The sequence below is a fragment of the Streptomyces sp. CAU 1734 genome (assembly GCF_039888735.1).
Classification (GTDB): domain Bacteria; phylum Actinomycetota; class Actinomycetes; order Streptomycetales; family Streptomycetaceae; genus Streptomyces.
The window spans coordinates 1-230,686 of sequence record NZ_JBDQQP010000007.1 but is presented as its reverse complement, the minus strand read 5'-3'; the positions used below and the strand labels follow the sequence as shown (position 1 = coordinate 230,686).

At 72.5% G+C, this 230,686-nt stretch carries 196 protein-coding genes, 7 tRNA genes, 1 pseudogene and 1 riboswitch (1 of these 205 cut by a window edge); of the genes and pseudogenes, 139 read left to right on the top strand and 65 right to left on the bottom strand.

Going from position 1 to position 230,686, the window contains the following annotated elements:
• On the top strand, nt 1–625 hold the end of the coding sequence (locus tag AAFN69_RS15700) for a transcriptional regulator (RefSeq protein WP_347729109.1). Its footprint begins 710 nt before the window's first position; 625 of the gene's 1,335 nt are visible here — the last part of the coding sequence; the start codon falls outside the window, past its left edge; the stop codon is at nt 623–625.
• Between the two features lie 276 nt (nt 626–901).
• The gene (locus AAFN69_RS15695) at nt 902–1,432 is read left to right on the top strand and encodes an NUDIX domain-containing protein (RefSeq protein WP_347729108.1); all 531 of its coding nucleotides are present in this window, start codon (nt 902–904) and stop codon (nt 1,430–1,432) included.
• A gap of 185 nt (nt 1,433–1,617) precedes the next feature.
• Here the strand turns inward: AAFN69_RS15695 and AAFN69_RS15690 are convergent, their stop codons facing one another.
• On the bottom strand, nt 1,618–2,478 hold the full coding sequence (locus tag AAFN69_RS15690; RefSeq protein ID WP_347729279.1) for a 3-hydroxybutyryl-CoA dehydrogenase: 861 nt from the start codon (nt 2,476–2,478) through the stop codon (nt 1,618–1,620).
• Nucleotides 2,479–2,628: 150 nt separating this feature from the next.
• Between AAFN69_RS15690 and AAFN69_RS15685 the strand changes: the two genes are divergently transcribed.
• The gene (locus AAFN69_RS15685) at nt 2,629–3,906 is read left to right on the top strand and encodes a family 10 glycosylhydrolase (RefSeq protein WP_347729107.1); all 1,278 of its coding nucleotides are present in this window, start codon (nt 2,629–2,631) and stop codon (nt 3,904–3,906) included.
• A 23-nt stretch (nt 3,907–3,929) separates the two neighbouring features.
• Here AAFN69_RS15685 and AAFN69_RS15680 read toward each other — a convergent pair whose 3' ends face one another.
• Nucleotides 3,930–4,121, bottom strand: a complete 192-nt coding sequence (locus tag AAFN69_RS15680; protein ID WP_347729106.1) for a DUF1918 domain-containing protein — start codon at nt 4,119–4,121, stop codon at nt 3,930–3,932.
• Nucleotides 4,122–4,209: 88 nt separating this feature from the next.
• Nucleotides 4,210–5,142: a DMT family transporter gene (locus AAFN69_RS15675; protein ID WP_347729105.1), complete on the bottom strand. Its 933-nt coding sequence runs from the start codon at nt 5,140–5,142 to the stop codon at nt 4,210–4,212.
• Between AAFN69_RS15675 and AAFN69_RS15670 the strand changes: the two genes are divergently transcribed.
• From AAFN69_RS15670 to AAFN69_RS15660, 3 genes are all read left to right on the top strand, one after another.
• Nucleotides 5,141–6,586, top strand: a complete 1,446-nt coding sequence (locus AAFN69_RS15670) for a PLP-dependent aminotransferase family protein (protein ID WP_347729104.1) — start codon at nt 5,141–5,143, stop codon at nt 6,584–6,586. The genes AAFN69_RS15675 and AAFN69_RS15670 overlap by 2 nt on opposite strands.
• Nucleotides 6,587–6,684: 98 nt before the next feature.
• Nucleotides 6,685–8,097 carry a DUF4241 domain-containing protein gene (locus AAFN69_RS15665; RefSeq protein ID WP_347729103.1) on the top strand — a complete coding sequence of 471 codons (1,413 nt, stop codon included), beginning with the start codon at nt 6,685–6,687 and terminating at the stop codon, nt 8,095–8,097.
• A 182-nt stretch (nt 8,098–8,279) separates the two neighbouring features.
• Nucleotides 8,280–8,861 (top strand): histidine phosphatase family protein, encoded by a 582-nt coding sequence (locus AAFN69_RS15660; protein ID WP_347729102.1) that lies wholly within the window; start codon nt 8,280–8,282, stop codon nt 8,859–8,861.
• Nucleotides 8,862–9,107: 246 nt separating this feature from the next.
• On the opposite strand, the gene AAFN69_RS15655 is transcribed toward AAFN69_RS15660, so the two are convergent.
• On the bottom strand, nt 9,108–9,563 hold the full coding sequence (locus tag AAFN69_RS15655) for a carboxymuconolactone decarboxylase family protein (RefSeq protein ID WP_347729101.1): 456 nt from the start codon (nt 9,561–9,563) through the stop codon (nt 9,108–9,110).
• A gap of 220 nt (nt 9,564–9,783) precedes the next feature.
• Here AAFN69_RS15655 and AAFN69_RS15650 point away from each other — a divergent pair, with 220 nt between their 5' ends.
• Nucleotides 9,784–12,003, top strand: a complete 2,220-nt coding sequence (locus tag AAFN69_RS15650; protein ID WP_347729100.1) for an NADP-dependent isocitrate dehydrogenase — start codon at nt 9,784–9,786, stop codon at nt 12,001–12,003.
• Nucleotides 12,004–12,098: 95 nt separating this feature from the next.
• Here the strand turns inward: AAFN69_RS15650 and AAFN69_RS15645 are convergent, their stop codons facing one another.
• The 3 genes from AAFN69_RS15645 to AAFN69_RS15635 form a co-directional block, all read right to left on the bottom strand.
• Nucleotides 12,099–13,565: an FAD-dependent oxidoreductase gene (locus AAFN69_RS15645; protein WP_347729099.1), complete on the bottom strand. Its 1,467-nt coding sequence runs from the start codon at nt 13,563–13,565 to the stop codon at nt 12,099–12,101.
• A gap of 150 nt (nt 13,566–13,715) precedes the next feature.
• Nucleotides 13,716–14,966, bottom strand: a complete 1,251-nt coding sequence (locus AAFN69_RS15640) for an MAB_1171c family putative transporter (RefSeq protein WP_347729098.1) — start codon at nt 14,964–14,966, stop codon at nt 13,716–13,718.
• Nucleotides 14,967–15,408: 442 nt separating this feature from the next.
• Nucleotides 15,409–16,146, bottom strand: coding sequence for a class I SAM-dependent methyltransferase (locus tag AAFN69_RS15635; protein WP_347729097.1), 738 nt, complete (start codon nt 16,144–16,146; stop codon nt 15,409–15,411).
• A gap of 270 nt (nt 16,147–16,416) precedes the next feature.
• Here AAFN69_RS15635 and AAFN69_RS15630 point away from each other — a divergent pair, with 270 nt between their 5' ends.
• Nucleotides 16,417–17,604 carry a serine hydrolase domain-containing protein gene (locus tag AAFN69_RS15630; protein ID WP_347729278.1) on the top strand — a complete coding sequence of 396 codons (1,188 nt, stop codon included), beginning with the start codon at nt 16,417–16,419 and terminating at the stop codon, nt 17,602–17,604.
• A gap of 21 nt (nt 17,605–17,625) precedes the next feature.
• Here the strand turns inward: AAFN69_RS15630 and AAFN69_RS15625 are convergent, their stop codons facing one another.
• A complete protein-coding gene (locus tag AAFN69_RS15625) occupies nt 17,626–18,423 on the bottom strand; it encodes a LysR family substrate-binding domain-containing protein (protein WP_347729096.1) in 798 nt (265 codons plus the stop codon).
• A 58-nt stretch (nt 18,424–18,481) separates the two neighbouring features.
• Here AAFN69_RS15625 and AAFN69_RS15620 point away from each other — a divergent pair, with 58 nt between their 5' ends.
• Nucleotides 18,482–18,877 (top strand): DUF5997 family protein, encoded by a 396-nt coding sequence (locus tag AAFN69_RS15620; RefSeq protein WP_347729095.1) that lies wholly within the window; start codon nt 18,482–18,484, stop codon nt 18,875–18,877.
• Nucleotides 18,878–19,163: 286 nt separating this feature from the next.
• Here AAFN69_RS15620 and AAFN69_RS15615 read toward each other — a convergent pair whose 3' ends face one another.
• The 5 genes from AAFN69_RS15615 to AAFN69_RS15595 form a co-directional block, all read right to left on the bottom strand.
• Complete coding sequence (locus AAFN69_RS15615) at nt 19,164–20,093, bottom strand: ABC transporter permease (protein WP_347729094.1); 930 nt, start codon at nt 20,091–20,093, stop codon at nt 19,164–19,166.
• Entirely contained in the window at nt 20,090–20,929 is an 840-nt protein-coding gene (locus AAFN69_RS15610) for an ABC transporter ATP-binding protein (RefSeq protein ID WP_347729277.1), read from the bottom strand. Before AAFN69_RS15610 ends, AAFN69_RS15615 begins: the two co-directional genes overlap by 4 nt.
• A 74-nt stretch (nt 20,930–21,003) precedes the next feature.
• Nucleotides 21,004–21,366: a transcriptional regulator gene (locus AAFN69_RS15605; RefSeq protein ID WP_347729093.1), complete on the bottom strand. Its 363-nt coding sequence runs from the start codon at nt 21,364–21,366 to the stop codon at nt 21,004–21,006.
• A complete protein-coding gene (locus AAFN69_RS15600; RefSeq protein WP_347729092.1) occupies nt 21,363–21,854 on the bottom strand; it encodes a hypothetical protein in 492 nt (163 codons plus the stop codon). Before AAFN69_RS15600 ends, AAFN69_RS15605 begins: the two co-directional genes overlap by 4 nt.
• A gap of 139 nt (nt 21,855–21,993) precedes the next feature.
• Nucleotides 21,994–22,785 carry a 2-oxoglutarate/malate transporter gene (locus AAFN69_RS15595; protein ID WP_347729091.1) on the bottom strand — a complete coding sequence of 264 codons (792 nt, stop codon included), beginning with the start codon at nt 22,783–22,785 and terminating at the stop codon, nt 21,994–21,996.
• Between the two features lie 38 nt (nt 22,786–22,823).
• Here AAFN69_RS15595 and AAFN69_RS15590 point away from each other — a divergent pair, with 38 nt between their 5' ends.
• Nucleotides 22,824–23,474: a helix-turn-helix domain-containing protein gene (locus AAFN69_RS15590; protein ID WP_347729090.1), complete on the top strand. Its 651-nt coding sequence runs from the start codon at nt 22,824–22,826 to the stop codon at nt 23,472–23,474.
• Nucleotides 23,475–23,490: 16 nt separating this feature from the next.
• On the opposite strand, the gene AAFN69_RS15585 is transcribed toward AAFN69_RS15590, so the two are convergent.
• Nucleotides 23,491–24,231 (bottom strand): VOC family protein, encoded by a 741-nt coding sequence (locus AAFN69_RS15585; RefSeq protein WP_347729089.1) that lies wholly within the window; start codon nt 24,229–24,231, stop codon nt 23,491–23,493.
• Between the two features lie 147 nt (nt 24,232–24,378).
• A complete protein-coding gene (locus tag AAFN69_RS15580; protein ID WP_347729088.1) occupies nt 24,379–26,226 on the bottom strand; it encodes a hypothetical protein in 1,848 nt (615 codons plus the stop codon).
• A 132-nt stretch (nt 26,227–26,358) separates the two neighbouring features.
• Here AAFN69_RS15580 and AAFN69_RS15575 point away from each other — a divergent pair, with 132 nt between their 5' ends.
• Both AAFN69_RS15575 and AAFN69_RS15570 read left to right on the top strand, forming a co-directional pair.
• Nucleotides 26,359–27,069: a HEAT repeat domain-containing protein gene (locus tag AAFN69_RS15575; protein WP_347729087.1), complete on the top strand. Its 711-nt coding sequence runs from the start codon at nt 26,359–26,361 to the stop codon at nt 27,067–27,069.
• 3 nt (nt 27,070–27,072) lie between these two features.
• Nucleotides 27,073–28,125, top strand: coding sequence for a MerR family transcriptional regulator (locus AAFN69_RS15570; protein ID WP_347729086.1), 1,053 nt, complete (start codon nt 27,073–27,075; stop codon nt 28,123–28,125).
• 81 nt (nt 28,126–28,206) lie between these two features.
• Here the strand turns inward: AAFN69_RS15570 and AAFN69_RS15565 are convergent, their stop codons facing one another.
• Together AAFN69_RS15565 and AAFN69_RS15560 are read right to left on the bottom strand one after the other, a co-directional pair.
• Nucleotides 28,207–28,896: an SMI1/KNR4 family protein gene (locus AAFN69_RS15565; protein WP_347729085.1), complete on the bottom strand. Its 690-nt coding sequence runs from the start codon at nt 28,894–28,896 to the stop codon at nt 28,207–28,209.
• A 225-nt stretch (nt 28,897–29,121) separates the two neighbouring features.
• Complete coding sequence (locus tag AAFN69_RS15560) at nt 29,122–29,727, bottom strand: dihydrofolate reductase family protein (RefSeq protein ID WP_347729084.1); 606 nt, start codon at nt 29,725–29,727, stop codon at nt 29,122–29,124.
• Between the two features lie 184 nt (nt 29,728–29,911).
• On the opposite strand from AAFN69_RS15560, the gene argC reads away from it, so the two are divergent.
• The 5 genes from argC to AAFN69_RS15535 all read left to right on the top strand — a co-directional run bounded on the left by argC (nt 29,912) and on the right by AAFN69_RS15535 (nt 34,932).
• The gene (gene argC / locus AAFN69_RS15555) at nt 29,912–30,940 is read left to right on the top strand and encodes an N-acetyl-gamma-glutamyl-phosphate reductase (RefSeq protein WP_347729083.1); all 1,029 of its coding nucleotides are present in this window, start codon (nt 29,912–29,914) and stop codon (nt 30,938–30,940) included.
• A gap of 147 nt (nt 30,941–31,087) precedes the next feature.
• A complete protein-coding gene (argJ, locus tag AAFN69_RS15550; RefSeq protein WP_347729082.1) occupies nt 31,088–32,242 on the top strand; it encodes a bifunctional glutamate N-acetyltransferase/amino-acid acetyltransferase ArgJ in 1,155 nt (384 codons plus the stop codon).
• Between the two features lie 11 nt (nt 32,243–32,253).
• Nucleotides 32,254–33,171: an acetylglutamate kinase gene (gene argB / locus AAFN69_RS15545; RefSeq protein ID WP_347729081.1), complete on the top strand. Its 918-nt coding sequence runs from the start codon at nt 32,254–32,256 to the stop codon at nt 33,169–33,171.
• Complete coding sequence (locus AAFN69_RS15540) at nt 33,171–34,385, top strand: acetylornithine transaminase (protein WP_347729080.1); 1,215 nt, start codon at nt 33,171–33,173, stop codon at nt 34,383–34,385. The genes argB and AAFN69_RS15540 overlap by 1 nt, the downstream gene beginning before the upstream one ends.
• 7 nt (nt 34,386–34,392) lie before the next feature.
• Entirely contained in the window at nt 34,393–34,932 is a 540-nt protein-coding gene (locus AAFN69_RS15535) for an arginine repressor (protein ID WP_347729079.1), read from the top strand.
• 239 nt (nt 34,933–35,171) lie between these two features.
• On the opposite strand, the gene AAFN69_RS15530 is transcribed toward AAFN69_RS15535, so the two are convergent.
• On the bottom strand, nt 35,172–35,765 hold the full coding sequence (locus tag AAFN69_RS15530) for a pyridoxamine 5'-phosphate oxidase family protein (protein WP_347729078.1): 594 nt from the start codon (nt 35,763–35,765) through the stop codon (nt 35,172–35,174).
• A 98-nt stretch (nt 35,766–35,863) separates the two neighbouring features.
• Between AAFN69_RS15530 and AAFN69_RS15525 the strand changes: the two genes are divergently transcribed.
• The 4 genes from AAFN69_RS15525 (at nt 35,864) to AAFN69_RS15510 (ending at nt 40,964) form a co-directional block, all read left to right on the top strand.
• Nucleotides 35,864–37,060, top strand: coding sequence for an argininosuccinate synthase (locus AAFN69_RS15525; RefSeq protein WP_347729077.1), 1,197 nt, complete (start codon nt 35,864–35,866; stop codon nt 37,058–37,060).
• Nucleotides 37,061–37,194: 134 nt separating this feature from the next.
• Complete coding sequence (gene argH, locus AAFN69_RS15520) at nt 37,195–38,622, top strand: argininosuccinate lyase (protein WP_347729076.1); 1,428 nt, start codon at nt 37,195–37,197, stop codon at nt 38,620–38,622.
• Between the two features lie 234 nt (nt 38,623–38,856).
• On the top strand, nt 38,857–39,411 hold the full coding sequence (locus AAFN69_RS15515; protein WP_347729075.1) for a TetR/AcrR family transcriptional regulator: 555 nt from the start codon (nt 38,857–38,859) through the stop codon (nt 39,409–39,411).
• Nucleotides 39,408–40,964, top strand: coding sequence for an MFS transporter (locus tag AAFN69_RS15510; RefSeq protein WP_347729074.1), 1,557 nt, complete (start codon nt 39,408–39,410; stop codon nt 40,962–40,964). Before AAFN69_RS15515 ends, AAFN69_RS15510 begins: the two co-directional genes overlap by 4 nt.
• 129 nt (nt 40,965–41,093) lie before the next feature.
• Here AAFN69_RS15510 and AAFN69_RS15505 read toward each other — a convergent pair whose 3' ends face one another.
• Complete coding sequence (locus tag AAFN69_RS15505; RefSeq protein WP_347729073.1) at nt 41,094–41,756, bottom strand: lysophospholipid acyltransferase family protein; 663 nt, start codon at nt 41,754–41,756, stop codon at nt 41,094–41,096.
• Nucleotides 41,757–42,086: 330 nt separating this feature from the next.
• Between AAFN69_RS15505 and AAFN69_RS15500 the strand changes: the two genes are divergently transcribed.
• Both AAFN69_RS15500 and AAFN69_RS15495 read left to right on the top strand, forming a co-directional pair.
• Nucleotides 42,087–43,283, top strand: a complete 1,197-nt coding sequence (locus tag AAFN69_RS15500; RefSeq protein WP_347729072.1) for a glycerophosphodiester phosphodiesterase — start codon at nt 42,087–42,089, stop codon at nt 43,281–43,283.
• Between the two features lie 408 nt (nt 43,284–43,691).
• Nucleotides 43,692–44,195 (top strand): GNAT family N-acetyltransferase, encoded by a 504-nt coding sequence (locus AAFN69_RS15495; RefSeq protein ID WP_347729071.1) that lies wholly within the window; start codon nt 43,692–43,694, stop codon nt 44,193–44,195.
• Here the strand turns inward: AAFN69_RS15495 and AAFN69_RS15490 are convergent.
• Nucleotides 44,146–44,676 carry a hypothetical protein gene (locus tag AAFN69_RS15490; protein ID WP_347729070.1) on the bottom strand — a complete coding sequence of 177 codons (531 nt, stop codon included), beginning with the start codon at nt 44,674–44,676 and terminating at the stop codon, nt 44,146–44,148. The two genes, AAFN69_RS15495 and AAFN69_RS15490, sit on opposite strands and share 50 nt — an antisense overlap.
• Before the next feature lie 2 nt (nt 44,677–44,678).
• Nucleotides 44,679–45,038, bottom strand: coding sequence for a hypothetical protein (locus AAFN69_RS15485; protein WP_347729069.1), 360 nt, complete (start codon nt 45,036–45,038; stop codon nt 44,679–44,681).
• Nucleotides 45,039–45,741: 703 nt separating this feature from the next.
• Between AAFN69_RS15485 and AAFN69_RS15480 the strand changes: the two genes are divergently transcribed.
• The 8 genes from AAFN69_RS15480 to AAFN69_RS15445 all read left to right on the top strand — a co-directional run bounded on the left by AAFN69_RS15480 (nt 45,742) and on the right by AAFN69_RS15445 (nt 57,852).
• Nucleotides 45,742–46,824 carry an ATP-binding cassette domain-containing protein gene (locus AAFN69_RS15480; protein WP_347729068.1) on the top strand — a complete coding sequence of 361 codons (1,083 nt, stop codon included), beginning with the start codon at nt 45,742–45,744 and terminating at the stop codon, nt 46,822–46,824.
• The gene (locus tag AAFN69_RS15475) at nt 46,821–47,606 is read left to right on the top strand and encodes a methionine ABC transporter permease (RefSeq protein ID WP_347729067.1); all 786 of its coding nucleotides are present in this window, start codon (nt 46,821–46,823) and stop codon (nt 47,604–47,606) included. Before AAFN69_RS15480 ends, AAFN69_RS15475 begins: the two co-directional genes overlap by 4 nt.
• Before the next feature lie 93 nt (nt 47,607–47,699).
• Complete coding sequence (locus AAFN69_RS15470) at nt 47,700–48,527, top strand: MetQ/NlpA family ABC transporter substrate-binding protein (RefSeq protein ID WP_347729066.1); 828 nt, start codon at nt 47,700–47,702, stop codon at nt 48,525–48,527.
• Nucleotides 48,528–48,710: 183 nt separating this feature from the next.
• Nucleotides 48,711–49,346 carry a GNAT family N-acetyltransferase gene (locus tag AAFN69_RS15465; RefSeq protein WP_347729065.1) on the top strand — a complete coding sequence of 212 codons (636 nt, stop codon included), beginning with the start codon at nt 48,711–48,713 and terminating at the stop codon, nt 49,344–49,346.
• Between the two features lie 92 nt (nt 49,347–49,438).
• A complete protein-coding gene (gene cbiE, locus AAFN69_RS15460) occupies nt 49,439–50,749 on the top strand; it encodes a precorrin-6y C5,15-methyltransferase (decarboxylating) subunit CbiE (RefSeq protein ID WP_347729064.1) in 1,311 nt (436 codons plus the stop codon).
• A 336-nt stretch (nt 50,750–51,085) separates the two neighbouring features.
• Nucleotides 51,086–54,928: a nicotinate-nucleotide--dimethylbenzimidazole phosphoribosyltransferase gene (cobT, locus tag AAFN69_RS15455; protein WP_347729063.1), complete on the top strand. Its 3,843-nt coding sequence runs from the start codon at nt 51,086–51,088 to the stop codon at nt 54,926–54,928.
• 765 nt (nt 54,929–55,693) lie between these two features.
• Nucleotides 55,694–56,929, top strand: a complete 1,236-nt coding sequence (gene cobA, locus AAFN69_RS15450) for a uroporphyrinogen-III C-methyltransferase (RefSeq protein ID WP_347729062.1) — start codon at nt 55,694–55,696, stop codon at nt 56,927–56,929.
• A 104-nt stretch (nt 56,930–57,033) separates the two neighbouring features.
• Entirely contained in the window at nt 57,034–57,852 is an 819-nt protein-coding gene (locus AAFN69_RS15445; protein WP_347729061.1) for an RNA methyltransferase, read from the top strand.
• Nucleotides 57,853–57,873: 21 nt separating this feature from the next.
• Here the strand turns inward: AAFN69_RS15445 and AAFN69_RS15440 are convergent, their stop codons facing one another.
• Nucleotides 57,874–59,139 carry a serine/threonine-protein kinase gene (locus AAFN69_RS15440; protein WP_347729060.1) on the bottom strand — a complete coding sequence of 422 codons (1,266 nt, stop codon included), beginning with the start codon at nt 59,137–59,139 and terminating at the stop codon, nt 57,874–57,876.
• A gap of 681 nt (nt 59,140–59,820) precedes the next feature.
• On the opposite strand from AAFN69_RS15440, the gene AAFN69_RS15435 reads away from it, so the two are divergent.
• The 3 genes from AAFN69_RS15435 to AAFN69_RS15425 all read left to right on the top strand — a co-directional run bounded on the left by AAFN69_RS15435 (nt 59,821) and on the right by AAFN69_RS15425 (nt 61,885).
• Nucleotides 59,821–60,027, top strand: coding sequence for a hypothetical protein (locus AAFN69_RS15435; RefSeq protein ID WP_347729059.1), 207 nt, complete (start codon nt 59,821–59,823; stop codon nt 60,025–60,027).
• A 495-nt stretch (nt 60,028–60,522) separates the two neighbouring features.
• Nucleotides 60,523–61,524, top strand: coding sequence for a phosphotransferase (locus tag AAFN69_RS15430; RefSeq protein WP_347729058.1), 1,002 nt, complete (start codon nt 60,523–60,525; stop codon nt 61,522–61,524).
• 61 nt (nt 61,525–61,585) lie between these two features.
• Entirely contained in the window at nt 61,586–61,885 is a 300-nt protein-coding gene (locus AAFN69_RS15425; RefSeq protein WP_347729057.1) for a zf-TFIIB domain-containing protein, read from the top strand.
• 135 nt (nt 61,886–62,020) lie between these two features.
• On the opposite strand, the gene AAFN69_RS15420 is transcribed toward AAFN69_RS15425, so the two are convergent.
• The 5 genes from AAFN69_RS15420 to AAFN69_RS15400 form a co-directional block, all read right to left on the bottom strand.
• Nucleotides 62,021–62,092, bottom strand: a tRNA-Val gene (locus tag AAFN69_RS15420).
• 52 nt (nt 62,093–62,144) lie between these two features.
• Nucleotides 62,145–62,216, bottom strand: a tRNA-Val gene (locus tag AAFN69_RS15415).
• Between the two features lie 19 nt (nt 62,217–62,235).
• Nucleotides 62,236–62,307 (bottom strand) — tRNA-Val (locus AAFN69_RS15410).
• Between the two features lies 1 nt (nt 62,308).
• Nucleotides 62,309–62,382, bottom strand: a tRNA-Cys gene (locus AAFN69_RS15405).
• Between the two features lie 38 nt (nt 62,383–62,420).
• A tRNA-Gly gene (locus AAFN69_RS15400) sits at nt 62,421–62,493 on the bottom strand.
• 199 nt (nt 62,494–62,692) lie between these two features.
• Here AAFN69_RS15400 and AAFN69_RS15395 point away from each other — a divergent pair.
• The 3 genes from AAFN69_RS15395 (at nt 62,693) to AAFN69_RS15385 (ending at nt 65,574) form a co-directional block, all read left to right on the top strand.
• On the top strand, nt 62,693–63,784 hold the full coding sequence (locus AAFN69_RS15395; protein ID WP_347729056.1) for a chorismate-binding protein: 1,092 nt from the start codon (nt 62,693–62,695) through the stop codon (nt 63,782–63,784).
• The gene (locus AAFN69_RS15390) at nt 63,781–64,620 is read left to right on the top strand and encodes an aminodeoxychorismate lyase (RefSeq protein ID WP_347729055.1); all 840 of its coding nucleotides are present in this window, start codon (nt 63,781–63,783) and stop codon (nt 64,618–64,620) included. Before AAFN69_RS15395 ends, AAFN69_RS15390 begins: the two co-directional genes overlap by 4 nt.
• A gap of 114 nt (nt 64,621–64,734) precedes the next feature.
• Nucleotides 64,735–65,574, top strand: a complete 840-nt coding sequence (locus AAFN69_RS15385; RefSeq protein WP_347729054.1) for a GNAT family N-acetyltransferase — start codon at nt 64,735–64,737, stop codon at nt 65,572–65,574.
• 69 nt (nt 65,575–65,643) lie between these two features.
• On the opposite strand, the gene AAFN69_RS15380 is transcribed toward AAFN69_RS15385, so the two are convergent.
• On the bottom strand, nt 65,644–66,168 hold the full coding sequence (locus tag AAFN69_RS15380) for a DsbA family protein (RefSeq protein ID WP_347729053.1): 525 nt from the start codon (nt 66,166–66,168) through the stop codon (nt 65,644–65,646).
• Between the two features lie 155 nt (nt 66,169–66,323).
• On the opposite strand from AAFN69_RS15380, the gene AAFN69_RS15375 reads away from it, so the two are divergent.
• Entirely contained in the window at nt 66,324–66,824 is a 501-nt protein-coding gene (locus tag AAFN69_RS15375; RefSeq protein ID WP_347729052.1) for a hypothetical protein, read from the top strand.
• Between the two features lie 241 nt (nt 66,825–67,065).
• A complete protein-coding gene (locus AAFN69_RS15370) occupies nt 67,066–67,218 on the top strand; it encodes a hypothetical protein (protein WP_347729051.1) in 153 nt (50 codons plus the stop codon).
• Between the two features lie 26 nt (nt 67,219–67,244).
• Here the strand turns inward: AAFN69_RS15370 and AAFN69_RS15365 are convergent, their stop codons facing one another.
• Together AAFN69_RS15365 and AAFN69_RS15360 are read right to left on the bottom strand one after the other, a co-directional pair.
• Complete coding sequence (locus tag AAFN69_RS15365) at nt 67,245–67,802, bottom strand: CGNR zinc finger domain-containing protein (RefSeq protein ID WP_347729050.1); 558 nt, start codon at nt 67,800–67,802, stop codon at nt 67,245–67,247.
• A gap of 192 nt (nt 67,803–67,994) precedes the next feature.
• Nucleotides 67,995–68,408 (bottom strand): SsgA family sporulation/cell division regulator, encoded by a 414-nt coding sequence (locus AAFN69_RS15360; RefSeq protein ID WP_003959770.1) that lies wholly within the window; start codon nt 68,406–68,408, stop codon nt 67,995–67,997.
• 190 nt (nt 68,409–68,598) lie between these two features.
• Here AAFN69_RS15360 and AAFN69_RS15355 point away from each other — a divergent pair, with 190 nt between their 5' ends.
• Nucleotides 68,599–69,117 carry a TIGR02611 family protein gene (locus AAFN69_RS15355; RefSeq protein ID WP_347729049.1) on the top strand — a complete coding sequence of 173 codons (519 nt, stop codon included), beginning with the start codon at nt 68,599–68,601 and terminating at the stop codon, nt 69,115–69,117.
• A gap of 54 nt (nt 69,118–69,171) precedes the next feature.
• Nucleotides 69,172–69,246 (top strand) — tRNA-Val (locus AAFN69_RS15350).
• A gap of 198 nt (nt 69,247–69,444) precedes the next feature.
• On the opposite strand, the gene AAFN69_RS15345 is transcribed toward AAFN69_RS15350, so the two are convergent.
• Entirely contained in the window at nt 69,445–72,210 is a 2,766-nt protein-coding gene (locus tag AAFN69_RS15345; protein WP_347729048.1) for a hypothetical protein, read from the bottom strand.
• Between the two features lie 108 nt (nt 72,211–72,318).
• On the opposite strand from AAFN69_RS15345, the gene AAFN69_RS15340 reads away from it, so the two are divergent.
• Both AAFN69_RS15340 and AAFN69_RS15335 read left to right on the top strand, forming a co-directional pair.
• The gene (locus AAFN69_RS15340) at nt 72,319–72,810 is read left to right on the top strand and encodes an SRPBCC family protein (RefSeq protein WP_347729047.1); all 492 of its coding nucleotides are present in this window, start codon (nt 72,319–72,321) and stop codon (nt 72,808–72,810) included.
• Nucleotides 72,811–72,849: 39 nt separating this feature from the next.
• Nucleotides 72,850–72,921, top strand: a tRNA-Val gene (locus AAFN69_RS15335).
• A gap of 61 nt (nt 72,922–72,982) precedes the next feature.
• On the opposite strand, the gene AAFN69_RS15330 is transcribed toward AAFN69_RS15335, so the two are convergent.
• The gene (locus AAFN69_RS15330; protein ID WP_347729046.1) at nt 72,983–73,708 is read right to left on the bottom strand and encodes a 3'-5' exonuclease; all 726 of its coding nucleotides are present in this window, start codon (nt 73,706–73,708) and stop codon (nt 72,983–72,985) included.
• 537 nt (nt 73,709–74,245) lie between these two features.
• Here AAFN69_RS15330 and thrS point away from each other — a divergent pair.
• Nucleotides 74,246–76,222, top strand: a complete 1,977-nt coding sequence (thrS, locus tag AAFN69_RS15325; protein WP_347729045.1) for a threonine--tRNA ligase — start codon at nt 74,246–74,248, stop codon at nt 76,220–76,222.
• 42 nt (nt 76,223–76,264) lie between these two features.
• Here the strand turns inward: thrS and AAFN69_RS15320 are convergent, their stop codons facing one another.
• A complete protein-coding gene (locus tag AAFN69_RS15320) occupies nt 76,265–76,921 on the bottom strand; it encodes an ion channel (protein WP_347729044.1) in 657 nt (218 codons plus the stop codon).
• Nucleotides 76,922–76,987: 66 nt separating this feature from the next.
• Here AAFN69_RS15320 and AAFN69_RS15315 point away from each other — a divergent pair, with 66 nt between their 5' ends.
• Nucleotides 76,988–77,548: an HIT domain-containing protein gene (locus AAFN69_RS15315; protein WP_347729043.1), complete on the top strand. Its 561-nt coding sequence runs from the start codon at nt 76,988–76,990 to the stop codon at nt 77,546–77,548.
• Nucleotides 77,549–77,617: 69 nt separating this feature from the next.
• Here AAFN69_RS15315 and AAFN69_RS15310 read toward each other — a convergent pair whose 3' ends face one another.
• Nucleotides 77,618–79,255, bottom strand: coding sequence for a hypothetical protein (locus tag AAFN69_RS15310; protein ID WP_347729042.1), 1,638 nt, complete (start codon nt 79,253–79,255; stop codon nt 77,618–77,620).
• 283 nt (nt 79,256–79,538) lie between these two features.
• Nucleotides 79,539–81,749 (bottom strand): elongation factor G-like protein EF-G2, encoded by a 2,211-nt coding sequence (locus AAFN69_RS15305; protein ID WP_347729041.1) that lies wholly within the window; start codon nt 81,747–81,749, stop codon nt 79,539–79,541.
• A 406-nt stretch (nt 81,750–82,155) separates the two neighbouring features.
• On the opposite strand from AAFN69_RS15305, the gene pgsA reads away from it, so the two are divergent.
• The 15 genes from pgsA (at nt 82,156) to AAFN69_RS15230 (ending at nt 97,999) form a co-directional block, all read left to right on the top strand.
• A complete protein-coding gene (gene pgsA / locus AAFN69_RS15300) occupies nt 82,156–82,815 on the top strand; it encodes a phosphatidylinositol phosphate synthase (protein ID WP_347729040.1) in 660 nt (219 codons plus the stop codon).
• The gene (locus AAFN69_RS15295) at nt 82,812–83,723 is read left to right on the top strand and encodes a phosphatidylinositol mannoside acyltransferase (RefSeq protein ID WP_347729039.1); all 912 of its coding nucleotides are present in this window, start codon (nt 82,812–82,814) and stop codon (nt 83,721–83,723) included. The genes pgsA and AAFN69_RS15295 overlap by 4 nt, the downstream gene beginning before the upstream one ends.
• Nucleotides 83,720–84,880, top strand: coding sequence for a glycosyltransferase family 4 protein (locus AAFN69_RS15290; protein ID WP_347729038.1), 1,161 nt, complete (start codon nt 83,720–83,722; stop codon nt 84,878–84,880). The genes AAFN69_RS15295 and AAFN69_RS15290 overlap by 4 nt, the downstream gene beginning before the upstream one ends.
• 220 nt (nt 84,881–85,100) lie before the next feature.
• Nucleotides 85,101–85,646, top strand: coding sequence for a hypothetical protein (locus AAFN69_RS15285; RefSeq protein ID WP_347729037.1), 546 nt, complete (start codon nt 85,101–85,103; stop codon nt 85,644–85,646).
• Between the two features lie 344 nt (nt 85,647–85,990).
• Nucleotides 85,991–86,908: a pyridoxal 5'-phosphate synthase lyase subunit PdxS gene (gene pdxS, locus AAFN69_RS15280; protein WP_347729036.1), complete on the top strand. Its 918-nt coding sequence runs from the start codon at nt 85,991–85,993 to the stop codon at nt 86,906–86,908.
• Nucleotides 86,908–87,507, top strand: a complete 600-nt coding sequence (gene pdxT / locus AAFN69_RS15275) for a pyridoxal 5'-phosphate synthase glutaminase subunit PdxT (RefSeq protein ID WP_347729035.1) — start codon at nt 86,908–86,910, stop codon at nt 87,505–87,507. The genes pdxS and pdxT overlap by 1 nt, the downstream gene beginning before the upstream one ends.
• A gap of 62 nt (nt 87,508–87,569) precedes the next feature.
• On the top strand, nt 87,570–88,322 hold the full coding sequence (locus tag AAFN69_RS15270; protein WP_347729034.1) for a YebC/PmpR family DNA-binding transcriptional regulator: 753 nt from the start codon (nt 87,570–87,572) through the stop codon (nt 88,320–88,322).
• A gap of 107 nt (nt 88,323–88,429) precedes the next feature.
• A complete protein-coding gene (ruvC, locus tag AAFN69_RS15265) occupies nt 88,430–88,960 on the top strand; it encodes a crossover junction endodeoxyribonuclease RuvC (RefSeq protein WP_347729033.1) in 531 nt (176 codons plus the stop codon).
• Nucleotides 88,957–89,574 (top strand): Holliday junction branch migration protein RuvA, encoded by a 618-nt coding sequence (ruvA, locus tag AAFN69_RS15260; protein WP_347729032.1) that lies wholly within the window; start codon nt 88,957–88,959, stop codon nt 89,572–89,574. The genes ruvC and ruvA overlap by 4 nt, the downstream gene beginning before the upstream one ends.
• Before the next feature lie 294 nt (nt 89,575–89,868).
• Nucleotides 89,869–90,960: a Holliday junction branch migration DNA helicase RuvB gene (gene ruvB, locus AAFN69_RS15255; RefSeq protein ID WP_347729031.1), complete on the top strand. Its 1,092-nt coding sequence runs from the start codon at nt 89,869–89,871 to the stop codon at nt 90,958–90,960.
• A 165-nt stretch (nt 90,961–91,125) separates the two neighbouring features.
• Nucleotides 91,126–91,590, top strand: coding sequence for a preprotein translocase subunit YajC (yajC, locus tag AAFN69_RS15250; protein WP_347729030.1), 465 nt, complete (start codon nt 91,126–91,128; stop codon nt 91,588–91,590).
• A 144-nt stretch (nt 91,591–91,734) separates the two neighbouring features.
• On the top strand, nt 91,735–93,558 hold the full coding sequence (gene secD, locus AAFN69_RS15245; RefSeq protein ID WP_347729029.1) for a protein translocase subunit SecD: 1,824 nt from the start codon (nt 91,735–91,737) through the stop codon (nt 93,556–93,558).
• A 1-nt stretch (nt 93,559) separates the two neighbouring features.
• Nucleotides 93,560–94,699, top strand: a complete 1,140-nt coding sequence (gene secF / locus AAFN69_RS15240; RefSeq protein ID WP_347729028.1) for a protein translocase subunit SecF — start codon at nt 93,560–93,562, stop codon at nt 94,697–94,699.
• Nucleotides 94,696–95,238 carry an adenine phosphoribosyltransferase gene (locus tag AAFN69_RS15235; protein ID WP_347729027.1) on the top strand — a complete coding sequence of 181 codons (543 nt, stop codon included), beginning with the start codon at nt 94,696–94,698 and terminating at the stop codon, nt 95,236–95,238. Before secF ends, AAFN69_RS15235 begins: the two co-directional genes overlap by 4 nt.
• 190 nt (nt 95,239–95,428) lie before the next feature.
• Entirely contained in the window at nt 95,429–97,999 is a 2,571-nt protein-coding gene (locus AAFN69_RS15230) for a RelA/SpoT family protein (RefSeq protein ID WP_347729026.1), read from the top strand.
• A gap of 219 nt (nt 98,000–98,218) precedes the next feature.
• On the opposite strand, the gene AAFN69_RS15225 is transcribed toward AAFN69_RS15230, so the two are convergent.
• The gene (locus AAFN69_RS15225) at nt 98,219–99,448 is read right to left on the bottom strand and encodes a DUF349 domain-containing protein (RefSeq protein WP_347729025.1); all 1,230 of its coding nucleotides are present in this window, start codon (nt 99,446–99,448) and stop codon (nt 98,219–98,221) included.
• 164 nt (nt 99,449–99,612) lie between these two features.
• Nucleotides 99,613–100,398: a peptidylprolyl isomerase gene (locus AAFN69_RS15220; RefSeq protein ID WP_347729024.1), complete on the bottom strand. Its 786-nt coding sequence runs from the start codon at nt 100,396–100,398 to the stop codon at nt 99,613–99,615.
• Between the two features lie 178 nt (nt 100,399–100,576).
• Between AAFN69_RS15220 and AAFN69_RS15215 the strand changes: the two genes are divergently transcribed.
• The 4 genes from AAFN69_RS15215 to AAFN69_RS15200 all read left to right on the top strand — a co-directional run bounded on the left by AAFN69_RS15215 (nt 100,577) and on the right by AAFN69_RS15200 (nt 105,283).
• On the top strand, nt 100,577–101,284 hold the full coding sequence (locus AAFN69_RS15215) for an MBL fold metallo-hydrolase (RefSeq protein ID WP_347729023.1): 708 nt from the start codon (nt 100,577–100,579) through the stop codon (nt 101,282–101,284).
• Between the two features lie 11 nt (nt 101,285–101,295).
• Nucleotides 101,296–102,558 carry a histidine--tRNA ligase gene (gene hisS, locus AAFN69_RS15210; protein ID WP_347729022.1) on the top strand — a complete coding sequence of 421 codons (1,263 nt, stop codon included), beginning with the start codon at nt 101,296–101,298 and terminating at the stop codon, nt 102,556–102,558.
• Nucleotides 102,559–102,811: 253 nt separating this feature from the next.
• Nucleotides 102,812–103,450, top strand: a complete 639-nt coding sequence (locus AAFN69_RS15205) for a vitamin K epoxide reductase family protein (protein ID WP_347729021.1) — start codon at nt 102,812–102,814, stop codon at nt 103,448–103,450.
• Nucleotides 103,451–103,921: 471 nt separating this feature from the next.
• Nucleotides 103,922–105,283 carry a replication-associated recombination protein A gene (locus AAFN69_RS15200; protein WP_347729020.1) on the top strand — a complete coding sequence of 454 codons (1,362 nt, stop codon included), beginning with the start codon at nt 103,922–103,924 and terminating at the stop codon, nt 105,281–105,283.
• Nucleotides 105,284–105,296: 13 nt separating this feature from the next.
• Here AAFN69_RS15200 and AAFN69_RS15195 read toward each other — a convergent pair whose 3' ends face one another.
• Complete coding sequence (locus AAFN69_RS15195; protein WP_347729019.1) at nt 105,297–105,998, bottom strand: DUF2470 domain-containing protein; 702 nt, start codon at nt 105,996–105,998, stop codon at nt 105,297–105,299.
• Between the two features lie 191 nt (nt 105,999–106,189).
• Between AAFN69_RS15195 and rpsD the strand changes: the two genes are divergently transcribed.
• The 16 genes from rpsD (at nt 106,190) to AAFN69_RS15115 (ending at nt 122,635) form a co-directional block, all read left to right on the top strand.
• A complete protein-coding gene (rpsD, locus tag AAFN69_RS15190; RefSeq protein WP_347729018.1) occupies nt 106,190–106,804 on the top strand; it encodes a 30S ribosomal protein S4 in 615 nt (204 codons plus the stop codon).
• A 204-nt stretch (nt 106,805–107,008) separates the two neighbouring features.
• Nucleotides 107,009–107,458, top strand: a complete 450-nt coding sequence (locus tag AAFN69_RS15185) for a DUF948 domain-containing protein (protein ID WP_347729017.1) — start codon at nt 107,009–107,011, stop codon at nt 107,456–107,458.
• Between the two features lie 6 nt (nt 107,459–107,464).
• Nucleotides 107,465–107,803, top strand: a complete 339-nt coding sequence (locus AAFN69_RS15180; protein ID WP_347729016.1) for a DUF6167 family protein — start codon at nt 107,465–107,467, stop codon at nt 107,801–107,803.
• On the top strand, nt 107,803–110,472 hold the full coding sequence (alaS, locus tag AAFN69_RS15175) for an alanine--tRNA ligase (RefSeq protein WP_347729015.1): 2,670 nt from the start codon (nt 107,803–107,805) through the stop codon (nt 110,470–110,472). The genes AAFN69_RS15180 and alaS overlap by 1 nt, the downstream gene beginning before the upstream one ends.
• Nucleotides 110,469–110,933, top strand: a complete 465-nt coding sequence (gene ruvX, locus AAFN69_RS15170) for a Holliday junction resolvase RuvX (protein WP_347729014.1) — start codon at nt 110,469–110,471, stop codon at nt 110,931–110,933. Before alaS ends, ruvX begins: the two co-directional genes overlap by 4 nt.
• 101 nt (nt 110,934–111,034) lie before the next feature.
• Entirely contained in the window at nt 111,035–112,855 is a 1,821-nt protein-coding gene (gene mltG / locus AAFN69_RS15165; RefSeq protein WP_347729013.1) for an endolytic transglycosylase MltG, read from the top strand.
• Nucleotides 112,836–113,675, top strand: a complete 840-nt coding sequence (locus tag AAFN69_RS15160) for a shikimate dehydrogenase (RefSeq protein WP_347729012.1) — start codon at nt 112,836–112,838, stop codon at nt 113,673–113,675. Before mltG ends, AAFN69_RS15160 begins: the two co-directional genes overlap by 20 nt.
• Before the next feature lie 416 nt (nt 113,676–114,091).
• A complete protein-coding gene (aroC, locus tag AAFN69_RS15155; protein ID WP_347729011.1) occupies nt 114,092–115,276 on the top strand; it encodes a chorismate synthase in 1,185 nt (394 codons plus the stop codon).
• Between the two features lie 47 nt (nt 115,277–115,323).
• Nucleotides 115,324–115,806 (top strand): shikimate kinase, encoded by a 483-nt coding sequence (locus AAFN69_RS15150; protein ID WP_347729276.1) that lies wholly within the window; start codon nt 115,324–115,326, stop codon nt 115,804–115,806.
• Nucleotides 115,803–116,903: a 3-dehydroquinate synthase gene (gene aroB / locus AAFN69_RS15145; protein WP_347729010.1), complete on the top strand. Its 1,101-nt coding sequence runs from the start codon at nt 115,803–115,805 to the stop codon at nt 116,901–116,903. The genes AAFN69_RS15150 and aroB overlap by 4 nt, the downstream gene beginning before the upstream one ends.
• Entirely contained in the window at nt 116,900–117,340 is a 441-nt protein-coding gene (locus tag AAFN69_RS15140; protein ID WP_347729009.1) for a type II 3-dehydroquinate dehydratase, read from the top strand. The genes aroB and AAFN69_RS15140 overlap by 4 nt, the downstream gene beginning before the upstream one ends.
• Before the next feature lie 230 nt (nt 117,341–117,570).
• A complete protein-coding gene (locus AAFN69_RS15135) occupies nt 117,571–118,470 on the top strand; it encodes an AAA family ATPase (RefSeq protein ID WP_347729008.1) in 900 nt (299 codons plus the stop codon).
• Nucleotides 118,471–118,914: 444 nt separating this feature from the next.
• The gene (locus AAFN69_RS15130; protein ID WP_347729007.1) at nt 118,915–120,021 is read left to right on the top strand and encodes an aminopeptidase P family protein; all 1,107 of its coding nucleotides are present in this window, start codon (nt 118,915–118,917) and stop codon (nt 120,019–120,021) included.
• Between the two features lie 53 nt (nt 120,022–120,074).
• Nucleotides 120,075–120,641: an elongation factor P gene (gene efp, locus AAFN69_RS15125; protein ID WP_347729006.1), complete on the top strand. Its 567-nt coding sequence runs from the start codon at nt 120,075–120,077 to the stop codon at nt 120,639–120,641.
• A gap of 2 nt (nt 120,642–120,643) precedes the next feature.
• Nucleotides 120,644–121,072 (top strand): transcription antitermination factor NusB, encoded by a 429-nt coding sequence (nusB, locus tag AAFN69_RS15120; protein WP_347729005.1) that lies wholly within the window; start codon nt 120,644–120,646, stop codon nt 121,070–121,072.
• Nucleotides 121,073–121,258: 186 nt separating this feature from the next.
• Nucleotides 121,259–122,635, top strand: coding sequence for an MFS transporter (locus AAFN69_RS15115; protein ID WP_347729004.1), 1,377 nt, complete (start codon nt 121,259–121,261; stop codon nt 122,633–122,635).
• Between the two features lie 343 nt (nt 122,636–122,978).
• Here AAFN69_RS15115 and bldD read toward each other — a convergent pair whose 3' ends face one another.
• Nucleotides 122,979–123,479, bottom strand: coding sequence for a transcriptional regulator BldD (gene bldD, locus AAFN69_RS15110; protein WP_019059743.1), 501 nt, complete (start codon nt 123,477–123,479; stop codon nt 122,979–122,981).
• Between the two features lie 233 nt (nt 123,480–123,712).
• On the opposite strand from bldD, the gene pyrR reads away from it, so the two are divergent.
• From pyrR to AAFN69_RS15040, 14 genes are all read left to right on the top strand, one after another.
• Nucleotides 123,713–124,288, top strand: a complete 576-nt coding sequence (gene pyrR, locus AAFN69_RS15105) for a bifunctional pyr operon transcriptional regulator/uracil phosphoribosyltransferase PyrR (protein WP_347729003.1) — start codon at nt 123,713–123,715, stop codon at nt 124,286–124,288.
• Between the two features lie 149 nt (nt 124,289–124,437).
• Nucleotides 124,438–125,421 (top strand): aspartate carbamoyltransferase catalytic subunit, encoded by a 984-nt coding sequence (locus AAFN69_RS15100; RefSeq protein ID WP_347729002.1) that lies wholly within the window; start codon nt 124,438–124,440, stop codon nt 125,419–125,421.
• Between the two features lie 2 nt (nt 125,422–125,423).
• Nucleotides 125,424–126,710, top strand: coding sequence for a dihydroorotase (locus tag AAFN69_RS15095; RefSeq protein ID WP_347729001.1), 1,287 nt, complete (start codon nt 125,424–125,426; stop codon nt 126,708–126,710).
• Nucleotides 126,707–127,303, top strand: a complete 597-nt coding sequence (locus AAFN69_RS15090; RefSeq protein ID WP_347729000.1) for a hypothetical protein — start codon at nt 126,707–126,709, stop codon at nt 127,301–127,303. Before AAFN69_RS15095 ends, AAFN69_RS15090 begins: the two co-directional genes overlap by 4 nt.
• A complete protein-coding gene (gene carA / locus AAFN69_RS15085; protein ID WP_347728999.1) occupies nt 127,300–128,448 on the top strand; it encodes a glutamine-hydrolyzing carbamoyl-phosphate synthase small subunit in 1,149 nt (382 codons plus the stop codon). Before AAFN69_RS15090 ends, carA begins: the two co-directional genes overlap by 4 nt.
• Nucleotides 128,441–131,749, top strand: coding sequence for a carbamoyl-phosphate synthase large subunit (gene carB, locus AAFN69_RS15080; protein WP_347728998.1), 3,309 nt, complete (start codon nt 128,441–128,443; stop codon nt 131,747–131,749). The genes carA and carB overlap by 8 nt, the downstream gene beginning before the upstream one ends.
• A gap of 67 nt (nt 131,750–131,816) precedes the next feature.
• Entirely contained in the window at nt 131,817–132,953 is a 1,137-nt protein-coding gene (locus tag AAFN69_RS15075; protein WP_347728997.1) for a quinone-dependent dihydroorotate dehydrogenase, read from the top strand.
• Nucleotides 132,950–133,792 (top strand): orotidine-5'-phosphate decarboxylase, encoded by an 843-nt coding sequence (gene pyrF, locus AAFN69_RS15070; protein WP_347728996.1) that lies wholly within the window; start codon nt 132,950–132,952, stop codon nt 133,790–133,792. The genes AAFN69_RS15075 and pyrF overlap by 4 nt, the downstream gene beginning before the upstream one ends.
• 268 nt (nt 133,793–134,060) lie before the next feature.
• The gene (locus tag AAFN69_RS15065) at nt 134,061–134,384 is read left to right on the top strand and encodes an integration host factor (protein WP_347728995.1); all 324 of its coding nucleotides are present in this window, start codon (nt 134,061–134,063) and stop codon (nt 134,382–134,384) included.
• Between the two features lie 61 nt (nt 134,385–134,445).
• Nucleotides 134,446–135,018, top strand: coding sequence for a guanylate kinase (gmk, locus tag AAFN69_RS15060; protein ID WP_347728994.1), 573 nt, complete (start codon nt 134,446–134,448; stop codon nt 135,016–135,018).
• A 176-nt stretch (nt 135,019–135,194) separates the two neighbouring features.
• Entirely contained in the window at nt 135,195–135,467 is a 273-nt protein-coding gene (gene rpoZ, locus AAFN69_RS15055) for a DNA-directed RNA polymerase subunit omega (RefSeq protein WP_005319902.1), read from the top strand.
• Nucleotides 135,468–135,606: 139 nt separating this feature from the next.
• A complete protein-coding gene (coaBC, locus tag AAFN69_RS15050) occupies nt 135,607–136,830 on the top strand; it encodes a bifunctional phosphopantothenoylcysteine decarboxylase/phosphopantothenate--cysteine ligase CoaBC (protein ID WP_347729275.1) in 1,224 nt (407 codons plus the stop codon).
• 295 nt (nt 136,831–137,125) lie between these two features.
• Nucleotides 137,126–138,346 (top strand): methionine adenosyltransferase, encoded by a 1,221-nt coding sequence (gene metK, locus AAFN69_RS15045; protein WP_347728993.1) that lies wholly within the window; start codon nt 137,126–137,128, stop codon nt 138,344–138,346.
• 451 nt (nt 138,347–138,797) lie between these two features.
• The gene (locus AAFN69_RS15040; protein WP_347728992.1) at nt 138,798–140,942 is read left to right on the top strand and encodes a primosomal protein N'; all 2,145 of its coding nucleotides are present in this window, start codon (nt 138,798–138,800) and stop codon (nt 140,940–140,942) included.
• 197 nt (nt 140,943–141,139) lie between these two features.
• On the opposite strand, the gene AAFN69_RS15035 is transcribed toward AAFN69_RS15040, so the two are convergent.
• Nucleotides 141,140–141,682 (bottom strand): hypothetical protein, encoded by a 543-nt coding sequence (locus AAFN69_RS15035; RefSeq protein WP_347728991.1) that lies wholly within the window; start codon nt 141,680–141,682, stop codon nt 141,140–141,142.
• A gap of 253 nt (nt 141,683–141,935) precedes the next feature.
• Between AAFN69_RS15035 and fmt the strand changes: the two genes are divergently transcribed.
• The 6 genes from fmt (at nt 141,936) to AAFN69_RS15005 (ending at nt 149,351) form a co-directional block, all read left to right on the top strand.
• Nucleotides 141,936–142,871 carry a methionyl-tRNA formyltransferase gene (gene fmt, locus AAFN69_RS15030; RefSeq protein ID WP_347728990.1) on the top strand — a complete coding sequence of 312 codons (936 nt, stop codon included), beginning with the start codon at nt 141,936–141,938 and terminating at the stop codon, nt 142,869–142,871.
• Between the two features lie 226 nt (nt 142,872–143,097).
• Nucleotides 143,098–144,543, top strand: coding sequence for a transcription antitermination factor NusB (locus AAFN69_RS15025; protein ID WP_347728989.1), 1,446 nt, complete (start codon nt 143,098–143,100; stop codon nt 144,541–144,543).
• Nucleotides 144,544–144,743: 200 nt separating this feature from the next.
• Complete coding sequence (rpe, locus tag AAFN69_RS15020; protein WP_347728988.1) at nt 144,744–145,430, top strand: ribulose-phosphate 3-epimerase; 687 nt, start codon at nt 144,744–144,746, stop codon at nt 145,428–145,430.
• Nucleotides 145,431–145,553: 123 nt separating this feature from the next.
• Nucleotides 145,554–146,585 (top strand): sugar-binding domain-containing protein, encoded by a 1,032-nt coding sequence (locus AAFN69_RS15015; RefSeq protein ID WP_347728987.1) that lies wholly within the window; start codon nt 145,554–145,556, stop codon nt 146,583–146,585.
• A 270-nt stretch (nt 146,586–146,855) separates the two neighbouring features.
• Complete coding sequence (locus AAFN69_RS15010) at nt 146,856–148,298, top strand: GuaB1 family IMP dehydrogenase-related protein (RefSeq protein WP_347728986.1); 1,443 nt, start codon at nt 146,856–146,858, stop codon at nt 148,296–148,298.
• A 201-nt stretch (nt 148,299–148,499) separates the two neighbouring features.
• The gene (locus tag AAFN69_RS15005) at nt 148,500–149,351 is read left to right on the top strand and encodes an RNA polymerase sigma factor SigF (RefSeq protein WP_347728985.1); all 852 of its coding nucleotides are present in this window, start codon (nt 148,500–148,502) and stop codon (nt 149,349–149,351) included.
• On the opposite strand, the gene AAFN69_RS15000 is transcribed toward AAFN69_RS15005, so the two are convergent.
• Nucleotides 149,311–150,366 carry a GDSL-type esterase/lipase family protein gene (locus AAFN69_RS15000; RefSeq protein WP_347728984.1) on the bottom strand — a complete coding sequence of 352 codons (1,056 nt, stop codon included), beginning with the start codon at nt 150,364–150,366 and terminating at the stop codon, nt 149,311–149,313. The genes AAFN69_RS15005 and AAFN69_RS15000 overlap by 41 nt on opposite strands.
• 252 nt (nt 150,367–150,618) lie before the next feature.
• Between AAFN69_RS15000 and AAFN69_RS14995 the strand changes: the two genes are divergently transcribed.
• The 3 genes from AAFN69_RS14995 (at nt 150,619) to AAFN69_RS14985 (ending at nt 154,222) form a co-directional block, all read left to right on the top strand.
• Nucleotides 150,619–152,865 (top strand): ATP-binding protein, encoded by a 2,247-nt coding sequence (locus AAFN69_RS14995; protein WP_347728983.1) that lies wholly within the window; start codon nt 150,619–150,621, stop codon nt 152,863–152,865.
• A complete protein-coding gene (locus tag AAFN69_RS14990) occupies nt 152,858–153,331 on the top strand; it encodes a roadblock/LC7 domain-containing protein (protein WP_347728982.1) in 474 nt (157 codons plus the stop codon). The genes AAFN69_RS14995 and AAFN69_RS14990 overlap by 8 nt, the downstream gene beginning before the upstream one ends.
• Before the next feature lie 435 nt (nt 153,332–153,766).
• A complete protein-coding gene (locus AAFN69_RS14985; protein ID WP_347728981.1) occupies nt 153,767–154,222 on the top strand; it encodes an Lrp/AsnC family transcriptional regulator in 456 nt (151 codons plus the stop codon).
• Nucleotides 154,223–154,246: 24 nt separating this feature from the next.
• Here AAFN69_RS14985 and AAFN69_RS14980 read toward each other — a convergent pair whose 3' ends face one another.
• Nucleotides 154,247–154,855, bottom strand: a complete 609-nt coding sequence (locus tag AAFN69_RS14980) for a Repetin (protein WP_347728980.1) — start codon at nt 154,853–154,855, stop codon at nt 154,247–154,249.
• A 496-nt stretch (nt 154,856–155,351) separates the two neighbouring features.
• Here AAFN69_RS14980 and AAFN69_RS14975 point away from each other — a divergent pair, with 496 nt between their 5' ends.
• Both AAFN69_RS14975 and AAFN69_RS14970 read left to right on the top strand, forming a co-directional pair.
• Nucleotides 155,352–156,176, top strand: coding sequence for a carbon-nitrogen hydrolase family protein (locus AAFN69_RS14975; protein WP_347728979.1), 825 nt, complete (start codon nt 155,352–155,354; stop codon nt 156,174–156,176).
• Nucleotides 156,177–156,283: 107 nt separating this feature from the next.
• On the top strand, nt 156,284–157,975 hold the full coding sequence (locus tag AAFN69_RS14970) for an NAD(P)/FAD-dependent oxidoreductase (protein ID WP_347728978.1): 1,692 nt from the start codon (nt 156,284–156,286) through the stop codon (nt 157,973–157,975).
• Between the two features lie 30 nt (nt 157,976–158,005).
• Here the strand turns inward: AAFN69_RS14970 and AAFN69_RS14965 are convergent, their stop codons facing one another.
• The 3 genes from AAFN69_RS14965 to AAFN69_RS14955 form a co-directional block, all read right to left on the bottom strand.
• Nucleotides 158,006–158,716, bottom strand: a complete 711-nt coding sequence (locus AAFN69_RS14965; RefSeq protein WP_347728977.1) for a DUF5995 family protein — start codon at nt 158,714–158,716, stop codon at nt 158,006–158,008.
• Between the two features lie 194 nt (nt 158,717–158,910).
• Nucleotides 158,911–160,320, bottom strand: a complete 1,410-nt coding sequence (locus tag AAFN69_RS14960; RefSeq protein WP_347728976.1) for a solute carrier family 23 protein — start codon at nt 160,318–160,320, stop codon at nt 158,911–158,913.
• 226 nt (nt 160,321–160,546) lie between these two features.
• On the bottom strand, nt 160,547–161,821 hold the full coding sequence (locus tag AAFN69_RS14955) for an MFS transporter (protein ID WP_347729274.1): 1,275 nt from the start codon (nt 161,819–161,821) through the stop codon (nt 160,547–160,549).
• 100 nt (nt 161,822–161,921) lie between these two features.
• On the opposite strand from AAFN69_RS14955, the gene AAFN69_RS14950 reads away from it, so the two are divergent.
• The 11 genes from AAFN69_RS14950 (at nt 161,922) to AAFN69_RS14900 (ending at nt 173,478) form a co-directional block, all read left to right on the top strand.
• A complete protein-coding gene (locus AAFN69_RS14950) occupies nt 161,922–163,094 on the top strand; it encodes an ROK family transcriptional regulator (RefSeq protein WP_347728975.1) in 1,173 nt (390 codons plus the stop codon).
• Between the two features lie 1,286 nt (nt 163,095–164,380).
• Nucleotides 164,381–164,511: riboswitch (FMN riboswitch) on the top strand.
• A 156-nt stretch (nt 164,512–164,667) separates the two neighbouring features.
• Nucleotides 164,668–165,765, top strand: coding sequence for a bifunctional diaminohydroxyphosphoribosylaminopyrimidine deaminase/5-amino-6-(5-phosphoribosylamino)uracil reductase RibD (ribD, locus tag AAFN69_RS14945; RefSeq protein WP_347728974.1), 1,098 nt, complete (start codon nt 164,668–164,670; stop codon nt 165,763–165,765).
• A gap of 1 nt (nt 165,766) precedes the next feature.
• The gene (locus AAFN69_RS14940) at nt 165,767–166,384 is read left to right on the top strand and encodes a riboflavin synthase (protein ID WP_347728973.1); all 618 of its coding nucleotides are present in this window, start codon (nt 165,767–165,769) and stop codon (nt 166,382–166,384) included.
• Nucleotides 166,385–166,440: 56 nt separating this feature from the next.
• Nucleotides 166,441–167,016 (top strand): nicotinamide mononucleotide transporter family protein, encoded by a 576-nt coding sequence (locus AAFN69_RS14935; RefSeq protein ID WP_347729273.1) that lies wholly within the window; start codon nt 166,441–166,443, stop codon nt 167,014–167,016.
• A complete protein-coding gene (locus tag AAFN69_RS14930; RefSeq protein WP_347728972.1) occupies nt 167,013–168,368 on the top strand; it encodes a bifunctional 3,4-dihydroxy-2-butanone-4-phosphate synthase/GTP cyclohydrolase II in 1,356 nt (451 codons plus the stop codon). Before AAFN69_RS14935 ends, AAFN69_RS14930 begins: the two co-directional genes overlap by 4 nt.
• Nucleotides 168,369–168,440: 72 nt before the next feature.
• Nucleotides 168,441–168,926 (top strand): 6,7-dimethyl-8-ribityllumazine synthase, encoded by a 486-nt coding sequence (gene ribH, locus AAFN69_RS14925; protein WP_347728971.1) that lies wholly within the window; start codon nt 168,441–168,443, stop codon nt 168,924–168,926.
• A 78-nt stretch (nt 168,927–169,004) separates the two neighbouring features.
• On the top strand, nt 169,005–169,277 hold the full coding sequence (locus AAFN69_RS14920) for a phosphoribosyl-ATP diphosphatase (protein WP_347728970.1): 273 nt from the start codon (nt 169,005–169,007) through the stop codon (nt 169,275–169,277).
• 107 nt (nt 169,278–169,384) lie between these two features.
• A complete protein-coding gene (hisG, locus tag AAFN69_RS14915) occupies nt 169,385–170,233 on the top strand; it encodes an ATP phosphoribosyltransferase (RefSeq protein ID WP_347728969.1) in 849 nt (282 codons plus the stop codon).
• A gap of 107 nt (nt 170,234–170,340) precedes the next feature.
• A complete protein-coding gene (locus AAFN69_RS14910) occupies nt 170,341–170,814 on the top strand; it encodes a PH domain-containing protein (RefSeq protein WP_347728968.1) in 474 nt (157 codons plus the stop codon).
• A gap of 229 nt (nt 170,815–171,043) precedes the next feature.
• Entirely contained in the window at nt 171,044–172,402 is a 1,359-nt protein-coding gene (locus AAFN69_RS14905) for a hemolysin family protein (protein ID WP_347728967.1), read from the top strand.
• The gene (locus AAFN69_RS14900; protein WP_347728966.1) at nt 172,399–173,478 is read left to right on the top strand and encodes a hemolysin family protein; all 1,080 of its coding nucleotides are present in this window, start codon (nt 172,399–172,401) and stop codon (nt 173,476–173,478) included. The genes AAFN69_RS14905 and AAFN69_RS14900 overlap by 4 nt, the downstream gene beginning before the upstream one ends.
• A 20-nt stretch (nt 173,479–173,498) precedes the next feature.
• On the opposite strand, the gene AAFN69_RS14895 is transcribed toward AAFN69_RS14900, so the two are convergent.
• Nucleotides 173,499–175,406, bottom strand: coding sequence for an AAA family ATPase (locus tag AAFN69_RS14895; protein ID WP_347728965.1), 1,908 nt, complete (start codon nt 175,404–175,406; stop codon nt 173,499–173,501).
• A gap of 274 nt (nt 175,407–175,680) precedes the next feature.
• Complete coding sequence (locus AAFN69_RS14890) at nt 175,681–176,370, bottom strand: hypothetical protein (RefSeq protein WP_347728964.1); 690 nt, start codon at nt 176,368–176,370, stop codon at nt 175,681–175,683.
• Between the two features lie 192 nt (nt 176,371–176,562).
• Here AAFN69_RS14890 and AAFN69_RS14885 point away from each other — a divergent pair, with 192 nt between their 5' ends.
• From AAFN69_RS14885 to AAFN69_RS14870, 4 genes are all read left to right on the top strand, one after another.
• Nucleotides 176,563–177,918: a peptidase C39 family protein gene (locus AAFN69_RS14885; protein WP_347728963.1), complete on the top strand. Its 1,356-nt coding sequence runs from the start codon at nt 176,563–176,565 to the stop codon at nt 177,916–177,918.
• A gap of 138 nt (nt 177,919–178,056) precedes the next feature.
• Nucleotides 178,057–178,209 (top strand): SCO1431 family membrane protein, encoded by a 153-nt coding sequence (locus tag AAFN69_RS14880; protein WP_347728962.1) that lies wholly within the window; start codon nt 178,057–178,059, stop codon nt 178,207–178,209.
• Between the two features lie 140 nt (nt 178,210–178,349).
• On the top strand, nt 178,350–179,018 hold the full coding sequence (locus tag AAFN69_RS14875; protein WP_347728961.1) for a TetR/AcrR family transcriptional regulator: 669 nt from the start codon (nt 178,350–178,352) through the stop codon (nt 179,016–179,018).
• Nucleotides 179,019–179,274: 256 nt separating this feature from the next.
• On the top strand, nt 179,275–180,447 hold the full coding sequence (locus AAFN69_RS14870; RefSeq protein ID WP_347728960.1) for an acyl-CoA dehydrogenase family protein: 1,173 nt from the start codon (nt 179,275–179,277) through the stop codon (nt 180,445–180,447).
• 464 nt (nt 180,448–180,911) lie between these two features.
• Here the strand turns inward: AAFN69_RS14870 and AAFN69_RS14865 are convergent, their stop codons facing one another.
• Nucleotides 180,912–181,325 carry a hypothetical protein gene (locus AAFN69_RS14865; protein WP_347728959.1) on the bottom strand — a complete coding sequence of 138 codons (414 nt, stop codon included), beginning with the start codon at nt 181,323–181,325 and terminating at the stop codon, nt 180,912–180,914.
• Nucleotides 181,326–181,528: 203 nt separating this feature from the next.
• Between AAFN69_RS14865 and AAFN69_RS14860 the strand changes: the two genes are divergently transcribed.
• The 4 genes from AAFN69_RS14860 (at nt 181,529) to fxsA (ending at nt 185,932) form a co-directional block, all read left to right on the top strand.
• Nucleotides 181,529–181,969: an Lrp/AsnC family transcriptional regulator gene (locus AAFN69_RS14860; RefSeq protein ID WP_347728958.1), complete on the top strand. Its 441-nt coding sequence runs from the start codon at nt 181,529–181,531 to the stop codon at nt 181,967–181,969.
• A gap of 21 nt (nt 181,970–181,990) precedes the next feature.
• Nucleotides 181,991–183,637, top strand: a complete 1,647-nt coding sequence (locus tag AAFN69_RS14855) for an amidohydrolase (protein WP_347728957.1) — start codon at nt 181,991–181,993, stop codon at nt 183,635–183,637.
• A gap of 601 nt (nt 183,638–184,238) precedes the next feature.
• Entirely contained in the window at nt 184,239–185,024 is a 786-nt protein-coding gene (locus tag AAFN69_RS14850; RefSeq protein WP_347728956.1) for a polyprenol monophosphomannose synthase, read from the top strand.
• 317 nt (nt 185,025–185,341) lie between these two features.
• The gene (gene fxsA / locus AAFN69_RS14845; RefSeq protein WP_347728955.1) at nt 185,342–185,932 is read left to right on the top strand and encodes an FxsA family membrane protein; all 591 of its coding nucleotides are present in this window, start codon (nt 185,342–185,344) and stop codon (nt 185,930–185,932) included.
• A gap of 178 nt (nt 185,933–186,110) precedes the next feature.
• On the opposite strand, the gene AAFN69_RS14840 is transcribed toward fxsA, so the two are convergent.
• The 4 genes from AAFN69_RS14840 to AAFN69_RS14825 form a co-directional block, all read right to left on the bottom strand.
• Nucleotides 186,111–186,485 carry an RNA polymerase-binding protein RbpA gene (locus AAFN69_RS14840; protein ID WP_007262928.1) on the bottom strand — a complete coding sequence of 125 codons (375 nt, stop codon included), beginning with the start codon at nt 186,483–186,485 and terminating at the stop codon, nt 186,111–186,113.
• A gap of 267 nt (nt 186,486–186,752) precedes the next feature.
• Nucleotides 186,753–188,108, bottom strand: coding sequence for an MFS transporter (locus AAFN69_RS14835; RefSeq protein ID WP_347728954.1), 1,356 nt, complete (start codon nt 188,106–188,108; stop codon nt 186,753–186,755).
• Between the two features lie 41 nt (nt 188,109–188,149).
• Nucleotides 188,150–188,914 (bottom strand): glycerophosphodiester phosphodiesterase family protein, encoded by a 765-nt coding sequence (locus AAFN69_RS14830; RefSeq protein ID WP_347728953.1) that lies wholly within the window; start codon nt 188,912–188,914, stop codon nt 188,150–188,152.
• Nucleotides 188,911–189,681: a hypothetical protein gene (locus AAFN69_RS14825; protein WP_347728952.1), complete on the bottom strand. Its 771-nt coding sequence runs from the start codon at nt 189,679–189,681 to the stop codon at nt 188,911–188,913. Before AAFN69_RS14825 ends, AAFN69_RS14830 begins: the two co-directional genes overlap by 4 nt.
• A 64-nt stretch (nt 189,682–189,745) precedes the next feature.
• On the opposite strand from AAFN69_RS14825, the gene AAFN69_RS14820 reads away from it, so the two are divergent.
• On the top strand, nt 189,746–191,245 hold the full coding sequence (locus tag AAFN69_RS14820) for a PLP-dependent aminotransferase family protein (RefSeq protein ID WP_347728951.1): 1,500 nt from the start codon (nt 189,746–189,748) through the stop codon (nt 191,243–191,245).
• Nucleotides 191,246–191,273: 28 nt separating this feature from the next.
• Here the strand turns inward: AAFN69_RS14820 and AAFN69_RS14815 are convergent, their stop codons facing one another.
• Both AAFN69_RS14815 and AAFN69_RS14810 read right to left on the bottom strand, forming a co-directional pair.
• Entirely contained in the window at nt 191,274–192,944 is a 1,671-nt protein-coding gene (locus AAFN69_RS14815; protein WP_347728950.1) for a hypothetical protein, read from the bottom strand.
• Between the two features lie 88 nt (nt 192,945–193,032).
• The gene (locus tag AAFN69_RS14810; RefSeq protein ID WP_347728949.1) at nt 193,033–193,227 is read right to left on the bottom strand and encodes a hypothetical protein; all 195 of its coding nucleotides are present in this window, start codon (nt 193,225–193,227) and stop codon (nt 193,033–193,035) included.
• A gap of 777 nt (nt 193,228–194,004) precedes the next feature.
• Here AAFN69_RS14810 and AAFN69_RS14805 point away from each other — a divergent pair.
• The 3 genes from AAFN69_RS14805 to AAFN69_RS14795 all read left to right on the top strand — a co-directional run bounded on the left by AAFN69_RS14805 (nt 194,005) and on the right by AAFN69_RS14795 (nt 200,135).
• The gene (locus AAFN69_RS14805; RefSeq protein ID WP_347728948.1) at nt 194,005–194,397 is read left to right on the top strand and encodes an ankyrin repeat domain-containing protein; all 393 of its coding nucleotides are present in this window, start codon (nt 194,005–194,007) and stop codon (nt 194,395–194,397) included.
• A 295-nt stretch (nt 194,398–194,692) separates the two neighbouring features.
• The gene (locus tag AAFN69_RS14800; RefSeq protein WP_347728947.1) at nt 194,693–196,111 is read left to right on the top strand and encodes a HEAT repeat domain-containing protein; all 1,419 of its coding nucleotides are present in this window, start codon (nt 194,693–194,695) and stop codon (nt 196,109–196,111) included.
• Between the two features lie 400 nt (nt 196,112–196,511).
• The gene (locus tag AAFN69_RS14795) at nt 196,512–200,135 is read left to right on the top strand and encodes a hydantoinase B/oxoprolinase family protein (RefSeq protein WP_347728946.1); all 3,624 of its coding nucleotides are present in this window, start codon (nt 196,512–196,514) and stop codon (nt 200,133–200,135) included.
• 44 nt (nt 200,136–200,179) lie between these two features.
• On the opposite strand, the gene AAFN69_RS14790 is transcribed toward AAFN69_RS14795, so the two are convergent.
• The 5 genes and pseudogenes from AAFN69_RS14790 to AAFN69_RS14770 all read right to left on the bottom strand — a co-directional run bounded on the left by AAFN69_RS14790 (nt 200,180) and on the right by AAFN69_RS14770 (nt 204,021).
• On the bottom strand, nt 200,180–201,046 hold the full coding sequence (locus AAFN69_RS14790) for a biotin-dependent carboxyltransferase family protein (RefSeq protein WP_347728945.1): 867 nt from the start codon (nt 201,044–201,046) through the stop codon (nt 200,180–200,182).
• Nucleotides 201,043–201,666 carry a 5-oxoprolinase subunit PxpB gene (gene pxpB, locus AAFN69_RS14785; RefSeq protein WP_347728944.1) on the bottom strand — a complete coding sequence of 208 codons (624 nt, stop codon included), beginning with the start codon at nt 201,664–201,666 and terminating at the stop codon, nt 201,043–201,045. The genes AAFN69_RS14790 and pxpB overlap by 4 nt, the downstream gene beginning before the upstream one ends.
• Entirely contained in the window at nt 201,663–202,427 is a 765-nt protein-coding gene (locus tag AAFN69_RS14780) for a 5-oxoprolinase subunit PxpA (protein ID WP_347729272.1), read from the bottom strand. Before AAFN69_RS14780 ends, pxpB begins: the two co-directional genes overlap by 4 nt.
• Before the next feature lie 36 nt (nt 202,428–202,463).
• Nucleotides 202,464–202,661, bottom strand: a pseudogene (locus AAFN69_RS14775) (DUF1445 domain-containing protein); the annotation flags it as partial.
• Between the two features lie 73 nt (nt 202,662–202,734).
• Nucleotides 202,735–204,021 carry an MFS transporter gene (locus AAFN69_RS14770; RefSeq protein WP_347728943.1) on the bottom strand — a complete coding sequence of 429 codons (1,287 nt, stop codon included), beginning with the start codon at nt 204,019–204,021 and terminating at the stop codon, nt 202,735–202,737.
• Nucleotides 204,022–204,179: 158 nt separating this feature from the next.
• Between AAFN69_RS14770 and AAFN69_RS14765 the strand changes: the two genes are divergently transcribed.
• From AAFN69_RS14765 to AAFN69_RS14750, 4 genes are all read left to right on the top strand, one after another.
• Nucleotides 204,180–204,911: a GntR family transcriptional regulator gene (locus AAFN69_RS14765; protein ID WP_347728942.1), complete on the top strand. Its 732-nt coding sequence runs from the start codon at nt 204,180–204,182 to the stop codon at nt 204,909–204,911.
• Between the two features lie 304 nt (nt 204,912–205,215).
• Complete coding sequence (locus AAFN69_RS14760; RefSeq protein WP_347728941.1) at nt 205,216–206,742, top strand: hypothetical protein; 1,527 nt, start codon at nt 205,216–205,218, stop codon at nt 206,740–206,742.
• A 49-nt stretch (nt 206,743–206,791) separates the two neighbouring features.
• Complete coding sequence (locus tag AAFN69_RS14755) at nt 206,792–207,703, top strand: hypothetical protein (RefSeq protein WP_347728940.1); 912 nt, start codon at nt 206,792–206,794, stop codon at nt 207,701–207,703.
• 100 nt (nt 207,704–207,803) lie between these two features.
• Nucleotides 207,804–212,663: a hypothetical protein gene (locus tag AAFN69_RS14750; protein WP_347728939.1), complete on the top strand. Its 4,860-nt coding sequence runs from the start codon at nt 207,804–207,806 to the stop codon at nt 212,661–212,663.
• A gap of 253 nt (nt 212,664–212,916) precedes the next feature.
• Here AAFN69_RS14750 and AAFN69_RS14745 read toward each other — a convergent pair whose 3' ends face one another.
• Nucleotides 212,917–213,357, bottom strand: coding sequence for a hypothetical protein (locus AAFN69_RS14745; protein WP_347728938.1), 441 nt, complete (start codon nt 213,355–213,357; stop codon nt 212,917–212,919).
• 789 nt (nt 213,358–214,146) lie between these two features.
• Here AAFN69_RS14745 and AAFN69_RS14740 point away from each other — a divergent pair.
• From AAFN69_RS14740 to AAFN69_RS14725, 4 genes are read left to right on the top strand one after another with little or no spacing between them, the layout of a single operon-like run.
• Nucleotides 214,147–217,155 (top strand): nitrate- and nitrite sensing domain-containing protein, encoded by a 3,009-nt coding sequence (locus tag AAFN69_RS14740; RefSeq protein ID WP_347728937.1) that lies wholly within the window; start codon nt 214,147–214,149, stop codon nt 217,153–217,155.
• Entirely contained in the window at nt 217,152–217,601 is a 450-nt protein-coding gene (locus AAFN69_RS14735) for a roadblock/LC7 domain-containing protein (protein WP_347728936.1), read from the top strand. The genes AAFN69_RS14740 and AAFN69_RS14735 overlap by 4 nt, the downstream gene beginning before the upstream one ends.
• A gap of 10 nt (nt 217,602–217,611) precedes the next feature.
• Nucleotides 217,612–218,019, top strand: coding sequence for a DUF742 domain-containing protein (locus AAFN69_RS14730; protein ID WP_347728935.1), 408 nt, complete (start codon nt 217,612–217,614; stop codon nt 218,017–218,019).
• Nucleotides 218,000–218,605, top strand: a complete 606-nt coding sequence (locus tag AAFN69_RS14725; protein ID WP_347728934.1) for an ATP/GTP-binding protein — start codon at nt 218,000–218,002, stop codon at nt 218,603–218,605. Before AAFN69_RS14730 ends, AAFN69_RS14725 begins: the two co-directional genes overlap by 20 nt.
• Before the next feature lie 213 nt (nt 218,606–218,818).
• Here AAFN69_RS14725 and glpK read toward each other — a convergent pair whose 3' ends face one another.
• A complete protein-coding gene (gene glpK, locus AAFN69_RS14720; protein WP_347728933.1) occupies nt 218,819–220,318 on the bottom strand; it encodes a glycerol kinase GlpK in 1,500 nt (499 codons plus the stop codon).
• A gap of 105 nt (nt 220,319–220,423) precedes the next feature.
• Nucleotides 220,424–221,185, bottom strand: coding sequence for an MIP/aquaporin family protein (locus AAFN69_RS14715; RefSeq protein WP_347728932.1), 762 nt, complete (start codon nt 221,183–221,185; stop codon nt 220,424–220,426).
• Between the two features lie 443 nt (nt 221,186–221,628).
• On the opposite strand from AAFN69_RS14715, the gene AAFN69_RS14710 reads away from it, so the two are divergent.
• Nucleotides 221,629–222,132, top strand: coding sequence for an NUDIX domain-containing protein (locus AAFN69_RS14710; protein WP_347728931.1), 504 nt, complete (start codon nt 221,629–221,631; stop codon nt 222,130–222,132).
• A 23-nt stretch (nt 222,133–222,155) separates the two neighbouring features.
• Here the strand turns inward: AAFN69_RS14710 and AAFN69_RS14705 are convergent, their stop codons facing one another.
• On the bottom strand, nt 222,156–224,519 hold the full coding sequence (locus AAFN69_RS14705) for a glycoside hydrolase family 31 protein (RefSeq protein WP_347728930.1): 2,364 nt from the start codon (nt 224,517–224,519) through the stop codon (nt 222,156–222,158).
• Nucleotides 224,520–224,748: 229 nt separating this feature from the next.
• On the opposite strand from AAFN69_RS14705, the gene AAFN69_RS14700 reads away from it, so the two are divergent.
• Together AAFN69_RS14700 and AAFN69_RS14695 are read left to right on the top strand one after the other, a co-directional pair.
• Entirely contained in the window at nt 224,749–226,731 is a 1,983-nt protein-coding gene (locus tag AAFN69_RS14700) for an acetoacetate--CoA ligase (protein WP_347728929.1), read from the top strand.
• Between the two features lie 79 nt (nt 226,732–226,810).
• On the top strand, nt 226,811–227,926 hold the full coding sequence (locus AAFN69_RS14695) for a hypothetical protein (RefSeq protein ID WP_347728928.1): 1,116 nt from the start codon (nt 226,811–226,813) through the stop codon (nt 227,924–227,926).
• Between the two features lie 120 nt (nt 227,927–228,046).
• On the opposite strand, the gene ptsP is transcribed toward AAFN69_RS14695, so the two are convergent.
• Nucleotides 228,047–229,717, bottom strand: a complete 1,671-nt coding sequence (gene ptsP, locus AAFN69_RS14690; protein WP_347728927.1) for a phosphoenolpyruvate--protein phosphotransferase — start codon at nt 229,715–229,717, stop codon at nt 228,047–228,049.
• A gap of 75 nt (nt 229,718–229,792) precedes the next feature.
• Nucleotides 229,793–230,242 (bottom strand): PTS glucose transporter subunit IIA, encoded by a 450-nt coding sequence (locus AAFN69_RS14685; RefSeq protein WP_347728926.1) that lies wholly within the window; start codon nt 230,240–230,242, stop codon nt 229,793–229,795.
• Nucleotides 230,243–230,686: the final 444 nt, after the last annotated feature.

Here is a 230,686-nt window from a genome sequence, read left to right as displayed (position 1 = left end):
CAAGGCGAGCGGGGACCGCGGGCTGGGCGCCTATGCCATCGCCCTGCTGGTCAATCAGTCGCTCCACATGGCCGAGCACCGGCAGGCGGTCGCCTTCGCCGAGGCGGCCCTGCGGGCGGCCGGCGGCCAGATCACCCCGGCGCTCGCCTCCGACCTCCACGCCATGCAGGCGAAGGCGTACGCCCATCTCGGCGACGGGGCCGCCGCGCTGCGGTGCATTCAGCGCGCGGAGCGGGAGGCGGAGCGCATCGAACCGGGCTATGAGCCCGATGAGACCGGATATGTCCAGCCGGGGCTGGTGAATGTGCAGGCCGCCGAGGCGCTGCTCGGCATGGGCGATCTCGCCGCCGCCTCCGAGCACGCCAAGGAGGCGGTCGCCTCGCCCGCCCATGACCGGGGACGGGTGCACCGGCTCGCCATGCTCTGCCGGATAGAACTGCGGCAGGGGGAGGCGGACCGGGCGGCCCGCACGGCCGCCGAGATGGCCGAGCAGGCCCGGGGGATGGAGTCGCAGCGGCTGCGGGACCGGCTGCGTTCGGTGCGGGAGCATCTGCTCGGCAGCGGTTCGGCCAATGCCGAGGAAGCGGCGGAGCTGATCGACGGGGCGCTGCGGGTACCTCTGTAGCCGGATCCGGGGCGCCGGACGAGGCGCCCGGCAGCACTTCCGGCGGGAGGCGCGGGGCGGGTGTTCCCTGCCCCGTACACCTGTCGCCGTCCCCCGGTGGATGCGGCCGGGGGCTCGCCGCGGCTCGTCTCGCGAGCGATCGGGTCCGCGCGGCACCCGGCCGCCACCCGTCCTGAAGTCGGCCAACCACCTCTCCGGTGCCGGTCCGCCACACTTTCCCGGCGTGCCGCTGCCTGCTGCCATGTTGCCACCTACTGGTCGAAAGGTGGCAGAAAAGTGCAGTGGATGAACCTCAACGAACAAAATGTGTATGAGAATCGCTGGTTTCAGGTCAACCTGGCGGATGTCGTTCTTCCCGACGGCCGTCATCTGGATCACTACCTCATCCGGATGCGTCCGGTCGCCATCGCGACGGCGGTCAACGACGCCAACGAGGTGCTGCTGCTCTGGCGGCACCGGTTCATCACCGACAGCTGGGGCTGGGAGCTGGCGGCGGGGGTCGTCGAGGACGGCGAGGACATCGCGGCGGCGGCGGCCCGGGAGATGGAGGAGGAGACCGGCTGGCGTCCGGGCCCCCTCCAGCACCTGATGACCGTCGAGCCGTCGAACGGCCTCACCGACGCGCGGCACCATCTCTACTGGTCCGAGCAGGCCACCCTGATCGGCCATCCCGAGGACGACTTCGAGTCCTCGCGGCGGGAGTGGGTACCGCTCAAGCTGGTGCCCGACATGATCGCCCGCGGTGAGGTCCCGGCCGCCAATATGGCGGCCGGGCTGCTGCTCCTCCACCATCTGCGGCTCGGCTGAGCCGCCGGGGGGTCCGGAGCGCGCGGACCAGCGATGGACGCGTGACAGGGAGAGCGGGCTCCCGCCAAAACCCCCTGACAACTCCCTGGGCCGATCGGGGGTGCTCCCAAGGTGGTCGGGAGCACCCCCGTTTCGCTGTTCCGCCGGGTTGCCCGTGTTGGGCTTGCGGGGTGCGTTTTTCCTGATCAGGAGTACGAGTAGAACCCCGACCCCGACTTGCGGCCGAGCCGGCCCGCGTCCACCATCCGCTGGAGCAGCGGGGGCGCGGCGTACAGCGGCTCCTTGTATTCGTCGTACATGGAGTCCGCCACCGAGGCGACGGTGTCGAGGCCGATCAGATCCGCCAGCTTGAGCGGCCCCATCGGATGGGCGCAGCCCAGCTCCATACCGCTGTCGATGTCCTCCCGGCCGGCGATGCCCGACTCGAACATCCGGACCGCCGAGAGCAGATACGGGATGAGCAGCGCATTGACCACAAAGCCCGAACGGTCCTGGGCGCGGATCGCATGCTTGCCGAGCACCTGCCGCACCACGGCCTCGGAGCGCTTGATGGTCTCCTCGGAGGTGGTCAGCGCCGGGATCAGCTCGACCAGCTTCTGCACCGGAGCCGGGTTGAAGAAGTGGATCCCGATCACCTGGTCGGGCCGGGAGGTCGCGACCGCCAGCTTCACCAGCGGGATGGAGGAGGTGTTGGAGGCGAGAATGGCGTCCCGGCGGGTCACCACCTGGTCGAGAACCTGGAAGATCTCGGTCTTGACCTGCTCATTCTCCACCACGGCCTCAATGACGAGATCGCGGTCGGCGAACTCCCCGAGATCGGTGGTGAAGCTCAGCCGTGCCAGGGTCGCGTCCCGCTCCGCCTCGGTGATCTTGCCGCGTTCGGCGGCCTTCGAGAGGGAGTTGTGCAGCCGGGTGCGGCCCAGTTCCAGTGCCTCGCCGGTGGTCTCGGCGACCTTCACCTCCAGACCGCTGCAGGCGCACACCTCCGCGATCCCCGCGCCCATCTGGCCACAGCCGACCACTCCGACGCGTGCAATGTCGGCGATTGAGTCCGTCACCTCGTGCCTTTCGCTGTTCCGGTGTGGCGGGGGCTCCGTATGGTTCCGTTGCCCGCCTCGACCCTCCGACGTTACTCCGGACGTATGCGTGCCCGATGGCCAGGTCCGGGCATCCTGTATGCGGACAGGCCGACAGAGATGAGGTTACCCGTGGGGCGAATCGGCAGAAGAGGGTTCATGGGTACGGCGGCGGCGGCGCTGGCCGGCCTGACCATGGCCGGGGACGCCGCGGCCGTACCGGAGAGAGCACCCGGCCCGCTCCGGCACCGGCGTGCGGAGAACCTCGCATTCCGGGGCATGTGGCTGGCCACCGTCACCAACCGCGACTGGCCGTCCCGGGCCGGTCTCACCGCGGAGCAGCAGCGCGCGGAGCTGATCGCCCGGCTCGACACCGCCGCCGGCCGGGGGCTGAACGCCGTGGTCTTCCAGGTCCGGCCGAGCGCGGACGCCTTCTGGCCGTCGCCGTACGAGCCCTGGTCCGCGTATCTCACCGGTACGCAGGGCGGCGATCCCGGCTGGGACCCGCTGGGCACGGCCGTCACCGAGGCGCACCGCCGGGGGCTGGAGCTGCATGCCTGGTTCAACCCGTACCGGGTGGCGGTCCACACCGACCCGGCCCGGCTGGCGGCGAACCATCCGGCCCGGCGCAATCCCGGCTGGGTCCTCCCGTACGGCGGGAAGCTCTACTACGACCCGGGGCTCCCGGAGGTCCGCGCCTTCGTCCAGGAGGCGATGCTGGACGCCGTGCGCCGCTACCCGGTCGACGCCGTCCACTTCGACGACTACTTCTACCCCTATCCCGTCGCGGGGCAGGTCTTCGGCGACGACGCCACCTTCGCCCGGTACGGCGCCGGCTTCGCCGACAAGGCCGCCTGGCGGCGGGAGAACATCAATCTGCTGGTCAGGGAGATGTCCGAGCGGATCCCCCGGACCCGGTCCGGGGTCCGGTTCGGGATCAGCCCCTTCGCGGTGTGGCGGAACGCGGCCACCGATCCGCTCGGCTCCGACACCCGGGCCGGGGTGCAGACCTACGACGATCTGCACGCCGACACCCGCCGCTGGGTCCGGGAGGGCTGGATCGACCATGTCGTCCCGCAGGTCTACTGGAACATCGGTTTCGCCGCCGCCGACTACGCCAAGCTGCTGCCCTGGTGGAACGAGCTGGTACGGGGCACCGGTGTCGAGCTCGTCATCGGCGAGGCGCTGTACAAGGCGGGCGATCCCGCCCAGCCCGCCGCCTGGCAGGATCCGGCCGAACTCTCCCGCCATCTGACCCTCGCGGGCGAGTACGAGCAGGTGCGCGGCCACTGCTTCTTCTCCGCCAAGGAGGTCGGGACGGACCGCAACGGGGCGATGGCCCGGGTGGTCGCCGATCACTACGGGCAGACCGGGGCGGGCCGCCGCCCGGCCGGGTGACGGCAGGGGCGGACGGCGCGGGGTCAGGCGGGTTCGTGCGGCCGGACGACGCAGTCCGGGCCGGGGGACATCAGCGTCTCGTGCCCGTCCTCGAACCGGACCCGGTACGGGGGAGCGCCGTTCTCCCCGAGGACTTCGAGCACCTCGGCGATCCGGTCCTCGTGACCCACGGTCCGGCCGCGCACGAGCAGCTTGTCGCCCACATTCGCTTGCATCGGGACCGGCCTCCTCGAAGACGGTGGTCGTGGTTCCGAGTCTACGGACGAGCGGCGGGCCCGCACCCCGGCCGGCCGCCCCGCGCGGTCAGCCGCGGACCCGCTGGGTGACCGCGATGCAGATCAGCACGCCCGCGGCGGCCAGGGGCGCGGTGGGGGAGAGCCGCTCGCCCAGCAGCACCACCGACCAGACCAGGGTGAGCAGCGGCTGGGCGAGCTGGAGCTGGCTCGCCCGTACGACGCCGATCGCGGCCATGCCCCGGTACCAGACGTACAGCCCGAAGAAGGTGGAGACGGCCGCCACCCACACCAGCCCCGCCACCCCCCGGCCGGTCAGCCGGACCGGCTCCAGGCTCAGGGCCACCGCCGACCCGGCCGCGGCGAGCGGGAGGCAGAGGATCAGCGCCCAGCCGATCACCTGCCATCCCGGCATGTGCCGGGCGAGCCCGCCGCCCTCGGTGTATCCGGCCGCGCACACCAGCAGCGCGCCGAAGAGATAGAGGTCGCCCCGCTGGAACGAGCCGCCGGACTCGGAGACGGTGAAGGCGATCACCACGGCCGCGCCGGCGACCGAGGCGGCCCAGAAGGCGGGGGAGGGGCTTCGGCGGGTCCGCACGGCCGCGAAGATCGCGGTGGTCAGCGGCAGCAGCCCCACCACCACGGCCGCATGCGAGGTGGTGGAGGTGCGCAGGGCGAGGGTGGTCAGCAGGGGGAAACCGATCACCACACCGCCGGCGACGACCACCAGCGAGCCCCAGTGCCGGCGGGCGGGCGGCGGGACGCGGAGCGCCAGCAGAAAGCCGCCGGCGATCACCGCGGCGAGTGCGCTCCGCACGGCCACCAGCGACCAGGGGCCGAAGGATTCCAGCGCCCAGACCGTGGAGGGGAAGGTCAGCGAGAAGGCGATCACCCCGAGCGCCGCGAGCACCGTCCCGGCGGTCCCGGCGGAGGCGTCACGGCCGGCCGGTGAACCGCCGACCGCTATCCGGTCGAGCACGGTAGCGCTATCGTTGTCTCTCATGCATGAGCGTAGCAGTGTCGCCGAGTTGGCGATGAACCTGCGAAATGAGATCGAGCACTACTCTCCTGGTGGAAAGCTGCCGTCGAGTCGTACCTGGGTCGAGCGGTACCGGGTCTCCCCGGTGACCGTCTCCCGGGCCCTGGCCCGGCTCGCCGCCGAGGGCCTGGTGGTCACCCGGCCCGGCGCGGGCGCCTTCCGGGCCGGGCCCCGCCCGGCCGGGGCATCCGCCGCCCCGGGGGACACCTCCTGGCAGGAGGTCGCCCTCAGCGCCGAGGCCGCCGGCGACGCGGTGCCCCGGTCCGTCGACGCCTCCGGGGTGCTCGTCACCCTGGCCGCGCCGCCCCCGGGTGTCATCGAATTCAACGGCGGCTACCTCCACCCCGGTCTCCAGCCCGAACGCGCCCTCGCCGCCGCGCTGGCCCGCGCCGGACGCCGCCCCGGCGCCTGGGGCAGACCCCCCTCCGAAGGACTGCCCGAGCTGCGCGAATGGTTCGCCCGGGGGCTCGGCGGCACCCTCGGCCCGGCCGATGTGCTGGTCACGGCGGGCGGCCAGTCGGCACTGACCACCGCCGTGCGGGCGCTCGCCCCGCCCGGGGCGCCGGTACTGGTCGAGTCACCCACCTACCCCGGCATGCTGGCCATCGCCCGCGCCGCCGGGGTGCGCCCCGTGCCCGTCCCGGCCGACGCCCAGGGGGTGCGCACCGAGCTCCTCGCCGACGCCTTCCGGGCCACCGGCGCCCGGGTCTTCGTCTGCCAGCCGCTCTTCCAGAACCCCACCGGCGCGGTGCTCGCGCCCGCCCGCCGCGCCGAAGTGCTGCGCATCGCCCGCGAGGCCGGGGCCTTCGTCATCGAGGACGACTTCGCCCGCCGGCTGGTCCACGCGGACGCGGGGCCGCTGCCCGGTCCGCTCGCCGCCGACGACCGGGACGGTGTCGTGGTCCATGTCGGCTCCCTCACCAAGATCGCCTCGCCCAGCCTGCGGGTGGGCATGCTGGCGGCGCGCGGACCCGTGCTGGAGCGGCTGCGCGCGATCCATGTCGTCGACAACTTCTTTGTCCCCCGCCCGCTTCAGGAAGCCGCCCTGGAGCTGGTGGGATCGCCCGCCTGGAACCGCCATCTGCGCTCCGTCGCCGCCGAGCTGCACACCCGGCGCGACACGATGGCCGCCGCGCTCCGGCTCCGGCTGCCCGGACTCGCACTGCCCCACATCCCGTCCGGCGGCCACCACCTCTGGCTCCGGCTCCCCGACGGCACGGACGAGTCCGCCCTGCTCTCCGCCGCCCTGCGGGCCGGGGTCGCGGTGGCCCCCGGCCGTCCCTACTTCTGCGCGGAGCCGCCCGCCGCCCATGTCCGGCTGAGCTTCGCCGGGGTGGCGGGTGCCGCCGAGATCGCGGAGGGGGTGGAGCGGCTGCGCGCCGCCTGCGCCGAAGTCCTGGGCGGCTGACGGGTGTTCGGCGGCCCGGCGCTGTCAGTGCCCGCCGCTACCGTGACGAACGAACCATCCGGACGAGAGATGTCCGGACACGTACGGGAGGACGGTCAATGGCGGCTGGGCACAACGGAGTTGTCGAGGTGCGGTACTGCGAGGGCTGGGACCCGGGGGCCCGCGCCGCCATCGCCCCGCTGGCGGAGGCGGAGGCGCGCCGCCGGGACGCGTCGGGTGAGCCGTACGCCGTGCTGCTCTCCTCCGGCGGCGCGCCCAGGGCCCTGTTCCAGGTCGACTGGGGGCGGGCCTTCCTCTCCTACTTCCTCTTCGACGAGCGGGCCCGGCGGACCAGCCGGTACGAGTACCGGCAGCTGGAGCCGGGGCGGCTGCATCTGCGCTGCTACCGGCAGTGGCACCAGACGTCCCCGACCGAGCCGGAATTCCCCGAGCGCGGCCGGCGGTTCACGCTGACGGTCCACCCCGGGGGCGGCGCGCGGCGGGAGCTGGAGGCCGCCGGTTCGCTCCGCATGGGTGCCGAGGTCCCGGCCGAGCACCGCACGGTGGCCAAGGCCGGGTTCGGCGCGTGGACCGCGTACCTCGACCCGCGCGTACTCCGCCCGGACGCGGCGGACGGCCCGGTGACCCCGGTCCCCGCGCCGGACCCGGCCCCGGAGGAGAGGGCCGGGCCCGCCCCGGAGTCCGGCTGGTCCGCTCCGGTGCCGCTGCGCCCCCGGCATCTCGAAGCGCTCTTCACCCCCGGCAGCCGTTTCACCAGCAGCCGCGACAAGACCGCGGTGATCACCGAGCCCGTCCCGGCCGGGCTGCTCCGGCTGCCCACCGGCTCGGTGACGGCGGTGGACCCGGGCACCGCCGACGACCGGGACCAGCCCTTCACCGTCACCGTGGAGCCGGGCGAGTACCCCGTGCTCATCGCGTCGATGCGGTGGGAGGGGGAGGAGTGGGAGGGCGAGACCCCGGCCGCGATGCTGCGGATCCGCGACCGGCCGACCGCCACCTGGGAGCTCGCCCTGCGCCAGGGGCAGGACGCCCGGCTGCTCGACGACGGCGAGTTCTTCGGGTTCGGCGTGGACACCGGCACCGGCTGCTTCGTGGACGCCGCCGGCCGTGACGGGCTCGCCAAGCGCTGCGAGGAGTGGATGACGAATCACGGCTTCCGGGGGACGGACGGCGAGGAGGCCGCGTACACGGAGATACCCGACCCCGGCAGCGGCGCCCATGCCATCGCCTACCTGAGCGGCATGGGGGACGGCAGTTACCCGGTGTGGATCGGCCGCGATGGAGAGGGCGAGGTCACCTGTTTCGTCGCCGACATGCTGGTGCTCCACCACGCCGAGCCGCAGCCGCCCGTGGTGGAGCCGGCCGCGTTCCGCCCGCCGCCCGTCCCCGCCTGGGCGGACGACCGCAGGGAGGCGCCGTTCACCGACCCCCGGGCGACGGCGGAGTTCATCGCGGCGCAGCTCGCCGATGTCGCCGACTTCATGGCGGAACGGCGGGGCGGCGGGGGCTGACCGGCACCGCGAGCCGGCGGACGGTGCGGCCGGGGTGCGACGACCCCGGCCGCGCGGTCCGCCGACCGGGAGCCGAAGCGCGCGGGAACTCCGGGTGACCGCCTGTCCAGGCGGTCCACGAGTCTCCGGAAGAATCGTTTCCTCTCTTGACCGGCAAGGGATCGCCCGCTCAGTATCGCGCCATGGGTGTTCGGATCACGCTGGTGGCCGCCGCTCGCAGCTGCCCGCTGCTCGCCGAGCGCTTCGACGACGACCGGCCGCTCGACCAGGCCGGCTGGCACGAGATACAGCTCACCGCCCCGGCGCTCGTCCCGCTGAACGCCGCCGATCTGCGCTACTGCTCACCCACCCTGCGCAGCCGCACCACCGCGCAGGCGCTCGGCTTCGCCCCGATGGCGCAGCCCGCCCTGCGCGCCTGCGACATGGGCCGCTGGCGCGGCTTCACCCTGGCCGAGGTGACGGCCGCGGAGCCCCGCGCGGTCGATGCCTGGCTCGCCGATCCGTGCGCCGCGCCGCACGGCGGTGAGTCCCTGCTGGCCTTCATCCGGCGGATCGGGGGCTGGCTGGACACCCGTCCCGCCGGGGACGGCGGCTCGGTCGTCGCGGTCGCCGAGCCGTCGGTGGTCCGGGCGGCGCTGGTGTACGCGCTCCGGGCGCCGCCGTCGTCGTACTGGAACATCGACGTCCGCCCGCTCGCGACCATGGCCCTGACCGGTGGCGCGGGGTGCTGGAGCCTGAGCCTCCGGGCGGCCGCGCGGGCATGACGCCTGCTCGCCACCCCGTTGTCCCTCCGGCCGGGGTGAGAACCCCTCGCCCGGGCGGCGGCCCGCCGCCGGGCTCGCGGGTGGCCCGCCGCCGCTCCCGGCCGGCGCCCGGGGAGAGGAGGGCCCGTCCTCGCCCGGCGGAGGCGCGGAGACCGCCGGACGGGCGGACGGGATGCCCGCCGGGGCACTTCGCTCGTGGTCCCGCTCGTGGTCCCGCTCCCGTCCCCGCCGGGGCGCCCCGCCCGGCTACCAGGTCTGGCCCGCCGGCTGCCGGGTGGTGACATTGAGCCGGTTGAAGAGATTCGTCACACCGACCATGAGAATGATCGCCGCGAGCTGCTTCTCGTCGAAGTGGTCGGCGGCCTCGTCCCAGACATGGTCCGGCACCGCGTCCGAGCGGTCGCTCAGCCGGGTGGCGGCCTCCGTGAGCGCGAGCGCCGCCCGCTCGGCGTCGGTGAAGAAGGGGGCGTCGCGCCAGGCGGCCACCGCGTGGAGCCGCTCATCGGTCTCGCCGTTCTTCTTCGCGTGGGCCGCGCCGCCGACCACGCAGAGACCGCAGCCGTTGATCTGGCTGGCCCGCTGGTGGACCAGGTCGAGCACGGTCTCCGGCACCCCGCCCCGCTTCGCCGCGTCGAGCAGCTGGAGCAGCGCCGGGTAGGCGGTGGGGAGGATCTGGGCCGGGTTCTTCATACGTGCCTGCATGGCTGCTCTCCTGTTGATCGGTGCGCTGGCGCCTGCTCTCACCTCCTTGACGGATCCCGCCGGAGGAATGTGACAGCGCCCGCGAAAAAAGATCGGTCACGGCGCGGAGCGGCCCGGACACCCGGAATCCGGCCGTCCCGGGGAGGGCCCTTTCGGGAGAGCACCGCTCACGGGATATCTTGATGTCGAGCAATGTTGCAGACGTGGAGCGGAGCACCCGGTGACTGACTCGACCATCATTTACACGCACACCGACGAGGCCCCAGCCCTGGCCACGCACTCGTTCCTGCCCGTGGTCGAGGCGTATGCCTCGACGGCCGGGATCAAGGTCGAGAGCCGTGACATCTCCCTGGCGGGCCGGATCATCGCGGGCTTCCCGGAGTGGCTGGAGGAGAACCAGCGCATCGAGGACGCCCTCGCCGAGCTGGGCGAGCTGGCCCGGACTCCCGGCGCGAACATCATCAAGCTGCCGAACATCTCGGCGTCCATCCCGCAGCTGAAGGCGGCCATCGCCGAGCTTCAGGAGCAGGGCTACGCGCTGCCGGAGTACCCGGACGACCCGAAGACCGACCAGGACCGGGACGTACGCGCCCGCTACGACAAGGTCAAGGGCAGCGCCGTGAACCCGGTGCTGCGCGAGGGCAACTCCGACCGCCGCGCCCCCGCCTCGGTCAAGAACTACGCCAAGAACCACCCGCACCGCATGGGCGCGTGGACGGCCGAGTCCAAGACCAATGTCGCGCACATGACCGCCGACGACTTCCGTTCCAACGAGAAGTCCGCGGTCCTCGCCGAGGCCGGAGCGCTGCGCATCGAGCTGACCGGTGACGACGGCAGCACCACCGTGCTGCGCGAGTCGGTCCCGGTCCTCGCGGGCGAGGTCGTCGACGCGTCCGTGCTGCGGGTCGCCGCGCTGCGCGAGTTCCTGGCCGCGCAGGTCGCCCGCGCCAAGGCCGAGGGCGTGCTCTTCTCCGTCCACCTCAAGGCCACGATGATGAAGGTCTCCGACCCGATCATCTTCGGTCATGTGGTGCGCACCTTCTTCCCGAAGACGTTCGCCGAGCACGGCGCGACCCTGGCCGCCGCCGGACTGAGCCCCAACGACGGGCTCGGCGGCATCCTCAAGGGTCTGGACTCCCTGCCGGAGGGCGCGGCGATCAAGGCGTCCTTCGACGCGGAGCTCGCCGAGGGCCCCGCGCTCGCGATGGTCGACTCCGACAAGGGCATCACCAACCTGCATGTGCCGAGCGATGTCATCGTCGACGCCTCCATGCCGGCGATGATCCGCACCTCCGGTCACATGTGGGGCCCCGACGGCCGGGAGGCCGACACCCTCGCCGTCATCCCGGACAGCAGCTACGCCGGGATCTACCAGGTCGTCATCGACGACTGCCGGGCGAACGGCGCGTACGACCCGTCCACCATGGGCTCGGTGCCCAACGTCGGTCTGATGGCGCAGAAGGCCGAGGAGTACGGCAGCCACGACAAGACCTTCGAGATCCCCGTCACCGGCACCGTGCGCGTCACCGACGGCTCGGGCGCGGTCCTGCTGGAGCACGCGGTCGGCGCCGGCGACATCTGGCGCATGTGCCAGACCAAGGACGCGCCGATCAAGGACTGGGTGAAGCTGGCCGTCACCCGGGCCCGCGCCACCGGCGTCCCGGCGGTCTTCTGGCTCGACGAGGGCCGCGCGCACGACGCCAACCTGATCGAGAAGGTCCGGGCGTACCTGCCGGAGCACGACACCGAGGGCCTGGTCATCGAGATCAAGTCGCCGGTCGAGGCGATCGCGTACTCGCTGGACCGCATCCGCCGCGGCGAGGACACCATCTCCGTCACCGGCAATGTCCTCCGTGACTACCTGACCGACCTCTTCCCCATCCTGGAGCTGGGCACCAGCGCCAAGATGCTCTCGGTCGTCCCGCTGATGAACGGCGGCGGACTCTTCGAGACCGGCGCCGGCGGCTCCGCGCCCAAGCACGTCCAGCAGCTCGTCAAGGAGAACTACCTCCGCTGGGACAGCCTGGGTGAGTTCCTCGCGCTCGCGGTGAGCTTCGAGCACCTCGCGCAGACCACGGGCAACGCGCGCGCCCAGGTGCTCGCGGACACCCTGGACCGGGCGACGGCGACCTTCCTCAACGAGGACAAGTCGCCCAGCCGCCGCCTCGGTGGCATCGACAACCGCGGCAGCCACTTCTTCCTCTCGCTCTACTGGGCGCAGGAGCTGGCGGGGCAGACCGAGGACGCCGAGCTCGCCGCGGCGTTCGCGGCCCTGGCCAAGACGCTGGCCGAGCAGGAGGGGACCATCATCGACGAGCTGATCGCGGTGCAGGGCTCCCCGGCCGACATCGGCGGCTACTACCAGCCCGACCCGGCGAAGGCCGCGGCCGTGATGCGTCCCTCGGAGACGTTCAACCAGGCCATCGCCACCCTCGGCTGAAGCCCCGGCAGGGACTGATTCCGTATCGGAGTGAGCGTGCCCCGATCCGCCGGCACCGCGGCGGACCGGGGCACGAGCCGTTCCGTCCCCCCCCGCTAACTCAGCTCCGCGGCCGTCGCCGCCCCCGCCGCCCCCGGCGTCCCCGCGCCCGCCGCCGCGAGGAGAGCCCGTTCGCGCCGGGTCAGCGGCGGCCCGTCCAGCGGCGGATGATGCGGCCCGACCGCGGCGGCCAGCAGCACCCGGGGGCCGACCAGGCTGCTCAGCGGCGACTGGAGCGAGGTGACATCGGTGAACTCCCGCGTCATCAGGAAGCTCCCGGTGGAGGTCTTGATCAGCCGGTCCACATACCGGGCCAGCACCCGGTCCCTGACGGTGGGCGCACCCCCCTCGACCCCCGGATAGAAGACGTCCTGCCCCAGCGCCAGATCCCAGGCCACCGAGACCGGCCGGGCCACGGCCGCCTGGACCCGCCGCGCGAAACGCGGTGCGAGGATCCCGCCCGCCGTCGCCTGTTCCCGCAGCGCGAGCGCGCTCTGCGCCGCGACGGACATCCCGTGTCCGTACACCGGGTTGAAGCAGGCCACCGCGTCGCCGATCACCACGAACCGCTCCGGCCACTCCCGCATCCGCTCGAAGAAACGGCGGTGGTTGCGGGTGCTGCGGTTGAGCCGCACATCGGAGAGCGGTTCGAGCCCGCTGATCACATCGCCGATGAAGGGGTGCCGCAGCCCCCGGGCGAACGCCGCGAAGTCCTCCGCGCGGCCGGTCGGTTCGCCGCCCCGCGTCCCGGTCGCCGTCACCAGCCAGCGGTCGCCCTCGATCGGCAGCAGCGTCGCGTTCTGCCCCGGCCGGCCGCTCCGCGCGTCCGCCTGCACCGTCAGCACGGGGAACTCGTCCGCCCCCTCCGGGGCCCGGAAGACCCGGCTCGCGTAGACCATGCCGGGATCGACGGTCCGCTCGGGCGGGGGAGTGACCCCCAGTTCCGCCAGGTACCGGGGCGCCCGGGAGCCGCGCCCGGTCGCGTCGATCACCAGATCGGCCTCCAGGACGCGCACCCGGCCGCCGGCCTCCCGCACCCGCACTCCGGTGACCCGCGACGCGGTGCCCACCAGTCCCTCGGCCCGGGTGCGGGGCAGGACCCGCACCCGGTGGTCGGCCAGGACCAGCTCCCGCACGACGGAGTCCAGCAGATCCCGGCTGCACGCGATCAGGAAGTGCGTCTCCCGCTGCCAGCGCCGGAACCAGCCCTGTGAGGAGAAGCCGACCATCCCGGTCGGGATCGGGATCCGCCGCGCCCCCGCCGCCAGCCAGCTCTCCGTGACCCCGGGGAGCAGCCGCTCCGCCGCGTGGACACCGCCGCTCCACATCATGTGCAGATGGCCCGCCTGGGGGAGTCCCCTCCGGGGAGCGGGACTCTCCGGCAGTTCGTCGTTCTCCACCACGCGTATGTCGTCGGCCAGGCCGCGCAGCGCGGCGGCTGCCAGCATCCCGGCCAGGCCGCCGCCGAGAACGACAGCTCGCCGTCCCTGTGTGCCTCGGTGGATTCTCTTGGGGTCGCTCATGTGACTGCTCTCTGCCAGGCCGCCCTGGGGCGGTCCACTTCGGCGACGGACAGGGAGGGAACTGTCCCGGTTCGGACCTCATTGAAGCAATCACCGGGTGCCGGGAGAGAGGTGACCTGCGGCACCCGGCCGCCAACGGGCGTGGTACGGCTACGGCCTGACGGTGGGTCGCCCCGTGCCCGGCTTCCCCGCGCCCCGCCGCCCGGCGGGAAACCGGCCCAGCGAGAGCCGGCCGGCGGACCGCCTGCCCGCCGGCCGCCGGGGCGGGTCCGACAGCGCGCGGGACATGCGCACCAGATCCCGGTCACAGGAGGCGTGCCCGCTGGTGCCCGGGCGCATCGCGGTGTCCGGACCGGTCGGGTGCTGTCCGGGATCGGCCGCGAGTGCTTCGAGCGCCGCGACGACCATGGCCGCCTCGGCCCGCGCCGAGGCGTCCTCGGGGGAGGCCCCGGCGGCGAGGGCCGCGGCGAGCGCCGCCGCTCTGACCTCCGGATCGAAGTGGGGGTTGAGGGCGAGGAGCCCGTCGTGGATGTCGGATTCCCGCTGGAGCAGCCGGACGCCCACCGAGGAGAGGGGGGACATCCGCAGATTGCTCCGGCCCGCCGTCAGTCCGCTCAGCAGGCGCCACAGCGGGCCCAGCTCCCGATAGCGGGACCAGCTCCGCCAGGGGCCCTCCAGCCGCTGGACGACGAGCGGCAGCCCCAGCCCGGTGGCGATGAAGAGCGAGGCCGCGGAGGCCAGCGGCCGGGCCACGTCCGTACTCAGCTCGTCCCAGTCCCCGCCCGCCCAGCGGGCGCCGACGGCGGCGAACTTGCAGATGTCGTAGACGAGGGTGAGCAGATATCCGGAGACCATCAGCACCAGACCGGTCCGCAGCACTCCGCTGACATCGCGTGACCACCGGTGGCAGAGCGCGGTCATGATGATCGCGGACACGGTGTGCGTCACCAGATAGAGCACGATCATCTCGCGGATGTACGGGGTGTTCGCGTAGTACGTGTCCAGATCCCGCAGCCGCTCCGCGGGCGCCTCCCCGAGGGCGAACAGCACGCACAGGGCGACACCGACGAGGGAATAGATCCCGATGCACCAGCGGGTCGCCCGCCGGATCCGCCGGGGCGGACCGCCCCGCCAGTTGATGATCAGGACGATGCAGGAACCGCTGAAGGCGGTGAGGATCGTATAGACCAGCGGGGCGGAGAAGTTGGGGACACCGGTCAGCTCATTGACCTTGGCTATGGTCGGTATCGCGCCGAAGAAGAAGACACCCCAGCCGGTGACGAGCAGGACGGCCACGGCGCGCAGCAGCGGATCGTGCGGATTGCGCAGCAGGCCGGGCAGCCTGAGCAGAAAGGCGAGCCCGCCGAGCAGGGCGGGTCCGTAGAAGCTGAAGTCGGACACGCTCAGTCACGCGTCCCTCGGTGGCCGTGCCCCGGGCCGGCCCCCGGCGGGCATGCTTCCCGGCGGGCGCGGCCGGCGCTCCGGCCCGGCCCCGGCGGCATCGCCGTCACGGCGCGCCCGCCCCCGCCCTCGTCCCAACCCCCGGTCCACTGCCGTCTGTTCAGCTCTCCGAACACTCTTCTCCCCGTGTGCGCTGCCCCGCCGGGCACGGGGAGACCGCCGTGCCCCGCCGTGCCTCCCGGGCCGGCGCCGGCTTCCCCCCGCGCCGTCGTCCGGTAGGCGGAACAGTAACGCCCCGGCTCCCGCCCGTCACCGCTCCCGGAGGACCGGCCGGGTGCGGTTCGGCCGAGGTGCGCGGTTCGGGTGCGCGGTTCGGCCGAGGTGTACGACCGAGGTGCGCGGCCGAGGTGTACGACCGAGGTGTACGGCGCCGGCGTACGGCTCAGGTGTGCGCGATCACCACCAGTTCGCCGTCGCCCGCGCCCACCGGTTCGCGGTCCCAGCCCCCGTACATCCGCTCCACCGTGAAACCGGCGCTCAGCAGCGACGCGCGGAGCTCGTCCCCGGTACGGAAACGGAGGACCGCCGGGCTCGACAGCACCTCACCGCTCGGATAGCCGATATGGCTGGTGAAGCCGACGGAGCCGTCCCGGACCGAGGTCACCTCGAACCATCTGGTGACCACACAGCCGTCCGGCAGCTCGATCCGGCGGCGCGAGTCGATCGGATTCCACCGCTCCCAGCCGCGCGCCCGCGGGTCGCGGCTGTCGAAGGCGATCCGGCCGCCCGGCACGAGAGCGCGCCGCAGATCGGCGAGGGTCTCCGCCCAGTCGTCGTCCCCGGTGAAGTACTGCGCCACATGACTGGTCATCACCGCCACGTCGAACGACGCGTCCGGCAGCACGGAGGCGGTGCCCGCCACCCAGGTCACCCGCTCCGCACCCGGTTTGGCGCGGGCGGCGGCCAGCGCGGCGCGGTCCGGATCGACCCCGGTCACCGTGTGCCCGGCCGCCGCCATGCCGAGCGCGAGCCGGCCCGTGCCACAGCCCAGATCGAGCACCCGGGCGCCGGGTGTCTCGGAGACGACCGAGAGGAAGAAGTCGTCGTCCCGCGCCCAGCGGCACTCGGCGTCATACGCGACGGCAAGACGGTGATCGCTGAACTCGGAATGCTGCGGCATTGGCGGAGCGTAGCCAGGGGCGATCCCGGCCGACCACTGAATTCCGGCCGAGCGGCCCGATGACGACGGTGACAGCGGGCACACCCGGTTTCCGGCACCGCCGGGCCCCGTCCCCGAGGGCGCCGGCCGGGCGCGCGGGTGCCGCGATGCGGGGCCGCCGGGGCGGGCCTAGCCTGGGGAGGAAGTGTCGTCCTCGAATGGCAGGAGTCTGCCGTGGGGTACTCACCATTGCGTTTGCGCAGGGCGTGCGTGAGTCTGGCCGCCGCCGGAATGCTGATCGTCCCGGGGACCGCGTACGCGAGTCCGCCCGCCCCGGAGATCCCCTTCTCCGCCATGGCGGATCCGTCCCCCTCGGCGGACGGCGCGTTCGCCGACCTGAGCCCGGCCGTCACCGCGCGTCTGGACGCGGCGATCCGGAAGGTCATGCGCGAAGCCTCGGTGCCCGGGGTGACCGTCGGCCTCTGGGCGCCGGGGAAGGGGAGTTACGTACGGTCCTTCGGCGTCGCCGACAAGGCGACCGGCGCGCCCATGGAGCCCGACCTCAACATGCGGATCGGCAGCGAGACCAAGACCTTCACCGTGACCGCCCTGCTCGAACTGGTCGACCAGGACAAGGTGGGGCTGGACGATCCCATCGGGAAGTACATCGACGACGTCCCCAACGGGGACCGGATCACCCTGCGCGAACTGGCGGGGATGCGGAGCGGGCTCTTCAACTACTCGATGGACGAGGGCTTCTTCAAGGCGTTCACCTCCGACCCGGACCGGCCCTTCACCCCGCAGGAGCTGCTGGACTACTCCTTCTCGCACCCGGTGCAGTTCGCGCCCGGCGCGGAGTTCGAGTACAGCAACACCAATCTCATCCTGCTGGGACTCGTCGTGGAGAAGGCCGGCGAAATGCCGCTGAACGAATTCATCGAGCGGAATGTCCTGGAACCGGCCGGACTGACCAACACCGTCTTCCCGACCGGCGCCGAATTCCCCAGCCCGCATGCCCATGGCTACACCAACCAGACCGCCTCCGGCGACATCGAGGACGCCACGGACTGGAACCCCTCCTGGGGCTGGGCCGCCGGGGCGATGATCTCCGACCTCCAGGATCTGCGAAGCTGGGCCCGGACCCTGGCCACCGGCACCCTGCTGACCCCGGAGACCCAGGCCGAGCGTCTCGACATCGCCCCGACCACCATTCCGGGCGCCGGATACGGCCTGGGCATCTTCAATGTGCAGGGCTGGATCGGCCACAACGGCTCACTGCCCGGGTACGAGTCGCTGACGGTCTATCTGCCGGAGGCGCGGGCGACCATGGTCGTCCTCCTCAACACGGACATCGTCCACGACCAGGCGGAGCCCAGCACCCTCTTCGGGGAGGCGATCACCCGCATCGTGAGCCCCGGCCATGTGTACAACCTGCCGGTGACTGCGACCCGTTCGAGCAGTGAGTCGCCGTCGTCCTGACCGTGTCCGAGGGCGCGGGCGTCAGGGGCGGCGGCGGGGCTTGCCGCCCTTGCTCCCGCCCTTGGCACCCTTGCCGCCCCTGGCTCCGCCGGAACCGGCGCGGGGCGGCTTGCCGCCCGAACCGCCCGCCGCTGGCTTGTGCCGCGCGCCGCCGGACTCGGGGCGCTTGCTCTTCTTCTGCCGGGCGGGCGCCTCGGCGGCGGCCGGCGCACGTCCCCGCGAGCTGTTGACCGTACGCCCGCGCACGATCCCGATGAACTGATCCACCAGGTCGGTGGTCTCCTCCTCCGGCCACGACAGCGCGACGCGCGAGGCGGGAGCGTCCGTGACCGTGCGGTAGGTGAGGTCCTTGCGGTGGTGCAGCCGGGCGAGCGACTGCGGAACCACCAGCACCCCGATCCCCGCCGCCACCAGCTCCACGGCGTCCGCCGTGGTGGCGGGACGCTCCGCGGCGGGCAGCCCGGGGCGCACCTCCCAGTCGAGGGTGTCGTCGAGCGGATGGAGCACGATCTCCTCGGCCAGATCCCCGGCGGAGACCTCGTCGACCGCCGCCACCAGGTGATCCTTGGGGACCACCACCACCGTCGTCTCGGTGTAGAGGGGGATCGCGCTGAGGTCCGTCCGGTCGATCGGCAGCCGTACGAAGCCGGCGTCCGCGCCCCGGTCCCGCAGGAGACCGGGTGCCTCGGCGGCGGAGACGGGAACAAGGGTCAGCGGGACGCCGGGCAGCCGCTCGTTCCAGATCCGCACCCACTTCGTGGGCGTCACCCCCGGGACATAAGCGAGCCGGAACGAAGGGGATACTTCCGAGCCTGTCACTCCGCCAGGTTACCGGTCGTGGTCAGCGGGATCGCACACGCTCTATATCCTTGACCTCATGAAGTCGCACCAGACCACCCAGACGATGAAGCCCGCGACCGCGGCGAAGAAGCTGGGTGTGTACCTCGAGGCCACCCCCGCCGAGTTCCAGGAGGGCGTCGTCTCGCGCAGTGAGCTGAGTGCGCTGCAGTCCGACCCGCCCGAGTGGCTGCAGGAACTGCGGCGCAACGGCCCGCACCCCCGGCCGGTGGTCGCGGCCAAGCTGGGCGTCTCCATCGCGGGTCTCGCCCGCGGCGGAGTCACCGAGGCGCTCACCACCGAGCAGATCGACGCGCTGAAGCAGGAGAGCCCCGAGTGGCTCCAGAAGGAGCGCGCCACCCAGGCCGAGGTCCGGAAGGAAACGGTCCGTATCAAGGAGCGGAACGCGGAGCGCCAGGCCCGTCCGGATTCCTGACCCGCCCTCTCCCCACCGGCCGGCGGCCGGGCCCGCCCCGCGGTGACGGCGGTGGGAGCGAGCCGCCGAATGCTCTCCCGGACCGGTTTCCGGCAGCCGCCGGCACCCGGCACCGATGAACGACGCCGCCGGCGATCCCCGCCCGATCCGGGCGGAGGGGATCGCCGGCGGCGTCGTTCCGTGTGAGCCTTCGCACGTGCTCGCGGTGGTGTGCGCGGGCCCGCGCGCTCCCGGCGGGAGGTACGGCCCCGGGCTCCCCGGGCTCCCCGGTATCCGCCGGTTCCCCTCACCCGCCCGGCTGTGCGGGTCCCGCCCCGCTCCGTTCCGCCCTGTGCAGGCGGGCGGCCAGCCGGGAGCCGGACTCGCGGCGGGCGGCGCGGCGCAGCAGGGGTATCGCGAGCAGGAAGCCGAGCACCGCCCAGGCGGTCAGCACCAGGGCGACCGTGGGCAGCTCCCAGGAGCCGGCCGCCTCGGCGGCCCGCGCGCTGTCCGGCAGCAGGGCCGAGCGCAGGCCCTGCGCGGTCCACTTGAGCGGGAAGACCGCGGCCGCCCGCTGGACCGGCAGGGGCAGCGAGGTGGCCGGGAAGACCGTGCCGGAGGCGATCAGCAGCCCGATCGCGGGCAGCATGATCAAGGCCAGCGCCTCGCGCGGGTTGGGCAGTACGGCACCGATGGCCGCGCCCAGCGGGACCACGGCGAGCAGCCCGAGCACGGTGACCCAGAGCAGCGTCAGCCAGCCGCCCGGCCCCTGCGGCAGCGGCCCGTCCACCACCAGCGCCGCGGCTGCCAGCAGCAGGGCCAGGGTGCCGGCCGCGGTGACGGTCACCAGCAGGGACTTGGCGATCAGGAGGGCCGGTATCCCGCCCGGTGTGGCGCGCATCCGCAGCAGTACGCCCTCCTCCCGCTCGGTCACGAGCATCTGCGGGAGGTTGATGAGCCCGATCTGGAACAGCAGCCAGGCGGCGAACCCCGCGATCACCGGATGGGCCGCCGGCGTATCGGTGCCGGGTACGCCGCCGCCGACATGGGCGGCGATCAGCAGCGCGACGGCCACATTGGTCAGATGGCCGGACATCTCCCGGGGATTGCGCAGGAGATGCCGCAGCTCGACACCGCCCCGGAGGGCTCCGGTACGCCAGTGGCGGCGGACATTCCGGGCAGCCGATTTCCCCGTCGCCCGTGTTGTTCGCGCTGTCTCCGTTGTCTGGACGCTCATCCGGCCAGTGCCTCCGTGTCGTCGCTCTCCCGGTGCACCATGTGCAGATAGGTGTCCTCCAGCGTCGGGCGGCGGACCTCCAGGCCGTCGACCGGCCCGTCCGCGTCCCGGTGGAGTTCCCAGACCAGCCGCGAGGGGTCCGCGGAGCGCTCGCGGTGAACCGTCCCGTCGGCGGCCGTCCAGCGGACCTCGGCCCGCGCGGCGGCCCGCCGGGCCAGCTCCGCGGGGGTGCCGCAGGCCCGGATCCGCCCGGCGACCAGCATGCCGATCCGGTCGGCGAGCCGTTCGGCCTCCGCCAGGTCGTGCGTGGTCAGCAGTACGGTGACGCCTTCGTCGCGGGCCAGCCGTTCGACCAGGAGATGGAAGTCGTGCCGGGCCCTCGGGTCGAAACCGGTGGTCGGCTCGTCCAGGAAGAGAAGCTCGGGACGGCCGATGATGCCGAGCGCGACATCCAGCCGCCGCCGCTGCCCGCCGGACAGCCGGTCCACCCGCAGGCCGGCCTGATCGCCGAGGCCGACCAGGGCGAGCAGTTCGGCCGGATCGCGCGGATCGGGGTGGTACGCCGCGAAGTGCGCCACCAGCTCACCGGCCCGCCAGCGGCCGTGGTCGCGCCAGGACTGAAGGACCAGCCCGATACGGCCGCGCCAGGCGTCGTCGCCCCGCTCCGGGTCCGCGCCGAGAACGCGGACCTCCCCGGCGGAGCGCCGGCGGAAGCCCTCCAGGATCTCGACGGTGGTGGTCTTCCCGGCACCGTTGGGGCCGAGCAGCGCGAAGACCTCGCCGCGGTGGATGTCCAGATCGATGCCGTGGAGGACGTCGACCCCGCCGTACGCCATGGCCAGACCGCGGGCACGTATCACCGGGCGATCGCCGGGAGCGGTTCGCCCGTCCGTCCCGGTGGATGCGGTGGTCATCCCGCCTCCGCGGGCTGTTTCCGCTGTGGCGGCGCCCCGGCGGGGGCCGTCTCCGCCGCCGCGGGCACGGCGCCCTCGACGATGGCGCGGAGCGCTGCCACATGCCCGTCGAAGGCGGCGCGGCCGAGGTCCGTCAGCCGCACCCTTGTACGCCGCTTGCGGCCGCCGCCCTCCTTGTGGAGCTCCAGATATCCGGCCTGCTCCAGGGTGTGGAGCTGTTTGGAGAGTGCGGAGTCGCTGAGCGAGAGGCTGTCGCGGACGAAGGCGAAGTCGGCCCATTCGGCGGTGGCGAGCAGGGCGACCAGCGAGAGCCGGGTGGCGGGATGGATCAGTTCGTCGAAGCCGGCGGGGGTGCTCATCGGCCCGCCCGATCGCCCCGGGCGCGCAGGGATCCGGTCGCCCAGCGGTTCACCGGCCCGGCGGACAGCAGGAACACCGCCGCCGTCGCCGTGGCCCGGATCAGGGCGGCGGGCATCGGCTCCAGTGCCCCGGTCAGGGGCCCGGACAGCAGGGCGGTCCCGCCGGTCGCCACCGCCACGGCGGCGAACGCGGCGAGCATCCGCCCGTCGCAGCGGGAGCGGTGCAGCCGTACCCGGCTGCCTCGGCTGTGCGCCACGGCCACCGCGCCGAGCAGGGCGGCGTATCCGGCGACGGCCGCCAGGACGGCCCAGCGGGGGAGGTCCAGGCCGAGGCCGGCCAGGAAGAGCCACATGAGCGCGGCCGTGGCGTACGCCGCCCCGCGCCCGCCCGACGCGCTCCGCTCGACCTCGTCGTACACCCGCTCCTGTGGCACCCGGATGCGCTGCAAATCCCGCCACGCCTGCTCGGCGTTCACCGATGTGCTCACGGCCGTACCCTTCCGACGCCTTTGACTTTCCTACTGGGAAAGTTACCCCTGACTTTCCTGGCAGGCAAGTCAACCGCCCCGGCCCGCCCGCCCCGGGGCCGTGCCGGCGTGGCGCGGCCCCGGAGCCGCGGCCGGGCGGTCAGGCGGTGCCCGGGGCGGTGTGGCGGGTGCCCGGGCGTCCGCCCCTGCCGCCCGGCCGGTCGGCCGTCCGGGGCCGGTCGGCGCACCCCTTCGTCTCCCCGGCGGAAGGGTGGTGCCGTGCCGGGCGGATCAGGGCCACACCGTAGGCCGCGACCCAGACCACCCACATCAGCCAGCCGGTGAGCCCCAGCAGCCCGAGCGGGCCACCGCTCCCGACGATCCACGGGGCGAGAACGGCCGAGCCGAACAGCAGCGCGGCCGACAGCAGGCCCAGCCCGCCGTGCCATGGCCGGATCAGCCCGGCCCGCAGGCCCGCGACGGAGAGCCCGAGCAGGGCGAGCGCCAGAAAGGTGCCGTTCAGGGTGAACAGCGCCTCGTGCAGCGCCCAGAGGCCGGCCGCCGGCCGATCGCCCTGTCCGGCCGCGGCGCCGAGTGCGAGACGGATCGCGACGACCCCGGCGAAGGCCGCGTTCTGGAGCAGCAGCCCGGCGAATCCGACCAGGGACCACGCCTCGGACCGGCCGCGCTCGGACGGCCGCAGCGCCGCGACGGCACCGGCTCCGAACAGCGTGGCCAGCACCCAGGCGAGCGGTGTGAGCGCGGAACCCGCGCCGAGCGCGCCGTCCTCGGTCCGGAAGAACGCGTGAACCTCGCCGGGCCCCGCGCCGGTCGCCGGCAGTCCGGCGGGTACCAGCAGCGCGTTGCTGAGGACGATGGTCAGGGCGAAGCCGAGGGCCGCGACGCCGCAGATCGCGGAGAAGCCGCGCGAAGATTTCGCTATGGATAACATCTATTCAATGTAGGCGGCGTCAAGCGAAAGAGGCAATCATGAGCGATGACCGGGAACGGCGCGGCTACGACTCGTCACGCCGCACGGCGCAGGCGCGGCGCACCCGCGAGGAGATCGCCCGCGCCGCGCGGCAGCTCTTCGTGGACCGGGGCTGGGCGGCGACGACCATCCGGGACGTGGCCGCCCGGGCGGGAGTCTCCGTGCCGACGGTGTACGCGGTGTACGGCAACAAGACGGGGCTGGCGCGGGCGCTGGCGGACGCCGCCGACCTCTCCGCCGACATCCCGAGGATGCTCGAAGAGCTGGACGCCCCGGGCGCGACCCCCGCTCGGCAACTCGCGGCGATGGCCGCCTATGACCGGCGGCTCTTCGAGCGGGCCGGTGATGTCATCACCCTGATGCGCGAGGCGGGCCGCACCGAGGCCGATCTGGCGACCGCCTACCCCGACGGCCGCGAGCGCGGCGACCGGACCCGGATACGGATCTTCTCGTCCTGGCCGCCCGGTGTGCTGCGGCAGGGACTGGACATGGAGTCCGCCGTCGACATCTATGCCGCGATCTGCTCCATCGACGTCTTCACCACCCTGACCGGCGAGCGGGGCTGGGAGCCCGGTCGGGTCGAGCGGTGGTGGAGCGGGACACTCGTCCGCGAACTGCTGAACCGAGCCCGCCTGCCGGACCTTCGGTGAGGCGCCGGGCCCGGTCTCAGGACAGGGCGAGTACGCAGAATTCGTGCCCCTCCGGATCGGTCAGGCAGGTCCACGGCACGTCGCCCTGGCCGATGTCGAGATCGGCGGCGCCGAGCGCCCGCAGCCGGGCCACCTCCGCCGCCCGGTCGTCGCCGGGGTACGGCAGCAGATCGAGATGGACGCGGTCCGGCACGGTCTTCCCGCCGGGCGTGCGGAGGAATTCGAGATACGGGCCGGTGTTCCCGGCGGAGCGCAGCACCGCGTGATCACCGGTCACCTCGTGCCGCGTCCAGTCGATCGCCGCACCCCAGAACCGGGCCATGGCCCGCGGATCCGCGCAGTCGACCACCACCGCGGCGATCGGCCCGGTGTCCCGGTAGACCTCCCGGGGCTCCAGCACACAGAATTCGTTGCCCTCCGGGTCGGCCAGAACCGTCCACGGCACCTCGCCCTGACCCACATCGGCGGGTGTCGCGCCGAGAGCCAGCAGACGCTCGATCAGCTCCGCCTGATGCTCCGCCGAGGTGGTGGCGAGATCGAGATGCACACGGTTCTTCACCGCCGTCCCGGCCTCCGGTACGGGAACCACGTCGATGCCGACGGTCACCGGGTCGGGCCAGACGAGATCGCCGGCGGGGCCGACATAGGTGGTGACGCCCGGACTGTGCGCACTCCAGCCGAGCGCCGCCGCCCAGAAGCGGCCGATCGCCGGTGCGTCGAGAGCCTTGATGTTCACCTGGACAGGTCGCAGCGCCATACGGACGATCCTAAGCAGCCGCCTCCCGGCGGCGTCCGTATTTTTCCGGCCCCGCCGGAGGGGCCGGACCGGTGACCGGGACCGGCCGCCCTCCCCGCCGAGGCGCCCGTCCCGACCCGCCGACCCCTCCTCGTACGCCCTCCGGCCTCAGCCGGTTCCCCCGATACGGGCGACGGCCCCGCTCGCGGCGTCACGCAGCGCCTCGTCCGACCCCACATCGCCGCCGTGCCGCCACGGCGAGGCGAGCAGCGCGGCCAGGGCCGGCAGCGCGGGTGCGGCGGGCCCGCCGATCTCGCCCAGCAGTTCCACCGAGCGGAGTGAGGGGACCCACGGGTCGCGGAGCCCCTCCGGGGAGACGGCGTCCAGCAGGGCGGGGACCGCTTCGGCCGGGTCGCCGGTCAGCCGCCACCACGCCTCGGCCGCGTGTGTCCTGGTCCGCGGACCGAAGGAGCCCGGGGCCGTACGTGACCGGCGCAGGACCTCGCGTACGGCGTCCGCGTGGACCCGGGCCGCCGGGCCGAGTTCGGCGAGCAGGTGGAGCGGCCCGCCCGCCCCCCGCCGCACGGCCGCGCCCAGCACCGTGAGGGCGGGTTCCGGGTCGCCGGTGACGCGCCAGTGCGCCCAGGCCGCCGTCGGGGCCCCCGCCCACGGCACCCCGGGGCCGGGTGTGCCACCCCCGTGGCGGGGCGGGCGGTGGGTCCCGAGGGCGAACGCCCGGAGCGTGCGGGCCGTCCCTCCGGCCGGGGGGCCGATCCGGCCGAGCACGGTGACCACCTCCCACGCCCAGGGCCCGGAGAGTTTCGGCGACAGCCCGGGGAGGGCCGGGGCCGCGGCCGGGCCCCAGGCGGCCAGGGCACGGAGCAGGGGCGGCAGATCCAGGTCGTCGGGGCGGAACTCACGGAGCCGCGCGACGGCGCCGGGCAGTACCTCGTGAGCCCATGCCGCAGGCACGGTGACCGCGGCCGGCCAGGTCCGGAACCACCTCTCCGGGAGCCACCGCAGCGCCCGCCGGTCACCGGCACCGATCAGAGCGGTGACCACCCCCGCGCGGGCATCGCCGGATTCCGTCTCCCGCAGCCACTCCACCAGGCGGTCGGCGTGCGGGGCGACGGCGGATCCGGCACCCCGGAGGGCCCACGCGGCGGTGTCGGCCGTCGCGCCGCCCGTCCACAGGCCGTCGACGACGGTCCGCCAGAGATCCCCGGGCGCGTCCCGGCGCGCCGACAGCCAGGCGTGGGCCGCGCGCACCGCGCAGTCCGGGACGGGCGCGGGCGGCGGCGGAGTCACCGCCGCGACCAGCGCGGCGGCTTCGGCCGGCCGGCCGGCCAGGCGCCGTACCCACGTCCGTGTCTCGTCCCGCCGGTCCGCGCGCCACGGCGGGCGCGGCCAGGTCTGCTCCCGCGCCTCCGCGAGGGCCCGGCCGACGACCGCGCCGAAGCCGGCCGGCCACGGCGGGGACTCCGGCGACGCCGCCCGGTGCCGGGCCACACGCTCCGCCGCGGCGAGCCGGACCAGGGCGGCCGGGTGGCGCAGTTCCCCGTGGCCGGGATCGTCCGAGAGGTCGTACGGCGCCAGGGCGGCGAGCGCGCGCAGCCGGGACGCTCGCGCGCTCGGATCCGCGTCGGCGGCGAGCCCCGACCGCAGGGCGGCCACCGTCCCGGCCGTCACGACGGCGTCATCGCCGGGGCCGAGTGCCCCGAGCAGCCATGCCGCCATGGTGCGCACGCCCGGGCGGGGATCCCCGACGAGGCGCGGCAGTGCCGGCCCGAGGGCGGCGAAGGCGGCGCGGCCGGCGGGCCCGGGCGGGGAGTTCTCGACATGCGCGGCCAGCAGGGCGAGCAGCCGGACGGCCCGGCCCCGGTCCGCCCCGTCGAGCACCTCCCGGGCCCGCGCCGCCGCCAGTTCGGCCGGTGCGCCCCGGGCGGCGTCCGGCATCCCGGCGACAAGTTCTCCGAGTTCCCCGAATTCCGCGCCCACGGTCTCCCCGGCGCCCACGGTCCCCCCTCCGTCCGAAACCCCGCCGGCCCCGATCATCGCACCGCCGGTACCTCCGCACGGGCCGGCGGGACACCCGCGCCCGAGCCGCGCCGCCTCCCCGTCCGCGCGCATCCGGTTGACCTTGACACGGTGACAGGGCCTTTACTGCTCGCCGAGGAGGTGGTCGCCGTGACGATCACGCGACAGGAATCGGATGCGACACGAGCGCTTCGGGCGCTGGAGGACGACCGTTCGTCCGTACGCCTGCGGGCCGCCCTGGCGGTCGGCACCACACCCGCCCCCGGCTCTGTCGACAAGCTTGTCGAGCGGTGCGCGATCGAGCCCGAGTTCTTCGTCCGCGACATGCTGACCTGGGCGCTCACCCGCCACCCGGTCTCCCTGACGCTTCCCTTGCTGCTCCGTGAAGTCCGCTCGGAGCGAGCGCAGGCACGGAGCCAGGCGCTGCACACCCTGTCCAAGATCGGGGACCGGCGGGCCTGGCCGGCCATCACCCGGACGCTCCTGTGCGACGCCGACGACGAGGTGGCGCGGAGCGCCTGGCGGGCCGCGGTCCTGCTGGTGCCCGAAGGCGAGGGGGCCGCGCTGGCCGGGGTGCTGGCGACGCAGCTCGGGCGCGGCGGGCGGGAGACGCAGCTGAGTCTCAGCCGGGCGCTGGTCGACCTGGGAGAGGAGATCGAGCCCGTTCTCCTCGCCGCGACGACGGCCCCGGACCCGGGCGTGCGCGCGCACGCCCTCGCCACCCAGCGGCTGCTGCGCGACCCGGAGGCCGGATTCGAGGCCGCGATCGAGGAGGCGAAGCGCGTCGTGGCCCTCGGCGGGTTCGGCCCGGAGGGACAATAGGACGTGTTGATCGGTGAGGTGGCGCGACGGTCCGGGGTCAGTGCCCGCATGCTCAGGTATTACGAGAAGCTCGGTCTGGTGTCCCCCTCGGACCGTACGGGTTCCGGCTACCGGGAGTACTCCGGGGAGGACGTCCGGCGGATCTTCCATATCGAGAGCCTGCGGTCGCTCGGCCTGTCGCTGCGCGAGATCGGCCGCGCGCTCGGCGATCCCGGCTTCACCCCCTCGGCCCTCGTGGACGACCTCATCCGCGAGACGCGCGAACGCATCGCGGCGGAGACCGAGCTGCTCACCCGGCTGCGCCGGATCGATGCCGCGGACCCCGCCGACTGGGAGGGCGTCCTCCAGGTCGTCTCGCTCCTCCAGGCCCTGGGGTCCAAGAGCCCCGACGCACGCCAGCGCGCGGCCCTCTACTCGGCCGACGAGGTCCCGGTGCCGGTGGACGCCCTGGTCGAGGCGGCACTGAGCGAGCGGGACCCGAATGTCGCCGGGGCGCTCCGATGGGCGCTCGCGCGATCGGGCGACCGCGGCACGGCCCCGTTGTCGGAGGGCCTCGCCTCGCCGGTGGCCGCGGTGCGGGAACGCGCCGTGCGGTCCCTCGCCGAGATGCCCGGCGACGAGGCGACCGCGCGCCTGCGCGATGCCCTCGCCAATCCCGACCGGGCGGTCCGCGGGTACGCGGCTCTGGAGCTCGGGACGCGTGGTGTGGCCGATGCGGTCCCGATCCTCATCGACATGATCGTGGAGGGAAGGAACGACACCGACGCGGCGGACGCGCTGAGCGTGCTGGCGGCCGGCACCGCGGCGGCGGACCGGATCGCGGCGGGGCTCGTCGACCGCCTCGCCCGCGACACCGCCCCGGCGCCCGCACGCGGACGGCTGACCCAGGCGCTCGGGGGCATCCCGGGGACGAGGGCGTCCCACGCCCTGGTGACGCTCTCGCACGACGGGGACCGCGCGGTCGCGCTGACCGCGGCGTACCTTCTCCGGCTGCGCGACGCCTCCCCGGCCGCGCGACGCGCGATGACGGACCCGCCTCGGCCACCGCGCGGGTGACCGGGCCGCGGCCGGCGCGACGCCGCGCTCCCGGCTCGCCCGCACCCTGGACGCGGGCGGCCCGCGCCGCTCATCCCGTGGTCAGGCGCCCCCGGCCGGCCGGCGCGCGGTGAGCTCGGCCTCGCGCAGCCAGTCGGTGTACCAGCGAGCGAAGGTGACCGGCTCGCCGGCCCGGCCGAGGAGGGGGACGAGGTCGCCGTCGTCCGCGCGCCAGTCGGACCAGACGGTGCCGCGATGAGGGCCGCTGACGATCAGCCACTCCCGCTGCGCGCAGCCGAGGTGGGAGATCACGACGGCGCCGGCGGTGCGCTCGGGGGCGAATATCAGGGCTCCCCAGCGTTCGTCCCACGCTTCGATGGCGTCGTCGAACTCCTCGATGTCGTCGAAGTCCTCCTCCTCGGGGCGTACGGCGAGAAGTGCCTCGCGCTCCGCGGAGTCCGGTCCGCGGTCGGGAAAGGGCCGGGCGAGCATGGACGGATCGGCCAGGTCGGCACCGTCTCCCTCCCAGCGCCAGCGGCCCTGCACGCGGCGGACGGGAAAGAGGCCGTACGCGGGGCCCGCGCCGCCGGCGCCGACGCGGGTGAGGAAGGTCCGGTACTCCTCCGGCAACCGCACCCCCGTCTGCGCTTCCAGTTCGGCCAGCTCGCCGTCGGCCAGAGGGTCCTCCAGGACCCACTTGTGCCCGTGCGAGCCGAACACCCCGCCGCGCGCCGGCAGCTCACCCAGGGCGCGGACGCGCTCACGGACACCGTTCCATCCCTGATCGGTCATGCCCGGACAGTAAGGGGCGCCACTGACAGCGGGACCCGCCCCCGGTGACCGGGCGCGGTGGACGGCCTCAACGGCGCGGGGAGCGCTCGGCTCGCGCGGCCCTGCCCGGAGGGGGCGTCCGCGCGCGTCCGGATCGGCGTGCGCGGGCCGGCCCGCGATGGCTCCGGCCGGGCGGACCGGGCGTCCCGGCGCCGGAGGGCGGCCTTCCCGACCGGCGGGACGGCATCACGCGGGGGTGCCGAGCGGCGGATGTTCGAGCACGCGGGGCTTGTACTCGACCAGCTGGATGCGGCCGTCGAAGGTGCGGTGCCCGGTCATCTCCAGGGCGACGTCCGGATAGCCGTCGTAGATGCGTTCCTCGCCCGTGGCACCGGTGATCACCGGGAACATCACGACACGGAAGCGGTCGACGAGCCCGGCCCGCAGCAGGGACCGGCAGAGGCTGAGGCTGCCGATCGTGCTCAGGAGCCCCGAGCCACTCGCTTTCATGGCGCGCACCGACTCGACGGCGCCGTCGCGGACGAGCGTGCAGTTGGCCCACGTCAGCGGCGCCTCGAGTGAGGAGGAGAACACCACCTTGGACGCCTGTGTGAGCTCGTCCACAGACGCCTCCTCCTCGGGTCTGAACCCGTCCTGGCCGTTCGGGACCTCACCCGCGGCGAAGCCCGACATCAGGCGGTAGGTGTTCGCTCCCATCAGGTAGGTGGCCTCGGGCTGCCGGCCGAGCCATGCGAGGTACTCCGGGCCTTCCAGGCCCCAGAAACCGGGCCACCCCTCTCCCGACGCATGGCCGTCGAGGGAGGTGATGAAGTCGACGAGAAGCTCCGACATGGCGGTGCCACTTCCTTTCCTCGGGTGTCACGGACTTGGACCGGCCGCGAGCCGCGAACTCATCGGTCACGCTCGGCCGGGCGAGGCGCACCGCCCGGTCACAGCGCGGCGAGGTGTCCATGGTCAACCCTTTGCATAAAACTGCGTGAGTACGTATAGTCATGCCATCGCTGAGGAGGGTTCGATGGTCGTACGAGTGGCAGTGGCAGGGGCGAGCGGATACGCGGGCGGAGAGGTTCTCCGGCTGCTGCTGGCGCATCCCGGCGTCGAGATCGGCGCGCTCACCGGCAACTCCAACGCCGGACAGCCCCTCGGCGGGCTCCAGCCCCATCTGACACCCCTCGCGGAGCGGGTGCTCCAGCCGACCCTTCCCGAGGTGCTCGCCGGGCACGATGTCGTCTTTCTCGCGCTGCCGCACGGCCAGTCCGCCGCCGTCGCCGAACAGCTCGGCTCCGAGACCCTGGTCATCGACATGGGCGCCGACTTCCGGCTCGCGGACGCCGCCGACTGGGAGCGCTTCTACGGCTCCCCGCACGCCGGGACCTGGCCCTATGGGCTCCCCGAGCTGCCCGGGGCGCGTGCCGTGCTCGCGGGAGCCCGGCGGATCGCGGTGCCGGGGTGCTATCCCACCGCCGTCTCGCTCGCGCTCTTCCCGGCGTACGCGGCCCACCTCGCCGAACCCGAGGCCGTGATCACCGCCGCCTCGGGCACATCCGGCGCGGGCAAGGCCGCCAAACCGCATCTGCTCGGCTCCGAGGTGATGGGCTCCATGAGCCCGTACGGCGTCGGCGGAGGCCACCGGCACACCCCCGAGATGATCCAGAACCTCAGCGCCGTCGCGGGGGAGCCGGTCACCGTCTCCTTCACCCCGACCCTCGCGCCCATGCCGCGCGGCATCCTGGCCACCTGCTCCGCCAGGGCGAGGCCGGGCGTCACCGCGCGGGATGTGCGGGCCGCCTACGAGAAGGCGCTCGCGGACGAGCCCTTCGTCCGGCTGCTCCCCGCGGGACAGTGGCCCGCGACCTCCTCCGTGTACGGGTCCAACGCCGTACGGGTGCAGGCCGTCCTGGACGAGTACGCCGGGCGGATCATCGCCATCAGCGCCATCGACAATCTGACCAAGGGCACCGCCGGCGGCGCCGTGCAGAGCATGAACATCGCACTCGGGCTGCCCGAGGAGACCGGCCTCACCACGGTCGGCGTCGCGCCCTGAGCCGACCGGCCCGTACCGCCGGAACCACCCGAACCGCACAGCCCGCACCGGACCGGCCCCCCCGGCCCGGCACCCGCACCGGCCCGGCCCCCCGACCCCCCGGCCCGGCACCCGCACCCGCCCGGACACCCAGGAGATGGAGAAACAGTGAGCGTCACCGCAGCGCAGGGATTCACGGCGGCCGGCATCGCCGCCGGGATCAAGGAGAACGGCAACCCGGACCTGGCCCTCGTGGTCAACAACGGTCCGCGCCGCGCCGCCGCGGGTGTCTTCACCTCCAACCGCGTCAAGGCCGCCCCCGTGCTCTGGAGCGAGCAGGTCCTCCAGGGCGGCGCCGTCACCGCGGTCGTCCTCAACTCCGGCGGCGCCAACGCCTGCACCGGCCCCCAGGGCTTCCAGGACACCCACGCCACCGCGGAGAAGGCCGCCGAGATCCTGCCGGGGCACAGCGCGGGCGAGATCGCCGTCGCCTCCACCGGCCTCATCGGCCTGCTCCTGCCCATGGACAAGCTCCTCCCCGGTATCGAGACGGCCGCCGCCCAGCTCAGCGAGGACGGCGGCGACCGGGCCGCCATCGCCATCAAGACCACCGACACCGTCCACAAGACCGCCGTCCACCGGGGCGGCGGCTGGGCGGTCGGCGGCATGGCCAAGGGCGCCGGAATGCTCGCCCCCGGCCTCGCCACCATGCTCGTGGTGCTCACCACCGACGCCGATGTCGAGAGCCCCGTCCTCGACAAGGCGCTGCGCGACGCCACCCGCCTCACCTTCGACCGGGTCGACTCCGACGGCTGCATGTCCACCAACGACACCGTGCTGCTGCTCGCCTCCGGAGCCTCCGGAATCACCCCGGAGTACGAGCTCTTCGACGACGCCGTGCGCACGGTCTGCGACGACCTCGCCCGCCAGCTCATCGGGGACGCCGAGGGCGCGTCCAAGGACATCCGGATCGAGGTCGTCGGCGCGGCCACCGAGGACGACGCCGTCGAGGTCGGCCGCTCCATCGCCCGCAACAACCTCCTCAAGTGCGCCATCCACGGCGAGGACCCCAACTGGGGCCGGGTCCTCTCCGCCATCGGCACCACCGGTGCCGCCTTCGAGCCCGACCGGCTCAATGTCGCCATCAACGGAGTCTGGGTCTGCCGCGACGGCAGTGTCGGCGAGGACCGCGACCTCGTCGACATGCGCTTCCGCGAGGTGCGGATCACCGCCGACCTCGCCGCCGGATCCGAGACCGCCGTCATCTGGGCCAATGACCTCACCGCCGAGTACGTCCACGAGAACAGCGCCTACAGCTCATGAACGGGACACCTGTGAATCCTGCGTCAGCGCGTAAGCACACGGCACTGCCCAAGGCCCGGATCCTCATCGAGGCGCTGCCCTGGCTCACCCGGCACAACGGCAAGACCGTCGTCATCAAATTCGGCGGCAACGCCATGGTCGACGACGACCTCAAGGCCGCCTTCGCCCAGGACGTCGTCTTCCTCCGGCACGCCGGCCTCAAGCCGGTCGTGGTCCACGGCGGCGGCCCGCAGATCAGCGCACAGCTCGACAAGCAGGGCCTGACCAGCGAATTCAAGGCCGGGCTCCGGGTCACCACCCCCGAGGCCATGGATGTCGTGCGGATGGTGCTGGCCGGACAGGTCCAGCGCGAGCTGGTCGGGCTGCTCAATCAGCACGGACCGCTCGCCGTCGGCATCACCGGCGAGGACGCGCACACCATCACCGCGACCCGCCACCGGCCGCTCATCGACGGCGAGCGCGTCGACATCGGGCGGGTCGGCGAGATCACCAGAATCGACACCGGCGCCGTCGAGGCGCTGCTGGAGAACAACCGGATCCCGGTCATCTCCTCCATCGCCCGCTCGGAGGACGACGGACATGTCTACAACGTCAATGCTGATACGGCGGCTGCGGCACTCGCTGCGGCGCTGGGCGCGGAAACCATGATGGTCCTCACCGATGTCGAGGGGCTGTACGAGGACTGGCCCCACAGCGACGAGGTCATCTCCCGGCTCACCGCGACCGAGCTGGAGAAGCTCCTGCCCGATCTCTCCAGCGGCATGGTCCCCAAAATGGAGGGCTGCCTCCACGCCGTGCGCAACGGAGTGAACACCGCCCGCGTCATCGACGGCCGCGTACCGCACTCCATCCTGCTGGAGATCTTCACCGACGAGGGCATCGGCACCATGGTCGTGCCCGACGCCCCGTCCGGACCCGAAGGGGAATGATGAGCAACCAGGAGTACGCCCGGCGCTGGCGGGGCGTGATGACCGACAACTACGGCACCCCGGGGCTGGCGCTCGTCCGCGGCGAGGGGGCGAAGGTCTGGGACGCCGACGGCACCGAGTACACCGACTTCGTCGGCGGGATCGCGGTCAACGCGCTCGGCCACGCCCACCCGGCGGTCGTCGACGCCGTCTCCCGGCAGATCGCCTCGCTCGGCCATGTCTCCAACCTCTACGGCGCCGAGCCGCCGCTCGCTCTCGCCGAGCGGCTGATCCAGCTCTTCGGCAGGCCCGGGCGGGTCTTCTTCTGCAATTCCGGCGCCGAGGCCAATGAGGCCGCCTTCAAGATCGGCCGGCTCACCGGCCGCTCGCACACCGTGGCCACCACCGGCGGTTTCCACGGCCGGACCATGGGTGCCCTGGCACTGACCGGCCAGCCGGCCAAGCGGCACCCCTTCCTGCCGCTGCCGGGCGAGGTCACCCACGTACCGTACGGGGACGCCGAAGCCCTGCGCGCCGCCGTGACCAGCGAGACCGCGCTGGTCGTCATCGAGCCCATCCAGGGCGAGAACGGCGTCATGGTGCCGCCCCCGGGGTATCTCACCGCCGCCCGGGAGATCACCCGGGCCACCGGCACCCTGCTCTGCCTGGACGAGGTCCAGACCGGCATCGGACGGACCGGCCACTGGTTCGCGGCCCAGGCCGAGGGGGTGGAGGCCGATGTCGTCACCCTCGCCAAGGGCCTCGGCGGCGGTTTGCCGCTCGGTGCCGCCGTCGCCTTCGGCCCGGCCGCCGATCTCCTCAAGCCCGGCCACCACGGCACGACCTTCGGCGGGAACCCGGTCGCCTGCGCCGCCGGACTCGCCGTTCTGGAGACCATCGAGGCGGAAGGGATCCTCGACCGGGTCAAGACGCTCGGCGAGCGGATCCGGGACGGCGTGGTGGACGCCGGGGGCCGCGGCAGGCACCCCCTGGTCTCCCACATCCGCGGTGCCGGACTCATGCTGGGTATCGTGCTCAGCGAGCCCCTCGCGCCGCAGGTGCAGATCGCGGCTCAGAGCGCCGGCTTCCTGGTGAACGCCCCGGCTCCCGATGTCCTACGGCTGATTCCGCCGCTGATCATCGGCGAGGCGGAGGTGGACTCCTTCCTCCAGGCCCTGCCCGGCGTTCTCGACGCGGCCGCCGCGTCGCACAGGGAAGGACGATCCGGAGAATGAGACGAAGATGACCGAGGCGCAGGACACCGAGCAGGGCGGGCCCGCAGTACCGCAGACGCGGATGGCCCGCCACCGCCGGATCGTGGACATTCTCAACCGCCAGCCGGTGCGCTCCCAGAGCCAGCTGGCCAAGCTCCTCGCGGACAACGGGCTGAACGTCACCCAGGCGACGCTCTCCCGCGATCTCGACGAGCTGGGCGCGGTGAAGATCCGCAACACCGGCGGTGAGCTGATCTACGCGGTCCCGAGCGAGGGCGGCTTCCGCACCCCGCAGGCCCCGCTCGGCGAGTCGGCGAAGGAGGAGCGGATGCGCAGGCTCTCCGGAGAGCTGCTGATCTCCGCCGAGGCGTCCGCCAATCTGGTGGTGCTGCGCACTCCTCCGGGCGCCGCGCAGTTCCTCGCCTCGGCCATCGACCAGGCCGAGCTCCACGACATCCTCGGCACGATCGCGGGCGACGACACGCTGCTGCTGATCAGCCGCGATCCGGTGGGCGGCCAGGCGCTGGCCGACCATCTGCTCCGACTGGCCCAGAACGACCGCGCCTGACCCGCCGGCGGGCCGCAACCCTCAGCCCCGCCGGCGGGCTGGAGCCGCGATACACAGCCTCGCCGGCGATTGAGGCGCGGGGTCCGGGGCGGAGCCCCGGCAAGAGGCCCGCACGGTGCTTCCGCCGGTCCGCGACCGCGGGTCGTTCGCGGGGCGCTGCCCCGAGCCCCGCGCCTCAATCGCCGGCGGGGCTGGGATGGCCGCTCCCCGCCTCGGACCGGCGCGGAACGGCCACCCCCTCACGCCCGCCGCGGCGGCAGCGGCAGCGGAAGGGCCGGGAGTCCGTCCAGGCTCACCCCCACGTGCTCCTTCTTCTCGCAGTACGCCGCGAACTCCTCGTCCGACTTCCGCCCGAAGTGCTCCGCATGCTGGGTGCGTTCCCCCGTGTACTCCATGAACGGCACCGCGAACCCGCACGCGTCGCTGATCCGGCGCGCGTGGATGACGATGACCGCGCGGGCCGACGGCCCGTCCGCGTCCCCGAAGCGGCCGATGAGATCAGCCCAGCGCGGATCGTCCCGGAGGACCACCTCACCGCGGCCGTGCACCCGCAGCACCTTGGGCGGTCCGGTGAAGGCACACCACATCAGGGTGATCCGGCCGTTCCCCTCCTCCCGCAGATGCGCGATCGTCTCCGCGCCGCTGCCGCCGAAGTCCAAATAGGCCAGGGTCAGTTCGTCCAGGACGATCAGCGATCCGCCGCGGCCCTTGGGGGAGAGGTTCACATGGCCGTCGCCCGCGAGCGGGGCGGTCGCGGTGAAGAAGACGGGCTGCTCCTCGATGAAGGCCCGGATCCGGCCCTCGATGCGCTCATGGTTTTCCCATGCCCGCATTCTGCGCCGCGCGGGGCCATCACGGGGTGGCGTTGACGAAACATACGGAGGAGTGCATACTTATTCCATCGTCGGAATGCACCGTTAAGGAGAAACCCGTGACCGAGCGCGTCGTACTCGCCTACTCGGGCGGTCTGGACACCTCCGTCGCCATCGGCTGGATCGCCGAGGAGACGGGCGCCGAGGTCATCGCCGTCGCCGTGGATGTCGGGCAGGGCGGCGAGGACCTGGACGTCATCCGCAAGCGCGCGCTCGCCTGCGGTGCCGTCGAGGCCGAGGTGGCGGACGCCAGGGACGAGTTCGCCGATGAGTACTGCCTCCCCGCGATCAAGGCCAACGCGCTGTACATGGACCGCTATCCGCTGGTCTCCGCGCTCTCCCGGCCGACCATCGTCAAGCACCTGGTCGCCGCCGCCCGCAAGCACAACGCCGGCATCGTGGCCCACGGCTGCACCGGCAAGGGCAATGACCAGGTCCGCTTCGAGGCCGGTATCGCCGCTCTCGGCCCCGACCTGAAGTGCATCGCCCCGGTCCGCGACTACGCGATGACCCGGGACAAGGCGATCGCCTTCTGCGAGGAGAAGCAGCTCCCGATCACCACCACCAAGAAGTCGCCGTACTCCATCGACCAGAACGTCTTCGGGCGGGCCGTCGAGACCGGCTTCCTGGAGGACATCTGGAACGCGCCGATCGAGGACATCTACGAGTACACCTCCAACCCGGCCGAGCCGCGCGAGGCCGACGAGGTCGTCATCTCCTTCAAGGAGGGCGTCCCGGTCGCCATCGACGGCAAGCCCGTCACCGTCCTCCAGGCCATCCAGCAGCTCAATGAGCGCGCGGGTGCCCAGGGCATCGGCCGGATCGACATGGTCGAGGACCGGCTCGTGGGCATCAAGTCCCGTGAGGTGTACGAGGCGCCGGGCGCCATCGCGCTCATCACCGCCCACCAGGAGCTGGAGAATGTCACCGTCGAGCGCGAGCTGGCCCGCTACAAGCGGCAGGTCGAGCAGCGCTGGGGCGAGATGGTCTACGACGGCCTCTGGTTCTCCCCGCTCAAGCGCGCCCTGGACGGCTTCATCAACGAGGCCAACCAGTACGTCACCGGCGACATCCGGATGACCATGCACGGCGGCCGGGCCGTCGTCACCGGCCGGAAGTCCGACGAGTCGCTCTACGACTTCAACCTCGCCACCTACGACTCCGGCGACACCTTCGACCAGTCGAAGGCCCAGGGCTTCATCGAGATCTTCGGCCTCTCGTCGAAGATCGCCGCCCGTCGCGACCTCAAGATCTAGCGCCCCGGGGCCCCGGGTTCCCGCGCCACCGTACGACCATCTCCGCCCCGCCCGCCCGCGACGGGGCGGAGTGACCGCCCCCAGGCATCAGCCGAGGGGGCGGTCGCACATCCACACTCCGAGGAGCTTCCGCAGTGAGCAGCAACAACGGTGATGTCCGGCTCTGGGGCGCGCGTTTCGCCGACGGCCCGGCCGAGGCGCTGGCGAAACTCTCCGCCTCGGTGCACTTCGACTGGCGGCTCGCGCCGTACGACATCGCCGGATCCCGCGCCCACGCCCGGGTGCTGCACACCGCCGGCCTGCTCACCGCCGATGAGCTGACCCGGATGCTCGACGGCCTCGGCCGGCTGGAGAAGGACGTCGCCGACGGCTCCTTCACCGGCACCATCGCCGACGAGGACGTGCACACCGCGCTCGAACGCGGTCTGCTGGAGCGCCTCGGCGCCGACCTCGGCGGCAAGCTGCGGGCCGGCCGCTCCCGCAATGACCAGATCGCCACCCTCTTCCGGATGTACCTCCGTGACCACGCCCGGATCATCGGCGGCCTGATCGCCGAGCTCCAGAGCGCGCTGGTGGGGCTGGCCGAGGCGCACCCCGGTGTCGCCATGCCGGGCCGCACCCATCTCCAGCACGCCCAGCCGGTGCTCTTCGCCCACCATGTACTCGCCCATGTGCAGGCGTTCTCCCGGGACGCCGAGCGGCTGCGGCAGTGGGACGACCGCACGGCGGTCTCGCCCTACGGCTCCGGCGCGCTCGCCGGCTCCTCGCTCGGACTCGACCCGGAGGCGGTCGCCGCCGACCTGGGCTTCGAGCGCGGTTCGGTGGGCAATTCGATCGACGGCACCGCCTCGCGCGACTTCGTCGCCGAGTTCGCCTTCATCACCGCGATGATCGGGGTCAATCTCTCCCGGATCGCGGAGGAGATCATCATCTGGAACACCAAGGAGTTCTCCTTCGTCACGCTCCACGACGCGTTCTCCACCGGGTCGTCGATCATGCCGCAGAAGAAGAACCCGGACATCGCCGAGCTCGCGCGCGGCAAGTCGGGCCGGCTGATCGGCAATCTGACCGGCCTGCTGGCGACCTTGAAGGCGCTGCCGCTGGCGTACAACCGCGACCTCCAGGAGGACAAGGAGCCGGTCTTCGACTCCTGCGACCAGCTGGAGGTGCTGCTGCCCGCCTTCACCGGGATGATGGCCACGCTCACCGTCAACCGGGAGCGGATGGAGGAGCTGGCCCCGGCCGGCTTCTCGCTCGCCACCGACATCGCGGAGTGGCTGGTCAAGCAGGGGGTGCCGTTCCGGGTCGCGCACGAGGTGGCCGGTGAGTGCGTCAAGGTCTGCGAGGCGCGGGGGATCGAGCTGGACCAGCTGACGGACGAGGAGTTCGCCGAGATCTCCGCACATCTGAAGCCCGAGGTGCGCTCGGTGCTCAATGTCGCGGGCGCGCTGGCCTCCCGCAGCGGGCGCGGCGGTACCGCGCCGTCCGCCGTGGCGATCCAGCTCGCCGAGGTCAGGGCCGATCTCGCGGCTCAGTACGCCTGGGCCACGGCCGGGGACTGACCCCGCCACCCTCTGGTCCGACGGGGCCGCCGGGCTGCTCGACCGGCTCGCGATCCCGTCCCGGCCGCGCCGCGGACCCATCCGCGCGCGACCGGGACCACTGTGCCCGTTCGCCCGCTCAAGGAGCCGGCCCCCGCCCATCGGTGGGGGCCGGCTCCTTTGTTTCTCCCCGCCGAATGAGTCGGTGCGGCACCGGGTGAGACAGTGATGTCTCACATGGTCTATGCTTGTCTCATGACAGTCGACCGCGAGCAGGTACTGCGTTCCGCCGCCGCCACGCTCACCCGCAAAGCCACCGCGACCATGGACGAGGTCGCCCGGGCCGCCGGCATCGGACGGGCCACCCTGCACCGCCACTTCGCCGGGCGGGACGCGCTCGTCCTCGCGCTGGAGGAGCTGGGCATCCGCGAGTTCGAGGCGGCACTGGACGCGGCACGGCTCGACGAGGGCACCGCCCCCGAGGCGCTGCGGCGCCTGATCGCCGGGAGTGAGGCCAATGCCGGACTCCTCGGCTTCCTCGTCACCGAGAACCAGCTTTTCGAGGGCGAGCAGGTCAATGAGGGGTGGAACCGGCTCGATGTCAGGGTGGCCGCGCTCTTCCAGCGCGGCCAGGAGGAAGGCGACTTCCGGATCGACCTCACCGCCGCCTGGCTCACCGAGGCCCTCTACGGGCTCTTCGGTTCGGGAGCCTGGGCGGTGCAGTCCGGCCGGGTCGCCCCCAAGGACTTCCAGTTCATGATCGCCGAGCTGCTGCTCGGCGGCTGTATCCGACGGAGTGTGGAGAAGTGACCGCCACCGGACAGAAGACGCCGTACCCCGGCGGCGACACCGAGATCGTGAAGAACCCCGGCCGCTGGGTCGCCCTCGCCGTGCTGGTGCTCGCCGTGCTGCTGGTGGCGGTCGATGCCACCGTGCTCGGCCTGGCGACCCCGTTCCTGAGCGAGGACCTCGGCCCGTCCGGGACCCAGCTGCTCTGGATCGGCGATGTCTACTCCTTCGTCATCGCGGGTCTGCTGATCTCCATGGGCAGCCTCGGCGACCGCATCGGCCGCAAGAAGCTGCTGCTCACCGGAGCCGTGGCCTTCGGCGCCGTCTCCGTGCTCAACGCCTATGCGACCAGCCCCGAGATGATGATCGTGGCGCGGGCGCTGCTCGGTGTCGCCGGTGCGACCCTGATGCCGTCCACCCTCGCCCTGATCCGCAATCTCTTCCACGACCCGAAGGAGCGCAGTCTCGCGGTCGGCATCTGGGGTGCCGCCGCCTCCGCCGGTGCCGCCGTCGGACCGGTGGTCGGCGGTGTGCTGCTGGAGCACTTCTGGTGGGGCTCGGTCTTTCTGATCAACCTCCCGGTGATGGCGGTCCTCGTCCTCGTCGGCATCAAGCTGCTCCCCGAGTCGCGCAACCCCAACCCCGGTCCCTGGGACCTCCCCAGTGTCGGCCTCTCCCTCGTCGGCATCATCGCCGTGGTCTACGCGATCAAGGAACTGGCGGTCCACGGCCCGGGCCCGGAGAATCTGGCCGCCGCGGCGGTCGGTATCGGCGCGCTCCACTGGTTCATACGCCGGCAGCTGACGCTGGAATCCCCGCTGCTCAATGTCCGGCTCTTCCACAACCGGGGCTTCTCCGGCGCGGTACTGGCCGATCTGCTCACCATCCTCGGCCTCTCCGGGCTGGTCTTCTTCCTCTCGCAGTTCCTCCAGCTCGTCCAGGGGCGCTCGCCCCTGGAGGCCGGACTGATAGAGCTGCCCGCCGCCATCGGCGCGGTCGGAGCCGGTCTGATGGCCGGTCATCTCGCCCGCCGGGCCTCGGTCCGCAGCGCGGTCTCCGGCGGTCTGACGGCGGTCGGCCTCGCCCTGGCCGCCTGCACCCTGCTCACCGCGGACACCGGCCCGCTATCCATGGGCCTGGCGCTCTTCCTCGGCGGCTTCGGCGCGGGGCTCGCCTTCACGGTCACCGCCGACGTCATTCTCTCCAGCGTCCCCAAGGAGCAGGCGGGAGCGGCGTCCGCGGTCTCCGAGACGGCGTACGAGCTCGGCGCGGCACTCGGCATCGCGGTGCTCGGGTCGATCGTGACCGGGGTCTACCGGGGCTTCCCCGCCCCCGAGGGGGTACCCGCGGACGCCGTGTCCGCCGCCCGGGACTCCCTGGGCGGGGCCGCCGATGTGGCGGGCGCCCTGCCGCAGGAACAGGGCGCGGCCCTGCTCTCCTCGGCGCAGAACGCCTTCGCCGACGGATTCCATGTGGCGGGCGCGGTCGGCTCGGCGGTCCTGCTGCTCACCGCTGTGGGTGCCTGGTTCCTGCTGAAGGGCCAGCGCCTGGAGGATGGCGTCGAGCACCCGTAGCGGCCCGCCGCACACCCGCCCGCCCCGGGCACGAAAGGCGCCGGGCGGGAACGGCCCCGGGCACGAAAGGCGCCGGGCCCCGGACAGGAATCCTGTCCGGGGCCCGGCGCCGTCGTCCGCTCCGGCGAGTCAGGCCGCCTTGGCCTTGGTGGCGTACATGTCCACGTACTCCTGGCCCGAGAGCCCCATGACCTCGGTCATCACCGAGTCGGTCACCGCGCGCAGCACATAGCGGTCGCGGTCCATGCCCTCGTACCGGGAGAACTCCATCGCCTCGCCGAACCGGATCGTCACCCGGCCGGGGCGCGGCAGGCCGGCGCCGCCGGGCTGGAGCTTGTCCGTGCCGATCACGGCGAAGGGGATGACGGGCGCGCCGGTCATCAGGGTGAGCCGGGCGATTCCGGTACGTCCCCGGTAGAGCCGGCCGTCGGGGGAGCGGGTGCCCTCGGGGTAGATGCCGAACACCCGGCCCTCCTCCAGGATCCGGCGGCCCGTCATCAGCGCGGCCACTCCGCCGTTCGCACCGTCCCGGTCCACCGGGATCATGCCGACGCCGATGAAGAACCAGGCCATCACACGGCCCTTGACGCCCTTTCCGGTGACGTATTCGTCCTTGCCGATGAAGTGCACCGGGCGCGAGGTCACCAGCGGGAGGATCATGGAGTCGATGAAGGTGAGGTGATTCCCCGCCAGGATCACGGGGCCGGTGCCCGGAATGTTCTCGACGCCTTCCACGCGAGGGCGGAACATCAGGCGCAGGAACGGTCCAAGCACGGCCTTGATGAGCGACAAGCGGGACAACGAGTCCTCCGGTGTCATGGACGGACGGCGGGCGGCCGGTGCGGTCCCCCGCGTCGGGCCTTGGCCGGGCCCGAATGAAGTCAGGGCAGGTGAGGACGATACTCGCGGTTCACGTCTCATCGCACATCGGGTTCACGGAGTGGTTACGCACTGGTGACATCTATTTGCGCCACGTTCGTCCGGACGTTTCCCCGCGATACCACAGATTCCCCTAGCGTCGGTCACAGCCACGCCCGTACCCGCCGGTCGCCGGAGACCGGGTCGCGGCAGTGACCGGAAACACGGCCGGGTGACGGTCGGTGACAGGAGAGGAAGGGCCCGATGACGGAGGACACCGGCAGGAGTCCGGGGCGTCGGCGGATACTCGGAGCCGCCGCGCTCGGTACCGCGGCACTGGGTCTGACCGGGGCCGCCGCGGCGCCGGCCGGCGCCGCCGAGCGCGGGGAGCGGGACCGCGGACACCTGCGGGAGCTGCCCCGGCCCGCGATCATCGCCCACCGGGGCGCCAGCGGCTACCGGCCCGAGCACACCCTCGGCGCGTACCGGCTGGCGCTCGACATGGGCGCGGATGTCATCGAACAGGATCTGGTCCCCACCCGGGACGGCCATCTCGTCTGCCGTCACGAGAACGACATCAGCGGCACCACGGATGTCGCCGCCCGTCCGGAGTTCGCCTCTCGCCGGACGGCGAAGACGGTGGACGGCACCAGGATCACCGGCTGGTTCACCGAGGACTTCACCCTCGCGGAGCTGAAGACCCTCCGGGCCAAGGAGCGGATCCCGGGCAACCGCCCCCGCAACACCCTCTACGACGGCCGCTGGACCGTGCCCACCTTCGAGGAGGTGCTGCGCTGGGCGGAGAAGGAGGGCCGCCGCCGGGGCCGTCCGGTCTGGCTGCACGCCGAGACCAAGCACCCGACCTACTTCCGGGGCCTCGGCCTGGGCCTGGAGGAACCGCTCGCCCGGCTGCTGCGCCGCTACGGCCGGGACCGGCACGACTCGCCCGTCTTCCTCCAGTCGTTCGAGCCGGGGAGCATGCGGCGGATGGCCCGGCTGGTCTCCTCGCCCCGGGTGGTGCTGCTCGACGCCGCCGGGACCCGGCCCTGGGACTTCGTGGAGGCGGGCGATCCGCGCACGGTCGACGATCTGATCGCGCCGGACGGCCTGAAGTGGATCGCGTCCTTCGCCCAGGGCATCGGCCCCACCCTCAACCTGGTCATTCCCCGGGGCGCGGACGGCGCGCTGGGCCGGCCGACGACGCTGGTGCGGGACGCCCACCGGGCGGGGCTGATCCTGCACCCGTACACCCTGCGGAACGAGAACAGCTTCCTCCCCGCGGACTTCCGGCGCGACTATCCGGGGGTGCCGGGGGAGGACGCCAATGAGTACGGGGACGTCCTCGGCGCGTACCGGAGGTACTTCGACACCGGTATCGACGGCATCTTCACCGACCACCCGGACACCGGGCTGCTCGCGGCGGCGGACTTCCGGGACCGGCGGCCGGCCGGCGGGGTGTGAACGGCCCGGCGGTCAAGGGCCGGACGGGCGGGTGCCGTTCGGCCCGTGGTTCCGGCGGGCGGGCGCCGTCCGGACCGGGTTCCGGCGGGCCCGCGCCCCTCGGCCGGGCCGGGCCGGATGCCCCGAATGGGTGGCGGGGCGGGTGGGCGCGCGGAGTGTGGTGTGTGCCACTGCGACCCGCGGGGGAATCCCGTTCCTCTTCCCGGCTGCGATCCCGGCGCCAAGTGCCGCCACCAGCCGGTGAATCCCAGGCACGTCGCGCAGATCACAGAGAATTCCACGATCCACCCGTTCCTGTCGCCCGGAGTGGCGGCGCACAATGCTCGCGGCAGAGGTTGCAGCTCCAGGAGTTGGGGGAATGGAGCGGTAGACAACCGGAGAGCACAGGTGAGCGGGAGGCATCCGCACATGGGCATGAGCGTGACCATCTCAGCGGCGAGGGCGCAGGACGCGGAGCACATTCTCAAGCTCCAGTATCTGTGCTACCAGAGTGAGGCCGAACTGTATGGCGACTACGCGATCGAGCCCCTCACCCAGACCCTGGACGATCTGCGCGCCGAGATCGCCGAAGGGCATGCGCTGGTGGCGCGGCTCGGGGACGAAGTGGTCGCGTCCGTACGCGGCAGGGTGGACGAGAACGGCACGGCCCGGCTGGCGAAACTGATCGTGCATCCCCGGATGCAGCGGCACGGCCTCGGCGGACGGCTGCTCGACGCGATCGAGGACCGGATCGCCGCGGAGCGGGCGGCCCGCCGGTTCCAGCTCTTCACCGGTCACCGCAGCGAGGGCAATCTCCGGCTCTACCGGAGCCGGGGCTATCTCCCGGTCGCCCGGGAGCAGACCGGGCCGCGGCTGACGATCGTCACTCTGGAGAAGACGGCCGAGGCGCGGGAGTACATCGCCAGCGCCTGAGCCCGGACGTGCCGTACCACCCGTGCCCGGCGGGCCGGCGGCCGGCCGAGCGGCGCAGCCAGAGCATGCCGGTCACCGGCAGCAGTACCGGAATGAAGAGATAGCCCGCGCCGTACTCGCTCCACACGGTGGAGTCGGGGAAGGCGGACGGGTTCACCAGTGTCCAGGTGCCCACGATCAGCACCCCCGCCAGCTCGGCGGCGCAGCACACCAGAGCCGCCTTGCGGGCGGTCTCCCCGCCGCGCACCAGCGTGTAGGTGATGAAGGCGTAGACCACGGCCGCCACCGCCGAGAGCGTGTGGGCGAGTGGGGCGGTGTCGAAGCGGACGATGATCTCGTAGACCGAGCGGGAGACCGCTCCGACCGACATGACGGAGTACAGCCAGACGAGCAGCAGGCCGGGCCCGGCGGTCAGCCGGCCGCGCGGCCGTTCGCGCCGCCCGGCGGCGGTTCGGTTCTCCTCGGTGACGGGTTCGGTCATCGTCACCCTCCCCAGATGTCGTAGAGGCGGACTTCGAGCACCGCGAGCACCACCGCTCCGGCCGCGACGGTGGCCGACCCCCAGCGGGTCCGCTCGGTCAGCGACAGAAAGGCCGCCGCCGGGACCGAGAGGAACGCCCCGATCAGATAGACGACAAAGGTCGTCGTGCCGTCGTGGGCCCTGTCGCCGCCCGCCAGCCGGACGATGCCCACCACCAGCTGGGCCAGTGCCAGCAGGGTCACCACCGCCATGCCGATGAAATGCCAGTCCTTGGTGGGCTGGTCGCGGAAGGCGGCGAAACCGCACCAGGCGGCGAGCGCGAGCGCGGTCACGGCGACCGCGATCGTCAGGGCGTCAAGCATGGCTCCGAGAGTATTACGGGCGGGGCCGGCCGCGGTGCGCGGCCCCGGGCAGCGGGCGCCGGCGCCGCCGTCCTCCGGGTGTCCACGGCCCTCCGGAGGCTTGTGAACGCCCTCCCGACGCCCGGCGCGAAGTCGAGGCATGGCCGAAATGATCTGGTCTGTCGTGGCGTGAAACTGCGCTTTCATCGTGGCCTTGGCCACAGCGGGGCCGCCCGCCCCCTCCCGGGTCCCCGCCGTACCACTCCTCGTCATCCCGCATCTGTGCAGGTCAGACGGGAATGAGTGATCGCCGGCGGCCTCCCGGGCTCCGGTCCGGGCGACCGTCCAAGCATGTCCGCTATTCGGACAGTGTTGATCGGTCGCCGAGCCGGTCTGCTTTACTTGCCACATGACCACGACGAGCAGCCGCATCCTTGCGACCGAGGCGATCACGACGCCCGGTGCTCGTTGTATGTGTCGAATGTGCGCCTTCTGAGGGCCCCTGCCTGTGCCTCGCGCCCCGAAGTGAGATCAAGCAGCCGCCACCGGATCCGCTGAAGCGGACGGCCGCTGCCTCGCGCACGAACCCCATGCCCCCTCCGGCCCCCAGCGGGTGTCCCGGAGTCGGCCCGTGCCGCGTTCCGACCACAGAACCCCGGAAGACGAACGCCCCTGTGCCCGGCGATGACGCTTTGCCGCGCACTCGACAGTGACGGACATCCCAGTGATCACCACAACGGGCCTCACCAAGGTCTATCGCTCGCGAGGACGCGAGATCACCGCCCTGGACGGGGTCGATCTCCATGTCAGGGAAGGCGAGGTGTACGGCGTCATCGGCCAGAGCGGCGCCGGAAAATCCTCGCTCATCCGCTGTGTCAATCTGCTGGAGCGCCCCACCGCCGGCACGGTGACCGTGGACGGTGTGGAGCTCACCGCCCTCGCCGGACGCGGCCCCCGCGCCGGCCGGGAACTGCGCGCGGCCCGCAGCCGGATCGGCATGGTCTTCCAGCACTTCAATCTGCTCTCCACCCGCACCGTGCAGGACAATGTCGAGCTGCCGCTGGAGATCCTCGGCCACTCCGGCCGGGACCGCTCCCGCAAGGCGCTCGAACTCCTCGACCTGGTCGGTCTCGCCGACAGGGCCAAGGCGTATCCGAGCCAGCTCTCCGGCGGCCAGAAGCAGCGGGTCGGCATCGCCAGGGCGCTCGCGGGCGACCCCAAGGTGCTCCTCTCCGACGAGGCGACCAGCGCACTCGACCCCGAGACCACCCGCTCCATCCTGGAACTGCTGCGCGATCTCAACCGCCGCCTCGGCCTCACCGTCCTGCTCATCACCCATGAGATGGATGTCGTCAAGACGGTCTGCGACTCCGCGGCCCTGATGGAGGGCGGCCGGATCGTCGAGTCCGGCACGGTGAGCGAACTCCTCGCCACCCCGGGCTCCGAACTGGCCGCCGCGCTCTTCCCGGTCAGCGGCGACGCCTCCGCCGACGACCGCACGGTCGTCGACGTCACCTTCCACGGCGACGCCGCCACCCAGCCGGTGATCTCCCAGCTCGCCCGTACGTACAACATCGACATCTCCATCCTGGGCGCGGCGATGGACACCGTCGGCGGCAAGCAGGTCGGCCGGATGCGGATCGAGCTCCCCGGCCGGTTCGAGGAGAACGTCGTCCCGATCGGCTTCCTGCGCGAGCGGGGCCTCCAGGTCGACATCGCCGGCACCGCGGCCGTGCCCGCCGGGGCGTCCGCCGGGCACACCACGAGCGGCCCGGCCGCCGTCATCGTCAAGGAGGGGGCCAAGTGACCTGGTCCGAGATGCAGCCACTGCTGGAGCAGGCGTGTTGGGACACGCTCTACATGGTCGGCTGGTCCGCGGTGATCGCGGTCGTCGGCGGACTCCCGCTGGGCATCGTGCTGGTCCTCACCGACCGCGGCGGCCTGCTCGGCAACGCGCCGGCGAACAAGGTGATCGGCCAGATCGTCAATATCACCCGTTCGATGCCGTTCATCATCCTGATGGTGGCCCTGCTGCCCTTCACCAGGGCGGTCACCGGTACCACCATCGGCCGTGAGGGCGCGATCGTGCCCCTGGCGATCGGGGCGATCCCCTTCTTCGCCCGGCTGGTGGAGACCGCGATCCGCGAGGTGGACGGCGGACTCGTGGAGGCCGTCCAGTCGATGGGCGGCTCCACCTGGACGGTCGTGCGGAAGGTACTCGTACCCGAGGCCCTGCCGTCCCTGATAGCCGGCATCACCACCACCGTCGTGGTCCTCATCGGCTACTCGGCCATGGCCGGAAGCGTCGGCGCGGGCGGCCTCGGCGACATCGCCATCCGCTACGGCTACATGCGCTTCGAGACCGAGCTGATGTGGATCACCGTGGCGATCCTCGCCGCCGTCATCTCCCTCATCCAGTTCACCGGCGACTACGCGGCCCGCGGCATCCACCGCCGCGGACGCGGCGGCGCCCCGGCGCCCCGGCTGCGCCTGCTCTCCGCCGGCCGCTCCGCGGCCCGGGTCGCCACGGCTCCCGGAGCCGAATCGGTGACCGGGACCGCGACGGCGAAGGAGCCCCGCCCCCAGTAGGGCCCTCCCTCCCCCTCCGGTTCCCACCCGGACCTCCCGACCAGCCCCATCCGGGGCGCACCACCCGCACCACCATGGAGAAAGGCACTTTTCGTGCGTAACACTGCCAAGATCACCGCTGCCGTCCTCGTCACCGGAGCCCTCACCCTCGGCCTCACCGCCTGCGGCTCCGACTCCGACTCCAAGAACGACGCGAACAGCCCGCTGCTCGTGGGCGCCACCTCCGTCCCGCACGCCGAGATCCTCGGCTTCATCAAGGACGAGCTGGCCGCGAAGGAAGACCTCGAGCTGGAGGTCAAGGAGTTCACCGACTACGTGACGCTGAACCCGGCCACCCAGAGCGGCGAGGTGGGTGCCAACTTCTTCCAGCACAAGCCGTTCCTCGACGACTTCAACAAGAAGAACAACACCACGATCGTCCCCGTCGCCACGGTCCACCTCGAACCGCTCGGCCTCTACTCCAAGAAGATCAAGGACCTGGCCGGCCTCAAGGACGGCGCGACCGTCGCGGTGCCGAACGACACCACCAACGAGGCCCGCGCCCTGAAGCTGCTGGAGGCGAACGGCGTCATCAAGCTGAAGGCCGGCGCCGGGGACGACGCCACGCCCAAGGACATCGCCGAGAACCCCAAGAAGCTGCAGTTCAAGGAGGTCGAGGCGGCCCTGACGCCGCGCGCCCTCGACGACGTCGACGCGGCCGTCATCAACGGCAACTACGCCGTCGAGGCCAAGCTCAGCCCCAAGAACGACTCGCTCGCCCTGGAGTCGGCCACGGACAACCCGTACGGCAACTTCCTCGCCGTCAAGAAGGGCGAGGAGAAGGACCCGCGCGTGGTCAAGCTCGCCAAGCTGCTCCAGACGCCCGAGGTGAAGAAGTTCATCGAGGACAAGTACGAGGGCTCCATCATCGCGGCCTTCTGACCCGCCGGCCGGACCCGCCCCGGGCCCCGCACCCCTTTCGGGGGCGTGCGGGGCCCGCGGCGCACCACCGGGGCGCAAGTGCGGCACCCTGTGGTGCAGTTCGATTCGCCCATGCTGCATCCTGGGTCTTCGGCAGGCCCCGGTTCCGGGCCCTCGGCAGACCTTTTGGTTACGGAGCGTCGCATGACAACCACCTTCCCGGACGTGTCCATCAGCACGGATCGGTTGGTGCTGCGAGCCTTCGAGGAGGGCGACATCCCCGCGTACGCGGAGATGATGAACGACGAGCAGACCATCGCCTGGACCTCCGCGCCGCACCCGTACACCACCGCCGACGCCGAGTACTGGATCCGCAGGATCGCTCCTGCGGAACGGCTGGGCGGCGGCGGGATCGTGCTCGCCGTGACCGAATTCCTCACCCAGCGGCTGGTGGGCACCGTCCATCTGCGCAACACCAACTGGCACACCCGCGCCACCGAGGCCGCCTGTGTCACCGCCCCCTGGGCGCGCGGCGAGGGGTACGCCACCGAATCGGTGCTGGCCGTCGCCAAATGGCTCTTCCGCGACCAGAAGTTCGAGCGGCTGGAGCTGCGCACCGCGGCCGGCAACACCGCCTCCCAGCAGGTGGCCCAGAAGGCGGGGGCCATCAGCGAGGGGGTGCTGCGCAGCGCCTGGATAGCGCGCGTCCAGACGGAGGACGGCACCTGGACCGACACCCGTACCGATCTGATCCTCTGGAGCCTGCTCCCCGAGGACCTGGAGGGCGGCACGGAGCGGATGGCCCGCTTCGGCTACTCCTCCTTCACCGAACTCGCCTGAATCCCGGCCGGTACCGCCGCCGCCCGCGCCGGGTAATCTCACTGAGCCCGCCACCCGCGCGCCCGCGACGACACCAGGGGAGACTGACGACGATGGCAGACCGTGTCACCGTGATCGGCTGGGACGGTTCGCCCCTGACCGCCGCGGCCCGGTCCGCCCTCTCCGCCGCCACTCTGGTGGCCGGGGCGGCGCACCATCTCGCCCTTCCCGAGGTGCCGGGACCGGCCGAGCGGATCCGCCTCGGCAGCGTCGACCTCGCCGCCCGCCGGATCGCCGGCCACCGCGGCACCGCCGTCGTCCTCGCCGACGGCGACCCCGGATTCTTCGGCGTCGTCCGCGTACTGCGCGCCCCGGAGCACGGCCTGGAGGTCGAGGTCGTCCCCGCCGTCTCCTCCGTCGCCGCCGCCTTCGCCCGGGCCGGCATGCCCTGGGACGACGCCCGCACCGTGGTGGCCCACCCGCGCACCCTGCGCCGCGCCGTCAATGTCTGCCGCGCCCACCCCAAGGTCGCCGTCCTCACCTCACCGGGCGCCGGCCCCGCCGAACTGGCCCTGCTGCTGGAAGGGGTCCACCGCACCTTCGTCATCTGCGAGGAGCTGGGCACCGACCGCGAACAGGTCACCGTCCTGACCTCCGACAAGGCCGCCGACCATGTCTGGCGCGACCCCAATGTGGTCATCGTCATCGGCGGGAGCGGCAGCGCGGGCCGCACGGCACCGGGCGGCGGCTGGCTCGCCGGCCACGACCAGGGGCATCCGGGAACACGGGGATGGGGGCTCCCCGCCGAGCGGTACGCCCCCGGCCCCGACCCGGCCGCCGGCCCCGATCCGCACCACCCCGTCGCACCCGGCCGCCCGGTGCCCGGCCACCCCGTGCCCGGACGGTCCGGCGAGGGCGAGTCCGGACAGCTGCGCGCCGTGCAGCTCGCCAGGATCGGACCCCGCATCGGCGATCTCGTCTGGGACATCGGCTCCGGCGGCGGCGCGTTCGCCGTCGAGGCGGCCCGCTTCGGGGCCGCGGTGATCGCCGTCGACGCCGACCGCGAGGCATGCGCACGCGCCGACGCCGCCGCCCGCCGCACCGGCGTCCAGCTCCAGGTGATCAACGGCCGCGCGCCCCAGGTGCTGGAGCGGCTGCCGGAACCCGATGTCGTGCGCATCGGCGGCGGCGGCGCCGAGGTGGTGACCGCCTGCACCGACCGCCGCCCGGAACGCATCGTGGCCCATGCCTCCACCCGGGACGAGGCCGAGGAGATCGGCGCCGCCCTGGGCGCGGGCGGCTACACCGTCGAATGCGCCCTGCTCCAGTCGGTGCAACTGGATCCCCGAGGCTGGCAGGAGCGCGAGCGCTCCACCGTCTTCCTGCTCTCCGGACAGCAGCCGGAGCGCGCCCCGAGACCCTGATTCGGGGCGGCGCGAGGTAGGCTGGCCGATCGTTGTACCGCACCCGGAGCTCACCGAATTCCTTGGTGATCACCCGGTGAACCCGGAGAACAGTGCCGTTTTGGCTCCGGTTTGTGGTACGCCGTAACCGGGGGACGCGCAACGTGGCGCAGCCCACAGCGGACCGTGGCGGATCTCCCCGCCGCGGGCGCGAACGGCCGCGAGAATGCTTGGAGTCCGTGGGCGATCGTGCCGCGTGGCGCACGTGCTCGTTCTAGGTGACGGGCGTCAGATGTGCCGCTGTCGGGCGTCCGGGCGATGGACGAAGGACTCACAACCGATGTGCGAGGGGTACGCATGACTGACACCGGCCGGATCCCGGGCGAGGGGCTGCCGGGGAACGCAGGCGTGGTGGAACAGGAGCCGGACATGGCGGCCCCGGACGCCTACACCTTCCTGCCCCCGTCGGCGCCCGTCGCCAGTGAGGACGATCTGCTGCTGATGCCGGGCGCACAGGGCGCCTGGAGCGACCCGCAGGCCGTCCAGCCCGTACCGCAGCAGATGCAGGCCGCACCGCACGCGATGGCCCATGCCGGAGTGCCCGGCCAGTACGCCCAGGCACCCGCCGGACCCGAGTACGCCGCCCCCGCCGCACCGGTCCAGGTGCCCGCGCCGGAGCTCGCGGCCCCCACGGATCTGGGCACGCCGGAGCCGGCGGTGCCCGCGCAGGGGGTGCCGGGCGCACCGGGTATACAGGCCCCTCAGCAGCAGCCGGCCGCCGTGCCCGAGGCCCCGGTGGCCGAGGATCTTGTGAACCCCGAGCAGGCTGCCGAGCCGTCCGCCCCCGCCGGGCCGGACCCGGCGGCGGCCGGCGCGCCCGCGGGCGAACAGCCCGTACCGCAGCCCGTCCCGGCGACCGCCGCTCCCGTACCGCCGTCCGCGCGGCGTCCGCTGCACATGGGACCGCCGCTGCCCGAGATGTCCAACGGCGTGGTCCGCTCGCTCGCCGACCGCGGGCCCGCGGGCGCGCCCACCCCGGCGCCCCCGATGAACACCCCGAACACGGTGGCCGGAGCGCCGGTGGCCGGTCCGGAGCAGCTCGACGCGCCGGGCGGCGATGCGCCGGTGCTGCCGGGCCCGCAGCTGGGCGAGATCCCGCCCGCGGCGGGCGCGCCGTGGGGCGCGCAGGCCCCGCAGCCCGTGCAGGAGGCCGTGGTTCCCGTTCCGGTTCCTGTCGAGGCGGAGCCGGCCGTGTCCGAGGCCGTGCCGGTCGCGGAGGCGGCGCCGGTCGTGGCGGAGGCTTCCGCCGTGGTGGAGACCGTCCCTGTGGCGGACCCCGAGGCCGGGGCGGGGTCCGAGCCGGTCGCCGAGGCCGTGCCGGTGTCGGCCGAGGCCGAGGCCGAGGCAGCGCCGGTCGTGGCGGAGGACGCGGCTGTCGCCGGTCCGGCCGTCGTGACAGCCGATTCGGCACAGCCGGAGCCGGAGGCGCAGGCCGTGGAGCCGGAGCCCGCCGAGCCGGTCGAGCAGGTCGAGCCCGCCGAGCCGGTCGAGATCGCCGAGCCGGAGGCCGTTGCCCCGGAGGCGGAGGCCGAGGCCGAGGCGGTTCAGCCGGAGGCCGTGGAGCCGGAGCCGGCCGGTGCCGAGACGCCCGCCGACGAGCAGCCGGAGGCCGCGGCCGAGGCTGTGGAGGTCGCGGAGACGGCCGCCGAGGAGACGGCCGCTCCCGAGGCGCCGGCCGAGACCGTCGCGGCTGTGGAGCCGGAGGCCGAGGTCCCGGTGGCACAGCCGGAGGAAGCACTCGCGGAGGCTCCCGCTCCGGAGGTTGCGGAGGCCGAGCTTCCCGCGCCCGAGGTGTCCGAGCCGGTGGCCGACGCCGAGGTCGAGGCCGTGACAGAGGCCGTGACAGAGGCCGAGGCCGTGCCGGAGACCGAAGCGGTGTCCGAGGCGCCCGAGGCGGCTCCGGAACCGGTCGCGGTCGCGGCCCCCGAGCCCGAGCCGGAGACCGCCCCCGAGCCGGTGCCCGCCGTCGTCGAAGCCCCCGGGGCGGCGGAGCCCGAGGCCCCGGTGGAGGTGCCCCCCGTTCCGCAGCCCGAGGCTGTCGTGGCCGTGGAGCCCGAGCCGGCGGCCGAGCCGCCCGTCGCCGATGCGGAGCCCGTCCCCGTACCGGAGCAGGAGGCCCCGCCGCAGGAAGCCCCGGTGGCCGAGCCCGAGCCGGCCCCCGAGCCCGTCACGGCCGCGGAGCCCGTCACGGCCGCTCCCGCCGGACCGGAAGCCCCGGCCGTCGCCGAGCCGCTTCCCGCCGCGGTGCCGGTGCCGGCAGTGACCGAACCGGCCCCGCAGGAGCAGACCGCCCCCGAGCCCGCGCCGGAGCCCGCCGCCGAGCCCGCCGCCGAGCCGGAAGCCGCCTCCGGGGACGCAGCCCCGGCCGAGGCGGCCGAGCCCGGCACCGAGCCTGCCCCGGCGGCCGGCCCGCCCGCGCCCGGATACGACGAGGCCGAGCGCGACGCCGTCCTGCGGGTGATGCACGAGCGCCGCGACATCCGCAATGGATTCCGCGCCGACCCCATCCCGCACGAGGTGCTGCTCCGGGTGCTGGAGGCCGCGCACACGGCCCCCAGCGTCGGGCACTCCCAGCCGTGGGACTTCGTGGTCATCCGCTCCGCCGAGACCCGCCGCACCATGCACGAACTGGCGCAGCACCAGCGGGACGCCTATCTCAAGTCCCTCCCCAAGGGCCGGGCCAAGCAGTTCAAGGAACTGAAGATAGAGGCCATCCTCGACACCCCGGTCAATATCGTCGTCACCGCCGACCCGACGCGCGGCGGCCGTCACACCCTGGGCCGGCACAGCCAGCCGCAGATGGCGCCCTACTCCTCCGCGCTCGCCGTCGAGAATCTCTGGCTCGCCGCCCGCGCCGAGGGCCTGGGCGTCGGCTGGGTCAGCTTCTTCGACGAGCGCGAGATGGTCCGCGCGCTGGGACTGCCCGAACACCTGGAGGTCGTGGCATACCTCTGCGTGGGGTACGTGGACGAGTTCCCGGAGGAGCCCGAGCTGGCTCAGTCCGGCTGGTCCAAGCGCCGTCCGCTCTCCTGGGTCGTCCACGAGGAGACCTACGGCCGCCGCGCGCTCCCGGGCGAGGAGCCGCACGACCTGCTCCAGGAGACCATCGCCAATATCCGCCCGCTGGACGCCAAGGCGCTCGGCGAGGCGTGGGAGCGGCAGAAGCGCATGACCAAGCCGGCGGGCGCGCTCGGCATGCTGGAGATCATCTCCGCGCAGCTCAGCGGCCTCTCCCGGATGTGCCCGCCGCCGATCCCGGAGCCCGCGGCTGTCGCGATCTTCGCGGGCGACCACGGAGTGCACGCCCAGGGAGTCACCGCCTGGCCGCAGGAGGTGACCACCCAGATGGTGGCCAATTTCCTGGGCGGGGGAGCGGTCTGCAACGCCTTCGCCAACCAGGTCGGCGCCGAGGTCTGTGTCATCGACGTGGGCGTCGCATCCGATCTGCCCGCCACCCCCGGACTCATTCCGCGCAAGGTCCGGGCGGGCACCGCCGACTTCACCACCGGGCCCGCGATGAGCCGGGACGAGGTGCTGGCCGCGATCGAGGTCGGCATCGAGACGGCCCGCGATCTCGTCACCGCCGGGAACAGAGCGCTCCTGACCGGTGAGATGGGGATCGCCAATACGACCGTCTCGGCGGCGCTGATCTCCGTCTACACCGGGGTCGACCCCGCCGAGATCACCGGCCGGGGCACGGGCATCAATGACGAGATGCACGCCCGCAAGATCGATGTCGTGCGGCGCGGGCTGGAGCTCCACGCCCCCGACCCCGACGATCCGATCGGTGTCCTCGCGGCGGTCGGCGGACTGGAGCACGCGGCCCTGGTCGGCCTGATCCTCGGCGGCGCGTCGCTGCGCACCCCCGTCCTGCTGGACGGAGTCTCGGCCGGCGCCGCCGCGCTGGTCGCCCGTGCGATTGCCCCCGAGGCGCTGTCGGCCTGCATCGCGGGCCACCGCAGCGCCGAGCCCGGCCATGTCGCGGCCCTCAACAAGCTGGGCCTGCGTCCGCTGGTCGACCTCGATCTGCGACTGGGCGAGGGCACGGGCGCGCTGCTGGCCCTGCCGGTGGTCCAGAGCGCTGCCCGCGCGATGCACGAGGTGGCGACGTTCGACGCGGCGGGAGTCACGGAGAAGTAGCCCTCCTCGCGACACCGAGCGCCCCGGCCGCGCCCCAGCCACCCCTGGACCCCGCGCCCGGGGCGCTCTCCTGCCCCGGGGCCCCGCCCCGGCGCCTCAATCGCCGGCGGGGCTCCATGCATGCGCGTCGCCCGGCACGGTGGGCTGCCCCGCACCAGGCGGACCGCGATGACCGTGCCCCGGGACCGAAAGGAACAGCGGCCCGGGGCGTGCCGGACCGGCCGGGACCCCATGGGCGATGGCCCCGTGAGTGCCCGGATCCCCGGGGGCAGCCCGAGCCGCGCCCCAGGAGCGACCGGGCGGCGGGGACAACGAGCCGTGTTCCGGGGGTCGGACCCTTGGGACGAACCGACCCGAGGCCCCGGGTGCGGTGGGCCGGCCGGGCCGAACGGGCGGTGGCCCCGGGGCGCTCGGCCCCGCGGCGTGAAGGGGGCCGTGTTCCAGGGGCGACCGGGCAACCGGGACAAATTGAGCCCCGCCGGCGATTGAGGCGCGGGGTGCGGGGCGGAGCCCCGCCAAGGGCCCGGGTCCCGCGAGCCCGGGTATCGTGCCGCGCCCCGCCGGCGCGAGGCGCGGGCCCGCTCCCCCAGGGGGACGCACCGCGCACCCCCACCGCCCCGCCCCGTAAAGTTGGGCCCCGAGACACCGCCCTCACCAGCCGCTTCACCGCCGCAGCGGCCGGCGACCGGCGCCGGTGACCGGCGGGCCCGCACCCCGCGGCCCGCGGCCCGGCCGCCCCCGTACCGTCCGAGGAGTACCACCGTCATGGCAGAACACCCCGCGTACCCCGTCGGGCTTCGCCTCGCCGCCCGCCGTGTCGTCGTGATCGGCGGCGGGCAGGTCGCCCAGCGCAGGCTTCCCGCGCTGATCGCCGCCGGGGCGGACATCGTGCTGGTCTCGCCGTCCGCCACCCCCTCCGTGGAGGCGATGGCGGACACCGGGGAGATCCGCTGGGAGCGCCGCCGGTACGAGGAGGGCGACCTCGCGGGCGCCTGGTACGTCCTCATCGCCACGGCCGACACCGAGGCCAATGAGCGGGCCTCCGCCGAGGCCGAGCGGAACCGGGTCTGGTGTGTCCGTTCCGACGACGCGAGCGCCGCCACCGCCTGGACCCCGGCCACCGGGCGGTCGGACGGGGTGACCGTCGCCGTGCTCACCGGCCGCGACCCCCGCCGCTCGGCGGCGGTCCGGGACGCCATCGTGGAGGGTCTGCGCGACGGCAGCCTCGCCGCGCCTCACCACCGGACACGGACACCGGGCGTCGCCCTGGTCGGCGGCGGCCCGGGTGACCCCGATCTGATCACGGTGCGCGGCCGGCGCCTGCTCGCGGAGGCGGATGTCGTCATCGCGGACCGTCTCGGCCCCCGTGACCTGCTCGCCGAGCTGCCCCCGCATGTCGAGGTGGTGGACGCGGCGAAGATCCCGTACGGCCGTTTCATGGCCCAGGAGGCCATCAACAACGCCCTGATCGAGCACGCCAAGGCGGGCAGGGCGGTGGTCCGGCTCAAAGGAGGGGACCCGTTCGTCTTCGGCCGGGGCATGGAGGAGGCCGAGGCGCTCGCCGAGGCCGGGATCCCGTGCACGGTGGTGCCGGGGATCTCCAGCTCCATCAGTGTTCCCGGCGCGGCCGGTATCCCGGTCACCCACCGGGGGGTCGCCCATGAGTTCACCGTCGTCAGCGGCCATGTCGCGCCCGACGACCCGCGCTCCCTGGTGGACTGGGCCGCCCTGGCGCGGCTGCGCGGCACCCTGGTGGTCCTGATGGGTGTCGACAAGATCGGCGCCATCGCCCGGGCCCTGACCGAGCACGGCCGGGCCCCCGAGACCCCCGTGGCCCTGGTCCAGGAGGGCACCACGGCCGCTCAGCGCCGGGTGGACGCGACCCTGGCGACCGTCGCCGGGGTGGTCGCCGCCGAGGAGATACGCCCGCCCGCCGTGATCGTCATCGGCGAGGTCGTCACCGTGGGCCCCGTCAGCCGTGAGCGACGGTCCGGGCAGTGATCCGGCCGGGCGCACCACCGCCCGGCCCGCCTCTGCGCGACCATCGGCAACAGACCCGTGCCGCGGACGCCGGCACCCCACTCAGGAGAAGGCAGTACCACCCTGTGGCTGATCTCATCACCGTCGATGACCCCGACGACCCGCGGCTGCGCGACTACACCGGCCTGACCGATGTCGAGCTGCGCCGCAGACGCGAGCCCGCCGAAGGACTCTTCATCGCCGAGGGCGAGAAGGTCATCAGACGGGCGAAGGACGCCGGGTACGAGATGCGGTCGATGCTGCTCTCCGCCAAGTGGGTCGATGCCATGCGCGATGTCATCGACGAACTCCCGGCCCCCGTCTACGCGGTCAGCCCCGAGCTCGCCGAACGCGTCACCGGCTATCACGTGCACCGCGGCGCCCTCGCCTCCATGCAGCGCAAGCCCCTGCCGACCGCCGGGGAACTGCTGGGCACGACCCGCCGGGTCGTCGTCATGGAGTCGGTCAACGACCACACCAACATCGGCGCGATCTTCCGCAGCGCCGCCGCGCTCGGCATGGATGCCGTACTGCTCTCGCCGGACTGCGCCGATCCGCTCTACCGCCGCTCGGTCAAGGTGTCGATGGGAGCGGTGTTCTCGGTGCCGTACGCCCGGCTCGACGCCTGGCCCAAGGGCCTGGAGTCGGTGCGGGAGGCGGGGTTCAAGCTGCTCGCGCTCACCCCGGCGGAGAAGGCCGTGTCGATCGACGAGGCCGCCCCGCACCGGCTGGAGCGGGTCGCGCTGATGCTCGGCGCGGAGGGCGACGGCCTCTCCGCCCGGGCGCTGGCTGCGGCGGACGAATGGGTCCGCATCCCGATGGCCCACGGAGTGGACTCGCTCAATGTGGGCGCGGCGGCGGCGGTCGCCTTCTACGCCGTCGCCACGGGCCGCCCGCGGTCCTGAAGCGGACGGCCCGGAGCCGTTCTACAACTGCTGAGCGGCGGCGATCCCCAGCGCCACGATCAGGGTCACCACCACGAAGACGATGATCCGCTGCCGGAGCAGCCGGGGGTTGGCGGGCCGCCGGCCGGTGGAGGTCGTCCGCACTCCGGAGCGCGGCCCCTGCCGGTCGCCCGCCCGGCCCCCGCCGCGCGGCGGCCGGGGCCGCGATCCGCCGCCGCGGGACGACGGACCCGCCTGCCCGGCGGAGTGCGAGGAGCGGGAGGGGTACGGACGGGGCCCGGAGCCCCCGGCGGTCCGGCGCTCAACCGGCTCACCGCGCCCGTCCCGCTCCGCCCGGCCCGGCCGCTCGGTGCGCTCCGGCCGCTCCAGCCGCTCGGTGCGGTCCTGCCGCTCCGGATAGCGCGAGGTCGGCCGGTCGGACTCGATCCGCTCCCGCTGGGCCGGGGGCCTGGCCTCCGACAGGCCCTGTGCCTCCCGGGCCGCGATCTCCTTGAGCCGCATGGAGAGCTGGAGAGTGCTCGGTCGCTCCTCCGGATCCTTGGCCAGACAGGCCCGCAGCAGCGGAGCGAGCGCGTCCGGGACGCCGTGGAGCTGCGGCTCCTCGTGCACCACCCGGTAGAGCATCACCTCCGAACCCCCTTGTCCGAAGGGGGAATCGGCGGTCGCCGCGTACGCCAGCGTCGCGCCCAGCGCGAAGACGTCCGTCGCCGGGGTGACCGCGACACCGCGCACCTGCTCGGGGGCGAGGAATCCGGGGGAGCCCACGGCGGTGCCCACATGGGTGAGCGTGCTCGCGCCGGTCGCCCAGGCGATGCCGAAGTCGATGATGCGGGGGCCCTTGGGGGAGAGCAGGATGTTCGACGGTTTGAGATCGCGGTGGACCACACCCGCCTCGTGCACGGCGACGAGCCCCTCGGAGAGCGCGGCGCCGATCGAGGCGACCTCGGCGGCCCGCAGCACCCCGTCCTCGGCCACCCGGTCGTGGAGCGAGGGGCCGGGGACGTACTGGGTGGCGAACCAGGGCCGGTCGGCCTCCAGATCGGCGGCGACCAGGCGGGCCGTGCAGCCGCCCCGGATCCGCCGGGCGGCCGAGACCTCGCGGGCGAACCGCGAACGGAATTCCTGGTCCTCGGCGAGATCCGGCCGGATCACCTTCAGGGCGACCCGCTGGCCGCGCCGGTCGGAGCCCAGATAGACCACGCCCATACCGCCGGCGCCGAGCCGCCGGTGCAGTCTGAACGAGCCGACGACACGCGGATCCTCGCGCCGGAGCCGCATCATCGCCATGTCCGTCCCCTGCCTGGCGGCGGGATGCCCCGCCCCTGCCTGCCTGTTCGGCGGGTAGCCCCGCCGCTGTCCGAATCGATTGCCTGATCGTCCACTTTCGCCGTGGCACAGCTTACGTACCGCCGCCCCGGTGCGCTCATAGGCCGCGCCCTCCCGTGCTGAGGGATTGTCCGGTCCGGCGGGCGGAACCGAGGAGTGGTCAGAGACTGCTGGATCCGGCCACTTTGGCCGATGCTCGCGGTCAACGCGCCGGAAGGGAAGGGGTATTGCCCCGCACCGGGGTACGGGTGCGGGGCGGGCGCGGTACGCGGCCGGGGGCCCGCGCGCGGGCGAAGTCATGGCAAGCCGGGCGGTCCGTCCGGGGGTCCCCCCGGACCCGCGAGGGGGGTGGGAGTGAGCGATGTCACCCGCCGGCCGCCCAGGTGGTGCGCACCGCCGGTCTCCGGAGCGGGCGCCGTGGCCCGACCCCTCCGGGAAGACCCCAACCCGCGCGCCGTCTTCTCCACCCAGAGGAGTACATCGAAAGGGGGTGGCTCATCCTCCGGGAGGCCCGACAAGCGGTACGCGGGCATGACGTCCCGGCCTCGGAGAATCCCTAATCTTGAAGTCAAGCGGCGGGTGCAGCACTCGTCCCCCGAGGTCAGACACCCGCCGCTGTCAAAAACAACAGGGAGAGGAATCATGGCGGACACGGCATCGCGGACACTGGTCCGCGCGCAGGGACGCAGGGCTTTCACCGCGTTCGGCGGCAGCCGGTCCGGCCGTCGTCACCCACTGGTGGCGACCGCGATGGTTCTTCCCCTGGCAGCACTGCTGGTGGTCGTCTTCGGCGGCTGGGAGGCAGTGATGACACAGGCGTCGTCCGTGGGCGTGATGCTGGAGCGCTGAGCGGCGCTCCGGACCCGGAAGAGCGGTCCGGGTCGGGGACATCCGGCCATAACCCCGTGGGGACGGGGGTGCGGCGGACGGCAGCAATGGCCGGTCAGCTGGGGAGCTGACCGGCCATCGCGCTGCCCGCCCCCACCGCGGCCGGCCCGGGTGCGCGGGAGTGCCCGTACTGCCTCCCAGGTGGGTCCGCACCGCTTGCCGGGCGCGCGTCGGCCTCAGCGGCGTTCGGGCGGCGATGTCCGGGCGACGGCCCGGAGACATGCCCCCGCGCGTTCCTCCAGCACGTCCGACGGGGCGCGCCCGGTCCCGGGTGGGTCCGGACGGCTCGTGCGATGTCCCTGTTCCGCCTCTCCGGCGTGCGGGCGTTGGTGCTCCCGGGACGGGCGTGCCCGCCGGGGCGGTACTTCAGCCCCTCCGGCGACCGAGGAGCGGGCTCCGGGCCCCCGCCTCCCGCGCCGCCTCTGTACCGTCGGGTCCCTACCGCCAGGGGGGCAGATGAGCACAGCCGTTGTCGCCGCACTCGCCGGAGCCGCCCGCGAGGCCGCGCACCACGACTCCGCCGCGATACCCGCGGCGGGAGCCGGAGCCGAGCCGGCCTGCCGGGCCTGCGGCCGGGCGGAGCCCGTACTCGCCGACCGGGACGACGGCATCGTCGTACGGCACGGATCCGCCGTGGCCAAGGCGCACGACCCCGCCACCGACCTCGCGGGGCACCGCGCCCGGCTCGCCGTCGCCGGGCATCCGGCGCTCGCCGGGATCCTGCTGCCCCCGCTGCCGGAGCCGCTCCGGGCGTCCGAGGTGCCCGGCCGGCCCGTTTCCGTCTGGCCGTACGGACTGCCGGTCGATCCGGCGGATCCCGGCGCGGCGCCCTGGGAGGAGGCCGCGGTCCTGCTGGCCCGGCTGCACTCCGCCGACCCCGCGGGGCTGCCCGGCCCCCTGCCGCCGATGCGCGGGCCCGCGAAGGCGGCCGGGGCGATGCGCCGGATGCGGGCCGTGGCGGGGGAGCACCCGGCCGCCGCCCGCGTGGTCGAGCGCGCCTGGGCGGGGCTGCCCGCCTGGGCCCGGGACGAGGCCCCCTGCCCCCGCGCCGGGTTCCTCTGCCACGGCGATCTCCATCTCGGCCAGCTCGTCCGCCATCCCGCCCCGGCCGGACCGTGGCTGCTCATCGATGTGGACGATCTCGGCCTCGGCGACCCCGCCTGGGATCTGGCCAGGCCGGCCGCCTGGTACGCGGCCGGGCTGCTGAGCCCGGATGTCTGGGGGCGATTCCTCGGCGCCTACACCGCCGCCCGCGGCCCGGCCGTCGATCCGGACGGTGATCCATGGGCCCGGCTGGACATCCCCGCCCGCGCGCTCACTGTGCAGACCGCCGCGCTCTCGATCGCCAAAGCCGTGGCGGAACAGCGCGAGACAGACGAAGTTGATCACGCGGTGATGGACGCGTGCGCGCGGATCGCCGCTCTCGCAACCGAGTTGGAATCCGGACACCCGTCGTAGGCTGCTCCTGTGCCGCCGTTCTCGGCGGCGCCGACCGACCGGCGAGGAGCTGAGTACGACCATGCAGTGTCCCAAGTGCCATGCACCGATGCACACCTACAACCGCAACGGTGTTCAGATCGAGCAGTGCAGCGGTTGCCGGGGGATATTCCTCGACTACGGCGAGCTGGAGGCGCTGACCCGCCTCGAATCGCAGTGGACCCAGCCGGCCCCGCCGCCCCCGCCCGCCCCGCAGGCGTACCCGGCCCCGCCCGCCCCCGCGTGGGGCGCGCCGCAGCACGGCGGTCATCATGGCGGCCACCACGGGGGTCACCACGGCCGGCACAACCGCGGCTTCGGCCGGATGCTCTTCTCCTCCTGACACACCGGCGGCCGGATCCGGTCCGGGGCGCCCCGTCCCGGCCGGTCCCGCACCCGGGCGCCGGGCCGGACCGGGCCCCGTACCCGGCGGACGCGAAAACCCCCGGCCGTGGAGACGGCCGGGGGTTTCGGTCGGTGCGCGATACTGGGATTGAACCAGTGACCTCTTCCGTGTCAGGGAAGCGCTCTCCCGCTGAGCTAATCGCGCGGGATTCCCGGTCCTGGGACCAGGTGGTGAAACATCATTCGGTGCACTTGCGTGCGCGATACTGGGATTGAACCAGTGACCTCTTCCGTGTCAGGGAAGCGCTCTCCCGCTGAGCTAATCGCGCGTGATCCTCGCGGACCAAGTGGACGATACTGGGATTGAACCAGTGACCTCTTCCGTGTCAGGGAAGCGCTCTCCCGCTGAGCTAATCGTCCATGGAGGTGGAGACGGGATTTGAACCCGTGTAGACGGCTTTGCAGGCCGTTGCCTCGCCTCTCGGCCACTCCACCCCGGAGTGTGCGGGGGTTCGGGAAGATCCCCCACGTCGAGCGGACGACGAGATTCGAACTCGCGACCCTCACCTTGGCAAGGTGATGCTCTACCAACTGAGCCACGTCCGCTTGTCTTTTCCGGCCCGCTGCGCGTCCCGGCGACGTGTTGAACTCTAGCGGATTCCTGAGCCAGTACAAAAACGCGTTTCCGCAGCGTGCTGACGTGTGCTCGCCCCGCAGTCGCCCGGCCGCGCTCCCCGCGCGTTTCGCGGGCGCTCCCCGGGCCGGCCCCGGGCGTCCCATCCGCGCCGGTCATAGACTCGCAAGCGTGCACAGCCTCCCTCCCCTGGCCCGCTTCGGCCGAATTGTCGCCACCGACCTCCGGGACGTCACCCATGACCCGGCAGCCCTGGACTCCGGCGGCTTCTGGGCCGTCGCCGCGGATTTCGAGGGGCGTCCGACCTGCGCCCGCTTCGGCTCGGTGACCACGGAACCGGTCCCCGCCCCCGTGCCGGGGCGCTGGCGCGGACCCGCCGCGGGCGACTGGACGTCATCCCTGGACCGGGCCGGCTACACCGCGGGCGTACGGCGCATCCGTGAATACATCGCGGCGGGGGAGGTCTACCAGGCCAATCTCTGCCGCGTTCTCTCCGCGCCGCTGCCCGATCCGGACACCGCCGACGTCGACGCCCTCACCGCCCTCCTCGCGCGCGGCAATCCGGCCCCCTATGCCGGAACGATTCGTCTCCCGGATCACGGAGTGGAGATCGCCACCGCCTCGCCGGAGCTGTATCTGCGGCGCGACGGCGCGGCGGTCGAGTCCGGCCCGATCAAGGGCACCGGACGCACCACCGCCGATCTGCTGGAGAAGGACCACGCCGAGAACGTCATGATCGTCGACCTGGTCCGCAACGACCTGGGGCGCGTCTGCGCCACCGGCACCGTCACCGTCCCGGCCCTCTGCGCGGTCGAGGCCCACCCCGGGCTGGTCCACCTCGTCTCCACCGTGCGCGGTGAGCTCGGCCCCAAGGAGGGCTGGCCCCAGCTGTTCGACGCCACCTTCCCGCCCGGCTCGGTGACCGGGGCGCCCAAGTCCAGCGCGCTGCGGATCATCGAGGAGCTGGAGACCGCCCCGCGCGGCCCCTACTGCGGGGGCATCGGCTGGGTGGACGCCGACCGGGGCACCGGGGAGCTGGCCGTCGGCATACGCACCTTCTGGATCGACCGGACCGGCCCGGGGGAGAGCCCGCGGGCCCTGCTCCGCTTCGGCACCGGAGCCGGCATCACCTGGGGTTCCGACCCCGAGCGGGAGTGGGCCGAGACCGAGCTCAAGGCGGCACGTCTGCTCGCGATAGCGTCGGATCCGGAGTACGCCGGAAAAGGGGGGCGTATCAGGGAATCGGAAGGACCAGCGAGATGAAGCTTTGGGTCAACGGCGAACTGCGGGATGCCGACGATGCCCGGATATCGGTGCTCGATCACGGTCTCACCGTCGGGGACGGTGTCTTCGAGACCCTCAGGACCGACCGCGGCACACCGTTCGCGCTCACCCTGCATCTGGAGCGGCTCACCCGCTCCGCGCGCGGCCTCGGGCTCCCGGAGCCCGACCACGACGAGATCCGGCGCGCCTGCGCCGCCGTCCTCGCGGCCAACCCGCTGGAGCGCGGCCGGCTGCGCGTCACCTACACCGGCGGCCTCTCGCCGCTCGGCTCGGACCGGGGCGACGCCGGCCCGACCCTGATCGTGGCGGTCGGCGAGACCCCGCGCAGACCGGACACCACCGCGGTGATCACCGTCCCCTGGACCCGCAATGAGCGCGGCGCGGTGGCGGGGCTGAAGACCACGTCGTACGCCGAGAACGTGGTCGCCCTCGCCAGGGCGGCCGAGCGCGGCGCGTCCGAGGCGCTCTTCGCCAACACGGTGGGCCGGCTCTGCGAGGGCACCGGCTCCAATGTCTTCGTCGTCCTGGACGGGGAACTGCACACCCCGCCGGTCTCCTCCGGCTGCCTGGCCGGCATCACCCGGGCGCTCACCGTCGAGTGGACCGGGGCGCGCGAGACCGAGCTGCCCTTCGACGTACTGGACCGTGCCGACGAGGTCTTCCTGACCTCCAGCCTGCGCGATGTGCAGGCCGTGCACCGGGTCGACGGCCGGGAGCTCGCCGGGGCACCCGGACCGGTGACCACCAAGGCCATGCGGATCTTCGAGGAGCGCGCCGCCGCCGACTCCGACCCGAAGGCCGCGCCGGCCGGCTGACCGCCGCCGGCCCGTCCGCACCGGGACGGCACCGGGCTCAATACCGGGCTCAACACCGAAGTGGTGCCGAAAACGGGGTGACGAGCGGCCCCGCGGCCGGTAGAACACCCTGTGATGACCACTACCCTGCGGCCGACCGGGCCGCTTCAGCAGGAGGCGGGCGGCAGGCGGTCGCGGGCCTACGAGGTCTGCGTGAACAGCCGTGCCGTGGGGAGGGTGGAGGTCGCCACCCTCCCCTCCGTCGGCCCGCGGACCGGCACCATCCACTCGCTCCGGATCGACGAACCGGACCGCCGTCGCGGCCGGGCCACGGTCGCCGCGCTCGCCGCCGAGGAGGTGCTGCGCGGCTGGAACTGCACACAGGTGCAGGTGGCCGTGGCCCCCGAGGAGGTCGCGGCCGGCCGGCTGGTCACCGTACTCGGCTACACCGAGCGCAGCCGCAACATGGCCAAACCCCTCACGGCGGAGTCCGTACCGCCGCCGGAGGGGGCCGGGATCCGGCCGATGAACGAGGCCGAGTTCGCCGTGTGGTGGGACGAGGGCCTGGAGAGCTACGCCCGCAGCTGGGCCGAGCGCGGTCTCCCGCCCGACGAGGCCCGGGCCAAGGCGGAGGCCGACCGCGACGCCGGACTCCCGGCCGGCCTCGCCACCCCGGGTGTCCGGCTCGATGTCCTGGAGTGGCGGGGGAGTCCGGTCGGACTTCTCTACCTGGGCGCCCGGGAGATCCGGCCCGGCGAGCCGGGCGCCTGGGTGTACGACATCGAGGTCGCCCCGGACGCGCGCGGCCGGGGCCACGGCCGCACCCTGCTGCTCCACGCCGAACGCGCCGCGGCGGAGGCCGGGCAGGACCGGATCGGGCTCCATGTCTTCGCGGGCAACACGCCGGCGCTGCGGCTCTACGAGTCACTGGGCTACCGGACGACCGGCGTCAACTTCGCGAAACCGCTGCTGTGACGGATGGTCCCGGCCCGGCGGCCGGTCTCTCGGCCGGCCCGGCCGGGCACGGGTGCCGGACGGCAGCGCTCAGCCGGTACGGGGCGCGTCCGCGAGCAGCCGGTCCGCGATCTCCTCGATCCGGACCCGCAGCCCCTCCTGGCTCCTGCCGCCGTCGAGACGCTCGCCGCCGATGATGTACGTCGGAGTCCCGGTCACCCCGAGGGCCTTGCCCTCGGCCTGGTCGGCGTCCACCGTCAGCAGATGCCGCCCGTCGATCAGCGCGGTGTCGAACTCCTCCGCGTCCAGGCCCAACTGCCGCGCGGTGTCCAGCAGGAACGCCTCGCCCCGCTCGGCCAGCTGCTCCGTCCCGGCCAGTACCGCCTCGTGGAACTCCGGGCCGCGCCCCTGGTCGGCGGCCTCCTCGGCGGCCTGTGCCGCGGCGTAGGCGTACGTGTTCTTCTCCAGCGGGAAGTGCCGCAGCCGGATTTCCAGCCGGTCGCCGTACCGGGCGCGCAGGACATGGAGATCGTCCAGGGCGGTGTGGCAGTCCGGGCACTGAAGATCGCACCAGACGTCGAGAACGACGGGTGCGGTGATGGCGGAATCGGTCATGACCTCAGTCTCTCAGCAGAAACGGGACCCGGCGCATCCGGCCGCGCGCGGTGCCGGGGGCTCCGGCCCGATGCGGCACCTGGGGATGATCCCGCCCCCGAGATCTCCCTGAGGTCCCCCCGCACCGTGGCCCCCGGGCCCCCGGCCGGTGCAGGATGGAAGGGACGTACCGCGCAAGCCCGCACAGCCTGGAGGACCGGATGATTGCCGAGACCATTTGTTCCGCGGTGTCCGCGGCCGGCCTGGGCATCGCCGCGATCACGGCGTACCGGAAGCGATTCCTGGCCGCGACCCGGATCGCCGCGTACTCCCTGATCCCGATCGGACTGGTGCTCACCGGTGCCGTGGAGTGGGCGGTCGACACCGCCTTCAGCCCCACGGCCTGGATCGGCTTCGGGCTGCTCGGCGGGGCCTGGCTGCTCTTCATGACCACCCGCGCCGTGGAGCGGCGCAGGGGTGTCACCGGCCGCAAGGAGCGCAAGGCGGCCAGGGCGGCGGAGCGCGAGGCCGTCGCCCCCGCCGCGTCCGCGCCCTCCCTCGGCCGGGGCACCTCCGCCGGCACCACCGGGCGCGCGGCCGGCACCCGGCCCGCGAAGTCCGGCGGCGGCGACGACTTCAGCGACATCGAGGCGATCCTCAAGAAGCACGGCATCTGATCCGCCGCCCGGCCCGGGGCCGGGGCACCCGGCACCGGACGGTTCACCCGCGATGACCCCCGTCCGGGCGCGAGGGGCGTGCCGGCTGCCCGCCATGTGAGACGGCCGGTTCCGCAGCACCGGCGGAACCACTCCGCCCGCACCGCTCACCAGCGGGAACGCCGTGCGTGGCCGAACTCGCCCCGCCGCAGGGTGTGTTGGTCGATCCCGACGGCGCGCGCTGCGTCATCATCACCCCGAGATGCTCGATACCCCCCAGGGCGATGTCCCTCCCCCCGTGGAAGAGCCGCGAGGCTGCCTCTTCGCCCTCTCCCAGCCGCCTTTGATGATCTTTCTGGCCGTGATCGGGGTGCTGCTCCTCAGGGCCGCCATTCACGACCTCTTCCTCCTGTGAGGCGTGTCCGGCGGCCGTGCCGCCGCTCAGCCCGCCGCTTCCTTGCGGCGCGCCCGGTAAGCGGCGACATGGAGCCGGTTGCCGCAGGTACGGCTGTCGCAGTAGCGCCGCGAGCGGTTGCGGGAGAGGTCGACGAAGGCCCGCCCGCAGTCCGGCGCCTCGCACCGCCGGAGCCGTTCCAGCTCGCCCGCCACGACGATGAACGCCAGCGCCATGCCGCCGTCGGCCGCGATGTGGTCGCCCACCGAGGCGCCCGGCGCGAAGTAGTGGACATGCCAGTCGTAGCCGTCGTGGTCGGTCAGCTGCGGAGTGGTGCCCGCGGAGGCGACCAGCTCATTGATCAGCTCGGCGGCCGTCCGCCGGTCGGCCGCCGCGAAGATCTCGGCGAACCGGTGCCGTACCCCGCGCACGGCCTTGAGGTCCCGTATGCCCAGCGCACTGATATCGCTGATCCGGTTGCGCCGGACGAATTCGTCGAGTGCGGGGATATCCGACAGCCCGTCCCCCCGATCGCCCTCCGGTGCGGTGTTCACCAGATCGACGACCATGTCGAGGGCAAATCTGGTGTCGTGAGGGATCAGCACGATTCGCTCCCTGGCCTGCCGCGGGCCGGTACCCGCGAATAGCGCTGAACTCTAGCGGCTCACGTCACAGCGTATCGGCGCCGTCACCGTGCTGGAATGCGCGGTGACGGCGCCGATACCCGTGCCGTATGAGATTGTCCGCGCGGCGCCGTCTCCCCGAGTTGGACGGCGCCGTGCGGCTCCCGGCCTGGCTCAGCTTTCGGCCAGGATGTGCGAGAGCTCCGTGTCGAGATCGAAGTGACGGTGTTCGGTGCCGGGTGGCACCGCCGCGTCTGTCCGCTTGAGGAAGGACTCCAGGGCGCGCGCCGGGGCCTCCAGCAGGGCTTCGCCCTCCGGGGAACTCAGCGCGATGCACACGACGCCCTGGCCGTGACTGCGGGATGGCCAGACTCGGACGTCGCCCGTGCCGGTGGGCCGGTGCAGCCCCTCGGCGAGAAGGTCGCGGGCGAACACCCATTCGACCGTCTCCTCGGCTCCGGTGTGGAAGGTGGCGTGCACGGCATAGGGATCGGCCGTGTCATACCGCAGGCCCGCGGGTACAGGCAGTGAGGACTCGCTCGATACAACGAGGCGCAGGTGCAGCTCGCAGCTGACCGTGGTGTTCATAAGCGCCAGGGCCTTTCGCTCAGTGTGCGCTCGGGGATTCGCACGTCGGCGAAATCGACATGCCACCTACGGTGGCGTTGTAAACCCCTCTGAGGGATTTGGGTATGTTTAGGTACCCCTAACGGCGGATCGATTGTTCGTTCCCTGGGAGCATTCCGGGTAGTGCGTTCCGTCCGGTAAATTTGCAGCTATGAACACGGGGAGTAACGGCACGGAGGTCATGGTGGCGGCTGAGGAATCACGGTCCGCTGACCGGACCGGAATCGCCGGGAGCGCCGAGGGCGCGGCCGGCGCCGAGGGCGCGGAGGAGGCCGGGGCGAAGGAGAAGGCGCCCGAGAAGCCGCTGGGATCGCGCGCTCCGGCGTACGTCCAGGCGCGCAGGACCCTGCACCTGAGCTGGCAGGTCGGTGTCTTCGTGGTCGGCCTCGCGGTGGTCTCCGCGGGCGTCGCCATGCTGGTGCTGCCCGGCCCCGGCTGGGTGGTGATCTTCGGGGGCATGGCGATCTGGGCGACCGAGTTCGTCTGGGCCCAGCTGGTGCTGCGCTGGACCAAGCGCAAGGTCAGCGAGGCGGCTCAGCGCGCCCTCGACCCCAGGGTGCGGCGGCGGAATCTCATCCTCACCACCATCGGCGTGGTGATCTGCGCGGTCCTCGCCGGGATCTACCTCTGGAAGTTCGGCATCGCCCTGCCGTGGAAGATCGAATCCTGATCGGAAACCGGTCGGGGGGACCCGCTGACATGGGGTAATGTTTGCGGTGCGCCCGGGCGATTAGCTCAGTGGGAGAGCGCTTCGTTCACACCGAAGAGGTCACTGGTTCGAAACCAGTATCGCCCACCACCCGGACAGATGGCCCCGGAGACCGACCAGTCTCCGGGGCCATCGGCGTATCCGCGGACAGGTGATCGGCCACCGCGGGCCGAAGGGGTGATGCACGGCCCCGGACCGGAGGAGCCCTGTTCACGCGACCGGACCATGACACCGGAGTACACGGGCCCGGTTCCCCGGACCCGTGCGCACACCCGGCGGCCGTCGCGCTCAGCGCATCCGGCCCACGGTCTCCCGCAGCCTGCGAGCCTCCCTCAGCCGCTGCTCGTAGGTCGCGCCCACCATCAGCAGCAGCAGACCGGCCAGCGCGGGCGGCAGCCAGCGCGGCAGCGCGTCCACGACCTGGACCACGTGCGGCGTCAGCTCGTGCAGCGCGACCGCGGCCAGCGTCGCCCCGCCCAGCGCCAGCGGTGCCTGGAGCCGCAGCCGCGCCCCCAGCAGGGTGACCGCCAGTGCCGTGAGGCCCAGCAGCAGCGGCCGGAGCCATGGCCCCTCGCCCCACGCGGCCGCGAGGCTGGGCAGCAGTGCCGCGGCCAGGCCGGGGCCGTACGCCTGCCAGGAGGACGTCCGGGGGTCCCTGCGGTGCCGCACCGCCCCCACCACCAGCGCGGGTACCGCGACCGGCAGTGCGTACGCCTCGGGGGCCACCACGTCCCAGGCCGCCAGCCGCACCCAGGCCGCCGCCACCAGGAGCAGCGCGCCGGCCGCGCCGGCGACATGCCGCCGCTCCGGCCGGAGCGCGGTGCCCGAGGCGATCACCCCGCCCAGCGCGAGCACCAGCGCCAGCACCGGCGGCTCGGCCGCCGCGAGCAGGGCCGCGAGCAGCCCCACCGCCGCGCCGGCGCACTCCAGCGGGATCGCGACCGGGTGCGCGGCCGGCCGGGCGGTGATCAGGGCCACCGCGGCGGGCACCGCGATCAGCACCAGCGCGGTCAGGTGCGGCGGTGCCTCCGCCGCGAGGCAGCCGGCGATCAGCAGCGCGGTGCCGAGGAGGACGGCCGCGCAGGCCAGGCTCGCCCGTGCGGCCCGGGAGGCGCGGGAGCGCACCGTCACGGCGGTCAGCACGGCGAACAGGACACCGAGCACGGTGAAGGTGGCCGGGCGGGTCACGAGCGACAGCAGCGCCGTGCTCACGGCCCCGGTGAGACCGCAGACGAGTGCCACGGGCGGCAGCGCCGCCGGGAGCGGGCGAAGGCCGGCCGCGAGCGCGGCGACCGTCAGCAGCACCTGGGCGATCAGCGCGGTGAGGTGTCCGGCGGAGAGCGCCGAGGGCAGCATGAAGAGCGCGGCCCAGCCGAGGAGGAGCGCGCCGCCCCGGGCCACGGCCCGGTCCTCGGGCCGCCGTCCGAATCCGCCCGCGTGCCCGGCCGGAGCGGTCCGGGGTTCCGCGCCCGCGGTGTCCCGGGCTCCCGCCCCGGTGTCCGCCCCGGTGGCCTGTCGCGCGCCGCCCGGCGCGTCGCCGTGATCCGTCGCCGAACCGTCCGCGGTCCCGGCCCCGGACACGGCTTCCGTGCCGGGCGCGGAGCTCCATGGCGCCGAGTCCGGCGCCGCGCCCTCGGCGGCGGCGGATCCGGTGTCCGATGCCCCGGCCCCGGCGGGCCCGGCTTCCGGACCGGGCCCGGCCGTCCCCCGTACCCCCGGCGCGGTGGCCGTACCGGCCGGGTCGCGGCGGGCCAGGAGTGCCAGGACACCCGCCACCAGCAGCAGCACCACCGGTGCCGCGGCGGCGCCCGGCACGGGCAGGGAGCCGGTCTCCGGGCCCGGAACGGCCTGTGCGGGATGCTCCGGCCAGATGTCCCCGAGCAGGGCGACCGGGCCCGCGAGGGTCATCAGGACCATCGGGACGACCGAGAGCAGGGCCAGGACGTGCACCGCGGCCGAGGCCCCGGACAGGCCCGACAGCTCGCGCCGGGACGCCCTCCGGCGTACCGCGGGGAGTGCGGTGAGCGCCAGGAGGCCGGCCGCGCAGAGCAGATACCCGGGTATCGCCCACCCCGCCGGAACCACCGTGCGGAGCAGCCCGCCCGCTCCCGTGATCAGGGCCAGACCCGCCACCGCGCCGCCCGCGAGGGCCGTCGCCGGCGCCCGCCGGGCCGCGGTCAGGGCGAGTACGGCGCCCGCCGCGAGCAGCAGCGCGGGCTCGGCCGCCGCGCCCGGGGTCTCGGCGATCAGCGCGCCGAGCCCGCCGGCCAGCAGCGCCAGACCACCCGCGACCGAGGCGCCCACCAGGGCGAACACCCGCACCACCGGCCGCCGCACGGCCCCCGCGACCAGTACGTCGAAGGCGGCCGTTCCCAGCAGCGCCCACTCGATCGACGGCCCGAAACCGCTGCCGGCCGTCGCCGCCGCCCAGAGCACCAGCGGCAGTTGGGCCGCCGTCACCGCCGCCGGACCGGGGATCCGCAGCTCCCGGACCACCGCCCCGTACCCCGCCCACAGCACCGCCAGAACCGCCGAGGCCCAAGCCGCGTAGGCCGCGCCGTGCGCCCCCGGCAGGGCCACCCGGTGCAGGGCGTAGGCGTCCAGCACCAGCAGCACCAGGCCGAGCGCGCCGAGCGCCTCGGCCGTGGAGGTGAGTCCGCGGCGCAGCAGGAGGACCGGGGCCGCCAGCGCGGCCAGGGTCACCGTGCCGAGCACCGCGGAGCGCCCCGCGATCCCGAGCCTGCCCCAGCCGACCAGGGTGAAGGCGATGGCGGCCACCGCGAGCAGCAGCCCGCCCAGCGCCAGCAGCACATTCTGCGCACTCGGCCCGGCGGCGCGTGAACCGGCGGGACCGGTGGGACCGGCGGAAGGCGAGCCGGCGGAAGCCGCGGAGGCCCGCATGCGCGGAGCCGTCCCCGCCGACGGCTGGAGCACGGTGAGAAGCCAGGCGCGGCGCGCCAGCAACTGGGCGCGCCGGGCGTCCAGTCGGACCAGCTCGCGATCGAGGATGACGAGCTCCTCGGCCGGCGGCGGCGGTGGCGGAAGGTTGTTCATGGTTGGAGTGTGTCCGGCGCCACACCGCAGGGCATGGGTGCGGATACTCATATCCCGTCTGAGTACGGCTCCGCCGTGCGGGCCCGGGGGCGGAGAACGGAGCCGGACATGGACTGGAACCACTACCGCTTCCACACCGTCTGGGAGCTCACCGCCCCGCCGGACGCGGTCTTCGCGGCACTGGAACGCCCCGTCGACTACCCCCTCTGGTGGCCCCAGGTCCGCTCCGTCGTCCAGCTCGACGAGGAGCGCGGCACCGCCCGGATCCGCTCCTTCCTCCCCGTCGGGCTGACGGTCACCGCCCGCGCCGTGCGGCACGACCCGGTCGCCGGGATCCTCGAAGTCCGGCTGGGAGGCGATCTGGAGGGGTGGGTGCGCTGGACCGTCACGGCGGGCTCGGGCGGTGCCCGAGCCGTGTACGACCAGACGGTGGAGGTGCGCAAGCCCCTGATGAGACGGCTGGCGCCGCTCTGCCGCCCGTTGTTCCGGGCCAATCACGCGGCCATGATGCGCGCCGGGCGGCGCGGTCTGGAGGGCCGGCTGCGCCCCGGCCGGTCCGGACCCGCCGGGGCGGGGGAGCGGGGGCCCGGGGAGATTTGAAGACGGGCCGCCCGGACCTGTATGGTTCAGTCCGTTCCCGGGCGATTAGCTCAGTGGGAGAGCGCTTCGTTCACACCGAAGAGGTCACTGGTTCGAAACCAGTATCGCCCACCGGGAAGAGCCGGTCCGTCATCGACGGACCGGCTTTCCGCTGTTCCCGGCCGTCCGCCCGTCAGGCCGCGGTGCGCAGTTCGGGCCGGAGCGGCCAGGACGGATCCACCACCTCGGGCGTACCGCTGCGGGCGAACCACGCCTGGAGGCCGCGTGCCTGAGCCGCGTGCCACACCGCCTGGAGTGTGTGCAGCTCGGCCGGTGTCAGCCGCTCCATCCGCCCGGCGAAGCGCCGGCCCACCGCGCGGGTCACCTCCAGCGCCGCGAGCGCGTCGGCCGCCGCGTCGTGCGCTCCCGTCGGCACCACCTCGTACTGCTCGCACAGATCGGTCAGCGTCCGGCGGCCCTTGCGGTACCGGTCCAGCTGTTTGTCGAGCACTCTCGGATCCAGGACCGCGAGCGGCAGCTGTTCCAGCCAGCCGCCGAGCGAGGAGGCCCGGTGCCGGCGCAGCTCGCGGTCGAGGATCGTCAGATCGAACGGCGCGTTCATCACCACCAGCGGCCGGTTCGCGGCGCACTGCTCCGCCAGCGCCTTCGCCACCTCCGCCATCACCGGCGCCGGCCAGCGGCCGTTGTGCTGGAGGTGCTCATCGGTGAGGCCGTGCACCGCGACGGCCTCCGCCGGCACCGGGATCCCCGGATTCACCAGCCAGCGGGTGACGCGCGGCCGCGCGCCCGCCGAATCCTGGACCACCACCGCGGCCGACACGATGCGGTCCTCCTCGACATCGACCCCGGTCGTCTCCGTGTCGAACGCGGCCAGCGGGCCGTCGTACCAGTGCGTCATCCCCGAACTCCTCGCACATGACCGGCAGATGGCGCCGTCGCCCTGCCCGGAACGGTGATACCCGCGCTGTTCGCGCCGTACGCGGGGTGGTGACGACACAGATGGCGGCAGGGTCCGCCGGCGCGTGCGCACCCGCGCGCGGGGGTGTGCCGGGGCCGGGCGGAGCCCCGGGCGGTACGGCGTCCTCGCGCGCCCGCGCTCGGGCAAGCGCGTCAGGGCGGGCACGGGCCGAAGGTCCGGAAGGCCGCACGCGCGCCCGCGTGCGGGGAAAATGCGACCGCACGGCAACCGCCCCGCCGGGCAGCCCCCTTCGGAACACCTCCCGGCGCGCGCCGCCGAGCCCCCTCCCGCCACCGGGCCCGGCCCCCCGCTCCGGCACCGGCTCCCGGGCACCGGCCTCCGGAGCCCGGGAGAGTTCCCGCTGCCCGCCCCGGGGGCTTCCTCCCGGGTGAACCCTTTCGCGGCCCACCCCCCGCGCTCGGTACGATTCAGTCAGACCCGGTGTCCGCCGGGCCCCCCATCAGTCAGGAGAGACCGGTGTCAGACGTCCGTGTGATCATCCATCGCGATTCCGAGCGGGAAGAGCGCGTGGTGACCACAGGCACGACGGCCGCGGATCTCTTCGCCGGTGAGCGCACCGTCATCGCCGCCCGGGTCGCGGGCGAGCTGAAGGACCTGTCGTACGCACCCGGCGACGGCGAGGAGGTCGAGCCCGTCGAGATCTCCTCCCCGGACGGTCTGGACATCCTGCGCCACTCCGCCGCGCATGTCATGGCGCAGGCCGTGCAGGAGCTCTTCCCCGAGGCCAAGCTCGGTATCGGCCCGCCGGTCAAGGACGGCTTCTACTACGACTTCGATGTCGAGAAGCCGTTCACCCCCGAGGATCTCAAGGCCATCGAGAAGAAGATGCAGGAGATCCAGAAGCGCGGCCAGCGCTTCTCCCGCCGGGTGGTGAGCGACGAGGCCGCCCGCGAGGAGCTGGCCGGCGAGCCGTACAAGCTCGAACTGATCGGGATCAAGGGCTCCGCCTCCAGCGACGACGGCGCGGATGTCGAGGTCGGCGCCGGCGAACTGACGATCTACGACAATCTGGACGCCAAGACCGGTGATCTGTGCTGGAAGGACCTCTGCCGGGGCCCGCACCTGCCCACCACCCGGAACATCCCGGCCTTCAAGCTGATGCGGAACGCCGCCGCCTACTGGCGCGGCAGCGAGAAGAACCCGATGCTCCAGCGGATCTACGGCACCGCCTGGCCGTCCAAGGACGAGCTCAAGGCACACCTCGACTTCCTCGCCGAGGCCGAGAAGCGCGACCACCGCCGGCTCGGCACCGAGCTGGACCTCTTCTCCATCCCCGACGAGATCGGCTCCGGCCTCGCCGTCTTCCACCCGCGCGGCGGTATCACCCGCCGGGTGATGGAGGACTACTCCCGCAAGCGGCACGAGCAGGAGGGGTACGAATTCGTCTACACCCCGCACGCCACCAAGGGGCACCTCTTCGAGAAGAGCGGCCACCTGGACTGGTACGCGGAGGGCATGTACCCCCCCATGCAGCTCGACGGTGGTACGGACTACTACCTCAAGCCCATGAACTGCCCGATGCACAATCTGATCTTCGACGCGCGCGGACGCTCCTACCGTGAGCTGCCGCTGCGCATGTTCGAGTTCGGCACCGTGTACCGCTACGAGAAGTCCGGAGTCGTCCACGGCCTGACCCGGGCCCGCGGCTTCACCCAGGACGACGCGCACATCTACTGCACCCGCGAGCAGATGGCCGAGGAGCTCGACCGCGCGCTGACCTTCGTCCTCAATCTGCTGCGCGACTACGGTCTGACCGACTTCTATCTGGAGCTCTCCACCAAGGACCCGGAGAAGTTCGTCGGCTCGGACGAGGCGTGGGAGGAGGCCACCCGGGTGCTGCGGGAGGTGGCCGAGAAGCAGGGCCTGCCGCTCACCCCCGACCCGGGCGGCGCGGCCTTCTACGGCCCCAAGGTCTCCGTCCAGGCCCGGGACGCCATCGGCCGGACCTGGCAGATGTCGACCGTGCAGCTCGACTTCAACCTCCCCGAGCGCTTCAACCTCGAGTACACCGCGCCGGACGGCTCACGGCAGCGTCCCGTCATGATCCACCGGGCGCTCTTCGGTTCCATCGAGCGGTTCTTCGCCGTGCTCCTGGAGCACTACGCGGGCCACATGCCGCCGTGGCTGGCCCCCGTGCAGGCGGTCGGCATCCCGATCGGCGACGCCCATGTCGAGTACCTCCAGGAGTTCGCCGCCGAGGCGCGGCGCAAGGGCCTGCGGGTCGATGTGGACGCCTCGTCGGACCGGATGCAGAAGAAGATCCGCACCCAGCAGAAGCTCAAGGTCCCCTTCATGATCATCGTCGGTGACGAGGACATGAACGCGGGCACCGTCTCCTTCCGCTACCGGGACGGCTCGCAGGAGAACGGCATCCCGAAGGACGAGGCCATGGCCAAGCTCCTGAAGGTCGTCGAGGACCGCGTACAGGTCTGACCGGCGCCGGACACCCGGCTCATGGGGAGCCCCCGGGGAGGATCACCTCCCCGGGGGCTCCCTGTCCTCGTCCAGCGTGAAGGTCTGGATCAGCCAGGACGAGAACGACCCGGTCACCGCGCCCAGCAGCGCCAGGCCGCCCGTCATCATCCCCACCGCGATCACCCGGCCCAGCGCGGTCACCGGGGTCTCGTCCCCGTAGCCGACCGTGGTCAGGGTCGAGCAGGCCCACCACACCGAGTCCCCGAAGGTGCGGATGGTGGCGCCCGGCGCCCCGCGCTCCTGCGCGTACACCGCCAGCGCGCCCGCGAAGCCCAGCAGCACCGCCGACATCCCGGCATAGGTGATCACCCGGGCGTACAGCGGCAGCCGGGGGCCGGTGTGCCGGTGCTGGACGGACTCGTAGAGCTGGACGATCCGCAGCGGGCGCAGCAGCGGCAGCACCACCACGATCACATCCAGCGGATGCCGGCGCAGATAGCCGGGGCCCTCGCCGCTGAGCCGCCACCGCACCACGAAGTCCAGCAGGAAGAAGGCCCATGCCGCGTAGGTGACGGCCAGCGCGGCGTCCCGCCACTCCGGCGCGAGATCGACGGCCAGCACCCGTACCGCGTAGCAGGCCAGAAAGAGCCCCGAGGCCACGAAGAGCGGGACCTCCATGCGGGTGCGCCACCGCCACAGGGCGTTCTCGTCGCTCATCGCCCCAGGATCGCGCCCCCGCCGCGGGGGTGGCCCCGGCGACACGCCCCGCACGGGTGAAGCCATATGCTGCACATCATGACGAGTGAGCCGGAGCAGCAGATCGGAGTGGGAACGCCCGACGCGTTCCAGCGTTTGTGGACGCCACACCGGATGGCGTACATCCAGGGGGAGAACAAGCCGACCGGGCCCGAAGCCGGCGACGGCTGCCCCTTCTGCTCCATCCCCGCCAAATCGGACGAGGACGGGCTGGTGATCGCCCGCGGCTCGCATGTGTACGCGGTGCTCAACCTCTACCCGTACAACGGCGGCCATCTGATGGTGGTGCCGTTCCGGCATGTCGCCGACTACACCGAGCTGACCGATGACGAGACCGCCGAACTCGCCCTCTTCACCAAGCGGGCGATGAGCGCGCTGCGCGCCGCCTCGGGTGCGCACGGCTTCAACATCGGGATGAACCAGGGGATGGCGGCCGGGGCGGGGATCGCCGCCCATCTGCATCAGCACATCGTGCCGAGGTGGGGCGGGGACACCAACTTCATGCCGGTGGTCGGCCACACCAAGGTGCTGCCGCAGCTCCTCGCCGACACCCGGGCGATGCTGGCCGGGGTCTGGGCCGCCGGGTAGTACGGCCGGACCGGCACATGACGAGGCCCCGGGGACCCTTCAGGTCCCCGGGGCCTCGTCATGGCCTCATCACGCGTCGTACAGATCGGCCTTTCGCGGCGACAGATCCTGGACCGCGCCGCTCACGGCCATCGAACGGCCGGTGAAGCGGTCGGTGTCCACACCATTGTCGGCGAGCACCTTCAGCGCCGCCGCGTGAGCCACCCGCAGCACCGGGGTGGCCGCGCGCATCGCGTCGTCCGCCATGAAACGGTGCCGCCAGGGCTGCTCGGCCCAGGCATGCCGCAGCCCGAACGGCTCCGGCAGCACCAGCTTCCCGCCGAGGAACTCCAGCAGCGGCGGATACCAGGTCAGCGGCGCCCGCACGGCGAGACGCACCACCTCCGGCGCGTCCACCAGCGGCAGCGTCCGGGTCTTGGTCTCCCAGAACCGGATGGTCTTGCTGGTGGTGACGGTCTTGGGGGAGGACTTGGTGCTGAAGAGGCCGTGGACCGGGCCGAGCGCATGCCCGGTGACCTCCACCCGCAGGGTCTCGTGCAGCACGGTCACCGTGATCATCATGGTGATGACCAACTGGCCGTCCCAGAGGGTGAACTGCACGCCCAGATAGTGCCGGTTGCCGCTGCCGAACTGCTGGTGATTGCAGATGCGCTGTATCTCGTGGCCCTTGACCTGGTGCGCCTCCACATCCTGGCCGTCGGGCCGGGAGACGGAGCCGGCGTTCTCACCGACCGGGGAGACGATCCAGTGCTTCACCGAAGGGGTCGGGAAACCACCGGAGTTCAGCGGGCCGCGCTCCAGCAGCTTCAGCCGGTCGTGGATCGCTCTTATGACATCCCAGCTGCGGAACTGATTGATCTCCTTGGCGGGATCCTTGGAGACCAGCTCCTCCGCCATCTGCCAGCTGCCCCACCGGGTGCCCATGCCCAGTATTCCCTTGGGACCGGCGTAGAAGGCCGAATTGGACTGCTGCTCGGCGGTGAGATTCTGCAGGCTCTGGCGGAGCGCCTCGCGCCGCGCGTCATTGGGGTCACCGGGCATCTTGGCACCCACCCCGCCGCCCGAGAGCAGACCGTCCCAGCGCTCCCGCAGATCCTTGGCCGTGGACTCGCAGATCCGGGTGGCCAGCAGCCAGCCGACCACCGGGGCGACGATCATCCCGCGCAGATACCAGCCCAGAACGCCGGTGAAGGGCAGCCGGATCAGCATCAGCAGCGCGAGACCGCCCAGCCCGATCAGCAGCAGCGTGCCCAGGGTCCCGGCCCGCTTGTTCTGCGCCCCCGCTATGGTCCGGCGGAGCTGGAACGCGCCCATCCACAGCAGCATGCCCGGCAGGAAGAGCAGACCGAAGACCGCGGTGATCGCGGTGAGTTTGGTGTCCCGCTCCTTGCGGATCCGCTGGGCGTCGAGGCAGTGCTCCACCACCACCTGCGGCTCCAGACCGAAGGACTGGATCAGCGCGCCGCGCCCGCCGCCGAGGGTCCTCAGCTGCACCGCGCGGGAGAACGCCTCCCCCAGATTCGGCTCGAAGAGCGAGAACTTCCCCGGCTTCACATCGGACTTGTGCCAGTCGTTGTTGGCCTTGAGGATGTCCGCGACCGGGCTGTCCCGGTACGCGGCCGAGGCGAGCATATGAGTCGCCGCGGTCTGCCCGGCGGAACCCATGATCGGGATCTGTGCTCCGGGACTGAAGTCGAAATCGCTCATCACATACCGCCCCCATCACCGCTCTGTGTCCGCTCTGCGGCTGTTTCCCGACCACGGCGCCCCGCACACCTGCTGAGCTGGGCACCTCAGCGTATCCGGGGGATGACCTCTGCGTCAGGTGACCTGGGCACGGGGGCGGCCCGCGGGATGGGGAAAAACCGCCCCCGTGAAGGGGGCCGCGCCGGCCGGCGGACATCGGCCGGGGTCCGGGACACCGCGACTGCCTGCGGAGATCCCCCGTCAACAGCCCCTGCACCACTCGCCCGCCGCGCGCTCCGCCCCGCTAACCTGCCTTCTCGGCCACCTTTTCGGACACCTTCTCGGCCACCTGCGGCGGCATCGGCTCATGCCGGAGATATGAACGGCTGAACTGCCCGGTGCCGTGCGAGAGGGAGCGCAGATCGATCGCGTACCGTCCGATCTCGATCTCCGGCACCTCCGCCCGCACCAGAGTCCGCGATCCGGCCGACTGCTCGGTGCCGACCACCCGTCCGCGCCGCCCCGAGAGATCGCTCATCACCGGGCCCACGTACTCGTCCGGAATCAGCACCCGCACCTCGGCCACCGGCTCCAGCAGTTCGATCCGGCTCCCCGCGGCGGCCTCGCGCAGCGCCAGCGCCCCCGCGGTCTGGAAGGCGGCGTCGGAGGAGTCCACCGAATGCGCCTTGCCGTCCCGCAGCGTGATCCGCACATCGACCAGCGGATGGCCGGCGGCCACACCGCGCGCCGCCTGGGCGCGCACCCCCTTCTCCACGGAGGGGATGAACTGCCGGGGCACCGCGCCGCCCACCACCTTGTCCACGAACTCGATCCCCGAGCCCGGCGCCAGCGGCTCCACCTCGATCTCGCAGACGGCGTACTGGCCGTGCCCCCCGGACTGCTTCACATGCCGGCCGCGCCCGGCCGCCGGCCCGCCGAAGGTCTCCCGCAGCGACACCCGGTGCGGCACCACGTCGACCCGGACGCCGTACCGGCTGCGCAGCCGCTCCAGCGCCACATCGGCATGCGCCTCGCCCAGACACCACAGCACCACCTGGCGGGTGACCCGGTTCTGCTCCAGGCGCATCGTCGGATCCTCGGCGGCCAGCCGGGAGAGCCCCTGGGAGAGCTTGTCCTCGTCCGCCTTGCCGTGCGCCCGGATCGCCAGCGGCAGCAGCGGGTCGGGCATCGCCCAGGCCGCCATCAGCAGCGGATCGTCCTTCGAGGAGAGGGTGTCGCCGGTCTCCGCGCGGGAGAGCTTGGCCACACACGCCAGATCCCCGGCGACGACCCGGTCGAGCGGGCGCTGCCGCTTGCCGAAGGGCACCGAGAGCGCGCCCACCCGCTCGTCCACATCGTGGTCCTCGTGCCCCCGGTCGGCCAGCCCGTGCCCGGAGACGTGCACCGTCTCGTCGGGGCGCAGGGTGCCGGAGAAGACCCGTACCAGCGAGAGCCGCCCGACATAGGGGTCGGACGCGGTCTTCACCACCTCGGCGACCAGCGGACCGTCCGGATCACAGCTGACCCGGGGGCGCGGCGCGCCCTGCGGAGTGGTGACGGCCGGGCACTCCGGTTCCAGCGGGGTGGGGAAGCCGCCGGTGATCAGCTCCAGCAGCTCGACCGTGCCGAGACCCTGGCGGGCACCCCCGGCGGCCGGCGCGGCGGCGAGCACCGGATGGAAGACCCCCCGGGCGACCGCCTTCTCCAGATCCCCGACGAGTGTGGCGAGGTCGATCTCCGCACCGGCGAGATAGCGGTCCATCAGGGTCTCGTCCTCGCTCTCGGCGATGATCCCCTCGATCAGCCGGTTCCGCGCCTCCTCGATCAGCGGCTCCTGCCCGGCGGCGGGCGCGGTCTCCTTCCGCTCCCCGGCCGCGTAGTCGAAGATCTTCCCGGAGAGCAGTCCGAGCAGTCCGGTGACCGGGGTGTGACCGTCCGGTCCGGGGGTGCCGTACTGGGGCAGATACAGGGGGAGCACGGCGTCGGGGTCGTCCCCGCCGAAGTTCTCCGCGCAGATCCGGACCAGCTCCTCGTACCCGACCCGGGCGGTCTCCAGATGGGTGACGACGATCGCCCGCGGCATTCCCACGGCGGCGCACTCCTCCCAGAGCGCGCGGGTGGTGCTCGCGACCGCCTCGGCCTCCTGTGCCGCCGAGACCACGAAGAGGGCCGCGTCCGCGGCGCGCAGACCGGCCCTCAGCTCCCCGACGAAATCGGCGTAGCCGGGCGTGTCCAGCAGATTGATCTTGTACTCGCCCCATTCGACGGGGACGAGGGAGAGCTGTACGGAACGCTGCCGGCGGTGCTCGATCTCGTCGTAGTCCGAGACGGTCGAACCGTCCTCCACCCGCCCGGCCCGGTTCACCGCGCCCGCGGTGAGCGCCAGGGCCTCGGTCAGGGTGGTCTTTCCCGAGCCGCTGTGGCCGACGAGCACCACATTCCGTACGGATGAGGGCCGGCCGGCCGCTGTCGCCCTGCCCGCGGCTCCGGGGTGTGTGTTCGCCTTGACGCCCATGATGCCTGCCTCCCGATCGATCCGATCGAATGCACCGAGTGCACGGTGCGGTGCGCGGAGATGGGCCGCGGGGGCCGGGCCCGCGATGCGGCGGGGGCGGAGCCGGGGGATACCCGTGTCCGCCCGGGCCCGGGGAGAGTCCGGCGGTGTCCGCGGTCGTGGTGACGGGTGCGCGGCCGGTACCCGGGACTCCGGGGCCCGGCCGCCGGTCGTCCTTCGAGCTTTCCACTCCGGTGGGGGCCCGTCCATCCCCCGCGCGGCACCGCGCGGCCCGCCGCGGGCCCGGTTCCGCCCCGCCGGGCCCCCGGTCGCGCCGGGTCCCGGCGGTGCCCGGCGCCAGTGATGGCTACGATGGGCCAGCCGGTGGCCGATGGGGCCACACGGCCCACCGAACCTCGGGAAGGCCATGCTGAACAAGTACGCGCGTGCGTTCTTCACGCGTGTCCTCACACCGATCGCCGCATTTCTGCTCCGCCGCGGGGTCAGCCCCGACGCGGTCACGCTGATCGGTACGGCCGGAGTGATGGCGGGTGCCCTCTACTTTTTCCCCAGGGGAGAGTTCTTCTGGGGCACGATCGTCATCACGCTCTTCGTCTTCTCGGATCTGATCGACGGCAACATGGCCCGCCAGGCGGGCATCTCCAGCCGCTGGGGCGCCTTCCTCGACTCCACCCTCGACCGGGTGGCCGACGGAGCCATCTTCGGCGGATTCGCCCTCTGGTACGCGGGCGGGGGCGACGACAACATTCTCTGTGCCGTCTCCATCTTCTGCCTGGCCAGCGGTCAGGTCGTCTCGTACACCAAGGCCCGCGGCGAGGCGATCGGCCTCCCGGTCGCCGTCAACGGCCTCGTGGAGCGCGCCGAGCGCCTGGTGATCTCCCTCGTCGCCGCGGGCCTCGCCGGTCTGCACGCCTTCGGTGTGCCCGGTGTCGACGTCCTGCTGCCGATCGCGCTCTGGATCGTGGCCCTCGGCAGCGCGGTCACCCTGGGGCAGCGTGTCGTCACGGTGCGCCGGGAGTCGGCCGAGGCCGACGCCGCCGCGCGGAACGAGGCGGACGCGACATGATCCGGGACCGTCTCACCGACGGGCTGTACGGACTGGGCTGGAGCGCGGTGCGCAAGCTGCCCGACCCGGTGGCCTCGTCGCTCGGCCGGACCATCGCCGACACCGCCTGGAAGCGGCGCGGCAAGGGGGTGCTCCGGCTGGAGTCCAACCTCGCCCGGGTCGTGCCCGACGCCGGCCCCGAGCGCCTCGCCGAGCTGTCGAAGGCCGGGATGCGCTCGTACATGCGGTACTGGATGGAGTCCTTCCGGCTGCCGTCCTGGAGCGCGGAACGCGTCGCGGAGAGCGTGTCGATCAAGGACGCGCACCATATGACGGACGCCCTCGACGCCGGCCGCGGTGTGGTCCTCGCCCTGCCGCACCTGGCCAACTGGGACCTCGCGGGGGTCTGGGTCACCCGGACCCTCGGCATACCCTTCACCACCGTCGCCGAACGGCTGAAGCCCGAATCGCTGTACGACCGCTTCGTCGCCTACCGGGAGAGCCTCGGCATGGAGGTGCTGCCCCACGCGGGCGGCTCCGCCTTCGGCACCCTGGCCCGGCGGCTGCGCGAGGGCGGGCTCGTCTGTCTGGTCGCCGACCGGGATCTCTCCTCCTCCGGGGTCGAGGTCGACTACTTCGGCGCCCGGGCCCGGATGCCCGCCGGCCCGGCACTGCTCGCCCAGCAGACCGGGGCGCTGCTGCTGCCCGTGAACCTCTGGTACGGCCCCGAACCGGCCATGCACGGCCTGATCCACCCCCCGGTGGAGGTCCCCGTGACAGGTACCAGGGCCGAGAAGACGTCTGTGATGACACAGGCCCTGGCGGACGCCTACGCCGCGGGCATCGCCGAGCACCCGGAGGACTGGCACATGCTTCAGCGGCTCTGGCTGGACGACCTGGAGATCCGGCCCGAGGAGAGCGCCCGGTGAGGATCGGCATCGTCTGCCCGTACTCCTGGGATGTGCCGGGCGGAGTCCAGTTCCACATCAGGGACCTGGCGGACCATCTCATCCGGCTCGGCCACGAGGTCTCCGTACTGGCGCCGGCGGACGACGACACCCCGCTGCCGCCGTTCGTCGTCTCGGCGGGGCGGGCCGTGCCCGTCCCGTACAACGGCTCCGTCGCCCGGCTCAACTTCGGCTTCCTCTCCGCCGCGCGGGTGCGCCGCTGGCTCCACGACGGCACCTTCGACGTCATCCACATCCATGAGCCCACCTCGCCGTCGCTGGGCCTGCTGGCCTGCTGGGCGGCGCAGGGGCCGATCGTGGCGACCTTCCACACCTCCAACCCCCGCTCCCGGGCCATGATCGCGGCGTATCCGATCCTCCAGCCCGCGCTGGAGAAGATCAGCGCCCGGATCGCGGTCAGCGAGTACGCCCGGCGCACCCTGGTCGAGCATCTGGGCGGGGACGCCGTGGTCATCCCCAACGGCGTCGATGTCGGGTTCTTCGAGAAGGCCGCCCCGAAGAAGGAGTGGCAGGGCGGCACGATCGGCTTCATCGGCCGGATCGACGAACCGCGCAAGGGGCTCCCCGTCCTGATGAGGGCCCTCCCGACGATCCTCGCCGCCCACCCCGGCACCCGGCTGCTGGTCGCGGGCCGGGGGGACGAGGAGGAGGCGGTCGCCTCGCTCCCCGCCGAGATGCGCGGCAGCGTGGAGTTCCTCGGCATGGTCAGTGACGAGGACAAGGCGCGGCTGCTGCGCAGTGTCGATGTGTATGTCGCGCCCAACACGGGCGGCGAGAGTTTCGGCATCATCCTGGTCGAGGCGATGTCGGCGGGCGCGCCGGTGCTGGCGAGCGATCTCGACGCCTTCGCCCAGGTCCTGGACCAGGGCGAGGCCGGCGAGCTCTTCGCCAACGAGGACGCGGCGGCACTGGCCCGCGCGGCCAACTCCCTGCTGGCCGACCCGGACCGGCGGGCGCAGCTGCGGGCGAGGGGCAGCGCTCATGTGCGCCGCTTCGACTGGTCCACGGTCGGCGCGGACATTCTCTCGGTGTACGAGACGGTCACCGACGGCGCCGCCTCGGTCGCCGCGGACGAGCGCCCCGGCCTGCGCGAACGCTTCGGCCTGGCCCGCAGCTGACCTTCCGGGGGCGGGCGATTTCGAGGCCCGTCCCCCCGGGAGCGTTCGGGCCCGTACTCCCGGGGGCAGGGGAGCCCGTACTCCCGGGAGCATCCCGGCGTTTGAGGACGTACCCTCGACCCCGGGGGCATCCGAGCCGGTCCGGCGACTGAGGACGGACCCTCGCCTCCGGGCGAGGACACCCCCACCCGCTTCCGCCCGCCCGGTAACCTTGCCGCCCGTGACCGCAACGCTCATCTGGATTCTGCTCGGCGTCATCGCCATCGGTATGTACCTCAGCTGGACCGCCGGCCGGCTCGACCGCCTCCACACCCGTATCGACGCCGCCCGCGCCGCCCTCGACGCCCAACTGCTGCGCCGCGCCTCGGTCACGCAGGAACTCGCCACCTCCAAGGTGCTCGACCCCGCCGCCTCGATCGTGCTGTACGAGGCCGCCCACGCCGCCCGCCAGGCCGAGGAGGAGCAGCGCGAGGTCGCCGAGAGCGAACTGAGCGCCGCCCTGCGGGTGGTCTTCGGCGAGAGCGCCCAGCTGGAGGCGGTCCGCGAGGTCCCCGGCGGCGAGGAGGCCGCGCTCGAACTGGCCCAGGCCGTGCGCCGGGTCCCCATGGCGAGGCGATTCCACAACGACGCGGTGCGCGCCGCCCGCGCACTGCGCCGGCACCGCAAGGTCCGCTGGTTCCGGCTGGCCGGCCATGCCCCCTTCCCGCTCGCCTTCGAGATGGACGACGAGCCGCCGACGGCCCTCGCGGACCGCCCGGGAACCTGACCCCCAACAGACTGCGAGAGGCCGCGAGACGGCCCGGCCGACACCTCCGTACCCCACACGAAGATCCACTCGCCGCCCCCTCCGCGTCCACCCGGCACGCACCCCTCACACCGCCCTGACCTGCCCTGACACAGATCTGACCAACACCTCACCGGATTCCGCGAACCCGCCGGACCGCCCCCGCGCACCGCCGGAAAACGATCCACCGCCTATTCATTGGCCCTTGCAGTGGACTGCTTCACGGAGGTTCCATCGTTGACGCACCGTGCCGCCGGGAGACGCTCCCGGCAGCACCCCGGCACCGGCCGGAAAAAGTCATCACGTCTTCCCGAGTGAGGTCCTCTGTGTCCACCACCCCCACCACCCCGAACTCCGCCGCCCCGGCGACCGGCACCGCCCGCGTCAAGCGCGGCATGGCCGAGCAGCTCAAGGGCGGCGTCATCATGGACGTGGTCAACGCCGAGCAGGCGAAGATCGCCGAGGACGCGGGCGCCGTGGCCGTGATGGCCCTGGAGCGGGTGCCCGCCGACATCCGCAAGGACGGCGGAGTGGCCCGGATGTCCGACCCCAACATGATCGAGGAGATCATCGAGGCGGTCTCCATCCCCGTCATGGCCAAGTCCCGTATCGGCCACTTCGTCGAGGCCCAGGTGCTCCAGTCCCTCGGCGTCGACTACATCGACGAGTCCGAGGTGCTGACCCCGGCCGACGAGGTCAACCACTCCGACAAGTTCGCCTTCACCACCCCCTTCGTCTGCGGCGCCACCAACCTCGGCGAGGCCCTGCGCCGGATAGCCGAGGGCGCCGCCATGATCCGCTCCAAGGGCGAGGCCGGCACCGGCAATGTCGTGGAGGCGGTCCGCCACCTCCGCCAGATCAAGAACGAGATCGCCCGGCTGCGCGGCTACGACAACAACGAGCTGTACGCCGCCGCGAAGGACCTCCGTGCCCCGTACGAGCTGGTCAAGGAGGTCGCCGAGCTGGGCAAGCTGCCGGTGGTCCTCTTCTCGGCCGGCGGCGTGGCCACCCCCGCCGACGCGGCGCTGATGCGCCAGCTCGGCGCCGAGGGCGTCTTCGTCGGCTCCGGGATCTTCAAGTCCGGCGACCCGGCCAAGCGCGCCGCCGCGATCGTCAAGGCCACCACCTTCTTCGACGACCCCAAGATCATCGCGGACGCCTCCCGCAACCTCGGCGAGGCCATGGTCGGCATCAACTGCGACACCCTGCCCGAGGCCGAGCGCTACGCCAACCGGGGCTGGTGATGACCGCTCCCGGGAACCCGGTGATCGGGGTTCTCGCCCTCCAGGGCGATGTACGGGAGCACCTGACCGCACTGGCCGCGGCGGACGCCGCGGCCAGGCCGGTCCGGCGGCCCGAGGAGCTCGCCGGGGTCGACGGCCTGGTGATCCCCGGCGGCGAGTCCACCACCATGTCCAAACTCGCCCATCTCTTCGGCATGATGGAGCCCCTGCGCGAGCGGGTCCGCTCCGGAATGCCGGTCTACGGCACCTGCGCCGGCCTGATCATGCTCGCCGACAAGATCCTCGACCCGCGCTCGGGCCAGGAGACCATCGGCGGCATCGACATGATCGTGCGCCGCAACGCCTTCGGCCGCCAGAACGAGTCGTTCGAGGCGGCCGTGGAAGTGGCCGGGGTCGAGGGCGGCCCGGTGGAGGGCGTCTTCATCCGCGCGCCCTGGGTGGAATCGGTCGGCGCCCGGACCGAGGTGCTCGCCGAGTACAACGGCCATGTCGTCGCGGTCCGGCAGGGCAGTGCCCTGGCGACGTCCTTCCACCCCGAGCTCACCGGCGATCACCGGATGCACGGTCTCTTCGCGGACATGGTGCGCGACGCACGGTGACCCGCTCCCGGTAGGATCGCTGCCGAACACAGCAGCACTGGGTAACGCGAAGGAGAAGGCAGATGTCCGGCCACTCTAAATGGGCTACGACGAAGCACAAGAAGGCCGTGATCGATGCCAAGCGCGGCAAGCTCTTCGCGAAGCTGATCAAGAACATCGAGGTCGCGGCGCGCACGGGCGGCGCCGACGTCGACGGCAACCCGACCCTCTTCGACGCCATTCAGAAGGCGAAGAAGCAGTCGGTTCCGAACAAGAACATCGACTCGGCGCTCAAGCGCGGGGCCGGCCTGGAGGCCGGCGGTGCCGACTACGAGACGATCATGTACGAGGGTTACGGCCCGAACGGTGTCGCGGTGCTCATCGAGTGCCTCACCGACAACCGCAACCGCGCCGCCTCCGACGTACGCGTCGCCATGACCCGCAACGGCGGCTCGATGGCCGACCCGGGCTCGGTCTCGTACCTCTTCAACCGCAAGGGCGTCGTGATCGTCCCCAAGGGCGGACTGACCGAGGACGACGTCCTCGACGCGGTGCTCGACGCCGGTGCCGAGGAGGTCAACGACCTCGGTGAGTCCTTCGAGGTGCTGAGCGAGGCCACCGACCTCGTCGCGGTGCGCACCGCGCTCCAGGCCCAGGGCATCGACTACGACTCCGCCGAGGCCAACTTCGTCCCGACCATGCAGGTCGAGCTGGACGAAGAGGGCGCGCGCAAGATCTTCAAGCTGATCGACGCGCTGGAGGACAGCGACGACGTGCAGAACGTCTTCGCCAACTTCGATGTGTCCGACGAGGTCATGGCCAAGGTCGACGCCTGACACGGCACCACCCCGCACACCCCTCTTCCGTTCATCGGGCCCGTTCCGCACGAGTTGTCAGTGCGAGCGGATAGCCTGCACAAACAGATGAACGAAGGAGGGGTGGCGTGCGTGTACTGGGGGTCGACCCGGGGCTGACCCGGTGCGGTGTCGGCGTGGTCGAGGGGGTCGCCGGCCGCCCGCTCACCATGATCGGCGTCGGTGTGGTGCGCACCCCCGCCGATGCCGAGCTCGGCGACCGGCTGGTCGCGATCGAGCGGGGCGTCGAGCAGTGGCTCGACGAACACCGCCCCGGATTCGTCGCCGTGGAGCGGGTCTTCAGCCAGCACAATGTCCGTACGGTGATGGGCACCGCCCAGGCCAGCGCGGTCGCCATGCTCTGCGCGGCCCGGCGCGGCATCCCCGTCGCCCTGCACACCCCCAGCGAGGTCAAGGCCGCCGTCACCGGCAGCGGCCGCGCGGACAAAGCGCAGGTGGGCGCCATGGTGACCCGGCTGCTCCGGCTCGACGCCCCGCCGAAGCCCGCCGACGCCGCCGACGCCCTCGCCCTCGCCATCTGCCACATCTGGCGGGCCCCCGCGCAGAACCGCCTCCAGCGGGCCGTGGCCCAGCACACAGCGAAAGGCCGTACCGCATGATCGCCTCCGTGAGCGGACAGGTCGCCGCCCTCGCCCCCACCACCGCGGTCATCGAGGTGGGCGGTGTCGGCATGGCGGTCCAGTGCACCCCGAACACCCTCTCCGGCCTGCGGCTCGGCGAGCCGGCCAAGCTCGCCACCTCCCTGGTGGTCCGGGAGGACTCCCTCACCCTCTACGGCTTCGCCGACGACGACGAGCGGCAGATCTTCGAGCTGCTCCAGACCGCCAGCGGTGTCGGCCCCCGGCTGGCCCAGGCGATGCTGGCGGTGCACACCCCCGACGCTCTGCGGATCGCGGTCGCCTCGGGCGACGAGAAGGCGCTGATGGCCGTGCCCGGCATCGGCAAGAAGGGGGCCCAGAAGCTGCTCCTCGAACTGAAGGACCGGCTCGGCGACCCGGTCGGCGCCCCCGGCACCCACCGCCCCGCGGGCGGTGCCGCCGGCGCGGCCTGGCGCGATCAGCTCCATGCCGCCCTGATCGGTCTCGGTTACGCCGCCCGCGAGGCCGATGACGCGGTCGCGGCGGTCGCCCCCCAGGCGGAGGCGTCCCAGGGCACCCCCCAGGTGGGCGCCCTGCTCAAGGCCGCCCTCCAGAGCCTCAACCGCACCAGGTGACGAGCGGCCGGCCCGGCGGCCGGGAGCCGGCGGCCACGCGCCCCGCACCGGCGCATGCGCGGCCCGTCCGCCGTCCGCCGGCCGCCGGAGCCGCGTCAGTCGACTCGCGTGGCGTTTCCCGGGTGACCGCCCGGGGCAGCCGGAGTCGCGTGAGTCGATTCACGCGGGCCCGTGCGCCGGGCCCGGGGGCCCGAGCCGCGTGAGTGCTTCACGTGCCGAGCCGCCGCCCGGTCAGAGACATCCCCACCCCTCCGCCCTGCGGCCCCGTCCGCCCGACCACATGAGGCACACGCAGTGAACTGGGACGACACCACCTCCGCCCGGGCCGATGACGAGGCCCTCGCCGTCGACGCCCGGCTCGTCGGCCCCGTCGCCGACGGGGAGGACCAGGCCGTCGAGGCCGCGCTGCGGCCGAAGTCGCTGGACGAGTTCGTGGGGCAGGAGCGGGTCAGGGAACAGCTCGATCTGGTCCTGCGGGCCGCCCTCGCCCGGGGCGCGACGGCCGATCATGTACTGCTCTCCGGGGCGCCCGGGCTGGGCAAGACCACCCTGTCCATGATCATCGCGGCGGAGATGAAGGCGCCGATCCGGATCACCTCGGGCCCCGCCATCCAGCACGCCGGTGACCTCGCGGCGATTCTCTCCTCCCTCCAGGAGGGTGAAGTTCTCTTCCTGGACGAGATCCACCGGATGTCCCGGCCCGCCGAGGAGATGCTCTACATGGCGATGGAGGACTTCCGGGTCGACGTCATCGTCGGCAAGGGCCCCGGCGCCACCGCCATTCCGCTGGAGCTCCCGCCCTTCACCCTGGTCGGGGCCACGACCAGGGCCGGACTGCTGCCGCCCCCGCTCCGGGACCGGTTCGGTTTCACCGGCCACATGGAGTTCTACGACCCCGCCGAGCTGGAACGCGTGATCCACCGCTCCGCACAGCTGCTCGACGTGGAGATCGACACCGCCGGGGCCGCCGAGATCGCCGGACGCTCCCGCGGCACCCCCCGGATCGCCAACCGGCTGCTCCGCCGGGTCCGGGACTACGCCCAGGTCAAGGTGGACGGCGTGATCACCCGGGAGGTCGCGTCGGCCGCCCTGGCGGTGTACGAGGTCGACGCCCGCGGGCTCGACCGGCTCGACCGGGCGGTGCTCACGGCCCTGCTCAAGCTCTTCGGCGGCGGCCCGGTGGGGCTCTCCACCCTGGCCGTGGCCGTGGGGGAGGAGCGGGAGACCGTGGAGGAGGTCGCCGAACCCTTCCTCGTGAGGGAAGGACTGCTGGCCAGGACCCCGAGGGGCCGGGTGGCGACCCCCGCGGCCTGGGCACACCTGGGCCTCACCCCCCAGCAGGGGAATCCGGGCGCAAGCGGACAATCGGGCCTCTTCAGGGCTTGACGGCGCGGGGATTCCATGGGGCAGGAACCAGAGTGCGATGCTGGGCGTTGTTCCAATGATGCGGACTCGCTTAGACTCCGCCGATGCCGACCTTCCGGGTCGGCGTGCCCACCCCCGTAGATAGGCCGCCCCATCAGCGCGGTCGTGTGAAGGAAGTTTCTTCCCGTGAGTCTCGTGACCCTTCTCCCCTTCATCGTGCTCATCGGGGCCATGTTCCTGATGACCCGGTCCGCCAAGAAGAAGCAGCAGCAGGCCGCGCAGATGCGTGACTCGATGCAGACCGGCACCGGCGTGCGCACCATCGGGGGCATGTATGCCACCGTCAAGGAGGTTCACGACGACACCGTGCTCCTTGAGGTCGCTCCCGGCGTCCACGCCGTCTATGCCAAGAACGCCATCGGTGCCGTTCTCGACGACGCGGAGTACAACCGGATCGTGCACGGCGACGACCCCGCCGAGGAGACGCCGGTCGTTCCCGACGACGCGTCCTCGCTGACCGGGGACACGGATGCCGCGACCACCGACGAGACCCGGGTCGACCTGGGCAAGAAGCCCGAGGCCGACGCCGACACGGCGAAGGACGCCGATGCCGCGGAGCCCAAGGACGGCAAGGCCGACGGCGAGAAGTAGCCATCTTCGGGGACCGCGATGGCACCGGCCGGTGCCTGCGGTCCCCTCGTCGTGTTGACTTCTGCGGGGGCAGGTCCCCACAACACTTAGTGGCCGCCCCGGCGCACACCCGGCGCGGGGCGGTTGGACAGGGAGAACGAGAAGGTGGCAGCACCTAAAAGGGGCCGAAGGCCCGCGGGGGCTCAGGGGAAGCCGGGGCGCGTCCTGGTTCTGATCCTGATCGCCATGGTCGCGCTGGCCGGCGGCATGTTCTGGTCCGGGCACACCACACCCCGGCTGGGCATCGACCTCGCCGGCGGTACGACGATCACGCTCCAGGCCGAGGCTGAGCCCGGCAAGGAGAGCGCGGTCAATGAGACCAATATGAACACAGCGGTCGGAATCATCGAACGCCGTGTCAATGGTCTCGGTGTCTCGGAGGCCGAGGTTCAGACCCAGGGCCGCGAGAACATCATCGTGAACATCCCCAAGGGCACCAATTCCGAGCAGGCCCGTAAGCAGGTCGGTACCACCGCCCAGCTCTACTTCCGCCCGGTACTGGCCGTCGCCCCGGGGAGCACGACCCCGCAGCAGCCCGCCCCGAGCGGCTCCGAGTCCCCCAAGGCCGAAGAAGCCGAGAAGGCGACGGACGGCAAGAAGGACGAGAAGGCCGGCGACGCGGGCGAGACCCCGAAGGCGGGTGAGCCGAGCGGCGACCCCAGCGCTCAGGGCCGCGCCGTCACCGATGGCCTGAAGGCGCCCGCGGCGCCCGCCGCGACCACCCCGCCCGCCGCCACCGGCGACCCGAAGGAGTCGGGCGAGCCCAAGCCCTCCGACTCCGGCAAGCCCGCCGACGGCACGCCTCCCCCCGCCGACCCTGCCGCCACCGCCCTGGACGCCAAGTTCGCGGCCCTCAACTGCGAGGACCAGAAGGCCCGCGTCGCGGCCGGCAAGGGCGTCAAGCCGGAGGACTCCACGATCGCCTGCGGCAAGAACAGCGCGGGCGCCTGGGAGAAGTACATCCTCGGCCCGTCCGAGGTGGACGGCAAGGACGTCGACGACGCCAAGGGCCAGCTGGACCCCCAGCGCGGCATGTGGATCGTCACGATGGACTTCACCAAGGACGGCTCCAAGAAGTTCCAGAAGATCACCGCGAAGCTGACCCAGCAGCAGTCCCCGCAGAACCAGTTCGCGATCGTCCTGGACGGCGAGGTCGTCTCGGCCCCGCAGGTCAACCAGGTGCTCAGCTCCAACGCGGAGATCTCCGGCGACTTCAACCAGGAGTCCGCTCAGGACCTCGGCAACATCCTGTCGTACGGTGCCCTTCCGCTCACCTTCAATGAGCAGAGCGTCACCACCGTCAGCGCCGCCCTCGGCGGCGACCAGCTCCAGGCGGGCCTCATCGCGGGCGCCATCGGCCTCGCGCTGGTCATCGTCTATCTGGTGGTCTACTACCGCGGTCTCGCCCTGATCGCGATCCTCAGCCTCTTCGTCTCCGCCGCTCTCACCTACAGCCTGATGGCCCTGCTCGGCCCGGCCATCGGCTTCGCGCTGAACCTGCCCGCGGTCTGTGGCGCCATCGTCGCCATCGGTATCACCGCGGACTCGTTCATCGTGTACTTCGAGCGCATAAGGGACGAGATCCGCGAGGGCCGCACCCTGCGTCCGGCCGTCGAGCGCGCCTGGCCGCGGGCCCGGCGCACCATCCTGGTCTCCGACTTCGTGTCGTTCCTCGCCGCGGCGGTGCTCTTCTTCGTCACCGTCGGCAAGGTCCAGGGCTTCGCCTTCACCCTCGGTCTGACCACCCTGCTCGACGTCGTCGTGGTGTTCTTCTTCACCAAGCCGCTCATGACCCTGCTGGCCCGCACCAAGTTCTTCGCCAGCGGTCACCCGTGGTCCGGGCTCGACCCGCAGCGTCTCGGTGCCAAGCCGCCGCTGCGCCGCTCCCGCCGCACCTCCGTCGTCCCCACCGACCCGAAGGAGGCGTGAGATGTCGCGTCTCGGCAGTATTGGCGCCAAGCTCTACAACGGTGAGATCGGCTACGACTTCGTCGCCAAGCGGAAGTTCTGGTACGGCGTCTCGATCCTGATCACCATCACGGCCATCGTCGGCCTGGCGGTCAGCGGCCTGAACATGGGCATCGAGTTCAAGGGCGGCGCGGTCTTCAACACCCCGAAGACCTCCATCTCCGCCCCCCAGGCACAGGAGTACGCGGAGGAGGCGTCCGGCCACCCCGCGATTGTCCAGAAGCTGGGCAATGACACCCTGCGCATCCAGGTCAGCGAGCTGGACACGGCCCAGGCCACCGAGGTCAAGAACAAGCTGGCCAAGGACCTGAACATGCCCGCGGCCCAGCTCGACGCCGAGCTGGTCGGGCCCAGCTGGGGCGCGCAGATCGCCAACAAGGCCTGGACCGGTCTGGGGATCTTCATGGTCCTGGTGGTGGTCTATCTCGCCATCGCCTTCGAGTGGCGGATGGCCGTCGCCGCGCTCATCGCCCTCATCCACGACCTCACCATCACCGTCGGTGTGTACGCACTCGTCGGCTTCGAGGTCACCCCGGGCACCGTGATCGGTCTGCTCACCATCCTCGGTTACTCCCTCTACGACACCGTCGTCGTCTTCGACGGTCTCAAGGAGGGTTCCGCGGGGATCACCAAGCAGACCCGCTTCACCTACAGCGAGATCGCCAACCGCAGCCTCAACGCCACCCTGGTGCGCTCCATCAACACCACCATCGTCGCCCTGCTGCCGGTCGCCGGCCTGCTCTTCATCGGCGGCGGTTTCCTCGGCGCGGGCATGCTCAACGACATCTCGCTGTCGCTCTTCGTCGGCCTCGCCGCCGGCGCGTACTCCTCCATCTTCATCGCCACCCCGCTCGTCGCGGACCTCAAGGAACGCGACCCGCAGATGAAGGCCCTGAAGAAGCGGGTGCTCGCCAAGCGCGCGGCGGCCGCCGCCCGGGGCGAGTCCCCGGAGGACGACGGCCCGGAGCAGCGGTACTCGGCCGAGGACGACGCCGACGACGACGGACCGGTCCCCGGTGCCGTCGCGACGGCCGGTGCCCCCGTCGTCACCGCCCCCCGGGGCGGGCGCGGCCGGGGCCGCTCCTCGGAGCGGCGCCGATGACCACACCGCCCAGCGAGCTCCTGCTCAGCCGGATCCGGGACGTCCCCGACTACCCGCAGCAGGGCGTGATGTTCAAGGACATCACCCCGCTGCTGGCTGACCCGGTCGCCTTCGGCGTCCTCACCGAGGCGCTCGCCGAGGTCGCCGTCCGGCACGGCGCCACGAAGATCGTCGGCCTGGAGGCCCGCGGCTTCATCCTGGGCGCGCCGGTCGCGGTCCGGGCCGGACTGGGCTTCATCCCGGTCCGGAAGGCGGGCAAGCTCCCCGGGGCGACGCTCTCCCAGGCGTACGCCCTGGAGTACGGCACCGCCGAGATCGAGGTGCACGCCGAGGACCTCGGCCCGGACGACCGGGTGATGGTCATCGACGATGTCCTCGCCACCGGCGGCACCGCCGGAGCCGCAGCCGAACTGATCCGCCGGGGCGGTGCCGAGATCGCGGGCGTCGCGGTCCTGATGGAGCTCGGGTTCCTCGGCGGCCGGGCCAGGCTGGAGCCCGCCCTGCTGGGGGCGCCCCTGGAGGCGCTGCTCACCCTCTGAGCGACGGCCGCGGACCCTGAGCGATCCTGTGGACACGCTCCGGAACCGCCGCGGCGGCACTCGTGCACCAGACCCCTGGGGTCCCGGGAATTCCGGGACCCCAGGGGTCTGTTTCAGCCTCTGGGGCAGCAGAACGGTGAGGTCGATACCATGGCTTCTCCGGACCTCCGGACCCGTACGAGGAGCGCACTTGCCAGACGAGGCCCGTCCCGCCACCGCCGCGCAGCCCGACCCGAAGACCGGCAAGGCTGCGGCGGCCCCTGGCGCGCGCGACAAGAATCCGGCCGACCGGCCCCGCCCCGCCGGTGTCCCCGCCGTGACCGCCGCCGCGCCCCCGGCCGCGGCGGGCGGCAAGTCCGCCGCCGCGGGCCGGACGGCCGGCGCGGTGAACCCTGCCGGTTCCCCGCCCGCCGTGAAGCCCGCCGGCGCCTCGCCGGTCCCGGCCGTCAAGTCCCGCTCCGCCTCCGCGGGCTCCTCCAACCGGGTGCGCGCCCGTCTCGCCCGCCTCGGCGTCCAGCGCTCGTCCCCGTACAACCCGGTCCTGGAGCCGCTGCTGCGGATCGTCCGCGGCAACGACCCCAAGATCGAGACCGCCACACTCCGCCAGATCGAGCGCTCCTACCAGGTCGCCGAGCGCTGGCACCGCGGCCAGAAGCGCAAGAGCGGCGACCCGTACATCACCCACCCGCTCGCCGTCACCACCATCCTCGCCGAGCTGGGCATGGACCCGGCGACCCTGATGGCGGGCCTGCTCCACGACACCGTCGAGGACACCGAGTACGGCCTGGACACCCTCCGCCGCGACTTCGGCGACCAGGTCGCGCTGCTGGTCGACGGCGTCACCAAGCTCGACAAGGTCAAGTTCGGCGAGGCCGCGCAGGCCGAGACCGTGCGCAAGATGGTCGTCGCCATGGCCAAGGACCCCCGGGTCCTGGTCATCAAGCTCGCCGACCGGCTCCACAACATGCGCACCATGCGCTACCTCAAGCGGGAGAAGCAGGAGAAGAAGGCCCGCGAGACGCTGGAGATCTACGCCCCGCTGGCCCACCGGCTGGGCATGAACACCATCAAGTGGGAGCTGGAGGATCTCGCCTTCGCGATCCTCTACCCCAAGATGTACGACGAGATCGTGCGGCTGGTCGCCGAGCGCGCCCCCAAGCGCGACGAGTACCTCGCCATAGTGACCGACGAGGTCCAGTCCGATCTGCGCGCCGCCCGGATCAAGGCCACCGTCACCGGACGCCCGAAGCACTACTACAGCGTCTACCAGAAGATGATCGTCCGGGGCCGCGACTTCGCCGAGATCTACGACCTGGTCGGCATCCGGGTCCTGGTCGAGTCCGTGCGCGACTGCTACGCCGCCCTCGGCACCGTCCACGCGCGCTGGAACCCGGTCCCCGGCCGGTTCAAGGACTACATCGCGATGCCGAAGTTCAACATGTACCAGTCGCTGCACACGACGGTCATCGGACCCAACGGCAAGCCGGTCGAGCTCCAGATCCGCACCTTCGACATGCACCGCCGCGCCGAGTACGGCATCGCCGCCCACTGGAAGTACAAGCAGGAGGCGGTGGCCGGCGCCTCCAAGGTGCGCACCGATGTGCCGAAGCGGTCCGGCAAGGACGACCACATCAACGACATGGCGTGGCTGCGCCAGCTGCTGGACTGGCAGAAGGAGACCGAGGACCCCTCGGAGTTCCTGGAGTCGCTCCGCTTCGACCTCTCGCGCAATGAGGTCTTCGTCTTCACGCCCAAGGGCGATGTGATAGCGCTCCCGGCGGGCGCGACCCCGGTCGACTTCGCCTACGCCGTCCACACCGAGGTGGGCCACCGCACGATAGGAGCCCGGGTCAACGGCCGGCTGGTGCCGCTGGAGTCCACCCTGGACAACGGCGACCTGGTGGAGGTCTTCACCTCCAAGGCCGAGAACGCGGGCCCCTCCCGCGACTGGCTCGGCTTCGTCAAATCGCCCCGCGCCCGCAACAAGATCCGGGCCTGGTTCTCCAAGGAGCGCCGCGACGAGGCGATCGAGCAGGGCAAGGACGCCATCGTCCGCGCCATGCGCAAGCAGAATCTGCCGATTCAGCGGATCCTCACCGGCGATTCACTGGTGACCCTCGCCCATGAGATGCGCTACCCCGACATCTCCTCGCTCTACGCGGCGATCGGCGAGGGCCATGTGGCCGCGCAGGGCGTGGTGCAGAAGCTGGTCCAGGCCCTCGGCGGCGAAGAGGCCGCCAATGAGGACATCGCCGAGACCACCCCGCCGTCCCGCAGCCGCAAGAAGCGCCGCTCCAACGCCGACCCCGGTGTGGTCTGCAAGGGCGTGGAGGACGTCTGGGTCAAGCTGGCCCGCTGCTGCACACCGGTGCCGGGCGACCCGATCATCGGCTTCGTCACCCGCGGCAGCGGGGTGTCGGTGCACCGCGCGGACTGCGTCAATGTCGACTCGCTCTCGCAGCAGCCCGAGCGGATCCTGGACGTCGAGTGGGCCCCGACCCAGTCGTCGGTCTTCCTGGTCGCCATACAGGTGGAGGCCCTGGACCGGTCCCGTCTGCTGTCGGACGTCACCCGTGTCCTCTCCGACCAGCATGTGAACATCCTCTCGGCGGCCGTCCAGACCTCCCGCGACCGGGTGGCCACCTCGCGCTTCACCTTCGAGATGGGCGACCCCAAGCACCTGGGCCATGTCCTGAAGGCGGTACGCGGCGTGGAGGGCGTCTACGACGTCTACCGGGTGACCTCGGCCCGCCGCCCGTAGCCGTGCGGCGCGGGGTCCGGGGCGGAGCCCCGGGAAGAGACCCGCACGGTGTCCCGCCGGAGCCCGACCGCAGGTCGCCGGCGGGGCGCTGCCCCGAACCCCACTCCTCAATCGCCGGAGGGGCCGAGTGTGCGGGGGAGCTCGCGGCACGCGAAGGGCCTCCCACACGGCACACCGTGCGGGAGGCCCGTTCGCGCGATCAGGGGAGAGCGGCCCGGCTCAGCCGCCGAACTCCTCCAGGCCCTTCAGCGCCTGGTCCAGCAGCGCCTGGCGGCCCTCCAGCTCCTTGGCGAGCTTGTCCGCCCTGGAGTTGTTGCCCGAGGCCCGCGCGGCGTCGATCTGGCCGCGCAGCTTGTCCACGGCCGCCTGGAGCTGACCCGTCAGACCCGCGGCACGCGCCCGCGCCTCCGGGTTCGTCCGGCGCCACTCGTTCTCCTCGGTCTCCTGGAGAGCGCGCTCCACGGCGTGCATCCGGCCCTCCACCCGGGGACGGGCGTCCCGGGGCACATGGCCGATGGCCTCCCAGCGCTCGTTCAGGGCCCGGAAGGCGGCGCGGGCGGCCTTCAGATCCGTCACCGGCACCAGCTTCTCGGCCTCGGTCGCCAGCTCTTCCTTGAGCGTCAGATTCTCCGCCTGCTCGGCGTCACGCTCGGCGAAGACACCGCTGCGCGCGGCGAAGAAGACGTCCTGCGCACCCCGGAAGCGGTTCCACAGATCGTCCTCGGCCTCGCGCTGGGCCCGGCCCGCGGCCTTCCACTCCGCCATCAGCTCGCGGTAACGGGCTGCCGTGGTGCCCCAGTCCGTCGACTTGGCGAGCGACTCGGCCTCGGCGACCAGCTTCTCCTTGGCCTTGCGGGCGTCCTCGCGCTGCGCGTCCAGCGACGCGAAGTGCGCCTTGCGCCGCTTGGAGAACGCCGACCGGGCGTGGGAGAAGCGGTGCCACAGCTCGTCGTCGGACTTGCGGTCCAGCCGGGGGAGACCCTTCCAGGTGTCCACCAGCGCCCGCAGCCGCTCACCGGCCGAACGCCACTGCTCGCTCTGCGCCAGCTCCTCCGCCTCGGCGACCAGCTCCTCCTTGGCCCTGCGGGCCTCGTCGTGCTGCTTCGCCCGCTGGGCCTTGCGCTCCTCGCGGCGCTTGTCGACCGTCGCGACCAGCGCGTCCAGCCGCTTCCCCAGCGCTTCGAGATCGCCCACGGCGTGATGCTCGTCCACCTGCACCCGCAGATGGTCGATCGCGGTCTGGGCGTCCTTCGCCGAAAGGTCGGTGGTCTTCACCCGCCGTTCGAGGAGGCCGATTTCGACCACCAAGCCCTCGTACTTGCGCTCGAAATAGGCCAGTGCCTCCTCGGGAGTGCCGGCCTGCCACGATCCGACGACCTTCTCGCCGTCGGCTGTACGCACGTACACGGTGCCCGTCTCATCGACACGGCCCCACGGGTCGCTGCTCACAGCGCCTCCTCCACCTGATGCCCGCAAGGGCTCCCGCCCCGGGCATCGTCCACAGTTTCCTGGGGGCGGGCTTCGCCCGCCCTGCACAACGCCAATCTAGGCGACCGGTCGCCCGCCTGTCCGCACTCAGCGCGGCCGAAATTCCCCGGCCCCGCCGCTCGCGGTCATCCCTTGGCGACAGCCGCCTTCTCGACGGTCACCGCACTCTTCGGCGCCCCGTCACCGGCTCCGCCCGCGACGCCCGCCTTCGCCACCTTCTCCACGGCCTTGAGGCCCGCCGCGTTCATCGTGCCGAAGGGTGTGTACGTGGGCGGGAGCTTTGTCTCCTTGTAGACGAGGAAGAACTGGCTGCCGCCCGAATTCGGCTGCCCGGTATTGGCCATGGCCACGGTCCCCGGCGGATAGGTCACGGTGCCGTCGGTGCCGGCCTTGCCCAGCGCCTTCAGATTCTCGTCCGGGATGTTGTAGCCGGGACCGCCGGTGCCGTCGCCCTTCGGGTCGCCGCACTGGAGCACGAAGATGCCCTGGGTGGTGAGCCGGTGGCACTTCGTCTTGTCGAAGTAGCCCTTGTCGGCGAGCGCCTTGAAGGAATTGACGGTGCGCGGGGTCTTCGCCGCGTCCATCGCGATGCCGATCTCACCCTGGCTGGTGGTGAGCGTCATCGTGTACTTCGCCGCCTTGTCGACCGACAGGGCGGGCTCGGGGCTCTTGGCCTCCGACGGCGTGGGATCGGGGGACGCGCCGGCCTCCGCGGGCTTCTTCGCCGAGCTGTCCTTGTCGTCGAAGTCCATCGAGGCGAAGGCGGCGGCGCCGGCGATCACCACGACAGCGACCACCGCGGCGATGACGGCATTCCGCTGCTTTTTCCGGCGGGACTGCCGCCGGCGCGCCTGCTGGCGCTCGAACTTCTCCCTGGCGAGCTGCCGCCGCCGCTGATCGCTGCTGACCACCGGGTCTCTCCCTCATTCCTCGGTAACCGTCTGTCGTCCGCGCCCGTACCGTACGCGTGTGCCCGTACCGTATACGGGTTGGCTGTGGGGGGAGCAGCGCCGGTAGGCTCTGAACTGCTGCAATTCGCCACAGTGGCGGCCACGCCGCGCACTCTCCGCAACCACTTCGAGGACGATCGTGCTTATTGCCGGGTTCCCCGCCGGGGCCTGGGGGACCAATTGTTATCTGGTCGCCCCTGCCGCGGGTGAGGAGTGCGTGATCATCGACCCTGGTCACCAGGCCGCCGAGGGTGTCGCCGAAGCCGTGCGCAAACACCGGCTCAAGCCCGTCGCCGTCGTCCTCACCCATGGCCACATCGATCATGTGGCCTCGGTCGTCCCGGTCTGCGGCGCGCACGACGTACCCGCCTGGATCCATCCCGCCGACCGCTACATGATGAGCGACCCGGAGAAGGCGCTCGGCCGCTCGCTCGGCACCCGGCTGATGGGCGAGCTGACCGTGGGCGAGCCCTCCGATGTGCACGAGCTGACCGACGGCGCCCGGCTGCGCCTCGCCGGTCTGGAACTGACCGTGTCGCACGCGCCCGGCCATACCAAGGGGTCGGTGACGTTCGGAATGCCCGAGACCGCGGAGGTCCCCCCGGTCTTCTTCTCGGGCGATCTGCTCTTCGCCGGCTCCATCGGACGCACCGATCTGCCCGGTGGCGACCACGCCGAGATGCTTCAGTCGCTGGCCCGTGTGTGCCTTCCGCTGGACGACTCGACCGTGGTGCTCTCCGGACACGGCCCCCAGACCACCATCGGCCGGGAACGCGCCACCAACCCCTACCTCAGGGACGTGGCCGCCGGTCCCGGGAGCGCGGACGCTCCCCGACGAGGAATGTGACGAAGGACTTCGTGAGCACCTTTCAGGCCCCCCGGGGCACCTATGACCTGCTGCCCCCCGACTCCGCGAAGTACCTGGCGGTCCGCGAGGCCATCGCCGAGCCGCTGCGGAATTCCGGATACGGCTATGTGGAGACCCCCGGCTTCGAGAATGTCGAGCTCTTCGCCCGCGGCGTCGGTGAGTCCACCGACATCGTGAGCAAGGAGATGTACGCCTTCGAGACCAAGGGCGGCGACCGCCTCGCGCTGCGCCCCGAGGGCACCGCGTCGGTGCTGCGCGCGGCCCTGGAGGCCAACCTCCACAAGTCCGGTGTGCTGCCCGTCAAGCTCTGGTACTCGGGCTCGTACTACCGCTACGAGAAGCCGCAGAAGGGCCGCTACCGCCACTTCTCCCAGGTCGGCGCCGAGGCGATCGGCGCCGAGGACCCGGCGCTGGACGCCGAGCTGATCATCCTGGCCGACCAGGCGTACCGCTCGCTGGGCCTGCGGAACTTCCGCATCCTGCTCAACTCGCTCGGTGACGCCGAGTGCCGCCCCGTCTACCGCGAGGCCCTCCAGGGCTTTCTGCGCGGACTCGACCTGGACGAGGAGACCCGCCGCCGGGTCGAGATCAACCCGCTCCGGGTCCTCGACGACAAGCGGACCGAGGTCCGCCGGCAGCTCACCGGCGCCCCGCTGCTCCGCGACTACCTGTGCGACGGCTGCCGGGCGTACCACAAGGAGGTCCGCGAGCTGCTGATCGCCGAGGGGGTCGTCTTCGAGGACGACGAGAAGCTGGTGCGCGGCCTCGACTACTACACCCGCACCACCTTCGAGTTCGTCCACGACGGCCTGGGCTCCCAGTCCGCGGTCGGCGGCGGCGGCCGGTACGACGGCCTCTCCGAGATGCTCGGCGGCCCGGCCCTGCCGTCGGTCGGCTGGGCGCTCGGCGTCGACCGCACGGTCCTGGCCCTGGAGGCGGAGGGCGTGGAGCTCACCCTCCCGCCCGCCACCAGCGTCTACGCCGTCCCGCTCGGCGAGGAGGCCCGCCGGGTCCTCTTCGGCGTCGTCACCCGGCTCCGCCGGGCGGGCGTCGCCACGGACTTCTCCTACGGCGGCCGGGGCCTCAAGGGCGCGATGAAGGTCGCCAACCGGAGCGGTGCGCGGTACGCGATCGTCGCCGGTGAGCGGGACCTCGCCGAGGGCCTGGTCCAGCTCAAGGACATGGAGTCCGGCGAGCAGACCCCCGTACCGCTGGCCGATGTGGTCGCCGAGCTGGAGTCCCGGCTCACCTGACCCGCCCGGCCCGGGGTGTCCCACACCCCGGGCCGGAACAGCCGTCAATCCGCCCCGCCGGTGTCCCACCACCGGGCGACATCACTTCCGGCCCCCGGGCATCACATTCCGGCCGCCGCCCCGCACCACCACCGTCTCCGGGTCCCGCGAGGCGCCCGCCCCTGTGCTCCGCGAACGCCGGCGACCGGGGCCCGTGCGGCAGAATGACCGTGCCCGGCAGGTCACCGAGTGATGGAACGGCGGATAGGCGGAAATGACGACAGCAGCGGTAGACGACGTGTCCTCCGGCGAGCGGGCGAACGGCGACGGAGCCGCCGGTATCGGCGCCGGCCGCGGTCTCGCCTGGCTGCTGGTGATCACCGGCGCGGCCGGGCTGCTGGCCGCGTGGGTCATCACGATCGACAAGTTCAAACTGCTGGAGGACCCCTCCTTCACCCCCGGATGCAGCCTGAACCCGGTGGTCTCCTGCGGCAACATCATGAAGAGCGACCAGGCGTCCGTCTTCGGTTTCCCCAACCCCATGCTGGGTCTGGTCACCTACGGCATGGTCATCGCCATCGGCGCCGGCGTCCTGGCCGGCGCCCGCTACAAGCCCTGGTTCTGGCTCGGCCTCAACGCCGGCTCCGCCTTCGGCGCCGGATTCTGCATGTGGCTGATGTACCAGTCGCTGTACAACATCGCCTCGCTCTGCCTCTGGTGCTCGCTGGCGTGGGTCGCCACGATCGTGATGTTCTGCTACGTCACCGTCCACAACATCCGCCACCGGATCATCAAGGTCCCGGAGGGCGTCCGGAGCGCGCTGCTGGAGTTCCACTGGGCGCCGCCGGTGCTGTGGATCGGGATCATCGGCATGCTGATCCTGACCCGCTGGTGGGACTTCTGGACGAGCTGAGGCCGTTGGGGTGGGGGTGCGGGTGCGGGTGCCTTCCCGGGGCTCCTCCCCGGCCCCGGCGCCTCAACCGCCGGCGGGGCTCGATTCGTCACCCGTCCGAAGATGTCCCGCCCCGTCCCCGCGCACCGGAGCGCGCATGTCAGCCCCGCCGGCGATCGAGGCGGCGCGGTACCCCGGGGCCGGGTGAGCGAACCCGTCCTCGCCGGGGGTACCTTCCGGGCGACGCTCCGGGGGAGTTCGAGGCGCGGCAACACCGGGTCGGAGTGACCAGAACTCAGCCCCGCCGGCGTTCGAGGCGGGGGGGCGGGGGGGGGGCCCGGGTTACGGCATGGGCGGGGTGGGGAAACCGCCCCCCGCAGGGGCACCCCACCCGCACCCGGGGCACGGGCAGGCCCGCCCCGGGCCCACCCCCGGAAAGCCGGGCGCGCGGCCGCGGGCCCCGTTGTCAGTGCGCTGGCATAGGCTTCACGCGTGGAGCCCGACCTCTTTACCGCCGCCGCCGAAGACCGCCAGGAGAAGGACCCGTCCAGCACCCCCCTGGCCGTCCGGATGCGCCCCCGTACCCTCGACGAGGTCGTCGGCCAGCAGCATCTGCTCAAACCGGGCTCCCCCCTCCGCCGTCTCGTCGGCGAGAGCGGCAAGGGGAGCGGAAGCAGCGCGGCCGGACCCTCCTCCGTGGTCCTCTGGGGTCCGCCGGGCACCGGTAAGACCACCCTCGCCCATGTGGTCTCCCGGGCGACCGACAAACGCTTCGTGGAGCTGTCCGCGATCACCGCCGGCGTGAAGGAGGTCCGCGCCGTCATCGACGGCGCCCGCCGGGCCGTCGGCGGCTTCGGCAAGGAGACCGTCCTCTTCCTCGACGAGATCCACCGTTTCTCCAAGGCCCAGCAGGACTCCCTGCTCCCCGCCGTGGAGAACCGCTGGGTGACCCTGATCGCGGCCACCACGGAGAATCCGTACTTCTCGGTGATCTCCCCGCTGCTCTCGCGCTCCCTGCTGCTCACCCTCGAACCGCTGACCGACGCCGATCTCACCGCACTGCTGCACCGCGCGCTCGCCGAGGAGCGCGGTCTGGGCGGCGCGGTCACCCTGCCGGAGGACGCCGAGGCGCATCTGCTGCGGATCGCCGGCGGCGACGCCCGCCGCGCGCTCACCGCCCTGGAGGCGGCGGCCGGCGCGGCGCTGGACAAGGGGGAGCCGGAGATCTCGCTGCTGACGGTGGAGGAGACCGTCGACCGCGCGGCGGTGAAGTACGACCGCGACGGCGATCAGCACTATGACGTGGCGAGTGCCCTGATCAAGTCCATCCGGGGCTCGGACGTGGACGCGGCCCTGCACTATCTGGCCCGGATGATCGAGGCGGGCGAGGACCCGAGGTTCATCGCCCGGCGGCTGATGATCTCCGCGAGCGAGGACATCGGGCTCGCCGATCCCGGGGCGCTGCCGATAGCCGTCGCCGCCGCTCAGGCGGTGGCGATGATCGGGTTCCCGGAGGCGGCGCTCACCCTCAGCCATGTCACCATCGCGCTGGCGCTCGCCCCGAAGTCGAACACCGCGACCACGGCGATCGGGGCCGCGCTCGCCGATGTGCGGGCCGGACTGGCGGGCCCGGTCCCCGCGCATCTGCGCGACGGCCACTACAAGGGCGCGGCGAAGCTCGGTCACGCCCGGGGCTATGTCTATCCGCATGATGTGCCCGGTGCCATCGCCGCCCAGCAGTACGCCCCGGACAAGGTGCACGGCAAGCGGTATTACGAACCCACCCGCTATGGCGCGGAGGCGCGGTACGCGGATGTGGTGGAGAAGGTCCGGGAGCGGCTGCGCGGGGAGTGACCCGGCGTCCCGCTCAGTGCGCGGCGGCCTCGAAGAGGATGTGCATGGCCCGGCGGAGTTCCGTGATGTCCCGCACCGGCTCGGGAAAGTCGAAGCGCGCGTCGAAGGAGCGCTCGCCCACGAACCGCACCCGCAGCCCGAACCGGTCCAGCGCCAGCGGTACCGCCCGCGGCTGCCGGCCGTCGGCGCCGACCGTGTCCTGTGCCCGGTCGCCCAGCAGCCGGCACAGTTCCTGGAGCTGCTCCCCGTGCGCGGAGTGCAGGTGCTGGAGCAGTTCCGTCTCGTGCGCCGTCACCGGGTCGACCGCGGCCCGCGCGAACTCCTCGGGCTCCACGTCGGAGGCGCCCCAGAGGTCGTCCACGGCGATCTCGCCCACTTCGAGGCGGAGCATCATGAAGCCGGGCTCGGCGAGGCCGGGAGCGCAGGTGAGCCAGCCGGAGACCCAGGCACGGCCGCGGATGCGGTGGGGGACGGAGACCGGCGCCACATCGGTGATCTCCAGTACGGCGGAGAGCTCGTCGTCCTGCGCGTGCGTGGCGGCCCGTACGGCCGGGGAGTCGGCCCTGAAGAGCAGGAACACCTCACCGTCCGGTCCCACCACCCTGGCCTGCGGAGTCAGCTGATCCGGACGGGTCCCCTCGATGCCGGGGACGAGGAGCACCGCGGAGCATGTACTCTGTACGAGAGTTCGTGTGCGTTCGGCTGCTGACGGCATCCGATCGATTTCAAGCCCGCTGGGATGCGGCTGACCATGAGCTGATCGGACCTCCGTCGCTTCGGCGCTCTTCTGAGCAGCGTCGACGTTCTTTGTGCTGTCCGTGACGCGTTTGGTATTTCCTGGGCGAGACATGCGATCTCCTTGAGTAAGGTGAGCCTAACCTAACCTACAACGGAGGTCTGGAGAACGTGCCTAACCAGTCGCGTCCCAAGGTCAAGAAGTCTCGTGCGCTCGGTATCGCGCTGACCCCGAAGGCTGTCAAGTACTTCGAGGCCCGCCCCTACCCGCCGGGCGAGCACGGCCGTGGCCGCAAGCAGAACTCGGACTACAAGGTCCGTCTGCTGGAGAAGCAGCGGCTGCGTGCGCAGTACGACATCAGCGAGCGCCAGATGGCCCGCGCCTACGACCGCGCCCGCAAGGCCGAGGGCAAGACGGGCGAGGCCCTGGTCATCGAGCTGGAGCGCCGCCTCGACGCCCTGGTTCTGCGTTCGGGCATCGCCCGCACCATCTACCAGGCCCGCCAGATGGTCGTCCACGGCCACATCGAGGTCAACGGCGGCAAGGTCGACAAGCCGTCCTTCCGGATCCGTCCCGACGACGTCGTGATGGTCCGCGAGCGCTCGCGTGACAAGAGCCTCTTCCAGGTCGCCCGCGAGGGTGGCTTCGCCGCCGACGGTGAGACCCCGCGCTACCTCCAGGTGAACCTGAAGGCCCTGGCCTTCCGCCTGGACCGCGACCCGCAGCGCAAGGAAGTCCCCGTTATCTGCGACGAGCAGCTCGTCGTCGAGTACTACGCCCGCTGATCCGGGCGCGGTACGACACCGCGTTTGGGCCCGCCGTCCCCCGTCCTCGTGGCGGGGGGCCGGCGGGCTCTCGCGTTCCCGGGGACGCCGGGACGGATGCCCCCGCCGGGCGCCCGGCAATCCGGTACGGCGCGCGATGCCGGGCGCGATAGGCTCGGCAGACGAATTTCCGAGGTATCAGCGACAAGCAGAGAGCGGTGCGGTGTGACCGGTGGAGAGGTTGCCGGGATCCTGGTGGCCGTCTTCTGGGCGATCCTGGTCTCCTTCCTCGCCGTGGTGCTGGCGAGGCTGGCCCAGACGCTCAGGGCGACCACCCGGCTGGTGACGGAGGTGACCGAGCAGGCCGTACCGCTGCTCTCGGACGCCTCCGCGACGGTGCGTTCCGCACAGACCCAGCTCGACCGCGTCGACGCCATCGCGACCGACGTCCAGGAAGTCACCTCCAACGCCTCCGCGCTCTCCACCACCGTCGCCTCCACCTTCGGCGGCCCCCTGGTCAAGGTCGCCGCCTTCGGCTACGGCGTGCGCCGGGCCATGAGCCGCCGCCCCGACGAGGCCGCGGCCCCCCGGACGAAGCCCCGCACCAAGGTGATCCCCGGGCGCAGGGTGCCGGCCGCCCGGGACAAGAGCGCCCGATGGGGCGGGAAGGGCTGACACACCATGTTCCGCCGTACCTTCTGGTTCACCGCGGGCGCCGCCGCCGGGGTCTGGGCCACCGCCAAGGTCAACCGCAAGCTGAAGCAGCTGACCCCCGAGAGCCTCGCCGCGCAGGCCGCCAACAAGGCGATCGACACCGGCCACCGGCTCAAGGACTTCGCACTCGACGTCCGCGCCGGAATGCTCCAGCGCGAGGAGGAGTTGGGAGAAGTGCTCGGTACGAACACTCCGCCCGACCCCGAACTGCCCGCACAGCGTCACCGCCCCGCCCTCGCGCGCCCGGGCATGCGGGCCCCCGACACACACTCGTACAAGTCGTACAACCGGAATGAGGACCACTGATGGAGTCGGCTGAAATCCGCCGCCGCTGGCTGAGCTTCTTCGAGGAGCGCGGGCACACCGTCGTCCCTTCGGCGTCGCTCATCGCGGACGACCCGACTCTGCTGCTCGTCCCCGCCGGCATGGTCCCCTTCAAGCCCTACTTCCTGGGTGAGACCAAGCCGCCGGCCCCGCGCATCACCAGCGTGCAGAAGTGTGTCCGCACCCCGGACATCGAAGAGGTCGGCAAGACCACCCGCCACGGCACCTTCTTCCAGATGTGCGGCAACTTCTCCTTCGGCGACTACTTCAAGGAAGGGGCCATCAAGCTGGCCTGGGAGCTGCTCACCGGCTCCGTCGCCGACGGCGGTTACGGCCTCGACCCCGAGCGCCTGTGGATCACCGTCTACCAGGAGGACGACGAGGCCGAGCGCATCTGGCGCGATGTCATCGGCGTGCCCGCCGAGCGCATCCAGCGCCTCGGCATGGGCCCCAACTTCTGGTCCATGGGCGTCCCCGGCCCCTGCGGCCCCTGCTCCGAGATCAACTACGACCGGGGCCCCGAGTTCGGCGAGGAGGGCGGCCCGGCCGTCAACGACGAGCGCTATGTGGAGATCTGGAACCTGGTCTTCATGCAGTACGAGCGCGGCGCCGGCGAGGGCAAGGAGGACTTCCCGATCCTCGGGGACCTGCCCTCCAAGAACATCGACACCGGTCTCGGCCTCGAACGTCTCGCCATGATCCTCCAGGGCGTGCGGAACATGTACGAGACCGACACCCTGCGCGTCGTCATGGACAAGGCCACCGAGCTCACCGGTGTCCGGTACGGCGCCGCGCACGGCACCGATGTCTCGCTCCGGGTGGTCGCCGACCACATCCGCACCTCGGTCATGCTGATCGGCGACGGAGTCACCCCCGGCAATGAGGGGCGCGGCTATGTGCTGCGCCGCATCATGCGCCGCGCCATCCGCAACATGCGGCTGATGGGTGCCGGCGGCCCGGTCGTCGCCGAGCTCGCCGATGTCGTCATCACGACGATGGGCGAGCAGTACCCCGAGCTGGTCACCGACCGCAAGCGCATCGAGGCCGTGGCCCTCGCCGAGGAGGCCCGCTTCCTCAAGACGCTCAACGCCGGCACCAATGTGCTCGACACCGCCATCACCGAGACCCGCTCCGGCGGCGGCAGGGTGCTCGCCGGCGAGAAGGCGTTCCTGCTCCACGACACCTGGGGCTTCCCGATCGATCTCACCCTGGAGATCGCCGCCGAGCAGGGCCTCTCGGTGGACGAGGACGGCTTCCGCCGCCTGATGAAGGAGCAGCGGGAGAAGGCCAAGGCCGACGCCCGGGCCAAGAAGACCGGCCACGCCGATCTCTCCGCCTACCGCGAGGTCGCCGACACCGCCGGAGCCACCGAGTTCACCGGCTATCTCTCCACCGAGGGCGAGTCGACCGTCGTCGGCCTGCTGGTCGACGGCGTGCCGTCGCCCGCCGCCTCCGAGGGCGACGAGATCGAGATCGTGCTCGACCGCACCCCGTTCTACGCCGAGGGCGGCGGCCAGCTCGCCGACCAGGGCCGGATCCGGCTCCACTCCGGCGCCGTGATCGAGGTCCGCGATGTCCAGCAGCCGGTTCCCGGTGTCTCCGTGCACAAGGGATCGGTGCAGGTCGGCGAGGTCACCGTCGGTGCCTCCGCCTATGCCGCCATCGACGTCAAGCGCCGCCGGGCCATCGCCCGCGCCCACAGCGCCACCCATCTGACCCACCAGGCGCTGCGCGACGCGCTGGGCCCCACGGCCGCCCAGGCCGGCTCGGAGAACTCCCCGGGCCGCTTCCGCTTCGACTTCGGCTCGCCCGCCGCCGTACCCGGCTCGGTCCTGACCGATGTCGAGCAGCGGATCAATGAGGTGCTCTCCGGCGAGCTGGAGGTCCAGGCCGAGGTCATGAGCCTGGAGGACGCCAAGAAGCAGGGTGCCATCGCCGAGTTCGGCGAGAAGTACGGCGAGCGGGTGCGCGTGGTCACCATCGGTGACTTCTCCAAGGAGCTCTGCGGCGGTACGCATGTCGGCAACACCGCCCAGCTCGGCCTGGTGAAGCTGCTCGGCGAGTCCTCGATCGGCTCCGGTGTGCGCCGGATCGAGGCCCTCGTCGGCGCCGACGCGTACAACTTCCTCGCCAGGGAGCACACGGTGGTCGCCCAGCTCCAGGAGCTGGTCAAGGGCCGTCCCGAGGAGCTGCCGGAGAAGATCTCCGGCATGCTCGCCAAGCTGAAGGACGCCGAGAAGGAGATCGAGCGGTTCCGCGCGGAGAAGGTCCTCCAGGCCGCCGCCGGGCTCGCCGCCGGTGCCCAGGACGTCCGCGGTGTCGCGCTGGTCACCGGACAGGTCGCCGACGGTGTCTCCGCCGATGATCTGCGCAAGCTGGTGCTCGACGTCCGGGGCCGCATCCCGGGTGACCGCCCGGCCGTCGTCGCGCTCTTCACCGTCGCCAACGGCCGCCCGCTGACCGTGATCGCCACCAATGAGGCCGCGCGCGAGCGCGGGCTCAAGGCCGGTGACCTGGTCCGTACCGCCGCCAAGACCCTCGGCGGCGGCGGTGGCGGCAAGCCGGACGTCGCCCAGGGCGGCGGCCAGAACCCGGACGCCGTCGGCGAGGCCGTCACCGCTGTCGAACGACTGGTGGCCGGAGCCTCGTGAGGCGTGGACGCCGGCTCGCGATCGATGTCGGGGACGCCAGGATCGGGGTCGCTTCCTGCGACCCCGACGGGATCCTCGCCACACCGGTGGAGACCGTGCCGGGGCGCGATGTCCCGGCCGCCCACCGGCGGCTGAAACTGATCGTCGAGGAGTACGAACCGATTGAGGTCGTGGTCGGCCTTCCCCGCTCGCTCAGCGGCGGGGAGGGCCCGGCGGCCGTCAAGATCCGTGCCTTCGCTCAGGTGCTGGCTGCGGGGATCGCCCCGGTGCCGGTGCGGCTGGTGGACGAGAGGATGTCCACAGTGACCGCCACCCAGGGTCTCCGGGCCTCGGGAGTGAAGTCCAAAAAGGGCCGTTCTGTCATCGATCAGGCGGCCGCTGTGGTGATCCTTCAGAACGCTCTGGAGTCCGAACGGGCGTCAGGGGCGGCACCCGGCGAGTCAGTCGAAGTGGTTGTCTGATCGCGATACGGTAACGTTCCGCGCGATGCGGCGATGTTCGAACACCTGCCGCACAACGTAGAGGCGGACCGACCGGCCCCCTCGCGGCTGTTTGGGGAACGATGACTGAATATGGACGGGGCAGCGGCTCCGCACCGTGGCATCCGGAGGACCCGTTGTACGGGGACCAGGGATGGTCAGGTCAGCAGGACCCGGCGGCCGGACAGGGCACGTACGGGGACGGCGGACCGCAGCAGCAGTACGGCATGGGCCATCAGGACCCCTATCAGCAGCAGTACGGCGACCAGCAGGCCCAGTACGCCGCCGGCGGGCAGCAGTACGACACTCCCCAGTACCAGCAGCAGCCCCAGCAGCAGTACGGCGGCCAGGGATACCCGGAGCCGGGGTACGGCGATCAGCCGTACCCCGGCGGCCACCCCGGCGACGGGCTGAACCAGCAGGCCGGCCAGTCCTACGGCGGCGGGCAGCAGTACGCCGCCCCCCAGGCCCCCGAGCAGCAGTACACCGGCGAGCAGCAGTACGCCGCCGCCGGCTGGGACGCCGCGCAGCAGCAGGCCGGGATCCCCTACGACCCGGCGCAGGCCGTGCCGTACTCGGCCGAGACCCCCGACCTCTACGGCACCCCCGAGGCGTACCCCCCGCCGGAGCCCCCCGGCCGCCGGGCACCCGAGCCCGAGCCGCGGGCGGAGCCCGAGGCGGAGGAGGAGTCGCACCCCTTCTTCACCGGTGCCGGCGACGGCCACGACGACGAGGACGCCGAGCCCGCGGGCTCCCGGCGCGGCGGCGGGCGCGCGGGCCGGGGCGGCGGTGACGGCCGCGGCGGCGGGCGGTCCGGCAAGAAGCAGAAGAAGAGCCGCAGCGGCATCGCCTGCCTGGTCGTCTCGGCGGTGCTGGTCGGCGGCCTCGGCGGCGTCGGCTACTTCGGCTATCAGTTCTGGCAGGGGAAGTTCGGCCCGGCCCCCGACTACTCCGGCGCCGGCTCCGGCACCGTCCAGGTCGAGATCCCCGAGGGCGCCCTCGGCTATGTCATCGGCCAGGTCCTCAAGAAGCACGGCGTGGTGAAGAGCGTCGACGCCTTCGTCGCCGCGCAGAAGGCGAACCCCGAGGGCAACAAGATCCAGGCCGGCGTCTACACCCTGAGCAAGCAGATGTCCGCCGCGAAGGCGGTCGAGGCCATGCTCAACCCGAAGAGCCGCAGCAATCTGATCATCCCCGAGGGCACGCGGAACGCCGCCATCTACAAGATGATCGACGACCAGCTCAAGCTGGACGACGGCACCACCAAGGCGGTCGCCAGGGAGCAGGCGGACAGCCTCGGACTTCCGCAGTGGGCGAAGGGCCACGACAAGGTGAAGGATCCGCTGGAGGGATTCCTCTTCCCGGCCAGCTATCCGGTCGCCAAGGGGGTCAAGCCCGAGGCGGTCCTGAAGCAGATGGTGACCCGCGCCAACAAGGAGTACAACAAGCTCGATCTGGCGGGCCAGGCCCGGAAGTTCGACCTGGAGGGCCCGTGGGAGCTGCTCACCGCGGCCAGTCTGGTGCAGGCCGAGGGGAAGACGTCCGACGACTTCCGGAAGATGGCCGAGGTCATCTACAACCGGCTCAAGCCCAATCCGGACATCAACCAGAAGCTTCAGTTCGACTCGGCCCTGAACTATCTGAAGGGCCAGAGCGAGATCAGGATCACCGAGGCCGAGGCGCACTCCAACCCGGACCCGTACAACACGTACAAGTACCCCGGCCTGACCCCCGGCCCCATCGGCAACCCGGGTCTGACCGCGCTGAGCGCCACCCTCGATCCCACCAAGGACGGCTGGCTCTACTTCGTCGCGACCGACGGTCTCGAAAAGACGGAATTTGCGAAGACCTACGATCACTTCCTGAGACTGAAGGACAAATTCAATGAGTCCGGTGTCCAGTGAGGAACGCCGGGCGGCGGTCCTCGGATCACCGATCGAGCATTCGCTCTCCCCGGTACTGCACCGCGCCGCCTATGCGGCGCTCGGTCTCCGCGCATGGTCCTACGACCGCTTCGAGGTGACCGAGGACACCCTGCCGGCCTTCATCGAGCGGCTCGACCCGTCCTGGGCGGGCCTCTCGCTCACCATGCCGCTGAAGCGGGCGGTCATCCCGCTGCTCGACGAGATGTCCGCGACCGCGGCATCGGTCGAGGCGGTGAACACCGTCGTCCTCACCCCCGACGGCCGCCGGATCGGTGACAACACCGATATTCCCGGACTGATCGCCGCGCTGCGGGAGCGGGGCGTCGACTCGGTCGGATCCGCCGCGGTCCTGGGCGCGGGCGCGACCGCCTCCTCGGCCCTCGCCGCCCTGGCCCGCGTCTGCACCGGCCCGGTGACCGCCTATGTGCGCGGCCCCGCCCGGGCCGCCGAGATGCGCGGCTGGGGGGAGCGGCTGGGTGTGGAGGTGCGCACCGCCGACTGGGCGGACGCCGCCGAGGCCCTGCGGGCCCCGCTGGTGATCGCCACCACCCCGGCCGGGGCGACGGACGAGCTCGCCGCCGAGGTGCCCGACCGGCCCTGCACCCTCTTCGACGTGCTCTACGACCCCTGGCCCACGGCCCTCGCGGCACGCTGGTCCGCCCGCGGCGGCGATGTACTCGGCGGCCTGGACCTCCTCGTGCACCAGGCGGTGCTCCAGGTCGAGCAGATGACCGGAGTCCCCGCCGCCCCGCTCGATGTCATGCGCAAGGCGGGCGAACAGGTACTCGCGGGCCGCTGAGCCGCCGAGAAGGCCTCGGCGGCGTTCGCGGCGCGGGGTCCGGGGCGGTGCCCCGGTTACGGGAAGGGGAAGAGCCCTCCGCCGGAGCCCCCACCGGAGCCCCCGCCGGAGCCCGCCGCTCTCGGCGGGCTCGGCCCGCACTCGGCCGCCCCTGGAACCGGGGGCCCGCGCCCCCGCCCCCGTACCCCCGGCCCCGCGGGATCCGCGCCGGCATCCCCCCGCACCCCCTGACCAGGCCCCCGCCCGGCGCCCCGCCCCACCCGCTCCCGTACCGGGACACCGCCCCCGGAGGCGTCCGTCTGCTGGACCGGGGGCCTGGACACACCCGCGGGCGTGGGAGGATCGGATCAGGCGGGCCAGGGCCGCGCACCCGGCCGCGCCATCAGCAGTTTCAGGCGCGAGCAGGAGGAGCACCGTTGAGCAGGTTGCGTTGGCTGACGGCGGGGGAGTCGCACGGCCCCGCACTGGTGGCGACGCTGGAGGGTCTTCCCGCCGGTGTGCCGATCACGACCGCGATGGTGGCCGACCACCTCGCCCGCCGGCGTCTGGGGTACGGACGCGGGGCGCGGATGAAGTTCGAGCTCGACGAGGTGACCTTCCTGGGCGGCGTCCGCCACGGCCTGACCATGGGGTCGCCGGTCGCGGTGATGGTGGGGAACACGGAGTGGCCGAAGTGGGAGCAGGTGATGTCGGCCGATCCGGTGGATCCCGAGATCCTCGCCGGCCTCGCGCGCAACGCCCCGCTGACCCGCCCCCGCCCCGGGCACGCCGACCTCGCCGGGATGCAGAAGTACTCGCTGGACGAGGCCCGGCCGGTCCTGGAGCGCGCCAGCGCCCGGGAGACCGCCGCCCGTGTCGCGCTCGGTGCCATCGCCCGCTCCTACCTCAAGGAGACGGCCGGCATCGAGATCGTCTCCCATGTGGTGGAGTTCGCCGGCGCCAAGGCGCCCCGAGGCGTCTACCCCACACCCGCCGATGTCGAGAAGCTGGACGCGGACCCGGTGCGCTGCCTGGACGCGGACGCCTCCAAGGCGATGGTCGCGGAGATCGACCAGGCCCACAAGGACGGCGACACCCTCGGCGGCGTCGTCGAGGTGCTGGCCTACGGCGTCCCGGTCGGGCTCGGCTCGTACACCCACTGGGACCGGCGTCTCGACGCCCGGCTCGCCGGCGCCTTGATGGGCATCCAGGCCATCAAGGGCGTGGAGCTCGGCGACGGCTTCGAGCTCGCCCGGGTCCCCGGCTCCCAGGCGCATGACGAGATCGTCGCCACCGACGAGGGGCTGCGCCGCACCTCCGGCCGGTCCGGCGGGACCGAGGGCGGCATGTCCACGGGCGAGCTGCTGCGGGTCCGCGCCGCGATGAAGCCGATCGCGACCGTGCCCAAGGCGCTGGCCACCGTGGACATCACCACCGGCGAGGCCGCCGCCGCCCACCACCAGCGCTCCGACGTCGCCGCGGTTCCGGCCGCCGGCATCGTCGCCGAGGCGATGGTGGCACTGGTCCTGGCGGACGCGGTGGCGGAGAAGTTCGGCGGCGACAGCGTCACCGAGACCCGCCGCAATGTCCGGTCCTACCTCGACAATCTGCAGATCCGGTGAGCGGGCGGCAGCCCGCCCCCGGGCCGCTGGTGGTCCTGGTCGGGCCGATGGGATCGGGCAAGTCGACCGTCGGTGAGCTGCTCGCCCGCCGGCTGGGCGCGCCCTACCGGGACACCGACGCCGACATCGTCGCCGCCCAGGGCCGGGAGATCGCCGACATCTTCGTCACCGACGGCGAGGCGCACTTCCGCGAGCTGGAGCGCGCTGCGGTACGGGAGGCGGTCGCCGGGCACACCGGCGTGCTCTCCCTCGGCGGCGGCGCGATCCTCGACGCGTCCACCCGCGCGCTGCTGGCCGGGCTGCCGGTCGTCTATCTCTCCCTCGACGTGGAGGAGGCGGTCCGCCGCACCGGGCTCAACCAGGCCCGGCCGCTGCTCGCCGTCAATCCGCGCCGCCAGTGGCGGGAGCTGATGGACGCCCGCCGCCATCTGTACACCGAGGTCGCCCGGATCACCGTGGCGACCGATGAACGCACCCCCGACGAGGTCGCCCAGGCGGTCCTTGACGCATTGGAGCTGAAAGACGCATGACCGAGCAGGCAGTGACCCGTATCCAGGTCGGTGGAGCCGGGCCGGAGGAGGGTTCTGCTCCCTATGAGGTCCTGGTGGGGCGGCAGCTTCTCGGCGAGCTCCCCGGGCTGATCGGGAATGCCCAGCGGGTGGCGGTGCTGCACCCCGAGGCGCTCGCCGGGACCGGCGAGGCGATCCGTGAGGATCTGGCCGCCCAGGGGTACGAGGCCATCGCCGTCCAGCTGCCCAACGCCGAGGAGTCCAAGACCGTCGAGGTCGCGGCGTACTGCTGGAAGGCGCTCGGCCAGACCGGCTTCACCCGTACCGATGTCATCATCGGGGTCGGCGGCGGCGCCACCACCGACCTCGCGGGGTTCGTCGCCGCGACCTGGCTGCGCGGGGTGCGCTGGATCGCGGTGCCCACGACCGTGCTCGGCATGGTGGACGCGGCGGTCGGCGGCAAGACCGGCATCAACACCGCCGAGGGCAAGAACCTCGTCGGCGCCTTCCACCCGCCCGCCGGGGTGCTCTGTGATCTGGCCGCGCTGGACTCGCTGCCGGTGCACGACTACGTCAGCGGGATGGCCGAGATCATCAAGGCCGGCTTCATCGCCGACCCGGTCATCCTCGATCTGGTGGAGGCCGACCCCGAGGGCGCGCGCAGCCCTTCCGGGCCGCACACCTCGGAGCTGATCGAACGCTCCATCCGGGTCAAGGCGGAGGTCGTCTCGGGCGATCTGCGGGAGTCCGGCCGCCGGGAGATCCTCAACTACGGGCACACCCTCGCCCACGCGATCGAGAAGAACGAGCGCTACAAGTGGCGCCACGGGGCCGCGGTCTCCGTGGGCATGGTCTTCGCCGCCGAGCTCGGCCGGCTCGCCGGACGGCTGGACGACGCCACCGCCGACCGCCACCGGGCGATCCTGGAGTCCGTCGGACTGCCGCTCACCTACCGGGGCGACCAGTGGGCCAAGCTCCTGGAGACCATGAAGGTCGACAAGAAGTCCCGGGGCAATCTGCTCCGCTTCATCGTCCTGGACGGTCTCGCCAAGCCCACCGTGCTGGAGGGACCGGATCCGGCCGTACTGCTCGCCGCGTACGGCGAGGTCTCCGCGTGAGCCGCCCGGTCCTGGTCCTGAACGGCCCCAATCTGGGCCGGCTCGGCTCCCGGGAGCCCGATGTGTACGGGGCGACCTCCTACGCCGGTCTCGTCGACACCTGCCGGGAGCTCGGCCGGGAGCTGGGCTTCGCGGTGGAGGTCCGGGAGACCAATGACGAGGGCGAGATGATCCGCTGGCTCCACGAGGCGGCGGACGGGTCGATTCCGGTGGTGCTCAACCCCGGGGCCTTCACCCACTACTCCTACGGGATGCGGGACGCGGCGGCCCAGCGCACCGCGCCGCTGATCGAGGTGCACATCTCCAACCCGTACACCCGCGAGACGTTCCGGCACACCTCGGTGGTCGCGGCCGTCGCGAGCGGCACGATCGCGGGCTTCGGAATCGGCTCGTACCGGCTGGCGCTGCGCGCGCTGGCCGAGGAGATCTCCGCCTGACCCGGCCGTCCCGGCCCCGCGCGGGGCCCGGACGGATCCCCGGTCCCGCGCTCTCGGCCATTGGCCGGAATCGCCCTGCTGAACAGGGCACTTCGAGCGGTCCCCGGCCGTTCTCCCCATGAAGGACCGGGGATTGAGCAGGCCGCGGGTCGCGGCCGCGGGTACCGTTCGACGGCAGAAGAGCCCAGCCGCCCGCCGCGCGGCGGCTGTACGAGACGGAGTGGCACGGGATGCAGTACGCAGGTGGGGCTCCGCTCCCGCCGCCCCGGGAAGCGGGGCAGGGACCGGCCGGATGGGCGCCCGGCGCCCGGCACCCCGGCCCGCCGCCGGGTGCGCACCCGGGCCCGCCGCCCCCGGCCGGCCCGCCCCCGCATCCGCCGCAGGGCCCGCCGCCCGGGCCCCCGCCCATACCACCGGCGTCCGCGCCGCCCGGTCCTCCGCTCCCGCCCGGACCGCCCGCCCCGGCGGCGCCTCCCCGGCCCGACGGAGCCGGGGCCACCGGGCATGTGCGGCTCCCGCCGGGCGCCCCCGTCCCGCTCCCCATACCCGCCCCCGGCACCGGCGGCACCGGCGCCGCCACCCTCGCCGTGCTGCTGATCGGCCCCGCCGGCGCGGGCAAGACCACGGTGGCGCGCCACTGGGCCGGCCGGCGCCGGGCCGCCACCGCCCACATCAGTCTGGACGACGTCCGCGAGTGGGTCCGCTCCGGTTTCGCGGACCCCCAGTCCGGATGGAACGACCACTCCGAGGCCCAGTACCGCCTCGCCCGCCGCACCTGCGGCTTCGCCGCCCGCAATTTCCTGGCGAACGGCATCTCCTGCATCCTCGACGACGCCGTCTTCCCGGACCGCCCCGTCGTGGGCCTCGGCGGCTGGAAGCGCCATGTCGGCCCCGGGCTGCTCCCCGTCGTCCTCCTGCCCGGACTGGACACCGTCCTGGAGCGCAATGCCCAGCGGCGCGGCAACCGCCGGCTCTCCGACGAGGAGGTCGCCACCATCCACGGCCGGATGGCCGGCTGGTATGGATCGGGCCTGCCGATCATCGACAATTCCGGTTACGACGTCGAGACCACCGCCCGAGTCCTGGACGACGCCCTGGCCCGCGCCATCGCCAGCCCCCCGAGCTGGTAACACGCGCTTCTGGGCCGCGGTGCCCGCAAGCGCGTACCGCCGCGCCCTCCGGCACCGTCCCCGTCTCCCTCGCCGCGGTCCCTCCCGACCGGCCGCGGCACCCGGGACCAGCCGCGGGCCGGTGACACTCCGCGGCCCCGAGGCGCCGGGCCGCGCGGCCCCGCCCGTATCCCCGTCGAGCGGGTCTCCGGGCACCGGGCGGCCCGCCCGCCGACGGCTCCCACCCCCGCCGGAGGGCATTTCCGCGCCCCCGCCGTACGCGGCCGGCCGGCACCTGTCGGCGCGTGCGACGGACGGTGCCCGCTTCCGCGCCCCCGCCGTACGCGGCCGGGCCCGCACCTCCCGGCCGTGCGACGGCCGTGCACGTGTCGGCGCCCGCTTCCGGGACCCCCGGTCGGACGCGCTGGCCGGGCCGTTCCCCGGGGCCGCTCGTACGGTGGACGCATGTCTGAGGTGTATGCGGTCCGCCGCGGCCGGCTGCGTGAGCGGTGCGCCGCCACCGGCAGTACCGGGGCCCTCGTCTCGCGGCCCGCCAATGTGCGCTATCTCGCCGGCGGCGCGCCTCCCGGCGCCGTACTCCTCCTCGGACCCGCCGAGGACGTGCTGCTCTGCCCCGTCGCCCCCACCGGCGACTCCGCCGAGGGCCGCCCCGACGAACAGCTCCGCCTCGCCGTCCTGCCCAGCGCCTCCGGCGATCCGGCCGTCGCGGCGACCGAGCTGGCACGGGCCGCCGGCGTGACCTCGCTCGCCATCGAGGAGCACCATCTCGCCGTCGCCCGGCACCGCGCCATCCGCTCCGTCGCGCCCCGGCTGCGTCTCGCCGATCTCTCCCTCGCCGTGGAGCAGCAGCGGGTCGTCAAGGACGAGGAGGAGATCGCCTGCCTCCGCATCGCCGCCGAGATCACCGATCAGGCCCTCGGGGAACTCCTCGAATCGATTCTGGTCGGCCGGACCGAGCGGCATCTCGCCCTGGAGCTGGAGCGCCGCCTCATCGACCACGGCGCCGAGGGGCCCGCCTTCCCCACCTCCGTCGCGACCGGACCCAATTCCGGCCGTCCCGGTCACCGGCCCACCGACCGGCGTGTCGAGGAGGGCGATTTCCTCTGTGTCCAGGTGGGAGCCGACTACCGCGGCTACCGCTGTGAGATCGGCCGGACCTTTGTCATCGGGACCAGTCCCGCGGACTGGCAGATCGAGCTGTACGACCTCGTCTTCGCCGCTCAGCGGGGAGCGCGTGAGGCTCTTGTGCCCGGTGCGGCCTACCGTGACATCGACTTCGCCGCGCGTCAGATTCTGACCGCGGCGGGCCATGGTGAGGGTCTCGCGGCCCACACCGGGCACGGTGTGGGGCTCGAAATCGAAGAGGACCCGCAGTTGGCCCCGGCGGCCATGGGTAAACTGGACGCTTGCGTGCCGGTCACCGTCGAACCGGGGGTCCACCTCCCGGGCCGGGGCGGGGTCCGGATCGATGACACGCTCGTCGTCCGCCAGGAGGCGGACGGCGGCCCCGAGCTACTCACCATCACGACCAAGGAACTGCTCGCGCTCTGAGCGCACGGCAGTGCCCGGTCGTCCACCGCGTCAGTCCAGGAGATTCCGCAACCGTGGCTTCCACGAACGACCTCAAGAACGGCATGGTGCTCAAGCTCGACAACGACCAGCTGTGGTCCGTCGTCGAGTTCCAGCACGTCAAGCCCGGCAAGGGCCCGGCGTTTGTGCGCACCAAGCTCAGGAACGTGCTCTCCGGCAAGATCGTCGACAAGACGTTCAACGCCGGCGTGAAGGTCGAGACGGCCACCGTCGACCGCCGCGACATGGAGTTCTCGTACATGGACGGCGAGTACTTCGTCTTCATGGACATGCAGACCTACGACCAGCTGCATGTTTCGCGCGCCGCCGTCGGCGACTCGGCGAACTTCCTCATCGAGGGCTTCAAGGCGACCGTGGCCACGCACGAGGGCGAGGTGCTCTACGTCGAGCTGCCGGCCGCCGTCGAGCTGGTCATCCAGGAGACCGAGCCCGGCGTCCAGGGCGACCGCTCCACCGGTGGCACCAAGCCCGCCACCCTGGAGACCGGTTTCACCGTCCAGGTCCCGCTCTTCATCACCACCGGTGAGAAGATCAAGGTCGACACCCGCTCCGGTGACTACCTCAGCCGGGTGAACAGCTAACCGTGGCCGCTCGCAACAAGGCCCGTAAGCGCGCCTTCCAGATTCTCTTCGAGGCCGATCAGCGCGGGGCGTCCGTGCAGACGGTGCTCGCCGACTGGATCCGGCACGCACGGACCGACACCCGGCAGCCCCCGGTCTCCGAGTTCACGATGGAGCTGGTCGAGGGGTACGCCGGTTACGCGACCCGCATCGACGAGCTGATCGCCACCTATGCCGAGGGCTGGGATCTCGACCGGATGCCGGTCGTCGACCGGAACATCATCCGGCTCGGTGCCTATGAGCTGGTCTGGGCCGATGGCACCCCCGACGCGGTGGCGATCGACGAGGCGGTGGAGCTGGCGAAGGAATTCTCCACCGACGACTCGCCCGCATTCGTGAACGGCCTGCTCGGCCGCTTCAAGGAGCTCAAGCCGAGTCTGCGCCGCGCGTAGGGCCGTTCGTCCGGATCGGGCCGGGGCATGCGAGCCCCGGCGGGATCCGGACGAGAGGCCCTGACGGCGCTCCGCCGCATCCGCCGGGCGTCACCGACGGCGACAACCGGCCGTACCGGGCCCGAAGCGAACGAAAGTCCGCTTCGGGCCTGGTGTGCGTCCGGGGACTGATCCAGCATGCCCCCCATGCCCGATACCCACGCGCTGTCCTCCCGGGTCCGCATCGGATACGCGCTGGGCTCCATCAGCACCGGCACCTTCACCACCGTTCCCGGGCTCCTGCTGCTCTACTACCTCACCGATGTCCTGGGGGTCGCGGCCGGAGTGGCCGGGCTGCTCGTCTTCCTGCCCAAGGCGTGGGATCTGCTGCTCAATCCGTGGATAGGCGGCCTCTCGGACCGCACCGTCCACCGCTGGGGCCCCCGCCGCCCCTGGATGGTCTCCGGCGCGGTCCTGCTGCCGCTCTGTTTCGCCGGCATCTTCGCCGCACCGCCGGGACTGGGCGGCGGCTGGGCAGCGGGTTATGTGGCCCTGCTCTTCCTGCTCTCCGCCGTCGGCTACGCCTGCTTCCAGGTCCCCTATGTGGCGCTCGCCGCGGAACTCACCGCCGAGCCCGACGAACGCGCCCGGATCAGCTCCTGGCGGGTGGTCTTCCTCGGCGCCGCGATCCTGCTCTCCGGTGTCCTCGCGCCGATGCTCACCGGGGCGGGCGACGGCACGGCCGGCACCCGGGGCGGCTACCGGCTGATGGGTGTGGTCGTCGCGGTGCTCATCGCCGCCGGGATGGTCAGTGTGCTGCTGGCCACCGCGCGCAGCCCCGTCGTGGTGAGGACCGCCCGCGAGGCCGGCCCGGGCGCCCTGCTGCGGGCGGTCCGCGGCAACCGGTCCTTCGGCGTGCTCCTCGCCGCCAACACCGTGCAGTCGCTCGCCACCGGGCTGATGCTGGCGGGGGTGCAGTACTTCGCGACCCATGTGCTGGAGCGCCCGAGCGCCACCACCGTGCTCTTCGCCTGTCTGATCGTTCCCTCGCTGCTCGCGATGCCGCTGTGGACGGCGTCCGGGCGGCGGCTGGGCAAGAAACGCGCGGCGCTCGGCGCCTCCGCCTTCTTCCTGGCGGGCACTTCCGCGCTCGCCTTCGCCCGTGCACTGCCGGAGGCGGGGGTGTACGCGGCCGTGGCCCTCGCGGGGGTGGGGTACGCCGGGATGCAGATGCTGCCGCTGGCGATGATGGGGGACACGGTGGCGGCCGACGCCCATCTCTCCGGGCGGCGCAGGGCCGGGGTCTTCACCGGGGTCTGGGCGGCGGGGGAGACTCTGGGCATGGCGATCGGGCCCGGGCTTCTCGGGCTGCTGCTGGCCCTCGGCGGATTCATCTCGTCCGATGGGGCCGAGCGGGTGGTCCAGCCCGATTCCGCGCTGACGGCCATCGTCATCGGCTTCGGCGCGCTGCCCGCCTTGCTGCTGCTGATCAGCCTGCCCCTGCTGGCCCGCTACGACCTCACCGAGGACCGGCTGCGGGCCCTGCGGGACGCCGCGGTCCCGGTTGCCGGGCGAGCCGAGTGACGCCGGGGCCGCTCAGCCGCGTGAAAGAGGGTCCACCGGTGCTCCCGGGCCTGCCGGGAGCCCGCCTGCGGCGGGTGACCGCCGGAGGCGCCGTACGTCCCGGCCCGCGGTGGCTGGGCACCCGTACGCGCCGGTCCGCCGGCGGACCGGTCCCGTACGCGCCGGTCCGCGGCTCGAGCGCCCGTACGCGCCGGTCCCGGCCACCGGCCGGTACCGGCGCGGTCGCATGACACCTGAAGGCGGACCCGGCACTCCGGGCCCGCCCCCGGGCGTGACGTTTCTCCTCAGGCTCCCCCGGGCGTGTGACGCATCTCCCGAGGGGTGACCCGGCCCGTGAACGGGCTCAGTTCTCCTCGTGGCTGACGGCGCGGCGCGCGTCCGCGTCCAGCACACCCCAGCTGATCAGCTGCTCGGTCAGCACCGAGGGCGACTGGTCGTAGATCACGGCCAGGGTGCGCAGGTCGTCCTGGCGGATCGACAGCACCTTGCCGTTGTAGTCACCGCGCTGGGACTGGATCGTGGCGGCGTACCGCTGGAGCGGGCCCGCCTTCTCGGCCGGGACATGGGCCAGCCGCTCCAGATCCAGAACGAGCTTCGGCGGCGGCTCGGCGGCACCGCCCGGCGTGGTGCCCGGAAGCAGCTCCTGCACCGGAACGCCGTAGAAATCCGCCAGCTCGGCCAGGCGCTGCACGGTCACGGCACGGTCGCCGCGCTCGTACGAACCGACCACCACGGCCTTCCAGCGGCCCTGGGACTTCTCTTCCACGCCGTGGAGGGACAGCCCCTGCTGGGTGCGGATGGCGCGGAGCTTGGCCCCGAGCTGCTTTGCGTATTCGCTGGACATATAGCTCCCCGGACGAAGTCTGGTAACTCACTGTGAGGTTACGCAGAGTTACTTGGATGCGTCAAGCCGAATGGGTCCGGACGGTCTGTTGTCATGATCCGGACCGTTCCGTTGCCGGGAATTGTGTCAGGGGTCCGGAGTCGCGGCCCGGCGGGGCCCTGGTACGGTGGGTGGCGCAAATCCGACGTCCTTTAAGGTCCGTCCCGTGAGGCGGAGAAGGAGGTCCGTTTCATATGGACACGCAGAGCTCCGATGTGGCCCGCCCCGTGCTCGAGGCGCCCGACATCGCGCGGGTACTGACCCGCATCGCCCACGAGATCGTCGAACGCGCCAAGGGCGCCGACGACGTGGTCCTCCTCGGCATTCCCACCCGCGGCGTCTTTCTCGCCCGCAGGCTCGCCGGGAAGCTCCAGGAGATCACCGGCCGGACCATTCCGGTCGGCGCCCTCGACATCACCATGTACCGCGACGATCTGCGGCTGCGGCCCGCCCGCGCGATCGGCCGCACCGAGATCCCCGGCGAGGGCATCGACGGCCGGCTCGTCGTCCTGGTGGACGACGTCCTCTTCTCCGGCCGCACCATCCGCGCCGCGCTCGACGCCCTCGGCGACATCGGCCGCCCCCGCGCCGTACAGCTCGCCGTCCTGGTCGACCGGGGCCACCGCGAGCTGCCCATCCGCGCCGACTACGTGGGCAAGAACCTGCCCACCTCGCTGCGCGAGACGGTCAAGGTGCAGCTCGCCGAGGAGGACGGCCGCGACACCGTGCTGCTCGGGGTGCGCGAGAGCGCCCCGGCCGCCGAGCGGTAGCACCCGCCCGCACGCCCCTCCCGCACGGACGCGCCCGCACGTCCCGTGCGCCCGCATGCCCCCCGTGCGACCGCGCCGCCCGCCGCCCCGACCGGACGGCGCCGGCCGACCACGCGAGCCCTCGCCCACCACCCCACCGGAGCCCTCCGATGAAGCATCACCTCATCTCGGCCGCCGATCTCACCCGTGACGACGCCGTCCTCATCCTCGACACCGCCGAGGAAATGGCCCGCGTCGCCGACCGGCCGATCAAGAAGCTGCCCACCCTCCGCGGCCGTACCGTCGTCAACCTCTTCTTCGAGGACTCGACCCGCACCCGGATCTCCTTCGAGGCCGCCGCCAAGCGGCTCTCCGCCGATGTCATCAACTTCTCCGCCAAGGGCTCCTCGGTCTCCAAGGGCGAATCCCTCAAGGACACCGCGCTGACCCTGGAGGCGATGGGCGCGGACGCCGTCGTCATCCGCCACCACGCCTCCGGCGCCCCCTACCGGCTGGCCAACTCCGGCTGGATCGACGGCGCCGTCGTCAACGCCGGTGACGGCACCCACGAGCACCCCACCCAGGCCCTGCTCGACGCCTTCACCATGCGCCGCCGCCTCGTCGGCCGGGACGCCGGCCTCGGCCGCGACCTCGCCGGGCGCCGGATCACCGTCGTCGGCGATGTGCTCCACAGCCGGGTGGCCCGCTCCAATGTGCTGCTGCTCCACACCCTCGGCGCCGAGGTCACCCTGGTCGCCCCGCCCACCCTGGTCCCGGTCGGCGTCGGGAGCTGGCCCTGCGAGGTCAGCTACGACCTCGACGCGGTACTGCCCAAGTCCGACGCGGTGATGATGCTCCGGGTGCAGCGCGAGCGGATGAAGGACGCCTTCTTCCCCACCGAGCGCGAGTACTCACGCCGTTACGGACTCGACGGCGACCGCATGGCCAAGATGCCCGAGCACGCCATCGTCATGCACCCCGGCCCGATGAACCGCGGCATGGAGATCACCGCCGAGGTCGCCGACTCCGACCGCTGCACGGTCGTCGAGCAGGTCGCCAACGGCGTCTCCATCCGCATGGCCGTCCTGTATCTGCTGCTCGGCGGCAATGAGTCAGCCGCCGCCGCCCCGTCGCGCACCGAGGAGAACAAGTAACCATGAGCAAGATCCTGATCCGCGGCGCGCAGGTGCTGGGCGGCGAACCGCAGCACGTCCTGATCGACGGCGAGACCATCGCCGAGGTCGGCCCCGCCATCGAGGCCGGCGACGCGACCGTGATCGAGGCGGCCGGGAAGATCCTGCTGCCCGGCCTCGTCGACCTCCACACCCATCTGCGCGAGCCCGGCCGCGAGGACTCCGAGACCGTCCTCACCGGCACCCGCGCCGCCGCCGTCGGCGGATACACCGCCGTCCACGCCATGGCCAACACCTTCCCGGTCGCCGACACCGCCGGTGTGGTCGAGCAGGTCTGGCGCCTCGGCCGGGAGTCCGGCTACTGCGACGTCCAGCCCGTCGGCGCGGTCACCGTCGGCCTGGAGGGCAAGCAGCTCGCCGAGCTCGGCGCCATGCACGACTCCGCCGCCGGGGTGAAGGTCTTCTCCGACGACGGCAAGTGCGTGGACGACGCGGTGATCATGCGGCGCGCCCTGGAGTACGTGAAGGCGTTCGACGGCGTCATCGCCCAGCACGCCCAGGAGCCCCGGCTCACCGAGGGCGCCCAGATGAACGAGGGCGTCGTCTCCGCCGAGCTCGGCCTGGCCGGCTGGCCCGCCGTCGCCGAGGAGTCGATCATCGCCCGCGATGTGCTGCTCGCCGCCCATGTCGGCTCCCGGGTGCACATCTGCCACCTCTCCACCGCCGGCTCCGTCGAGATCATCCGCTGGGCCAAGTCCAAGGGCTGGGACGTCACCGCCGAGGTCACCCCGCACCACCTGCTCCTCACCGACGAGCTGGTGCGCAGCTACAACCCCGTCTACAAGGTGAACCCGCCGCTCCGCACCGAGGCCGACGTACTGGCCCTGCGCGAGGCGCTCGCCGACGGCACCATCGACTGCGTCGCCACCGACCACGCCCCGCACCCCCACGAGGACAAGGACTGCGAGTGGGGCGCCGCCGCCATGGGCATGGTGGGCCTGGAGACCGCGCTCTCCGTCGTCCAGCAGACGATGGTCGACACCGGACTCCTCGACTGGGCGGGCGTCGCCGACCGCATGTCCTTCCGCCCGGCGGTCATCGGCCGGCTCGCCGGACACGGCCGTCCGGTCTCGCCGGGTGAGCCCGCCAACCTCACGCTGGTGGATCCGGCATACCGTGGAGCGGTGGACCCCGCGGGCTTCGCCTCCCGCAGCCGCAACACCCCCTACGAGGGCCGTGAGCTGCCGGGACGCGTCACCCACACCTTCCTGCGGGGCCGGGCAACGGTCGTCGACGGGAAACTCGCGTGACATCTCTCACCCATATCGCAGTCCAGCTCGCAGCGGAGAAGAAGTCCGCCGAGGTGACCGACTGGGCCGCCCGCATCGGCTGGGTCGTCGGGCTGCTCCTCTTCATCGCCCTCGTCTACTGGCTGATGCGCCAGGGCTGGAAGTGGCGCGCCGGGCTCCAGTCGGGGCTGCCGGAGCTCCCGCAGGCCCCGGAGGCACCGGGCGAGCCGCTGCTCGCGATGACCGGCCGCTACCACGGCTCCACCACCGCCGGGCACTGGCTCGACCGGATCGTGGCCCACGGCCTCGGCGTGCGCAGCCGGGCCGAGCTCACCCTCACCGCCGAGGGCGTGCGGGTCGAGCGCCCCGGCGCGGCCGACTTCTTCATCCCCGCCGCCGCGCTGCGCGAGGCCAGGCTCGACAAGGGCATCGCCGGAAAGGTCCTCGCCGAGGGCGGACTCCTCGTCCTCACCTGGGAACACGGCGGCACCCTGATCGACTCCGGCTTCCGCTCCGACACCGCGGCCGGCCACAACGACTGGGTCACCGCCGTCAACAACGCGGTGCCCACCACCACGCAGGACCAGATCACCACGACGGAAGGCGCACGATGACCACCTCCACCCGGGGAGACCGGAAGCAGGCTCCGGCTCCCGCCGTACTCGTCCTGGAGGACGGCCGCACCTTCCGCGGCCGTGCCTACGGGGCCGTGGGGGAGACCTTCGGCGAAGCCGTGTTCAACACCGGTATGACCGGCTACCAGGAGACCCTGACCGACCCCTCCTACCACCGCCAGGTGGTCGTCATGACCGCCCCCCACGTGGGCAACACCGGCGTCAACGACGAGGACGACGAGTCGAGGCGCATCTGGGTCGCCGGCTATGTCGTGCGCGACCCCGCCCGGGTCCCCTCCAACTGGCGCTCCCGGCGCTCCCTGGACGAGGAGCTCACCACCCAGGGCGTCGTCGGCATCAGCGGCATCGACACCCGCGCCCTCACCCGCCACCTCCGCGAGCGCGGCGCCATGCGCGTCGGCATCTTCTCCGGCCCCGCGCTGGAGGCCGGCGAGCGCGCCCTGCTCGCCCGCGTCCAGGACGCGCCCCCGATGACCGGCGCCGACCTCTCCGCCGAGGTCGCCACCGCCGAGACCTATGTGGTCCCCGCGATCGGCACCAAGCGCTTCACCGTCGCCGCCATCGACCTCGGCATCAAGGGCATGACCCCGCACCGGATGGCCGAACGCGGCATCGAGGTGCACGTCCTGCCCGCCACGGCCACCGCCGATGACGTCTACGCCGTCGCACCCGACGGAGTCTTCCTCTCCAACGGCCCCGGCGACCCCGCCACCGCCGACCTCACCACCGTCAGGGCCGTCCTGGAGCGCGGCACCCCGCTCTTCGGGATCTGCTTCGGCAACCAGCTCCTCGGCCGCGCGCTCGGCTTCGGCACCTACAAGCTGAAGTACGGCCACCGGGGCATCAACCAGCCCGTCCAGGACCGCTCCACCGGCAAGGTCGAGGTCACCGCCCACAACCACGGATTCGCCGTCGACGCCCCGCTCGACAAGGTCTCCGACACCCCCTACGGCCGCGCCGAGGTCTCCCACGTCTGTCTCAACGACAACGTGGTGGAAGGACTCCGGCTGCTCGACCGGCCCGCCTTCAGCGTCCAGTACCACCCCGAAGCCGCCGCGGGCCCGCACGACGCCGCGTACCTCTTCGATCGTTTCGTCACCCTGATGGAGGGCCAGCGTGCCTAAGCGCACCGACATCCAGTCCGTCCTGGTCATCGGATCCGGCCCGATCGTCATCGGTCAGGCCGCCGAATTCGACTACTCCGGCACCCAGGCCTGCCGCGTCCTCAAGGCCGAGGGCCTGCGCGTCATCCTGGTCAACTCCAACCCGGCCACGATCATGACCGACCCGGAGATCGCCGACGCCACCTACGTCGAGCCGATCACCCCCGAGTTCGTCGAGAAGATCATCGCCAAGGAGCGCCCCGACGCGCTGCTGCCCACCCTCGGCGGCCAGACCGCGCTCAACACCGCCATCTCCATGCACGAGCAGGGTGTGCTGGAGAAGTACGGCGTCGAGCTGATCGGCGCCAATGTCGAGGCGATCAACAAGGGCGAGGACCGCGATCTCTTCAAGGGCGTCGTCGACGCGGTGCGGGAGAAGATCGGCCACGGCGAGTCCGCCCGCTCGGTCATCTGCCACTCCATGGACGACGTCATCGCCGGCGTCGACACCCTCGGCGGCTACCCCGTCGTCGTCCGCCCCTCCTTCACCATGGGCGGCGCCGGCTCCGGCTTCGCCCACGACGAGGACGAGCTCCGCCGGATCGCCGGCCAGGGCCTGACCCTCTCGCCCACCACCGAGGTCCTCCTGGAGGAGTCCATCCTCGGCTGGAAGGAGTACGAGCTGGAGCTGATGCGCGACAAGCACGACAATGTCGTGGTCGTCTGCTCCATCGAGAACTTCGACCCCATGGGCGTCCACACCGGCGACTCCATCACCGTCGCCCCCGCGATGACCCTCACCGACCGTGAGTACCAGCGGCTCCGCGACATCGGCATCGCCATCATCCGCGAGGTCGGCGTCGACACCGGCGGCTGCAACATCCAGTTCGCCATCGACCCCGCCGACGGCCGGATCATCGTCATCGAGATGAACCCCCGCGTCTCCCGCTCCTCGGCGCTCGCCTCCAAGGCCACCGGCTTCCCGATCGCCAAGATCGCGGCCAAGCTCGCCGTCGGCTACACGCTGGACGAGATCCCCAACGACATCACCGAGAAGACCCCGGCCTCCTTCGAGCCGACCCTCGACTATGTCGTCGTCAAGGCCCCGCGCTTCGCCTTCGAGAAGTTCCCCTCCGCCGACGCCACCCTCACCACCACCATGAAGTCGGTGGGCGAGGCCATGGCGATCGGCCGCAACTTCACCGAGGCGCTCCAGAAGGCCCTGCGCTCCCTGGAGAAGAAGGGCAGCCAGTTCGACTTCGTCTCCCCGGTCGGCGACAAGGCCGGGCTGCTGCGCGAATCCGTCCGCCCCACCGACGGCCGCATCAACACCGTGATGGCCGCCATCCGCGCCGGAGCCACGCCGGAGGAGGTCTTCGACGCCACCCGGATCGACCCCTGGTTCGTGGACCAGCTCTTCCTGATCAAGGAGTACGCGGACGAGCTGGCCGCCGCCGACAAGCTCCACCCCGAGCTCCTCGCCGAGGCCAAGCGCCACGGCTTCTCCGACGCCCAGATCGCGGACATCCGCGGACTGCGCGAGGACGTCGTCCGGGAGGTCCGGCACGCGCTCGGCATCCGCCCGGTCTACAAGACCGTCGACACCTGCGCCGCCGAGTTCGCCGCGCGGACCCCGTACTTCTACTCCTCGTACGACGAGGAGAGCGAGGTCGCCCCGCGCGAGAAGCCCGCCGTGATCATCCTCGGCTCGGGCCCCAACCGCATCGGCCAGGGCATCGAATTCGACTACTCCTGTGTCCACGCCTCCTTCGCGCTCAGCGACGCCGGCTACGAGACCGTGATGGTCAACTGCAACCCCGAGACCGTCTCCACCGACTACGACACCTCCGACCGGCTCTACTTCGAGCCGCTCACCCTGGAGGACGTCCTGGAGATCGTGCACGCCGAATCGCTGGCCGGCCCGATCGCCGGAGTCATCGTCCAGCTCGGCGGCCAGACCCCGCTCGGTCTCGCCCAGGCCCTGAAGGACAACGGCGTCCCGGTCGTCGGCACCCCGCCGGAGGCCATTCACGCCGCCGAGGACCGCGGCGCCTTCGGCCGCGTCCTCAAGGAGGCCGGACTCCCCGCCCCCAAGCACGGCACCGCCACCACCTTCGACGAGGCCAAGGCCATCGCCGACGAGATCGGCTACCCCGTCCTCGTGCGCCCCTCCTACGTCCTCGGCGGACGCGGTATGGAGATCGTGTACGAGGAGGCCCGGCTGGAGTCCTACATCGCCGAGTCCACCGAGATCAGCCCCACCCGGCCGGTCCTGGTCGACCGCTTCCTCGACGACGCCATCGAGATCGACGTCGACGCCCTCTACGACGGCACCGAGCTCTACCTCGGCGGCGTCATGGAGCACATCGAGGAGGCCGGCATCCACTCCGGCGACTCGGCCTGCGCCCTGCCCCCGATCACCCTCGGCGCGCACGACATCAAGCGGCTGCGGATCTCCACCGAGGCCATCGCCCGCGGTGTGGGCGTCCGCGGACTGATCAACATCCAGTTCGCGCTGGCCGGGGACATCCTCTACGTCCTCGAAGCCAACCCGCGCGCCTCCCGGACCGTGCCCTTCACCTCCAAGGCGACCGCCGTGCCGCTGGCGAAGGCCGCCGCCCGGATCTCGCTCGGCGCCACTGTCGCGGAACTGCGGGCCGAGGGCCTGCTGCCCGGCTCCGGCGACGGCGGCACCCTCCCGCTGGACGCCCCGATCTCCGTCAAGGAGGCCGTGATGCCGTGGTCGCGCTTCCGCGACATCCACGGCCGCGGGGTGGACACCATCCTCGGCCCGGAGATGCGCTCCACCGGCGAGGTCATGGGCATCGACTCCCTCTTCGGCACGGCGTACGCCAAGTCGCAGGCGGGCGCGTACGGCCCGCTGCCCACCAGTGGCCGCGCCTTCATCTCCGTCGCCAACCGCGACAAGCGCTCGATGATCTTCCCGGCGCGCGAGCTGGTCGCCCACGGCTTCGAGCTGATGGCCACCTCCGGCACCGCCGAGGTCCTCAAGCGCAACGGCATCAACGCCACCGTGGTGCGCAAGCAGAGCGAGGGCGAGGGCCCGAACGGCGAGCGGACGATCGTCCAGCTCATCCACGACGGCGAGGTCGACCTCATCGTCAACACGCCGTACGGCACCGGCGGCCGGCTCGACGGCTACGACATCCGTACGGCCGCGGTCGCCCGCTCCGTACCCTGTCTGACCACCGTCCAGGCGCTCGCCGCCGCCGTCCAGGGCATCGACGCGCTCGGCCGGGGCGATGTCGGCGTCCGTTCCCTCCAGGAACACGCCCGCCATCTGACCGCCGCCCGCGACTAGTGACTGGACCAGGGGGGACACCGGAAACGGTGTCCCCCCTCCCATGAGGCCCCCGAGGACCCCACGCATGTACAAGCTCTTCTTCAACCTCCTCTTCAAGCGGATGGACCCGGAGCGCGCCCACCACCTGGCCTTCGGCTGGATCCGGCGCACCGCGTCCGTCCCCGTGCTCCGCACCTTCGTGGCCGCCGCGCTCGCGCCCCGCCACCGGGAACTGCGGACCGAGGCCTTCGGGCTGCGGATGCACGGCCCCTTCGGGCTCGCCGCCGGCTTCGACAAGAACGCCACCGGGATCGACGGGCTCGCCATGCTCGGCTTCGACCATGTCGAGATCGGCACCGTCACCGCACTGGCCCAGCCCGGCAACCCGAAGCAGCGGCTCTTCCGGCTCGTCGCCGACCGGGCGCTGATCAACCGCATGGGCTTCAACAACGAGGGCTCCGCCGCCGTCGCCCAGCGGCTGGCCGAACGCCGGGCCGCGTTCCGGACCGTCGTCGGCGTCAACATCGGCAAGACCAAGATCGTCCCCGAGAGTGAAGCCGCGGCCGACTACGTCACCTCGACCGAGCGGCTCGCCCGCCACGCCGACTACCTCGTGGTCAACGTCTCCTCGCCCAACACGCCCGGGCTGCGCAACCTCCAGGCCACCGAATCGCTGCGCCCGCTGCTCACCGCCGTCCGCGAGGCCGCCGACCGCAGCGTCACCGGCCGCCGGGTCCCGCTGCTGGTCAAGATCGCCCCCGATCTGGCCGACGCGGACATCGACGCCGTCGCCGACCTCGCCGTGGAGCTGGGCCTGGACGGCATCATCGCCACCAACACCACCATCGGCCGGGACGGACTCCGCTCCGGCCCCGAGCTGACGGAGGAGACCGGCGGACTCTCCGGGGCGCCCCTCAAGGAGCGCTCCCTCGCCGTGCTGAGCCGGCTGTACGCCCGGGTGGGGGACCGCATCACCCTGGTGGGTGTCGGCGGCATCGAGACCGCCGAGGACGCCTGGCAGCGCATCCTCGCCGGGGCCACCCTGGTCCAGGGATACAGCGCCTTCGTCTACGAGGGCCCGTTCTGGAGCCGGGCGATCCACAGGGGACTCGCCGCACGGCTCGCGAACAGCCCGTACGCCACCCTCGCCGAGGCCGTCGGCGCAGGTGTCCGCGCGGACGCCCCCGGCACCGGCACCGACGGAAAGCAGGCCGCCGCATGAGCAGCCCGACCCCCTTCGGCGCCCGGCTGCGGGCCGCCATGGACACCCGCGGCCCGCTCTGTGTCGGCATCGACCCGCATGCCTCCCTGCTGGCCGACTGGGGACTGAACGACGATGTCGCGGGCCTGGAGCGGTTCACCCGCACCGTCGTCGAGGCGCTGGCCGGCGAGGTCGCCGTGCTCAAGCCGCAGTCCGCGTTCTTCGAGCGGTTCGGCTCGCGCGGCGTCGCCGTCCTGGAGAGGGCCGTCGCCGAGGCCCGCGAGGCCGGTGCGCTGGTGCTGATGGACGCCAAGCGCGGTGACATCGGCTCCACGATGGCCGCCTACGCCGCCACCTATCTGGACCCGCGGTCGCCGCTCTTCTCGGACGCGGTGACGGTCTCCCCGTACCTCGGCTTCGGCTCCCTCCGCCCGGCCCTGGACCTGGCCGCCGCCTCCGGCTGCGGAGTCTTCGTCCTCGCGCTCACCTCCAACCCGGAGGGTGCCGAGGTCCAGCGCGCCACCGCCGCCGACGGACGCTCCCTCGCCCAGGTGATGCTCGGCCATCTGGCCGAGGAGAACGCCGGCGCCACGCCGCTCGGCTCGGCCGGCGCGGTGGTCGGGGCGACCCTGGCCGACGCGGGTGCCGATCTCGCAGTCAACGGCCCGCTGCTCGCCCCCGGCATCGGCGCGCAGGGCGCCACGCCGGCGGATCTGCCGCAGGTTTTCGGCGCCTCGGTCGGCAATGTGGTGCCGAGCGTCAGCCGGGGCGTACTGCGCCTGGGACCGGACCCGGCGGCGCTGCGGAGTGCGGCGGAGCGGTTCGCGGACGAGGTCAGAGCCGCTGTTTCGGGGGGCTGACCCGCCCCGGGAATCAGGTGCCCCTCCCCGCTTGACGCAAACTTGACGAAAATCCCGACTGTTTTGTCTGAAAAGTCCTGGTGAGCAGATGCTGACCAGGACTTTTCGTCTGTTCTCGCTGACTGAAGCGGTGATGGCCGCTAGTCTCCGTCGAAGAGCGAACGCGCAGCGAATGTGTACGAGCGTTGCTCGTTGCTCCCCTGGTGTGGGGCGACTAGGTTCCTCACCGGTCCGTATCCGACAGTTCGACATCCGAGGTGACGTAGGCGTGGCTCTTCCGCCCCTTACCCCTGAACAGCGCGCAGCCGCGCTCGAAAAGGCCGCCGCGGCTCGCCGGGAGCGGGCCGAGGTCAAGAATCGACTGAAGCACTCCGGCGCCTCCCTTCAGGAGGTCATCAAGCAGGGTCAGGAGAACGACGTCATCGGCAAGATGAAGGTCTCCGCCCTCCTTGAGTCCCTGCCCGGCGTGGGCAAGGTCCGTGCCAAGCAGATCATGGAGCGGCTCGGCATTTCCGAGAGCCGCCGGGTGCGCGGTCTCGGCTCCAACCAGATCGCGTCCCTGGAGCGCGAGTTCGGCGGCAAGGCCGCCTGAAGTCCGGCGGCAAGGCCGCCCGACGTTCCCGGGCACCCCCGGGAAGCTGGATAATCGCTGCATGGCAGCAGAGGTACGTCCGCGGCTGACCGTGCTCTCCGGCCCCTCAGGGGTCGGCAAGAGCACGGTCGTCGCGCATATGCGCAAGGTCCACCCCGAGGCATGGCTCTCGGTGTCGGCCACGACAAGAAAACCCCGACCCGGCGAGCGCCACGGCGTTCAGTACTTCTTCGTCTCGGACGATGAATTCGACAAGCTGATCGCCAATGGCGAGCTGTTGGAATGGGCGGAATTCGCGGGCAACCGGTACGGCACGCCCCGGGGCGCGGTACTGGAGCACCTGGAGTCGGGTGTGCCTGTGCTGCTGGAGATTGATCTCCAGGGTGCCCGGCAGGTCAAGGAGTCGATGGCGGACTCCCAGCTGGTCTTTCTCGCCCCGCCGAGCTGGGACGAGCTGGTCCGCCGCCTCACCGGGCGGGGCACCGAATCGGCCGAGGTGATCGAACGCCGGCTGGCCGCCGCCAAGGTCGAACTCGCCGCCGAGGCGGAGTTCGACACCACCCTGGTCAACACCTCCGTCGAGGATGTCGCCCGTGAGCTGCTAGCCTTGATGTTGGTGTCTTCCGGGGACTGAACCCTGGATCTTGCGGCACAACCGCTGCGGCAAGAATATTGCGGTACGACAGTGCCGGTACGACCACGCAGGTCGTACGGCCGTGTCGGTATCGGGGAGCAACCTCCCGGGTGCTCCGGGTCTGTCCCCGGAGCCGCGCACTGTTCGATCTTTTTCCATTCTCCGGAAGGTAGAGCGTGTCCTCTTCCATCACTGCGCCCGAGGGCATCATCAACCCGCCGATCGACGAGCTGCTCGAGGCCACGGACTCGAAGTACAGCCTGGTGATCTACGCGGCGAAGCGCGCGCGTCAGATCAACGCGTACTACTCCCAGCTCGGTGAGGGCCTGCTGGAGTACGTCGGCCCGCTCGTTGACACCCATGTCCACGAGAAGCCGCTGTCGATCGCCCTGCGGGAGATCAACGCCGGTCTGCTGACCTCCGAGGCCATCGAGGGCCCGGCCCAGTAGTCCAGCGGTACGTTTCCCATCCCAGGCCCGGCGGTCCGTCCGCCGGGCCTGTGGTGTGTCATAGGGGAGAGAGCCGGCCGGCGGAGTGACACGAGTGCGGGGAGAGACGACGGTGGACGCGGTGGAGACGGGAGAGACGGTGGCGGGTGCGGCGGACGGCGGGGGCAAGCCCAGGGTCGTACTCGGCGTCAGCGGCGGCATCGCCGCGTACAAGGCATGCGAGCTGCTGCGCAGACTCACCGAATCGGGCCATGACGTCCGGGTCGTCCCGACCGCCTCGGCCCTGAATTTCGTCGGCGCCGCCACCTGGTCCGCGCTCTCCGGGCATCCGGTCGCCTCCGAGGTCTGGTCCGATGTCCACGAGGTGCCCCATGTACGGATCGGCCAGAGCGCCGATCTGGTGGTCGTCGCCCCCGCCACCGCCGATCTGCTGGCCCGGGCCGCCCACGGTCTCGCCCCCGATCTGCTGACCAACACCCTCCTCACCGCGCGCTGCCCGGTGGTCTTCGCCCCCGCGATGCACACCGAGATGTGGGAGCACCCCGCCACCCGCGCCAATGTGGCCACGCTCCGTAGCCGTGGCGCCGTGGTGATCGAGCCCGCCAGCGGCCGGCTCACCGGAGCCGACACCGGAAAGGGGCGGCTCCCCGACCCCGCCGAGATCTTCGAGGTGTGCCGCCGGATCCTCGCCCGGGGTGCCGCGGAGCCGGATCTCACCGGACGCCATGTCGTGGTCAGCGCGGGCGGCACTCGAGAACCGCTCGACCCGGTCCGCTATCTCGGCAACCGGTCCTCCGGAAAGCAGGGGTACGCGCTTGCCCGCACCGCCGCGGCGCGCGGTGCGAGGGTGACACTCGTCACGGCGAACGCCTCCCTGCCGGATCCCGCGGGCGTCGATGTAGTCCGGGTGGAAACGGCAAAACAGCTCAGAACGGCCGTGATCGAGGCCGCTGGGGACGCTGATGCGGTCGTTATGGCCGCTGCGGTGGCCGACTTCCGACCGTCTGATTACGCCACCGGCAAAATCAAGAAGAAGGACGGACAGGAGCCGGCGCCCATTGTGCTGGTCCGCAACCCCGACATCCTGGCGGAGATCTCGGCCGAACGGCCGCGGGCCGGCCAGGTGATCGTCGGCTTCGCCGCTGAGACCGACGACGTCCTCGCCAACGGCCGGGACAAGCTCCGGCGCAAAGGCTGCGACCTGCTGGTCGTCAATGAGGTGGGCGAGCGGAAAACCTTCGGCTCGGAAGCGAACGAGGCCGTGATCCTGGCCTCGGACGGGGCCGAGACACCCGTGCCGTACGGTCCCAAGGAGGCCCTGGCGGACACGGTGTGGGATCTCGTGACACTCCGGCTTCCGTGAATTCTCCGTGACGGACGGCCGCCGGATGGCCGGGATCCGGTGCCGGGGGAGCGAGTGGGGGCGGATGGGTGAAACAGGGGCGGAGCCCGCATTCCGCCCGTCATTTTCGGCCTAATGTCCTTCTCGAAACCCTTCGGCCGCAGGTGGGAGCGCTCCCGCCGATCTCCCACGGAGCGAGACGGGTGGTTCGCCGCCGGAGGGTGACGGATAAACTGGTCATGGAACGTCGCGGGGCGCAGCCCCCTGCCGGTCCGCCAATGATCAGCCAGCAGCCGCTGCAACCCCAGGGAGCGATGTGTCCCGCCGTCTCTTCACCTCGGAGTCCGTGACCGAGGGTCACCCCGACAAGATCGCCGACCAGATCAGCGACACCATTCTCGATGCGCTTCTGCGCGAGGACCCGGCCTCCCGGGTCGCCGTGGAGACCTTGATCACCACCGGCCTGGTGCATGTCGCCGGTGAGGTGACCACCAAGGCTTACGCCGACATCCCCACCCTCGTGCGCAACAAGATCCTCGAAATCGGGTACGACTCGTCGAAGAAGGGTTTCGACGGGGCCTCCTGCGGCGTCTCGGTCTCCATCGGGGCGCAGTCCCCGGACATCGCCCAGGGAGTCGACACCGCCTACGAGAAGCGGGTCGAGGGTGCCGCGTCCGGTGAAGACGACGAGCTGGACAAGCAGGGCGCCGGCGACCAGGGCCTGATGTTCGGCTACGCCTGCGACGAGACGCCCGAGCTGATGCCGCTCCCGATCCACCTGGCGCACCGGCTCTCCCGCCGGCTGAGCGAGGTCCGGAAGAACGGCACCATCCCCTACCTCCGCCCGGACGGGAAGACCCAGGTCACCATCGAGTACGACGGTGACAAGGCGGTCCGCCTGGACACCGTGGTCGTCTCCTCGCAGCACGCCTCGGACATCGACCTCGAATCGCTGCTCGCTCCCGACATCCGCGAGTTCGTGGTGGAGCACGTACTGGCGCAGCTGGTCGAGGACGGCATCAAGCTCGACACCGAGGGCTACCGCCTGCTGGTGAACCCGACCGGCCGCTTCGAGATCGGCGGTCCGATGGGTGACGCGGGCCTCACCGGCCGCAAGATCATCATCGACACCTATGGCGGCATGGCCCGGCACGGCGGCGGCGCCTTCTCGGGCAAGGACCCGTCGAAGGTCGACCGCTCCGCGGCGTACGCCACGCGCTGGGTGGCGAAGAACGTGGTCGCGGCGGGTCTGGCGGCCCGCTGCGAGGTGCAGGTGGCGTACGCCATCGGCAAGGCCGAGCCGGTCGGTCTCTTCGTGGAGACCTTCGGCACCGCCACCGTCGAGGTGGAGAAGATCGAGCAGGCGATCTCCGACGTCTTCGACCTGCGCCCGGCCGCGATCATCCGCGACCTGGAACTGCTCCGCCCGATCTATGCCCAGACCGCGGCGTACGGCCACTTCGGCCGTGAGCTGCCGGACTTCACCTGGGAGCGCACCGACCGCGTGGACGCGCTCCGCACGGCGGCCGGTCTCTAGATCTTCCGTCCGGGCCCCGGTCCCCGCCGCACACGGCGGGGACCGGGGCTCCGGCATGTCCCGGGCGCTCCGCGCGCCGGCGCCGCACTCCCCGAGCGGGTGCCGCACCCGGACATCCGGCCCGGCGCGGACCGCGTATCCGCGCTCCGGCCCGCCCGTCCCGTCGCGGCGATCAGGCGTACTCCGGCGGCTCATCGGCGATCCGGGGGAAACAGGCCCGGCCGGATCGCGCGGGATGAGTCCGGGCCGGGTGCCGGGCATCCGCCAGAGTGGTCCCGGCAGCTCGGACCCGGCCGGGGTGGTGCCGGTGAGACGCGTGAGCCGAGATCCGATCCCGGTGACCGGAATCCATCGGCTTCCGGCGTGGGGCGGCCGGTGACGGCGCCCGTGGTGTTCCCGGTGCTCCGGCGGCCCGCGGGCGATGTCAGTGTCATCTGGTAGGAATTTGGCTGTGAGCAGCGACGACGAGCAGCCAGAGGAGACCGCCGCCGGCGGGCCCGAGCAGCTTGCGCTGATCAGGGAGACCGTCCGCCGGGCCAAGGTGCCCAAGGCGAAGCCCCGCACCTGGCGGGGGGCGGCGCTGGCCCGGGAGCTCCCGGTGGCCCGCGTGCTGGTCAACAAAGGCGTGCTCCACCTCGATCAGTACTTCGACTACGCGGTGCCGGAGGAGCTGGACGCCGAGGCACAGCCCGGGGTCCGGGTCCGGGTCCGGTTCGGCGCCGGGGCGCACCGGGTGCGCGACGGGCGCCGCGAGGGCGGCGGGCTGATCGACGGATTCCTCATCGAGCGGCGCGCCGACTCGGATTACGGCGGTGCGCTGGCCGCCCTCGCCTATGTGGTCTCGCCGGAGCGCGTCCTCGACCCGGGGATGCTGGCCCTGACCCGGGCCGTCGCCGACCGGTACGCCGGATCGCTCGCCGATGTGATCCAGCTCGCCATCCCCCCGAGAAACGGCCGCGCCGAGTCCAAGCCCTCCCCGGAGCCCCTGCCGCCCCCGCCGCCGCCCGAGCCCGGGAGCTGGCGGCGGTACGCCCGGGGCCCGGCCTTTCTCGACGCGCTCGCCGGCGGCGGAGCACCCCGCGCCGTGTGGACCGCGCTGCCGGGTCCCGGCTGGCCCGAGGAGCTGGCCCGCGCCGTCGCGGCCACCCTGGCCTCCGGCCGGGGTGCCCTCGTGGTGGTCCCGGACGGCCGCCGCGCCGCCCGGGTCGACGCCGCGCTGACCGCTCTCCTCGGCGCCGGGCGCCATGCCGTGCTCACCGCCGACTCCGGCCCGGAGAAGCGGTACCGCGAGTGGCTGGCGGTGAGCCGGGGCTCGGTGCGGGCCGTGATCGGCACCCGGGCCGCGATGTTCGCGCCGGTCCGTGATCTCGGCCTGGTCGCGGTCTGGGACGACGGCGACTCCAGCCACAGCGATGAACGCGCCCCCTTCCCCCATGTCCGGGAAGTCCTCGAACTGCGGGCCGCCATCGACCGGTGCGCCTTTCTGCTGGGCTCCACCGGCTGCACCGTGGAGGCGGCCCAGCTCGTGGAGAGCGGCTGGGCGGCCCCGCTGACCGCGGACCGGGACCAGGTGCGCGCCGCGGCGCCGCTGGTCCGCACGGTCGGCGACCAGGATCTCGCGCGCGACGAGGCCGCCCGCGCCGCCCGGCTGCCCAGCATCGCCTGGCAGGCGGTCCGGGAGGGCCTGCGCACCGGTCCGGTGCTGGTCCAGGTCCCCCGGCGCGGTTACGCACCCCGGCTCGCCTGTGAGCGCTGCCGGGCCCCCGCGCGCTGCCGGCACTGCTCCGGGCCGCTGGAGGCGCCCGACGAGCGCGATCTGACCTGCCGCTGGTGCGGGCGGGGAGCGACCGGCTGGCACTGCTCCGAGTGCGGGGGCACCCGGCTGCGGGCCCGGATCGTGGGGGCGCGGCGCACCGCGGAGGAGCTGGGCCGGGCCTTCCCGGCGGTTCCGGTGCGCACCTCCGGCCGGGACCATGTGCTGGACACGGTGCCGGGGCGGCCCGCGCTGGTGGTGAGCACCCCGGGCGCCGAGCCCGTCGCCGAGGGCGGTTATGCGGCGGCCCTGCTGCTCGACGGCTGGGCGATGCTCGGCAGGCCCGATCTCCGGGCGGGCGAGGACGCGCTGCGCCGCTGGATGGACGCCGCCGCGCTGGTGCGGGGGCAGCGCGACGGCGGCACCGTGGTGATCGTGGCCGAGCCGACCCAGCGCCCGGTGCAGGCCCTGGTCCGCTGGGATCCCGCAGGATATGCCCGGCGGGAGCTCGCGGAGCGGGCCGAGCTGGGCTTTCCGCCGGTCTCCCGGATGGCCTCGGTGACCGGCCGGGCGGAGGTGGTGGCCGCGTTCGTCGCGGCGGCCGGCCTGCCGGACGACGTGGAGATCCTGGGCCCGGTCCCGCTGCCGGTGCCCCCGCCCGGCCGGCCGCGCCGGCCGGGGGACCCGCCGGTGGGGGAGACCTGGGAGCGGGTGCTGCTCCGGGTGCCGCCGGGCAGCGGCGCGGCCCTCGCCGCCGCGTTGAAATCGGCCCAGGCCACCCGGCTGGCCCGCGGTGGCCCGGACCAGGTCCGGATCAGAATCGACCCGCTGGACATCGGCTGACGGGCCGGGCCGCCGGGCCCGACACCGATCGATCGGTATCGGGTGGGCGCGCGCCGTGTCGCGGACCGGGGCGGTATCGCTCCGGCCCGGTGTCACCCGGTCGCCGGACCCGGCGGGTACGGCTGTGTCCGGTACCGGACACCGGCCGACGGGCCCCGGAGGGGGACGGGCCCGTCGGCGGCCGGGGTGTGGCGGCGTCAACCGTTCCGCGGGCCGGGGAAGGCGTTCGGGCGGACCTCCTCGCGGAGAGTCTGTCCGCCGATGGCGGGCTGCGGCGGCATCGCCCGCGCCGCGGGCACCGCCGCCGGCATGACGGGGGAACCGGACATCGGCCGGACCGGATCGGGGCCGGGCTGGTGCCTCGGCTCGTCCGCCGGCATCGCCTGCTGCGCCGCCCGGCGCGCGCCGTAGCGCCGGTGCACCGCCTGCTTGGTGACCCCGAGCGCGGAACCGACCGCGTCCCAGGAGAATCCGAGCGAGCGGTCGAAGTCCACCGCCGCCGTCACCAGGGTCTCGACACTGTCCCGGAGCTCCTGGGCGAGCCGGACGGTGGGGGCGGGGGCCCTGCCGTAGACGACGAAGCCGGTGGCGGGGCCGGAGCGGCGCGGACGGTAGACATTGCCCAGTTGGGCGGTGAGGGTGCGCAGTGCGTCCACCTGTCGGCGGACCCGCTCGATATCCCGCACCAACAAGTGCAGACTGGCCCGGGCTTGGGCGTCGTGGGTTGCGTGGTCGGCCATTGGGAAGCCTCTCGAACCGGCGTTGGAAAGGGAGTGGGCCGCGTTCGGGCGGCCTGCTTGGGTCAATCTCTCTTGACCAACGCGCCACCCGGCGATCTGGTCACGCTTCTGGGGGCGTAAGCGCATATGCGCAGGGCGCGAAGGCTTCCGTACGCCCCCTGGGGGCGTCCCCCATAGACTGGTGCGCCGCTGGATATCGCACGCTTCGCCCGTCCCACCACCTGCATTCGGCCCGAGAGGCAGTCAGCACCCGATGAAGCTCGTCTTCGCCGGCACCCCCGAGGTCGCCGTACCCGCCCTGGACGCCCTGATCGCCTCGGACCGCCACGAGGTGGCCGCCGTCGTCACCCGCCCCGACGCACCCGCCGGACGGGGACGGCGCCTGGTCGCCAGCCCGGTCGCGCAGCGTGCCGAGGAGGCCGGCATCGAGGTGCTCAAGCCCGCCCGCCCGCGCGACGAGGACTTCCTCGCCCGGCTGCGCGAGATCGACCCCGACTGCTGCCCGGTCGTCGCCTATGGCGCGCTGCTGCCCAAGGTCGCCCTCAATGTCCCCGCCCGGGGCTGGGTCAATCTCCACTTCTCGCTGCTGCCGGCCTGGCGCGGCGCCGCGCCGGTGCAGCATGCCGTCCTCGCGGGTGACGAGATCACCGGGGCGTCGACCTTCCTGATCGAGGAGGGCCTGGACTCGGGCCCGGTGTACGGGGTGCTCACGGAGCATGTCCGGCCCACCGACACCAGCGGCGATCTGCTCACCCGGCTCGCCTTCGCCGGCGCGGGGCTGCTCGCCGCCACCATGGACGGCATCGAGGACGGCACACTGCACGCGGTGCCGCAGCCGGCCGAGGGGGTCACCCTCGCCCCGAAGATCTCCGTGGAGGACGCCCGGGTCGACTGGGCCGCCCCCGCGCTCCGCGTCGACCGTCTCGTCCGCGCCTGCACACCCGCCCCCGGCGCGTGGACCGAATTCCGCGGCGAGCGCCTGAAGCTGGTGGCGGTCCGCCCGGCCCCGGAGCGTCACCTGGCCCCCGGCGAGCTCGCCCCGGCCAAGAACGACGTCCATGTCGGCACCGGCTCGCACGCCGTCGAACTCCTCTGGGTGCAGCCCCAGGGCAAGAAGCCGATGCGCGCCGCGGACTGGGCGCGCGGGGTGCGCATCGCGGCGGGCGAACACCTCGGCACCCGCGGATAGCTCGGGGCCGGTACCGGCCCCGTTGCGCGCCGGGGAGGCCGCGCGGCGCCCGCGCCGGGTCCCCGGCTCCCGGTGAGGGGGCCGGTTCCGGCCGTCCCGGGCCGGGTGCGGACCGCCCCCGTACGCCCGCCTGCTCCCCCGCCCCGGCCGGACCGCCGTGCGGGGAGCGGCGGGGCCGGAGGGACTACCCTGGCAGGGTTCGGACCCCATTGACCCCGGAGCACCTTTGAACGACCAGGCACGTGCCGCCAAGGCCCGCCGACCCCAGAAGCCGTACCGCCGCCCGCAGAAGGACCCCGTACGGTTCCTGGCCTTCGAGGCGCTGCGGGCCGTCGACGAGCGGGACGCCTACGCCAACCTCGTACTGCCCCCGCTGCTCCGCAAGGCCCGGGAGCAGGAGGGCTTCGACGCACGGGACGCGGCCCTCGCCACCGAGCTGGTCTACGGCACGCTGCGCAGGCAGGGCACCTATGACGCGATCATCGCGGCCTGTGTCGACCGGCCGCTGCGCGAGGTCGACCCCCCGGTCCTCGATGTGCTGGCACTCGGCGCCCACCAGCTGCTGGGGACCCGGATCCCCACCCACGCGGCCGTCTCGGCCAGTGTGGACCTGGCGCGGGTGGTCCTCGGCGACGGCCGGGCCAAGTTCGTCAACGCCGTACTGCGCAAGATCTCGCGACAGGATCTCGACGCCTGGCTCGAACAGGTCGCGCCGCCCTACGACGAGGACGCCGAGGACCATCTCGCGGTGGTCCACTCGCACCCCCGCTGGGTCGTCGCCGCGCTCTGGGACTCGCTCGGCGGCGGCCGTGCCGGGATCGAGGATCTGCTGGAGGCCGACAACGAACGCCCCGAGGTGACCCTTGTCGCCCGCCCGGGCCGCTCCACCGCCGATGAGCTGCTCGGCTCGCTGGGCGAGGAGTCCGCACTGCCCGGCCGCTGGTCGCCCTATGCCGTCCGGCTGAGCGAGGGCGGCGAGCCCGGTGCGGTGGAGGCCGTGCGGGAGGGCCGGGCCGGGGTCCAGGACGAGGGCAGCCAGCTGGTCGCCATCGCGCTGGCCAACGCTCCGCTGGAGGGTTCCGACACCCGCTGGCTCGACGCCTGCGCCGGTCCCGGCGGCAAGGCCGCCCTGCTCGCGGCGATGGCGGCCGGCCGCGGCGCCTCGCTGCTGGCCGCCGAGAAGCAGCCGCACCGCGCCCGGCTGGTCGACCGCGCCCTCGCCGGCAACCCGGGCCCGTACCAGGTGGTCACCGCCGACGGCACCCGCCCGCCCTGGCTGGAGGGCACCTTCGACCGGGTCCTCGTGGATGTGCCGTGCACCGGCCTCGGCGCCCTGCGCCGCCGCCCCGAGGCCCGCTGGCGCCGCCGTCCGGAGGATCTGGAGGGTTTCGCCCCGCTCCAGCGTTCGCTGCTGCGCGAGGCGCTGAAGGCCGTGCGGGTCGGGGGAGTGGTCGGCTACGCGACCTGCTCGCCCCATCTCGCCGAGACCCGGGTGGTGGTCGACGACGTGCTGCGCGGACGCGGCGGCGCGCCCGTCGAGGCCGAGTGGATCGACGCCCGGCCGCTGCTCGTGGACGTGCCCGCGCTCGGCCACGGGCCGGACATCCAGCTCTGGCCGCATCTGCACGGCACGGACGCGATGTATCTCGCGCTGCTCCGGCGCACGGCCTGATCCACCGCCGGCCGGCGGGTCCGGGCGCTCCCGCCCGGACCCGTACAGTCCGCGGTCCGGCCGGATTCCGCCCCCGACGGCTTCAACGCTGACCGGAATGAACCGTTTTGGGTGATCCGATCGTTGGCTGAACCGTATTGGTCTGTACCGGAAGTGCCTCCGGGGCGGGGAAGTGCCCCGGAGCATGGCAGGCTTGGGCCATGGCCGTACAGATCAACCCCAGCATTCTCTCCGCAGACTTCTCCCGCCTCGCGGAAGAGGCCAGGGCCGTGGAGGGCGCCGACTGGCTCCATGTCGACGTGATGGACAATCACTTCGTGCCCAATCTGACGCTGGGCGTGCCGATCGTGGAATCCCTCAGCCGGGCGACGGAGACCCCGCTGGACTGCCATCTGATGATCGCCGACCCCGATCGGTGGGCTCCGCGGTACGTCGAAGCGGGGGCCGGATCCGTCACTTTCCATGTCGAGGCCGCCGCCGCCCCCGTGCGGCTGGCACGGGAGATCCGGGCCAAGGGCGCCCGCGCGTCCATGGCGCTGAAGCCGGCCACGCCCATCGAGCCGTACGAGGATCTCCTCCCCGAGCTCGACATGCTGCTGATCATGACCGTGGAGCCGGGCTTCGGCGGCCAGGCGTTCCTCGACATCATGCTGCCGAAGATCCGCCGGACCCGGGCGCTGATCGCCAAGCACGGCCTTGAGCTGTGGCTTCAGGTGGACGGAGGGGTCTCCGACGCCACGATCGAGCAGTGCGCCGAGGCGGGCGCCGATGTCTTTGTCGCCGGCTCGGCGGTGTACGGGGCGAGCGATCCGGCCGCCGCGGTCGCCGCGCTCCGGGAGAAGGCGGGGAACACCCTCGCCAAGGCGCCCTGGGCATGCCATCACTGAGTGATGCGCTCCGGCGCGCGGGGGGTGCGGTCGCACCCCGGCCCGCGGGCCACAAGCAGATGAACTCGCCCCGACGGGGCTGATCAACATCCATCGGATCTGACAGGATGACGGGTCCGTAGTGTGTACAGCAGTGAGGAGATCGCGGTGTCGACGGGCCGGTCAGCTGCGCGGATGGGACCCGCGGAGCTGGTGCAGGCGGCGGCCATGGCCCGCCGCTTCTATCTAGAGGGCAAATCCAAGATCCAGATCGCGGAGGAGTTCGGCGTCAGCCGCTTCAAGGTGGCCCGGGTGCTGGAGACCGCGCTGGAGCGCGATCTCGTGCGCATCGAGATCCGCGTCCCGGCGGAGCTGGACGCCGAGCGCTCGGACGCGCTGCGGGCACATTTCGGCCTGCGGCACGCGGTCGTGGTGGAGTCCCCGGCGGAGGCCGAGGAGTCGCCCGACCCGGAGAATCTGGGCGAGGTGGCCGCCGATCTCCTGGGCGAGCTGGTCAATGAGGGCGATGTGCTGGGGCTGGCCTGGGGCCGCTCCACCATTCACATGGCCGCCGCGCTCGACCGGCTGCCGCCGTGCACCGTGGTGCAGCTCACCGGGGTGTACGACGCGGGCACCGCGGAGCGCGGCTCGGTGGAGGCGGTCAGACGCGCCGCGCAGGTCTCCGGCGGCGACGCCCACCCCATCTACGCGCCGATGCTGCTGCCCGACGCCGCGACCGCCGCCGCGCTGCGCAACCAGACCGGTATCGCGCGTGCCTTCGATTACTTCGACAAGGTCACCGTCGCGGCCGTCTCCATCGGCTCCTGGGAGCCGGGCATCTCGACGGTGCACGACATGCTCTCCGAGGACGAGCGGGCCCGGTACGCCTCCATCGGCGTCGCCGCGGAGATGTCCGCGCACCTGTTCGACAAGGATGGCCGGCGGGTGGGCCGTGACCTGGGGGAACGCTGCATCACGGTGGAGGCCGACCGGCTGCGCCGGATTCCCGAGGTCGTCGCCATCGCGGGCGGCCAGCGGAAGGCCGACGCCATCGCGGCGGTCCTGCGGTCCGGTCTGGTGACGAGCCTGGTGACGGACACCGCCGCCGCCGATCATCTGCTCTCCGGCCCGGCGTCCCCGCGGCCCGCCCTGGACCGCACGGACCCCGACGACTGACGCGTCCGGGGCGCTCCCGGCCCTCTGGGAAGGGGCGGGGCGGCCCGTCACCCCGGCGCCCTCCGGAGGCCGGGCCTCTTCCCGTACCGCCGGCGCCCGCCCCGCGCGGGCCCCGGCCGGCCCGGCTCGCACCATCCGCCGCGGCCGGCCCCGTACACCCCCCTCACACCCCCGCTCACCAGGGCTTGGAGGTTCCGCCGGGGGTGCCCGTCCGGTGCTGGAGCTTTCTCCCACCATGCTCAGGGGCTCCGCCGTGGGAGACTGAAGTACGTGCGTTTCCTCAATGATTCGAAGCCGCCGTACGATCTCACGTACGACGATGTGTTCATGGTCCCCCGCCGCTCGGCGGTCGGCTCCCGTATGGGCGTCGACCTCTCCTCCCCCGACGGCACCGGTACCACCATCCCGCTGGTCGTCGCCAATATGACCGCCATCGCCGGCCGCCGGATGGCCGAGACGCTCGCCCGCCGGGGCGGCCTCGTCGTCATCCCCCAGGACATCCCGATCGAGGTTGTCACCGACGTCATATCGTGGGTCAAGACCCGCCATCACGTCCTCGACACCCCCATCGTTCTCGCCCCCCACCAGACCGTCGCCGACGCGCTCGCCCTGCTGCCCAAGCGGGCCCACGACGCCGGGGTCGTCGTCGACGACCAGCAGCGTCCCGTCGGTGTCGTCACCGACGCGGATCTCGCCGGAGTCGACCGGTTCACCCAGCTCAGCGAGGTGATGTCGAAGGATCTGCTGCTCCTCGACGCCGATATCGACCCCCGCGACGCCTTCAACACCCTCGACCACGCCAACCGGCGGTACGCCCCCGCCGTGGACGCCGAGGGCCGCCTCGCGGGCATTCTCACCCGCAAGGGCGCACTGCGCGCCACCCTCTACACCCCCGCCCTCGACGCGCGGGGCAGACTGCGGATCGCCGCGGCCGTCGGCATCAACGGCGATGTGGCCGGCAAGGCGAAGCAGCTCCTGGACGCGGGTGTCGACACCCTGGTGGTGGACACCGCCCACGGCCACCAGGAATCGATGATCTCCGCCATCAGGGCGGTCCGCGCGCTCGACCCCGAGGTGCCGATCGTCGCGGGCAACATCGTCGCCGCCGAGGGCGTGCGCGACCTCATCGAGGCGGGCGCCGACATCATCAAGGTCGGTGTGGGACCCGGTGCCATGTGCACCACCCGCATGATGACCGGTGTCGGCCGGCCGCAGTTCTCCGCCGTTCTGGAGTGCGCCGCCGAGGCGAAGAAGTACGGCAAGCACGTCTGGGCCGACGGCGGAGTGCGCCACCCGCGCGATGTCGCCATGGCACTCGCCGCGGGCGCCTCCAATGTGATGGTCGGCTCCTGGTTCGCCGGCACCCACGAATCGCCCGGCGACCTCCAGCAGACCGCCGACGGGCGGTACTACAAAGAGTCCTTCGGCATGGCCTCCGCGCGCGCCGTGCGCAACCGCACCAGCGAGGAGTCGGCGTACGACCGCGCCCGCAAGGCGGTCTTCGAGGAGGGCATCTCGCACTCCCGGATGTTCCTCGACCCGGAGCGTCCCGGGGTGGAGGATCTGATCGACTCGATCATCGCGGGCGTCCGCTCCTCCTGCACCTACGCCGGTGCGGCCTCCCTGGAGGAGTTCGCCGAGCGCGCGGTCATCGGGGTGCAGAGCGCCGCCGGGTACGCCGAGGGCAAGCCGCTCCACGCCAGCTGGAGCTGACTCCCGGGAGCCCGTCCCGCCCCTTCGCCGGCCCGGTCCGGCCCCGGAATTCCCCGGGGCCGGACCGGGCCGGACGGGTTCGCGGCACCTCCCCGCGAAGACCGGAAAAATTTCCGCGCATGGATGGTGTGACCCGGGGTAGGCGGGCTCTGCACTGACCACGGAGCAGGGGAGGACGTAGTGTCCACGGCGAGCACGGTCATGACCGAACTCACACAGCCGGGAACACGGTGCCCGAGCGCGGAGCTGGATCTTCCGGAGGTTTCCAACCCCGGTGCGGTCGCTCCCAAGGACGCACGTGAGATCTCCAGGATCTTCTTTGTGCGTCTCTCGGAGCTTGAGGAGGGCACGCGGGACCATCAGTACGTTCGGAACACCCTGATCGAGCTGAATCTCGCTCTCGTCAAGTACTCCGCCGGGCGTTTCCGCAACCGGGCCGAGCAGATGGAGGACATCATCCAGGTCGGCACGATCGGCCTGATCAAGGCGATCGACCGGTTCGAGCTCAGCCGCGAGGTGGAGTTCGCCACCTTCGCCGTGCCGTACATCGTCGGCGAGATCAAGCGGTTCTTCCGGGACACCAGCTGGGCCGTCCATGTCCCGCGCCGGCTCCAGGAGCTGCGGATCGACCTCGCCAAGGCGACCGACGACCTCTCCCAGCGGCTGGACCGCTCGCCCACCACCCGCGAGCTGGCCGAGTACCTCCGCATCGACGAGCAGGAGGTCATCGAGGGCGTCGTCGCCAGCAACGGCTACACCGCCGGCTCGATCGACATGCCGATGGACGACTCCGGCGACCACGGCGCCACCCCGCTCTCCGACCGCCTCGGCGCCCCGGACAGCGATCTGGAGATCGCCGAGAACGTCCAGGCGCTCAAGCCCCTCATCGAGGAGCTCGGCGAGCGCGACCGCACCATCCTCCGGATGCGGTTCGGTGACGAGCTCACCCAGTCGGAGATCGGTGCCGCGCTGGGCGTCTCCCAGATGCACGTCTCCCGGCTGCTCACCCGGATCACCACACGGCTGCGCGAGGGGCTGCTCGCCGTGGAATGAGTCCCGCCGGCGGCCCCAGCGCCTCCGCGACCGCCTCCGCCAGCGCGGCGTGGCCCGCGTCATTGGGGTGGAGGCCGTCCGCGAGCTGCCCGGGCACGAGCACCCCGTGCCCCGGCAGCAGCCGCAGCCGCCCGTCGGTCCGCATCAGATCCGTGACCGCCGACTCCAGCGCGGCCCGCAGTTCGCCGAGCGAGGCCCCCAGCCTGTTGGGGGCCTGCTCGGCCGCCGGGCGGAGCACCGGCGAGACGACCAGCAGCGGGGTGTGCGGATGCCCCTGCCGCACCACCCCGAGAAACGCCCTGACCGTCTCGTGGAGCAGCGGCGCCGACAGCGGTACGCCGTGCCAGCAGTTGGTGCCGAAGGCGAGGGTGATCGCGTCGGCGGGCAGGGACGCCAGCTGTTCCGCGATGGCCATCTCGCCATGGGCGGAGCCCGCGTACCCCAGATTCACCGTGTCCAGACCGAGCCGCCGCCCCGCCGCGGCGGGCCAGGAGCGGGCCGGCCTGGTGGCCCACCATCCCTCCGTGATCGAGTCGCCGTGGACCAGCCAGCGCGGCTGGGCCGGCGCGGGCGCGATCGAGCCGCCCACCGCGCGCAGACCCAGCATCACCGGGGCGCGCGACTCCGGCGGATAGAGAATGAAATCCCGTCCCGCTCCCTCCGCCGCCGGGAGCGGGACGGTCACCGTGCGTTCCGCCGCCGGTTCGGTCAGCGTCTCCGCGATGAACCCCCACTCCGCCCCGCGCGGCCGGCCGCGGCGCCCCCCGCCCCGGCGCCACAGCGCGAAACAGTCCGGCAGCGGCTCCCGGCCGTCCGTCACCGGGGCGCGATAGCGGATCTCGACGGCCCGCGCGCCCCGCGCCGTGAACTCCAGCCGTACGCCGATCGGCAGCGACGCCCGCTCCCCGACATTCCACGACAGCCGGCCCCAGTCGGCCGGGTCGGCGCGCACCGGACGGTCCCCGTTCAGCCAGGCCACTCCGCGCAGGAACGGGCCGGGATCGAGCCAGGTCACGGGCGCCTCCGGAGGTGGGGGTCGGGGAGACGAGTGTGCCGCGCCGCCCCGCACCGTGGGTGCATCGAAGCAGGGACGCGACAGAGTTGGAGGTCCGGCGCTCCCAATTACCCCAAGAACATTGCGGATTCACCGCCGCCTCGCGTAGCTTGACTGCCCCCTACCCAGCGGTAATCACCTTGCTGCGCTCTTCTCTTCTCGGGGGAGACCATGTGCCGGCGAAGTCGCCGTCCCACCATCAGGGGACGGATCGTGACGCTTACGGTCATACCCGTCATCGCGCTGATGGCTCTCTGGAGCTTCGCCATGGTCTCGGTGACCGGCGACATGCGGGTGCTGTTCCGCCTCCAGACTGTCCACGAGCGCTTCGGCGCCCCGGTCGACCTGGTGGTGAGCCGGATCCAGACCGAGCGCCGGCTCTCCGCCGAGTACGCCGGCGGTGTCACCGGACCGGCCGCCATGGACCGGCTGACCCGCCACTACCGCGCCACCGACCGGGCGGTGGCGGCCATGCGCGAGGCCGTGGAGGACCGCGACGGCCGGGCGGACCTCTCCCCGTCCGAACGCAAATCCCTGGACGCGATGGCCGTCTCCACCGACCGGCTGGCCGGACTGCGGGCCAGGGTGATCGGCCGGGCGCTCTCCTGGGACCGGGTGTCCGAGGAGTACGCGGCCGTCGTCGAACCCGCCTTCCGGGTTCGCACCACCCTCACCGCGCGCCAGACCGGACGGCTCGCCCGTGAGGCGCAGCTCGTCGTGGAACTCGTCCGGGTGCGGGAGTTCGTCTCCCGCCAGGACGCGCTCATCGCCGGGGCGCGCGCCGGCGGCCCGGTCACCGGCCGGCAGTACGACCTGCTCACCGCCACCATCGAGGACCGCCGGGTCTTCCACCGCACCTATGTCCCCGAGCTCCCGCGCGACTCCCGCCGTCTCTTCGCGGCGTTCGAGCGCGGCCCCGAGTACCGGGCGCTGATCGCCCGCGAGGACGCCCTTCTGCGGGCCGGGGCGGGCGGCGCCGGGGCCGTCGCGGCGGCGATCCGGCACGCCGGGGCCGACCGCGCAGTCCAGGAGTATCTGCGGATCTGTACGGAGTCCGGGATCAACGCGGCCGGCCGGGCGGACGACCTCGCACACCGCGAGACGGTCCGCGCGGCGGTCATCGGGGTGGCCGGGCTGATCGCCGTCGGCCTGTCGATCTGGCTCTCGGCGGCGAGCGGACGCCGGGTCTCCGGCCGGCTGGAGGAACTCCGGGACGCCGCCGATCTGCTGGCCACCCGGCAGCTGCCCGAGGTGATGGAACGTCTCGGCGCGGGCGAGCGGGTGGATGCCGCCCGGGCCGCCCCGCCGCTCGACCTCGGCGGTGACGGCGAACACGGCCCCGATGAGATAGCCCAGGTCGGCCGGGCCCTGAACACCGCCCGGCTGGCGGCCGTCGAGGCGGCCGCCGCCCAGGCCGGTCTGCGGGCCGGAGCCTTCGCCGTACTGCGCAACATCGCCCGGCGCAACCAGGCACTGGTCCACCGGCAGTCGAAACTCGTGGACACCCTGGAACGCCGCACCAGTGACCCGGACGCCCTGGAGGACCTCTTCCGGATCGACCATCTGACCACCCGGATGCGGCGTCATGCCGAGGGGCTGATCATCCTCTCCGGCGCGGCGCCCGGCCGCCGCCGGCGCGGTCCGGTCCCGCTCGCCGATGTGGTCTCCGCGGCCGTCCGCGAGATCGAGGAGTACAGCCGGGTCGTGGCGGAGCCGATGCCGGCGGTGGGCATCGCGGCCGACGCCGTCGCCGACACCGTCCATCTCATCGCCGAGCTGATCGAGAACGCGGTCTTCTACTCGCCGCCGGAGACCCGGGTCGCCCTGCGGGCCGGTCCGGCGGCTCAGGGGCTCGTCCTGGAGATCGACGACCGGGGGCTCGGCATGAGCGGCCGGGAACTGGCCCGCGCCCGGCGCACACTGGAGCGGCCCGGGGACTTCGACCCCGCGCAGGACGACCGGCTCGGCCTCTATGTCGTGGGGCGGCTCGCGGAGCGGCACGGTATCGAGGTCACTCTCACCCCGTCCCCGCACGGCGGGACCATGGCCGTCGTGCTGCTGCCCGACCAGGTCATCGCCCCGGCGGAGCGGCTGGTTCCGTACCCCGGCGGCGAGAGCGGCACGGGCGGCGGCGGGGCCCTGGGGAGGGAGGAGCGGAACGGCGGGCCGGTGCGGCGTGCGCCCGGACCCCCGGTGCGCTCGGTCCTCCCCGCCCCGGGCGGCGGACCGCCCCGGCGGGCGCTGCCCGTCCGGACCCGCCAGGAGTCCCCGGCGGCGCCGGCGCGGCCCGGCCCCGAGGGAACCGGGCGCGAGGTGTCGGCCGACGAGATGCGGGCGATCTTCGGCGCCTTCCAGCGGGGGCTCGACCGCGGACGCCGGGGGGTGGATCCCGCCGGCGGCACCGCCGGCGCCGTACCGCGACCCCGTATCACCGACGAAGGGACCAGCGACGATGGCTGACAAGGACGACAGACCGGGCGGCGGAGCGGGCGCGGCGACGGCCGATGACCCCGCCGGCGACAGCCGGAAGGGGCTGGACTGGCTGCTGGACGATCTGGTGGCCAGAACCGGCCGGGTGCGCCAGGCCGTGCTCCTCACCGCGGACGGGCTCGTCGGCAGCGCCTCCCGGGGGATGGTCAGGCGCGACATCGACCATCTCGCCGCCGTCTGCGCCGGTCTCCACGGACTGGCGAAGGACGCGGGGGACCGGCTGGCGGTCGGGTCCGTGCGCCAGACGATGATCATGCTCGATCAGGCATTCCTCTTCGTCACCCCCGCCGCCGACGGCAGCCGGCTCGCCGTTCTCGCCGACGCCGAGACCGATGTCGGGCAGCTCGCCCACGAGATGGCGCTGCTGGTCAGCCGGGTGGGCGGGCACATGGCCGTGACCGGCCGGGGAGGGCGGGCCCGGCCCGCCGGCGGCTGAGCCCGGCGGAGGGGCCGGGGTCCCGGATCACCCCCGTGGTCCCGGGCCCCCGGCCCTCCGCCGCCCGCCGCCCCGTGACGGGCCGGTCGCGCCGTCACGCGCACGCCGCGGACACCGTCCCCGTACCGCCCTGTCCCGGCGCCGGTGACGCTCACGCCTCGGCCGGCCGCCGGCCTCGGACCCTTCGCCCGCCGGCCGGGGCAGCCGCCGGTGCGGGCGGTCGTGCCCGGCGCCCCGCCCGGGCGGTGACCCGGCCCCGTACCACCGGCGGGCGGACCGGTTCCGTACCGCCCGGCCCCGTACGCGCGGGAAGACCGCCGGCCGGCCGCCGTGCCGGTGCGCCGCTGGTCGGGACCGCACACGCGGCCATGGTCTACTGCGGTTGCGGCACGACGCCGTCCCGACCGGCCACAGCAGAGAAAAGATCCACCCGCAGTGCGACTGAACGACCTCGACGAACGCATCGTCCACGCCCTCGCGGAGGACGCCCGCCGCTCCTTTGCCGACATCGGCTCCCTGGTGGGGCTCTCCGCCCCCGCGGTGAAGCGGCGGGTGGACCGGCTGCGCGCGGTCGGCGCGATCACCGGATTCACCGTACGGGTCGATCCGGCGGCGCTCGGCTGGGAGACCGAGGGCTATATCGAGCTGTACTGCCGCAGCAACACCTCGCCGGAGGCGATCGAGCGCGGCCTGGAGCGCTATCCGGAGGTCGCGTCCGCCTCCACCGTGACCGGAGAGGCCGATGCCATCGTCCAGGTCTTCGCCTCCGACATGCGGCACTTCGAGCGGGTGCTGGAGCGCATCGCGGGGGAGCCCTTCGTGGAGCGGACCAAATCGGTCCTGGTCCTCTCGCCCCTGCTGCGGCGCTTCTCCTCCGGCTCACCGGGCTGATCCGGACCCCGGCCGATGGCCGGGTCACAGCGCCGGCCGCCACGGCACCACCGTGAAGTTCCCCGTGCCCTTGAGCACCTTCTCGTAGGGCGCGGAGGAGACACACGGCGGCAGATGCCGCCCCGTCGGATCGCTCGCCGCCCAGCTGTATCCGAGCCGGTCGCCGCCCGCCAGATCGTGCACGGTCACCCCGACCCGCTTGCCCTTGGCGCCCTTCAGATCCGTCGCGGTGATCACCCCGCTGACCACCGCCACCTTCCCGCCGGTCAGCAGGCAGTCCACCCGGGCCTCGGCCCAGGCACCCCTGCCGTTCACATAGTGCTCGAAGCGGAAGGTGCCGGTCGCCTTGAGCGGATCGGCGGTGTGCTCCGCCGCGAGACGCGCGTCGAAGGAGAAGGTGATGTCGTCGCCCTTCGACCGGTACAGCTTGGCCTTCCCGGTGAGCGCGGCGGCCTCGCGCGGCTGCTCCGGGGCAGCGGCGGCGGGGACGGCCGCCGGTGCCGGCTCCGCGCCCGGGTCCCACTCCGGCCCGGCGGCGGTCGCGCCACCGGTGGCCACCGATGCCAGCAGCAGTGCGACACCGAGCGCGGCGAGCTTCGTGCGGCGGGGAAGAGTGGCGGCGATCTTCTTCATGACTGCCCTTTCGGCTGATGGCCCGGGCGGATCCGGAGCGGATCCGGCGGGTGGACCGGACAGCACTCACTCTTCCGCCGGCGCGCCCGCCGCACATCCGACCGGGGGCTGGACCCGGTCTCCCCCATGTGGCGGGGAAGCGGGGCGGCCGGGCGCCACCCCGGGAGGAAGCCCGTCGTCCCGGCGGCGGGCACACCCGCCGAGCGGGTCGGAGGCGGTGCCCGGAACACCCGCCCGAGCGCGTCGCCCCCCGGCCGCGAGCGCCCGCCGAACCGGTGGGCGCGGCGGCCGGAACACCCGCCGCACGCCCCCGGTGGATGTCCCGCGCAATGAATCACCGGAGAGCCGCCGGATTGCGCAATGGATCTCCCCTCGGCGCGCAACGGTCGCGCCTTGTCCGTATCCACGCAGAACCGTACGGTTTTGAACGTCTTCCCCGGACCGGACTCCCGTCCGGCACCCGGGACCCCTTTCCGCACCCCGCCCGAGGTCAGCCATGCCGCCGCTGCGCACCGCCCTGCTCCAGAGCTCCGGCCGGCCCGGCTCGCCCGCCGGCAATCTGGCGGCGCTCGACGAGGCCGCCGGGCGCGCCGCCGCCGGCGGGGCGCGGCTGCTGCTGGCCCCCGAGATGTTTCTGACCGGATACGCGATCGGCGACCGGGTGCCGGAACTGGCCGAGCCCGCCGACGGCCCGGGTGCCGGAGCCGTCGCCGCCATCGCGGTACGCCACGGTCTGGCGATCGGCTACGGATACCCGGAGCGGGACGGGACGCGGATCTTCAACTCCGTCCAGCTCGTCGGCGCCGGCGGGGAGCGCCTGGCGAACTACCGCAAGACCCATCTCTTCGGCTCCTTCGAGCAGCGCTGGTTCACCCCCGGCACGGAACCGGTCGTCCAGGCGGAGCTGGACGGTGTCCGGATCGGGATGCTGATCTGCTACGACGTCGAATTCCCGGAGAACGTCCGGGCGCATGCCCTCGCCGGGACCGAGCTGCTGCTGGTGCCGACCGCCCTGATGCACCCCTATCAGTTCGTCGCCGAGTCCCTGGTGCCGGTGCGGGCCTTCGAGAGCCAGCTCTATGTGGCGTACGCCAACCGGACCGGGCCCGAGGGGGAGTTCGAGTTCGCCGGGCTCAGCCGGATCGCCGGCCCCGACGGGCTGGCCAGGGCCGCGGCGGGCCGCGGCGACGAGCTGATCATCGGTGATGTCGACCCCGGCTTTCTGACCGGGTCGCGCGCGGACAATCCCTATCTGCGCGACCGGCGCCCCGGCCTCTACACCGCCCTGAGCGAGAGCCGCCCCGCCGCCCCGCCCCGCTGAACCCGGCCCCGCCGGGAGCCCGGCCGACACCCCCGTACCCCCGCCGTACCCCGAATCCCTGACGCCTCCACGAGCCGGCAGGTTTCCGCGCAAGGAGTCCGCACCCCATGACGTCCACGGTGCCCACCGCTGTCCAGCACACCGACGCGCAGCCGCCGATCACCATGTTCGGGCCGGACTTCCCGTACGCGTACGACGATTTCCTCGCCCACCCCGCCGGGCTCGGGCAGATACCCGCGACCGAGCACGGCACCGAGGTCGCGGTCATCGGCGGCGGGCTCTCCGGGCTGGTCACCGCCTATGAGCTGATGAAGATGGGGCTGCGGCCGGTCGTCTACGAGGCGGACCGGATCGGCGGGCGGCTGCGCACGGTCGGCTTCGACGGCTGCGACCCCGGGCTGAGCGCCGAGATGGGCGCGATGCGCTTCCCGCCGTCGTCCACCGCGCTCCAGCACTACATCGATCTGGTGGGGCTGACGACCAGCCCGTTCCCCAATCCGCTGGCGCCCTGCACCCCCTCGACCGTGGTCGATCTCAAGGGCGAGTCGCACTACGCCGAGACGATCGCCGACCTCCCACAGGTCTACCGCGATGTGATGGACGCCTGGAACGCCTGTCTGGAGGAGGGCGCCGACTTCTCGGACATGAACCGGGCCATGCGCGAGCGCGATGTGCCCCGGATCCGGGAGATCTGGGCGCGGCTGGTCGAGAAGCTGGACAACCAGACCTTCTACGGCTTCCTCTGCGACTCCGAGGCGTTCACCTCCTTCCGCCACCGGGAGATCTTCGGCCAGGTCGGCTTCGGCACGGGCGGCTGGGACACCGACTTCCCCAACTCCATCCTGGAGATCCTGCGGGTCGTCTACTCCGAGGCGGACGACCACCACCGGGGCATCGACCAGGGCAGCCAGCAGCTTCCGCTGCGGCTCTGGGAGCGGGAGCCGGGGAAGATCGTCCACTGGGCGCCGGGCACCTCGCTCGCCTCGCTGCACGGCGGGGAGCCGAGGCCCGCCGTGACCCGGCTCAACCGGACGGCGGGGAACCGGATCACCGTCACCGACGCCTCCGGCGATATCCGCACCTACCGGGCGGCGGTCTTCACCGCGCAGTCCTGGATGCTGCTCTCCAAGATCGCCTGCGACGACCGGCTCTTCCCGATCGACCACTGGACGGCGATCGAGCGCACCCACTACATGGAGTCGTCCAAGCTCTTCGTCCCGGTCGACCGGCCGTTCTGGCTGGACAAGGACGAGACCACGGGCCGGGACGCCATGTCGATGACGCTGACCGACCGGATGACCCGCGGCACCTATCTGCTGGACAACGGCCCGGACAAGCCGGCGGTCATCTGCCTCTCGTACACCTGGTGCGACGACAGCCTCAAGTGGCTGCCGCTGTCGGCGAACGAGCGGATGGAGGTCATGCTCAAGTCGCTCGGCGAGATCTATCCGAAGGTCGACATCCGCGGCCACATCATCGGCAGTCCGGTGACGGTTTCCTGGGAGAACGAGCCCTACTTCATGGGCGCGTTCAAGGCCAACCTGCCCGGTCACTACCGCTACCAGCGGCGGCTCTTCACCCACTTCATGCAGGACCGGCTGCCCGAGGACATGCGGGGCATCTTCCTCGCGGGCGACGACATCTCCTGGACGGCGGGCTGGGCCGAGGGCGCGGTGCAGACCGCGCTGAACGCGGTCTGGGGTGTCATGCACCACCTCGGCGGGGCGACCGACCCGGGCAATCCGGGGCCGGGGGACGTGTACGACGAGATCGCGCCGGTCGAGCTGCCGGAGGACTGAGGAGTACGGGGGAGACAGCCGGAGCCGGGGTCACCGGCGCCAGGGAGTGAGCAGACACCGTCCCACCAGTCCCACGGTGGTGTCCAGCCGCTCGGTGAACTCCTCGGCCACATCGTCCAGGCCGCGCACCCGCCACAGCAGCCGGGCCGCCGACCAGGCACCCTCGCGGGCCCGGTCCAGGCTCCAGGCACCGACCAGGTGGGTGAGCGGATCGGCGATCTCCAGCAGATCGGGGCCGGGCATCAGATCCTCCCGGATGCGCTCCTCCAGGAGGGTCAGGATGTCGCCGACCCGGTCGAACTCGTTCTCCAGATCGGCCGGCTCGCACTCCAGGGCCCGGCAGGTGTCCACCACGGCGAGCGCCAGATCGTGCCCGATGTGGGCATTGATCCCGGCCAGGGCGAACTGCACGGTGCGCACGCCCGGATGGTGGCGGTACTGGAAGAGCGGCCGCCAGCAGGCGGGCGGGCGCCGGCCCGCGTCCACCGCCGCGACCGCCGACAGATAGCGCCCGGCGAAGAGCACATCGAGCGCGGTGGCGGCCCGCCGGTCGGGGAAGTCCCCGGCTTCGATCCGGCGGTCGATCTCCTCCGTCACCGTCAGATAGACCCGGTTGAAGACCGCGACCCCGTCGCTCGCGGGCCAGCGGGCGCCGAGCGCGCGCATGCGCTCGGCGATCCGTCCGACCTCGGACCGGGCCTGGGCGGGGACCGCGGCCGTGAACTCTCTCTTCTGCGCCATGGGGGCAGCGTCCCAGCCGGGCCGCCGCGCGGGCACCCCGCGGCCGGGACTTCCCCGGAACGGGGTACACCGGCCGCGGGACGTGACGCCCGCGCGGTCCGTGCCGGTGCGGCGGTCTTCCGTGCCCGTGCCCGCGCGCGCTGTGGCGGCCTTCCGTGCCCGCGGTGCGGCGGTCTCCCGTGCCCGTACGGGTGTTACGGGCGCTCCGTGTCCTCGCCCGCAGCCGTGTCCTTCCGGCTGTCGTAGGTGGAGGTACCGGAGTCCAGCAGCGGTTCCTGGTCCTTCATGTGCGCCGGGGCGAAGGCCCGCAGCACGTGGTAACCGGTGATGACCACGATCGTGCCGAGCGCGATGCCGCCCAGCTCGAAATCGTCGGTGATCTTCAGACTGACCCCGCCGACACCGATGATGATGCCCGCCGCGGCCGGCACCAGATTGAGCGGATTGCGCAGATCGACCTTGGCGTTGATCCAGATCTGGGCGCCGAGCAGGCCGATCATTCCGTACAGGATCACGGTGATCCCGCCGAGCACCCCGCCCGGGATCGCGGCCACCACGGCCCCGAACTTCGGGCAGAGCCCGAAGAGGAGGGCGAATCCGGCGGCGGCCCAGTAGGCCGCGGTGGAGTAGACCCGGGTCGCGGCCATCACGCCGATGTTCTCGGAGTACGTGGTGTTCGGCGGGCCGCCCACGGCGGTGGAGAGCATGGACGCGGCCCCGTCGGCGGCGATCGCGGTGCCGAGCTTGTCGTCCAGGGAGTCCCCGGTCATCTCGCCGACGGCCTTCACATGCCCGGCGTTCTCCGCGATCAGCGCGATGACGACCGGCAGCGCGACCAGGATCGCCGACCACTCGAAGCTCGGGCCGTGGAAGGTGGGGAGACCGATCCAGTCGGCCTTGCCCACCGCCGAGAGATCCAGCCGCCAGTGGTCGACCGCCTCGCCGCCGCCCAGCGGTGAGTGGATCCGCCCGAAGATCCGGTCGAGCGCCCAGGAGAGCACATAGCCGAAGATCAGCCCGAGGAAGATCGCGATCCGGGAGAAGAAGCCGCGCAGACAGACCACGGCCAGTCCGGTGAAGAGCATCACCAGCAGGGCGGTCCACTGGTCCTGCGGCCAGTAGGTGGAAGCGGTGACCGGCGCGAGATTGAAGCCGATCAGCATCACCACCGCACCGGTCACGATGGGCGGCATCGCGGCGTGGATGATCCGCGCGCCGAACCGCTGCACCGCGAGCCCGGAGAGGAAGAGCGCCGCGCCGACGACGAGGACCGCGCCGGTGACGGTCGCACTGTCGCCGCCGCTCGCCCGGATCGCGGCGGCGACTCCCACGAAGGAGAGCGAGCAGCCGAGATAGCTGGGCACCCGGCCGCGGGTGGCCAGCAGGAAGATCATCGTCGCGACACCGGACATCATGATCGCGAGGTTGGGATCCAGGCCCATGAGAACCGGGGCGACGAACGAGGCGCCGAACATCGCGACCACGTGCTGGGCGCCGAGGCCCGCCGTGCGCGGCCAGGAGAGCCGTTCGTCCGGTCGCACGACGGCACCCGGAGCGGGTGTCCGTCCATCGCCGTGCAGGGTCCAGCGCACGCCGAGGTTCACGGGCCGCTCCACTTCTTCGCAGGTGTTCGATGACCGCGCCATGGTAGTGCGACTTTCGGCCAGGGATTCCATCCGTGAATCGTGCGCACGGGACTGTCACCCGACCTGCCCGGCCGGGCAGACATCCGAAGGTGATGCACCTGTGTGCCCGGCGGGCGGACGAGGGGACGTCCGCCCGCCGGGCACCCCCGTCACCCCCGTCCGCCCGCGGCCCGGCCGGCCGGCCTCAGCTCCGGCTGTCCGGCACGGCCGCGCCCGCGGCCTGCGGTGCCTCCGTACCCGTACCCGTGCCGGTGTCGGTGCCCGTGCCCGCTCCCGCGTCCGGCTTCCGTACCGTCGCCCCGCGCGCCCCGCGCAGCACCCCCGCGCCGATGACCAGCCCGAACGCCAGCGCGGTCACCAGCCCGAAGGAGACCATCAGACTGGTCACATCGGCGACCGCGCCGATCGCCGAGGGCGCGATCAGGCCCGAGGTGTAGGTAATGGTCGCGACACCCGCGATCGCCTGCGCCGGCCGGGGACCGCTCCGCGCCGCCGCCGCGAAGGCGACCGGCACGACCACCGCGACACCGAGCCCGATGAGCCCGAATCCGGCCATCGCCATCGCGGGGTGCGCGGCGGACACCACCAGCAGTCCGCCGGCCGTGGCGAGGACCCCGCCCCAGCGCACCGTGCGCACCGCGCCGAACCGGTCCACGACCCGGTCGCCCACCAGCCGGGCCACCGCCATCGTCAGCGCGAAGGCCGTGGTGGAGGCCGCCGCGACCCCGGCCGACGAGCTCAGCTCGTCCCGGAGATAGACGGCCGACCAGTCCAGGCTCGCGCCCTCCGCGAAGACGGCGCAGAACCCGATCGCGCCAATGACCACGGCCGATTTCGGCGGCAGGGTGAAGCGCGGCGGCGGCTCCTCGTCGGGCGCGCTGCGCAGATCCAGTACGCCCCGGCAGGCGATCAGCCCCAGGACGGTCAGCGTCACCGCCGCGAGGGCGTGGTGCACCCGGGCGTCACTGTCCATGTGCGCGGCGAGGGTGCCGCCCGCCGAACCGATCAGGGTGCCCACACTCCACATGCCGTGCAGGCTGGACATGATCGAGCGGCCGAGCCGGTTCTCGGTCTCCACGCCGAGGGCGTTCATCGCCACGTCCGACATGCCCGCGGTCGCCCCGTAGACGAAGAGCGCGGCGCACAGTGCCACGAGATTCGGGGCGAGCGCCGGGAGGATCAGCGACAGGGTCCACATCGCGAGGAGTCCGCGCAGCGCGTTCCGCGCGCCGAACCGGTGGCTGACCGCTCCGGCCAGGGGCATGGCGATGGACGCGCCGATCGCCGGAAAGGCGAGGGCCAGGCCGAGCTGCCCCGCGCTGACCGACGCATGGTCCTGGATCCAGGGGATCCGGGTCGCGAAGCTTCCCGTCACCGCGCCGTGCACACAGAAAGTCAGAGCCACGGCGATCCGTGCGCGTTTCAATCGTTGCTGCCCGAAGGCGGCGTCGTACGCCATACCGGCGTCCCTCCCACGTCGTTGGTGGCAGTAAACTATCAGGAACCCTGCCTGATAGTTAGTGGTCGAGGGCGGGAAGCCGATCTGGAAGGATTCCGGCATGGCCGCATCCCCGAGCACCGCCCGCGCCATCAACGACCGGCTCGCGCTCGAACTGCTTCAGAGCGAAGGCCCGTTGACCGCGGGGCAGTTGAAGACCATGACCGGGCTCTCCCGGCCGACCATCGCCGATCTGGTGGAACGGCTCCAGGACTCAGGGCTCATCCGGATCGTCGGCGAGACGGGTTCCCAGCGCCGCGGCCCCAACGCCCGGGTGTACGGAATCGCCGCCGACCGCGCGCATCTCGCCGCGCTCGATGTACGCACCGAGGGCGTCTCGCTGGTGGTCGCCGATCTGCTCGGCGTCACCCTCGCGGAGGCGTATCTGCCCATCGGGGGCGACACCGCCACCGAACCCGCCGTGGAACGCGCCGCGGCACTGCTGGAGCGGACCGCGCGCGACGCGGGCGCGTCCCGGCTGCACAGCGTCGGCGTCGGAATCCCGGGCCTGGTCGATCCGGTCACCGGAGAGCTCCGCAACGGCTCCGGACTGCCCGCCTGGCACCGGATGCTCGTCGCGGCGCTCCAGGAACGGCTGCCCGCGCGGGTCGTCCTGGGCAACGAGACCAACCTTGCCGCGGTCGCCGAACAGCGCGCGGGCGCCGCCCGCGACCGCGACACCTTCGTACTCCTCTGGCTCGGCCACGGTGTCGGCGCCGCGCTCTTCCTCGACGGCCGCCTCCGCCAAGGCGCGTCCGGCGGGGCCGGGGAGATCGGCTTCCTACCCGTGCCCGGCACCGGAGGGCTTCCTTCCGCGTACGACTGCGGCGGCGGCTTCTACGCGCTCGCGGGCTCCGCCGCGATATGCGCGCTCGCCGACGAGCACGGGGTCAAGGCGCCGGAGTCGCCGGGCCCGGCCGCCGCCGCGATCGTGGCCGAGGCGGTCGCGTCCGGCGACTCCGGCGCCTTCCTCGATGTCCTGGCCCACCGGCTCGCCCTCGGCGCGGCGGCCGTCGCCTCCGTGCTCGACCCGGGCTGCGTGGTCCTCGGCGGCGAGGTCGGACTCGCCGGCGGCCCGGAACTGGCGGCCCGCACCGAGCGGGCGCTGGCGGCGCTGACGCCGCTGCCGACGGAGGTCAGGGCGGGGCGGCTGGGGGGTGCGGCGGTCCTGAAGGGCGCGCTTCTCGCGGCGCGTGACAGGGCGCAGGAAGAGCTCTTCGGTCCTGCCGCCTGACGCCGCCTCCGTTGGCGGGGTGCGTTGTCCGGGGCTCCGCCCTGGGCCCGGCGCGGCTGCCTCCGGCGGGGCGCGCTTTTGGTCACCCTGGTCCGGGGTGGGCGCCGCCTCAATCGCCGGCTGGGCTGTTGTTGGTGCGGGTTGCCTGTTTGCTCGGGTGGGGTTCTTGTGTGTGCGGGTTGGGTGCCGCTCCGGTTCGGTACTGGGGCTGCATGATTTACGGCGCGGTCACCCGGTCTTGTTTTGTTCGCCCGGGTTTGCGCCGCAAATCACGCTTGATGCCCCAGTACCGCTCCTGCGCGTCCCCCCTTCCGCGAGTGACCCCAGTGCGTGATGACGGTGACGAGGGTGTCCGTGCGTTCCGAGACGGTTTCACAAGGCGGGGAGCCCGGGTCCGGAAAGGTCACCCGTGGGTGAGTGGGTGACGGGCGTCAGAGTGGGCGGGTGCCTCTGGGCGGGCGCTCCCGCACCTGCGGAGAGCCCGGGCCCGGTGCGCCGCCTATCGGGCGACGCCCGTGGAGGGGGTGTGCAGGGTCGTCCCCGGAAGAGCCGGCGGTAAGACCCGGGTACGCAAAGCAAAGGACCCGAGTTCCGCCGGCTCTGAGGAGTCGAGCCCGGAGGGCCCCCGGGCCGCCATAGGGCAAGGTGTCCCGCCCCGTACCCGCGCCCCGGAGGGGAGCGAACGGAGCAAGGGCCCGAGGCACTGCAAGGCGCCGAAGGCGTCTGAAGGCCCGCACCCCGGGACCCCGAACAACACAAGGCGGACGCGACACCGCCCACGCACCGGCCCGCACCCGCGAACGAGGGCAAGCAAAATCAAGCCCCGCTGGGGGTACCTCCCAGGCGAAGCTCTGGGGGAGATTGAGGCGCCGGGTCCGGGGCGGAGCCCCGGGAAAGCACCCGCACCCCGGGCAAGGGCAAGGGCACACAACACCCCGCCTCGCCGGAGGCAGCCGCGCCGGGGCCGGGGCGGAGCCACGGGAGAGCACCCGCACCACGGGCGAGGGCGCACAGGACTCGGCCCCGCCGGAGGCACCCGCACACCGCAGGAGCGACCCGCGCGGGAACACCCGGCGGCGGGAAGGGCCGGGACTCCGCCGCCGGGCGTCACCACCCCGCGCGCGTGCGGAGTCCGCAGAGCGTAAATGGACTAGACCAAGGGGGTCAATAGGCCGCGACCCCCGAGAGGTCAAGTACCGATACCGGCCCGCGCTGTGAGCCAGCGCACATCTGAACGCCCATTTGGCCGACGGCCACCCATGGCACACTTGCCTATGTATCAGCAGCAGCGCACTCCGGGGTCGGTGTAATTCCGAACCGGCGGTTATAGTCCGCGACCCGTCCGCAGCCAGCGGCCGGTTGATCAGGTGAAATTCCTGGACCGACGGTGAAAGTCCGGATGGGAGGCAGTGCGCGGCGGGCAGCCGTATCCGGCATGCCGGCCGTAGCGAGCTGATCGCCCCTGTCGGCGATCGGCTTGTTCCGCGGCTCGGCACAGCCGTATCCCCGGCCATCCCGCTCTCTGTCGTCATCGACAGCCCCGGAGTCCGTGCCCGAAAGGCAGGAGGACCCGGTGGCCACCGCAGCCGACACCGCCGCCATGCGCCGAGCCGTCTCGCTCGCCGCCCGCGGACTCGGCTTCACCAGCCCCAACCCCGTCGTGGGATGCGTCGTCACCGACGCCTCCGGAGAGATCGCGGGCACCGGCTGGCACCAGCGCGCCGGAGGCCCGCACGCCGAGGTCCATGCCCTGCGCGAGGCCGGGGAGCGCGCCCGCGGCGGCACCGCGTACGTCACTCTCGAACCCTGCGACCACACCGGCCGCACCGGCCCCTGTTCCCGTGCCCTGATCGACGCCGGGATCAGCCGGGTCGTCGTCGCCGTGGCCGACCCGACCGCCCTGGCGGGCGGCGGTGCGGGCACCCTGCGCGCCGCCGGGGTCACCGTCGAACAGGGCGTGCTCGAAGCGGAGGCCGAGGCCGGGAACACCGCCTGGCTCACCTCCGTACGCCTCGGCCGGCCCCATGTGCTGTGGAAGTACGCCGCCACCCTCGACGGCCGGATCGCCGCCGAGGACGGCACCAGCCGCTGGATCACCTCGCCCGAGGCCCGGGCCGATGTCCACCGGCTGCGTGCCGGGGCCGATGCCGTGATCGTCGGCTCCGGCACCGCCCGGACGGACGACCCCCAGCTCGGCGTGCGCGGCATCGAGGACGCCGTACCGCCCCTGCGGGTGGTGGTCGACACCGAGGGCACGGCCGTGCGCCCCGGCGCCCGGGTGCTCGACGGCACCGCGCCCACGCTGATCGCCGTCGCCCTTGATGTGACCGCCGAGGCCCCGGAGGGCGCGGAGACCGTCCGGCTGCCCCGGGCGGCCGGACGGGGTCTCTCCGTGCCCGCCCTGCTGGAGGAGCTGTACGCCCGCGGCGTGCGCTCGGTGCTCCTGGAGGGCGGTGCCACCCTCGCCGGGTCGTTCCTGGCGGAGGGCGCCGTCGACCGGGTCGTCGGCTATCTCGCCCCCGCGCTCCTCGGCGCCGGCCCCGCCGCGCTCGCCGGAGCGGGAATCACCACGATCACCGAGGCGTTCCGCCTCGATATGACCGAGGCCGTCCGCATCGGCCCGGATCTGCGCATCACCGCCGTCCCCGCCACCGCCCCCAAGGAGCGCTGAAGTGTTCACCGGAATCGTCGAAGAACTGGGCGAGGTCACCGCCGTCGAGAACCTCGGCGACTCCTCCCGCTTCCGGCTGCGCGGCCCCCTCGTCACCGAGGGCGCCCGGCACGGCGACTCCATCGCCGTCAACGGTGTCTGCCTGACGGTGGTGGAGACCCCGGCCGAGCACGCCGGGGAGTTCACCGCCGATGTGATGGCCGAGACCCTCAAGCGTTCCAGCCTGGGCGCGCTGACCACCGGCTCCCGGGTCAATCTGGAGCGGCCCACGGCGGTCGGCGGGCGCCTCGGCGGCCATATCGTCCAGGGCCATGTGGACGGCACCGGCACCGTCGCCGCCCGGTTCCCCTCCGAGAACTGGGAGATCGTCAAGATCTCGCTCCCCGACGGGCTGGCCCGCTATGTCGTCGAGAAGGGCTCGATCACCGTGGACGGCGTCAGCCTCACCGTGGTCGACGCCGCCGACGACCACTTCACCGTCAGTCTCATCCCGACCACCCTCGCCCTGACCACGCTCGGCCTGAAGCAGCCCGGCGACCCGGTCAATCTGGAGGTCGACGTGATCGCCAAGTACGTCGAGCGGCTGCTCGGGAACCGCACCGGGGAGAGTCCGCGGTGAACGGCCTGAACTCCGTCGCCTTCACGGCCTTCGGGCAGGACGTCATCTGGTCCGACATGATCGGCAACACCATCGGGCTCATCGCCCTCGCCCTCGGCTGGCGGCGCTCGATCTGGACCTGGCCCGCCCAGCTGGTGGCCGGACTCATCCTGGTCGCCGCCAACGCCTCCGCCTCGCTCGGCGGGGGAGTGGGCAAACAGCTCCTCATCATCGGGGTCGCGACCTGGGGCTGGTGGCAGTGGAACCGGGGCCGCCGGCTGGCGCAGGACGGCTCCGTCGCCGTCCGGTTCGCCACCTGGCGGGAGCGCGGTCTGCTGGTCGCCGCCGCGGCCGTGCTCACCCTCGCCGTCGGCGGGCTCTTCACCCTCTATCCGTCGCTCTCCTGGAACCCCTGGCCGGACGCGTATGTCTTCGCCGGGACCCTGGTCGCGATGATCGCCCAGGCCCGCGGTCTGGTCGAGTTCTGGTTCGCCTGGCTGCTCGTCGACCTGGTCGGCGTACCTCTGGCCTTCAGCAGCGGTCTCGCCTTCTCCGGTCTGGTCTACGTGGTCTACTTCGCGCTCGCCGTCTGGGGCATGCGCGACTGGTGGCTGCGCTCCCGAACCCCGGTTCTGAAAGGAGCCCCGGCATGACACCTCACCCCTCCACCGTCACCCCGGCCGAGCCGCTGCACCTCGCGGACGGCCGGACGCCGACCTGGTACTCCACCGACAATCGCGAGGACTTCGCGCTCGACACCATCGAGCAGGCCATCCGTGACATCGCGGCCGGCCGCCCCATCGTGGTCGTCGACGACGAGGACCGGGAGAACGAGGGCGATCTCGTCATCGCCGCCGAGAAGGCCACCCCCGAGATCATCGCCTTCATGATGAGCGAGTGCCGCGGCCTGATCTGCGCCCCCATGGAGGACGCGGAGCTCCAGCGGCTCGAACTCCCGCAGATGGTGCAGCAGAACACCGAGTCCATGCAGACCGCCTTCACGGTCTCGGTGGACGCCGCCCCCGCCCACGGGGTCACCACCGGCATCAGCGCCGCCGACCGCGCCACCACGCTCCGGCTGCTGGCCGGCGGCACCGCCGAGCCGTCCGACTTCGTACGCCCCGGTCATGTCTTCCCGCTGCGCGCCCAGCCCGGCGGCGTCCTCGTCCGCAACGGCCACACCGAGGCCGCCGTCGATCTCGCCCGCCTCGCAGGGCTCCGCCCCGCCGGGGCGATCGTGGAGATCGCGGGCGAGGACGGTGTGATGCTGCGGCTGCCGGAGCTCGTGCCGTTCGCCCGCAAGCACGGACTGACGATCATCTCCATCGAGGATCTGATCGCCCACCGCCGCGCCGTCGAACCGGCCGCGGCGCCCGGCCTCACCGTGCGGCGCGAGGCAGCCGTCGATCTGCCGACCTCCTTCGGCCGGTTCACCGCGTACGGCTACCGCTCCACCCTCGACGGCGTCGAGCATCTGGCCCTCGTCCACGGCGACATCGGCGACGGCGATGATCTGCTCGTCCGTATCCACTCCGAGTGCCTGACCGGCGACATCTTCTCGTCCCAGCGCTGCGACTGCGGACCCCAGCTGCATGCCTCCATGGAGCAGATCACCCGGGCCGGCCGGGGCGTCGTCGTCTATCTCCGGGGCCACGAGGGCCGGGGCATCGGGCTGATGTCCAAGCTCCGGGCGTACGAGCTCCAGGAGCGCGGCCGGGACACCCTGGACGCCAATCTGGAACTCGGCCTCCCCGCCGACGCCCGCGACTACGCCGCCGGTGCCCAGATCCTCAGCGATCTCGGGGTGCGGAGCATGCGGCTGATGACCAACAACCCCGAGAAGATCAGCGCACTCCGCGACTTCGGGCTCACCGTCCACGGCCGGGAGCCGATGCCGGTCCAGGCGGGCGAGCACAACATCCGCTATCTGCGCACCAAGCGCGACCGGATGGGCCACGACCTCCCCTGGCTCGACCCGGCCGCGGCCGGCTGCGGCCACCAGTGACCCCCGGGCAAGACCCGCTTTCTTTTCCGTAACCATGAATCCTGAGTACCGACTCCGACACCGAGGAGCAGCGTGAGCGGCAAGGGCGCACCCGAACTGTCCGTACGCAACTGTGGAGACCTCCGAGTCGCCGTCATCGCGGCCCAGTGGCACGAAACGGTGATGGACGGACTCGTCGAGGGCGCCCTGCGCGCCCTGCGGGAACTCGGCATCGACGAGCCGACCCTGCTCCGCGTCCCCGGCAGCTTCGAGCTCCCGGTGGTCGCCAAGGTCCTCGCCGGCCGCGGCTATGACGCGATCGTCGCCCTCGGCGTGGTGATCCGCGGCGGCACCCCGCACTTCGAGTACGTCTGCCAGGGCGTCACCCAGGGCCTGGTCCAGGTCTCCGTGGACACCGGGGTCCCCATCGGCTTCGGCGTGCTCACCTGCGACACCGAGCAGCAGGCGCTGGACCGGGCGGGTATCGAGGGATCGACCGAGGACAAGGGACACGAGGCCGTCACCGCGGCCGTCGCCACCGCCGCCACCCTCCGCTCGGTGAGCGAGCCCTGGCGCTGAGCCCGCTCCGGCGCCGGTGGTCTCACCCACCGGCCGCCGGACCTCTCGCGCCCCGTCACCCCTTACCCTGAGAGCATCATGGCGAACAAAACCTTCGAAGAGCTTTTCGCCGAGCTTCAGCACAAGGCGAAGACCGGCGACCCGGCCACCTCCCGCACCGCCGAACTGGTGGAAAAGGGCGTCCATGCCATCGGCAAGAAGGTCGTCGAGGAGGCCGCCGAAGTATGGATGGCCGCCGAGTACGAGGGCAAGGAAGCCGCCGCCGAGGAGATCTCCCAGCTGCTCTACCACGTCCAGGTGATGATGGTGGCGCGCGGGATCTCCCTCGACGACGTCTACGCCCATCTCTGACCGGCGCCCCCGCACCACCGGTCGCAGCCGCGACCAGACCAGTTCGCCCGCACCATCCAGACCGGCGTGCGCCCCCGCATGCCACCGACGACAAGGAAGCCGACCTCATGCTGCGCATCGCCGTTCCCAACAAGGGTTCACTCTCCGGACCTGCGTCGGCGATGCTCCATGAGGCCGGCTACCAGCAGCGCAAGGAGTCGAAGGAGCTCGTCCTCGTCGACCCGGAGAACCAGGTCGAGTTCTTCTATCTGCGCCCCCGCGACATCGCGATCTATGTCAGCTCGGGCCGGCTCGACATCGGCATCACCGGCCGCGATCTGCTGCTCGACTCCCGGGTCGGCGCCGAGGAGATCCTCCAGCTCGGCTTCGCCCGCTCCACCTTCCGCTACGCCACCAGGCCCGGCACGGCGGGCGGCGTGGCCGACTTCGGCGGCATGACCGTCGCCACCTCCTACGAGGGCATCGTCGCCAAGCACCTCGCCGACAACGGCATCGACGCCTCGGTCGTCCACCTCGACGGCGCGGTCGAGACCGCGATCGAGCTCGGCGTCGCCCAGATCATCGCCGATGTGGTCGAGACCGGGACCTCGCTCCGCAATGCCGGCCTGGAGGTCATCGGCGAGCCGATCATGACCTCCGAGGCCGTCGTCATCCGCCGCACCGGCGCGCCCGAGGGCGAGCCGAAGGTGGAGCAGTTCCTCCGCCGGCTCCAGGGCGTCCTCGTCGCGCGGAGCTACGTGATGATGGACTACGACTGCCGGGTCGAGCACCTGGAGCAGGCCGTCGCGCTCACCCCGGGCCTCGAATCGCCGACGATCTCCCCGCTGCACCACGAGGGATGGGTCGCCGTCCGCTCGATGGTCGCCGCCCGCGAGGCTCAGCGGATCATGGACGATCTGTACGAGCTCGGCGCCCGCGCCATCCTCACCACCGCGATCCACGCCTGCCGGCTCTGACCGCCGTACACGCACCCGCCGGTCCCCGCCGGCGGGTGCGCGTACGCTCGCGGAGACGGCCACCCCCGCGTCATCCCCCCGCGCCCCCTTCAGAGATCATCGAGAACATGTCCTCCCCCTCGGCCTCCCCGGCCCCCTCCGCCGGCCGGACCCCCGGTCTCCCGGTCACCTTCCGGCCCACCCGCACCCGAGTCGTCCTGCTGGGCGTGGGCACGGTGATGTTCGCCGTGATCGCCTTCGTCGGACTCACCCTGGAACGGCTCAGCCCGGGGGAGCGGACCAGCTTCCTCTTCACCGCCGTGCTCTTCCTCGGCGTGCTCTGGCTCCTCAGCCGGCCCAAGGTGGTCGCCGACGAGGCCGGAGTCACCGTCGTCAACATCACCCGGGTCCGCCGCCTGGAGTGGGCGGAGATCCTTCGGGTGAACCTCCGTCCGGGTGATCCCTGGGTCTTCCTCGATCTGAGCGACGGCAGCAGCCTCCCCGTCCTCGGCATCCAGCCGGGAATCGCCAGGGAGCAGGCGATCAGCGACGCCCGCGCCCTGCGCGCGCTCGCCGAGGCACACGCCCCCGCCAGGCCGTAGCTCCACCGGGCCGGCCCCCGAGGGCGTACGGCGGGACACGGCACCGCGCTTCCCCCGCCGTCTCCGCCGCCCGGCTGGCTACTGTGGTTCCAGGCGGCGCCGCAGCGCGCCCCGTCCCGCGCCCCGAACGCTCCGCGGGACACCTGCGACCCGAGGAGTGACTCCCTCCGGCAATGGACGGACCGTCCGGTAGTACCCGCGCCGCCCCCTCCCGGGAGGCGGCGGCACCATGACCCCCCTCCTGCTGATCACCGCGGCATTTCTGCTGATCCTCGCCAATGGCTTCTTCGTGGCCGCCGAATTCGGCCTGGTCACCGTGGAGCGGCCCGACGCCGAACGGGCCGCCGCCGACGGCGACCGCCGAGCCCGCCGTGTCGTCGCCGCGCTGCGGAAGCTCTCCTTCCAGCTCTCGGGCACCCAGCTCGGCATCACCGTCACCTCCCTGGCCGTCGGCGCGCTGGCACAGCCCGCGCTCGCCCGTCTTCTCGGCGGCCCCCTGACCGGCACCGGATTGCTGCCCGCCGGGGCGGTGCACGGAATGGCCGTCGTCATCGGGATACTCCTGGCCTCCGCCGTCCAGATGGTGATCGGCGAGCTGGTCCCCAAGAACTGGGCGGTCTCCCGGCCGATGCAGGTCGCCCGCTTCGTGGCCGGTCCGCAACAGCTCTTCTCGGCCGTCTTCCGCCCGGTGATCACCCTGCTCAACGCGGTGGCGAACCGGATCGTACGGCTCTTCGGCGTCGAGCCGGCCGATGAACTGGCCTCCGCCCGCACCCCGGGGGAGCTCGTCTCCCTCGCGCGGCACTCCGCCCGGGCCGGCGCCCTGGAGCAGGAGACCGCCGAGCTCTTCGTCCGCACCCTCGCACTGGGCGGTCTCACCGCCCACCATGTGATGACGCCCCGGGTGAAGACCCTCGCCCTGCACGGCGACGCCACCGCGGCGGATGTGCTCAATCTGACCCGGGCGACCGGACTCTCCCGCTTCCCCGTCTACCGGGAGGGCATCGACGACATCATCGGCACCGTCCATCTCAAGGACGCCCTCGCCGTGGCGCCCGGCGACCGGCCGCGCACCGCGGTCGCCGCCTTCGCCGTGCCGGCGCTGCTGGTCCCCGGCTCCCTGCCGGTCCAGCGGCTGCTCGACCGGCTGCGCAGCGAACAGCCGCTCGCCGTGGTGGTGGACGAGTACGGCGGCACCGCCGGGGTGGTCACTCTGGAGGACATCATCGAGGAGCTCGTCGGCGAGGTCCGCGACGAGCACGACTCGGACTCCGATGTCCGCCCCGGCCTCGTCCCCGTCGCCCCGGAGGAGGGCGGGCCCGCCTGGGAGGCCGACGGCGCCTGCCGGGTGCTCGATCTGCACCGGATCGGGCTCGATCCGCCGGACGGGCCGTACGAGACGGTCGCCGGCCTGGTCGCCGGGCTGCTGGGCCGTATCCCCGCCCCCGGTGACCGGGCCGAACTCCCCGGCTGGCGGCTGTCGGTGCGCCGGGTGGAGCGCTTTCACGCGGAGCGGGTACGCCTGGTCCGCACCGGGGCCGACCCGGCGGCCCGGCCGGCCGTGCCCGTCGCGGGGGCCGTCCGGTGAGCGCCCTGCAACTCCTCCTCGCCGGGCTGCTGGTCCTCGCCAACGGCTTCTTCGTGGGCGCCGAGTTCGCGCTGGTGTCCGTCCGCCGCAGCCAGATCGAGCCCCTGGCGGCGGCCGGCTCGGCGCGGGCCCGCCGGGTGCTGTACGGGCTGGAGCGGCTTCCCCGGATGATGGCGGCGGCCCAGTTCGGCATCACGATCTGTTCGCTCACCCTGGGCGCGGTCGCCGAACCGACCGTCGCCCGGCTGCTGGAGCCGGTCTTCCACGCCCTGCGGGTGCCGGCGGAGCTGAACCACCCCATCGGCTATGTCATCGCCCTGGGGGTGGTGGTCTTCCTGCATCTCGTCGTCGGCGAGATGGTGCCCAAGAACCTCGCCATGGCCGCGCCGGAGCGGACCGCCCTCTGGCTCGGTCCCGGGCTCGTCGCCTTCGCCGGGCTCTGCCGTCCGGTGACGGGGGCGCTCGGGGCCTGCGCGCGGCTGGTGCTCCGGGTCTTCCGGGTCGAGCCGAGGGACGAGGTGGAGGCCGTCTTCACCCGGGTCCAGCTCGGCCGGCTGGTGGCGGACTCGGGCCAGGCGGGGCTGCTGGACCCGGCCGAGCAGGAACGGCTGGCGGACGCGCTGGAGCTGGGCAGCCGGCCGGTGACCGATGTGCTGATCGCCCCGTCCGACTGGGTGACCGTGCGGCCGTCCGTCACCTCCCGGCGGATCGAGGAGCTGACCGTGCGCACCGGATACTCCCGCTTCCCGGTGCGGGACGGGGAGATCGGCCCCTATCTGGGGTATGTCCACGTCAAGGACGTACTCGATCCGGACGATCCGGAACGCGCGGTGCCGCGGCAGCTCTGGCGGCCCATGGCGACCCTCGGCTCCGAGCTCCCGCTGGGGGAGGCGCTGACCGTGATGCGCCGGGCGGCGGCCCATCTCGCCCAGGTCGCCGACGCCTCGGGCCAGGTGCTCGGCCTGGTCGCGCTGGAGGATGTGCTGGAGACCCTGGTCGGGGAGGTCCACGACCCCACCCATGTGCCGCCGGCCGGGACCCCCCGGACCGCGGGGGAGATCGCCCTGGTGAGCTGAGCGTCCGAGCGGTCGCGGGGTCACCCCAGTGGCGGTGGCTCCTGCGGCCCGCGGTTGAGCGGCCCCCGGCCCGACAGGACCTCCCCGTACGCCTGCATCAGATCGGGCAGCCGCAGGGTGGCGAGATCCTCCCGGGTCGGGGTGCCGGGGTAGCCGGAGAGCCGCAGATCCCGGTAGGCGCAGCTCTTCTCGTAGAGCGTGCGCAGGAACCGGCCGTTGCCGAGTTCGTCGATCCAGCTCTGGTCGACCACATGGCCGTTGATGGAGCGCAGCTCCTCCACGGCCTCCTCGTCCCACACATCGCCGTTCTCCGCCGCCAGCACCTCGCCGATCGCGGTCAGTTCCAGCGGGCGGTACGAGGGAAAGTCCACCCGGGTGGTGAAGCGCGAGGTCAGCCCGGGGTTGGCGGCGAGGAGCCGGTCCATGCCCTCCGGATATCCGGCGAGGATCACCACGAGGTGGTCGCGGTTGTCCTCGGCGCGCTTCAGCAGCACCTGGAGGGCCTCGTCGCCATAGGCGTCGCCCTTGGTGTAGCCGGAGTTGGAGAGGCTGTACGCCTCGTCCACGAAGAGCACCCCGCCGAGCGCGGAGTCGATCAGCTCATTGGCCTTGACCGCCGTCTGGCCGAGGAACTCGCCGACCAGATCGGAGCGCTGGGCCTCCACCAGATGGTCCCCGCCGAGGAGACCGAGGGCGTAGAAGACCCGGCCGAGGATCCGGGCGACGGTGGTCTTTCCCGTGCCGGAGGGGCCGGAGAAGATGAAGTGCCGCTTCGGCGGCTGGACCGGCAGCCCCTGGCCGGCCCGCAGCCGGGCCATCTCCAGCTGTGCCGAGAGCGCCTTGACCTGCCGTTTCACCGGCTCCATCCCGACCATCCGCTCCAGCTCGGACAGGGCCGATGCGAGCAGCGCGGGGTCGGTGGGGCCGGAGGGGAAGAGCGGCGGCTCGGGTTCGCCGGGTGCCGGGGCGCGGTGGCGGATGGCGTCGGGCAGCGGGGCGGCGGGCACCGAGCCGGGCAGCTGGGTCTGCGGGTCGAAGGCGAGCCGGGCCGCCTCGGCGCCCGCGGCGTCGCCCTCGGCCAGCTCGTCGGCGGTCTCCGGGCCGAAGCCCGCCAGGGAGACGGCGAGTCCGGTGGAGTCGTCGTAGCCCTCGCCGCTGTCGAGGCCGTCGTAATCGGCGATGGCGGCGAGCCGGGCCGAGGTGTCCATGAAGGCGGGATCGATCCGGTGCACCGCCCGGTACAGCGGGAGGGCGGCGGCGCTGCGGCCGGTGCCCTCGTGTGCCCGGGCCAGCCAGTACCGCAGCTCCTTGCGCTGGGGCTGTTCACTGCGACATCGCATCAGCGCCGCGGAGAGGAGGGGTTCGGCCTGTCCGTACATCTCCAGCCGCACCCGGGCCATGCCGCCGAAGAGCCCGGACTCGATGCCCAGCAGGGGATCGCCGACCAGGGGTTCGGTGTGCCGGACGAGCTGTTCCCAGTCCTTGACCAGATAGGCGCGGCAGGCATGCAGGAAGCGCACCTGGGGGTCGGTGTCCACGGGCGGCAGCGCGGCCAGGGCCCGGTCCAGCTCGGGCACGTGCCGGCCGTCGAGCCAGTGGGAGGCGTGGGCGAGGAGCAGATCGCGCGGGCTCTCCAGCACCGGCTGGACCCACCAGCCGAGCCAGTACCAGGAGTTGAGGGTGCGCCGGTGGCGCGAGCGCTGTTCCCCGAACCGGTCGCGGGCGCGGTACATCCGCAGCAGCGCGGTGGTGGTGTCGACGCGCAGGGCGTGCAGACCGAGCCAGCCGTCGGCCATCTCGGGGTCGAGGCGCACGGCGGTGCGGAATTCCTCCTCCGCCTGGGGATAGGCCCCCATGGTGTAGGCGTCCACGCCGCGCACCCAGGCGAGGTCGGCCGGGGCCGGTGCGCCCCGCGTGCCGATGTCCATCAGGTCCCCCACAAAGTGCAACCGCCTTGCCGTGGACGGGATTTGACCCCACCGTGATGCATCGTACCCGTGGGGGGATGCCCAGCTTAAGGCCAGTGTGGGGTGACCTGGATCGCGTCGGCTGTGGTCACCCTGGGTGAGGGTTCCATGTCGCCGGGTGCGGGAATGGGGGCAGAACGAAGCCCCCGATCACGGGGGAACAACCGGGGGCTTCGCGTCTGCGGCGGCCGTGAAAGCCGCACATTGAGAACGTAAGACCTGTACGCCTCCTCGGTCAAGAAGAGTTCAGGCCCTCTTGCGGCGGATTCCCGGGTGCTCCATATGGGGGAGAGGGCCGGTCACCCAGTGTGATGATCTGGTTCGATCCTGCGGTCGAACGGGGTCCCGGGAGCAACTCGTAACCCTCGGGGCGCTCCCGCACCAGCGCATCGGCGAAATCGCGTGAGGGGTCGGCCGAGAAATGGCGCATCTCCGCCACTGTCCAGCCGTCCCAGAAGGCGGTGAGCGCGGTTCCGTCCCGGTCGCGCCCGCGCCGCCAGGACTCCTCGGCGGACCGGTCCATCCACAGCAGCCGGGCCAGATGGGGCCGCACCGCCCGGCGCCCGGCCCCGACCCCCTCGATCAGGATCACCGGAGCGGCGGGCAGCGGGCGCGGTCCGGTGAACCGGCGCGCGGTCCAGTCGTACGGTGCGTACCGCGCCGTCCCGCCCCGCGCGAGCGGCTCGATCACCTGGGCGAGCAGCCGCTCCGTCCAGCCGAACGGTTCCTCGTGGGTGGCCAGGTCGTCCAGGTGCAGTACGGGCGCGGGCGGCCCGCCCCGTCCGCCGAGGGCGGTCGCCAGCCGGGCCGCGAAGGTGGACTTGCCCGAGCCGGCGTGGCCGTCGACGCCGATCAGCCGCACCGGGCCGCAGGAGGGCGGCAGGGCGCGCAGTTCGCGGACCGTACGGTCGGCTGCTCTGTCCATCCGGTCAGCCTACGGCGGCCCGCCGGTGCGGGGGTGATCGGGTGGTGTGGACAGAAGCCCAGGTCATGTCAGTGGACCAGACCAATATTGGTGGCAGGACGCGAGCCCGTGACGCTGGCCCGGGCCGACCGGGAGCGGCCATAGTGACCTCTGTCGACTCCACCGGCCGAGCGCCGCTGACTTGGGAGTTCCATGCCTGTTTCGCGCAGAAGTGTGCTGAGTACCGCGCTCACCGCCGCGGCCGCCGCGGGTGCGCTCGCCGCCTCGTCCGCGTCCGCCGCCCCGGCCCGGCCGCCCGGCCGGCCCCCGCGCCGGAGGGATCCGGTGGACAACCGTTTCTGGTCCGGCTTCGCCGAGTGGCACACCGGCACCCGCGACGGCGTCCGCGTGATCCCCGGGCTCCGTCCCGGTATCGCCATCGGACGGCCCGCGGGCGTGACGCCGTACTCCGATCCGCACACCGGGCGGACCGAGAGCTGGGAGTACGCCACCTGGACCTCGCCGGCGCACCGCCCCCGGGTGCCCGCCACCGAGCTGATCGCCTCCTGGAACGCCCACACCCCGGCCGGGACCTGGCTCCGCGCCGAGGTGAGCGGCGTCTGTTCCGACGGCACCGCCACACCGTGGTTCGTCCTGGGCAACTGGGCATCGGGCGACGGCGACATCGCGCGCGCCTCGGTGGACGGCCAGAGCGGCGGCGGGGTGAGCGTCTGGACCGACACCCTCTCGGTCGACGACCCGGCGAGCGGACGGCGGCTGGTCTCGTACCGGATCCGCCTCACCCTCCACCGCAGGCCGGGCAGCCGGCTCACCCCCGTGGTCCACCGGGCGGGCGCGATGGCCTCCGACATCCCGGACCGCTTCACCGTGCCGGCCTCCGAGCCCCGCACCGCCCGGGAACTGGCGGTGCCCCGCTACTCGCAGAACGTCCACATCGGCCGATACCCCGAGTACGACAGCGGCGGCGAGGCATGGTGCAGCCCCACCTCCTCCGAGATGATCCTGGAGTACTGGGGGCGCCGCGCCGACCCCGCGGAGCTGGCCTGGGTCGATCCCGCCTTCGACGATCCGCAGATCTGCAACGCGGCCCGCTCCACCTATGACCATCAGTACCGGGGCTGCGGCAACTGGGCCTTCAACGCCGCCTACGCCGCGAGCCGCCACCGGATGAACGCGGTGGTCACCCGGCTCTCCTCGCTGACCGACGCGGAACGGCTGGTGAGTGCCGGAATTCCGGTCATCACCTCGCAGTCCTTTCTGGCGGCGGAACTGACCGGAGCCGGCTATGGCACGGCCGGACACCTGATGACGGTCATCGGATTCACCCCCGAGGGCGATGTGATCGCCAATGATCCGGCCGCCGCCGGCAATGCGGCGGTGCGCCGGGTCTACCGCCGGCGTGAATTCGAGGAGATCTGGCTGCGCACGAAGCGGTACCGGGCCGACGGAAAGGTGTCCTCCGGCACAGGAGGGGTCTGCTACCTCTACTGGCCGGAGCGCCCCGCACCCGCCCAGCGCCGGGTTCTGGCCGCCCTCGGGGTGCGCTGAGGCCGGAAGGAATCATCCGGGACAGTGACCTGCGTCCTACCGCGGGGGCCGGGGCGCGGGTCACTGTGGCCGGGTCGCCGGGGTGCCGCCCCGGCGACCGTCCCCGCCGCCCGACCGAGCGAGACCACCATGCACACCATGACCTCTCACGCCTCCGCCACCCCCGGCCGCCGCGCCGCGGCCCGTACCGGCGGGCCCGACGACGACCGGTCCGCCGTGGTCGAGCACATCGTCGGCTGGACCCTGGTCGTCGTCATCGCCATGCTCGTGACCCGGCTCGGCCTGATCTGACGGCGGTCCGCCGCCGTACCCGCGCCGTCCCGCGCCCCCCGGGAGCGGGACAGGGCGCCCTCCGCCGTTCTGCCATACTGCCCGGATCCCGTTTCGCGTGGAGACAAGGGCCCGAATTGAACAATGGCGAACGGCGCGGCATGACCGGAAGATCCCATGCCCGCCGTGACGAACTCATCGCAACCGGACGCGAATTATTCGCCGACACCTCCTACGACGCACTGTCGATGGACGACATCGCGAAACACGCGGGGGTCGCCAAGGGACTGATTTACTACTACTTCTCCAGCAAACGCGGCTACTACCTCGCCATTGTCGAGGATTCGGTGGCCGATCTGCTGTCGAGAGCCTCCGGCGGCGCCGGACTGCCCCGCGCCCAGCGGGTGCGGCGCTCCGTCGACGGATATCTGCGGTACGCGCAGAGCAACGAGGCCGCCTTCCGGACCATCGTCACGGGGGGCGTCGGCTGCGACCTCCAGGTGCAGTCCATCAGGGACACGGTCCGCGAGGAACTGATCACCACTATCGCCGAGGGCGCCTACGGCAGCCGGGACATCCCCATGACCGCCAGGCTCGCCCTCCTCGGCTGGCTCAGCGGCGCCGAGCAGATCACCCTCGACTGGCTCGGCCACCAGCGGCCGGACCGCGAGCGGGTCGGTGAACTGCTGACCCGGCTGCTGAAGGCGTCCCTCGCCGTCATCGAGGAGCTGGAGCCCGGCTGCCCGCAGCCCGCGTACGACGCCCCGGCACCCCCGCCGGCCCGCGAGTTCCTCCCCGCGGGCCGCGCCCCGGCCGCCGCGGAGTCCTGACCGTCCTCCCCGGTCCGGGCGGCGCCCCGCCGTCCCGTCCCCGGCGGGGCGGGCGATCCCCGGCCGGCCGGCCCTCGGGTTGATCATTCACCCGTGACGTAACCCCTTCGATCGGGCATACTCAACCCGCCACAGCCGTCGGCGAGCCGCCTCCGTGATCCGGAGGGGCAGCCCCGGCCGGGCAGAGAAACGGCGGACCGCGCCCACACCCTTCGCGTGCGACGCCGCAGCGCCCGACAGGGAGGAGAGCGCCGCAATGCCAGACCGCGCCACGCAGCCGGTGGACCGCAGCCTGCCCACCGAGGAGGCCGGGGAACTGATCGCCCTGGTCCGCGACATCGTTCACCGGGAGATCGCCCCCCGGGCCGCCGAGGAGGAGGACGCCGGGCACTTCCCGCGCGAACTCTTCTCCCTGCTGTCCGCCTCCGGCCTCCTGGGACTCCCCTACGACAGCGAGTACGGCGGCGCCGACCAGCCGTACGAGGTCTACCTCCAGGTCCTGGAGGAACTCGCCGCCGCCCGCCTCACCGTCGGCCTCGGCGTCAGCGTCCACTCCCTCGCCTGCCACGCCCTCGCGGGCTACGGGGCCAAGGAGCAGCGGGCCGAGCTGCTGCCCGCGATGCTCGGCGGCGGCCTCCTCGGCGCGTACTGCCTCTCCGAGCCCTCCTCGGGCTCCGACGCGGCCTCGCTGCGCACCCGGGCGGTCCGCGACGGCGACGACTGGGTGATCACCGGGACCAAGGCATGGATCACCCACGGCGGGATCGCCGACTTCTACACCGTCCTCGCCCGCACCGGAGCCGAGGGACCCCGGGGGATCACCGCCTTCCTGGTGCCCGGCGACGCGGCCGGCCTCCAGGCCGCCGCGCCGGAGAAGAAGATGGGCATGAAGGGGTCACCCACCGCCCAGCTCCACTTCGACGGGGTCCGGGTGCCCGGCGACCGCCGGATCGGGGAGGAGGGCCAGGGCTTCGCCATCGCCCTCTCCGCCCTCGACTCCGGCCGGCTGGGCATCGCCGCCTGTGCCGTCGGAGTGGCCCAGGCCGCCCTGGACGCGGCGCTCGGATACGCCGCCGAGCGCAGTCAGTTCGGCCGGCCGATCGCCGACTTCCAGGGTCTGCGCTTCATGCTCGCCGACATGGCCACCCGTATCGAGGCGGGCCGCGCGCTCTATCTCGCCGCGGCCCGGCTGCGCGACGCGGGCAAGCCCTTCTCCCGGCAGGCCGCGATGGCCAAGCTGTTCTGCACCGATTCGGCGATGAGCGTCACCGTGGACGCGGTGCAGGTGCTCGGCGGCTACGGCTACACGGCGGACTTCCCCGTGGAACGCCTCATGCGGGAGGCCAAGGTGCTCCAGATCGTCGAGGGCACCAATCAGATCCAGCGCATGGTGATCGCCCGCCATCTGGCCGGGCCCGAGAGCCGCTGAAGCCGCCCGCTCGCGGGGGTGCCGCGACACCTCCGCGGGCGGGAAGCCCGGAACGTCTCCCGGGGATGCCCGGTGCTTCCGTGCGGCCGGGGCGGGCGTGAACGCGACCGGCCGGGACGGGGTCCGTGTTCCGCGCGGGTCACGGGGCCGCTCGCGGCCGGTGCGCGGGTCCGGTGCGCGCGGAGTGAGCCGGTGCCGGCGGCGCCGGCCGGGCGTTACGTTTCTCCGCTCCGCCGGTGAGCCGGTACGGAGGGAATGAGCATGTCCCCGGCGTCCGGACGGGCGGCGCGCGTCCGGGTCGGCGACCGCCGGGCGCTCCGGTGGAGGGCCGAGCGGGTGCCGGTGACGACCTGTGCGGGACCGACGGCCACTGCGGACGGTACGGGCGGTGTGCCGGCCCGCTCAGCCGCCCTCGCGGGCGGTGTGCGACTCCGGCGGCCGGTACGGAACCGAGACGGCGCCTGCTAGGCGGCCCGGCGCATCGGGGGCACCCGCAGCGGGCGGGACTCAGGTCCGCCGACGTGCGAGAACGGCTGCATCCGCCAGTCGAGTCCCTGAGGCAGCGTCAGCAGCAGCCCCATCTCCTTCTCCCGCACCTCCAGCGTCTCGTCCGCCGGCCGTGCCTGGGCGGCCGGACGGCCCGTCCCGGCGCAGACGGTCAGCCCGAAGGGGTTCCACGGCGTCGGGCACAGCGCATGCTCCGGCAGTACGTCCTCATCGGCGAGCAGTGCGATTGGCTGCGCGCAGTCCGGGCAGATGACCCGGTACATCTCAAAGGTGTCGTACTCGTCGAGCTCGTCGATCTCCGCCGAATCCAAGGAGTCGGCCGGATCGAGAGGCCCCGATTCGGTACGGGCGATGTTCTTGACACTCTTCATGGGATCTCCCCCTCGGGTGGGCCAACCAGGTATATGTGGCCTCGACCACAGCAAGCACTTCCCCATGCGATAGGCGGGTAACCATCCGGTCACGACGGAGGCACTCCGGCGTATGTGGCGTTCGTCACATGGTCGTCATCAGATGCCCCGCTGTGGTGCATGTGACTGTGCCGTAGGCGACCTGGGCACTTAAGTTGATCCACATGGAGGAGCTGGATCGTCAGATCGTGGAATTGCTCGTCAAGGACGGGCGTATGAGCTACACCGACTTGGGCAAGGCCACCGGCCTGTCCACCTCGGCGGTGCATCAGCGGGTCCGCCGGCTGGAGCAGCGCGGAGTCATCCGCGGCTATGCGGCGGTGGTGGACCCGGAGACGGTCGGGCTGCCGCTCACCGCCTTCATCTCCGTCAAACCCTTCGACCCGAGCGCCCCCGACGACATCGCCGACCGGCTCGCCGGTGTCCCCGAGATCGAGGCGTGCCACAGCGTCGCCGGGGACGAGAACTACATCCTGAAAGTACGGGTGGCCACCCCGCTGGAGCTGGAGAACCTGCTCACCCGCATCCGTTCCCTCGCCGGTGTCTCCACCCGTACCACCGTCGTCCTCTCCACCCCCTACGAGGCCCGCCCGCCGCGCATCTGAACCACTCCCTAGGCTGGTGCCATGACCGAGAGCACCGCCACCGCCGGCGACCACCGCACCACCCTGCTGCGCCGCGGCGAAGTCCACAGCCCCGCCGACCCCTTCGCCACCGCGATGGTCGTCGAGCGAGGCCATGTCGCCTGGGTGGGCTCCGAGGGCGCCGCGGACGCCTTCGCCGACGGCGTGGACGAGATCATCGATCTCGACGGCGCTCTCGTCACCCCCGCGTTCACCGACGCGCATGTGCACACCACCGCCACCGGCCTGGCCCTCACCGGCCTCGATCTCTCCGGCGCGGGCGGTCTCGCCGAAGCCCTCCGGCTGGTGCGGGAGTACAGCGCCGCCCACCCGGAGGGCCGGGTGCTGATCGGCCACGGCTGGGACGCCGCCCGCTGGCCCGAGCGGCGGCACCCCTCCCGCGCCGAACTGGACGAGGCGAGCGGCGGCCGTCCGCTCTATCTCACCCGGATCGACGTCCACTCCGCCGTGGTCACCACCGCCCTGCTCGATCTGGTCCCCGCGGTCACCTCGCTGACCGGCTATCACCCCGAGGCCCCGCTCACCGGCGCCGCCCACCACGCGGTGCGGGCCGCCGCCCATGCCGCCATCACCCCCGCCCAGCGCATGGCCGCCCAGCGCGCCGCCCTGGCCCACGCCGCCGCGCTCGGCATCGGCAGCGTCCACGAATGCGCCGGACCCGACATCTCCGACGAGGAGGACTTCACCGCCCTGCTCGCACTCGCCGCCGCCGGGCCCGGCCCCCGCGTGACCGGGTACTGGGCCGAGCGCGTCACGGACGCGAAGGGCGCCCGCCGGGTACGGGAACTCGGCGCGCTGGGCGCGGCGGGCGATCTCTTCGTGGACGGCTCCCTCGGCTCCCACACCGCCTGTCTGCACGCCCCGTACGCCGACCGGAACCACACCGGCACCGCCCACCTCTCCGCCGCCGAGGTCGCCGCCCATGTCGCCGCCTGCACCGAGGCCGGCCTCCAGGCCGGATTCCACGCCATCGGGGACGCGGCGCTGACCACTGTGGTGGACGGGGTCCGCGCCGCCGCCGAGACGCTCGGCCTCGCCCGGATCCGCTCGGCCCGGCACCGCGTCGAACACGCCGAGATGCTCACCCCCGACACCATCGCCGCCTTCGCCGGCCTCGGCCTCACCGCCTCCGTTCAGCCCGCCTTCGACGCGGCCTGGGGCGGCGACGACGGCATGTACGCCGCCCGTCTGGGCGCGGAACGGGCCCGTACGCTCAATCCGTACGCCGCCCTGCTGCGCGCCGGTGTGCCGCTGGCGCTCGGCTCGGACAGCCCGGTGACCCCGCTCGACCCCTGGGGCACGGTTCGCGCCGCCGCCTTCCACCGGACCCCGGAGCACCGGATCTCCGTCCGGGCCGCCTTCACCGCCCACACCCGGGGCGGCTGGCGGGCGATCGGGCGGGACGACGCGGGGGTGCTGGTGCCCGGCGCGCCCGCCGACTACGCCCTGTGGAGCGCCGGCGAGCTGCTGGTCCAGGCGCCCGACGACCGGGTGGCCCGCTGGTCCACCGATCCGCGCTCCGGCACCCCCGGCCTGCCCGACCTCACGCCGGGAGCCGAACTGCCGGTCTGTCTGCGGACCGTGGTCGGCGGGCGGACCGTGTGGTCGGACGATCGTTTCAGCGCATGACCCCGGGGCCGGGCGCGCCGGTGCGCCGCCGGCCGGGCCGGAAATCGCCCGGCGGCGGCTGATCGAGTGACGTACGGATACTCCGTGCCGCCGGACGGTGCCCTCTCACTCGGCCGCGACCTGCGGATCTTCCTCGCCCAACCGGCCCGATGGGGCAAACCGCGCGGATCTCACGACTGTTGACATGGAGCGCCCGGGGCCGGGTAGGTTCGGCCGAGTCCACCACAGGACGTCCGACCGGCAGACCTCCGCACAGTCGTCGAACGCCGCTGGGTCATGGGGCGAGTACACCCGCACCGGAGCACTCGCCACCGGGAGCCAGGTCCAGCACCCGCGCCTCGGGGGCGAGGGAAGGTTTCAGCCGGACGGCGGGTGCGACCCGGATGGGGTCCGGCGTTCAGTAGACAACGGCTCTCGGTCGACCCGCAGCCAGCGGGTTCCAGGTCGGCCCGAAGGACGCCGGACCCCGATCCGCACCCCTGTGCCCCGTGGCGGGCACGGGAACCCCCGGTGCACGACACCCCAGTTCCGTGCCGTCGCCGGCGGCGGCCCGGCGCTCGCTATGGTTGGGCTCTGTGCACGGACATAAAAGGGGCCAGCAGTGAACGACGCCGCTAGGGACAGCGACGCCCAGGGGACGCGGTACGGGCCGCTCGGCAACTCCTTGGTGATCATCCCGACCTATAACGAGGTCGAGAACATCACGAAGATCGTCACCCGGGTGCGCGCCGCCGTGCCCGCGGCGGACATCCTGGTCGCCGACGACAACAGCCCCGACGGCACGGGCAAGGTCGCCGATGAGCTCGCCGCCGCCGACGAGCAGGTGCATGTGCTGCACCGCAAGGGCAAGGAAGGGCTGGGGGCCGCCTATCTGGCCGGCTTCGCCTGGGGCATGGAGCACGGATACGGCGTCCTCATCGAGATGGACGCCGACGGGTCCCACCAGCCCGAGGAACTGCCCCGGCTGCTGACCGCGCTCAAGAACGCCGATCTCGTGCTCGGCTCCCGCTGGGTCCCCGGCGGCCGGGTCGTGAACTGGCCCAAGTACCGCGAATTCCTCTCCCGCGGCGGCAGCACCTACTCCCGGCTCTTTCTCGGCCTCGCGATCCGGGACGTCACCGGGGGTTTCCGTGCCTTCCGCGCCGAGACCCTGCGCGGTCTGGGGCTCGACAAGGTCACCTCCCAGGGGTACTGCTTCCAGGTCGACCTCGCCCGGCGCGCCGTCGCGGCCGGTTACCAGGTGGTGGAGGTCCCCATCACCTTCGTCGAGCGGGAGTACGGCGATTCCAAGATGAACCGCGACATCGCCGTCGAGGCGCTCTGGCGGGTAGCGGGCTGGGGTCTGTCGGACCGGGCCAACCGGCTGCGGGGACGTTCGATTTCCTGACCCCCGCCGCGAGCGAGGCCCGAGAGCCCTGGCCGGGCCCCGGAGAGCCCGCGGGCTCTCCGGGGCCGCTGAGGCGGGTGTGGCGCGTGTGCGGGCGGCACGGGACCCCTGAGGGGTGCCCCGGCGGGCGGCGGAGCCCTCCCGGCCCCCTGGGGCCGCCGGGAGGTGCGGGAGTCCGGAGGGTCGCGGATACGAGTCGGGGAGTCCGGGGGCCGGGAGCCCGGAGGGCCGGGAGTCCTGGGTGATCCCCGGACCGGGATGATCTTCGCGGGTACCCCCTTACGCCGCTCCGGCGGGCGTCCAGGCACACTGGGAGCATGACGACCGGTGCCCCGCCCCCGACCGCCCCCGGCCCCAGGCGCTCCCGCGCCCGCTCCTTCATTCCGCTCGGCATCGTCGCCTGGCTGGTCCTGGAGGTCTGGCTGCTCACCCTGGTCGCGAGCGCGGCCGGCGGACTCACCGTGCTGGCCCTGCTGGTCGCCGGTGCCGTCATGGGCGGTGCGGTGATCAAGGGCGCCGGACGGCGGGCCTTCAGGAATCTGACCGAGACCCTTCAGCGGCAGCAGAGCGGCGCCGAGCCCTCCGTGCCCGCCGGCAGCCGCGGCAACGGCTTTCTGATGCTCGCCGGACTGCTGATCCTGCTGCCCGGACTGATCTCCGACGCCGCCGGTCTCCTGCTGCTGATCCCGCCCGTCCGCACCGGGCTCAGCCGGTACGCCGAGCGCTCCCTGGAGCGCCGGATGCGGGCGGCGGGCGGCGGCACCCTGGGGGACGCGTTCCAGCAGGCCCGGATCCACCGCCCGGACGGCAAGATCGTCCCCGGTGAGGTCATCCGCCCCGACGACCCGCCCGCCGGCGGAACGGGCAACCCCGGCACGGACGGCCCGAGGCCGCCGCTCACCCCCTGACCCGCCACACCCGCCGGCGTCCGCTCCGGGCGCCGGCGGGTCCGGACGGCGGCTGTGCGCAGAAAGAGCCGCTGTGCGCAGAAAGAGCCGCCGGTACGCAGAAAGAGCCGCGGGCCGTCACACCAGGTGTGTGACGGCCCGCGGCTCTTGTCGTGCTGGTCGCTCTGTTCTGGTACCGCTACGCGGACTTCCTGCTGTCGCGCGGATGCACGGCGATGTTCATGGCACCGGAGCGCAGGACCGCCAGCCTCTCGGCCAGCACCTCCTCCAACTCCTCGCGGGTACGCCGCTCCATGAGCATGTCCCAATGCGTGCGCGCGGGCTTGCCCTTCTTCTCTTCGGGGCCGTCCCCGTCCACCAGGAGTGCCATGGCGCCGCACGCCTTGCACTCCCACTCCGGCGGAATTTCCGCCTCTACCGAGAACGGCATCTCAAACCGATGTCCGTTCTGGCATGCGTACTCCACCGCCTGGCGCGGGGCCAGATCGATGCCGCGGTCCGTCTCGTAGCTGGTAACCACGAGGCGCGTGCCGCGGAGAGCTCGCTCACTCATGAATCGTGCCTCCCGGGCTTGTCGCCCACAGGACAGGTGTCGCTGTCGTCGTCATCCGGTCAACGTCCGGTCGGCCGTAAAGATTCCCGTTCCGGGTCACGCGTCGCCCGTCGTGCCGCTGCTTTCCCATGGTTGGGGTACCCACCAGTGCCCGGTTTGTCACATCTGACAGAAAGTGTCACCCATGGATTCCACTTCCCCCGGTTGCGCAGTAACGGTCCGCCTGGCAGGCCAAACGCGTACACTACCGGCCTTTCACCGCAGCGTCTAAATTCGGTCCGGTACCGGGTTGCCCGCGGCGGCCACCGCGCGCCGCACCGGAACCCGTGCCAGCAGGGCGAATCCGAGCACGAAGAAGATCACCAGAGAAATGATCGCATCGCGATAACTGCCGGTCAGCTGGTAGGCGAGACCGAAGAAAAGCGGCCCGAGCCAGCTCAGCCCGCGGTCGCTCATCTCGTATGCCGAGAAATATTCGGCTTCCTTCCCCCTCGGCACCAGATGGGAGAAGAGTGATCGCGAGAGCGCCTGGCTCCCGCCCAGCACCAGCCCGATCGCGGCGGCCAGCGCGTAGAACCACCCCGGTGATCGGGCCGGCAGGAAATACCCGGCGGTCAGAATCGCCGTCCAGACCCCCAGCGAGCAGAGGATCGTGCGCTTTGCCCCGTAGGTGCCGGCGAGCCGGCCCATTCCCAGGGCGCCCGCCACCGCGAGTATCTGCACCAGCAGCACCGCGACGATCAAGGTCGTCTGGTCGAGCCCCAGCTCCTCCGAGCCGTAGACGGACGCCTGCGAGATCACTGTCTGAATACCGTCGTTGTAGACCAGATACGCCAGCAGGAACGACAGCGTCAGCGGGTGCCGCCGCATGTCCTTCAGCGTCGCCGCGAGCTGCCGCCATCCCGAACCCACCCCGCCCGGCCCGCCCGGAGCCGCGCCGCCCGCACGGCGGTCCCGCAGCCGCCGCAGCGGGATCAGGGTGAAGGCGCCCCACCACACCCCGGCCGACGCCAGACAGATCCGTACCGCCTCCGACTCCGTCAGACCGAAGGACTCGTGCCCGGAGTAGAGGACCAGATTGAGCACCAGCACCAGCGCGCCGGAGGTGTAGCCGAAGGCCCAGCCGCGCGAGGAGACGGCGTCGCGCTCGTCCGGCGCGGCGATCTGCGGCAGATAGGAGTTGTAGAGCACCATCGACACCGCGAGCGAGGCATTGGCGACGATCAGCAGCAGCGCCCCCAGCAGATACCGGTCGCCGCCGAGGAAGAACATGCCCGCCGTGGCGGCGGCACCGGTGTACGCGGCGACCGCCAGCAGGGGCTTCTTCCGGCCGGTGCGGTCCGCCCAGGCGCCCGCCAGCGGCATCAGCACCACCGCCAGCACCACCGACGCCGAGACCGCGTAGGCGAAGACCGACCCGGCCCGCAGCGGAACGCCGAGCGGGCGGACGAATCCGTCCGCGTCCGCCGCCGCCTTCGCCACCGATGTCAGATACGGCCCCAGAAAGACCGTGAGCACACTCGTCGAATACACGGAGCACGCGAAATCGTAGAAATACCAGCCGCGTTGCTCCCGCTTGCGCTCACTCGCGCCGGTCGCCGGATCCGTGATCTCGGCTGTCATCCGCGCCCCCTCCACTCGTCTCCCCGGTGCGGCGCGCGGCCTCAGGCCCACACTCCCCGATCGGTCAGCACGGTGCGCAGCGTCTCCAGATGATCGGTCATGATGCCATCCACGCCGAGATCGAGGAGCGCCCTCATCCGATCCGGATCGTTCACCGTCCAGACATGCACCTGGAGCCCCCGGGCATGCGCGGCCCGGACGAACCGCCGGTCCACCACCCGGACACCGCTCCGCGCCTCCGGAACCTGGGCGCAGACCGCCCCCGCCCCGGTCGCCGCGGGGAGTCCGAGGGAGCGCAGCCGCAGCCCCAGCACCCCGCGCACACCGTAGGAGGTCGCCAGCCGGGGCCCCGCCAGCCGCCGCGCCCGCGCCACCCTGCCCTCGGAGAAGGAGCCGACGCAGACCCGGTCCCAGGCATCGGCCCGGCGCACCAGATCCACCAGCGGGACCAGCGCGGACTCCGCCTTGACGTCCACATTCCAGCGCGCGCCGGGGAATTCCTCCAGCAGCTCCTCGAAGAGCGGCAGCGGCTCCCGCCCGGCGACCCTCGCCCGCCGCACCTCGCTCCAGGGGAGATCGGCGATCCTGCCGCGCGAGTCCGTCACCCGGTCCAGCGTCGCGTCGTGGAAGGCGACCAGCTTTCCGTCCGATGTGGTGTGCACATCGGTCTCGAAGTAGCGGTAGCCGAGCGCCGCCGCCCTGCGGAAGGCGGCGGCGGTGTTCTCGATCCCGTCCGCCGCGCCGCCGCGATGGGCGAACGGGAGCGGCGCGGGATGATCCAGATAGGGGTGGGGTACGCGGGTCACCGCCGCAGTATCGCGCGCTTCGGTGTCCCGCCCGCAACCACGGTGCTCCCCGTGCCGGTGCCGGTGCCGGTCCCGGGGGCGGATTCGGCGGGCGGCGAGAAGATCCGCAGGAAGAACTGCGCCAGCGGGCCGATCGCCAGGGCGTACGCGACGGTGCCGACGCCCACCGAGCCGCCCAGCAGGAATCCGGTGGCCACCACGGTGACCTCGATCACCGTGCGCATCAGCCGGATCGAGCGGCCGGTGACCCGGTGCAGGCCGGTCATCAGCCCGTCGCGGGGACCCGCGCCGAAGCGGGCGGCGATGTAGAGGCCGGTGGCCACACCGTTGAGCACGATGCCGGCGGCCATCGCCGGGATCTGCGCCCACAGCCCGTGCATCTCCGGGACCAGGGCGAGTGTGCCGTCCAGTGCCACTCCGACGACCACCACATTGGAGACGGTGCCGAGGCCGGGCCGCTGCCGCAGCGGGATCCAGAGCAGCAGCACCGCCGCTCCCACGATGATCGACACCACACCGATCGAGAGTCCGGTGCGCTCGGAGAGCCCCTGATGGAGCACGTTCCAGGGTTCGAGGCCCAGCCCGCCGCGGACCAGCAGGGCCGAGCTCGCCCCGTAGAGCGCCAGGCCCGCGTAGAGCTGGAGGAGCCGCCGGGGGAGCTGCCGGGGTGCGGCGGCGGGGGGCGCCTGCGGCACGGGCTGAGCGGACGGCGTGGGCGATCCTTCGGACATGGCGGCGGCCCCTATGGCAGCGGTGGACTGAACCATGCCACTCTGTGGCTATGGAACAGATGGCGACTATGGCCAATTCGGGGAAGGTGGACTGATTTCCATGACTCAGTGGACTTCGGCAGTGGGTGCGGCCGCACTCGCCCGGCAGCTCGCCGGCCAGCAGCCCGGCCCGGCGGGTCCCGGCACCCGCAAGCCACCCGCGTACCGCGCGCTCGCCGACGGCATCCGGCTGCTGGTACTGGAGGGGCGGGTTCCCGTGGCCGCCCGGCTCCCCGCCGAACGCGAACTGGCCCTCGCCCTCTCCGTCAGCCGCACCACCGTCGCGGCGGCCTACGAGGCGCTGCGGAGCGAGGGATTCCTGGAGTCCCGCCGGGGAGCGGGCAGTTGGACGGCCGTACCCGCGGGCAATCCGCTGCCCGCGCGCGGGCTGGAACCGCTGCCCCCGGAATCCCTCGGTTCCATGATCGACCTCGGCTGCGCCGCGCTGCCCGCGCCCGAGCCGTGGCTCACCCGCGGCATCCAGGGAGCGCTGGAGGAGCTGCCGCCGTACGCGCACACCCACGGCGACTACCCGGCCGGCATCCCGGCGCTGCGCCAGATGCTCGCCGACCGCTACACCGAGCGCGGCATTCCCACCATGCCCGAGCAGATCATGGTGACCACCGGTGCCATGGGTGCCATGGACGCCATCTGCCATCTCTTCGCCGGCCGGGGGGAGCGCATCGCGGTCGAGTCGCCGTCGTACGCCAATATCCTCCAGCTGATGCGCGAGGCCGGGGCGCGGCTGGTGCCGGTGGCCATGGCGGAGGGGCTGGGCGGCTGGGATCTGCCCCGGTGGCGGCAGGTGCTGCGGGACGCGGCCCCGCGCCTCGCCTATGTGGTGGCCGACTTCCACAACCCCACCGGGGCCCTCGCCGACGAGGACCAGCGGCGGCGGCTCGTGGACGCCGCACGCTCCGCCGGCACGGTGCTCGTCGTCGACGAGACCATGTCCGAGCTCCATCTGGACGACGACCTGGAGCTGCCCCGGCCGGTCTGCGCCTTCGACCCGGCGGGCAGCACGGTGCTCACGGTGGGATCGGCCAGCAAGGCGTTCTGGGCCGGGATGCGGATCGGATGGGTGCGCGCCGCCCCCGATGTGATCCGCTCACTCGTCGCCGCCCGCGCCTACGCCGACCTCGGCACCCCCGTACTGGAACAGCTCGGCGTCAACTGGCTGATGCGGACGGGCGGCTGGCACGAGGCGGTGGCCATCCGGCGCACCCAGGCGCGGGAGAACCGCGACGCCCTGGTGGCGGCGGTCCGCCGGGAGCTGCCGGAGTGGGAGTTCGCCGTACCAGCGGGCGGTCTCACGCTCTGGGTGCGCACCGGCGGTCTCTCCGGCTCCCGGCTGGCCGAGGTCGGCGAACGCGTCGGAGTGCGGGTGCCGTCCGGACCCCGGTTCGGTGTCGACGGCGCCTTCGAGGGCTTTGTCCGGCTGCCCTTCACGGTCGGCGGACCGGTCGCCGATGAGGCCGCGGCCCGGCTGGCCGCCGCCGCGCGCCTGGTCGAGACGGGGGCGACCACGGGCACGGAGGCGCCGCGCACCTTCGTCGCCTGAGCCGTACGGACTCCGGGGCCGGCGCGGTTCAGCTCTCGGCGGGTGCGGTGACGGCCGCCACCCGGTCGTGGCCGGCGGGCGCGTCCGCCGCCGGGCTCTGATCGGGACGCTCCTCCCCGGAGGGTGTGCCGGCCGCCGGGTTCTGTGCGGCGCGCGCGCCGTCCTCCTCGGCGTCTCCCGCCGCCGTCACCGCGGGCCGGCGGTCCGGAAGCAGTTCCAGCACCGCCTGCCGGTGGTTGCCGCTGGTCGCGTCGTCGTACGGGTCCGGGGTCGCCGGCACCTGAAGCCGCAGCACCGGCCCGGTGCCGAGCCGCGCGTACCCCCGGCCCGGCGGGACATCCGGGGTGGGGGTGGTGTGCGGGGCCGCCCCCAGCACGGCCGCGAGCTGCTCGTGGGGGGCCGCGCCGAGCACCACCCGGGCGCGGGTGTGTGTCCGTACGGCCTCGGAGAGGGTGTCCAGGCTGTCGAACTGCTCGGCGACCACCACCGTCACACAGGCCGCCCGGCCGTGCCGCAGCGGAACCTCCAGCAGACTCTGCGGATCGGCCTGCCCGTCGGCCGCCGCCAGATGTCCGAGGACACTGGGCCGGTCCATCAGGATCCAGAGCGGCCTTCTGGTGTCGTCGGGGGCCGGGAGCCCGGCCTGCCGGGCCCGGTTCGCGGCGATCAGCCGCCGCTCGGTCTCGCGCACCGCCCATTCGAGGCTGATCAGCGCCCCGGTCAATCCGCATTCGACGGCCAGCACCCCCGCGCGGCCGGTCAGGCAAGCGTACTCCCCGGTGCCGCCGCCCTCCACGATCAGCACATCGCCGTGCGGGAGCACCTGGAGCGCGATCGAGCGGAGCAGGGTCGTGGTGCCGGAGCCCGGCTGCCCGGCCGCCAGCAGATGCGGTTCGGTGGAACGCGGTCCGGTCCGCCAGATCACCGGCGGGGCGTCCCTGGCCTCATCGCCGTCGGTCACCGGTACGGTCCGCTGCACCGCGCCCGCGTCGGTGAAGCCGAGCACGGTCTCACCGGGGACGGTGACGAAGCGCTGGGCCGCGATGGCCGTGGAGAGGGCCGGAAGGACGGTCATCACCAGCTGGTTCCCCTCCTCGTCCCAGCGGAAGCGGTACTCGCGGCCACGGCCCGACTTGGCGTGGAGCAGCTGTTCGATCCGGGCCCTGGACTCGTCCTCGCCGTCGGTGAAGTACGCCGGATAGGTCACCCGCAGCTCGCTCAGCCGGCCGTTCGCGTCGAAGGCCCAGTCGCTGAAGGCACCGGCCCAGTCGCCTCCGTGGGCAAAGAGCGGAGCCGGGTCCTCCGGGACCGAGAAGTACGGCACCAGCGCCTCGTAGAGCGCCTTGAGCCGTCCGGCCTCCGCCTCGTCGGGGCCGGTCTTCACGGTGGTGCGCACCCGCCCCTTCCAGCCGGCCAGTGCCATCAGCGAGATCAGCGAGATCAGCGGGCCGAAGGGGAGCAGCCCGATGCCCAGCACACAGCCGGCCACCAGGAGCAGCGCGGGACCGCGTTTCTCCCTGGGAGTGGCGGTCCACTTCCGCCGGGCGGCCGAGGCCAGCTCCCGCAGACCGCGCGAGACCGTGATCAGCGGATGGAGGACATCCGTCGCGCTGTCGGCGGCCGTCCGCGCGATCTCCCTGGACCGGGCGATCTGTGCGGTTCCGCTGCTCAGAATGCGGGGGAGTGGTCGCCGGGCCACATCGTTCTCCTGGGGTGACGGGACGGGGTGCGCGGAAGGCCCGGGGGCGGGCCGTGGTGCGGGTGCGGGTGGGCGGCCGCGCGGGTTCTCAGAACTTGATGCCGCCGAGCAGGCTGGCGAGGCTCTGGCTGCCCGCCTTGATGCTGGGGGCGATCGCGGTGCCCGCGAGGAAGAAGCCGAAGAGGGCGCAGACGACGGCGTGGGAAGCCTTGAGTCCGTCCTTGCGGAAGAAGAGAAAGACGATGATCGCGAGCAGCACCACGCCTGAGATGGAGAGGATCATGAGGTTCTCCTGGTTGAGGGGACAGTCACCATGAGTTCTTCCAACCTCACAGGAAGTATCTATGTGATAAAGGTGCAGATGGGTGAAAATCTCGGTATTTCACTGCACTGGGGGACGGTGAACTCGCTCTCAACGGGCACACTGCGCTCGGACCCGGCACAGTGCCCGCCCCTGCCCGCCCTCCGCCGGCCGTGCCCTCCGCCTGCCCGCGAGCGGTCCGCGTCGCCGCGACGGCGGCTGTGCGGCTGTGCGGCCGGGGGTGCCGCCTCTCCCGGCGGAGGGTCCGCGGTGGGTCGGTCCTGCCTGTGGCGTGGGTGCGTCCGTGCGGCCCGGTCCGTGGCGCGGGTGTGTCCGGCGCGTGGCGCACAGGTTTGGCGGATGACCATTGGATGGCCCCGCACTCGCGGTGCGACGAGCCCGCCGGGGCTCTCCGTGCCGTCGTCCGGCTCCCCGGGCTGCGGGACACCGGCCGGCCCGCGCGGCCTCCCGGCCTCCCCGGCCTTCCGGCTCCCCCGGCCTCCCCGGCCTCCCCGGCCTTCCGGTACCCCCCGCGCCCCCGGCGGGCCCCGGGGCCCGGCCCCGGGCCGCTTCCGGCCGTGTACGGGCGACCGGGGCCGGAAGCGGCCTGAACCGGCCGCACGGGCAGTACCCTGTCGGTTGCCTCGTACGGCTGTTCCCGCCGTACACCGCAGGCCGGCGGGCCGAAGCGCTTCCCGGCACACCACCGACCCGTACAGACCCACCGCAGGTCAACGCAGTGAAAGGCGGTCGCTCCGCATGAGTGAGGCTCCGGACCCGGAAGTGATCGAACTCGCCACCAAGGTCTTCGACCTGGCCCGCCAGGGTGAGACCGAGGCGCTGGTCGCCTATGTCGACGCCGGGGTCCCCGCCAACCTCACCAATGACCGGGGGGACACGCTGGTCATGCTCGCCGCCTACCACGGCCACGCCCCGGCGGTGACGGCCCTGATCGCCCGCGGCGCCGACCCGGACCGCGCCAATGACCGGGGGCAGACCCCGCTCGCCGGCGCCGTCTTCAAGGGCGAGAACGAGGTCGTCCGCGCCCTCCTCGACGGCGGGGCCGATCCCGCCGCGGGAACCCCCTCCGCCATGGATACCGCGCGGATGTTTGGGAAGACAGAGCTTCTGGAGCTGTTCGGCGGCCGGTGAGGCCGACGCACGGTCCCACCGACCGGCATGCTGAGCGGGTACCGGGAGCCGCAGGGGAGGGACGTCGTAAATGTGGTCGCGGTGGCGATATGGGTGGGTCATCATGACGACGGGCCCTGTCCTGGACATCACCGGGAGTTCCCCTGGGGCCCACCGACGAGAGGCAGGAAGATGGTCTACACCAAGCGGATGACGCGGAAGACGCGGATGACGACGGGCGGCTCCTCATGCTGCTGCGCGGCCTAGGCATCTCCATTCCCCGGTTGCGTCGAGAGCTTGATGTGAGGCTTTCCCCATGTTCGATCCAGTCATAGCGCCGAGCGGCACCCTGCTCGGCCTGCTGCAGAGGGGCCGCGGCGACGGCACACTGCACGCGCTCGCGGCGCCGCGCGCCGAGGCGCTCGCCGCCCTCAACCACTGCGTACTGCACGATCCCCGCCACGACTGGCAGGTCGAGAACCGCTCCCTTTACTACGCACGCCTCTACCTCGATCTCCACGGAGGTCTGGAGGAGATCGAGCGGCACCTGTGCGACACCGACGACCACCTCGACACCGACGAGGCCAGGACGGGCCTCGCGCTGGCGGTGCTCGGCCATCTCGCCTCCTACGGCAGGGACGACGCCCTCGCACTGCTCCGCCGCTATGCGGCGACCGGTGCCAATTGGGCGTGGGCACTCGACGAACTGGCGCTGCGCGACGACGACGCCGGGCTCCGTGCGCTCGCCGTCCCGATCCTCGCCAGATTTCCGGCGACCCCGGAAGGCGAGGCCGAGCTGGCCACCGTGGTGCGCGACGCCTTCGAACCCCGGCCCTGGCGGCTGTGGGCCGACGACCCGAGGGCCGGTGTGGGCTCCCGGATCCGCGCCGCCCGTGAAGCGGGCTCCTTCGACCGCTGGCAGCGGCAGATGCGGCCCACGGGGCCGCGTCCGGGTTGGAGCGTGCAGGCCGTCTTCGACTGGGCCGAGCAGGGCATGGCCCGCGGCGCTCTGCTCCATGTGCCGGCCGCCCGGTGTCTGTCGGCCGTCGCCTCGGCGGACGATCTGCCGGCGATCGTCGCGGCGGCTCGCGAGGGCACGGACGGCGCCCGCTGCGCCGCCCTGCACTACCTGGCCGAGGCGCGGCTCCCCGTGGTCCTCGACCTGATCGAGCAGGCCGTCGGCAGTGGTTCGTCCACGGTCGCCGACGCCGCGATCGCCGCCTTCGAGCGCATGTGCGGCGAAGAGGCGGTCGACCGGGCCCGCGGCTGGGTCCACCGGCCGGACGCGCTCGGCGCCTCCGCGGCGGGTGTACTCGCCTGCCGGGGCGGTGCGGGCGACTGGCGGCTCGTGCTCGGAGCCCTGCGCGAAACCGTCCGTGCCGACGGACCCGACGCACCACAGCTGTGGACCCTCGTGGACGGCGCCGGACGCCTCGGCATCACCTGCGCGGCACCGGTGCTGCGCCATGTCTACCGCGAAACCACCTCGTCCCAGCTGCGGGGCCGGGCCGCCAGAGCGCTGGCCGCCACCGATGCCTCCTTCGCCACCGGATTCGCCGTCGAGTGCCTGTGGGACTGCGAGGAGACCACGAGAGAAGTCGCCGCGCTCCACGCCGAGACCGGGGACATCCGTGTCGCCGAACGGCTGCGCCGGCTGGCGGCGGACCCGGCCGAGGAGGCCGAGGTACAGACGGCCGTCCGCAGCAGAATGGGCCCTGACATGCCCGCCATCTGACTCCGGGCCGTCCGTGTCCGGAGGCGGATCCGGAGCCTGAGCAGCCTCCGGCCCGGTGGCCCGCCCGGAACCGAACAGAACCGAACAGAACTGAATGGAATCGTACGGAACCGGCCCTGTCCGCCGCCTGCCCCGCTCCCGGCGCGCGCGGCGGACAGCCACCCCCGACGGGTGTGACGAGGAGCCCCCAGCCCTTCCTGCGATCGGCTGATCCCCGGCCCCCGGTCCGCAGAGCACCTGCCCCGCAGCCTGCGGGCTCGGGTCGGCCCGAGCCGGCCCGGACCCCGCGCCCGATCCCCGAGCCGGACCCCGGCCCGGACCCCGGGCACGGGCCCCGCGCTGGATCCCCCGGCCGCCTTCTCGCCGGGTCGCGCGGACCTCCCCTTGCCAGAATGGAGGCATGACCGGGCGCTGGGAGTTCTGGATCGACCGCGGCGGGACCTTCACCGACATCGTGGGCAGACGCCCCGACGGCCGGCTCGTCACCCGCAAGCTCCTCTCCCACGACCCCGAGCACTACACCGACGCCGCGGTCGCCGGCATCCGCCGGATGCTCGGCGTCGCGCCCGGCCGGCCCGTCCCGGCCGAACGGATCGCGTCCGTCAAAATGGGCACCACCGTCGCCACCAACGCGCTCCTGGAACGCCGCGGTGAACCAACGACCCTGGTGATCACCGAGGGTTTCCGGGACGCGCTCCGGATCGCCTATCAGAACCGCCCCCGGATCTTCGACCGCAGGATCGTGCTCCCCGAGCCGGTGTACGAGCGCGTGATCGAGGTCCCCGAGCGGATCGACGCCCACGGGACCGTGATCCGCCCGCTCGATCTGCCCGCCGTGACCGAACGGCTGGAGCGGGCCCGCGCCGACGGCTGCCGCAGCGTCGCCATCGTGCTGATGCACGGCTATCGGCACCCCGCCCACGAACTCCGCGTCGCCGAGGCCGCCCGCGCCCTCGGCTTCCCCCAGATCAGCTGCTCGCACGAGGTCAGCCCATTGATCAAACTGGTGCCGCGGGGGGACACCACCGTGGTCGACGCCTATCTCTCGCCGATCCTGCGGCGCCATGTCGGCGAGATCGCCTCCGAACTCCCCGGCATCCGGCTGATGTTCATGCAGTCCAACGGCGGCCTGCGCGAAGCGGACCACTTCCGGGGCAAGGATTCCGTCCTGTCGGGACCGGCCGGCGGTGTCGTCGGAATGGCCCGCACCGCCGGGCAGGCCGGGTTCGGCCGGGTGATCGGCTTCGACATGGGCGGCACCTCCACCGATGTCTCGCACTACGCGGGTGAGTTCGAACGCGAACTCGGGACCCAGGTGGCGGGTGTCCGCATGCGCGCCCCCATGATGAGCATCCACACCGTCGCCGCGGGCGGCGGCTCGGTGCTCCACTTCGACGGCCGCCGCTATCGCGTCGGCCCCGACTCGGCCGGAGCCGTACCCGGCCCCGCCTGCTACCGGCGCGGCGGCCCCCTCACCGTCACCGACGCCAATGTGATGCTCGGTCGCATCCAGCCCGACCACTTCCCCTCCGTCTTCGGACCCGGTGCCGACCAGCCCCTCGACACCGCCGTCGTGCGCGAACACTTCCACCGGCTGGCCGCCCGGGTGCAGCGGGAGATCGGCCTGGAGCGGACCCCCGAGGAGGTCGCCCGGGGCTTCCTGGACATCGCCGTCCTCAACATGGCCAACGCCGTCAAGAAGATCTCCGTCCAGCGCGGCCACGACATCACCCGATACGCCCTCAATTCCTTCGGCGGCGCCGGCGGCCAGCACGCCTGCGCCGTCGCCGACGCTCTCGGCATCGACACCGTGATCGTGCCGCCGCTCGCCGGAGTGCTCTCGGCATACGGCATCGGACTGGCCGACGCCACCGCCATCCGCCAGCAGTCCGTGGAAGCCGAACTGGGCGGGGAAGCCGTCACCCGGCTCCGTACCCTCTGTGCCGGGCTCGCCGCCCGCACCCGAGCCGAACTCCGCGCCGACCACATCCCCGACACCTCCATCACCACCCGTGAACGTGTACTGCTCCGTTACGCCGGCACGGACGCCGGCCTGCTCGTCCCGCTCGATTCCGCCACCGCCATGAGGAGTGACTTCGAGTCGGCACACCGCGCCCGCTACGGCTTCACCATGGAGAAACCACTGGTGATCGAAGCGGTCTCGGTGGAAGCCGTGGGCGAGGCCGCCGAGCCCGACACCCTCGTCAATGAAGGTAACGGAGAGCAACCGGATGGAGTGCCCGATGGCGAGTTGACGCCATATGCCCGGGTCCCGGTGTTCATGGACGGCGCCCGGCGCGAAGTGCCGCTGCACCGGCGGGACGACCTCTGGGCGGGCGCCGGGATCGACGGCCCGGCGATCATCGCCGAGGAGAACGCCACCACGGTCGTCGACCCCGGCTGGCGCGCCGAATTCAGGGGCGGCCGGGGCGGGCATCTGCTGCTCACCCGGGTACGGCCCCGGCCCGCGCGGGCGGCCGTCGGCACCGATGCCGACCCGGTCCTTCTGGAGGTCTTCAACAATCTCTTCATGGCCATCGCCGAGCAGATGGGCGTACGGCTGGAGAACACCGCCCACTCCGTCAACATCAAGGAACGGCTCGACTTCTCCTGCGCCCTCTTCGACGCCGACGGCCATCTGATCGCCAACGCACCCCATATCCCGGTCCATCTCGGCTCCATGGGGGAGTCCATCAAGGAGGTCCTGCGCCGCAACGCGGGCACGCTCCGGCCCGGAGACGTCCACGCGATCAACGACCCGTACCACGGCGGCACCCATCTCCCCGACGTGACCGTGGTGACGCCCGTCTTCGAAGGCGATGAGCTGCGCTTTCTGGTGGCCTCACGCGGACACCACGCCGAGATCGGCGGTATCACCCCCGGCTCCATGCCCGCCTTCAGCCACACGATCGAGGAGGAGGGCGTCCTCTTCGACAACTGGCTGCTCGTGCGCGACGGGAAGCTGCGGGAGGCCGAGACCCGGCAACTGCTCACCGGCGCCCGCCACCCGTCCCGCGCCCCCGACGTCAACATCGCCGATCTGCGCGCCCAGATCGCCGCCAACGAGAAGGGCATCGCGGAACTCCGCCGCATGACGGACCAGTTCGGCACGGAGGTCGTCAACGCCTATATGCGGCATGTCAGGGAGAACGCCGAGGAGTCCATCCGCCGGATCATCGCGGGGCTGAGCGACGGCGCGTACCGCTATGAGACGGACAGCGGCGCGGTGATCCGGGTCGCTCTGCGGGTGGACCGCGAGAGACGCGGCGCCGTCATCGACTTCAGCGGCACATCCCCGCAGCAGCCCGGCAACACCAACGCACCCACCTCCGTGGTGATGGCCGCCGTCCTCTATGTCTTCCGGACCCTGGTGGACGCGGACATCCCGCTCAACAGCGGCTGTCTGGAGCCCTTGGACGTACGGGTGCCCCCGGGCTGCATGCTCGCACCCGAGTATCCGGCCGCGACCGTCGCGGGCAATGTCGAAACCTCCCAGGCCGTCACCGGCGCCATCTGCGCCGCCCTCGGCATCCAGGCCGAGGGATCCGGCACCATGAACAATCTGACCTTCGGCAATGACCGGGTCCAGTACTACGAAACGGTCGCCAGCGGATCCGGCGCGGGGGACGGCTTCAACGGCGCCGACGCCGTGCAGACCCATATGACCAACTCCCGCCTCACCGACCCGGAAGTACTGGAATGGCGTTATCCGGTCCGGGTCGACGGCTTCTCCGTCCGGGAGGGCAGCGGTGGTACGGGACGGTGGCACGGCGGTAGCGGGGTGGTGCGGCGGCTCCGCTTCCTGGAGCCCATGACGGTGACCCTGCTGACCGGTCACCGCCGGGTGCCGCCCTACGGCATGGCCGGGGGCTCGGCGGGCGCGCTCGGCGTGAACTCCCTGGAACGCGCCGACGGCACGGTGACCCGGCTGAACGGCGTCGACTCGGTGACCGTCGGGCCCGGCGACGTCCTGGTGATGGAGACCCCCGGCGGCGGCGGGTACGGCGAACCTCCCGCCCGCTGATCCGGAGCAGCGCCGGTCCGGGTGCCCGGCACTGCGGCTCCGGCTCAGCGCACCAGTGTGAACCGCACCGGTGTGCCCGGCACCGCCTGGGCCGCCGCCGGCAGATCGCGTTCATCGGCGACGGCCGGCACCGGATAGCCCCCGGTCGTCGGATGGTCGGCGAGGAAGATCACCGGGCGGCCGTCCGGCGGCACCTGGAGCGCGCCCAGCACCATGCCCTCGCTGGGCAGCTCCCCGGGCCGGGCCCGGGCCAGCGCCGGGCCCTCCGTGCGCAGCCCGATGCGGTTGCCGGTGGCCGAGACACGGTAGGCACGGCTGGTCAGGGTGTGCAGAGCCGCGCCGGTGAACCAGTCGGCACGCGGCCCGAGCCGTATCCGCAGCACCAGCTCGGACGGCGGCGCGGGCCAGGGGACCGTGCCGTCGATCCGGCCCGGCGGCCCGGCGGGTGTCCCGAGCGGCAGGACCATCCCGTCCGTGAGCGGCGGGGGACCGAGCCCGGAGAGCAGATCGGTGGAACGGCTCCCGAGCACGGGATCGACCCCGATCCCGCCCCCGAAGGCGAGATAGGTCCGTACGCCGGACACCGCCCACCCCACGGTGAGCAGGGAACCCGCCGCCAGCCGGACGGGCGCCCCCCAGGCGGCCGGCCGTCCGTCGACGGTGACCGGACACGGAGCGCCGCCGACGGCGACGGTCACCGCGCACCGCGGACGGAGGGCACAGCCGGTGAGCGTGGTCTCCAGCACCGCCGCACTCTCCGGATTGCCCACCAGCCGGTTCACCAGCCCGGCGGAGACGGGATCGAGCGCGCCCGAGCGGGGCACGCCCAGATGAGCATGGCCCGGACGCCCCAGATCCTGCACCGTGGTCAGCGCGCCGGCCCGCATGACCGCGATGGCGCGATCCGTCATCTTCCCTCCGGTACAAAGCGGATCCTGGTGCCGGGCGACAGCAGTGCGGCGGGCTCACGAGCCGGATCCCACAGCTCCAGCGCGGTGGTGCCGATCAGCTGCCAGCCGCCGGGGGAGGAGCGGGGGTAGATTCCGGTGTAGGGGCCCGCCATCCCGACCGATCCCGCCGGGACCGAGGCGCGCGGGGTCGCCCGCCGCGGCACCGCGCATCGCTCGGGCAGCCCCGTCAGATAGCCGAATCCGGGTGCGAATCCGCAGAAGGCGACCCGGAAATCGGCTGCCGAGTGCACGGCCGCGGCCTCGGCCTCGGTCATCTGCCAGAGGGCGGCCACCTCCGCCAGATCGGGCCCGTCGTAACGGACCGGAATCTCAATCACCGCTTCCATCCGGGCCCGGAGCGGCGGGACCTCCCACGCCCCGATCTCCCGGGCCAGCCGGCCGGGGTCGTCCACCCCGTCGAGCAGGACGGTACGGGCGGCGGGCACGATCTCCCCGATCGCGGGCAGCGCTCCCGCCGCCCGCCGCCGCAACAGCTCGGCATGGAGCGCACCGGTCTCCACGCCGTCCGCGAGCTCGATCAGCAGTGCCCTGGCCCCCACGGGAAGTGCTCTCATCCTCATACGAACGACTCCACCCGGACCCCCGCGGTCTCCAGTTGACGCCGAACCCGGCGCGCCAGTGACACGGCTCCCGGGGTGTCACCGTGCAGGCAGAGCGAACGGGCGCGTACCGGTATGGCCTTCCCGCAGCGGGCCGTGATCACCCCGAACCGGGCCATACTGACCGATCGCTCGACAACCGCGGCCGGATCGGTGACCACCGCCCCCTCCTCTCCCCGGGGCACCAGCCGTCCGTCGGCGGTGTACGCGCGGTCCGCGAACGCCTCGGTGACGGCCGGCAGCCCAGCCTTCTCCGCCATGGTGTGCAGCCGCGAGCCGGGCAGCCCCAGAACCGGCAGCCGCTCTCCCGACATCAGCACACCGTCGACCACGGCGCTCGCCTGCTCCTCGTCGTGTACGACGCGGTTGTAGAGCGCGCCGTGCGGCTTGACGTAGGAGACCCGGGAACCCGCCGCCCGCGCGAAGATCTCCAGCGCCCCGATCTGATAGGCGACCTCGGCGGCCAGCTCGTCGGAGGGGACGTCCATGGCGCGCCGCCCGAAGCCCGCGAGATCACGGTAGGAGACCTGAGCGCCGATGCGCACCGACTTCTCCGCCGCCATCCGGCAGACCCGCCGCATCGTGACCGCGTCCCCCGCGTGAAAGCCGCAGGCGACATTGGCGCTGGTGACCACGGACAGCAGCTCCTCGTCGTCGGTCAGCCGCCAGCGGCCGAACCCCTCACCGAGGTCGGCGTTGAGGTCGATGGACGCCCAGGTCATGTACTCCTCCTCCGTACGGGCCGGGCCGCTCGCCCGGAACACCGGTGTGGCACCCTCTGCGGTCTCCGCCGCATCGCCGGAATCGGGGCGGCCGGGATCGCCGATTCCGATTCCGTGTCCGGCCGGGTCGCCGCGGCGGACCGCCCCGGTGTGCGCTGCGGGCATCATGGCACCGAGCCGGATCGCCGTGCCGAGACGTCCGGCGGTGGCGGGTGGGGGAGCGGCGAGACGCACCGACACCGCGGTGGCCGGTCCGCACACCCCGGGCCCGGACAGCGCCCGTGACCGTGCCCGTCCGTCCCCGCGCTCACAGCAGCTCCCTGCCGCGTGTCTCGGGAAGACCGAGCAGCGCCACCACGGCCAGGCCGTACCCCGCCGCGCCGAGGACCAGGGCGCCGCCGACTCCCCAGCTGTCGGAGAGAAAGCCGACCAGTGCCGGGAGGAAGGCCCCCACCGCACGGCCGCTGTTGTAGGTGAACCCCTGGCCGGTGCCGCGCACCGCCGTCGGATACAGCTCGCTGAGGAAGGAGCCGAAACCGCTGAAGATCGCCGACATGCAGAACCCGAGCGGGAATCCGAGGACGAGCAGGAGCTCATTGGACCCGGCGGGGATGCTCGTGTACGCGAGGATGCCGCATGCCGACAGCACGGCGAAGAGGGCGATGTTGCGCTTCCTGCCTATTCGGTCGGTGAGATGGCCGCCGGTGAGATAGCCGATGAAGGCGCCCGAGATGAGAAACGCCAGATAGCCGCCGGTCCCCACCACCGTCAGTCCGCGCTCGGTCTTGAGGTAGGTCGGCACCCAGGTGGCGAGGGTGTAATAACCGCCCTGGACACCGGTGGAGAGCAGGGTGGCGAAGAGGGTGGTCCGCAGCAGGCCCGGCCGGAAGATCGCGGAGAACGAACCGCGCTCCGCTGCTGCGGCCCGCTTGGCGGCGGCCTCCGGGGCATCGCTCACATTGCGCCGCACATGGACGACGAGCAGGGCCGGGAGCGCGCCCGTCCAGAACAGCACCCGCCAGGCCATGTCGTCGTCCAGGAAGTGGAAGACCAGGGTGTAGACGATCACGGCCAGCGCCCACCCCGCCGCCCAGGCGCTCTGCACGGCGCCCAGGGTGCGCCCGCGGTGCTTGGCGCTCGCGTACTCGGCGACCAGAATCGCCCCGACCGCCCACTCGCCGCCGAAGCCGAGGCCCTGAAGGGCGCGGAAGACCAGCAGCGTCTCGTAGTTGGGAGCGAATCCGCAGGCCACGGTGAACACGGCATAGGTCATGACCGTGATCATCAGGGCCTTCACCCGGCCTGTCCGGTCGGCCAGAATGCCCGCGAGTACGCCGCCCACCGCCGAGACCACCAGGGTGACGGTGGTGAGCAGGCCGGTCTGGCCGTTGTCCAGGCCGAAGTGGGCGGCGATGGCGACCATGCCCAGCGGCAGTGTGAAGTAGTCGTACGAATCGAGGGCATAGCCCCCGAACGCGCCCCCGAAGGCGCGGCGGCCGCGCGGGCCGAGGGCCCGCAGCCAGCCGAGAGCGCCGGTGTCGTCCGCCGCCTCGCGGCGCCCGCCCTCACTCGGCTCTGTCCTGGTCGTACTCATCTGCACCTCACAGAAAGGGAGATGGCGCTGTCGATGTGTGCGGTGATGTCAAGCTAGAGGATTGTTGAACGATCCGACAAGGGGCGTGTAGGCGCATTCCTCCTTCTACGATGGAGATCGCGCGCCGGTGCAGTCGCCGGCGGGGAGAGAGGGGCGTCGTGGGGACGACGGAGCCGGAGACCGGGCGGGCCGCCGCTGCCGACGGGATCGCCGGACTGGCACGGGACCGTGCGCTGTTGGGGCGCACCAGTACCGCGGAACGCGTCGCGGACATCCTGCGCACCCGCGTCGCGGAGGGGTTCTTCCGCCCGGGGGAGCGGCTCTCCGAGGACGCCATCGGCAAGGCGCTCGGCGTCTCCCGCAACACTCTGCGCGAGGCGTTCCGGCTGCTGACGCACGAGCGGCTGCTCGTCCACCGGCTCAATCGCGGAGTCTTCGTCCGGAAGCCGGCCGTGCAGGACGTCGTGGACATCTACCGCACCCGGCGGCTCGTCGAATGCGCCGTACTGCACGACCTCGGCGATCCGCCCTACCCGCTCGACCGGCTCGGCGACGCAGTCGGTGGCGGCGAGAGATCCGCGCGCGAGCTCGACTGGCGGGGCGTCTCCACCGCCAACATCCACTTCCACCGGGAGCTGGTCGCCCTCGCGGGCAGCGCGCGCACCGATGAGCTGATGCGCGGCGTCCTCGCCGAACTGCGTCTCGCCTTCCATGTCGTCGACGACCCGCGCCGGCTCCACCAGCCCTTCCTCATCCGCAACCGCGCCATTCTCGAAGCGCTCCGGGCCGGCGACCGCACGGCGGCGGAGGAGCTGCTCGCGGCCTATCTGGACGACTCGCGCACCCGCATGGTGGAGACCTACGCCCATCTGGTCACGGACGACGACTGAACCGCGCCCGGGGCCGGAGTGTGGCGAAATGCCCGAACAGTGGAATATATTCCACATGCTGATGAATGGGTGAATCCTGAATCGGATTCACCGGGCCGCCGGCACGACTCCCGCAGGAGCCACCGCACACGAGCGGACGCCCACGGCACCCCCGCCGTCCGCCGCGCACCGCGGCATGCACCCGCGCACGCCGCCCGCCCTCCCGGCGGGACGGCACCGCTCCGCCGGACTTCGGCCGCCCCGGGCCCACGGCCGCTCTGCGCCGTTTCGACCGTTGTCAGTCCGAGGACCTAATCTGTGCAGCGTGACTTCGCCTGCCTCGACGGAACCTGTTCCGCCCCAGCTCAGCGCGGGGCCGCGGCCCGCGCCGGGCCCGGCCGCCGACGAAGGGCTCGCGCGGCGGCTGCGCGCGCTCGCCTGCACCGCGCCGCTCCACGACCTGGACACCCGCAAGGCGAATCTCGCGGGGGAGTACTCCGTCTACGCGATGGCGGAGGTCGCCCTCTCCGCCATCGACCTCGTCACACTGAACATGGACTTCGACACCGGGGCCGACCACGACCAGATCGTGGCCAGACTCCTCCCCAGGATCGCCGCCCAGGCCCCCCGGCGCCCGGTCGCCGAGCACGAGCGGGTCGCCCGCTGGGTCCTGGAGAATCTGATCAATGTCGGCAGCGTCGACCGCGGCTTCCGCGCGGTGTACGGCACGTTCGGCGCGGACGGCGTCTACACCCGCCGGGATTACGACTTCAAGCTCATCGAGGAGGTCCCCGGCCACGGCGGCGCCGTCTACCTCCGCACCACCGACGAAGCGGTCAATGTCCTGGTCGGCGCCCTCGACACGGATGTCACCAGCGCCCAGATCGCGGCCGAGGTGAAGCTGGAGGTGCTGATCAGCCGCGGCAGGCTCGCCGACGCCCAGCTCGCCGCCGAGCAGGCCCGCTACCGCACGGTCCAGTACGCCGAGACCCTGCGCCGGACCCTGGAGGCGACCCGGCGCAATGTGCGGTCCGTCGACTGGCTGAACACCGTGCCCGACATGATCGCCGAGGCACTCGACCATGTCGCCGACCGCTACCGCCACGAGAACGCCATCCTGACGAACATCCGCAAGGCGCGCGACGAGGCCGAGGAGCCCGAGCACAAGCGCCGCGCCGCCGAGCTGGTGGACATCGTCAAGGACTGCATCCGGCGCCACACCCAGCTCCAGTCCCGCCTGCTGGAAGCCGGCCCGCTCTTCCGCGCGGAACAGGACCGGCAGGCGTTCGCCCGCCCCACCACCCGCACCGGGCTCGATCTCCACGGACAGCTGGTCGTCCCCGTCCTCCCGCTGCCGCTGCGCTCCGCCATCCGCGTCACGGACGCCTTCTTCGCCCGGGGCACCGGTCCGCGCACCCCCTCCTGCGTACGCGTCGGGGATCTGGTCGACATGCTCCTCACCCCGCCGGTGGAGCGCGAACACCTCGGCGCCGAGATGCCCGAGCCCGATCTGATCGCCACCCCCGACGACAGCCGCTTCAGCGAGGAACAGCTCGCGAGCGCCATGGAGCTGCTCGACCTGGAACACGACGCGCCGCGCAGGCTCTCCGGCCTGCTCGCCGAGGCCCGCCGCCGCGACCCCGACCTCCCCTATCTGGTGGCCCTGCTGGCCGTCCACGCGGCCAGCCCGCCCGTGGGCACCGCCTACCGCCAGGGTGAACAGCGCCTGCTCTTCGCCGTCGACGACGGCACCGACCTCGACGATCCGGAATTCGGCGGCGCGGACCTCATCGTGGGCACCGCCCTGCTCGACGCCGCGGGCATGGCGGCCGACCGCACGGAGGCGGCGTGACCAGGCCCCTCCGCCCACTTCCCCCGATCCGCCGCAAGGAGACCTCCCGGTGACCGACCACCACGCCGAGCCCGAACCCTGGCGTGACCCGGCCACGCCCGACGCGCCCGCGGAGCCCGCGGGCGGCGAGACCGCCGGCCGGATCACCCCGGCCGACGCCGCCGACGCGTCCCGCCTGGTCTCCTTCGGCCTCCAGCCCAAGCTCATCCCCGCCCGCGACGCCGAATACGCCGACCTGCTGCGCCGCTACCGCGAGGACCCCCCCTTCGCCCGGCTCGCCGACGCCGTCGCCACCGGCCTCGGCCTCATCGTCCTGGAGGTCTCCCCGCGCGCCGGCATGGCGCTCGCCGCCGGCGAGGACTCCGTCTTCGCCGTCCGCATGGGCGACTACGCCCGCCGGGCCTCCGCCGAGTCGGCCGACCGCTTTCTGCACGGACTCGCCCATCTCGCCGTCGCGGCCATGGCCTTCCCCCGCCCCGAGGACCTCGCCGACGACGGCTACATCGGACGCATCACGGTCAACGGCGTGGACGCCTTCGTCCGCCAGGCCTGCCGCAGACTGGAGGAGCGCGCCGACGCCGAGGGCGAGAACACCGACCCCGCCACCGACGCCCCCGGCCTGGAATCCGCCTGGCGCACCTACGCCCGGCGCAGTGCCACCGGCGCCACCAAGGACGCACGGCGGCTCGCCGGTTCCACCACCGGCATCATCGGCAAGGCCGTCGCCTTCCTCACCGACTCCGGTTTCCTCCAGCGCACCGGGGACGACGCCGGAGGCGCCTACCGCACCACCGCCCGCTACCAGCTCCAGGTGCGGGACATGGCGGGCGGCGCCGCCATGGCCGAACTGCTCGAACTCGGCGTCGTACCGGTCAGCGACGGCACCGCCACCCTGCTGCCGCCACCCGACGGGGACGATCTGGAGCTGGCGGCCGACGCCGGCCTGCCCTTCCACGCCTGACCCGCCACGCGCCCCCGGCTTCGGCCGCCCCGCCGGATCCGACCGGCCCGACCCGCCACCGCCCGTTCCCGCAGCCCCGCCACCACGAGAGTCCGCCGCCATGTACGAGTTGTCCCGCGTTCGCCTCTACTCCATCGGGCCCGCCGGTGCGCGCTACGCCGACACCGTCCTGGACCTGCGCGGAGTCGGCGCACCGGTGCCCAACCCCGCCCCCACGCAGGCGGAGTTCTTCGCGGACGAGCCCGTCGGCCCGCCCCGCCGCCCGGCCCCCGCCGGTGTCCTCTTCCTGGAGAACGGCGGCGGCAAATCCGTCCTCCTGAAGCTCATCTTCTCCGTGATGCTCCCCGGCCACCGCAACACCCTCGGCGGGGCCAGCTCCGGTGTGCTCCGCAAGTTCCTGCTCGCCGACGACTGCGGACATGTCGCCCTGGAGTGGCAGCACACCCTCACCGGCGAACTGGTCGTCGTCGGCAAGGTCAGCGAATGGCGCGGACGCCAGGTCTCCAACGACCCGCGGAAGTTCGCGGAGGCGTGGTACTCCTTCCGCCCCGGCCCGGGGCTCAGCCTCGACGCGCTCCCGGTCGCCGAGTCCAGCGCGGTGCGCCCCGGCGGCGAGGGCGTCTCCGGCGCGCGCGGCCGGCGCCGCACCATGAAGGGCTTCCGCGACGCGATCACCGAGGCCGGCAAGGTCTATCCGCATCTGGAGGTCTCCTGGGAGGAGATCCACGACCGGTGGAACGAACACCTCGGCGACCTCGGCCTCGACCCCGAGCTCTTCCGCTACCAGCGCGAGATGAACGCGGACGAGGGCGAGGCGGCCGGACTCTTCGCCGTCAAGAAGGACTCCGACTTCACCGATCTGCTGCTGCGCGCGGTCACCGACACCCGTGACACCGACGGGCTCGCCGACCTCGTCAGTGGCTTCGGCAACAAGCTCGGCCGCCGCGCCGAACTCACCGCGGAACGCGACTTCACCGCCGGCTCGGCGGACCTCCTCGGCCGGATCGTGGAAGCCTCCGGGACACGCTCCCGCGCCCGTGAGATCCACTCCGCCGCGGAACGCCGCACCCGCACCCTCGCCCGCCGCCTCTCCACCAGGGCGGCGGCCGAACGCGCCCGTACCGCCGACCTCGCCCAGCAGGTCACCGCCGCCGCGCACACCGTCACCGAGGCCGAGACGGAGCGGGGCCGCAGCTCGCTGATCGCCGCCGAGCTCGCCTACCGCCATGCCTCGCTCGCCCTCGCCGCCGCGGAGAAGGGCGCCGCCGGCCGGCGCCGCGAGCTGACCGACGCCCGCACCCTCCACTCCGCGTGGCAGGCGGCCGAGGCGGTACTGCGCCACCGCGCCGCCGCCGACCGCTCCGCCAGGGTCGCCGCCGCGATCCTCGAAGCCGAACGGGACGCCGCACCGGCGCTCGCCGCCCGCGCCACCGCCGCCGCCGACCTCGTCCGGGCCCTCCACTCCGCCGCCGAGGACGGCGAACGCCTCGCCAACGAGCAGGAGGAGCGCTCGGCCGTCCTCCAGGAGACGGGCGAGGCCGCGCACCGCGACGCGACCTCCGCCGCGACCGAGGCACAGCGCGCCCGCAGCGAGATCGGCCATCTCCGCCAGCGTCTCGCCGAGGTGGCACAGGAGACCGCCGAAGCGGTCCGGGCCGGCTGGCTCGACGACACCGCACCCGACGCCGACCCGGCCAGAGCCGCACTCGCCGCGAACGACGCGGAGAAGACCGCCGTCGCCGCCTGGGACGCCGCCCGCGAGACCGGCCGTGCGACTGCCGACCGCGCCAAGGAGGCCGCCGCGGCCGAATCCCGGGCCGAGCTCGCCGCCGCCCGCGCCTCCGACGCCGCCGCGGCGGCCGAACACGCCCACGAGGCGGAACTGCGGGCGGCCGCCTCCATCGCGGAGCACGAACGCCTCGCCGAGCTCCTCAGCCTGCCCGCCCGGATCGCCGCACCGCAGGCCGCACCCGTACCCCCGCCCAGGAGCGGCGCCGTACCCGCCGACACCGCGAGGCCCCGGCCGGACGACGCCCCGGCACCCGGCCCCGGACACGCCGGTACGGAGCGGGACGCCCGCCACCCGGACACCGAGCCGCCCGGCGAGCCGGGCGCCGCCCGCGCCCCCCGCCCCGCGGGCACCCCGCTGACGGCCGAGGAGCTCGACCACTACGCCGACGACGTCCGCGACCTCCTCGACGACCGCGTCGCCTCGGCCGAACGACAGCTCTTCGAACTGCGGACCGCCGCGGCCGACGACTCCCGCATCCTCGGCGCGCTCGGCGACGGCGGACTGCTCCCGCCCGGCCCCGATGTCCTCGCCACCGTCGAATTCCTCGGCGAGCAGGGCATCCCCGCCCTCCCCGGCTGGCGCTACCTCGCCCAGGCCGTCGACCCGGCGGACCACGCCGCCGTACTGGCCGCCCGGCCGGAGCTGGTCGACGGAGTCGTCATCACCGACCCCGCCTCGCACCTCCGCGCCCGCGAGGCCCTGGCCGGCGCCGCGCTGCTGCCCCGGTCGGCCGTCGCCGTCGGCACCGCCGCCGCCCTCCTGGCACCGGTCCCCGCCCCCGGCACCGGCGACGACACCGGGGTCTTCCTCGTGCCGCCGAACCCGGCCATGCACGACGAACACGCGGCCGACGAGGAGCGCCAGGCACTCCGCGCCCGGGCCGGCGCCCGCGAGGAGGAGATCCGCACCCTCGCCGCCCGCCTCGCCGGAGACCGCTCGCTCGCCGCCCGGATCGGCTCCTGGCGTGCGGACTGCCCGCCCGGCATGCTCACCGAACTGGCCGCGGCCGCCGGCGCCGCCCGCGCCGCCGCCGAAGAGGCCGGCGCCCGCCTCGCCGAGGCCCGCACCGCGCGCGCCGAGGCGGACGAGGCCGCCGCCGAGGCCGCCGGGATCCGCGAGGAGCGCCAGGAGATCGCCCAGCGCGCCCGCCGCGCCGCCGACGCCCTCGCGGGCCTCGCCTTCCGGCTCCGTGAGCGCGCGGGCTGGCAGGTCAAACTCCGCGAACTCGCCGACGACGCGGCCGAGTCCGAGGCCCGCGCCGCCGTCTGTCTGGAACGCGCCAAAGCCGCCGACGAGGACCGCCGCGCCGCCCAGCGAGCGGGGGACGACGCCCGCCGCACCGCCCGCGCCCTGCGCGCGGAACGCGCCGAGATCGCCGGAGCCCCCGAGAGCCTCCCGGACGCCGGCCCCGACGCCCGCCGCACCCCGCTGCCCGCCCTCCGCGAGGCGTACCGGGCCGCCTCCCAGCTGTACGAGAAGGTCGGCGTCGGCGCCGATCTCCGTGCCGAACAGGCCCGCGCCGAGAGCGACGAGAGCGCGGCCGTCGCCGAACTGGACCGGCTCACCAACAAGGTGCGCACCCGCGCCGCCCAGCTCCTCGAAGGCACCGACGGCGCCGACGGACCCTCCCGCCAGGCCGCCGCCGCCCGCGCCGAATCACTGGTGCAGATGCTGGAGACCCGGGCCTCCGAGGCCAGTGAGAAGCTCGGCCGGCTCCGCGGCGAGGCCGAACGCCTCGCCCCCGCCGACGGCGAGTCCCACACCGAACTGCCCGGCGAGCTCGTCCCGGCCGACGCCGACATGGCCCAGACCCTGCTGCGCATGGCCACCGCCGAACTGGCCGCCCGTACCGACTCCCTGGAATCCGCGCGCGACGCCCACACCGGTCTCCTCCGCGCCCACCGCGCGGCCGAGGACGCCGCGGGCGGCTTCGACGAGACCGCCGCCCTCCTCCGTGACCTGCTGCGCGAGCAGCGCGACGACGAGGAGGCCGGGACGGAGGCCCCGGAGCCGTACCCGGGCACCCTGGACGAGGCCCGTCACACCGCCGCCGAGGCCCGCCGCTCCCTGCGCGGCTGTGCCACCGACCTCTCCGCCGCCGAGACCGCCGTGCGAGAGGCGAGCGACATCCTCGTACGGCATGCCAACTCCACCCGGTACGAGCAGGTCCGCACCCCCGCGCGGCAGCAGATCCGGGAGCTCCCGGCCTCCGCGCTGCCCGAGCACGCGGCCAGGTGGGCGGAGGCGTTCGCCCCCCGGCTGCGCGTACTCACCGATGAACTCCAGCAGCTGGAGCGCAACCGCGACACCATCGTCGACCGGCTGCGCGGCCTGGTGGAGTCCGCCCTGGCGACCCTCCGCTCGGCCCAGCGGCTCTCCCGGCTGCCGGAAGGGCTGGGCGAATGGTCCGGCCAGGAGTTCCTGCGCATCCGCTTCGAGGAGCCCGACCAGGCGACCCTGGCCGAGCGCCTCGGCGAGGTCATCGACGAGGCCACCCGTACCGCCGTGCGGAAGAACTCCTCGGCCGCGTACGGCGAGGGCCGCCGGGACGGCATGTCACTGCTGCTGCGCGGAGTGCAGGCCGCGCTGGAGCCCAAGGGCATCGCCGTGGAGATCCTCAAGCCGGACGCGGTGCTCCGCGCCGAGCGCGTCCCGGTCGGCCAGATGGGAGACGTCTTCTCCGGCGGCCAGCTGCTCACCGCGGCCATCGCGCTCTACTGCACGATGGCCGCGCTGCGCAGCAATGACCGGGGCCGGGACCGCCACCGTCACGCGGGCACGCTCTTCCTGGACAACCCCATCGGCCGCGCCAACGCGACCTATCTGCTGGAGCTCCAGCGCGCGGTTTCCGACGCCCTCGGGGTCCAGCTCCTCTACACGACCGGTCTGTTCGACACGACCGCGCTCGCGGAGTTCCCGCTCGTCATCAGGCTGCGCAATGACGCCGACCTGCGCGCCGGACTGAAGTACATCAGTGTGGAGGAGCATCTGCGCCCGGGCCTGCCGCAGCAGGACCCGTCCCAGGAGACGGTGCACGGGGAGATCACGGCGACCCGGATGTTCAAGCGATCCCAGTCCACCGGTGAACCGGACCGCCCCGCCCGGACCGCGCCGCGGGAAACCGCCCGTACCGGCGCCCCGGAGACGGCCGGCCCGCCGGGGGCCTGAGCCCCGGCCGGCACCAGGGTCCCGGCGGACCCCAAGGCCCGTACCGGCACCCGGAGCCCGGTGGACACCCGGACTCCGGTGGACACCCGAGCCCGGGAGGGGACTCGGGGCCCACCGGAGACCCCAGGACACCCCCGGAGCCCGGCGACCCCCAAGGCCCGCCGGGCTCGCGAGGGCCCTTCATCAGGGCACACACGGAAACACCCCGCTCGGACGGCGGTCGACCGCCGGGCGGGGTGTTTCCTTCACGTGATCAGGCTTCCGAGAGCCTGCCCGGCTCCTGCCGCCGTATGCGGCCGCTCCCGCGCTCCGACGCCCTGGCGGCCCGGCGTGCCCTGCGGCGCTCGCGCCTCAGGCGACGCGCGCTGCTGCTGGGCTCGGAGACCACGCCATTGCGCTGGTTCCACACCTGCCGGGTCACCCAGACGTCCAGTACCGCCCAGGTGGCCACCACGGTGCCGGCGACACTGCCGATCACCATGGGGAAGGCGAGCCACGACTCCGCGAGTGTGCAGAGAAACGCGACCATCGCCTGAATCAGTGTCAGTGACACGATCAGTCCCGCCCGCACGGCGGCCGTGCGGACCGGGTCCGCCATCCGCCGTTTCGCCGTGGGCTCCTCCACCCAGAGCTGCCGCTGGATGTGTGCGTATCCCCCTGCCCGCGTGTCACCGCGACGCTCGTTGGTGTCCATGGTCCCTCTCACTCCCCGCATCCCCCATGTCTGTCCTGCTTCCGGTTGGCTGCCCGGAATCCGCTGCTTTACTCCGCACTCCGTGCACTCCAGTGGGCCCGGTCCGGCCCGAGACCGAGTGGAGCCCCGCTCGGCGCCTGTACGGCCCGTGGCCGGTGAACAACCGTGCGGCGGCGGAACCGCCCCGCGAGCGGAACCCGCCCGCGAAGCTCTCCCTCGAACACAACCCCGCCCGCGAAGGCCCCCCGCGAAGGCCCCCCGCGAACGACCCCGCCCCGAACGGCCCGCCGCGACCGAATCCCGACGGTCCGCGAGCCGAACGGCGCGCGGACCGGACCGGACCGAACCGTGAGCGGACGACCAGAACAGAGCCGAGCGGAGCGGAGGCGGCCGGCACGGCCCGAACTCCCGGAATGCACCCCCGGGAATCCGTCGGCCGCCACCGGGCCCGGCGGATCCGCCGGGACGGACAAGTCCGCCCCATCGTCCCCAACAGCCCCCATACAGGTAGACGAACAATCGGCCCGGAAGATTCCCGAATCCCGGACATCAAACGAGCAATTCCAGCCATCTCCCGTAGTCGGGAAAATGACACACCACCAGTCGCCCCACGACACGCCGGGAATGCCAACTCCTTGAATACCGGGACAACCCGTGATCAACGCATCCCCGGTAGGCCGAAAATCGTCCGGACGTGTCTTCGAGTTGGCTGTGTGACAGTAGTAGGCTCACGCCGTTTGTTGACAAGGAACACCGCCCATTCCGGGCGGAGTTGACCAGGGGGAGGCCATGCGCTTTCGCGGGAAGTCCATCCGCCGGAAGATCGTGGCGTTGTTGCTGGTGCCGCTTCTCTCCTTGACGGCTCTCTGGGGCTTCGCCACCCTGCTGACCGGCCGTGAGGCCCGTGAGCTGCTGGCCGTCGGCACCGTGGTCGAGGAAATCGGCTATCCGGTGACGGACGCACTCGACGTCGTGCAGCAGGAGCGCCGCCAGACGCTGATCTATCTCGCCGACCGCCGCTCCTCCGACGCCCTGCCGGTCCTGCGGGAACACCGCCGGGCCACCGACAGGGCCATCCTCAGGATCCAGCGGAACGCCGCGAAGCCCGAGGTCCGCGAGGACATGCGGTCCGACGCGGAGCGCCGTCTCTCCGCGCTGGTCGAGGGCTTCGACGGCCTCCCCGCCCTGCGCCGCTCGGTCGACGCGGGCACCGTCACCCGCGCCCAGGCCCTGGACTACTACAACCGGATCGTCAACCCCGGTTTCAGCTTTCTCACCACCCTCCACTCCATCCACGACGTCGGCATCGAACGCCAGGGCCGCGGCCTCGTCGGCCTCGCCCGCGCCGAGGAGCTCCTCTCCCGTGAGGACGCCCTCGTCGTCTCCGCGCTGACCACCGGCAGGGTCACCGGTGCCGAGACCCGCCGGCTCGCCGATCTCGTCGCCCAGCGCGAGCTCTACTACGAGATCCACCTCGAGAACCTCCCCGCCCACGACCGCGACATCTACCAGCGGTTCTGGCGCAGCCCCGAGACCGCGCCGCTGCGCGACGCCGAGGAACGGCTCATCGACGCCGGCGGCGCCGGCGACGCCGGCACCGAGGCGGTGGAGGAGTGGCGGACGGCCGCCACCCCGGTGCTGGAGGAACTGCGCCGCGAGGCCAAGGCCGCGGACGGCCGCTACCAGGACCGGGTGGACCCCGCGACCTTCCGGGTCTTCGTCCAGGCGGGCGTGGCGGGTGTCCTCGGTTTCCTCGCCCTCCTCGTCTCGGTCATCGTCTCCGTGCGCATCGGCCGCGACCTCATCCGCGACCTCTCCCGGCTGCGCAAGGAGGCCCACGAGGTCTCCGGCGTACGCCTCCCCAGCGTGATGCGCCGGCTCGCCTCGGGTGAGCAGGTCGACGTCGAGACCGAGGCACCGCGCCTGGAGTACGACAAGGACGAGATCGGCCAGGCCGGCCAGGCGCTGAACACCCTTCAGCGCGCCGCCGTGGAAGCCGCCGTCCGGCAGGCCGAGATGCGCCGCGGTGTCTCCGAGGTCTTCGTCAACCTCGCCCGCCGCAACCAGGTGCTCCTCCACCGCCAGCTCACTCTCCTCGACGCCATGGAGCGGCGCACCGAGGACACCGACGAACTGGCCGACCTCTTCCGGCTCGACCATCTCACCACCCGTATGCGCCGCCACGCCGAGGGCCTGGTCATCCTCTCCGGAGCCGCGCCCTCCCGGCAGTGGCGCAAGCCGATCCAGCTGATGGACGTCGTGCGCGCGGCGGTCGCGGAGGTCGAGGACTACGAGCGCATCGAGGTGCGCCGGCTGCCGAGGATCGGTGTCGGCGGTCCCGCCGTCGCCGACCTCACCCATCTCATCGCCGAGCTCCTGGAGAACGCCACCGTCTTCTCCCCGCCGCACACCGCGGTCCAGGTGATCGGCGAGCGGGTGGCCAACGGCTTCACCCTCGAAATCCACGACCGCGGGCTGGGCATGGCCGCCGAACTGCTTCTGGACGCCAATCTCCGCCTCGCCGAGACCCCGGAGTTCGAACTCTCCGACACCGACCGGCTCGGACTCTTCGTCGTCAGCCGGCTCGCGCAGCGCCAGAGCGTCCGGGTGTCCCTCCAGCCCTCCCCGTACGGCGGAACGACCGCCGTGGTCTTCATCCCCTCGTCCCTGCTCACCGACGCGCCGGAGACCCAGGGCACCGGCTTCCGCCTCGACCGCAAGAGCGAGGCCCCGACCGGGCGGCGCGGCGCCGAGGGCAGGCTGTCGGCGCTCTCGGGCACCGCGGACGACACCGGTCACCCCGACCGGGGCCCCGCCCTGATGAACGGTTCGCCGCTCTTCGACGGCCCGGTCGAGCTGGAGGGGCCCATCGGCACCGACCCGCTCGGTCTCAGGGGAGCGGGCCGGCTGAACGACCCCGACTCGCTCACCCGCGGCAACCCGCTCGCCGGCGCGGACACCGACGCCGTCCACGACCGGGACGCGCTCAACGGAACGAACGGCACCGCCGGAGCCGATGAGGCCGCCCGCGCGGACGGCACCGCCGGCGGACGCGGCGGAATCTTCGGTTCTAGGCGCCGCGCCGCGCGGACCGCCCATCAGGACGACCAGCGTCGGCAGGCACTGGACGCCGCGCCGGAACGAATGGCAGGAGCCGTGCCGCTGCCCCGCCGTAAACCGCCCACGCTCGTCGCCGACCACGGCCGCCGCGTGGATGAGCCCGGCCGTGACCAGCCGGCCGCCCGGACACCCGGGCCGGAGTCCGTACGCGACCGGGAGACCGAGCCGGCACGCGACCGGGACACCGACCCGGTACGCGGCCGGGGGGCCGACGTACGCACGCGGTCGTCCGATCCCGCCCGCGCGCAGGCGTCCGACCCCGCACCCGGCGTACGGGCGTCCGACCCCGCGGGCCGTCGCGCATCCGAGATCCCGCGTGGCGCGGAAACCGCCCACGCACCCGGCCCCGGCACACCGCACAGGGCCGGCGGAACACCCCCCGCCGCCGCGGACACCGCTCCCGGGCTGATCGACGGCCTGCCCCGCCGGGTCCGCCAGGCCAACCTCGCCCCACAGCTCCGGGCGGACAGCCCGGTTGACCCGGCCCCCGCGAGGGAAAGCGGCCAGGAGACGGAGCGGGACGCGGAGGAAGTGCGCGCCCGCATGGCGTCCATGCAGCGCGGCTGGCAGCGGGGCCGGCTCAAGAACGCACACGGGGCCGACGACGCCGACCGGACCACCGGCACCGGCCCCGGTCAGCAAGCACCACGAACGACATCGGAGGGGGACGGTCGATGACCGCGCCACATGCCGCAGCAAATACCCTGGGGGGCCGCTCGGCACCCCCGGGCTCCGGCGAGCTCAACTGGCTGCTCGATGAACTCGTCGACCGGGTCGGCAGCATCCACAAAGCGCTGGTGCTCTCCAGCGACGGTCTGGCGACCGGCACCTCGCGGGAGCTGACCAGGGAGGACAGCGAGCATCTCGCCGCCGTCGCCGCCGGGTTCCACAGCCTCGCCAAGGGGGTCGGCCGCCACTTCGACGTGGGCCGGGTCCGCCAGACCGTGATCGAACTCGACGAGGCATTCCTCTTCGTGACCGCCGCCGGGGACGGCAGCTGTCTGGCCGTGCTCGCCGACGCCGACTCGGATGTCGGCCAGGTGGCGTACGAGATGACGCTGATGGTCAAGCGGGTCGGAGTTCACCTCGCCACCGCGCCGCGGACCGGTCGCGCCGGAGGATGAGGGTTCCGGCATGAGTAGCGACTCGACTCATCACGCCCAGCACCCGCACCACTACTTCGACGCCGAGGCGGGCCCCGTGGTCCGTCCGTACGCGATGACCCGGGGCCGTACGAGCAGTACGGCCCAGCACCGGATGGACCTGATCGCTCTGGTCGTACCGGAACCGGCAGCCGATCATCCGGTTCACGATCAGTCACTCTCCCCCGAGCATGTCGAAATCGTGGAGCGCTGTGAGGACGCTCCGCAGTCGATCGCCGAACTCGCGGCCGGCCTGGACCTCCCCGTCGGTGTCGTCCGCGTCCTGGTCGGCGATCTCGTCGAGGACGCGCTGGTCCATGTAACCCGTCCCGTTCCACCGGCCGAACTGCCGGATGTGAGTATTCTCCGCGAGGTGATCAATGGTCTTCGGGCGCTCTAGCAGCCGGCGGCCCCCCGTCGAGCCGGTGACCCTGAAGATCCTGGTCGCCGGTGGTTTCGGGGTCGGCAAGACGACTCTTGTCGGCGCGGTCAGCGAGATCCGGCCCCTGCGCACCGAGGAGACGCTGAGCGAGGTGGGCCGGCCGTTCGACGACACGGCCGGCGTCGAGAACAAGACGACCACCACCGTCGCCATGGACTTCGGGCGCATCACGCTCCGCGAGGATCTGGTGCTGTATCTCTTCGGCACCCCCGGGCAGGACCGTTTCTGGTTCCTCTGGGACGAGCTGGCACAGGGGGCTCTCGGTGCGGTCGTCCTGGCCGACACCCGCCGGCTGGAGGAATCGTTCGCCGCCGTGGACTACTTCGAGCGCAGGGGCATCCCCTTCACGGTGGCGGTCAACTGCTTCGACGGGGCGGATCGTTTCCGTGTCGAGAGCGTACGGGCGGCGCTCGACCTCGACCCCGGGGTGCCGCTGATGATGTGCGACGCCCGTGAGCGCGAGTCGGTCAAGGAGGTGCTGGTGGCGGTGGTCGAACACGCCCTCGCCCGGGTGGACGGCCAACGCCGCCACGCCACCACCTGACCGGAGCGGCGGTGCCGGGCGGCGGTACGGAAACGACCGCCGCCCGGCTCCCGCGGAGAAGGATCCCTCTTTCGGGTCCGCCAGGCGCACGAGCCCCAGCCCGATCCGAACGAGAGCCCTGGGCCGTGTCTTCACGGTTTCGCCTGTCCGGCGGGGTCCGGCGGCCCGGAGGGATCCCCACCCGGGCGGACGACGCCACTGCGAGGACACTCCCTAGCCCTCCCAGCCGAAGCTCCGCTCCACCGCCTTGCGCCAGTTCCCGTACTCCCGCTCGCGCGTCACCGCCTCCATCCGCGGCTCCCACTCCACATCCGGCCGCCAGTGCGTCCTGAGCTCATCGAGCCCCGACCAGACCCCGGTGGCCAGCCCCGCCGCGTACGCCGCGCCCAGACAGGTCGTCTCCGAGACCTTCGGCCGGATCACCGGCACGCCCAGGACATCCGCCTGGTGCTGCATCAGCAGCCCGTTGGCGGTCATCCCGCCGTCCACCTTCAGTGTGGTGATCGGAACCCCGGAGTCCTGATACATCGCGTCCACCACCTCGCGCGTCTGCCAGCTGGTCGCCTCCAGCACGGCCCGCGCCAGATGAGCCTTGGTGACATAACGGGTCAGACCGGTGATGACACCCCGGGCGTCCGAGCGCCAGTACGGGGCGAAGAGGCCGGAGAAGGCCGGGACGACGTAGGCGCCGCCGTTGTCCGCCACACTCGCGGCCAGTGGCTCGATCTCATCGGCGCTGGAGATGATCCCGAGCTGGTCCCGGAACCACTGCACCAGCGACCCGGTGACCGCGATCGATCCCTCCAGGCAGTAGACCGGGTCCTGGTCACCGATCCGGTATCCGACGGTGGTGATCAGCCCGCTCTTCGACGGCACCGGGCGGTCACCGGTGTTCAGCAGCAGAAAACTGCCGGTGCCATAGGTGTTCTTGGCCGTGCCCGGGTCGTAGCAGACCTGTCCGAAGATCGCGGCCTGCTGATCGCCGAGAGCCGAGGCCACCGGCACCCCGGCCAGCGGTCCGACCGCCCGGCCGTAGATCTCGGACGACGACCGGATCTCCGGCAGCACCGCCCGCGGCACGCGCATCGCGTCGAGGATCTCCTCGTCCCACTCCAGGGTCCGGAGATTCATCAGCATGGTCCGCGACGCGTTGGTCACATCCGTGACATGGACCCCGCCCTCAGGGCCGCCGGTGAGATTCCAGATCAGCCAGGAGTCCATGGTGCCGAAGGCGATCTCGCCGCGCTCCGCCCGCTCGCGCAGCCCCGGAGTGCTGTCCAGCAGCCAGGCGACTTTGGGCCCGGAGAAGTAACTGGCCAGCGGCAGCCCCGTGGCGTCCCGGAAACGGTCCTGCCCGTCCGCGCCGCCGAGTTCCTCGCAGAGCGCGGTGGTACGGGTGTCCTGCCACACGATCGCGTTCTGCACCGGCCGCCCGGTCGCCCGGTCCCACAGCACCGTCGTCTCGCGCTGATTGGTGATGCCGAGCGCGCTGAGCCGGCCGGGCTCCACTCCCGCCCGGTCGAGCGCTCCGGCGACCACCGCTCGCACCGTCGACCAGATCTCGGCGGCGTCGTGCTCCACCCAGCCCGGTCTCGGAAAGATCTGCCGGTGTTCCCGCTGGTCGGCCGCGACGATCGTGCCGCTCCGGTCGAAGATGATGCAGCGGCTGGACGTCGTGCCCTGGTCGATCGCGGCGACGAGTGTGTCGGTCATGACCGCTCCCCTGTCGGTTGTCGGTAACTGCACGAATTCGAGCTGAACTGACCGTTGTACGGCGCGATCCGCCCGGGTCCTCCGCCGGTGTTTCCGGCCCCGGAATCAGAACGCCAGATTGAAGACGAGCCCCGCCAGCAGCCCGCCGATCACCGGCCCGGCCACCGGCACCCAGGAGTATCCCCAGTCGGAGGTGCCCTTGTTGGGAATCGGCAGCACCGCGTGGACGATGCGCGGCCCCAGATCACGAGCCGGGTTGACGGCATAGCCGGTGGGCCCGCCGAGGCTCAGCCCGATCCCCACGACCAGCAGCGACACCAGCAGGATCGAAATCCCCGAGCCGTACACCCCGGCACCCTCACCCGGAACCGCGCCGACCCCGATGCCGTCGTTCCGTCCGAAGGCCAGGATCGGCAGCACCAGAGCCACCGTTCCGATCACCTCGGTCAGCGTGTTGGCGACCGGATTCCGGATCTCGGGTCCGGTGGCGAAGATCCCGAGCGTGGGCTGGGCCCTGGCCGGATCCTTATTGGCCTGGAACTGTGCGAAGTAGACGAGATAGGCCAGTACGGCTCCGATGGCCGCGCCGATCAGCTGCGCGAGGATGTAGTACGGCACCTTGCCCCACTCGCCGGTGTCCACGGCGATCCCCAGTGTCACGGCCGGATTCAGATGCCCGCCGGAGAGCGGAGCCGCGGTGTAGGCCCCCGCCAGCACACCGAATCCCCAGCCGAAGGTGATGACGATCCAGCCCGCGCCCTTCGCCTTGGAGTGGTGGAGCGTGACGGCGGCGCAGACGCCCGCGCCGAACAGAATCAGGATGGCGGTGCCGATGATCTCACCGGCGAAAACATCTCCATTGCTCATGGCTGCCTCCCAGCCCTCTCCCGGGGCCTGGACGGCACCGGATCCGCGTGCGGGGTGCACGCGTGTTCCATGGCCGTGCCATGGATACGGGAGCCGGGTACGGGGAGACGCCCCGCCCGGCCTCGCTGACGAGCGTGGTGACCGTGCCGAAGCGCGGCGATGCCGGTGCGGATGTCCGGCGCCGCCGACGAGGAGGCAGTTTTCACCGGCCGCGAGAAGGCGTCAAGGTCATGACACCGAGGGCATTTCATGAGCATCGAGGCAAGACCACAGATCCGGTCAGCACACCGGGCGGCGGTCCGTCACCGCACGGCGGCGACCGCCGATCCATGGCCGAAGAGCCCGCCCCGGAGGCGCGGGCCGGGCCGTGCGGCCCCGCCCCCCGGCCGTCCACCAGTCGGCGCCGTACCCCGCCCGGCGGCCGATCGGATACAGTCCGCCGCGTGCCCAAGGACTCGTACTGCGGCAATTGCGGAGCACCGTACGGCCCGGTCAGCGACTGGCCCCGTACCTGCCTCACCTGCGGTAACACTGCCTACCGCAACCCACTCCCCGTCGCCGTCGCCCTCCAGCCCGCCACCGACGAGAACGGCACAGGTCTCGTCGTGATCACCCGCAGCATTGAACCGGAACGCGGCGGCACCGCCCTGCCCGGTGGCTTCATCGACTTCGGCGAGGAGTGGCAACAGGCGGTCGTCCGTGAGCTCCGGGAGGAAACCGGAATCGGAGCGCGGGCCGCCGACGTCCGGCTCGCCGATGCCCTCAGCGCCCCCGGCGGACATCTGCTGCTCTTCGGCCTGCTGCCCTGCCGCCCCGCCGCCGAACTGCCCGACCCCGCCCCCACGGACGAGACCTCCGGCCGGCGGCTGCTGCGCACCCCCGCCCGCCTCGCCTTCCCCCTGCACACCACCGCCGTGCGCAGATGGTTCCTGGGCCGGTACGAATAACACCGGCATCCCGCCCCTTCCCCTCAGAGCTCCGCCGGCCCCAGACCCCGCACCCGCACCCGGCGGCCCGGCGGACCCGAACCGTCCAGCCGCACCCGCTTCACCTTCACCACCCCCTCCACCAGCCGGGTGGCATAGCGCTCCACCTCCGCCGGCTCCCAGCCGTCACCCGCATCCGGAACCACCAGACCACCACCCCTGCGCCCCGTCGCCGGCGCCCACACCTCCAATTCCAGCTCCCCGTCCGCGCCCCGTACCGGAATCACCGCACCGGCCCGCGCCAGCACCGGCACCCGTGACAGCGGCGCGTCCATCACCACCCGCGCCGGACCGTCGTACGCCCGCTCCGTCACCGTGTCGTACCAGCGGCCCTTCGGCAGCCGCACCGAACGCCGCTCCGCACCCGGCTCCAGCACCGGCGCCACCAGCAGCGCGTCACCCAGCAGAAAGGCGTCCTCGCACTCCCGCAGCGCCCGGTCCTTCGGCGAACCCCACCACACCGGGCGGGCGTACGGTGCCCCCGTCAGCTCCGCCAGCCTCGCCAGCGTGACGAAGTACGGGCGCAGCCGCTCCCGTTCGGCGAGCGCCGCCCGCGCGTGTTCCAGCACCGCGGGACCGAACTCCCAGGGCTCCCGGCGGCCCGCGTGGATCGCCGCATGCGTACGGAACAGCGGCAGATACGCGCCCAGCTGGAACCAGCGCAGATACAGCTCCGGGGACGGACTCCCGTCGAAACCCCCCACATCCGGGCCGGAATAGGGAACTCCGCACAACCCGAGCCCCAGCACCAGCGACAGCGACGCCCGCAACCCCGCCCATCCCGTGGACACATCACCGGACCAGGTGCCCCCGTACCGCTGCATCCCCGCCCACCCCGACCGGGAGAAGAGGAACGGACGCTCCCGCGGACGCAGCCGGCGCAGCCCCTCGTACCCGGCATGCGCCATCGCCAGGGCGTACACATTGTGGGCCTCGCGGTGATCACCGCCCCGCCCCTCCAGATCGTGCCGCGCCGACCGCGGCAGCGAACGGTCCCCGAAGGGCGCGAAGGAGACCGGCTCGTTCATGTCGTGCCACACCCCGGCGAAACCCTGCGCCAGCCGTTCCCCGTACAGCCCGCCCCACCACTCCCGCACCGCCGGATCGGTGAAATCCGGATAGACGCACTCACCCGGCCAGACCACGCCCCGGACCTCCCGGCCGCGGCCGTCCCGGACGAACGCCCCGCCCGCCGCCCCGCTGTCGTACACCGCGTCACCCGGCTCCGCCTTCACCGCCGGATCGACGATGGAGACCAGCCGCACCCCCGCACCGCGCAGTTCCTCCGCCAGCCCCGGCAGATCCGGGAACCGCTCCCGGTCCACCGTGAAGACCCGGTGCCCCTCGAAATGATCGATGTCCAGATGGACGGCGGCCAGCGGCAGCTCCCGCGCCCGGTACCCCGCCGCGATCCGCCGCACCTCCCGCTCGCCGCCGAAACCCCAGCGGGCATGCTGCGGCCCCAGCGCCCACGACGGCGGTACGGCCGGAGCCCCCGTCAGCCGGGTCCAGCGCGCCAGCACCCGGGCCGGGCTGCCCACGATCACCCAGCAGCGCAGCGGCCCGCCGTCCATCCGCACCTCACTGGTGCCCGGCCGGTCGTGCCCGGACCCCGCCCCCTCCTCACCCTCCCGCAGCGTCACCCGCCCGTCCCAGGAGTTGTCGTGAAAGGAGAGATGGGTACCCGCGTCGGCCACCACCAACTGCACCGGCATGGTGATGTACAGCGGATCGTCGGCCGGCCCGAAGGACCCCCGCGGGTCGGTGTTCCACAGCCGATACGTGCCATCGCGCAGCCGGGGCCCGCAAGCACGGCCGCCGAGCCCGAAGAACCGGGCGTCCGCGGCCACCTCCGTACGCTGCAACCACCGCCCCGGACCCCCCTCCACAGGCTCCCACCAGCGCGGCGGCAGATCCCGGCGCAGCACCACCCCGCCCGGCGTCCGGATGTCGACCGCCCCGAGACGGGAGACCTCGACCGTGACCCGCTCCGACACCACCCGCCAGCCGCCGTCCTTGTCCGGCTCCAGCTGCGCCCGCGGATCCGGCTCCGGCACCTCACCGGCCAGCGCGTACGACGGCTCGGGCTCCGCACCGTCCCAGCTCCGGAACACCGCCCCGCCCTTCACCACCCGGATCCGCAGCTCGGAACGGGCGAACCGGACAATCCCTCCCCCCGGCATCGGCTCCGCCCCGACCACCTCACCCGGCACCCGCGCCCGCTCGGCGCCGCGGGCGGGCAGCCACCGGGCGTCGAGCCGCCGCCGCTGGAGCGCCGAACGTGTCGCACGCACCCCCTGCAGTGTCGCCATCGTCCTCATCGAGCGAACCAGCCCACGACCGTCCATGCAGTTCAGCCTGCCACCAGCACGGAGCTCAGCGGAGCCCGTTCGGCCGCTGTTCACCCGCGCCGCGGCACATTCGGACCACGCCGAGGCCGGAGGGGAACTCTGGTGCGAAAGACGATCACATGGCATCGTCCCTGTCAGCCGCGAACACCCCCTCACGTCCGTGGACACCCCGCCATCGCGCAGACCAACGCACGGCCGGGGTCAGAGCCATCCGGGAGCCGCCCCCATGACCTCAGCCGCGAACTCCGAACCCCTGTGGCAGCCGGATCCCCGGCGGATCGCCGCCGCGCGGATCACCCACTTCCAGGACTGGGCCGCCGAGCGCCACGGAGCCCCGGCCCAGGGGGGATACCCCGCACTCCACCAGTGGTCCGTCCGGGAACCGGAGACCTTCTGGCGGGCGGTCACCGACTGGTTCGGCGTCCGCTTCTCCACCCCGTACGAACGCGTCCTCGGCGACTCCGCCATGCCCGGCGCCCAGTGGTTTCCGGGCGCCACGCTGAACTACGCGGAACACGCGCTCCGGGCCGCCGACGACCGGCCCGGCGAAGCCGCGCTCCTCCATCTGGACGAAACCCGCGCACCCGCCGAGATCAGCTGGTCCGAGCTGCGCCGCCAGGTGGGCGCGCTCGCGGACCACCTGCGCGCCCTCGGCGTGCGCCCCGGCGACCGGGTCAGCGGCTATCTCCCCAACACTCCCCACGCCGTCACCGCACTGCTCGCCACCGCCGCCGTCGGCGCCGTCTGGACCTCCTGCGCCCCCGACTTCGGCGCCCGCAGCGTGCTCGACCGCTTCCAGCAGGTGGAGCCCGTCGTCCTCTTCACCGTCGACGGCTACCGCTACGGAGGCAAGGAGCACGACCGCACCGAGACGGTCGCCGAGCTCCGCCGCGAACTCCCCACCCTGCGCGCCGTGATCCACGTTCCGCTGCTCGGCACCCCGGCGCCCGAGGGCGCGCTGGAATGGTCGGCGGTCACCTCGGGCGAGGCCGAGCCGGTTTTCGAGCAGGTCCCCTTCGGTCATCCACTGTGGATTCTGTACTCCTCCGGCACCACCGGGCTGCCCAAGGCGATCGTCCAGTCCCAGGGCGGCATCCTGGTGGAACACCTCAAGCAGCTCGCCCTCCACTGCGACCTCGGCCCCGGCGACCGCTTCTTCTGGTACACCTCCACCGGCTGGATGATGTGGAACTTCCTCGTCTCCGGCCTGCTCACCGGCACCACGATCGTCCTCTACGACGGAAGCCCCGGATATCCCGACACCGGAGCCCAGTGGAGCGTGGCCGAACGCACCCGCGCCACCTTCTTCGGCACCTCGGCGGCGTATGTCATGGCCTGCCGCAAGGCGGGGGTGCACCCCGCCCGTGACCACGACCTCTCCCGGATCGCCTGCGTCGCCACCACCGGTTCCCCGCTGCCGCCCGACGGCTTCCGCTGGCTCCACGACGAATTCGCCGCGAGCGGTGCCGACCTCTGGATCGCCTCCGTCAGCGGCGGCACGGATGTGTGCAGCTGCTTCGCCGGCGCGGTGCCCACCCTCCCCGTACACATCGGAGAACTCCAGGCCGCCGGTCTCGGCACCGACCTCCAGTCCTGGGACCCGCACGGCAAACCCCTCATCGGCGAGGTCGGCGAACTCGTCGTCACCAACCCCATGCCCTCCATGCCGATCCGCTTCTGGAACGACCCCGACGGAAGCCGCTACCACGACAGCTACTTCGACATGTTTCCCGGCGTCTGGCGCCACGGCGACTGGATCACCATCACCGGCCGGGGATCCGTCATCATCCACGGACGCTCCGACTCCACCCTCAACCGCCAGGGGGTACGGATGGGATCGGCCGACATCTACGAGGCCGTCGAACGCCTCCCCGAGATCCGTGAATCCCTCGTCATCGGCCTGGAGGAGGCCGACGGCGGCTACTGGATGCCGCTCTTCGTCCACCTCGCCGACGGGGTCACGCTCGATGACGAACTGCGCGCCGCGATCAGGACGACGATCCGGCAGGAGCTCTCCCCCCGGCATGTGCCGGACGACATCATCGAGATCCCGGCCGTCCCCCACACCCTCACCGGAAAGCGGCTCGAAGTCCCCGTGAAACGCCTACTGCAAGGCGTTGAGCTGCGAAAAGCCGTCAACCCCGGCTCGGTCGACCATGTCGCTCTGCTCGCCTTCTACGAGGACTTGGCGCGCTCCCGGAAGCGGTGAGCGGGTTCTCCCGGGACCGCGTTGTCAGTGGTGACGATTACTGTGAGTCACCAATGGCAATCAAGCTCAGGGGGAGAGAATGACCGACGACAGGACTCCGGCCGACGGCACCGACCACACCGGCAGGAACACCTCGGCACACGGACCGGGCGCCGGCCCGGACGGAACACCGGACAGGACCTCGGGCCGGGCACCGGACAGGAAACGGGGAAAGCGGGCCGGACGGCCGGAGCGGCGCGGCCGCACCGGCCCCCGGCCGTCCGCGGCCCGCCCGGGCCGGCGCACCACACCCCGGCGCGCACTCTGCCGTGAGGTCGCCTCGACCATCGCCGTCCTGGCCGACGAGTTCGACTTCACCGCGATGCGCACCTACCGCAGCTTCACCTTCGACGACCATCCGCGCTACCTCCGCGAGGTGGAGGCGCTCCTCGCCTCGCTCGCCCGGCGCCAACTGCACACCGCCGTCGCTCTCTTCGACCCGGGAGAATTCGCGCTCTTCTGCGCCGAGGAGAACATCGACGCCGACTCCGCACTCGCCCGCAGCCGCTACACCGCGGAGTTCGCGAGCCGCGGCGGCACCCTCCCCTATACGGGAGAGCCGCTCGCCGTCCTGCTGCCCCGGCTCGTCGACCGGGCGGTCCGCCACGCCACCTGGGAGTACGCCAGCCTCCTCCTCACCGATGTGGGGGAGTGCGCCGACTGCGGCCAGAACATCGGCCGGGCCGCTCTGGACCGCGCGGGCCATCTGCTGACCAGACTGCTCGACGCCGCCGGACCCGGCAGCCACCATCTGGTGTGCAGCGTTCCCGCCCCGGAGGACAATCTCCTCGCCACCCTGCGCGCCGACGGCGACAAACCGGCCGGCGCCCCGGCCACGGGCGGGCGGGCCGGAAACCCTTCGCAGGACGCCCGGATCGACGCGGCGGAGGCCGTCGAGTTCGTGACCGTGCTCGCCACCGCCATCGCCCTCGGCAACCCCGGGGGAGTGGTGCTCCGCACCCGCACCTCCGGCTCACCCGACCGCCTGCACGGCTGGCGGCTGGAGCGGAGCAGCCTCCTCCCGCTCACGGAGGGGGAGGTCTTCAGCGCCTACTGCACCGACGCCAGGACCGGCGAACCGCTCCCGCCGGAACCAGGCGTGGAGTACCGCGCCGGTTTCGACATCGGAGCCGACGACCCGGAGCCGCACCGCTGACGGGCGCCGCGGGGCCGCCGGCGCCCGCGGCCGGACAGCACCGCTGAACAGCCCGGGAGGGGCCCGCCGCGGCGAGACCCCTCCCGGTCCGTTCGCCGGTCCGCACGGACCGGCCGGTGCCTACTCCCCGGAGAGCACCGCCCGGGCGGCGACGCGCGCCTCCTCGGCGGTGTCCGCGGCGCGGGCCGCCGCGGCCGCCCGCTCGCACTGCGCCAGCGTGTACTTCGCCAGTGTCGCCCGTACGTAGGGGATCGACGCGGCGCCCATCGACAGCGATGTCACCCCGAGACCGGTGAGCACACAGGCGAGCAGCGGATCGGCGGCCGCCTCACCGCACACCCCGCAGCTCTTGCCCTCAGCCTTCGCCGCGTCCGCCGACAGCGCCACCAGATCGAGCAGCGCGGGCTGCCAGGGATCCTGCAGCCGGGAGACCGCACCCACCTGACGGTCGGCGGCGAAGGTGTACTGCGCCAGATCATTGGTGCCGAGCGAGAGGAACTCGACCTCCTGAAGAATCGAGCGCGCCCGCAGGGCGGCCGACGGAATCTCCACCATCGCACCGAATTTCGCCTGGAGCCCCGCCTCGCGGCAGGCGTCGGCGAATGCCCTGGCATCCGTGCGGTCGGCCACCATCGGGGCCATGACCTCCAGATACACGGGCAGCCCGGCCGCTGCCTTCGACAGCGCCGTCAGCTGGGTCCGCAGCACCTCGGGGTGGTCCAGCAGACTCCGCAGCCCGCGTACACCGAGAGCCGGGTTCGGCTCATCGGCGGGGGTGAGGAAGTCGAGCGGCTTGTCGGCACCGGCGTCCAGCACCCGCACCACCACCCGGCCCTCCGGGAAGGCCTCCAGCACCTGGCGGTACGCCTCGATCTGAGCCTCCTCCGACGGCGCCCGCTCACTGTCGTCCAGGAAGAGGAACTCCGTGCGGAACAGACCGACACCCTCCGCACCCGCCTCGACGGCGGCCGGCACGTCGCCCGGCCCGCCGACATTGGCCAGCAGCGGGACCTTGTGACCGTCCGAGGTCGCCCCCGGTCCGGTGGAGGAGGAGAGCGCGGCCCGCCGCTCCGCGGCGGCCGACTCCAGCAGCGCGCGCTTCTCGTCGCTCGGCTCCACGAAGATCTCGCCGGTACTGCCGTCGACCGCGATCAGCGTGCCCTCGGCCAGTTCACCGGCGCCCGGCAGCGCCACCACGGCCGGTACACCGAGCGCCCGCGCCAGAATGGCGCTGTGGCTGGTGGGCCCGCCCTCCTCGGTGACGAAGCCGAGCACCAGCGTCGGATCCAGCAGCGCCGTGTCCGCCGGTGCCAGATCGCGGGCGATCAGTACATAGGGCTCGTCGCTGTCGGGCACACCCGGCATGGGCACGCCGAGCAGCCGCGCCACGATCCGGTTCCGCACATCGTCCAGATCCGCCACCCGGCCGGCCAGATACTCGCCCGCACTCGCCAGCAGCGCCCGGTAGGCGGCGAACGCGTCGTACACCGCGCGCTCGGCGGTGCTGCCGACGGCGATCCGCCGCTCGACATCCACCATCAGCTCCGGGTCCTGCGCCATCATGGCCTGCGCCTCGAGCACGGCCTGCGCCTCACCGCCGGCCAGATTGCCCCGGGCCATCAGATCGGCCGCGACGGCTTCCACGGCCTGCCGGGCGCGCCCCTGTTCGCGCTCCGTGTCCTGGTCCGGATTCTGCTTGGCCGGAGGCTCGAGAACCGCGGTCCCCATATGCCTGACCTCGCCGATCGCCACACCGTGGCTCACTCCGACGCCCTGCAGCGTTGTCTCCATCTCACCCGTCTCCGATCGAGCGACGGCTCCGCCGTCGCGCTGCGTGTCCCACTCGCCCGTCATCACGGCCCCGGCTCACCGCCAGGAGAAGAGTGGTTCCCCTGCCGTCACATCGCCGTCCTCGCGCAGATCGCCGAGCGCGTCGGCGGTCGCCTCGAGCGCCACGACCGGACAGATCGGCGACTTCCCGGCGGCCTCCACCGCCGCCGGGTTCCAGCGCACCACGGCCTGCCCCCGGGTCACGGTGTCGCCCTTCTTGACGAGCAGCTCGAAGCCCTCGCCATTGAGCTGCACGGTGTCGATGCCGAGGTGTGTGAGGACTCCGTGCCCCTCACCGTCGACGACGACAAAGGCATGCGGGTGGAGGGAGACGACGACTCCCTCCACCGGCGCGATCGCCACGGAGGGCTCCCGCACCGGGTCGATGGCATTGCCGGGACCGACCATCGCACCGGCGAAGACCGGGTCCGGTACGTCCGTGAGCTTGATGGCGCGTCCGGCAAGAGGGGACGTCACTGTGGTCATGGGGGCCTCCCAGGGGCGGAGATTTCGTCACCGCGCCGTCACTCTTTGCCCTTGACGACGCACTGTTCAGCAGCGTAAGTCATATGAAGTGCCGGTTCCGCCCGAAACCTGACGATTGGCGGACCCGGCGGGTGCCCCGGAAACGATTTGCCTCGTCTCCGGCCGAGCAGGTACTGTCGTACTCCTGCCTGACCCCAACGTGACCTCCGGTCCGGGGTCGGCAGCGGCCTATCAAGCCCAGATCCTAACTGGTCTACACCTCTGCATGTCTGCGGAGAGGTGGTCAGGAAGCGGAAAAAAGCCTGATAAGGTTTGAAACGTCGAAGGGAAAGCCCGGAGAGACCCGGAAGGGAATCAAAGGAAGCGTCCGTTCCTTGAGAACTCAACAGCGTGCCAAAAGTCAACGCCAAATATGTTGATACCCCGTCTCCTTCGGAGACGAGG

What these genes read in the sequence shown, in the direction of transcription:
- AAFN69_RS15685 (WP_347729107.1), top strand. Translation starts at nt 2,629, where the DNA reads ATGAGGTTACCCGTGGGGCGAATCGGCAGAAGAGGGTTCATGGGTACG.
- AAFN69_RS15680 (WP_347729106.1), bottom strand. Translation starts at nt 4,121, where the DNA reads ATGCAAGCGAATGTGGGCGACAAGCTGCTCGTGCGCGGCCGGACCGTG.
- AAFN69_RS15670 (WP_347729104.1), top strand. Translation starts at nt 5,141, where the DNA reads ATGCATGAGCGTAGCAGTGTCGCCGAGTTGGCGATGAACCTGCGAAAT.
- AAFN69_RS15675 (WP_347729105.1), bottom strand. Translation starts at nt 5,142, where the DNA reads ATGAGAGACAACGATAGCGCTACCGTGCTCGACCGGATAGCGGTCGGC.
- AAFN69_RS15665 (WP_347729103.1), top strand. Translation starts at nt 6,685, where the DNA reads ATGGCGGCTGGGCACAACGGAGTTGTCGAGGTGCGGTACTGCGAGGGC.
- AAFN69_RS15660 (WP_347729102.1), top strand. Translation starts at nt 8,280, where the DNA reads ATGGGTGTTCGGATCACGCTGGTGGCCGCCGCTCGCAGCTGCCCGCTG.
- AAFN69_RS15655 (WP_347729101.1), bottom strand. Translation starts at nt 9,563, where the DNA reads ATGCAGGCACGTATGAAGAACCCGGCCCAGATCCTCCCCACCGCCTAC.
- AAFN69_RS15645 (WP_347729099.1), bottom strand. Translation starts at nt 13,565, where the DNA reads ATGAGCGACCCCAAGAGAATCCACCGAGGCACACAGGGACGGCGAGCT.
- AAFN69_RS15635 (WP_347729097.1), bottom strand. Translation starts at nt 16,146, where the DNA reads ATGCCGCAGCATTCCGAGTTCAGCGATCACCGTCTTGCCGTCGCGTAT.
- AAFN69_RS15630 (WP_347729278.1), top strand. Translation starts at nt 16,417, where the DNA reads ATGCTGATCGTCCCGGGGACCGCGTACGCGAGTCCGCCCGCCCCGGAG.
- AAFN69_RS15620 (WP_347729095.1), top strand. Translation starts at nt 18,482, where the DNA reads ATGAAGTCGCACCAGACCACCCAGACGATGAAGCCCGCGACCGCGGCG.
- AAFN69_RS15615 (WP_347729094.1), bottom strand. Translation starts at nt 20,093, where the DNA reads ATGAGCGTCCAGACAACGGAGACAGCGCGAACAACACGGGCGACGGGG.
- AAFN69_RS15610 (WP_347729277.1), bottom strand. Translation starts at nt 20,929, where the DNA reads ATGGCGTACGGCGGGGTCGACGTCCTCCACGGCATCGATCTGGACATC.
- AAFN69_RS15605 (WP_347729093.1), bottom strand. Translation starts at nt 21,366, where the DNA reads ATGAGCACCCCCGCCGGCTTCGACGAACTGATCCATCCCGCCACCCGG.
- AAFN69_RS15595 (WP_347729091.1), bottom strand. Translation starts at nt 22,785, where the DNA reads ATGTTATCCATAGCGAAATCTTCGCGCGGCTTCTCCGCGATCTGCGGC.
- AAFN69_RS15590 (WP_347729090.1), top strand. Translation starts at nt 22,824, where the DNA reads ATGAGCGATGACCGGGAACGGCGCGGCTACGACTCGTCACGCCGCACG.
- AAFN69_RS15585 (WP_347729089.1), bottom strand. Translation starts at nt 24,231, where the DNA reads ATGGCGCTGCGACCTGTCCAGGTGAACATCAAGGCTCTCGACGCACCG.
- AAFN69_RS15565 (WP_347729085.1), bottom strand. Translation starts at nt 28,896, where the DNA reads ATGACCGATCAGGGATGGAACGGTGTCCGTGAGCGCGTCCGCGCCCTG.
- AAFN69_RS15560 (WP_347729084.1), bottom strand. Translation starts at nt 29,727, where the DNA reads ATGTCGGAGCTTCTCGTCGACTTCATCACCTCCCTCGACGGCCATGCG.
- argC (WP_347729083.1), top strand. Translation starts at nt 29,912, where the DNA reads ATGGTCGTACGAGTGGCAGTGGCAGGGGCGAGCGGATACGCGGGCGGA.
- AAFN69_RS15540 (WP_347729080.1), top strand. Translation starts at nt 33,171, where the DNA reads ATGAGCAACCAGGAGTACGCCCGGCGCTGGCGGGGCGTGATGACCGAC.
- AAFN69_RS15535 (WP_347729079.1), top strand. Translation starts at nt 34,393, where the DNA reads ATGACCGAGGCGCAGGACACCGAGCAGGGCGGGCCCGCAGTACCGCAG.
- AAFN69_RS15530 (WP_347729078.1), bottom strand. Translation starts at nt 35,765, where the DNA reads ATGCGGGCATGGGAAAACCATGAGCGCATCGAGGGCCGGATCCGGGCC.
- AAFN69_RS15515 (WP_347729075.1), top strand. Translation starts at nt 38,857, where the DNA reads ATGACAGTCGACCGCGAGCAGGTACTGCGTTCCGCCGCCGCCACGCTC.
- AAFN69_RS15500 (WP_347729072.1), top strand. Translation starts at nt 42,087, where the DNA reads ATGACGGAGGACACCGGCAGGAGTCCGGGGCGTCGGCGGATACTCGGA.
- AAFN69_RS15495 (WP_347729071.1), top strand. Translation starts at nt 43,692, where the DNA reads ATGGGCATGAGCGTGACCATCTCAGCGGCGAGGGCGCAGGACGCGGAG.
- AAFN69_RS15490 (WP_347729070.1), bottom strand. Translation starts at nt 44,676, where the DNA reads ATGACCGAACCCGTCACCGAGGAGAACCGAACCGCCGCCGGGCGGCGC.
- AAFN69_RS15485 (WP_347729069.1), bottom strand. Translation starts at nt 45,038, where the DNA reads ATGCTTGACGCCCTGACGATCGCGGTCGCCGTGACCGCGCTCGCGCTC.
- AAFN69_RS15465 (WP_347729065.1), top strand. Translation starts at nt 48,711, where the DNA reads ATGACAACCACCTTCCCGGACGTGTCCATCAGCACGGATCGGTTGGTG.
- cbiE (WP_347729064.1), top strand. Translation starts at nt 49,439, where the DNA reads ATGGCAGACCGTGTCACCGTGATCGGCTGGGACGGTTCGCCCCTGACC.
- cobT (WP_347729063.1), top strand. Translation starts at nt 51,086, where the DNA reads ATGACTGACACCGGCCGGATCCCGGGCGAGGGGCTGCCGGGGAACGCA.
- cobA (WP_347729062.1), top strand. Translation starts at nt 55,694, where the DNA reads ATGGCAGAACACCCCGCGTACCCCGTCGGGCTTCGCCTCGCCGCCCGC.
- AAFN69_RS15440 (WP_347729060.1), bottom strand. Translation starts at nt 59,139, where the DNA reads ATGGCGATGATGCGGCTCCGGCGCGAGGATCCGCGTGTCGTCGGCTCG.
- AAFN69_RS15435 (WP_347729059.1), top strand. Translation starts at nt 59,821, where the DNA reads ATGGCGGACACGGCATCGCGGACACTGGTCCGCGCGCAGGGACGCAGG.
- AAFN69_RS15430 (WP_347729058.1), top strand. Translation starts at nt 60,523, where the DNA reads ATGAGCACAGCCGTTGTCGCCGCACTCGCCGGAGCCGCCCGCGAGGCC.
- AAFN69_RS15425 (WP_347729057.1), top strand. Translation starts at nt 61,586, where the DNA reads ATGCAGTGTCCCAAGTGCCATGCACCGATGCACACCTACAACCGCAAC.
- AAFN69_RS15390 (WP_347729055.1), top strand. Translation starts at nt 63,781, where the DNA reads ATGAAGCTTTGGGTCAACGGCGAACTGCGGGATGCCGACGATGCCCGG.
- AAFN69_RS15385 (WP_347729054.1), top strand. Translation starts at nt 64,735, where the DNA reads ATGACCACTACCCTGCGGCCGACCGGGCCGCTTCAGCAGGAGGCGGGC.
- AAFN69_RS15380 (WP_347729053.1), bottom strand. Translation starts at nt 66,168, where the DNA reads ATGACCGATTCCGCCATCACCGCACCCGTCGTTCTCGACGTCTGGTGC.
- AAFN69_RS15375 (WP_347729052.1), top strand. Translation starts at nt 66,324, where the DNA reads ATGGAAGGGACGTACCGCGCAAGCCCGCACAGCCTGGAGGACCGGATG.
- AAFN69_RS15370 (WP_347729051.1), top strand. Translation starts at nt 67,066, where the DNA reads ATGCTCGATACCCCCCAGGGCGATGTCCCTCCCCCCGTGGAAGAGCCG.
- AAFN69_RS15360 (WP_003959770.1), bottom strand. Translation starts at nt 68,408, where the DNA reads ATGAACACCACGGTCAGCTGCGAGCTGCACCTGCGCCTCGTTGTATCG.
- AAFN69_RS15355 (WP_347729049.1), top strand. Translation starts at nt 68,599, where the DNA reads ATGAACACGGGGAGTAACGGCACGGAGGTCATGGTGGCGGCTGAGGAA.
- AAFN69_RS15345 (WP_347729048.1), bottom strand. Translation starts at nt 72,210, where the DNA reads ATGAACAACCTTCCGCCACCGCCGCCGCCGGCCGAGGAGCTCGTCATC.
- AAFN69_RS15340 (WP_347729047.1), top strand. Translation starts at nt 72,319, where the DNA reads ATGGACTGGAACCACTACCGCTTCCACACCGTCTGGGAGCTCACCGCC.
- AAFN69_RS15330 (WP_347729046.1), bottom strand. Translation starts at nt 73,708, where the DNA reads ATGACGCACTGGTACGACGGCCCGCTGGCCGCGTTCGACACGGAGACG.
- AAFN69_RS15320 (WP_347729044.1), bottom strand. Translation starts at nt 76,921, where the DNA reads ATGAGCGACGAGAACGCCCTGTGGCGGTGGCGCACCCGCATGGAGGTC.
- AAFN69_RS15315 (WP_347729043.1), top strand. Translation starts at nt 76,988, where the DNA reads ATGCTGCACATCATGACGAGTGAGCCGGAGCAGCAGATCGGAGTGGGA.
- AAFN69_RS15310 (WP_347729042.1), bottom strand. Translation starts at nt 79,255, where the DNA reads ATGAGCGATTTCGACTTCAGTCCCGGAGCACAGATCCCGATCATGGGT.
- AAFN69_RS15305 (WP_347729041.1), bottom strand. Translation starts at nt 81,749, where the DNA reads ATGGGCGTCAAGGCGAACACACACCCCGGAGCCGCGGGCAGGGCGACA.
- pgsA (WP_347729040.1), top strand. Translation starts at nt 82,156, where the DNA reads ATGCTGAACAAGTACGCGCGTGCGTTCTTCACGCGTGTCCTCACACCG.
- AAFN69_RS15295 (WP_347729039.1), top strand. Translation starts at nt 82,812, where the DNA reads ATGATCCGGGACCGTCTCACCGACGGGCTGTACGGACTGGGCTGGAGC.
- pdxT (WP_347729035.1), top strand. Translation starts at nt 86,908, where the DNA reads ATGACCGCTCCCGGGAACCCGGTGATCGGGGTTCTCGCCCTCCAGGGC.
- AAFN69_RS15270 (WP_347729034.1), top strand. Translation starts at nt 87,570, where the DNA reads ATGTCCGGCCACTCTAAATGGGCTACGACGAAGCACAAGAAGGCCGTG.
- ruvA (WP_347729032.1), top strand. Translation starts at nt 88,957, where the DNA reads ATGATCGCCTCCGTGAGCGGACAGGTCGCCGCCCTCGCCCCCACCACC.
- secF (WP_347729028.1), top strand. Translation starts at nt 93,560, where the DNA reads ATGTCGCGTCTCGGCAGTATTGGCGCCAAGCTCTACAACGGTGAGATC.
- AAFN69_RS15235 (WP_347729027.1), top strand. Translation starts at nt 94,696, where the DNA reads ATGACCACACCGCCCAGCGAGCTCCTGCTCAGCCGGATCCGGGACGTC.
- AAFN69_RS15205 (WP_347729021.1), top strand. Translation starts at nt 102,812, where the DNA reads ATGACGACAGCAGCGGTAGACGACGTGTCCTCCGGCGAGCGGGCGAAC.
- AAFN69_RS15195 (WP_347729019.1), bottom strand. Translation starts at nt 105,998, where the DNA reads ATGCCGTCAGCAGCCGAACGCACACGAACTCTCGTACAGAGTACATGC.
- AAFN69_RS15180 (WP_347729016.1), top strand. Translation starts at nt 107,465, where the DNA reads ATGTTCCGCCGTACCTTCTGGTTCACCGCGGGCGCCGCCGCCGGGGTC.
- alaS (WP_347729015.1), top strand. Translation starts at nt 107,803, where the DNA reads ATGGAGTCGGCTGAAATCCGCCGCCGCTGGCTGAGCTTCTTCGAGGAG.
- mltG (WP_347729013.1), top strand. Translation starts at nt 111,035, where the DNA reads ATGACTGAATATGGACGGGGCAGCGGCTCCGCACCGTGGCATCCGGAG.
- AAFN69_RS15160 (WP_347729012.1), top strand. Translation starts at nt 112,836, where the DNA reads ATGAGTCCGGTGTCCAGTGAGGAACGCCGGGCGGCGGTCCTCGGATCA.
- AAFN69_RS15150 (WP_347729276.1), top strand. Translation starts at nt 115,324, where the DNA reads ATGGGATCGGGCAAGTCGACCGTCGGTGAGCTGCTCGCCCGCCGGCTG.
- aroB (WP_347729010.1), top strand. Translation starts at nt 115,803, where the DNA reads ATGACCGAGCAGGCAGTGACCCGTATCCAGGTCGGTGGAGCCGGGCCG.
- AAFN69_RS15135 (WP_347729008.1), top strand. Translation starts at nt 117,571, where the DNA reads ATGCAGTACGCAGGTGGGGCTCCGCTCCCGCCGCCCCGGGAAGCGGGG.
- AAFN69_RS15130 (WP_347729007.1), top strand. Translation starts at nt 118,915, where the DNA reads ATGTCTGAGGTGTATGCGGTCCGCCGCGGCCGGCTGCGTGAGCGGTGC.
- AAFN69_RS15115 (WP_347729004.1), top strand. Translation starts at nt 121,259, where the DNA reads ATGCCCGATACCCACGCGCTGTCCTCCCGGGTCCGCATCGGATACGCG.
- bldD (WP_019059743.1), bottom strand. Translation starts at nt 123,479, where the DNA reads ATGTCCAGCGAATACGCAAAGCAGCTCGGGGCCAAGCTCCGCGCCATC.
- pyrR (WP_347729003.1), top strand. Translation starts at nt 123,713, where the DNA reads ATGGACACGCAGAGCTCCGATGTGGCCCGCCCCGTGCTCGAGGCGCCC.
- AAFN69_RS15100 (WP_347729002.1), top strand. Translation starts at nt 124,438, where the DNA reads ATGAAGCATCACCTCATCTCGGCCGCCGATCTCACCCGTGACGACGCC.
- AAFN69_RS15095 (WP_347729001.1), top strand. Translation starts at nt 125,424, where the DNA reads ATGAGCAAGATCCTGATCCGCGGCGCGCAGGTGCTGGGCGGCGAACCG.
- carA (WP_347728999.1), top strand. Translation starts at nt 127,300, where the DNA reads ATGACCACCTCCACCCGGGGAGACCGGAAGCAGGCTCCGGCTCCCGCC.
- AAFN69_RS15075 (WP_347728997.1), top strand. Translation starts at nt 131,817, where the DNA reads ATGTACAAGCTCTTCTTCAACCTCCTCTTCAAGCGGATGGACCCGGAG.
- pyrF (WP_347728996.1), top strand. Translation starts at nt 132,950, where the DNA reads ATGAGCAGCCCGACCCCCTTCGGCGCCCGGCTGCGGGCCGCCATGGAC.
- gmk (WP_347728994.1), top strand. Translation starts at nt 134,446, where the DNA reads ATGGCAGCAGAGGTACGTCCGCGGCTGACCGTGCTCTCCGGCCCCTCA.
- AAFN69_RS15035 (WP_347728991.1), bottom strand. Translation starts at nt 141,682, where the DNA reads ATGGCCGACCACGCAACCCACGACGCCCAAGCCCGGGCCAGTCTGCAC.
- fmt (WP_347728990.1), top strand. Translation starts at nt 141,936, where the DNA reads ATGAAGCTCGTCTTCGCCGGCACCCCCGAGGTCGCCGTACCCGCCCTG.
- rpe (WP_347728988.1), top strand. Translation starts at nt 144,744, where the DNA reads ATGGCCGTACAGATCAACCCCAGCATTCTCTCCGCAGACTTCTCCCGC.
- AAFN69_RS15005 (WP_347728985.1), top strand. Translation starts at nt 148,500, where the DNA reads ATGACCGAACTCACACAGCCGGGAACACGGTGCCCGAGCGCGGAGCTG.
- AAFN69_RS14990 (WP_347728982.1), top strand. Translation starts at nt 152,858, where the DNA reads ATGGCTGACAAGGACGACAGACCGGGCGGCGGAGCGGGCGCGGCGACG.
- AAFN69_RS14980 (WP_347728980.1), bottom strand. Translation starts at nt 154,855, where the DNA reads ATGAAGAAGATCGCCGCCACTCTTCCCCGCCGCACGAAGCTCGCCGCG.
- AAFN69_RS14975 (WP_347728979.1), top strand. Translation starts at nt 155,352, where the DNA reads ATGCCGCCGCTGCGCACCGCCCTGCTCCAGAGCTCCGGCCGGCCCGGC.
- AAFN69_RS14970 (WP_347728978.1), top strand. Translation starts at nt 156,284, where the DNA reads ATGACGTCCACGGTGCCCACCGCTGTCCAGCACACCGACGCGCAGCCG.
- AAFN69_RS14965 (WP_347728977.1), bottom strand. Translation starts at nt 158,716, where the DNA reads ATGGCGCAGAAGAGAGAGTTCACGGCCGCGGTCCCCGCCCAGGCCCGG.
- AAFN69_RS14955 (WP_347729274.1), bottom strand. Translation starts at nt 161,821, where the DNA reads ATGGCGTACGACGCCGCCTTCGGGCAGCAACGATTGAAACGCGCACGG.
- AAFN69_RS14950 (WP_347728975.1), top strand. Translation starts at nt 161,922, where the DNA reads ATGGCCGCATCCCCGAGCACCGCCCGCGCCATCAACGACCGGCTCGCG.
- AAFN69_RS14935 (WP_347729273.1), top strand. Translation starts at nt 166,441, where the DNA reads ATGATCGGCAACACCATCGGGCTCATCGCCCTCGCCCTCGGCTGGCGG.
- AAFN69_RS14930 (WP_347728972.1), top strand. Translation starts at nt 167,013, where the DNA reads ATGACACCTCACCCCTCCACCGTCACCCCGGCCGAGCCGCTGCACCTC.
- AAFN69_RS14920 (WP_347728970.1), top strand. Translation starts at nt 169,005, where the DNA reads ATGGCGAACAAAACCTTCGAAGAGCTTTTCGCCGAGCTTCAGCACAAG.
- hisG (WP_347728969.1), top strand. Translation starts at nt 169,385, where the DNA reads ATGCTGCGCATCGCCGTTCCCAACAAGGGTTCACTCTCCGGACCTGCG.
- AAFN69_RS14910 (WP_347728968.1), top strand. Translation starts at nt 170,341, where the DNA reads ATGTCCTCCCCCTCGGCCTCCCCGGCCCCCTCCGCCGGCCGGACCCCC.
- AAFN69_RS14905 (WP_347728967.1), top strand. Translation starts at nt 171,044, where the DNA reads ATGACCCCCCTCCTGCTGATCACCGCGGCATTTCTGCTGATCCTCGCC.
- AAFN69_RS14895 (WP_347728965.1), bottom strand. Translation starts at nt 175,406, where the DNA reads ATGGACATCGGCACGCGGGGCGCACCGGCCCCGGCCGACCTCGCCTGG.
- AAFN69_RS14890 (WP_347728964.1), bottom strand. Translation starts at nt 176,370, where the DNA reads ATGGACAGAGCAGCCGACCGTACGGTCCGCGAACTGCGCGCCCTGCCG.
- AAFN69_RS14885 (WP_347728963.1), top strand. Translation starts at nt 176,563, where the DNA reads ATGCCTGTTTCGCGCAGAAGTGTGCTGAGTACCGCGCTCACCGCCGCG.
- AAFN69_RS14880 (WP_347728962.1), top strand. Translation starts at nt 178,057, where the DNA reads ATGACCTCTCACGCCTCCGCCACCCCCGGCCGCCGCGCCGCGGCCCGT.
- AAFN69_RS14875 (WP_347728961.1), top strand. Translation starts at nt 178,350, where the DNA reads ATGACCGGAAGATCCCATGCCCGCCGTGACGAACTCATCGCAACCGGA.
- AAFN69_RS14870 (WP_347728960.1), top strand. Translation starts at nt 179,275, where the DNA reads ATGCCAGACCGCGCCACGCAGCCGGTGGACCGCAGCCTGCCCACCGAG.
- AAFN69_RS14865 (WP_347728959.1), bottom strand. Translation starts at nt 181,325, where the DNA reads ATGAAGAGTGTCAAGAACATCGCCCGTACCGAATCGGGGCCTCTCGAT.
- AAFN69_RS14860 (WP_347728958.1), top strand. Translation starts at nt 181,529, where the DNA reads ATGGAGGAGCTGGATCGTCAGATCGTGGAATTGCTCGTCAAGGACGGG.
- AAFN69_RS14855 (WP_347728957.1), top strand. Translation starts at nt 181,991, where the DNA reads ATGACCGAGAGCACCGCCACCGCCGGCGACCACCGCACCACCCTGCTG.
- fxsA (WP_347728955.1), top strand. Translation starts at nt 185,342, where the DNA reads ATGACGACCGGTGCCCCGCCCCCGACCGCCCCCGGCCCCAGGCGCTCC.
- AAFN69_RS14840 (WP_007262928.1), bottom strand. Translation starts at nt 186,485, where the DNA reads ATGAGTGAGCGAGCTCTCCGCGGCACGCGCCTCGTGGTTACCAGCTAC.
- AAFN69_RS14835 (WP_347728954.1), bottom strand. Translation starts at nt 188,108, where the DNA reads ATGACAGCCGAGATCACGGATCCGGCGACCGGCGCGAGTGAGCGCAAG.
- AAFN69_RS14825 (WP_347728952.1), bottom strand. Translation starts at nt 189,681, where the DNA reads ATGGTTCAGTCCACCGCTGCCATAGGGGCCGCCGCCATGTCCGAAGGA.
- AAFN69_RS14820 (WP_347728951.1), top strand. Translation starts at nt 189,746, where the DNA reads ATGACTCAGTGGACTTCGGCAGTGGGTGCGGCCGCACTCGCCCGGCAG.
- AAFN69_RS14810 (WP_347728949.1), bottom strand. Translation starts at nt 193,227, where the DNA reads ATGATCCTCTCCATCTCAGGCGTGGTGCTGCTCGCGATCATCGTCTTT.
- AAFN69_RS14805 (WP_347728948.1), top strand. Translation starts at nt 194,005, where the DNA reads ATGAGTGAGGCTCCGGACCCGGAAGTGATCGAACTCGCCACCAAGGTC.
- AAFN69_RS14800 (WP_347728947.1), top strand. Translation starts at nt 194,693, where the DNA reads ATGTTCGATCCAGTCATAGCGCCGAGCGGCACCCTGCTCGGCCTGCTG.
- AAFN69_RS14795 (WP_347728946.1), top strand. Translation starts at nt 196,512, where the DNA reads ATGACCGGGCGCTGGGAGTTCTGGATCGACCGCGGCGGGACCTTCACC.
- AAFN69_RS14790 (WP_347728945.1), bottom strand. Translation starts at nt 201,046, where the DNA reads ATGACGGATCGCGCCATCGCGGTCATGCGGGCCGGCGCGCTGACCACG.
- pxpB (WP_347728944.1), bottom strand. Translation starts at nt 201,666, where the DNA reads ATGAGGATGAGAGCACTTCCCGTGGGGGCCAGGGCACTGCTGATCGAG.
- AAFN69_RS14780 (WP_347729272.1), bottom strand. Translation starts at nt 202,427, where the DNA reads ATGACCTGGGCGTCCATCGACCTCAACGCCGACCTCGGTGAGGGGTTC.
- AAFN69_RS14770 (WP_347728943.1), bottom strand. Translation starts at nt 204,021, where the DNA reads ATGAGTACGACCAGGACAGAGCCGAGTGAGGGCGGGCGCCGCGAGGCG.
- AAFN69_RS14750 (WP_347728939.1), top strand. Translation starts at nt 207,804, where the DNA reads ATGTACGAGTTGTCCCGCGTTCGCCTCTACTCCATCGGGCCCGCCGGT.
- AAFN69_RS14745 (WP_347728938.1), bottom strand. Translation starts at nt 213,357, where the DNA reads ATGGACACCAACGAGCGTCGCGGTGACACGCGGGCAGGGGGATACGCA.
- AAFN69_RS14740 (WP_347728937.1), top strand. Translation starts at nt 214,147, where the DNA reads ATGCGCTTTCGCGGGAAGTCCATCCGCCGGAAGATCGTGGCGTTGTTG.
- AAFN69_RS14735 (WP_347728936.1), top strand. Translation starts at nt 217,152, where the DNA reads ATGACCGCGCCACATGCCGCAGCAAATACCCTGGGGGGCCGCTCGGCA.
- AAFN69_RS14730 (WP_347728935.1), top strand. Translation starts at nt 217,612, where the DNA reads ATGAGTAGCGACTCGACTCATCACGCCCAGCACCCGCACCACTACTTC.
- AAFN69_RS14725 (WP_347728934.1), top strand. Translation starts at nt 218,000, where the DNA reads ATGGTCTTCGGGCGCTCTAGCAGCCGGCGGCCCCCCGTCGAGCCGGTG.
- glpK (WP_347728933.1), bottom strand. Translation starts at nt 220,318, where the DNA reads ATGACCGACACACTCGTCGCCGCGATCGACCAGGGCACGACGTCCAGC.
- AAFN69_RS14715 (WP_347728932.1), bottom strand. Translation starts at nt 221,185, where the DNA reads ATGAGCAATGGAGATGTTTTCGCCGGTGAGATCATCGGCACCGCCATC.
- AAFN69_RS14705 (WP_347728930.1), bottom strand. Translation starts at nt 224,519, where the DNA reads ATGGACGGTCGTGGGCTGGTTCGCTCGATGAGGACGATGGCGACACTG.
- AAFN69_RS14700 (WP_347728929.1), top strand. Translation starts at nt 224,749, where the DNA reads ATGACCTCAGCCGCGAACTCCGAACCCCTGTGGCAGCCGGATCCCCGG.
- AAFN69_RS14695 (WP_347728928.1), top strand. Translation starts at nt 226,811, where the DNA reads ATGACCGACGACAGGACTCCGGCCGACGGCACCGACCACACCGGCAGG.
- ptsP (WP_347728927.1), bottom strand. Translation starts at nt 229,717, where the DNA reads ATGGAGACAACGCTGCAGGGCGTCGGAGTGAGCCACGGTGTGGCGATC.
- AAFN69_RS14685 (WP_347728926.1), bottom strand. Translation starts at nt 230,242, where the DNA reads ATGACCACAGTGACGTCCCCTCTTGCCGGACGCGCCATCAAGCTCACG.